Origin of the sequence: Pseudomonas subflava, assembly GCF_023823685.1 — a bacterium.
Lineage (GTDB): Bacteria > Pseudomonadota > Gammaproteobacteria > Pseudomonadales > Pseudomonadaceae > Aquipseudomonas > Aquipseudomonas subflava.
In genome coordinates, this window is the sequence record NZ_JAMXBF010000009.1 from 1 (window position 1) to 219,708 (window position 219,708).

A 219,708-nucleotide genomic window follows, 5' to 3' on the forward strand; every position below is an offset into this window, starting at 1 on the left:
CGGGCGTATCGAACGCCACCGCCGCGCGACACGTAGGGTGCGCCGTGCGCACCAAGACGATCTCTACCGACTGCACCCCGGAGTTCCCGCGATGAGCACGATCCTGCTCCAGCATCCCGTCATTCGCCGCGGCTTCCGCCTGCAGTTCGAGCCAGCCCAGGGCTGCCACGTGCTGCTCTACCCGGAGGGCATGATCAAGCTCAACGAGAGCGCCGGCGAGATTCTCAAGCTGGTCGACGGCGAGCGCAGCGTGGCGACCATCGTCGCCGAGCTGCAGAGCCGCTTCCCCGAAGCCCAGGGGATCGACGAAGACATCCTGGCGTTCCTCGAGGTTGCCCATGCCCAGTTCTGGATCGAGTTGCGCTAAGCCCGGCGTGCAGATCGGCCCGCCGTTCTGGCTACTGGCCGAGCTGACCTACCGCTGCCCGCTGCAGTGCCCGTACTGCTCCAACCCGCTGGACTTTGCCCGCCAGGGCGAGGAGCTGTCCACCGCCGAGTGGATCGAGGTGTTCCGCCAGGCCCGCGAGCTGGGGGCGGCGCAGCTGGGCTTCTCCGGCGGCGAGCCGCTGGTGCGCCAGGACCTGGTCGAGCTGATCGCCGCAGCCCGTGGCATGGGCTACTACACCAACCTGATCACCTCCGGCATCGGCCTCACCGAGGCCAAGGTGGCGGCCTTCGCCGAGGCCGGCCTGGACCATATCCAGATCAGCTTCCAGGCCGCCGACGAGGAGCTCAACAACCTGCTCGCCGGCAGCGGCAAGGCCTACGCGCAGAAGGTCGCCATGGCCCGCGCGGTGAAGGCCCATGGCTACCCGATGGTGCTCAACTTCGTCACCCACCGGCACAACATCGACCGCATCGACCGCATCATCGAGCTGTGCCTGGAGCTGGAGGCGGACTTCGTCGAACTCGCCACCTGCCAGTTCTACGGCTGGGCCCAGCTCAACCGCGCCGGCCTGCTGCCGAGCAAGGCGCAGCTGGAGCGTGCCGAGCGCATCACCAACGAATACCGGGCCAGGCTCGCGGCGCAGAACCACCCGTGCAAGCTGATCTTCGTCACCCCGGACTACTACGAGGAGCGCCCCAAGGCCTGCATGAACGGCTGGGGCAACCTGTTCCTCGACGTCACGCCCGACGGCACTGCGCTGCCATGCCACAGCGCGCGACAGCTGCCGGTGAAGTTTCCCAATGTGCGCGAGCACGACATCCGCCACATCTGGTACGACTCCTTCGGCTTCAACCGCTTCCGCGGCGACGACTGGATGCCCGAGCCATGCCGCAGCTGCGACGAGAAGGAACGCGACTTCGGCGGCTGCCGCTGCCAGGCGTTCATGCTCACCGGCACGGCGGAGAATGCCGACCCGGTGTGCGCCAAGTCGGCCCATCACGACCTGATCCTCGACGCCCGCCGCGAGGCCGAGCTGGGCGCGGTCGGCCTCGGCGAGCTGACGTTCCGCAATGACAAGGCGTCGAGGTTGATCTGCAAGGCATGACGGTTACCGGCGCCTCGCCCCGTGTAGGGTGCGCCGTGCGCACCGATGGCCCGTCGTGCCGCGCGACGCCCCGCTTCGCACAGCCCACCCACGGAGCCGCAAATGCCCAACCCTGACGCCCTCTGGTCAGCCGCCCAGGCCGCGGCGGCCGGCCGCGACTTCGCCGAACTGCACGCGGCCCATGGCGGCGTGCTGTGGGTCGAGTTCGAGCCGGCCAGCGGGCGCTGCTCGCTGCAGTTCCTGCGCGACGACCAGCGCCGCGAACTGACCCCGCCCGGCTACTCGGTGCGCAGCCGGGTCTATGAATACGGCGGCGGCGCCAGCTGCGCGACCGAGCGCGGTGCGGCCTTCGTCAACGACGCCGACCAGCAAATCCACCTGATCGACGATGTCGCGGCAAGCGCCGCGCCGCGCCGGCTGACCGAGCGCGCCGACTGCCGCTACGGCGACTTGGTCTACGCGCCGGCCTGGCGGGCGTTGCTGGCGGTGGAGGAGTGCCGCGAGGGCGAGGCGGTGGTGCATCGGCTGGTGCGCATCGACCTGGCGGGCCGGCGCGAGGTGCTGGTCGAGGGCGCGGACTTCTACGCGGCGCCGGTGGCCAGTGCCGATGGCCGGCGCCTGGCCTGGATCGAGTGGTCGCGGCCGCAGCAACCCTGGACCGCCACCCGCCTGTGCCTGCGCGAAGCCGGCGGCAGCAACCGCGTGCTGGCCGGTGCGGCGGACGACCAGGCGCTGCAACAGCCGCGCTTCGACACGCTTGGCCGGCTCTGGGTGCTGAGCGACCGCGACGGTTGGTGGCAGCCGATCTGCGTGGATGACGATGACGCACGTGGCGCTCCCCGCGACCACGCGGCGGCGCCCTGGCAGCTGGGCGGCCGTACCTACCTGCCGCTGGACGGCGAGCTGCTGCTGACCCGCTTCGAGCAGGGCTTCGGCGTGCTGGCCGCGGTGCGTGAGGCTGCCGGCGAGCGGCGGCTGGCCGACGACTTCACCCGTTTCCGCGCCCTGGCCGCCGACGCCGGGCACTACTACTGCATCGCCGCCGCGCCGGATCGCCTGTCTGCGGTGCTGGCGGTTGGCCGAACCGATGGCGCGGTGCGCGTGCTGGCCGGCGGCGAACGCCTGCTGAATGAGGCCCATCTGCCGCGCCCGCAGCCGCTGGATTGCCCGGTGGGCGAGGGCGAGCGTTGCCACGGTTTCTTCTACGCGCCGTATGCGGGCGCCGAACGGCCGCCGCTGGTGGTCTTCCTCCATGGCGGGCCGACCTCGGCCTGCTACCCGGTATTCGACCCGCGCATCCCGTTCTGGACCCTGCGCGGCTTTGCCGTGCTCGACCTCAACTACCGCGGCAGCTCCGGCTTCGGCCGCGCCTACCGGCAGCGGCTGCAGGGCGAGTGGGGGCGCATCGAGCTGGATGACATCCGCGCCGCCGTGGCGCACCTGGCGCAGGCCGGGCGTATCGATCCGGCCAGGGTCTTCGTGCGGGGCGCCAGCGCCGGCGGCTACAGCGCGCTGCTGGCCCTGGCCCAGGGCGGTTATGCCGGCGGCGCGAGCCTTTATGGCGTGAGCGATCCACTGGCGCTGCGCCGGCTCACCCACAAGTTCGAGGCGGACTATCTGGACTGGCTGCTCGGCGACCCGCAGCAGCATGCCGAGCGCTATCGCCAGCGCACGCCGCTGCAGCAGGCCGGACGCATCCGTGTGCCGGTGATTTTCTTCCAGGGCGGCCGCGACGCGGTGGTGGTGCCGCAGCAGACCGAGAGCATGGTCGCCGCCCTGCGCGACAACGGCATCGCCGTCGAGTACCGCCTGTTTCCCGACGAGGGCCACGGCTTCCGCCTCGCCGCCCACCAGGCCGAGGCGCTGGAGGCGGAGCATGCGTTCTACCGCGACCTCTCGTAGGGTGCGCCGCGCGCCGACGGTGCGTTGATCGGTGCGCACGGCGCACCCTACGCGGACAGAAGCGCGTCCCCGGGCGAGGAGTACCATGGCGATGCCTGGGCGGTTCGCGACAATCGCATCCTGGTGTGTGGCGGCCTAGGCCATGGCCATGCCGCCGGCGAGGCCTGCCGCCGGTCCGTCGTGCCAGGCATGTAGGGTGCGCCGCGCGCACCGGCTTTGCATGTCACTGCGCGCCACCGGTACGCACGGCGGAAGGTCCGATTGCAAAGCCCGGCGATTGCAGTAGGCTGCGGGAAGATCACTAAAACAAGAAAAAAGGCTGTGGTATGAGCCAGGTGTTGAGCCCGCTGCGCAAGTTCGTTTCTCCCGAAATCATCTTCGGTGCCGGTTGCCGGCACAACGTCGGCAACGTCGCCGCCAACTTCGGCGCCAGCAAGGTGTTGCTGGTGTCCGACCCGGGTGTGCAGGCCGCCGGCTGGGTCGCCGATGTGGAGGCCAGCCTGCAGGCCCAGGGCCTGGCCTGGAGCCTGTACACCGAGGTATCGCCGAACCCGCGCATGGAGGAGGTGATGACCGGCGCCGAGCGCTACCGCAGCGAGGGCTGCAACGTCATCGTCGCGGTCGGCGGCGGCAGCCCGATGGACTGTGCCAAGGCCATCGGCATCGTTGCCGCCCATGGTCGCCACATCCTCGAGTTCGAGGGCGTCGACACGGTGCGGGTGCCGAGCCCGCCGCTGATCCTGATTCCGACCACCGCCGGCACCTCCGCCGATGTTTCGCAGTTCGTGATCATCTCCAACCAGACCGAGCGGATGAAGTTCTCCATCGTCAGCAAGGCCGTGGTGCCGGACGTGTCGCTGATCGACCCGGAAACCACCCTGAGCATGGACCCGTTCCTCTCCGCCTGTACCGGCATCGACGCGCTGGTGCATGCCATCGAGGCGTTCGTTTCCACCGGCCACGGGCCGCTGACCGACAGTCATGCGTTGGAAGCCATGCGGCTGATTGGCGGCAACCTGGTGGAGATGATCGCCAATCCCGCGGACATCGCCCTGCGCGAGAAGATCATGCTCGGCAGCATGCAGGCCGGCCTGGCGTTCTCCAACGCCATCCTCGGCGCGGTGCACGCGATGAGCCACAGCCTCGGCGGCTTCCTCGACCTGCCCCACGGGCTGTGCAACGCGGCGCTGGTGGAGCACGTGGTGGCCTTCAACTACGACGCCGCGCCGGAGCGCTTCCGGGTGATCGCCGAGACCCTCGGCCTGGACTGCCGAGGCCTGACCCACCCGCAGGTCCGTGCGCGCCTGGTGGAGCATCTGATCGCCTTCAAGAGCGCGGTCGGTTTCCACGAGACCCTGGCGCGTCACGGCGTCGGCAGCAGCGACATTCCGTTTCTCTCGCGCCATGCCATGCACGACCCGTGCATCCTCACCAACCCGCGCCAGTCCAGCCAGCGCGACGTCGAGGTGGTGTATGGCGAGGCCCTCTGAAGACCCCCAGCAGGCCCTCGCCGGCCTGCTCGGGCTGGGCAGCCAGTCGCAGCGCAAGAGCCACTACCCGGAACTGCAGGCGCGCCTGGAGGAGCTGGAGGCCGAGCGCAACCGCTACAAGTGGCTGTTCGAGAACGCCGTGCATGGCATCTTCCAGGCCAGCCTGACCCAGGGGCTGCTGGCCGCCAACCCGGCGCTGGCGCGCATGCTCGGCTACGCCGCACCGCAGGAAGTGCTGTGGTCGCTGTCGGACCTGGCCCGCGAGCTGTTCGTCGGCGGTGGCGACGAGCTGCTGACCATCCGCGAGGCGCTGCAGGCGCGCGGCGGCCTGTACGGCTACGAGACGCAGCTGCGCCGTCGCGATGGCCGCCACATCACGGTGGTCATGAACCTGTTGCTCAAGCCCGACGAACCCGGGTTGTTCGAGGGCTTCGTCGCCGATATCACCGAACGCAAGCTGGCGCAGCTGCGCCTGCAGCAGCTCAACGACGAGCTGGAGCAGCGCGTCGCCGCGCGTACCGAGGAGCTGCGCGAGGCACGCGACGCCGCGCAGGAGGCCAACCGCTCCAAGGACCGTTTCCTCGCCGCCGCCAGCCACGACCTGCTGCAGCCGCTGAACGCCGCGCGGCTGCTGATCGCCACCCTGGGCGAGCGCAGCCTGCCGAGCGCCGAGGCGCAACTAGTGGAGCGCACCCAGCAGGCGCTCGACGGCGCCGAGGAGCTGCTCGCCGACCTGCTCGATGTGTCCCGCCTGGAGCAGAGGGCGGTGCAGGCCGACCCGGCGGATCACCGCCTGGCCGAGCTGTTCGCGCCGCTCGCCTCGGAGTTCCAGCCGGTGGCCGAGGCCGCCGGCCTGCGTCTGCGTGTGCGCCTGCCGGAGCTGGCGGTGCGCACCGACCTGCGCCTGGCCAGCCGCATCCTGCGCAACCTGCTGAGCAACGCCTGCCGCTACACCTGGAAGGGCGGCGTGCTGCTGGCCGCGCGGCGGCGTGGCGGCCATGTGCGCATCGAGGTATGGGACAGCGGCCGTGGCATTCCGCAGGACCAGCTGCAGGTCATCTTTCAGGAGTTCAAGCAGCTGGAGTCGGGGCGCGGCGTGGGCCTCGGGCTGGCGATCGTCGAGCGCATCGCGTGCATCCTCGGCTGCCGGGTGCAGGTGCGCTCACGCCTCGGACGGGGCTCCTGCTTCGCCTTCGAGCTGCCGCTGACGCAGATGCCGGAGCGGCCGGCCGTCGCGCTGCCGCAGGTGCAGCTGGGCGATCCTCTGCCGGGCCGGCGCCTGCTGGTGATCGACAACGAGCAGAGCATCCTCGACAGCATGGACGCGCTGCTCAGCCAGTGGGGTTGCGATGTGCTGGTCGCGCGCGGCCTCGACGAGGCGCTGGCGGCGCTGCAGGGCCGTGCGCCGGACGCGCTGCTGATCGACTATCACCTGGACGACGGTGTGGTCGGCTGCGACGTGGTCGAGGCGCTGCGCCGGCGCTTCGACCCGCAGCTGCCGGTGGTGATGATCACCGCCGACCGCAGCGAGCGTTGCCAGAGCGCGGCCCAGCGCAAGGCCATTCCGCTGCTGAACAAACCGCTCAAGCCCGGCAAGTTGCGCGCGGTGCTGAGCCAGCTGCTCGGTTGAGCCTAGCGGCTGCCGAGGAGCGAGCGGTCGAAGCCGTGGACCATGGTGTCGGCGCCCAGCGGCGGCTCTACCACCGGATCCTGCGGGCCGAGTCGGGCGACCGATTCGCGCAGCCGCATCAGCTCGGCCCTGAGGAAGTGCAGTTCCTGCTCCGGATCGTTCAGGTAGCCCTTCACCGCGCAGTGGCCGGTGAGGCCGCGCAGCAGGCCCATGCCGCCGAGGGCGGCCAGGCCGAAGCCGGCGCCGTCGCCGCGATGCAGGCCGTAGGCCAGGCTGGCCAGACCCAGGCCGATGGAGAGGGCGCGTTCGTAACCTTGGACGTTGTGCATGGTGATTCTCCTGGTGGGATGGAGTTGCGACCGGCCGGCCGGCGGGGCGTTCCGCGTCACGGATGAGTGGCCGACGGCGCCACGCCCGGTGACAATGCGGCCTCACTCAGCCCGTGAGCGCGCCATGAATCCCGCCGTCGTCGAAGCCCTGCGCAACTGCCGTCACCTGCTGGTATTCACCGGCGCCGGCGTCTCCGCCGAGAGCGGTGTTCCCACCTTCCGCGATGCGCTGACCGGCCTGTGGGCCCGGTTCGACCCGGCGCGGCTGGCCACGCCCGAGGCGTTTTCAGCCGACCCCGAGCTGGTCTGGGGTTGGTACGAGTGGCGCCGCCAGCGGGTGCTGCGCGCCATGCCCAATCTGGCGCACCGAACCATCGCCGAGCTGGCGAGACGGGTGCCGCGGCTGACCCTGGTGACGCAGAACGTCGACGATCTGCACGAGCGCGCCGGCAGCCAGGACGTGATTCACCTGCACGGCAGCCTGCAGGCGTCGCGCTGCTTCGAGTGCGGACGGGCGCATGAGGGGCTGAGCGATGAGCTGGATGAGCCGCAGGAAGGCAGGCGCCTGGCGCCGCCGCGCTGCGTGCACTGCGGCGCAGCGGTGCGCCCGGGCGTGGTGTGGTTCGGCGAGTCGCTGCCGCAGGCCGCGCTGCAACGGGCCTTCGACGCGGCGGGGGAGTGCGACCTGTTGCTGTCGGTCGGCACCTCCGGGCTGGTCTACCCGGCGGCGCAGGTACCGCAGATCGCCGCGCGTAGCGGCGCCTGCGTGGTGCATGTCAATCCGCAGCCGGAGGCGGTCGGCGGAGCCCGCGAATACAGCCTGGCGGGCGCCGCAGGGACGCTGCTGCCGCAGTTGCTGCGGGCGGCCTTCGGCGACTGATCAGGTCTCGATCATGTCTTCTTCGGACGGTTTCTCGGTGTCCTGCTGCGGCTGCTCCTGCTCGGACTCCGGCTGTGCCTGCAGCCACTGACGGCTTTCTTCCTGGGCCTGGTCGACCTTGTCGTTGAGCTGGTCGACCTGTTTGTCGAACTCTTTCATGGTCTCGCCCAGGCTCTCGCGGGCCGTTTCCACGGCGGCTTCCTCGACCTTCTCGGCGAAGTTCGACGCGGCCTGCTCGGCGCTGTCGCAGCCGGCCAGGGCCAACAGGCCCAGGCCGAGCAGCAGCGGTTTGAAATGGGTCATGGTGAAACTCCTCTGCAATCAGGATTCGAGCGTGTGGGCGGGTTGGTTGCGGGTCTTCCACAGCGACAGCAGCACGCCACCGGCCAGCAGGCCCAGGGTGACGCTGAGCGAGATGGCCGCCGGCACCTTGCCAATGATGCCGTGCAGGAAGATCTTGCCGCCGATGAACACCAGCACCAGGGCCAGAGCGTACTTCAGGTAGGCGAAGCGGTGGATCATCGCGGCCAGGGCGAAGTACAGGGCGCGAAGGCCGAGGATGGCGAAGATGTTCGAGGTGTAGACGATGAACGGGTCCTGGGTGATGGCGAAGATCGCCGGCACGCTGTCCACGGCGAACACCAAGTCGGCGCACTCGATCAGGATCAGCGCCAGGAACAGCGGGGTGATCCACAGCTTGAGCCTGCCGCTGGCGTCTGCCTGGCGTACGAAGAAGCGCTGTTCGTGCAGGCGGTCGGTCACCGGCAGGTGGTTGCGCAGCCAGGTGACGAAGCGGTTGTTGGCCAGGTCCGGCTCGTCGTCGACCCTGGAGAACAGCATCTTCACGCCGGTCAGCACCAGGAAGGCGCCGAACACGTAAAGGATCCAGTCGAACTCGCTGATCAGTGCGGCGCCCAGGCCGATCATGATGGCGCGCAGCACGATCACGCCCATGATTCCCCAGAACAGCACCTTGTGCTGGTACTGACGCGGGATGGCCAGGAAGCTGAAGATCAGCGCCATGACGAACACGTTGTCCATAGACAGCGACTTCTCGATGAGGAAGCCGGTCAGGTAGTCCATGCTGGCGTCGCCGCCTTTCTGGAAGAACACCCAAACGGCGAACAACAGGCCCATGGAGATGTAGCCGGCCGACAGCAGCAGGCTCTCCTTGACGCCGATTTCGCGGTTGTCGCGGTGCAGGATGCCGAGGTCGAAGGCCAGCAGAGCGGCTACCAGGGCGAAGAAGGTCAGCCACAGCCAGGTGGCGGTGCCGAGCAGGTCGGCGAAGAGGAACGATTCCAGGGCAGTCATGAGCCCCTCCTTAGTCGTAGTTGTACCAACTATGACTCCGACATGGCGGCTGCAAACCGTCAGAGGGGCCCGGCGTCACGGTTGCGCAGGATAAGGAATTTCCGTTGCGCCTCAAGGGCCGGCTTTTTGCAAAGTGTGTATCGGGTGGAGCACGAGATGCCGTTGGCTTCGCCGCGTAGGGTGCGCCGTGCGCACCGTTGGGTTTTCGGCAAGGGATTCGAGTCGTTCCGCATGCGCAGGTCCATGCCCGGTTGGGTCAGGCCCGAGCCGCGATAGGCGACGAGTACCGATGATGTTCGGCGATGCGTATCGCCGGTGGGGCCGCTCGGTGCGCACGGCGCACCCTACGAGGCCGCGCCCGGTTCGCGCGCCTTACGCCACCGGCTCCCGGTCCGGCTGATAGCGGCTGCGTTCGACCTGCCACCAGGCCGGCAGCAGCTGGCGCACTTCGCCGCGGGTGAAGCGGTCGTCGAGCAGGTAGACCACGCCCTGGTCTTCGGTGGTGCGGATCACCCGGCCGGCCGCCTGCACCACCTTCTGCAGGCCGGGGAACAGGTAGGCGTAGTCGTAGCCATTGCCGAACATCTGCTGCATGCGTGCCTTCATTTCCTCATTGACCGGGTTGACCTGCGGCAGGCCGAGGGTGGCGATGAAGGCGCCGATCAGCCGCTTGCCGGGCAGGTCGATGCCTTCGCCGAAGGCGCCGCCGAGCACGGCGAAGCCGATGCCGCGGGAGTGCTCGGTGAAGCGCTCCAGAAAGGCCTGGCGCTCGGCCTCGCTCATGCTGCGCGACTGTTCCCAGACCGGAATGTCCGGGTGCTCGCGGCGGAAGTTCTCCAGCGCCTGTTCCAGGTAGGCGTAGCTGCTGAAGAAGGCCAGGTAGTTGCCCGGCTGCTGGCGGAACTGCCGGGCCATGAGGGTGGCGATCGGCATCAGGCTGGCGTCGCGATGCTGGTAGCGGGTGGACAGGTTGGCCAGCGCCTGGACCCTGAGCTGCTCGGCGCCGAATGGCGACTGCACCTCCAGCCACTGCCAGTCGCGCGGCAGGCCGAGCAGGTCGGCGTGGTAGTGGCCGGGGCTGAGGGTGGCGGAGAACAGCGTGGCGCTGTGGGCGTTGGCGAAGCGCTCGGCGAGAAAGCGCGCCGGCACGATGTTGCGCAGGCACAGGGTCGACAGGCTGCGGCCGGCCCGCGTGTCGTGGCGGGTGATGTCGAACAGCGAGTGCGGGCCGAAGGCCTCGGCCAGGCGGCAGAACAGCATGGCGTCGAGGTAGAAGCGCAGCAGCGCGGCCTGGTTGCCCTCGGGCTGGTCGGTGAGGTGGTCGGTGATGGCGCTCACCACCTTCTGCAGGGCCAGGATGAACAGGTCGGCGATGGCCGGGTAGATCTGGTACGGCACTTCCTGGTCGCGGTGCAGCTGGTTCCAGTGCCGGCCGACGCGCTCCAGCACGCCCTTGAGACCGGCCGGGGCGACCTTGCGCATGGCGTTGAACTCGGCCTGGTCCAGCTCGGCGCTGTACATGCCGCGGGCGCGGTCGATCAGGTTGTGCGCCTCGTCCACCAGCAGGGTGACCTTCCAGCCGTTGAGCACGGTGAGCCCGTGCAGCAGGGCGGTCATGTCGAAGTAGTAGTTGTAGTCGCCGACCACCACGTCGCTCCAGCGGCACAGCTCCTGGGACAGGTAGTAGGGGCAGACCTGGTGCGCCAGGGCGATCTCGCGCACGGCCTCCTGGTTCAGCCAGCGGCGCTCGAGGGCGGCGGCGCGGGCGGCCGGCAGGCGGTCGTAGAAGCCCCGGGCCAGCGGGCAGGATTCGCCGTGGCAGGCCTTGTCCGGGTGTTCGCAGGCCTTGTCGCGGGCCACGTGCTCCAGCACCCGCAGCGGCATGTTTTGCTCCTGCTCGCGCAGGCTGGCCAGCGCGTCGAGCGCCAGGCGCCGGCCCGGAGTCTTGGCGGTGAGGAAGAACAGGCGGTCCAGCGCCTTGCCGGGAAAGGCCTTGAGCTGTGGGAACAAGGTGGCCAGGGTCTTGCCGATACCGGTGGTGGCCTGGGCCAGCAGGAAGTCGCCGTCGCGGGCGGCGCGGTACACGGATTCGGCGAGCTGGCGCTGGCCACGGCGGAAGCTCGGGTAGGGGAAGCGCAGCGTCTCCAGGCTGGCGTCGCGGGCCACCCGGTGGGCGGTTTCCTGCTCGGCCCAGGCGACGAAGCGCGCGCACTGCAACTCGAAGAACTCGCGCAGGTCTTCGACGGTGAAGCGCTCGCGAAACGCCGTTTCCTTCTGCGTGAGTACGTTGAAGTACACCACCGCCAGGTCGATCTGCGGCAGTTCCAGCGCGTCGCACAGCAGCCAGCCGTAGAGCTTGACCTGGGCCCAGTGCAGCTTGCGGTGGTTGTCCGGGATGCGCGCCACGTCGCCGCGGTGGGTCTTGATCTCTTCCAGCAGATTGCGCTCGGGGTCGTAGCCGTCGGCGCGGCCGCTGACCAGCAGGCCCGGATACTCGCCGGCCAGCGGCAGCTCGGCCAGGTAGCCAGCCCCGCGTCGGCCGACCACCGTGGCGTGCCCGGCCATGCCCTCGGCGGCGGTGGGCGCGGGGGTGAAGCGCAGGTCGAGGTCACCCTCCTTGGCGGTGAACTCGCACAGCGCGCGCACGGCCACGGTGTAACTCACGCCGGCGCGCTCCAGCGCACGTAGCAGACGTCCACCGGCATGCCGTGGCGGGCGCAGAAATCCAGCCAGCGTTTCTGGTTGTCCTGCAGGCGGTCACCGGGGCCCTTTACCTCGATCATCCGGTAGCGCCGCTCGGCCGGCCAGAACTGGATCAGGTCGGGCATGCCGGCACGGTTGGCGCGGATATCGCCGAGCAGACGCTCGAACCAGGCGCGCAGGTGCGCCGGCGGCAGGCAGTGCAGGGCGGTCTCCAGCAGCTCGGGGGTGAGCACCGTCCAGTGCACGAAGGGCGAGACGACGCCGTACTTGGCCGCGTAGGTGGCGCGGATCGCCTCGGCGTGGCTGCCGTCCTCGAGGCGCGCCAGGCAGCGCGCGAACAGCGCCTCGCGGCGCGAGCGGAAGTCGGCGTCGTGCAGGTCCACCGGGGCGGCGTGGAAGGGGTGGAAGAAGGCACCGGGCAGCGGGGCGAAGATCGCCTCCCAGCACAGCAGGCCGAACAGGCCGCATACCAGGGTGTTCTCCACGTAGAAGGCCGGCGCACCCTCGTCGTGCAGGTGCTGCTGCACCGCCCACTCCACGCTGAAGGCGTCCGGCTGCGGCAGCTCCAGCTCGATCAGCCCGGCCTCGGCCGGCGCCTTGCGCGGCTGCCTCGGCAGGCCGAGCTGGCGTTGCAGGCGCGGCAGGGCGCGCTCCAGGGCCTGGGCCTCGGCATCGTTGCGCGGCGCGGTGAGCGCGAGGATGGCCAGGTCGTGGGCCTGCTGGCATTCGCCGAGCTTCTCCAGCACGCGCACGCGGCGGCGGCGGGCCTCGTCGTGCAGGCTGGCCGCATACAGCGCCGCGGCCGCCGGCAGTTCGCCCTCGCGCTCCAGCTGCTGGCCGAGGCGGAACAGCAGCTTGGCATGGCGCCTGGCCAGGTGCGGGTTGTCGCTGCCGAACTCGCCCAGTTGGTCGAGCACCTCGGCGACCGGCAGGCCGGCCTCGAAAAGATCGCGGCAGTGCTGCAGGTGCAGGTAGTCGTCGACGTCGCGGCGGCTGCGGAAGCCGCGGGCGTCGGGGCCGATCTCGACCGTCTCGTAGCGGTAGATGCCCAGCTCGGCGAGGACGAATTCGGACCAGTCCTGCGCCAGGTTGCCGAAGAACAGCAGGCGCAGGCGGTCGCACAGCGGTCCAGCGGTCAGGCTGTAGAGCCGGTCCAGCTGCGGGCACCAATGGGCGAACGGGAGGGCCTCGCTGTACAGCGGCAGCAGGGCCAGCAGCTGCTCGCTCTTCTTCGCGGTGCGCAGGGCGGCGAGTTCGTCGAAGCGGGCGATCAGCTCGTCCTTGCGCAGCAGGGCGAACAGCTCCGCCAGGTCCAGCACGGCGTCCTCGATCAGCCAGCCCAGGCGCAGCAGGGGCTCGGCGGCGGTGGCGATGTCGCCGATTTCCGCGTAGCTCAGCTTGCTCGCGCGAAAGTGCGGGCCCTTGCGCATGATCAGGCGCACCAGCAGCGCCTGCGAGGGCTGTGGCAGCTCGGCGAAGGCCTGCAGGAAGGCCAGCTCGTCATCGCCCAGCAGGTCGCCGTAGCGCTCGCCTATCCAGGCCAGTGCCGTGTGGAAGTTGCCGAGGTAGTAGAGGTTGGGGTCGAGTGGCGCGGACATGGGGATTACTGTCTTTATATACAGTCAATGGTGCGCGACGCCGGCGCCGCGAGCAACCCCGGCCCGACCGCCTGCACTGCCGTTCGGCTTGCGACCTGAACCCTTGTCCGCGGGCACGGCTCGAAACCGGTAGGCAGACGTCTGCCATGCCCTTTCGCAGGAGATCACCATGGCCCAGTGGATCATCAGCTACAGCAAGGACAACAACACCTCCACCCTGGAGATGCAGGCCGCCGACAAGCCCGACATGGAGGCGGCGGTACGCCATGTGCTCGCATGGGCCGAGGCCCATCTGGAGAAGGGCGATTTCGGCGACGTGCACGACCGCGAATGCGACGAGCCGGCGGTGCTGCTGCTGCGCCATTACGGCATCACTCTCACCGGCATCTCGGCGGCCTGAAAAGCGCCGTTTCGCCTCAGCGAACCGGTGCTGGAGCGTTCGTCCGTATCTCGGAAAATACATGAAACCGGCACCCTCGCCGCCGACTCACTCAGTTGTGAGCCAGGCAGTCGCAGCCCAACGGCAGCGGGCTTCCCAATCAACTGATCGAAGCGAGATGGAGGATTCCATGGCTGACAACAATGGCAAGATGAGCGTCGAGGAAGCAGGCCGCAAAGGTGGCGAAAGCACTTCCGCCAGCCACGACAAGGAGTTCTACCAGGAGATCGGCAGCCAGGGCGGCCAGAACAGCGGCGGCAACTTCAAGAACGATCCCGAGCGCGCCTCCGAGGCCGGCCGCAAGGGTGGTCAGAACAGCGGTGGCAACCAGAGCGATTCCAATCGTTCGGGCGGGCAATCCGGCGGCGGCAACTTCGCCAACGACCGCGAGCGCGCTTCGGAGGCCGGCCGCAAGGGCGGTCAGAGCAGCGGCGGCAACCAGAGCGATTCCAATCGTTCGGGCGGGCAGTCCGGCGGCGGCAACTTTGCCAACGACCGCGAGCGTGCCTCCGAAGCAGGCCGCAAGGGTGGTCAGAACAGCGGCGGTGGCCGCAACAGCTGATGCGGAGCGAGCGGAAGCTACGGCTTCCGCTCTTCCCAAGGATCACCAGCCTGGCGGGGTTGCCCGCATCCCCGCCTCATCCCACCAACGCGCCGAATAGCGCGCGCCTAACAGAGCGGTCGGAACGCGACTCACGCGGACGCATCGCTGAGGAGGGCACTCGTGAGAAGTCATGTCGTGCATTTCACGGCACCGATCAACTCCCACACCTGCGGTCAGCTGATCGACAAATGCTCCCAGGCCATCCAGCAGGGTGCGGACGAGTTGGTCATCAAGATCGCCACCATGGGCGGGGAATGCAGCTACGGATTCTCGCTGTACAACTTCCTGATCTCGCTGCCGATCCCGGTCAAGACCCACAACCTCGGCACGGTCGAGTCCATGGGCAACATCATCTTCCTGGCCGGCGAACAGCGCACCGCCTGCCACTACAGCAAGTTCCTGTTCCATCCCTTTCACTGGACGCTCAATGGCGCCGTCGACCATGCCCGCATGTCCGAATACGCGATGAGCTTGGACTACGACCTGCAGCTGTATGCCGCCATCGTCGAGGAACGCACCCGCGGCGCCGCCGAGCCCCTGGACGTGCTCGATTGCCTGACGGCATCGCCGCGGATTCTGAGTGCGGAAGAGGCGCTGAGCTCAGGCGTGATCCACACCGTGGACTGCCTCGGAATGCCTTCCGAAGCAGTCAACTGGTGCGTGCATTCCTAGAGGTTCAGGCCGCGGCCGAGTGGCCGATCAGCATGCCGTGCTGCACGCGGAACAGATGTCCCTGGATGCGAAGCGTGAAGGGCGCGCGGCTGACGATCTGTGCTCCATCCTGAAGCAGGCTCTCGATATGGGCGCGCAGGGCGAGGTATTTCCGTTGTTCCTTCATCGGAAAGCTCCTGTGTTGAGGTGTCGAGAGCCTACCAAGCTTTGTGACGATGTCGACATTTCCGCTGCGCAATAACTGTGTTGTGCGTCACATTTCGTGATGGCGATGTGCCTGTGCACCACGCCCACGCCGAATGCCGGATAATGCGCGGCATTTCGCCTCGCACGTATTCTGGTAATCCCGCATGGAAATCAAGGTCAACTTTCTCGACAACCTCCGTCTCGAAGCCAAGTTCGATGACTTCACGGTGATTGCCGACCAGCCCATCCGCTACAAGGGCGATGGCTCGGCGCCGGGGCCGTTCGACTACTTCCTGGCGTCCTCGGCGCTGTGCGCGGCCTACTTCGTCAAGCTGTACTGCCAGACACGCAACATCCCCACGGAAAATATCCGCCTGTCGCAGAACAACATCGTCGACCCGGAAGACCGCTACAAGCAGATCTTCAAGATCCAGGTCGAGCTGCCGGCGGACATCTCCGAGAAGGACCGCGTCGGCATCCTGCGTTCCATCGACCGCTGCACCGTGAAGAAGGTGGTGCAGACCGGCCCCGACTTCATCATCGAGGAAGTCGACAACCTCGACGCCGACGCCCAGGCCCTGCTGATCCCGGCGCTGACCGAGGGCGAGGGCACGCGCATCCTCGGCAAGGACCTGCCCCTAGAAGAAACCATCGCCAATATGTCGGCCATCCTCGCCGGCCTGGGCATGAAGATCGAGATCGCCTCCTGGCGCAACATCGTGCCCAACGTCTGGTCACTGCACGTGCGCGACGCGCAGTCGCCGCTGTGCTTCACCAACGGCAAGGGCGCCACCAAGGAGAGCGCGCTGGCCTCGGCGCTGGGCGAGTTCATCGAGCGGCTGAACTGCAACTTCTTCTACAACGACCAGTTCTGGGGCGAGGAGATCGCCAATGCGCCCTTCGTGCATTACCCGAACGAGCAGTGGTTCAAGCCGGGGCCGAAGGACGCGCTGCCGGAAGAGATCCTCGACGACTACTGCCTGGAGATCTACAACCCGGACGGTGAGCTGCGCGGCTCGCACCTGTACGACACCAACTCCGGCAACAAGGCGCGCGGCATCTGCTCGCTGCCCTTCGTGCGCCAGTCGGACGGCGAGGTGGTGTACTTCCCGTCCAACCTGATCGAGAACCTGTATCTCTCCAACGGCATGAGCGCCGGCAACACCCCGGCCGAGGCGCAGGTGCAGTGCCTGTCGGAAATCTTCGAGCGCGCGGTCAAGCGCGAGATACTCGAAGACGAACTGGCCCTGCCGGACGTGCCGCAGGAGGTGCTGGCCAAGTACCCCGGCATCCTCGCCGGCATCAAGGGCCTGGAGGAGCAGGGCTTCCCGGTACTGGTCAAGGACGCCTCCCTGGGCGGCGAATTCCCGGTGATGTGCGTGACCCTGATGAACCCGCGCACCGGCGGCGTGTTCGCCTCCTTCGGCGCGCACCCGAGCTTCGAGGTTGCACTGGAGCGCAGCCTCACCGAACTGCTCCAGGGCCGCAGCTTCGAGGGCCTCAACGACCTGCCGCAGCCAACCTTCGAGAGCCACGCGCTGACCGAGCCGAACAACTTCGTCGAGCACTTCATCGACTCCAGCGGCGTGGTGTCGTGGCGCTTCTTCAGCGCCAAGGCCGATTACGAGTTCGTCGAGTGGGACTTCTCAGGTGAAGGCGAGGACTCCAACGCCCAGGAAGCCGCGACCCTGTTCGGCATCCTCGAGGACCTGGGCAAGGAGGTATACATGGCGGTGTACGACGACCTCGGCGCCAACGCCTGCCGCATCCTGGTGCCGGGCTACTCGGAGATCTACCCGGTCGAGGACCTGATCTGGGACAACACCAACAAGGCGCTGATCTTCCGCTCCGACATCCTCAACCTGCACAGCCTGAGCGACCTGCGCCTCAAGTCCCTGCTCAAGAGCCTGGAGAACTGCGAGGTCGACGACTACACCGACATCACCACGCTGATCGGCATCGAGTTCGACGACAACACCGTCTGGGGCCAACTGACCATCCTCGAGCTGAAGCTGCTGATCTATGTGGCGCTGAAGAAGTTCGAGCAGGCCAAGGGGCTGGTCGAGGCCTTCCTGCAGTACAACGACAACACCGTCGAACGCGGCCTGTTCTACCAGGCGCTCAACGTGGTGCTGGAAGTGCAGCTGGACGACGACCTGGACATGGCCGACTACGAGGTCAACTTCCGCCGCATGTTCGGTAACGAGCGGATGGATGCGGCCATCGGTTCGGTCAACGGCAGCGTGCGGTTCTATGGGCTGACACCGACCAGCATGCAGCTGGAAGGCCTCGACAAGCATCTGCGGTTGGTCGAGAGCTATAAGAAACTGCACGCGGCGCGGGCGAATGCGACAGCCATATCCCGGCAATGACCAAAGGATTAGTCATGAAGACACTCTACGAAGCATCAAACTCTGCTGAAGCGCATATGTTGCTCGAGCTGCTCAGGCAGCAAGGCATTTCAAGTCACATTCAGGGCGAATACCTTCAGGGAGCGGTCGGTGGTCTTCCGGCTATTGGTCTAGTCCGTTTGGTGGCCGAGGATAAGGACTTCTCAAATGCTAGAGCCATAATCGAGCGGTGGGAGGCCACCGAGGTGACACCGGCTTCTGCCGCTCGGAAAGAGTCTCCCAAGTACAGCGGTTTTGCAGGTTTTCTGCTTGGCTTGGTTGTCGGAGTTGGGGGCTTGTATGCGATATATAAGGCCCCTGGAACGGTGGACGGTGTCGACCATGATCGAGATGGCCATCTCGATGAAGCGTGGACATACGCTTCCAACGGAAGGCCCTTGAAGCTGGAGATCGATCGCAATCTTGATCGTAAAGTTGACTACGTCGCCCACTACGATTTACGGGGGCAGACCGAGTCAGCCGATTCAGACGAAGACTTCAATGGCATATTCGAGACGAAGACTGTCTTTCGAAGAGGCAATGCTCAGTCTGCTGAAACCGACACAGACGGAGACGGATATCCAGATCTTCGAGCGTATTTCAGAGATGGTGTTCTGAGATCCGTGGAATACGTAAAGCCCACGACAGGGTTGCCACAGCGGGTGGAGCATTTCCGGCTAGGGAAACTGGTGTCGGCGGATATCGACTCTGATGACGACGGAGAACTAGACACACGGCTTACCTATAGCTCTCTGGGTGAAGTGGTCACGCGGGAGCCTATATCGAGAAAAGTGGCCGGATGACATCTGTCGCTGGCCCTTCGGGAGCTGTGGCCGCTGATCTACGGGATTGGTTTCGTCAATCAGCTTTCAGTTTCAAGCTCTTTCCAAAGCGTGCCGTCTGTTTTGTACCAGCGGTAGCCAGGCTGTCGGACACCATCAAGAAAAATACCTTTTTCTCCAGTGAACTCTGACCTATCAAGGTAGAAACGAAAAAGCCCTGCAGAGCAGGGCTTCAACGTAGAGATTCTGGAGCGGGCGAAGGGAATCGAACCCTCGTCATGAGCTTGGGAAGCTCAGGTAATGCCATTATACGACGCCCGCTCGGGCGGCTGACTTTGTACCAGAATCGCCCGGCGAGGTGAAGCCGTGGCTTCACACGGCCAGGGCGTAGCGGTCTCGTTCCGGTTGTTGTGTGCCGCCCTCGGCAAGCGGCAGGAGGAAGGCCAGCAGCGCGTCGCGGGTCTGCATCCAGGCGGCCTTGTGTTCCATGTCGAGGAAGTGGCCGGCCTGGGGCACGGTACGAAAATGGCAGTGGCGCACGTACTGGGTGAACAGGCGGGCGTCCTGCGCCGTGGTGTATTCGTCCCACTCGCCGTTGACGAACAGCAGCGGTATCTCGATCTCGCCGGCGAAGCTGACGCAGGAGCGGCCCTCCATCTTCAGCACGTTCTCCACGTGAAAACTCATCTGTCCATATTCGTGTACGTCGAGACCGGCGACGTGGCGGTGGTTGTAGCGCTTGAACAGCGAGGGCAGGTGCTTGCCGATGGTGGCGTTGAGCACGCTGCCGACCTTCTCGCGGTCGCAGGCCCGCATCACCTCCAGCCCGCGTTCCAGGTAGTCGAGCATCGGCTGGTTGACGATGGGCGAGAAGGAATTGATCACCGCCTGGGTGATGCGCTTGGGCCTGCGGGCCAGGGCCTGCAGCGCGGCGATGCCGCCCCAGGAGAACGACAGCAGCGTGTCGCAGGCGAAGTGCTCGACCAGGGCCAGGAGGATGTCGGCCTCTTCCTCGCGGGTGATGAAACGCTCGAGGCGGTTGTGTTCGCGCGATTGCCCGGCGTAGGGCAGGTCGAACAGCACCACGTTGAAGTGCGGGTGCAGGTAGCGGACCGTCTGGGCGAACGAGGCGGTCGTCGACAGCGATCCGTTGACCAGGATGATGGTGCGCTCTGCGCCGCTGGCGCGATAAAGCTCCGTGTAGATCCGATATTGCCCGTGGATATCCAGCACAGCGGTTTCCGGCTTCATGTTCTTGCCCCCGACGACATTCGGCGATTCCTGGACGCGCAGCGATGCACCGAGGCTGCGCGAGCTTCAGAGCAGGTAGGCATGTGCCTGGGGAAGGGAGGCCTGGTCGGCTCGAAGGGCTGGCCGACGAATTGTTGTTGGAGGCGGGGTGCCTGTTCCGACGGGCATCGGCCTGGAAGGACGATGAGGGCAGACCCGTGTGGGTGGGAAAAGGCTTCTTAGAATGTGTTTTCGACTTATCGGTCACAACCGGACCGTGGTTTTGATTCAAGCAGCCCCGTGTTGCAGGTGCAAGTCAGTTGTGCGGCATGGCAACGCATTCCGCCGGACGGTCTTCACACCGCCGCGATCTCCTCGGCGCTCAGCGCCCGGTACTGCCCGGGCGCCAGGTTCGGGTCGAGGGCGAGCGGGCCCATGCACTCGCGGTGCAGGCCGATGACCTTGTTCTGGAAGTGGCCGAACATGCGCTTGACCTGGTGGTAGCGGCCTTCGTGCAGGGTCAGCAGGGCGGTGTGTGAATCGACTATCTGCAGTTCGGCCGGCAGCGTAGTCAGGTCCTCGTAGGCGAAGTACAGGCCGCGGGCGAAGACCTCGGCGTATTCCTCGGTGATCGGCTGTTCGGTGCTCACCCGGTAGACCTTGCCCAGGCGGCTGCGTGGCTCGGTGAGGCGGCGCGACCAGAGGCCGTCGTTGGTGACGATCAGCAGGCCGGTGGTGGTCAGGTCCAGGCGCCCGCCGATGTGCAGCTCGTGCTTGTCCGGTTCGTCGAGCAGGTCGAGCACGGTGCGGTGCTCGCCGTGTTGCGTGGCGCTGACCACACCGGCCGGCTTGTTGAGCATGAAGTAGCGCGCCGGCTTACCGGCCTGCAGCAGCTCGTCGTCCAGCTCGATGCGGCTGAACTCGCGCACCTCGACGCGGGCGTCGCGCACCGTGGCGCCGTCGACTTTCAGGCGCCCGGCGGCCAGCAGCAGGCGGGCGTCGGCGCGGCTGAAGCGCGGCAGGTTGCTGAGGAAACGGTCGAGGCGCATCGCTAGTCGGGCTGGGCGTCGTTGCCAGTGGCGCCGGCGCAGGCGGGGCATAGGCAGGCCTTGTCACGCGCCTCGGCGGGCAGTGCCTCGAGTGCCTCGGGAGAAATCGGCGTGTGGAAGCACCAGCAGTCCTGCACCGGCTGCGCGTTGCCGGTCTGGGCGCAGCGGTTGGGCCGGCCGCAGCGCGGGCAACGCTCGGTGTTCACGACTGCAGGCCGCCGGCGTCTTCGCACACGCGGTTGCGGCCGGACTGCTTGGCCCGGTACAGCGCGCGGTCGGCGCGGGCAATCAGGCGGTCCATGTTCTCGTCACCCTGCAGTTCGGTGACGCCGATGCTGGTGGTGATGCGCAGGTTGACGCCGTTGAACAGGAACACCTCCCGCTCGGTCTGCTCGCGAATCTTCTCCGCCAGCTGGCGCGCCGTGCTGCTGCCGGTGCCCTTGAGCAGCAGGATGAATTCCTCACCGCCCCAGCGGCAGATGATGTCCGACTGGCGCAGGTTGCTCTGCAGCGCCCGGGCGAAGCCGCGCAGCACCTGGTCGCCGGCCAGGTGGCCGTGGGTGTCGTTGAGGTTCTTGAAATGGTCCAGATCGATCAGCAGGGCGCTCAGCGGGCTCTGCTCGCGGATGGCTTCCTGCAGCGCCTGGGCGGCCAGCAGGTCGAAGCCGCGGCGGTTGGGCAGGCCGGTGAGCACGTCGGTGGTGGCCAGGGCGGCGATGCGCCGCTGGTAGCGGCGGATGGCCTGGTGCACCAGGAGCAGCACCACCAGGCTGATGGCCGCGCAGATGATCAGGTTGAGATACAGGCTGTGGCGGATGTTGGCGAGTGCGTGTTCCTCGTGCTTGTCGACGAACAGGAACCAGTCCAGTTCGGGGATGTAGCGCACGTAGATGAAGTGGCTGCGCCCGCCCTCGCTGTAGTCGAAGCGGCCTGTGGCGGGCTTCGGCAGTACCTTCAGCATCGCCTCCAGCCCCGGCACTTCACTGAGCAGCTGGCCGCGCTGCGCGCCCATCGGGCCGCCCGCGGCGCTGGTCAGGACCAGGCGGCCGTGGCGGTCGGTGAAGTAGATGCTGCGGTCGTAGCGGCGCTGGTAGTCGTCGACCAGCTTGACCACCGCGTCCACCGTCAGGCCGACGCCGGCCACGCCGATGAAGCGTTCCTCGTAGTCGAACACCTTGAAGTTGATGAAGAAGGTCAGGCGGTCGCGGTTGGCCAGGTCCGGGTCGACGCTGATCTCGTAGGGCTCGGCCATGTTGCGCACGCGGAAGTACCAGATGTCGCGCGGTTCGTCCTCGCGGACCTGCTTGAGCACGCCCTTGGCCTGGTAGTAGGTGCGGGTCTTCTCGGAGACGAAGAAGCTGGTGAAGGTGCCGTAGTGATCCTGGATCTCGCGCAGGTAGCGGGTCATGGGCACGGCATTCTGCTCGCCGTCCAGCGCCCAGTCGCGCAGGAAGGTGTCGCGCGACATCATCGAGGCGATCTGCGTCGGGCGGATCAGGTCCTTCTGGATTTCCGAGTAGATGTTGTCGGAGGTCAGCGGCAGCTCGGTGTTGACGATGCTGTCGCGGATGCTGTCGCGCGAGGCGTAGTAGCTGACCAGGCTGGTGGCGAGAAATCCGCCCAGCAGCAGGACGGTCAGGAGCAACAGCAGGGAAAACTGGGCCTTGCGGGACGTGCTGAGCGGCATGGAAGCGGGGCCTCGAAAAAGTGGCGCAATGCTAGCGCGCGTTGTCGCTGGCGTCACTGGCGGTGGCGGGGTTTTCCGCGATCCGCACCGCGCTCAGCCAGGGCTCGAAACGCTGGCCGATGCTGAGCTCGGCGGTGAAGGCCGCGCGCTTGTCGTCGTAGTAGCTGGGTATGCGCTCGGCCAGCGCTTCCCGCCAGTGATGCGGCACGTTGATGGTCTCGCTGTGCAGCGTCACCGAGCCGCTGCGGTGCCATTCTCCTCCGACCCGGCAGGCGCTCCACACGTTCACCGTGCCGGGCAGCACGGCATGGCGCGCGCGGTCCGGGTAGCGCTGGCGCAGCGCGTCGGCGTCCGGCCCCACGTCGATCAGGAACAGCCGGCTCTCGCGGCTGCGCTCTTCGGCCAGGGCCTTGCGCGCCGCTTGTGCCGCGTCCTGCAGACGCTGGTCGTCCGGCAGCTGCCGGGCCCGCTCGGCCGCCTGCTGCAGCCGTTGCTCGGCCCGCTGTACGGACTGCCGGTAGGCCGGCCCGTCCAGCTCCAGCACCGCCCAGCCGCGGGCGCTGTCGCGTCGTGTATCGAGCGCGCCGACGCTGCGCAGCTGCGCTTCGCTCAGGCCGCGCTGGTCGGAACATTCGTCGCCCGGCAGTTCCGACAGTTCCGGCAGGCGCCAGCTCAGCCGCGCGCTCAGTCCGCTGTTCTCCCGGTGCGGTCCTTCCCAGTCGCGGCGCAGCTCGCGCTCGGAGAGCAGCAGGCGGCTCTGCGGCTCGCCCTGGCGGTTGTACCAGACGCCGGCCAGCGCCGCGGCGTTGCTCAGCAGGATCAGCCCGAGGCCGGCGGGCAGCAGCAGGCGCGCGTTCATGCGGCACCTCCGGTATGCCTACGGCGCAGGCGGCCGAGCACCAGCAGGGCGAGGACGGCGGTCAGGCCGAGGATGAGGAAGAACAGGTACTTGGGCAGCACGTCCCACCACCAGTCGACCATCTTGATGAACAGGAACAGCAGGAACGACAGCTGGCCGAGCAGGGTGACTTCCGCCCAGTCGCGACGGATGCCGAGCCAGATGAACAGCGCCGAGGCGGCGAAGCCGAGCAGCTGGTAGCCCTTCTCGATGCTGCCGTAGTCGAACGGCAGGTAGCTGCCGCGACCCCAGTTGGCCAGCACCAGCATCGGCAGCAGCAGGGCCAGCATGCCGACGATGCGATAAGTGGCGGCGAAGCCGCTGTAGCGCGCCTGGGACAGCAGCGCCGGCAGCAGGAACACCAGCAGGCCGCCGGGCAAGAAGTGCTCCGGCCGCTCGGCCGCCTCCAGCCACAGCCAGCCGCACCAGTCGCCGATGCGCGTGCCGCTGTAGGCCAGCAGGCAGACGAGGCCGACGGCCAGCAGCAAGCGCGCCTGGCAGGCGTAGGCCAGCAGCAGCGCATAGGCGGCCCAGCACAGCAGGGCGTTGTCCGAGGGCGTGATGTTGAAGATCTGCCCGAGCATGTGCAGGTTGAGGACGAAGCATGCCATCGCCAGCACGGCGGCCAGCTTGACGAAGTAGCCCGAGGCGTCGCGCTTGATCAGCAGCCCGGTCAGCAACAGGCTGCCGAGGGAGAAGCCGATGAGGATGCCGACCTGCAGCGCTTCGCCGAACAAACCCCAGAACTGGTAGAAGAAGAACAGCAGGCTGGCCGCCAGGGCCAGCGCGCCGAGCAGCGAGACCACGCGCATGCTCAGCGACAGGCGCTTGGTCTGCGAGTCATGATCGATATCGAAGCTGGCGCGGTACTGCGCCAGCACCTGGTCGTGATGGGCGGCGATGCGGGCGAAGATTTCATCGCCCGGATTCAGCGAGCCCTCGGCACGCAGGCGCTGCGCCTCGCGGCGAAATGCCTGGATATCGTCGGCCCGTTGCTGGGCCTGGTCGCGGGTCAGCGGCATGGTTCATCCCTGTGGCGGCAGTGCCCGCCACTGTAGCCGCTCGCCGGCGATTGAAAAACCACCGGCGAGGCCGTTCTGCCCAGTCCCGCACAACTGGCGACGACAGCCCGGTGTGCAAGTGTTTCAAGCGATGACTGGCCTGCCGACAGGAGCGAATAGCGCGGCGCCGCTAGGCCTCCTCCAGCACCACCACCCGCTGCCCGGCACGCACCGGCGAGCCCGGCTGCACCCGCACCTCGCGGACCACGCCGCCAACAGGCGCGACGAGCGGAATCTCCATCTTCATCGACTCGAGGATCACCAGCACATCGCCGGCCTTCACTTCGGTTCCGGCCTCCACCTGCACCTGCCAGAGGTTGCCGGCGATATGGCTGTCGATGCCGTGTTGGCCGGTGCCGAGCGGGGCATCGTCGCCCGGCTCGACCACCGCCTCGTCCATTTCGAAGTGGGCCTGACCGGAATCGATCCAGCGCTGGCGTTCGGCGTCGAAGGCGGCGCGTTGCTGGCTGCGGAAGGCGTCGATACCCTCGGCTTCCTCGGCGAGGAATTCCTGGTAGTCGGCCAGGGCCAGCTCGCTGTCCTCGATGCGCAGCTCGAAGCGGCCGAGCGGGAAGTCGCGGCGGATCTGCAGCAGGTCGGAGGCCGACACCGGGTAGAAGCGGATCTGGTCGAAGAAGCGCAGCAGCCAGGGCTTTCCGTCGAAGGCTTCGAGGTCGCGGTAGCGGTTCCACATCTGCAGGGTGCGACCGACGAACTGGTAGCCGCCGGGGCCTTCCATGCCGTACACGCACATGTAGGCGCCGCCGATGCCCACCGAGTTCTCGGCGGTCCAGGTGCGCGCCGGGTTGTACTTGGTGGTGACCAGGCGGTGGCGCGGGTCCAGCGGCGTGGCCACCGGCGCGCCGAGGTAGACGTCGCCCAGGCCCATTACCAGGTAGCTGGCGTCGAACACGGTCTTGTAGACCTCATCGAGGTTGGGCAGGTCGTTGATGCGGCGGATAAATTCCAGGTTGCTCGGGCACCAGGGCGCGTCCTTGCGCACCGTGGTCATGTACTTGTCGATGGCCAGCTGGCAGGCCGGGTCGTCCCAGGACAGCGGCAGGTGCACGATGCGCGACGGCACTTTCAGGTCGCGCGCGGCGCACACGGCGTCCCACTCGCCGGCGACGATGTCGAGCAACGTCTGCAGCGGCAGGGTTTCCGGCTGGTAGTGCACTTGCAGCGAACGGATGCCCGGCGTCAGGTCGATCACGCCGCTGAGGTTCTTCGCCTCCAGCGCCTGCATCAGCGCGTGGCCGCGGAAGCGCAGTACCAGATCCAGCTCTGGCTGGCCGATTTCCAGCAGCAGGTGGGTATCGCCGGAGAGGCGGGCGACCAGGCGTTTGTCGTCTTCGCCGAGGTCCAGAACGATTGGGCTCTGTAGCCCGGATGCAATCCGGGAAGCCGGCGCCGCGTCCATCCCGGATTGCATCCGGGCTACGAGATCCTGCGTTTCCGCCTTGCGCGCCTTCGCCAGATCCCGCGCCATAGCGATATCCACCGGCACGAACCGAACCTTGTCGCCGGCCTTGAGTTGGCCGAGTTGCCACAGGTCGGCCTCGATGATGGTCACCGGGCAGACGAAACCGCCCAGGCTCGGGCCGTCCGGCCCGAGGATCACCGGCATGTCGCCGGTAAAGTCGACGGCGCCAATCGCATACGGGTTGTCGTGGATGTTCGACGGGTGCAGGCCGGCTTCGCCGCCGCTGTCGCGCACCCATTCCGGTTTTGGGCCGATCAGGCGCACGCCGGTGCGGCTGGAGTTGAAGTGCACTTCCCAGTCGGTGGCGAGGAAGGTGTCGATATAGGCCGGGGTGAAGTATTCCGGTGCGCCGTGCGGGCCGTAGATCACGCGGATTTCGCGCACGGCGGGCAGGGCGGTGCACAGCGCGGCGGGCAGTTGCGCACCGTTGCTCTTATCGCCGAGCGATGGAATGTGCAGCACATCGCCGGCACGCAGGGCGCGGCCGCCGTGGCCGCCGAACTGGCCGAGGGTGAAGGTGCTTTTGCTGCCCAGGTACTCGGGCACCTGCAGGCCGCCACGCAGGGTGAGATAGGCGCGCGCGCCGGAGCCGGCGATGGTGCCGAGGCTCAGGGTGCTGCCGGCCTCGATCAGCAGGGCGGTATTTATCGGCTGCGCCACGCCGTCCAGGGTCACGGGGATTTCCGCGCCGGTCACCGCCACCACCGCGTCGGTGTTGAAGCGCAGCAGCGGGCCGCTCATGGTGATTTCCAGGCCGGCGGCGCCCTCGTCGTTGCCCAGCAGGCGGTTGCCCAGGCGCAGCGCGCGGTCGTCCATCGGCCCGGACGGCGGCACGCCGACCGCCCAGTAGCCGAGGCGGCCGGGGAAGTCCTGCACGGTGGTCTGGGTGCCGGCGGAGAGCACCTCGAAGGTATGCGCCTGGTAGGTTAGGCCTTCCAGGCAGCGGGTCCAGGGATTGCCTCCGGCGAAAGGCGCATCGACCAGGATCTGCCGCAGGTACTGGCTGTTGGTTTCCACGCCGTACAGCAGCGTATCGGCCAGGGCCTGGCCGAGTGCGGCGCTGGCTTCCTCGCGGGTCGGTTTCCAGGTGATGACCTTGGCGATCATCGGGTCAAAGTAGGGCGGAATCTCGCAGCCGGCTTCGACCCAGGTATCGATGCGCAGGCTCTTGCCATCGGCCGCCGGGAATTGCACGGCGGTGAGCAGGCCGGGGCTCGGCTGGAAGTCGCGGCCCGGGTCTTCGGCGTACAGGCGCGCCTGGATGGCGTGGCCGCTGGGTTTCAGGTTTTTCGCCAGTTCGCTCAGCGGAGCCAGATCGCCGGCCGCCAGCTCGATCATCCAGCGCACCAGGTCGACGCCCCACACCTGTTCGGTGACGCCGTGCTCGACCTGCAGGCGGGTGTTCACTTCGAGGAAGTAGAAGCGCTCGGCTGTGCTGTCGTAGACGAATTCGACGGTGCCGGCGCTGCGGTAGCTGACCGCCTTGGCCAGTTTGATCGCCGCCGCGCACAGTTCCTCGGCCATGCCGGCCGGCAGGTTGGGGGCCGGGGTTTCTTCCAGCACCTTCTGGTTGCGCCGCTGCACCGAACAGTCGCGCACGCCGAGGGCGATGACGTCACCCTGGCCGTCGCCGAATACCTGTACTTCCAGGTGGCGGGCACGCTGGATGTACTTCTCGATGAACACGCCGCTGTCGCTGAAGTTGTTCTGCCCCAGGCGCTTTACCGCCTCGAAGGCGTCGGCGAGTTCGGCGGCGCTGTTGCACACGCGCATGCCGATGCCGCCACCGCCGGCGGTGCTTTTCAGCATCACCGGGTAGCCAACTTCATCGCCGGCCTTCAGCGCGGCGTCGAGGTTTTCCAGCAGCTCGGTACCTTCCAGCATCGGTACGCCGTGCTGTTTCGCGAGGACGCGGGCGGTGTGTTTGAGGCCGAACACGCGCAGCTGCTCCGGCGTTGGGCCAACGAAGGCGATGCCGGCGGCTTCGCAGGCTTCGGCAAACGCAGCGTTCTCGGAGAGGAAACCGTAGCCGGGGTGTATGGCCTTGGCACCGGTCTGCTTGGCGACTTCCAGAATCTTGTCGACCACCAGATAGGTCTGGGCAGCCGGGCCTTCGCCGAGGCTGAAGGCCTCGTCGGCCTGCTGGATATGCAGGCTGGCGGCGTCGGCCTCGGAGTAGACGGCTACGCCTTTGACGTCGAGCTGGTGCAGGGTGCGCAGGATGCGGCAGGCGATGGCGCCGCGGTTGGCGATCAGCAGTTTGTCGAACATGGCAGAACCCTCGAAAGGGGTGGCGGGCCGTCCCGCCTTATTCGTCTGCACCACGGTCGTCCGTGGCTGAAAGTCTGGTGCTGCGTAGGGTGGAGGCCCACCCCCGTGGAAAACCGAGAAGCGTCTTCCACCAGTTGGGAATTCGGATCGCTCTGGTGGATGTGAAGAGCGACATCCACCCTACGGCTGCAGGTTTTTCTTTTGCTGTGGTTCGTTTTTTTGTTCCAAGCACTGCCCCGCGCGGCTCTGGCACAGCTGGAACAGCCAACCCCGTAGCCCAGATGCAATCCGGGGATCGGGGTTGCCGGCCTCCCGGATTGCATCCGGGCTACGCTCGTTCGGGCTTCGGTTCAGTCCCATACCAGCACCTCCGCCGGCGTCGGGTTCCAGCCGTTGCAGGGGTTGTTCAGTTGCGGGCAGTTGGAGATCAGTACGATCACGTCGGTCTCGGCGCGCAGCTCGACGTACTTGCCCGGTGCGGAGATGCCGTCCTCGAAGGTCAGGCCGCCTTCCGGGGTGACCGGCACGTTCATGAAGAAGTTGATGTTGGCGCCGATGTCGCGCTTCTCCAGGCGGCCGTCGTGCAGGGCGCCGCGCAGGAAGTTGTCGCGGCAGCTGTGCATGTAGCGCTTGTCCAGCGCATAGCGGACCGTGTTGCTCTCCTGGGCGCAGGCGCCGCCGAGGGTGTCGTGGCGGCCGCAGGTGTCGGCGACGATGGTCAGCAGCGGGTTGCCGAGGTTGGAGTAGAGGACCGTGCCGGTGCTCAGGTAGACATTGTTCTGCCTGCGCAGGGTGCGCTGCGGGTCGAAGCGCTCGCGCGGGTTGTTCGCGCTGAAGAACAGGGTGTCGACCGCCTGGTTGCCTTCGAGGTCGAGCAGGCGCAGGGTCTGGCCGGCCTTCACCTCGAACAGATAGGGCTCGCCGGCCGGGATGGTATGGCGGTACACGGCGGCTTCGGGATGCAGGGTGCTTTCGAATGCAGACATGGCGCAGTCCTCAGAGGTACAGCCGTTCGGTGTTGTGGAAACCGCGGCCGTTCTCCGGGCGCGAAGTGCGGCAGAGCACGCTGATGCCGTCGCTCTCGACGCGGCTCCAGGCGAGTTGCACCGGCTTGGGCGCGTATTGCGGGTTGGGGTCCAGCGGGTGCTGCAGGGCGGTGAGGACCACCAGGGTGTCCATCGGCGCGTACAGCTCGATGTAGTCACCGGCCTTGGAGTTGCCCGGTTGGAAGTGGAAGCAGCCGTCCGCATCGACCGTCACCCGGCTGAACAGGTTGAGGTTCATCAGCAGGTCCTGCAGGTTGAGGTTCCACTTGCCCAACTCCACCAGCAGGTTGTCCACGCCATTGCGGAAGAAGCCGTTGCGCAGTTCCTGGTAGCGCCCGGCGCCGTACTTCTCGCGGACTTCCTCGGCGTTCAGCACGCCACCGAAGCTGTCATGCCAGCCGCAGGTGTCGGCGGTGATGGCGGCCAGCACGCGGCCCATGTCCGAATACAGGCAGTGGCCGGCGGTGAGCTTGGCGGTGTGCTGGCACTTGAGGGTGTCCGGCAGGTTGAGGCGCTCGCTCTTTTCGGCGGCCGAGAGCAGCAGCAGGCTGACGTTGGCGCCGCCTCCAAGGTCGGTGATGCGCAGCAGCTGGCCGCGCTTGAGCACGAAGGAGGTGTGGCCGCCGCCGGGGACGGTTTCATCAAAGAGGGTCGGGCGCAGTGCGAGAGAGGCAGTCATGCTCAGGCTCCTTGGAGTTGCGATTGCAGGCGCTCGGCCAGCGGGGCGGGCAGGGCCGCGCGGCGATCGCTGTTGAGCGGAATGTCGTAGGTGATGCGGGCACCGAAGGCGTTGGGCGCGTGCGGGTCGTGGCGCACCTTGTCGAACACCAGCAGGCGGGTGCCGAGGCTGAAGCCTTCGGAGAGGTCGTGGGTGACCATGAAGACGGTCAGCCCGGTCTCGCGCCACAGCTCCAGCAGCAGGGCGTGCATGTCCTTGCGGATGCCCGGGTCCAGCGCCCCGAAGGGTTCGTCGAGCAGCAGCACGCGCGGCGTGGTGATCAGCGCCTGGGCGATGGCCAGGCGCTGCTGCATGCCGCCCGAGAGCGCGCTGGGGTACTTATCCAGGGCGTGGCCGAGGCCGACCTTGCGCAGCAGCTCGGCGGCGCGCTCGCGGGCCTCGCGCTTGGCATTGCCGAACAGGCGGCCAAGCAGCGGTGAGCGCGGCAGTTCCAGGCCGACGGCGACGTTGTCCAGCACCGTCAGGTGGGGGAACACCGAGTAGCGCTGGAACACCACGCCGCGGCTGGCATCCGGCTCGGCAACCAGCGGCTGGCCGGCCAGAAGGATCTCGCCCTTGCTCGGTCGCTCGTGGCCCAGCAGCAGGCGCAGGAAGGTCGACTTGCCGCAACCGGAGGCTCCTACAAGCGTGCAGAACTCGCCCTCGCGCACGATCAAGTTGAGGCGTTCCAGCACGACCTGGTCGCCGTACTCCTGCCAGACGTTGTTGACCTGGATGAAGCTCATGCCTTGGCTCCTTCGTACCAGGGGAAGCACAGGCGGGCGAGCTGGCGCAGGCCCAGGTCCATCAGCCAGGCGAGCAGGGTGATCCACGCCACGTAGGGCAGGATCACGTCCATGGCCAGGTAGCGGCGCACGAGGAAGATGCGGTAGCCAAGGCCGTCGGTACTGGCGATGGCCTCGGCGGCGATGAGGAACAGCCAGGCCGAGCCGAGCACCAGGCGCAGGGCTATCAGCAGGCGCGGCAGCAATTGTGGCAGCACCACGCGCAGGATCAGGGTCCAGGTGTTGGCGCCGAGGGTCTGCGCCTTGATCAGCAGCTCGGCCGGAATCTCCCGGGCGCGCTGCTCCATGTCGCGGGCGAGGATCGGGGTGATGCCGATGACGATCAGCATCACCTTGGACAGTTCTCCGAGCCCAAAGACGATGAACAGGATCGGCAGGATCGCCAGCGGCGGCACCATCGACAGCACCGTGAGCAGCGGCGACAGCGGTGCGCTCAGCAGCGGCAGGGTACCGGCGGCGATGCCTAAGCAAAGGCCGAGCAGGGCGGCGATGCCGATGCCCAGACCTAGGCGCCCCAGGCTGGACACGGTGTCCTGCCAGAACAGGTAGCCGCCGCTGCGCTTGTCTTCGGTGAAGGCCAGGCGCTGCACCGCATCGACCATCTGCGCCGCGCCGGGCAGCAGCTTGTCGTTGGGGTTCTCCGCCAGACGCGCCGTGGAGCCTGCGAAGTAGGCGAACAGCAGCAGGGCGAAGGGCAGCAGGATCAGCAGCAGGCGGCCGCCGCGGTCCGGGTGTCGGTTGATCAGGCGCATACGGAGCTCTCGTAGGGCGTAGGGTGGGAAACTCGCGGAGCGATTGCCCACCAAGCGGGCCGCAGAGGTGGAAAAGGCTTGCAGCCGTTTTCCACCCTACGCAACGGTCAGAGTTTTCCGTCGGCCGCCATCTGCATGTAGCTCGGGTCGAAGCGCAGCTTGACGTTGCCCTTGTCGCCGGTGATCACGTCTCTGGCGAAGGCCATGCCGACCGCGTCGGCGCTCTGCGCGCCCTCGCCGAGCAGGCCGTGGGAGAAGGAGAACTCGGCCACCTTGGTCATGGTCGCCGGCAGCTTCGGGCTGTTGGCGAAGGCCACGGCGTCCTTGGCCGAATAGAACATTTTGGTCGCAGCGAGCTGCGCCTCGTAGCCGGCCAGGTCGGTGCCGGAGGCCTTGGCCATGTGCTCGCGGGCGGCCTTGCCCTCGGCCGAGTCGGCGCCCATGGTCGCCATGATTTCGTACCAGGCGCCGGTCAGCGCCTTGCCCAGCGCGGGGTTGTCCTTCAGCGTCTCGCTGTTGACCACCATCAGGTCGATGATCTCGCCGGGGATCTGGCTGGAGTCGAACACCTTGGTCACGCCCGGCGTGGCTTCGATCTCGGCCAGCAGCGGGTTCCAGGTGGCGACGGCCTGTACGTCATCGGTGGCGAAGGCGGCGACCATGTCGGCGTCGGAGGTGTTGATCACCTTGAGGTCCTTCTCGGCCAGGCCGGCGCGTTCCAGGCCACGGGCCAGCAGGTAGTGGGAGACGGACAGCTCGACCAGGTTGACGTCCATGCCCTTGAGGTCGCCGAGGGTCTTTTTCTCGCCCTTGAGCACGATGCCGTCGTTGCCGTTGGAGAAGTCACCGACGATCAGCGCCGTGCTGTCGATGCCGCCGGCGGCGGGGATGGTCAGCGCGTCCATGTTGGTCATGGTGCAGCCGTCGAACTGGCCGGCGGTGTACTGGTTGATCGACTCGACGTAGTCGTTGAGCTGGGTGACCTTGATCTCGATGCCGTACTTCTTCGCCCACTTGTCGACGATGCCCTGGGTGGCGCCGTATTCCCATGGCATCCAGCCGGCGTAGATGGTCCAGCAGACGTCGAACTGGTCTTTCTTCTCGGCGTGGGCGGGAAGGGCGAGCGCGGCGGCGAGGCCGGCGGCGATCAGCGAGGACAGCAGGGGCTTGCGCATGGGTGGACCTCCAGTTGGGGATACGGGCAGGAGCGGCGCGGCACTGGCCTGTGCGCGTTCTCCCGGGCTTTTGTCCCGCCGTGTAACCCCTGTCGAGGTCGCCAACTCTCGGACCAGACACCCGTCGTGGTGGACGGGCCGGAACCCTAGTCGGCCATTGCAAGTTGTAGTGCCGCGCCCCTGGTGGGGTGCTTCTGCATGGGTGGGTTAAAGCGAACATCGTGCCAGCTGCCCGCAGCCCCGGTTTTGCGGGGCCTGGCCCGGAACTGCCCGGCGCCATGCACCACCTTGCTGCACGAAAGCGGTGCGCGGTGTTCGCTGTTGGTGCTCGGAACCTGTTTCGAGTCTCTTGAGCTCACGCCAGGCAGGCGCAACGACCAGCGGGAGTAACAGCCGCAGGCTGGCTCGCAGGGTGAGCGCCTGCGATAAATCGGGTGAGGGCCGGTCGGCGTCGCGGGCGACTCTACGAGGTGTAGATGAGCACCCCGTGGCGACGCGCCCCGACCCCATTTCAACGCAGCATGGCCGACGATCTGGAGATTCAAGGCCGGTTCTACAGCTGGTTGTCGGCCGCCAGCTGCATATAGGTCGGGTTGAAGCGCAGCTTGATCTGCGCCGGATTGCCCAGCACGCGCTCGTCGCCGAAGGAAATGCCCAGGCGCAGCAGGCCCTTGCCCTCGCCGAGCAACTGCTGGGCGTCGGCGAAGTTGGCCACCCGCTGCATCAGGTCCGGCATCTTCTCGCCGCGGGCGAAGGCGGCGGCCGAGCGCGGCGCGTAGAAGGAGCGAATGGTGCGCAGCTGCTCGTCGAAGTCTTCGGGTGTCGTGTCCGCGGCGCGGGCCATGCTGGCGCGGGCGGCGGCCCCCGCGGGCGTCGGAAGGCCCATCAGGCGCATGCCCTCGAACCAGGCGCCGGTGAGCGCGCGGCCCAGCTCCGGGTGCTGGGTCAGGGTCTGGCTGTTGATCACCAGCAGGTCGAGGATCTCGCCCGGCACGTGGTGCGAGCTGAACACCTGCACGCTGTCACCGTCCTGGCGCAGGTCGGAGAGAATCGGGTTCCAGGTCACCACCGCGTCGCCCTTGCCGCTGCGCCAGACTTGCGCCAGGTCCTTGTCCGAGACGTTCTCGATGGTCACGTCGCCGGGTTGCAGGTGCGCCCACTCCAGTGCGCGGCTGAGCAGGTAGTGGGACACCGAGTTCTCCACCAGCAGGATGGTCTTGCCCTTGAGGTCCTTCAGGTCCTTGCTGCCGCCGCGCACCAGGATGCCGTCGGCGCCGGCGGAAAAGTCGCCGACGATCAGCGCGGTGGAGTCCGTGCCTGCGGCGGTCGGGATGGTCAGCGCATCCATGTTGGTCATCGAGCAGGCGTCGTACTGGCCGGCAGTGTATTGCTCGATGGAAGCGACGTAGTCCGGCACCTGCTCGACCTGGATCTCGATGCCGTACTTCTTCGCCCATTTGTCGACGATGCCTTGCTCGGCCATGTAGCCCCACAGCATCCAGCCGGCATAGATCGACCAGCAGACCTTGAACGGGCGTTTCTCTTGGGGCGCGGCGTGGGCGGGCTGCAGGAGCAGCAGGGCGAGCAGCGAACAGGACAGCAGACGAGTCAGCATGACAACCTCGGGGCAGTGGACGGGAGACAGGATGGCGGCCGCCATGGCGCGCGTTCTCCCGGGCTTTTGTCCCGCCGTGTAACCCCTGTCGGGGTCGCCCACTCTCGGACCAGTCGCCCGCCGTGGGAGGCGGGCCGGAACCCTAGTCGGCCATTCGATGCAGTGTCAGCGGCCGAGCCCGCTGACGGGCCGGCACATCCTGTGCGGCGGAGTCATAGCGAATGGCGTGCCAGACCGCTCTGGTACGGGGTTTTCGTGACAGCCATCGCACTTGTCGAGTGCTCATGGGAGAGCGGCTGCGCCATGCTGGTGCGAGGTCGGGCCGGCATGGTGCGAAACGCGCCGATACAACTTTCGCCGGACCGGGGCGCTGCACTTCGTCCCAGACGCATGATCCAAGCCAGTGGGAGCAGTCCCGGAGCCGGCATTCGCCGGCGCCTTCCCAGCGGTCGAAGGAGGCCGCCATGTCCCGTCTAGCACTTGTCCTCGTTCTGCTCGCTTCGACACTTGGCGGCTGCACCGCCTATGGCGGCGATTACCGCTACGACAGCTATCCGCGCTACCGCGTCTATTACGACGATGATCGCAACTACCACCGCTGGCACCGCGACCGCTACGAGGAGCGCCGCCACTCCCACTACGCGCCGGGTTACGACGGCCACTACCAGTGGCACGACGACCGTCGGCGCTACCGCGATCATCGCTACCAGGCGCCGCGCCATGGCTGGGACCAGCGCTACCGCGACCATGACCGCCGTGGCCATTCCCATTGGCAGGGGCAGGGTTGGCAGCGCCACGATGGCTATTCCAGGGATCGCGACCGCCGCTACGACCGTGGCCACGTCCGCGAACACGACGGCCGGCGCAATCGTCATTCCCAGCGCGGCGAAAGCGTGCGTGGCTGGAGGCTCTCCAACTAGGGCGAGACGGTCGGCAGCGGCCGGTTATCCGGGAAACGCTAAGGGCGCCGCAGCGTATGCAGGATCAGCCGTTCCGTCTCGCTCAGCCACGCATGCAGGCGCGGCTCGTCGAGCTGGGCGAGCGCCGCGTAGCGCCGTCCGCCCCAGACCATCAGGAACAGCGCCTCGACCGTGGCGGCTGAAACCGGAGCGGGGAGGTCGTCGCAGGCGGCGAACACTTCCTGCCACTTGGCGAGCAGTTCCTGGTAGGCGCGCAGGTGGTGTTTGGGTTCGGCGACCTGCGCCTCCTGACGCGCCATTTCGAAGGTGAACAACCGATACATCGACTCTTGCGGCCCGCAGCTCAGCCAGAGCAGGCGGGTGATTCGCTGCTGCCAGTCCAGTTCCGGCGCGACCACCTGCTGGTCGAGCAGCTGCAGAAGCTGCTCGATGCAGTGGCGCACGTAACCGGACAGCAGCGCCTCCTTGCTGGGGAAATACTCGTAGAGCGTGCCCACGGCGAAGCCCGACTCCATGGCGACCGAGCGCGTGGTGACGGCGTCCCAGCCATCGCGTTGCAGAATCCGAACAAAGGCCTGGTAGATTGCCTCCACGGTGAAGACGGCGCGGGCCTGACGCGGGCGCTTGAGCGGCTTGGTTCTGGGCTTGGCCGCCTCTTCAAGCTTGCTGTTCCGGTTTCCGAACCCCTTTCCGTGCATCGCCGCTTACCCTGTTCGCTCGTCAATCGCGATCGCCAGAGGACCCGCAAATGACCCCAGTCGTCAAGGCCACTCGCCTGCTCACCCGCAAGGGGCAGCTCGACCAGAGCCGTATCGAACACGTCGACTTCGACCTGACCCCGCGGCCCGGCGAAGTCATTCTCAAGCCCGACCACTTCGCCCTGACCACCAACAACATCACCTACGCGGCCTTCGGCGACTCGATGCGCTACTGGGACTTCTACCCGACCGGCGAGGCCGAGTGGGGACACATGCCGGTGTGGGGCTTCGCCGATGTGGTCGCCTCGGCCGTCGAGGGTGTCGAGGTCGGTGCGCGGTATTACGGCTACTACCCGATCGCCAGCTACACGCGGGTCAAGGCCGAGGCTTCGCCGCGCGGCTTCCGCGCGCTGGATGCGCATCGCGCCGAACTGCCGACGCCCTACAACCAGTACGCGCTGTGCGCGGCCGATCCCTACTACAGCCCCGAGCACGAGGACCTGCAGGCGCTGCTCAAGCCGCTGTACCTGACCTCGGCGATGCTTGCCGACTTCCTGGTCGACAACGACTTCTTCGGCGCCCGGCGCCTGCTGTTCTCCAGCGCGTCGAGCAAGACCGCCTACTGCACGCTGTTCTGCCTGGAAGAGCACGACGTCGAATGCATCGGCCTGACCTCGCGCGGCAACATCCCCTTCGTCGAGCAGCTCGGTTGCTACGACAGCGCGCTGGCCTACCAAGACCTGGAGTCGCTCGATGCCAGCGTGCCGACCGTCTACGTCGACTTCTCCAGCGACCTCGCCCTACGCGACCGCGTGCATGCGCACTTCGCCGACAAGCTGGCCTACAGCTGCGTGGCCGGCTCGGCGCAGAACACCGAGGAGGCGCAATACAAGGCCGCCAGCGGACCGGAGCCGAAGATGTTCTTCGCGCCGATCCAGATGCGCAAACGCAATGTGGACTGGGGCTCGGGTGGCGTCTCGCGCTATGTCGGCGAGGGCATGGTGAAGTTCTATCGGCGGGTCGAGGCCAGCGGCACGCAGCTGGTCGAGGTGGTGCGCAGCGAAGGCTTCGAGGCGGCGGCGCAGATCATCTCCGGCCTGGTGCATGGCCGCCTGCCGCCGCAGCAGGGGCAGATCGTTCGTCTGCGTTGAGGCGCGTTGCGCGTGGCGGGCTGGCCGCCACGCTCGCTGCTCCTTATTCGACGAACAGTTTCTGCACGGCCGAGAAGTCCAGCTTGCCGTCGCCCTGCTTGAGCAGCATGCGGTAGATCTGCAGGGCCAGCGCGCCCATCGGCGTGCTGCTGCCGGTGGCCTGCGCCGCCTCCTGGGCCAGGCCGAGGTCCTTGGTCATCAGCTCGGCCATGAAGCCGCCGCTGTAGTCTTTCGAGGCCGGCACATTCTCCATCACCCCCGGCCAGGGGTTGTACTTCTCCAGGCTCCAGTTGCCGCCCGAGCTCTGCCGCATGATCTCGGCCAGCACCGCCGGGTCGAGTCCGCTGGCCACGCCCAGGGCCATGGCCTCGGCGGTGCCGATCATGTGCACCGCCAGCAGCTGGTTGTTGCACACCTTGGCCACCTGGCCGGCGCCATCCGGGCCGGCGTGGAAGATGTTCTTGCCCATCGCCGCCAGCACCGGGCGGGCGCGCTCCAGGTGCGCGGCCTCGCCGCCCACCATGAAGGTCAGGGTGCCGGCCGCGGCGCCGGCGGTACCGCCGGAGACCGGCGCATCGAGCAGGGCGATGCCCTTGGCGGCGGCGGCCGTGTGGACCTTGCGCGACGCGTCCGGGGCGATGGTCGAGCATTCCAGCACCAGGGCGTCGGCGGCGATCTTCTCCAGCAGGCCGTCGGCGCCCAGGTACAGGCCTTCCACATGGCGACTGGCGGGCAGCATGCTGACCACCACGGCGGCGCCCTTGACCGCGTCGGCGGCGTTGGCAGCGGGTTGGGCTCCTTCGGCGACCAGGCTGTCGACGGCCTCTCTGACCAGGTCGAAGGCGCACACGGCAAAGCCATTCTTCAGCAGGTTGCGGGCCATGGGCAGGCCCATGTGGCCGAGGCCGATAAAGGCGATCTGAGTCATTGTTGTTCTCCTTGTCTGTCCCGCATGTAAGTGCGGCCGCGCAATGTGAGGCGCTGGCGTTTATTCCCCTTGTGAGAGGGTGTATTGCGCGGCCCTGGTTGCCCTCTCCCCCGGCCCCTCTCCCATGTACGGGAGAGGGGTGATCCCGCGTGCCTCGGTGCTTCCGTGTAGCCCGGATGCAATCCGGGACGCCGCTCTTTAGAGGCGAGCCATCTTCATCGCCGCCGCGCAGCCGGTTCATTCCCTCTCCCCTCGGGGAGAGGGCTAGGGAGAGGAGGCGATCCACGCAGCCCGATTTTCCTTCTGCCCCTTTCCAACGAAGAAGAGACCTGACCGATATTTCCAATCCTCCCTGGGGGAGGGCATCTCACAGATCCGCCAGCGGGTGCGCGCCCTCCCAGACCGGCTCGAAGTGCGCCTCGATCACCGCCGGCGGAATGGCCGCCGGGTCGGGCCAGTGCCACTTCGGCGTCTGGTCCTTGTCGATCAGGCGGGCACGCACGCCCTCGGGGAATTCCGGGTGGCGGCAGCAGTTCAGGCTCATGGCGTATTCCATGCGGAACACTTCGGCCAGCGACAGGTGGCGGGCGCGGCGGATCTGCTCCCAGACCAGGTGCGCGGTCAGCGGGCAGCCGGCGGCCAGGGTCTTGGCGGCGCGGGCCAGCGGCAGGTCGTCGTCGTTGTGCAGGGCGGTGAGGGCGTGCCAGGCGGCGGGCAGGTCGGCCAGGTCGAGCAGGGCATCGATGTGTTCTCGGCGCGGCAGCCACTGGGCCGGCGGCAGGTCCGGGCGGGCCTCGTGCTCCAGCGCACGGAGCAGGCTGCTGAGCTGCTCGGGCGCCTGGTGCTGCCAGTTCATCTGCACCAGGCCCTCGATCAGCGTGTCCTGCTGGTCGTCACGCAGAAAGCGGTCGGCCAGGTCCAGGTCCAGGGCGTCGCGGGCGTTGATGCCGGCGGCGGTGAGGCCGAGGAACAGGCCGAGCTTGCCCGGCAGACGGGCGAGGAACCAGCTGCCGCCGACATCGGGATACAGGCCGATGTTGATCTCCGGCATCCCCAGCCGGCTGCTCGGGGTGACAATGCGGATGGCCGCGCCCTGCATCAGGCCCATGCCGCCACCCAGTACGTGGCCGTGGGCCCAGCAGATCAGCGGTTTCGGGTAGGTGTGGATGCGGTGGTCGAGGCGGTATTCGTCGGCGAAGAAGCGCCGCGCCAGCGGCGGCACCTCGCCGGGATGCTCGCGGCACTGCTGCACCAGCTGCACCACGTCGCCACCGGCGCAGAAGGCTTTGGGGCCGTTGCCGCGCAGCAGCACGCAGGCGATGCCGTCGTCCTCGGCCCACTGGCGCAACTGCGCGTCCAGCGCCTCGATCATTGGCAGTGTCAGGGCATTGAGGCTCTTCTCCGCGTCCAGGCTGGCGATGCCGATGCGGAAGCCATGCAGGGCGGGGCGTTCTTCGAAGGTCACGTTCATTGCGGTGCCTATCGCAGTGTGAATGGCCACCCCGTGGAAAACCACGTAGCGTTTTCCACCGAATGGAGGATGGGTGGAAAAGACCTGCGGTCGTTTTCCACCCTGCGAGTCATTTGTTGCGCCACTGGGCGTCGCGTTTCTCGAGGAAGGCGTTGACGCCCTCGCGGGTGTCGTCGGCATCGAACAGGTCGACGAAGCGTTCGCGCTCTTCGCCCAGCCAGGTGTTCGGGCCGCGCTCGCGGGCGCCCTGAATCAGCGGCTTGATGGTGCGCACCGCCACCGGGCTCTGCCGCGCCACCTTGGCCGCCAGTAGCAGGGCGGTGCCGCGGGCCTCGTCGCTGTCCACCACCTGCTCGATGAGGCCGATGCGCAGGGCGGTCTCGGCGTCGATGCGTTCGCCACAGAGGATCATGCGCTTGGCCCAGCCTTCGCCCACCAGCCAGGGCAGGTTCTGCGTGCCGCCGGCGCAGGGCAGCAGGCCGACGGTGGCTTCCGGCAGGGCCATCTGCGCCTGGCGCTCGGCGATGCGGATGTCGCAGGCCAGCGCGCATTCCAGGCCGCCGCCCATGGCGTAGCCGTTGATCGCGGCGATCGACACGCCGCGGAAGTCACGCAGGGTCTCGAAGGCCTCGCCGAAGCGCCGCGCCATCTCGCGGGCGCGGGCCTTGTCGCCGTCGGCGAACAGGTTGAGGTCGGCGCCGGCGCTGAAGAACTTGCTGCCCTGACCGGTCACCACCAGGGCATAGATATCGTCGTCGCGGTTGAGGTGCTCGATCACCTGCTTGAGGCCGATCAGCGAGTCGCGGTCCCAGGTATTGGCCGGCGGGTGGTTGATGGTGATCAGCGCAGTGTGGCCGTGCTTCTCCACCGTCAGCTTGTGCGTCAGGTCGAACATGCCGGGGTTGTAGGCTTCGATGGCAGTGGTCATAGGCGTCCTCGTCGGATTACTCCCCTCGCCCATTTATAGGAGAGGGGCTGGGGAAGAGGGAAGCGGCACGGCCCCTCTCCCTAGCCCTCTCCCCGTGGGGAGAGGGGACTGAAAGCTACAGCAGGCGATCGAGCATGCCGCCCTGGTCCAGCAGGCGGCGGGCGACGATCACCCGCATGATCTCGTTGGTGCCTTCCAGTATCTGGTGTACGCGGCTGTCGCGCACCCAGCGCTCCAGAGGGTAGTCGTTCAGGTAACCGTAGCCGCCGTGCAGCTGCAGGGCCTCGTTGCACAGCGTGAAACAACGGTCGGTGGCGAAGCGCTTGGCCATGGCGCAGTACAGGCTGGCCTCGCCGTGGCGGTTGTCCAGCTTGTGCGCGGCCAGGCGCACCATCTGCCTACTCGCCGTTAAATCGGTGAGCATATCGGCGAGCTTGAACTGTAGGGCCTGGAATTCGCTGAGTTGTTTGCCGAACTGCTTGCGCTCCTCCACGTAGCGCAGGCTCTGCTCCAGCGCCGCCTGGGCGGCGCCGAGCGAGCAGCTGGCGATGTTCAGGCGACCGCCGTCCAGGCCCTTCATGGCGTAGACGAAGCCCTGGCCCTCGGGGCCGATGCGGTTTCCGGCGGGGATGCGCACGTTCTCGAAGGTGATGGTGCGGGTCGGCTGCGCCTTCCAGCCCATCTTGTCCTCGTTGCGCCCGTACTTCATGCCCTCGGCATTGGCCGGCACCAGAAAGCAGGAGATGCCCTTGGCGCCGTCCTCGCCGGTGCGCGCCATGACGATCAGCACGTCGGTGCTGCCGGCGCCGGAGATGAAGCACTTGCTGCCATCCAGCACGTAGTCGTCGCCCTCACGCCGGGCGCGGGTGCGCAGGCGGGCGGCGTCGGAGCCAGCGTCCGGTTCGGTGAGGCAGTAGGAGGCCAGCAGCTCGCCCGTGGTCAGGCCGGCCAGCCAGGTGTCCTTCAGCGCCTGATCGGCGAAGCTGGCGAGCATCCAGGTGGCCATGTTGTGAATGGTCAGGTAGGCCGTGGTGGCCACGCAGCCGGCGGCGAGCTGTTCGAAGATCAGCGAACTGGTCAGCCGCGACAGGCCCAGGCCGCCATCTTCCTCGCCGATATACAGGGCCAGGTAGCCCTGCTCGGCGGCGCGGCGGATCACCTCCACCGGGAAGTGGTGCTCGCGGTCCCAGTCGGCGGCGTGCGGCGCCAGCTCCCGCGCGGCGAAGGCGCGGGCGCTGTCGACCAGCAGGCGTTGTTCCTCGTTCAGCTCAAAATCCATAGGCTCTCACTGCAATGTCGTGGGCTGGCCGGCGGCGCGCCGCTCGGCCTGCCATTCGGCGAGGCTGGGGGCGGCCTGTTCTCCGTCCAGGCGGTGGACGATCTCGAAGTAATCCTGGCGGCGTGGCGAGGCCATGATCTCGGCCCGCGCTTTCACCTTCACCGCGTAGACGGTCTGCACGTTCTGGTGATCGAAGCCGCGCCATTGCTGCGGGCCCTTGAGCAGGCTGTAGCTGTGGCCTTCCAGCGCGCCGATCAGCGCTTCACTTTCCAGGCTCTTGGCGCGGCCGGCGGCATCTGCCCACTGTAGGACGATGCTGTAGGCCGAGGCCGCGGCGCTGGAGGGATAGACCTCGTAGCGTTCCTCGAAGTTGCGCACGAAGGCCTGGCCTGCCTGGCTGCCTTCCAGCTCGGGCACGCGCCAGGTCCAGGGCTCCGTTCCCAGCACGCCTTCCATCAGTCCCGGGCCGGCCTGCTCGATGATGCCCTGGGTCAGATTGGGCGCGACGATCTGCACCTTGCCAGCCAGGCCGAGATCCTCGGCCACGCGCATGGCGCGCACCAGGTCCTCGCCGAACAGCACCAGAACCAGCACCTCGGCGTCGCTCTGCGCGGCCTGGGTCAGGGCATTCTGGTAGTCGGCCATGCGCGCGCCGGGGAAGGGCACCTTAAGGCCGGGATTGCGCGCGCCGTCCTGGGTGCCGGTGGTCTCGCGCAGCGAGCTCTCGGTGGTGGTGCCCCAGGTGTAGTCGGCGGTGACGTAGAAGTAGCGCTTGTCCGGCAGGTGCCTGGCCAGGTACTGGCCGAGCACGCGGGCGCTCATCCAGGCGCTGTTGCACTCGCGGAACAGGTAGCGGTGGCCGTCCTTGCCGGTGGTGTCGTTGGAGTAGGTGAGGGTGCCGAAGTACAGCAGGCCCTTTTCCTGGGCACGCTTGCCGGCGGCGATGGCGGCCGCACTAGAGGCGCCGCCGAAGAGCATGACGGCCCCTTCGCCGGCCAGCTTGTCGACGTTGCGCGCGGCCTTCTCGGGGCGCGAGGCGTCGTCCAGGCTGGACAGCCGCAGCGGGCGGCCGAGCACGCCGCCCTGGGCGTTCAGCTCGTCGATGGCCAGCAGGGCTCCGCGCATCTGTGCCAGTCCTTCTTCCTTGTAGCTGCCGGTGCGCGGGTAGCTGAGGCCGAGGGTAATCGGCTCGGCCGCCTGCGCGGCGGCGGTGAGTCCGGCCCAGAGGGCCAGACAGGCAGTCAGTCGTTTCATCAATGGCTCCTTGTTCTTGTTGTGCCAGGGCCGACTGTGGGGCTCTGGCGAGCGCGGAGGCATTGTCTTTTCGTCTTAGTCGTCGCTAATTGAGGTGAGTCAGGTCTCACTTCAGTTGAATGGTCATATTCGGTCCGCTCATCGGCGGATTGCCGCCCAGAGTGTCATCGAACCAGCGGCTGGTGACGGTCTTGGTCTCGGTATAGAAGCGCACCGCCTGCTTGCCGTAGGCGTGCAGGTCGCCATAGAACGAGCCCTTCCAGCCGGTGAAGGAGAAGAACGGCAGCGGCACCGGGATCGGCACGTTGATGCCCACCTGGCCGACTTCCACTGCATGCTGGTAATGCCGCGCCGCGCCGCCGGAGCGGGTGAAGATGCTGGTGCCGTTGCCGTAGGGGCTGGCGTTGACCAGCTCGATGGCCTCCTCCAGGGTATCGACCTCCATGCACACCAGCACCGGGCCGAAGATTTCCTCGCGGTACAGGCTCATCCCGGTGGTCACGCCGCGGAACAGGGTCGGGCCCAGCCAGTTGCCGTTGGGGTAGCCGGCCACCTCGCACTGCGAGCCGTCGAGCAGGCACTCGGCGCCTTCCGCCTTGCCCTCGGCGATCAGCTTCTGCACGCGCTGCTTGGCCTGTTGGCTGATCAGCGGGCCGTAGGCGGAACTCGGATCCTTCCAGTGGCCCGGCTTGAGCTCGGCCATCTGCGCGGCCAGCTCGTCGATCCAGGCTTTCGATTCGCCGACGAACACCGCCACGCTGATCGCCATGCAGCGCTGGCCGGCGGCGCCGCAGCTGGCGCCGAGCAGGTTGCTGAGCACCTGGTCCTTCGGCGCGTCGGGCATGATCACCATGTGGTTCTTGGCGCCGGCGAAGGCCTGCACGCGCTTCAGGTGCTGGGTGCCGGTGCGATAAATATGCTGGCCCACCGGCACCGAGCCGACGAAGGAGATGGCGCGGATGTCCTCGTGGGTGAGCAGGGCGTCGACTACCTCGCGGCCGCCGTGCAGCACCTGCAGCACGCCGGCCGGCGCGCCGGCCTCGAGGAACAGCTCGGCCAGGCGGTTAGGCGTCAGCGGGTCCTGCTCGGAGGGCTTGAGGATGAAGGTGTTGCCGCAGGCGATGGCCAGCGGGAACATCCACAGCGGGATCATCGCCGGGAAGTTGAACGGGGTGATGCCGACGCATACGCCGAGCGGCTGGATCCAGCTGGCGGTGTCGATCTCGCGGGCGACGTTCTCCACCGTCTCGCCCATCATCAGGCTGCAGATGTTGGCCGCGTGCTCGGCCACCTCGATGCCGCGCCAGACGTCGCCCTTGGCGTCGGCAAAGGTCTTGCCGGTCTCCGCGGCGAGGATCTCGGCCAGCTCGTCGTGGTGCTCCTTGAGCAGGTGCTGGTAGCGCAGCATCAGTCGTGCGCGTTCCGGCACCGGCACCTCGCGCCAGCTGAGGAAGGCCTTCCTGGCGCCGGCGATGGCCGCCTCGATCTCCTCGTGGGTGGCCTTGGGCGCCAGGGCCAGGACTTCCTGGGTGGCCGGGTCGGTCACTTCGATCAGTTCGCGGGCGTGGCTGGCCTGCCATTGGCCGTCGATCAGCTGCGGGATCACCTGGGGCATCGTGGGCCTCCTGATTGTTCTTGTGTGGCCCTGTTATAGCCGTAGCGGATGATCCTGTGGATTGACGATCTTGCTCATCGGATGGACGATCTTGGCATTCGAAAAAGAAAGAGGGCGCCATGAACGCCTCGGTGGAAACTTCCAACTGGCCACTGCCGGCCGGTGGCCTGCGCTTCATCGTGCCTCCCCGGCTCAGGCGCGTGTTGTCCCGTCATGCTCTGACCAGCGGCTGCTTCCCGCTGGCCCTGGGCTATTACCCGGAGGCAGCCGGGCACCGCATGCAGCGCTCCGAGCCGGATGACCACCTGCTGATCTACTGCCGCGCCGGGCGCGGCTGGCTGGAAACGCAGGATGGACGATTCGAGGTTGGCGGAGGCGACCTTCTGCTGCTGCCGCGCGGCGCCGCCCACGCCTATGGCGCCGATGCCGGGCGGCCCTGGACCATCCACTGGGTGCACTTCGATGGGGCACTGTGCGACGACTTCCTGCGTCTGCTGGGCAAGGCCGGCGTGCGGCGCATCGGCGTGCAGCCGCGCCTGCTGGCGGACTTCGAGGCGCTGCTCGGCCTGCACCGCCAGGGCCTCAACCCGGCGCACTTCATCCACGCCGCTCATCAGTTGCAGGCGCTGCTCAGCTCGCTGGCCGTGCTGCCGGCGCGCACCACGCTGAAGTCCGGGCGGGTGCTGGATGTGGACGCGGTGCAGGCGGTGATGCGCAGCCACCTGCACGGCAGCCTCAACCTCGACGAGCTGGCCGCGCAGTTCAAGCTGTCGCGCTTCCACTTCGCCAAGACCTACCGCGCACTGACCGGCCACGCGCCGATCCAGGACTTCATCCAGCTGAAGATGGCCCAGGCTTGCCGCCTGCTCGACCAGGGCAGCCTGGAGGTACGGCAGATTGCCGAGCAGTTGGGCTACGACGACCCCTATTACTTCTCGCGGCTGTTCAGGAAGGTGGTGGGCATGGCGCCCAGTCACTATCGGGCGTTGCACCAGGGTTAAAGAAAAAGGCCGTGGACTGGGCAGTCCACGGCCTTTTGTCTGCTATTGCCCGGTCAGATCGAGCAGATCATCCCCGCCAGCTCCACCCGGCCGAAACTGGCGCCGGGGTCGAGCGGGGTGATGGCCAGCAGTTGGTCGAGACGCACCTCCTGCTTGCCTGCTTCGGTCTGCAGGACGAGGAACTCCTCCTTGCTCGGGGCCGTGCGCGTGTCCAGCGCCCTGGCCACGAAGCTCGGACCCTCGACCATCTCGACCTGCAGGCGGTAGCCGTGCATGCAAGCGATCTCCAGGAAGTCGTGCAGATCGCAGTTCAGAGGCTGGTACGCGTTCATGGCTTTTATCTCCTTAGCAACCCTGCAGCGGGATGATGAAGTAGCCCTGCTGGGCGATGGCGGCGGCCACCTCGGGGTGGGCCGGTTCGCTGTGGCAGAACTGGCAGCGGCTCTGCGAGACGTCCGCGTCCTCCACGCCGCGGCTCGCGAGCCATTCGCGGGCGTAGCGGGCGGCGAGTGCCTGGTCGTTGCCTTCGATGAGCACGTCGAAGTGTAGGTAACCACCGTCGACCGTGCGCACGTGGGTGTCGAAGACTTTCACGTTCATGTCATTGCTCCTCGTTCCAGGTGGCGGGCAGCGACAGGTCGCCGGAGGCCACGTCCCACACGCTGGTGACGCACAGCAGCGGGTTGTGCAGGTCGGCGTTGACCTGCAGAGCCGCGGTCACGCCGTCGTAGTTGAAGCTCTGCGGGAAGCCGACGGCGGCCAGCGGCACGCGGATGCGCGCGGCGTCGTCCTTCACGCTGAGGTCGTAGCCGGGCGAGTCGATGTAGATCGGCGCACCGGGCCAGGTGGCCGGCAGCTTGGGTTTGGCCCCCTCGGGGATGTCGCGCACCTTGAGGCCGGCAGGGCCGCAGCTGGCGTCCTTGGTCAGCACCACCCAGTGGGAGTGCCAGAGGCCGCCGTCGTTGTCCTTTTTGCCGTCGCCGTTTTCATCCAGCTGCGGGGTGTCGTCGAAGTCCGGGTGCGACGTCAGCGCCAGGGCGAGGATGCCCGAGCCCTGCTCGAAACCGACGCTGCCGGCGTCCAGGCTGGTCGGCCAGACATAGCTGTACACCTCGGCGGCAGCGAAGCTGCCCTTGGCGGAGGGCGTGCGGCTGCCGGCCTTGCCGTCGACCAGTTGTTCGAACACCAGGTCGCTGCCGTCCTTGAAGACGCGGGTGTGCACCAGGTCGAAGGCGGCGTCGACCTTGGCGGTCTTTTCGCTGTGGATGCCGCCCTGGCCATGGGCCCAGGCCTGGCTGGCGAGAAGCGCGGTGAGCGCGAAAGCGAAGGGGGCTTTCATGGCCGGCTCCTTATTTCAGGTCGTCGATGGAGGCGCCGAAGTTCAGGTGCAGCACCTGGTCTTCGACCACCAGTGCGGGCACCGACTTGACGCCGGCCGCTTCGGCCTCGGCGACGCGTTGGGGCTGGTCGCCGAGGTGAACCACCTCGACCTTGACGGCCGGGTCCAGCAGGTTGAGCAGGGTCTGTTCGGCCGAGACGCAAACGGGGCAGCCGGCGTGGTAGAAGCGTGCAGTAGTCATTTCGTGTCTCCTTCAGATTGATTTGGTATCGATTCGATACTGATACGAAGGCTACTCCCGCTGCGCTCTTTGTCAATATGGTTTTTAGTCGATACTATATTTCGACAGGAGTGATGATATGACCGCTACCACCTTCTTCGATCTGCTGGAGCGACTGACCAGCCTGATGCGCATCTGGAACCGCCAGCACCCGCTGCTCGCGGAGCTGCAGCCGATCCAGGTCAGCGCGCTGATCTACCTGTCGCGCTGCAACCGCTACTCCAACACGCCGCTGGCGGTGACCGAGTACCTCGGGCTGACCAAGGGTACGGTGTCGCAGTCGCTCAAGGCGCTGGAGGCCAAGGGCCTGATCGAAAAGAGCCAGGACCAGCGCGACCGGCGCAGCGTGCACCTGGAGCTGACGGCACTGGCTCGCGAGCTGCTGGCCAGCGTGGCGCCGCCTCAGTTCCTGAGCGCGGCGCTGGAGCAGATGGGCGAGCGGGCGCAGGATCTGGAGGCGTTGTTTGGCGACCTGCTGCGGCAGATCCAGCGCAGCGAGGACGTGCCCGGCTTCGGCCTGTGCCGCACCTGTCGCTTCCACCAGCAGCGTGACGGCGCGCCGTTCTGCGGTCTGACCCAGGAGCCGCTGCGCCAGCCCGATGTCGAGCTGATCTGCCGCGAGTACCAGGTCGCCTAGACCCGGGCGATGGTCGCCAGGCCGGTGGCGATCAGCTTCTCCGCGCCGTCCTTCACCGCGAACACGTCCGCTCGGCACACCGCCTGGCGCTGCCCGGCCTTGAGCACCTCGCTGCGACAGATCAGGCGTTCGCCCAACGCCGGGGCCAGCAGGTTGAGCTTGTACTCGCTGGTAACCACGTCGCCGACCATCGAGGCCGCGGCCCAGGCGCAGCCGCTGTCGACCATGAAGCCGACCACGGCGCCGTGCAGGTAACCGTGGTGCTGGCACAGGTCGGGGCGGCTGCGCACCTGCAGGCTGACCCGGCCGGGCTCGAAGTCGAGCAGTTCGGCGCCCAGCAGCTGGGCGAAGGTGGAGTGCTGCAGTGCCTGCTCCAGGCGCTCGCGGCTGATGCCGGCGGCGTTTTCGCGGGTGGTGTTCATGAGGGAGCTCCTCGCGGGGTGGGGAGCTTGCAGTCTTGGCCCGCTTTGCCGCGTCGGCCAAATGCATCCACGGGCGTGATGGGCCGGCATCAGCCTTGACTTGCCTCGGAGCCTTCCCTAGCGTGCCGTGTTTCGTTGGACGGCAGGACACAGCGCATGAGCGAAGACGATCGCATCAAACTCGAACCGGGCTGGAAAGAGGCCCTGCGCGACGAGTTCGAAAAGCCCTACATGAAGGCGCTCGGCGAATTCCTGCGCAACGAGAAGGCGGCCGGCAAGGTGATCTACCCGCCGGGCCCGATGATCTTCAATGCACTGAATTCCACGCCGCTGGACCAGGTCAAGGTGGTGATCATCGGCCAGGACCCCTACCACGGTCCGGGACAGGCGCACGGCCTGTGCTTCTCGGTGCAACCGGGCGTGCCGGCGCCGCCCTCGCTGGTGAACATCTTCAAGGAATTGAAGCGCGACCTGAACATCGACATCCCCGACCACGGCTACCTGCAGAGCTGGGCGGAGCAGGGTGTGCTGCTGCTCAACACCTCGCTGACCGTGCAGCAGGCCAGCGCCGGCTCCCATGCCGACAAGGGCTGGCAGCCATTCACCGACAAGGTGATCGAAGTGGTCAACGCGCGGCCGGGCAACCTGGTGTTCCTGCTGTGGGGCGCGCACGCGCAGAGCAAGCAGAAGCTGATCGATGCCACCCGCCATCTGGTGCTGAAGTCGGCGCATCCGTCGCCGCTGTCGGCCTACAGAGGCTTCCTCGGCAACGGCCATTTCAGCCGCGCCAACCAGTACCTCAAGCAGTGCGGCCTCACTCCGATCGACTGGCGACTACCTCCGCTGTAGCGCCGTCGCAAGCCAGCTCGGCGATGTCCTCGCGCAGGGCGCCGAGGCTCTCCTGCAGACGCTGGCGCTGCGCGGCGTCGGCGCTGGCGATCAGCTGGCCGAGCAGCACCGCCAGGCTGCGCTCGCCATCCTCGAAGGACTCCCGATAGGCCTCGCTCCAGTAGCTCTGCCGCTCGCGCAGCAGGCGTTCGATGCGCTGCGGGAAGTCGGCGCTGCGGCGGCCTTCCAGCTCCTGCAGCAGCGCCGCCTGCCAGCGCTCGCGGCTGTCCAGCCACAGGCGGTTCTGCTCGCCGCGGCGCTCGGCCCAGGCCCGCACCAGCGCCTGTTGCTGCTCATCGAGATCGCCGAACCAGGGCTGCAGGCGTTCCTCGGTGGTTTCCGCGCGTTTGGCGATCTGCTGGGCGAGCGGGGGTTCGACGAACTCGCGGCGCAGCTTCTCGTTTTCCTCGGCCATCTGTTCGCGCAATTGCTGCACCTGCAGCGGGGTGAGCTGTTGCAGCAGGCCGGCGGCGGTCGGGCCGATCTCGCTGGAGACCTCGCCCAGGGCCATGCGAAGGTCGGCGAAGCGTGCCTCGAAGTGCGCCGCGTCCAGGCCGCCGGCGGCCAGGTCGGCGCGGTCCTGGTCCAGCCAGCTGGCCAGCTGCGGCAGCTGGGTGCTGCAGTGCCAGGCCAGGTGCTGGTCGAGACGCGGCTCGAGCCAGGCCTTCTGCTCGTCGTTGAGGTCGAGGTAGCTGTCGATGCGCCAGGTCAGCAGGCGGTCGAGGTTGCGGTAGGCCAGGTCGAGACGGCTGCAGGCCGTCAGCAGGCTGATGCCCACCAGCAGCGCGATCAGGGGAAGGGCGGAGATGCGTCGTCGCATGGCATGCCTCACCGTCGTGGCCTGGGTCGAGCATAGCGGGCGCGAATGGCAGCGGTGTGACGGCCTGTTCGCGCGACCGCTCGCATCAGTCCAGGCGTTTGTGGATGCGTGCCACGGCCAGGCCCAGCAGTGCCACGCAGAACACTATTAGGATCAGGATCTCCAGCCACAGTTCCTGCAAGCCGGCCTCGCGCAACATGATGCCGCGCGACAGGCGCAGGTAGTGCGTCAGCGGCATGAACTCGGCGAACCACTGGGCCGCCTTGGGCATGCCGGCGAAGGGGAACATGAAGCCGGACAGCAATATCTGCGGCAGGAAGGTGAAGAAGGCCATCTGCATGGCTTGGAACTGGGTGCTGGCCAGGGTCGACAGCCACACGCCGAGGGCCAGGCTGGCGATGATGAACAGCAGCGAGGCGCCGTAGAGTTCGAGGATGGAGCCGCGCACCGGCACCTCGAACAGCCAGTGGCCGACCACCAGGATCACCGTCACCTGGATCAGGCCGATGCCGATGAAGGGCAGCACCTTGCCGATGGTCAGCTCCCAGGGCGACACGGGCGTGGCGATCAGCAGCTCCAGGTTGCCGTGCTCCCGTTCCCTGACCAGCGCCACGGCGGTGAACAGCACCATGGTCATGGTCAGGATCACCCCGAGCAGCCCGGGCACGGTGTTCAGCGGCGCCAGGCGTTCGGGGTTGTAGAAATTGACCACCTCCACGCCCTGGGCGCCGCTCCAGCCGGGCAGCGGATAGGCCGCCAGCTGACGCGCCGAGGCCTGCACGCTCTGATCGGAGCCGTCCACCACCAGCTGCAGGGGCGGGCGCTCCCGGCGCTGCAGGCGTGCCTCGAAATCGCTCGGCACCACCAGCGCGGCGCTGATGCTGCCTTCGCGCAGCAGGCGGTCGATCTCCTGCGGGTTGTCCAGCCGGTACTTCACCTCGATCACCTGGCTGGAGGTGATTTCCGCGATGGCCTCGCGCGACTGTGCGGTGTTGGCCTGGTCGAGCACGGCGGCCTCGATGCCGCGCACATCCATGTTGATGGCGTAGCCGAACAGCACCAGTTCCAGCAGCGGCACGCCGGCGATCATGACGAAGGTCAGCTTGTCGCGGCGCAGCTGGCGCAGCTCCTTGAGGACGATGGCGCCCATCCGGCGCAGGTTCATGGCGTGGCCTCCAGCGGCTTGCGGGTGACGGCGACGAACACGTCTTCCAGGTTGGCCTCGCCGTCGCGCAGCTCGGCATTCACCCCGGCGCGGCGCAGGACGGCGGCGATGTCATCGCGCACGCCGTCGGCGGCGCAGAGCACGCGCAGGGTGGCGCCGATCTGCGCCATGGCCAGCACCTGGGGGTGGCCCTGCAGGGCGCGCTGGGCCTCGCGCGGCTGCGCGCATTCGATCAGCAGCGGGTGGCCGGGCAGGGCGTCCATCAGCTCGCGCGGGCTGCCGTCGGCCACCAGGCGGCCGGCGTCGAGAATCCCCAGGCGCGTGCAGCGCTCGGCCTCATCCATGTAGTGGGTGGAGACCAGCAGGGTGGTGCCGGCCTCGGCCAGCTCGAACAGCGAGTCCCAGAATTCCCGGCGCGACTGCGGGTCGACGGCGCTGGTCGGCTCGTCGAGCAGCAGCAGGTCGGGCTTGTGCAGCACCGCCCCGGCCAGGGCCAGGCGCTGCTTCTGGCCGCCGCTCATGGTGCCGGCCATCTGCTTGCGGCGGTCGGCCAGCCAGTAGCGCTCCAACAGCTCGTCGATGCGTTTGCGGGTCTCGCGGCGGCCGATGCCCTGCACGGCGGCCAGGAATTCCAGGTTCTCCTGCACCGTGAGGTCTTCGTAGAGCGAGAACTTCTGCGTCATGTAGCCGATGCGCCGCTTCAGTTCCTCGGCGTCGCGCGGGATCTGATAACCGAGTACTTCCACCTCGCCCTCGCTGGGCTGCAGCAGCCCGCAGAGCATGCGGATGGTGGTGGACTTGCCGCAGCCGTTGGGGCCGAGGAAGCCGAACACCTCGGCGCGCGGCACCGAGAGGTCGAGGTTGTCGACCGCGGTGAGCTTGCCGAAGCGCTTGCTCAGGCCGCGGGCGCGGATCACCAGTTCAGTGTCGTTCATCGATGCGCTCCGCCTGCAATGGCAGGCCGGCCGGCAGCTGGCGCGCGGCCTCGCCCTCGAGCACCACCTCGGCGCGGTACATCAGGCGGCTGGCATCGTCGCCAGTGAGGGCGTAGTAGGGCGTGAAGCTGGCCTCGCTGCGGATGTTGCGCACGCGACCGTCGAAGGGTTGCTCGATGCCCTCGACGCGGATGCGCAGGGTGTCGCCCACCTTCACCCCGGCGCGGATGCTGGCGGGAATGAACAGCCGCGCGTAGGGCGCCTCGCCGACCAGCAGGCTGACCACTTCGGCGCCGGCCGGCGGCTGGTCGCCAACCTTGAACGGCAGGGCGTCGATCACGCCGGCGCGGGGTGCGCGCAGGCTCAGGTGCTCGCGGCCGACTTGCAGCTGGGCCAGGTTGCCGCGGGCGGCATCCAGGGCGGCGCCAGCCTGTTCAAGCTGCTCCGGGCGGGTGCCATTGGTCAGCTCGCGCAGCTGCGCCTCGGCGCTGCGGGTGGCGGCGCTGGCCTGGTCACGGGCGGCGCGCGAACGGTCCAGTTCGGCAATGGCCACCTGCTTGCGCTGGTAGAGCGCGGCGATGCGCTGGAAGTTGCGCTCGGCGTCGGTCAGCTCGGCGCGGTTGCGCGCCAGGGTGGCGCGGGCCGCGTCGATGGTTTCGCTGCGCGCGCCGTTGCTCAGTTCGGCCAGGCGCGCGGCGGCCTGGTCCACCTCGCCACGGGCCTGGGCGATGCGGGCATCCTGGCGGCGCGGATCAAGTTCCACCAGCAACTGGCCGGCTTCGACCCGGTCGCCCTCGGCGACCTTCCAGGCCAGTACGGGCTCGGAGGTCTCGGCGGGCAGGCCGATGCGGTCCCATTCCAGGGTGCCGAGCAGCTGTTCGCCGCCGGAGTCGCAGCCGGTCAGGCCGGCGACCAGGAGACTGGCGAGCAGCAGACGTGATCGCAGCAGACGGTACATCTCAGGGCTCCATTGCGCCCTTGAGCAGGGCGAGGGTGTGGGCGATCAGCGCGTCGTCGCCGATCTGTGGGTTGGCGAACACGCCACGCCAGATGGGCGCGGCGGCGTAGGGGAGGAGGGTGAGGCCGATCAGCGAGACCACCAGCAGGCGCGGGTCGAGGTCGGGGTTGAGCGCGCCGCGGGCCTGGGCCGCGGCGAATTTCTGCGCCAGCAGCAGCGGCACCATCGGCGCGATGCGGTCCATCAGGCGCTCGCGCAGCACGCCGCCGTCGCAGAGGATCTCGCGCACCCAGAGCTGGGAAATCCATGGGTGGGTGGCGACGTTGCGGCTCATGTCACGGAGGAAGGCTTCGACCAGCGCCAGCGGATCGTCGCCGGCCTGCTGCAGGCCCTGGGCGGCGGTGGTCACCAGCGGCAGGAAGCGTTCCTCGACCATGGCGTCGACCAGGCCGTCCTTGCCGCCGAAGTAGTAGTTGAGCAGTGCAGGAGTCACGCCCGCGCGCTCGGCAATGGCGCGCAGGCTGGTGGCGTGGATGCCCTGGTGGGCGAAGAGATTGGTGGCGATGTCCAGCAACTGCTCGCGCAGCACCGTGGCATCGGCGGTCGGGCGCCCGGGGGCGCGAGGGGTTTTCGGCTGTTTGCTCATGGCCTAATAATTAAATACTCAATTAATTAATTGCAACCACCATTCGTCGAGCTCGTTCTGGACGAATAAAGTTAGCTGGCTAATAATTAGTTTTCGATTGTTTAGCCGTCCTCTCGAAGGGGCGGCTACCTTCATTCATGACGTCTTCCAACCGGTAACGCCTCCTTGCGCGACTCGCTTTCGACCTTCGTTGCCCCTCATCCCGCGGCGCTGCAGTTCGCCGCCAAGACGCTGCTGGCGGGCGCTCTGGCGCTGTGGTGCGCCTTCCGCTTCGACCTCGAGCAGCCGCAGTGGGCGCTGATGACCGCCTTCATCGTCGCCCAGCCGCTGGCCGGCATGGTGGTGCAGAAGGGCCTGGCGCGGCTGCTCGGCACGCTGATTGTCACGGCGCTGTCGGTGCTGTTCATGGCTTTGTTCGCCCAGGCGCCCTGGTTGTTCCTGCTGGTGATGGCGCTGTGGCTGGGGCTGTGCACGGCGGCCTCGACCCTGCTGCGCAGTGCCTGGGCTTATTCCTTCGTGCTGGCCGGCTATACGGTGGCGATCATCTGTCTGCCGATCACCGGCAAGCCGCTGCTGGTGTTCGACGAGGCGGTGGCGCGCTGCACCGAGATCTGCCTCGGCATTCTCTGTTCCATGGCGGTCAGTGCCGTGCTCTGGCCGCAGCGGGTCGAGCAGGCGGTGGTGCAGCAGGCGCGCGCCGCCTGGCAGGGCGGGGTGCAGGCGGCGGCCGCGGCGCTGCAGGGCAGGGCGGCCGGGCGCCAGGGGTTGCTGGAGACGCTTGGCCGCATCGTCGCAGTGGACGCCCAGCGCGAGCACGCCTGGTTCGAGGGCAGCCGCGGCCGCCAGCGTGCCCGTGGCCTGCGCGCGCTGACCCGCGAGCTGCTCGGTCTGCTGCGCCTGGCTCGCGGCGCCGCGCGGCAATGGCAGCAGCTCGACCAGGGTCAAGCCGATGGCCTGCGGGCCTGGCTGGACGAGGTCCGAACGCTGCTGGCCGAACCGGATGCGCAGCGCCAGGAGGCGCTCTATGGGCGTTTGCTGGAAGCCTCACAAGCGCCCGGGCAATCGCTGGCGCGGCAGTACTGCCTGGGACGGCTGGCGCTGGTGGTGCGCCAGCTCGGGCGCGCGCAAACCGCGCTCGGCGCGGTCGAGCGTGGCGAGGCCCCGCAGGACGCGCCGCCGCCGCTGTCCTGGCATCGCGACGTGCAGACCGCCGCCGTGTACGGCCTGCGCAGTTGCCTGACGCTGCTGGTGTTGTCGGCCTTCTGGCTGGCCACCGGCTGGCCGGCCGCCAGCGGCGCGCTGCTGCTGGCCGCAGTGGTGTGCAGCCTGTTCGCCAGCCGCGAGAATGCCGACTTGATCGGCATGGCCTTCATGCGCGGCATCTTCTATGCGCTGCCGGTGGCCTTCTTCGTCGGGCAGGTGTTGCTGCCGCAGTGGAATGGCTTCCCGCTGCTCTGCCTGGCTCTTGGCGTACCGCTGTTCTTCGGCCTGCTGGCGATGGCGAAGCCCGCCCTGGCGGGCGCCGCCACCTCCTTCTGCCTGCACTTCATCGTGCTCTGCGCGCCGCGCAACGACATGGTTTACGACGTCGCCTTCTTCCTCAACGAGGCGTTGGCCATGCTGATAGGCGTCGGTTGCGCGGTGCTGGCGCTGCGTCTGATCGTGCTGCGCAACCCGGTGTGGCACGGCCGGCGCCTGCTCAAGGCGACCCTCGACGACCTGGCGCGGCTCTGCTCGCGCAGCCTGGGCGGCGCGGAAAACTGGTTCGGCGGGCGTATGGCCGATCGCCTGTTGCAGCTGGCGCGCTTCTACCCGCAACTGCCGGAGGGTGGCCGCAGCCGCTGGGACGATGGCATCGACAGCCTCGACCTGGGCGACGAGCTGCTCCACCTGCGAGCCTGTCTGGCGGCCGCGCCCAGCGCACCGCGCCAGGCCGAGCGGCGTTTCTTCGAAGAGGCGGGCGCGGTACTGCGTCAGGGCCCGGCGCCGACGCGCGGCGAGGCGCTGGAGGCGCCGGCCCAGGCGTTCGCGCGGGCCCTGCGCGACCAGCCACCGGCGGTCGAACTGAGCCTGGCCGAGGCCGCTCTACTGCAACTCACCCACAGCTGGCGGCATTGGTGCGCGCGGCAAGGAGAGAACCATGGAGCTGCGTGAATGGACGCTGGGCGGCGTGCTGCTCAGCCCCATGCTGGTGTATGCGCTGCTGGCGCTGCTGCTGACCGGCGTGCTGCGCCTGGGCCTGCAGCGTGCCGGCCTGGCGCGCTGGATCTGGCACGAGGCGCTGTTCGACTGCGCCCTGTATGTCTGCGTGCTGGCGGGGCTCGTGGCCCTGCTGGCGAGCTGGTGAGGAGTCTGTGATGCGTGCGTTGCCCCGAATGATGCTGACGATGCTGGTGGTCGCGGTCGCGCTGCTGGCCGGGTGGTGGCTGTGGCAGTTCTACATGCTGTCGCCCTGGACCCGCGACGCCCGCGTGCGCGCCGACGTGGTCACCCTCGCGCCGGACGTGTCCGGCTGGGTGGTCGAGCTCAAGGTGCGCGACAACCAGCAGGTCAAGGCCGGCGACCTGCTCATGAGCATCGACCGCGAGCGCTACCAGGCGGCGCTGGACAAGGCCCGCGCCCTGGCCGAGACCCGTCGCCAGCAACTCAACCTGCGCCAGCACGAGGCCTCGCGCCGCGCGCACCTGGGCCCCCAGGCGATCAGCGCGGAGCTGCGCGAGAACGCGCAGATCAACGCGTCCATCGCCCGCGCCGAATTGCAACAGGCCGAGGCGGAGGTCGAGCTGGCCGAGCTCAATCTGCGCCGCAGCGAGGTGCGCGCGCCGCGCGCGGGTCAGGTCACCAACCTGCACCTGGCCCAGGGCAACTACGTGCAGGCCGGCCAGGCGGTGATGGCCCTGGTGGCGGACGACTCGTTCTATGTGCAGGCCTATTTCGAGGAGACCAAGCTGCCGGGCATCCGCGTCGGCGCGCCGGCCGAGGTGACCCTGATGAGCGGCGGCGAGCCGCTGAAGGCGAGGGTGCAGAGCATCAGTCGCGGCATCACCGACCGCAACGCCACGCCCGATGCGCAGCTGCTGGCCAACGTCGAGCCGACCTTCAACTGGGTACGCCTGGCCCAGCGTATTCCGGTGCGTTTCGAACTGGACGAGGTGCCGAAGGATTTGCCGCTGAGTGCGGGGATGACGGCGAGCGTCAGGGTGGTGGAGTAGGGCGGGTGAAACCCGCGTTCGAGCCGTAGGGTGCGCCGTGCGCACCGTGTGGCACGGCATGCGGCCGTTAGTGCGCGCGGCGCACCCTACGAGAGGGTCAACCGACGGTGACCTTCGGCATCTCCGGCATATTCAGGGTCTGCTCGGCACGCGGGGCCAGCACCTCGGCCTCGCCGTCCACCACCTGCTCCTGGTTCTGGTTGAACACGCGGGTGGCCAGGCGCACGCGGCCCTTGGGCAGCTTTTCCAGCACTTCCAGCTGCACGGTCAGGGTGTCGCCGAGCTTCACCGGGCGGGTGAACTTGAGCTGCTGGCCGAGGTAGATGGTGCCCGGGCCCGGCAGGTTGCAGGCGATGGCCGCGCTGATCAGCGCGCCGCTGAACATGCCGTGGGCGATGCGCTCCTTGAACATGGTTTCGGCGGCGAAGGCGGCATCCAGGTGCACCGGGTTGTTGTCGCCGGAGACGGCGGCGAACAGCTGCACGTCGCGCTCTTCCACGGTCTTCACCAGGCTGGCCTGCTGGCCGACTTCGAGCTTGTCGTAGGGGATGTTGGTGACCTGGGTCATACGGGTTCCTCGATGGGGGTGGCGCACGAGCGGCTGCGGACCAGGGTCCGCTCCAGCCAGTCGCGCAGATAATGGGTGACCTCGTCGCGGTTGCTCTCGTTGAGCAGCTCGTGACGGGCGTCGGGGTAGATCTTCAGTTCGACGTCGCGGATACCGGCGGTGCGCAGGGCGCCGGCCAGGTGGCCGAGGCGCTTGCCCTGGCTGACCGGGTCGCGGTCGCCGCCGATCACCAGCAGCGGCAGGTCGGCGTCGATCTGCGCCAGGTTGCGCACCGGGGTGATCTGCTGGAAGCCATCCATCAGGTCGCACCACAGCTGGGTGGTGCAGACGAAGCCGCACAGCGGGTCGGTCACGTACCTGTCCACCTCGACCGGGTCGCGGCTGAGCCAGTCGAAGCCGGTGCGGTTGGGCTTGAAGGCCTTGTTGAAGGAGCCGAAGGAGAGGAAGTCGATCAGCCTGCTGCGCCCGGTCGGGCCCAGGCGCCAGCGCTCGAGGCGAGTGATCAGGCTGGCGGCCTGGTACAGCGGCAGTGGCTGGTAGTTGGAGCCGGACAGGATCGCGCCCTGCAGGCTGCAGCTGTGCTGCATCAGGTAGGCCATGCCGATGTAGCTGCCCATGCTGTGGCCGAGCAGGAAGATCGGCGCCTGCGGGTGCTGCTGGCGGATGTGGTGGTTGAGGCTGGCGAGGTCGCCGACCACCTTGCTCCAGCCGCCCTCGTCGGCGTAGTGGCCAAGCACGCCGTGCTGCGCGGTCAGGCCGTGGCCGCGCTGGTCGATGGCGTAGACACCGTAGCCGGCGGCGTTGAGCGACGCGGCCCGGCGCGCATAGCGCCCGGCGTGTTCGGCCATGCCGTGGGCGATCATCAGCAGCGCCTTGGGCGGTGCCTCCGTCGGCCAGTGGTAGGCGTGCAGGGCGGTGCCGTCGCTGGCGTCGATCCGGAATTCGTGCTGCATCATGGCGATCCTTGCGCCCGGTGGAGTGGGGCATTGTGCATGGCCGTCGCGGCATCGCAAAGGGCCGTCGACGCCACGGCCCATGGCGCCTGCGGGGCCTGGGTATGCTCGGGCGCCAGGCCCGGGCCAGAGGCTCGGCGTCGGTCCCCGGCAATCGCCGGACAAGCATGGTAAAGATTCATGCGGTCAATGTGCGCCCCGGGGCTATTTGCCTAGTGCCGGCGAGCTGCTAAGTTCCGGCGCAGCCCGGTCGCATTCGCAGGCGTCCGGTTAGCTCATTCAGGTCAAGGGGATAAGAACAATGCAACCTGACTTCTGGGACGACAAGCGCCCGGCCGGCGTCGCCAACCAGCTCGACTTCAACCACTATCGCTCGGTGGTCGAGGTGTTCGAGCGCTCCTGCAAGAAGTTCGCGGACCGCCCCGCCTTCAGCAACCTCGGCGTCACGCTGACCTACGCCGAGCTCGAGCGCTACTCCGCGGCTTTCGCCGCCTGGCTGCAGAAGAACACCGACCTCAAGCCCGGCGATCGCATCGCCGTGCAGATGCCCAACGTCCTGCAGTACCCCATCGCCGTGTTCGGCGCCATGCGCGCCGGGCTCATCGTGGTCAATACCAACCCGCTGTACACCGTGCGCGAGATGCGCCACCAGTTCAACGACGCCGGCGTGCGCGCGCTGGTGTACCTCAATACCTTCGGCAAATCGGTGCAGGAAGTGCTGCCCGATACCCAGATCGAGTACCTGATCGAGGCGCGCCTGGGCGACATGCTGCCGAGCCTGAAGGGCCTGCTGGTGAACACCGTGGTCAAGCACGTGAAGAAGATGGTGCCCGACTACGAGCTGCCCCAGGCGGTGTCCTTCAAGGACGCGTTGCGCGCCGGCAAGGGCCATTCCTTCCAGCCGGCCAAGCTGAGCCTGGAGGACGTCGCCGTGCTGCAGTACACCGGCGGCACCACCGGCGTGGCCAAGGGCGCGATGCTCACTCACGGCAACCTGGTGGCCAACATGCAGCAGGTGCACAACTGCCTGCAGCAGACCGGCGACGACGGCCAGCCGCTGATGCGCGAGGGCGGTGAGGTGATGATCGCGCCGCTGCCGCTGTACCACATCTATGCCTTCACCGCGAACTGCATGTGCATGATGGTCAGCGGCAACCACAACGTGCTGATCACCAACCCGCGCGACATTCCCGGCTTCGTCAAGGAGCTGGGCAAGTGGCAGTTCTCCGCGCTGCTGGGGCTCAACACCCTGTTCGTCGCGCTGATGGACCACCCCGACTTCAAGAACCTCGATTTCTCCCGCCTCAAGCTGACCAACTCCGGCGGCACCGCGCTGGTCAAGGCCACCGCCGAGCGCTGGCAGGAAGTGACCGGCTGCGCGGTGGTCGAGGGCTACGGCCTCACCGAGACCTCGCCGGTGGCCACCACCAACTGCTATGGCCCGCTGGCCCGCCTGGGCACGGTCGGCATCCCGGTGGCCGGCACCGCGCTCAAGGTGATCGACGACAACGGCGTCGAGCAGCCGGTCGGCGAGCGCGGCGAGCTGTGCATCAAGGGCCCGCAGGTGATGAAGGGCTACTGGCAGCGCGAAGAAGCCACCGCCGAGGTGCTGGACGCCGAGGGCTGGTTCAAGACCGGCGACATCGCGGTGATCGACCCGGACGGCTACGTGCGCATCGTCGACCGCAAGAAGGACATGATCATCGTCTCCGGCTTCAACGTGTACCCGAACGAGATCGAGGAAGTGGTGATGGCCCACCCGAAGGTCGCCAGCTGCGCCGCCATCGGCGTGCCGGACGAGAAATCGGGCGAGGCGGTCAAGCTGTTCGTGGTGGCTCGCGAGGGCGGCGTTTCCGTGGAAGAGATCAAGGCCTTCTGCAAGGAAAACTTCACCGGCTACAAGGTCCCCAAGCACATCGTGCTGAAGGAGTCCCTGCCCATGACGCCGGTCGGCAAGATCCTCCGTCGCGAGCTGCGCGATATCGCCTGAACCGCTGTATTCCGGGCATTTCGCTCGGGTTTCGAAAAGATGACCGGGCAGCGATGTTCGGTCATTTTTTTGACCGCCGTGGCCATGTTTGGTGCTAGGCGACCCCTGGCAAAGCTGCTACTCTCGGCACGCTTTGCGCCGGTCCCACCTCGCGTCAAGGTCAATCATCACAACAAACAACCCGCCACCGTGCGCGGTGTAGACAAGCTGTTGCTCAGGAGTAGGCTTCCATGACCGATAACTTCTGGAAGGACAAATACCCTGTTGGTGTCGCTGCCGAAATCGACGCCGACCAGTACCCCAATATTCAGGCCGTACTGAAAGAGTCCTGCCAACGCTTTGCCGATAAGCCTGCTTTCAGCAACATGGGCAAGACCCTGACCTACGGCGAGCTGTACCAACTCTCCGGCGTTTTCGCCGCCTACCTGCAGAACCACACCGACCTCAAGCCGGGCGACCGCATCGCCGTCCAGCTGCCCAACGTCCTGCAGTACCCGGTCGTGGTCTTCGGTGCCATGCGCGCCGGCCTCATCGTGGTCAACACCAACCCGCTGTACACCGCGCGGGAGATGGAACACCAGTTCAACGACTCCGGCGCCAAGGCGCTGGTCTGCCTGGCCAACATGGCTCACCTGGCCGAGGAAGTGCTGCCGAAGACCGGCGTCAAGCACGTCATCGTCACCGAGGTGGGTGACCTGCTGCCGCCGCTCAAGCGCCTGCTAGTCAACGCCGTGGTCAAGCACGTGAAGAAGATGGTTCCGGCGTTCAACCTGCCGCAGGCCGTCAAGCTGAACAAGGCCCTGGCCATGGGCCGCGGCAAGGCGTTCACCGAAGCCAACCCGAGCAACGGCGACATCGCCGTGCTGCAGTACACCGGCGGCACCACCGGCGTGGCCAAGGGCGCCATGCTGACCCACCGCAACCTGGTGGCCAACATGCTGCAGTCCAAGGCGCTGATGGGCTCCAACCTGGGCGAGGGCTGCGAGATCGTCATCTGCCCGCTGCCGCTCTACCACATCTACGCCTTCACCTTCCATTGCATGGCGATGATGCTGACCGGCAACCACAACATCCTCATCACCAACCCGCGCGACCTGCCGGGCACGGTGAAGGAACTGTCGAACTGGAAGTTCACCACCTTCGTCGGCCTCAACACCCTGTTCGTCGCCCTGTGCAACAACGAGGACTTCCGTCGCCTCGACCTGTCCAGCCTGAAGCTGACCCTGTCCGGCGGCATGGCCCTGCAGCTGGCCACCGCCGAGCGCTGGAAGGAAGTCACCGGTTGCTCCATCTGTGAAGGCTACGGCATGACCGAGACCAGCCCGGTCGCCACCGTCAACCCGTACCAGAACATCCAGATCGGCACCATCGGCATCCCGGTTCCGTCGACCCTGTGCAAGGTCATCGACGACGCCGGCAACGACCTGCCGCTGGGCGAGCGTGGCGAGCTGTGCGTCAAGGGCCCGCAGGTGATGAAGGGTTACTGGCAGCGCCAGGAAGCCACCGACGAGATCCTCGACAGCGAAGGCTGGCTGAAGACCGGTGACATCGCCGTGATCCAGGACGACGGCTACCTGCGCATCGTGGACCGCAAGAAGGACATGATCCTGGTGTCCGGCTTCAACGTGTACCCGAACGAGCTGGAAGACGTGCTCGCCACCCTGCCGGGCGTGCTGCAGTGCGCCGCCATCGGCGTGCCGGACGAGAAGTCGGGCGAGGCCATCAAGGTCTTCGTGGTGGTCAAGCCGGGCGAGAGCCTGACCAAGGAGCAGGTGATGGAGCACATGCGCGCCAACCTCACCGGCTACAAGGTGCCGCGCTTCGTCGAGTTCCGCGACACCCTGCCGACCACCAACGTCGGCAAGATCCTGCGCCGCGAACTGCGCGACGAGGAGCTGAAGAAACTGGCCGCCACGGCCTGATTTCCTCGGTGATGAATAGCCCCGCCTCGGCGGGGCTTTTTCGTTCCTGGGTGGCGCAGTGCCTGTTCATGGCCATTCGCTTAAAGGGCCGGGCAGGGTTTCTGCGTGCGGCGAAAGCGGTGGTAGGGGCGCAGAGTTCACTTGCCGTGAGTGAGCCTTCGAAACCCGTGTCCCAGGTCGTTTTCGCGTCGCATGATCAACTGGCAGGAGCAGGAGCAGGAGCAGGAGCAGGAATAGGAGCGGTGCAGTGCTCAGTCGCCTGTCAGCGCCTGGCGCAGCGCCTCGGGCAGGGCGGTCGGCTGCCTGCTCTCGGGGCAGATGCAGACCTGGGTCATCGCTGCGCGAAAGGTAACCTCCCCCGAGGCCTGGCGACCCTCCACGGCGAAACTGAACGAGGTCGCGCCGGGCGTCTCGCTGCGCACTTCGAGGGTGATCACTTCATCCCAGGTCATGGGCGCGAGAAACTCGATCGACAGCGCCCGCGCCGGCGGCAGCACGCCCATCGCGAAGACCTTGCGCAGGCCTTCGCCGCCGAGCCGGTGGGAAAGAAATTCGTGAATCGCCTCGATGGCAAAATAAGCGATGCGCGGCGTATAGACGATCCCGGCCGGATCGCAGTCGCCGAACAACACGGTGCGGGTGGTGGTGAAAGACATGCTGTCCGCCGGGCGAGCCGTTGATGAGATGCCCCCGATCATACGCCCCTCGCCCCACCGCACGCTCTCTCGTAACGCCGCACCGCTTTCGCCGAATACGCCTTACAAACGCGGCGCCTCCGTAGGGCGGCCTCGGAGCGCAGCGACAGCCCGCCACCCGCGCCTCGGCCACTCCGTATACCTGGACGCCGCACCGTCTTCGCCGGTGCGGCCAACAAAAGCGGCACCTCCCGTAGGGCGGTCTCGGAGCGCAGCGACAGCCCGCCACCCGCGCCCCGGCCACTCCGCATACCTGGGCGGCGCACCGCCTTCGCCGAATGCGCCCTACAAAGCGGCACCTTCCGTAGGGCGGCCTCGGAGCGCAGCGACAGCCCGCCAACAGGCCCGCCGACAGACTCAATCCTCCAGCCACCGCGGCGGCGGCATGGCACTCCCGCCCCAATCCACCGGATAGACCCCGTCCCGCACCAGGCGATGAAAGGTGGAGTAGGGCCAATCGGCCACCCGCTCGACCAGCCCATGCTTGACCGGATTGAAATGCAGGTAATCCAGGTGGGCGCGCAGGTCCGCCTCGTCGCGGATCAGGTGTTCCCAATAGCGCCGCTGCCAGATACCGCGCCCGCGTTGGCTGCGGTTGAGCGAGAAGCGCTTGTCGCGCAGCGGCAGGCTGCGGCTGAAGATCATCTTGATCAGGCGCCAGCGGATGGCGAAGTCCGCTTCCCCATCCGGCAGCTCGATCACGCAGTGCAGGTGGTCCGGCAATACCACCCAGCCGTGGATGCGAAACGGGTGGCTCTCGCGCACCACGCGCACCGACTCGCGCAGCAGCTCGACATGCCGTACCAGCAGGTCGTTGCCGTCGCGTTGGCGCAGGGTATGGGTGAAGAAGTAGGTGCCGCCCGGGCACCAGAGGCGGCGGTATTGCGGCATGTTCGTCGTCCTTGACGAAGGAAATCGCACCTCAGCCTAGACGGGTTTTGCCGGTTCGGCAGAGGTAATGAGCGGGATCGGCAGGTCCCGCAGGTTGTACTCGCCGTAGGCAGCACATCGATTCGGGCGATGCGCAGTGCCCGGACGGCGGTTGGCGGGCTGTCGCTGCGCTCCGAGACCGCCCTACGGCACCCCGGTTCGTCTGTTACAGCTTGAGCTTGCGGATCGCCTTGTTCAGGTCGTCGGCGAGGCCGACCAGTTCGCCGCTGGTGCTGGCCGAGGTCAGGGTCTGCTGCACGGTCTGTTCGGTGACGTCGCGGATGCCCACCACGGAGCGGGTCATTTCCTCGGCGACCTGGCTCTGCTGCTCGGCGGCCACGGCGATCTGCGTGTTGCTCTCGCGCATCAGCGCCACGGCGCGGGCGATGTGGCCGAGGGCCTCACCGGCGGCATCGGCCTCCTGCACGCAGTGGTCGGCCTTGAGCGAGCTTTCCTGCATGAATTCCACGGCGTCGCGGCTGGTGGCCTGCAGGTTGCCGATCATGCGGGTGATCTCGTCGGTGGAGTCCTGCACGCGCTTGGCCAGGTTGCGCACCTCGTCGGCGACCACGGCGAAACCGCGGCCCATTTCTCCCGCGCGCGCTGCCTCGATGGCGGCGTTGAGGGCCAGCAGGTTGGTCTGCTCGGCGATGCCGTGGATGGTTTCGACCATGCCGCCGATGGTGCGGCTGTCGTCGGCCAGCTTCTGGATCATCTCGGCGGTCTGCTGCACGCCCTGAGACAGGCTGGAAATGGCCGAACTGGCGCGGTTCACCACCTGCTGGCCCACGCCGCTGAGGCGGTCCGCCTCGGTGGACTGGTCGCGGGTATCGGCGGCGTGCTGGGCGATGTGATGCACGGTGGCGGACATCTCGTTGATCGCGGTGGCGGCCTGGTCGGTCTCGCTCTGCTGGCCGAGCATGCCGCTGCGCACCTGCTCCATGCTGCCGGCCAGGCGCCGGGCGCCGTCGTCGAGGCTGGCGGCGGCCTGGGCCACGGTGCTCACCACGCGCTGGTAGCCGGCCTGCATGGCGTTGAAGGCGCTGGCCATCTGGCCCACCTCGTCGCGGTTGCTCGCCTCGGCGCGGGCGGAGAGGTCGCCGCTGCGCTCGACATGCAGCATCACGTCCTTGAGCTGGTTGAGATGGCTGAGGATGAAGCGGATCAGCAGCTGCGAGGCGCCCAGCAGCAACAGCATCAGCACGAACACGCAGACGGCGTAGGCGCCGGCGCGGCCCTCGAACACTTGCCACAGGCTCGGCGCCCGCGCCGTCACGGCCACGCGCTGGCCACCGACATCCTGGACCCAGGCGCCGATCACCGGCGAGTCGCCGAAGGTGGCGTCGTGCTCCAGTTCCACCCAGCCGCGGGCGGAGGCCGAGAGGCCGAGCGGCGGCGTGCCGGAAGCAGGGAAGGGCAGCAGCTGGGCGTCGCGTGGCAGCGCGCTGCCCGCCGGCCAGGCGGCCAGCAATGCAGCGCGGGCCTCGGCGGACGCGCGCGCCGCGTCGGCGCGGCCCTGCTGTTCCTGCTGCATGGCGAACAGCACCAGCAGCAGGGTGGTCACGAAGGCCACCAGATTGACGGCCCAGAATTTGTACTTCAGCGAGAGGTCGAGGATCCAGTTCTTCATATAGGTAGGGTCTGCACGCAAGTGTTCTGGCATTTGGCCATATCCTGCCGGTGGCACGCTACGGCGGCGTTGATCCCGATCAACCAGACAGTTTCTGGCGCCTGCCGTTCGTCATGGTTCCAGGCTGGGCAAGCCAAGGCTGGGCTGCGACAATCGCGGGCCCGATTCGCCACCACCGCGGCCACCACGGCCGAGCGGTGCTCGCAGTATGCATTCTTGCCCATGACCGACGACCACGCCTCCCTGCTGAAGAACCTCGACCAGGCCATGCAGGCCGACCGTCACCGCCTGCGCCGCCAGTTGCAGGAGCTGCAAAGGCAGCCGGACGAGGCCAAACTGGCCCAATGGCTGGAGCGCTTCCAGGCCTCGGTCGCCAAGGTCGAGGCGCGCAGGCGCAGCATCCCGACCATCCGCTACGACGACGCGCTGCCGATCGCCGCCAAGCGCGACGAGATCAAGAAAGCGCTGCAGGAGCATCAGGTGCTGGTGATCGCCGGCGAGACCGGCTCGGGCAAGACCACCCAGCTGCCGAAGATCTGCCTGGAGCTGGGCCGTGGCGTACATGGCCTGATCGGTCATACCCAGCCGCGCCGCCTGGCCGCGCGCAGTGTGGCCACCCGCGTGGCCGAGGAAATCGGCACGCCGCTGGGTGAGCTGGTTGGCTATCAGGTGCGCTTCGAGGACCACTCCGGCGACACCAGCCTGATCAAGCTGATGACCGACGGCATCCTGCTCGCCGAGACCCAGCACGACCGCTTCCTCGAGAAGTACGACACCATCATCGTAGACGAGGCCCACGAGCGCTCGCTGAACATCGACTTCCTGCTCGGCTACCTGAAGACCCTGCTGCCGCGTCGCCCCGACCTCAAGCTGATCATCACCTCGGCGACCATCGACCTGGAGCGCTTCAGCAAGCATTTCAACGGCGCGCCGATCATCGAGGTCTCCGGCCGCACCTACCCGGTGGACACCTGGTACCGCCCCCTGGCCGCCGAGGTGGACGAGGAGGGCGAGAGTCTGCTCGACGACCTCACCGTCGACCAGGGCATCCTCGCCGCGCTGGACGAGATCGCCGCCTTTGAGAAGGCCGAGGGCAAGCGCCCCGGCGACGTGCTGGTGTTCCTCCCTGGCGAGCGCGAGATTCGCGAGGCCGCCGAGGTGCTGCGCAAGGCCAACCTGCGCTTCACCGAGGTGCTGCCGCTGTACGCGCGGCTGACCCCGGCCGAGCAGCAGAAGATCTTCGCGCCCATGGCCGGACGCAAGATCGTGCTGGCCACCAATGTCGCCGAGACCTCGCTGACCGTGCCGGGCATCCGCTATGTGATCGACAGCGGCACGGCACGGATCAGCCGCTACAGCTACCGCGCCAAGGTGCAGCGCCTGCCCATCGAGGCCGTGTCCCAGGCCAGCGCCAACCAGCGCAAGGGCCGCTGCGGCCGGGTCGAGCCGGGCATCTGCATCCGCCTGTACAGCGAGGAGGATTTCCTCGGCCGCCCCGAATTCACCGATCCGGAAATCCTGCGCACCAACCTGGCTGCGGTGATCCTGCAGATGCTGCATCTGCGCCTGGGCAGCATCGAGGACTTCCCCTTTATCGAGCCGCCAGATGGCAAGGCCATCAGCGACGGTTTCACCTTGTTGCAGGAGCTCTCGGCGGTCAACCGCGAGAGCCAGCTCACGCCGCTGGGCCGCCAGCTGGCGCGCCTGCCCATCGACCCGCGCCTGGGCCGCATGGTGCTGGAAGCGGCCAAGCTCGGCAGCCTCGACGAGATCCTGATAGTCGCCTCGGCGCTGTCCGTGCAGGACCCGCGCGAGCGGCCGATGGATCGCCAGCAGGCCGCCGACCAGGCCCATGCGCAGTGGAAGGACGTGGATTCCGACTTCGCCGCGCTGATCAACCTGTGGCGCGGCTTCGAGGAAAAACGCCAGGAGCTGGGCAGCAACCCGCTGCGCAACTGGTGCAAGAAGAACTTCCTTAATTACCTCAGGCTCCGAGAGTGGCGCGATGCCCACCGCCAGCTGGTGCTGATCGCCCGCGAGCTACAGTTGTCGGCTGGCAAGAAGGTGGATGGCTCCGGCCATCCACCCTACAAAGGCGAGCGTAGGGTGGATAACGCCGCAGGCTTATCCACCGATAAGCCAAATCAGAAGGGCCGGGCGGCGCAAGGCCCGCAGCCAACCAAAGACACCAAGGTCAATGTCATCGTCCGCGAGCAGGCCGAGGCCAGCGAAGCGGCGCAGCGGGCCAAGAGCTACGCCGCGGTGCACAAGGCGATCCTGTCCGGCCTGCTTAGCCAGATCGGCCAGAAGACCGAAGAAGGCGATTATCTCGGCGCGCGCCAGCGGCGCTTCTGGATTCACCCGTCGTCGGTGATCGGCCGCAAGAAGCCGACCTGGGTGATGACCGCCGAACTGGTGGAAACCACCAAGCTGTTCGCCCGCCAGGTGGCCAAGATCGAGCCGGACTGGATCGAGCCGCTGGCCGGCCACCTGATCAAGAAGAACCACTTCGAGCCGCACTGGGAGAAGCGCCGTGGCCAGGTGGTGGCCTTCGAGCAGGTCACCCTGTACGGGCTGATCGTGGTCGGCCGCCGCCCGGTGCACTTCGGCCCGGTCGACCCGGTGGCCTCGCGCGAGCTGTTCATTCGCGAAGGCCTGGTGCGCGGCGAGATCAACAGCCGCGCCAAGTGCCTGGCAGCCAACCGCGAGCTGCTGGAGCGCCTCGACGAGCTGGAGGCCAAGGCCCGCCGCCGCGACATCCTGGCCGACGAGGAAACACTGTACGCCTTCTACGACGCGCGCATTCCGGCGGACATCCACCAGGCCGCCACCTTCGAGAGCTGGTACAAGACCGAGGGCGCGAAGAATCCGCAGCTGCTGATCATGCGCGAGGAGGATGTGCTGGCGCGTGACGCGAAGGAAGTCACCGCCGCCCAGTATCCGGACATCCTCCAGCTCGGCGAGCTGCAACTACCGCTGACCTACCACTTCGAGCCCAATCACCCGCGCGACGGCGTGACCCTGCGCGTGCCGGCGCCGCTGCTGCCGCAGCTGCCGGCGGACCGCCTGGAATGGCTGGTGCCGGGCCTGATCGAGGCCAAGGCCATCGCCCTGGTGCGCAACCTGCCCAAGGCGATCCGCAAGAACTTCGTGCCGGTGCCGGACTTCGTCGGCGCGGCCCTGTCGAAGATCGCCTTCGGCCAGGGTTCGCTGCCCGAATCCCTCGGCCGCGAGCTGACCCGCATGACCGGCGCCCGGGTCTCCGACGAGGCCTGGGAGGAAGCGGCGCAGCAGCTGGAGTCGCATCTGAAGATGAACCTGGAAGTGGTCGACGCCCGTGGCAAGTTCCTCGGCGAAGGTCGCGACCTGGCCGAGCTGACCGCGCGCTTCGCCGAAGCCAGCCAAGCCGCCCTGGCCATCCCGCAGCAGAAGCAGGAGCAGAAGCCGGTCGAGGCCAAGGCCTTCGCCCAGGTCGCCGAGAAGACCCAGCAGAAGATCGCCGGCCTCTCCATGACCGTGTTCCCGGCGCTGGTGGAGGAGGGTGGCGTCGTTAAAGAGGGCCGTTTCCCGACCCAGGCCGAGGCTGACTTCCAGCACCGCCGCGCGCTGCAGAAACTGTTGCTGCAACAGCTTGCTGAGCCGGCTAAATACCTGCGCGGCAAGCTTCCGGGCCTCACCGAGCTGAGCCTGCTGTACCGCGAGATGGGCCGCCCCGAGGCGCTGGTCGAGGACATCCTGCTGGCCAGCCTCGACGCCTGCGTGCTCGAAGGCGAAGCCACGCTGCCGCGCGATGGCGCAGCGCTGGCTGCCCTGGCCGAGAAGAAACGCGGCGACTGGACGGCTCACGCCGAGCGCATAGCCAGGCTCACCCTGGACATCCTCAAACTCGCCCACGGCCTGCAGAAGCGCTTCAAGGGCAAGATCGACCTGGCCCAGGCCATGGCCCTCAACGACATCAAGCAGCAGCTGGCCAACCTGGTCTATCCCGGCTTCGTCCGCGAGACGCCGGGCGAGTGGCTGAAGGAAATCCCGCGTTATCTGAAGGCCATCGAGCAGCGCCTGGACAAGGTCGGCAGCCAGGTACAGCGCGACCGCGTGTGGACCGGCGAGCTGACGGCAGCCTGGGAGCAGTACCAGGCGCGCGCCGCCAAGCACGCCCAGGAAGGCAAGCGCGACCCCGAGCTGGTGCTGTATCGCTGGATGCTGGAGGAATACCGCGTGTCGCTGTTCGCCCAGCAGCTCGGCACCAGGATGGCGGTGTCCGACAAGCGCCTGGGCAAGCAATGGGCGGCGGTGGAGAGCTGATCGCGGGCGGCGGCCGAACCCTGCAGTCAGCATGATTGCCTCGCCGCCGCGCCTTCTCGTATGGTGGCGCAGCCACGGCGCCTGCTGAGCGAGCGCCGTGTTCCGTCCACGCCGGAGCCTACGACCCCTTGCCCCATTCACGACCTTCCGCGCCGAATGTACTGATATGCCTGACGGTGGTTCTGGCCTGCCTGGCGGTTTTTCTCTGGCAACCCTTGCCGCTGCAGAACCTGCGCACCGCCCTGTTCGACCAGTACCAGCGCTGGCAGCCGCGGGCGTATCAGGACGTGCCGGTGCGCATCATCGATATCGACGAGCAGAGCCTGCAGCGCCTCGGCCAGTGGCCGTGGCCGCGCACCCAGGTCGCGGCATTGGTGGAGCGTCTGCAGGCGGCGGGTGCCTCGGTCATCGCCTTCGACGTGCTCTTCGCCGAAGCCGACCGCACCTCGCCCGAGATGATGATGCGCGGCGAAGACCTGCCCCCTGCCATTGCGCAGCTACTCGCCGCGCTGCCCTCGCACGATGCCCGTCTGGCGGCTGCCGTCGCGCGCAGTCCGGTGGTGCTGGGCTTCGCCCTCGAGCGCAAACCTTCACCCGCCGGCTTGCCGCTGAGCCGTTTCGGTCTGGTCGAGCAGGGCGGCCCGGTACTCGGCCATCTGCCTGCCTTCCAGGGGGCCATCCGGCCATTGCCGCTGCTCGAGCAGGCGGCCGGCGGCAGCGGCACGCTCACCTTCCGGCCCGATAGCGATGGTGTGGTGCGTCGGGTGCCGCTGCTGGTCGGCCTCGGCCAAGCCGTTCGGCCGTCGCTGATTGCCGAGGCCCTGCGCCTGCAGCAGCGAGCCGGTCATTACCGCGCCGTGAGCAATGCGGCGGGTGTCGAGCGCATCGATATCGGTCGCCTGAGCATTCCGACCACCGCCGAGGGCGAGCTCTGGGTGCATTTCAGCCGCGCCCACGCAGCGCGCACGGTGCCCGCCTGGCAAGTGCTGGCGGGGCAGGCGCCTGCCACGCTGGCGGGCAGCATCGTGCTTGTCGGCACGTCCGCCCAGGGCCTGCAGGACCTTCGTTTCAGCCCGCTCGGCGGGATCATTCCCGGAGTCGAGGTGCATGCCCAGGCGCTGGAGCAGATTCTTGCCGGCAGCTACCTGCAGCGGCCGGGCTGGGCCATCGCCGTGGAGGCGCTGAGCCTCGCGCTGGGCGGTCTGCTGGTGTGCCTGCTCGCGCTACGCCTGCACGCGCTGGCCTCGGCATCGCTGACCCTCGGCATACTCGTCGGTCTCAACGCCCTGGCCTGGTATGCCTTCACCAGCCAGCGCCTGCTGTTCGACCTGTTCACTCCGACGCTGCTGCTGGCGCTGGTCTTCGTCGCCGCGAGCCTGATCCGCCACAGGGCGGCCGAGCGGGAGCAACGCTGGATACGCCAGGCCTTCTCACGCTACGTCTCGCCGAACCTGGTCAAGCACCTGGTCGACAACCCCGGCCAGCTGACCCTGGGCGGCCACCGCCAGACCTGCAGCTTCGTCTTCACCGACCTCACCGATTTCACCGAAATGGTCGAGCGCAAGGAGCCGGAAGCGGTGGTCAGCCTGCTCAACGCCTACCTCGATGAAGTCATCGCCATCGCCTTTCGCCATGAAGGCACGCTCGACCGCATCGTCGGCGATGCGGTGGCCATCATGTTCTCGGCGCCGCTGGCCCAGCCCGACCACTGTGCGCGGGCGCTGTCCTGCGCACTGGAGATCCATCATTTCGCCCGGCGCTATGCGTCCGAGTTACAGGCGCGAGGCATCCACTTCGGCCAGACGCGCATCGGCGTGCACAGCGGCGAGGTGGTGGTGGGCAACTTCGGCGGTTCGACGATCTTCGACTACCGCGCGCTCGGCGATCCGGTGAACACCACCTCGCGCATCGAGGGCCTGAACGCCCATGTCGGCACCGCGGTGTGCGTTTCCGAGGTGATTCGCCGGCAGTGCCCACAGGTGCCGATGCGGCCGGTTGGCGAGGTGCTGCTCAAGGGCAAGCGGCAAGCGCTGCGGGTGTTCGAACCGCTGCAGGCCGCGGGCATCGGTGGAGAATCCGACGAGGCCTACGAGGCGGCCTACGGCCTGCTGGCAGGGGACGATCCCGGCGCCGGTGAGGCCTTCGACAGCCTGCACGCGCAACGTCCCGACGATGGCCTGGTGGCCTTCCATGCCGCCCGCTTGCGGGCAGGGGAGCGGGGCGACTCGTTCGTGATGACGCGCAAGTAGGCGGGCGCGGAACGCTAGCGGAGGGTGACTTCCACCCGACGGTTCTTCGGTTCCGGCGTTTCATCGGCAGTGGGGATCAGCAGATTGCTTTCCCCGTGCGAGGTGACGACCAGCTCCAGCGCCTGCAGACCGGCGGCCTCCAGCAACCTGGCGATGTGCTGTGCGCGGCGCAGCCCGAGCTTCTCGTTCCAGGCATTGCCGCTGGTGGTGTCGGTATGGCCGATCACCGACACGGCGGAGGGACCGCGCTCGCGCAACGTCTGCAGCAGCTCCTGCACGGCGATTTTCGATTGCGGGGTCAGCTCGGTGCCACCGGTTCTGAAATACAGCAGGTAGGTCTTCGGCAGCGCCGGCTGGGCCGCCATGGCCGCCGCGAAATCCTTGTCGATGCGCGGGCGCTCCACGGCGAAGGGCTTCATGTCCGCGCCATCCAGCGCCACGCCGTGCGCGCTTTTGTCGATGCGGGTGACGCCCTTGGCGGTCTCGACGACGATCGCGCCGGTGCTGCCGTCGGGGCTTTCCAACAGCACCACATAAGACTTCGAGGCGCAGCCGGAGGTGAGCAGAACGACGAGCAGCAGGAACAACTCGCGCTTTAACGACCGCAGCATCAGCTGACTTTGACCAGGAAGCGCGTGCCTCGTACGCCGATGGTGCCGGTCGGGGTGTTGATCTGCACGGCTTCGGGTTTGAGCTTGGCGATGATGCCGGATATGTAATTGAGCGTGCCGCGGGTGATCCGCGCACTTAGCTGCAACGAATCCTGGCTGGGCTCGAAGGCGTAGGCGTCGATGGTCAATTCGCTTTCCGGCCCGACGGACATCACCGTGCTGTCTTCCAGGGTCACGCCCATGGAGCCCGTTGGTCCGGTTTTCAGCAGGCTTCCGCGGTGCAGCGGGGTGCCGACGACGGCCGGCTGAAGCTGGCCATTTGCCTGGACGAAGGCTTCACCTTGCACTTTCATCACGTAGCCGATGATCGGTTTTTGCTCTGCAGCCAGGAGCGCGGAGGGCATCAACAGGCTGGCGAGCAGGCAGAAGCCGATTCTTTTGAGGACAAACATAGTACTCTCCCTGCTGGCATCGATTCCGTAGGCGAATTGACGTCAAAATTTGCACGACATAGTAATACAAGATCCAAGCGTCATGATTTGCCACTATTTCGATCAAAAAAGGCATTCAAGGCAGGCCGCTGTATGACCTCGGGACCTTTCAAGCTGCGCTTGAAGAATTGGACGATCGTCCTCGCCACCTTTTTCGTGATGCAACTGCTGCCCGTACTGGCCCTGGTATTCGGCTGGGCGCCGCTGCATGTCCTGTGCCTCAGCATCGTGATTCTGCTGTGCACCTTGCCGCTGGCGTTGGCCTGCCTGCAGAACATCAACACCACCCTCGACAGCCTGGCCGACGATACCCGGCGCATGCGCGAACTGGATTTCGACGGGCCTGCGGCAGAGGGGTCGGTGTTCTACGAAGTCGACTGCCTGAGCCGCAACCACAACAGCATGAAGGATGCGTTGCAGCGCCAGACCCACGCGCTGCAGGAATCGCAATCGAAGCTGTCGAGCCTGGTGGAAAACGGCCTGCTGCTGTCGTCCGAACGGGATCGCGAGGCGCTGTTCCGCCACATCCTCATGGAGGGCAAGCGCATCTGCAACGCCGAAGCCGCGACCATGTACCTGAAGACCAGTCATGGCACCTTGCGCTTCGCCCTGCGCTCGATGGACGACCCGCTACCGGCCGACGAAATTCCGTTGCATGACCCGGTCACCGGCGCGCCCAACGAGGCTCACGTCTCCACCTATGCCGCGCTGCATAACCGGACCGTGGTGATCGACGATGTGTACGCCGAGACCCGTTTCGACCTGAGTGGCACGCGCCACTTCGACGCCCAGTCCGGCTACCGCACCGTGTCGATGATCACCGTGCCGCTGGCCGCGCGTCACGACGAGGTGATCGGTGTCCTGCAGTTCATGAACGCCCTGGACCCGCACAGCGGCGAGGTGGTGGCCTTCTCCGAGCAGGCGTTGTCATTCATCGAGGCCCTGGCTTCCCAGGCGGCGGTGGCCCTGGAAAACCAGAACCTGATCGAGGCGCAGAATGCGCTGATCGACGCGATGATCGAGATTCTCGCCGGCGCCATCGATGCCAAGAGCCCTTACACCGGCGCCCATTGCGAACGCGTGCCGGCGCTCGCGCTGATGCTGGCCGAGGAGGCCTGCGAGGTCAGCGAGGGGCCGCTGGCGGATTTCCGCTTCAATACGCCGGACGAGTGGCGCGAGTTCCGCATCGGTGCCTGGCTGCACGATTGCGGCAAGATCACCACCCCGGAGCACGTGGTCGACAAGGCCACCAAGCTGGAGACCATCTACAACCGCATCCATGAAGTGCGCATGCGCTTCGAAGTGCTCCTGCGCGATGCGCAGATCGCCCGCCTGCAGGCCGTCCTCGACGGCGTGGACGAGGCCGCTGCCGATGCCGACTATCGGCAGCAGTTCCAGCGCTTGCGCGATGAGTTCGCCTTCGTCGCCGACTGCAATATCGGCAGCGAGCTGATGGCCGAGGAGCGCATCGAGATGCTGCAGCGCATCGGCGAGCGCACCTGGCAGCGGCATTTCGACGACCGCCTGGGCCTGTCGCAGGACGAGACCATGCGCCTGCAGAACCTGCCGCCCGCGTCGCTGCCGGCGACCGAACGGTTGCTGGCGGACAAGCCGCAGCACATCTTTCCGCGCCCGCCGAGCAAGGCGCTCGACCCGAAATACGGCTTCCAGATCACGGTGCCCGAGCACCTCTACAACTTCGGCGAGCTCTACAACCTCAGCGTCAGCCGCGGCACGCTGACGGCCGAAGAGCGCTTCAAGATCAACGAGCACATCATCCAGACCATCGTCATGCTCGAGTACCTGCCGCTACCGGCCAATCTCAAGCGGGTGCCCGAATACGCCGGCACCCACCACGAGACCCTGCTCGGCACCGGCTACCCGCGCAAGCTGGACCGCTACAGCCTGTCGATTCCCGCCCGGATCATGGCCATCGCCGATATCTTCGAGGCGCTGACGGCGTCCGATCGGCCCTACAAGAAGGCCAAGACCCTGTCCGAGTCGGTGGCCATCCTGGCCAACCTGCGGGACAAGGGCCATATCGACGCCGACCTGTTCGCCCTTTTCCTGCGCACCGGCCTGCCCCTGCGCTACGCGAAGCGCCATCTGCGACCCGAGCAGATCGACGAACTCGACATCGAGAAATACCTGTCCGGCGTGCCGGCTTGAGCGCGGCAATTGCATGGTTTGCAATGCCTGGCCGGCGATGATGGCAATTTGAATTCATGCCCGAGCGCTAACGGTCGACATAGATGAACCGTCCCTGAACGGTTGAATATCTGGCCATTGGAAAGGAGCTCCCCGGGTGAGGGTGATCGATAGGCTGACGCGCTCGCTGGACCCCTTGCACGGCGTGCCGGAAGCGACGCGCCAGGAGTTTGCCTGCTGGTACCGCCAGGCCAAGCTGCCGCAGATCCGCTACGTGGCCTTCCTGACCATGGCGCTGTACCTGATCTACGCCGCCATCGAGCAGAACGTCGCCCGCGATAACCTCGGCCTGCGCTTCGTGGCGCACGGCATCCTGGTGCCGATGGCGCTGCTGGCCGTGGGGGTGATGAGCTATTTCGAGGCGTGCCGCCGCTGGATGCTGACGCTGCTGTGCGTGGCGCCGGTGTGCGCGGTGGTCGCCAACCTCGCCTTCAACCGCGACAACCCCGACTTCGCCTACTTCCTGCCGGAGATCTACCTCAACCTGATGTGGACCTTCACCGTCTCCGGCCTGAGCCTGCGTCAGGGCACGCTGACCGCCTGCTGCTCGGCCGCGGTGCTGATGGCGGCGACCCTGGGCGACGCACTGCAGCCCGGCGCCTATCGCCTGCACCTGATCTGGGGGCTGGCGTCCTTCTCGTTCGGCCTGCTCTGCGCCTTCGTCCTCGAGAAGGCGCACAAGATCATGTTCCTGCACCAGAGCCGGCTCGCCCTGAGCGCCAGCGTGGACGGCCTCACCGGGCTGTGGAACCGCGCGCGCATCGACCAGCTGTTCGCCGAGGAGATCGCCCGCGCCCAGCGCTACGACACGCCGTTCTCGGTGATCCTGATCGACATCGACCACTTCAAGCAGGTCAACGACACCCATGGCCACGCCGTCGGCGATGCCGTGCTGCGCCAGTTCGCCCGGCTGCTGCGCGACAGCGTGCGGGCGGTGGACCAGGTGGGCCGCCTGGGCGGCGAGGAATTCCTGGTCATCCTGCCGCAGGCCGATGTGGAGCAGGCCAGCGCCGTGGCGCGCGGGCTGCAGCGCCTGGTGCGCGAGTGCGAATTCAAGACCGTGCGGCACAAGACCGCCAGCTTCGGCATCACCCAGTACCACGGCGACGAAAGCCCGCACGGCATGCTGGACCGCGCCGACCGCGCGCTGTATCGCGCCAAGGCCAATGGGCGGGACCGCATCGAAGTGCTCTGAGCGCTGACCTGGGTCAAGGCGAGCCGGTGTCGCGGGCGTAGCCTGCGGGTATCGCAGCAGTCGGCACGAGGCGCGCCATGGCCAAGAAATTTCCGCTCAACCCGCCGCATCCCGAGCGCATCTGCTGGGGGTGCGATCTGTATTGCCCGGCCACCTCGCTGGCCTGCGGCAACGGCGCCGACCGCACCATGCACCCGGTCGAGACCTTCGGCGAGGACTGGTACCAATTCGGCGACCTGGGCTTCACGCCCGAGGACGGAGCCAAGCATGTCGAGCTGATTCCGGTGGTGTCCGTCGGCGAATAGGCGCGCGCGGCTGATGCAGATCAAGCCTTGTCATACTCCGGGCTCGACCCCTCGGGTTCGATCAGGCAAGGTGGCGGTCCCGCATCACCCCCGGATCAGTCATGTTCGAAATCCAGCCCATGAGCCCCGAGCTCTACCGCCAGCAGACCCGCCGCAGCACCTTCGTGGTCATCGCCATCTTCCTGGTGCTGGGCATGCTCTGCGCCACCGCCAGCACCCAGCTGTTCGGCGGCGCGCCCGGCGACAACTTCACCTGGAACCTGCTCGGCGTGCTCACCGGCCTGGCGCTGACCGTCGCCCTGGTGCGCCAGCAGCTGTGGCACCGCCCGTTCATGGCGGCTGCCGCCTACGGCTGGGGCCTCAAGCGCAACCTGATGCGCATCACCAACGTCATGCACCACGTGAAGGCCGGCGTGGCGGCGGGCGACGCGAGCGCCATGAAGCTGCTGCGCTTCTATCACCTGGGCGTGAGCCAGATGCACCAGCTGGATGGCAACAGCAGCGAGCTGAGCCACATGGTCCGCGAGATCGACGCGCACCGCGAAGCCATGCAGCAGCAGGGCCTGGACCCGCAGCAGAACCGCCTCGACCCGGCCTGGATCGAGGCGGTGAAACGCTTCCCCGCGACGCGCTGACCGCCACCGCTCGGCGCGCACGGCGCACCCTACGCCGGGCACCGCCTGGTCCTGTTTGCAGCTCGTAGGTGCGCCGCGCGCACCAGGCGGCCTTCGCCCCGGCATCCTGTGCCCGAAGCAACCTCGTCGCCCGGTCAGTAGGGCGCATCCCGGTCAGCTCATCTAAAGCAACACCGCCAGCCAGGTCGAAACGAACAGCAGCAGCGCCAGCAACTGGTTGAAGCGCTGCATGCGCTTCGGCGACTGCAGCAGGCGCGCGCTGCCGGCGCCGAGCAGGGCCCAGGCGGTCATGCTCGGCACGGCCATCAGCAGGAAGATCAGCGACAGCTGCAGCACGCGCATGGCCTTGTCCTCGCTGCCGGCGGCGAACACGCTGACCACCGCGACCGCCATCATCCACACCTTGGGGTTCACCAGCTGCAGCGCCGCCGCACCCAGCGGGCCGAGCTCCCGCGCGTCCGTGGTGTTCAGCGGCGCGGCCGCGCTGCGCAGCAGCTGCCAGGCCAGCCAGCTCAGCCACAGCGCGCCGGCCCAGCTCATCGCCAGCTGCACGCGTGGGTAGCGCAGCAACGCCTCGCCCAGGCCCAGGCCCACCAGCAGCACGATCAGCGCCGCCGCCAGGCAGGCGCCGAGCACCAGCGGCAGGGTGGCGCGCACGCCGAAGCGCGCGCCGTGGCTGAGGGCCAGGATATTGGTCGGCCCCGGCGTGATGCTGGCGACGAAGGCGAACAGCAGGAAGGGCAGCAGGGACTGCATGGCTCAGCCCCTCCGCGCGTGACGAGAATGGTGGGTACGCATGGCATGTTTTCTCCGTATCAGGGAGGCCCATGCTGCGGCGTGGCGGCCGATCAGTCTGGAAGCTTTGAGCAGCGGCGACGGTAGTCGGCGGGAGTGAGCCGATAGGCGCGGCGGAACCAGCGGCCCAGGTGGCTCTGGTCGGCGAAGCCCAGGGCGCTGGCCACATCGGCCGGCGTGTCGCCACGGGCCAGGCGCTGGCGTGCCTTGGCCAGGCGCAGCTGGATCAGGTAGGCGTGCGGCGCAATGCCGAAGGCGCTCTTGAAGGCGCGGCTGAGGCGGAAACGATCCACGCCGCAGGCCGCCGCCGTGTCGTCCAGGCCGATGTCCCGGTCGAAGTTGGCGTGCAGGTAGTCGCGGGCGCGCTGCGCCACCAGCGGCAGGCGCGGGTCCGGGTTCTCGCGCTTGCGCCACTGCAGGCGGCTGGTCATGGTGCCGAGCAGATCGTCGATGGCGGTCTGCCGGACGATGCGCAGGTCGCCGTCATGCAGAGTGTGAAACGCGCGGAAGATGGCGCCGGCCAGGCGGCTGTCGTTATTGAGGATATGGGCGAAGCTCGGCGTGCTGTCCGCCGGCGCGTGCTCGAACAGCGCGTGCAGCTCGCGCTCCAGCCACTGCGGGTCGAGGTACAGCATCGAATAGGTGAAGCCTTCCTCGGTCGGCGCGTGACCGTCGTGGAGCTCGCCCGGCTCGAGCAGGATCACCTTGCCCGGCGTGCTCAGGTGCTTCTCGCGCCGGCAGTTGAATTGCTGCACGCCCTGTTCGGTGACGCCCACCAGGTAGCTGTCGTGCCAGTGCGGGTCGTAGGCATGGCCCTCGAAATGTGCACGGATCGACTCGATGCCGGTGTCGGCATCCTGAGCGAGGTCGATCCAGTTGCGTGAGGTCACGGTGCGTTCCCGGGCAGTGAGGGCGGCGAGTCCCGACCTTAACCGGTTTGCACGGCGGCGTTTAGAAGATTCGTGCAGGCCGCCGGGCCATGCGTCCCGTGCTCAACCCGATTCCGCGCCGCCCAGCGTGCGGTCGAGGAAATCGCGGATCAGCTCGGCCGCTTCCTCCAGGTGCGTCTCCAGCAGCCAGTGGCCGCCGTCCTGGAACAGGTGCAGCTCCGCCTCCGGCAGGTCGCGCAGGTAGGCGCGGGCCGAGCCCTCGGGCATGTAGCCGTCGCGCGGGCCCCAGAGGATCAGCGTCGGCGGCTGGTGCTGGCGCAGGTAGGCCTGATAGTGCGGGAACCAGGCCAGGTTCTCCTTGAGCCCGGCGATCAGGTTCACCGCGATCTGCTTGCGCTGCCGCGTCATCAGCGCCCAGTGCAGGTGCCACAGGTCCGGCGGGATGCGCGCCGCCACGGGCGGGTCGACATCGTTGAGGAACTCGTCGCGAAAGCCCTCCAGGCTCACCGCCTCGGCCAGCGTGGCGCGCGCCTCGTCGCTGGGGTGGGCGAAGAATTCCTTCAGCGCGTCGTATTTGGGCCCCAGCTGGTCCTCGTAGATGTCGCCGTTCTGCAAGATCAGCGCGGTGATGCGCTGCGGCCGGCTGATCGCCAGGCGCAGGCCGATCTGCGAGCCGAAGTCGTGCAGGTACAGGGCGAAGTGCTCGATGCCCAGCTGGTTGGTGAAGCGCGCGAGGAAATGGGCGTAGCCGTCGAAGTCGTAGCTGAAGTCGTAGGGCGTGGCCGAGTAGCCGCAGCCGGGAAAGTCCGGCGCCACCAGCCGCCAGCGGTCCGCCAGCAGCGGCATGAGGTTGCGGAATTCGTAGGAGGAGCAGGGGTAGCCGTGGGGCAGCAACAGCACCGGCGCATCGGCCGGCCCGGCTTCGCGGTAGAAGATGTCGACGCCGTCGAGGTCCAGGCGCAGGTGACGAACACAGGTGGATGAAGGCGGCATGGGGGCCTCCCGGCAGGCACATGGTCCGCTTATGACCGCGCCAGGCCGCGCCGTGCTTCGTTCACCCGCCGGATGGCCGCCGCTCGTCAGCGTTTGCCGGCGATGTCCTTGATGTAGAGCGCTTCGACCTTCTCACGCGCCCAGGGCGTTTTGCGCAGGAACTTGAGGCTGGAGTCGACGCTGGGTTCATGGGTGAAGCAGCGGATGGCGATGAGCTGGCCGAGGCGGTCCCAGCCGTGTTTGTCGACCAGGGCCTGGACGATGGCTTTCAGGGTTAGGCCGTGGAGGGGGTCGTTGCTCATCAAGGCAGCTCGGTGGATCAGGGGCGGGCACTTTAACTCCCCTCTACCGTTTACGGGAGAGGGGCGGGGGGAGAGGGCTTTGGTTTCGTGCCGCTGCTGATTCTCGCGTTGCTTGAGGCTTCAGTTCCGCCCTGCTGGGCGGGTCCCTTTTGGCAGTCGCCCCAAAAGGAACCAAAAGGTCTTGCCCCCGACATCCGGGTCTCGCTGCGCTCGACTTCCCTCACTCCATCATTGCTCTAGGGGCACGCGACGAAGGGCCATCCCTGGCCCATCGTCGCTCTCGCGGCATCCATGCCGCTCAACCCCTTCCACAACGATTCCGTTCGGCGTCCTGAAGGGGGCACTCGCTGCTTGTAGGCATAAAGAAGCTTCGCAATAGATATCTATCCGAAAATAGAATTAATCAATGTCTTGTGTGCTTTCCATAAGAGCGGAATATTGATCTGGATCTTTGCGCTTTATTGTTTCTAAGACAAATTTTGCTAGGTTCGGTATTTCTGGAATTTCTATCGGATTGGTGCTTCTGTCGAAAATTTCCTCAAGGTGAGACAGCTCATTGTTTATTCTGTTTGTTATATCTGTGTGTAAGGTGTCTCCACCAAAGAAAAGAAGCAGCTTTTCATCGTTTGATTTGTTGTTGGGGTATTTGTAATAGAGGTATGCCTCAAGAAATTTCCGTAGATTATTCCCGAAATTATAGATCGTTTCGTGGTTATCGTTGTCTGCCAGAGATATTGTTGCGCATTTGTGTATTTGGCTGAATAGATAATTGAATTCCGTTACGAATTTCCTTAGGTAGCTGGGCATTAATTTAATTTGGCTGGAATTGTGGTGTCGCTCCAGTATGAAGTATTGGTTGTCTTTTGCTGGCTTGGATAGCCTCTTTAGGTATTTTAAAAAATCTAAGTTATGTGTGGAAATGAATAGCTGGTTGTATCTGTAGGATACCGTGGAGGTGGTTGGATTATTGATTGGTTTGGTTAATGTGCTTTCAATAAGGCTGAAAACAAAATAAATATGGTTGCTGTCTAGGCTAGATATTGGGTCATCGATCCATATTATAGGGTCTCTACCTAGGGTGTTAATGTCCTCAAGCTTGGCAATGAAATAGCAGAATGCTAGCAGGCTGCATTCGCCTTCGCTCAGATTGTATGCGGGTTCTCCATTTCGTATGACATGGAAAGTGGTTGACTTTGAATCACTCGCTTCTAGTGCTAGTAATTGAAGAGTGCTATGACTGAAGTGGTTTCGAAGGTAGTGATTGACACGATCAGCACCCTTGCTTTCATCTTTTAGTTGATTTCGGAGGTCAGATATTTCCGAAATGCTTTTGGAGATTGAATTCTCAATCTGATTTAGGAGTGCTTTGCTTGTTTGTAGTGAATCTGACAAGTATTCAATTTCTTTGATTCTTTTTTCGTAATCAATATCTTCTAAGAATTTGATGACCTCACTCAGGCGTAGCTTCTTTCTTGCATCGTCTTGCTCGGATTCTAGAGTAAATATTTTGTTGTTGTGCGTTTTAATTATATCTTCAATTTCTATAAGGCGAGCTGTAATGCTGTGCTCTCGTGTTGTCTGGGGAAGCTGGATTGCCTGGTAGATGTTGTCCTTTCTTGTAGTTAGATATGATGTTAATTCGTCTAGATCTTCTATATAAAGGTCTATGTCGTTTCGTAGTTGTTCTTGGAGGTGTTGGTATCTGTTCTGGAGGTGGGCGTAAAGATTGATCTTATCGGGGATATTTATTGAGGATATTTTTTGCTTTTCGGCTTCGATGCCTTGGATAAGCCTGTCTAGAAGGCTTCGTAAGTCTTCTGACTCTTTGTTGAAGTGATTATGGAGTTTCTTCCATATGTTTTCAGTCAAGGATGATCCGCAAAATTGACAATCATCTTTATTTTCGTGGTGCGAGAGACCGATTCTTACCCATTCTTCAATTGTAGGGTCATCTAGAAGGTGTTGTAGCGTATGTGTGGGGCGTATTTCTCTCGAGATCAAATCTCTTGTCGCAGCTCGCAGGGGGAGTAGCTTTTGATCAAATACAATTTTTTCTTGAATTTGATCTCTTGCCTCCTCGGAAAGAAGGAGGGTCAGTTCTTGCGTGGTTTGTATGTCGAGCTTCTTTGCGTCTGTAATTGATATGTTCGAAATGTCAGACTTTATTGAGCTTATGTTGTAGTTTATTTTTTTATAGAGAGGATTCTGCTTTATGTCTGTGCTTGCTTTTGTGCGGAGTTTTTCGTCTAAGTCCTTCTGTTTTAACTTTAGCTTGTCTTCAGAGTTTCTCTGGTCCGCTATCTTTTTGTGGTGATCCCAATATAGGCCCTGTTTTGTTGTGGTTGAACCTAGGCGTTCTTCTATTTCCTCGATTTTATTTTCGATCTCGACGTTCTTTTCGCCAAGTATGGCAAAGGGATTTATCACTCCATCGTTGTTTGTTAACCATTTCAGGTTCTCCTCTATAAAGTCTCTATTATATACTCTGACTGTGTATGGGCAGTTGGCTAGATTGCTGTCGTTTATAAGGCCTGGCGATGTATGTGTGATTTCGTAAGAGGCAGGTTGATGTCGTTCATGCTTTGTTTTTGTTTCTAGACTTCTAAATATTCTAGAAATAGTAGTCTTGCCAGAGTAATTCCGCCCGTAAATAATATTTAGCTTTTTAAAGGTTGCAATGTTATTCCCTTTGTCTCTGACAGTTTTATCCCATTCGAAGTCAGTAAATACAGCGAGATTTTTTATTTTGCTTATTTTTGTGAGCATTTGAGATCCGTTAAATGCTGATGAGTTTTATGTGCTGGTCCATCTTTCTAGATAGTTGCGTTGCCTTGAAGTTAGCTAATGTGAACCGCGTCACGCAAGCTGCCCTTTCAGTCAGTGCGTGAATTTCTCTCTTGCCGCTTCGCTGTCATTTCGACCTTTGTTCATGTCCTATCGACAGCGGTTCGCTGTTGTCATGGCGACTTCTCTGTTTCCCAACTGACTGAAAATTAAGATAAAAATACCTGGCACGAAAGCTGAGTAACTCCAGGCGCAACGCCTACATAACGGAGAACTCAGATGAATCGCTTTGCCTTGCTTGCTTTCACTACCGGCCTGTTGGTCATGCAATCCGTTCAGGCCGCCGAGGTGGTGGCGGAACAGGAAGAGAACTCGGTCGGCACCGGTTTTGGTGGGCTGACCGGGTTGATGGTCGGTGCCGCTGCCGGCGGGCCGATTGGGGCTGTGGTCGGCGCGGCGGTGGGTGGCTGGGGTGGGGCGCAGGTGCAGCGCGCCAGTGGCCAGACCGGTACTGCCTACATCGTGCGCGACGAAGCGGGCGAGGAGCGCTGGATTCGCTCGCCGCATCACCGCTTCGAGCGTGGTCAGCGCGTGGACCTGCGCGACGGTCGTCTCTATCCCCACTGATTCCTTATTGCCGCCCCGGCTCGGCCTGGGACGCGATTCCTTCTTCCTTCTACATCGAGGTAGTCATGAACAACGAATTCGAACAACGCATGGCGGTGGTCACCGGCGCCAGTTCCGGTATCGGTCTGGCCGTGAGCGAGCTGCTGCTGCAGCGCGGCGCGCGGGTGCTGGCGATGTCGCGCAGCCTGGGTGGGTTGGGGGCGCTGCTGGAGCGCTATCCCGAGCAACTGTTCTGGTACGAGGGCGACGTGACCCGCGAGGCGTCGCTACAGGGCCTGGCCGAGCGCGCCGCCGAGCTGGGTGAGGTGCATTACCTGGTGCCCAACGCGGGCATCGCCAAGCTGGCGCCGGGCAGCGATCTGCAGGCGTTCGACGAGCAGTGGCGCATCAATGGCGCCGGTGCGGTGAACACCTTCTACGCGCTGAAGGCGCAGCTGGCCCAGCCGGCGTCGGTAGTGTTCATCAGCACCTTCCTGCGCCACCTGGGCTTCGTCGGCCTCGGTGCGTACATCGCCACCAAGGCGGCGCTGTCGAGCCTGGTGCGCAGCCTGGCGCTGGAGCATGCGAACGAGGGCCTGCGCCTGAATCTGGTGTCGCCGGGGCCGACCGCCACACCGATCTGGAACAGCCTGGGCCTGCCGGACGATGCGCTGGCTAGCGTCGCCGGCGAGGTGAACGCACGGCTGGTGGACAACGAATTCCTCAGCTCCGAGGCGGTGGCCGAGGTGGTGCTGTTCCAGCTGTCCCAGGGCGCCCGCGGCGTGTACGGCCAGGACTGGGTGGTGGACAAGGGCTACACCCTGCGCTGAGCCGGCGCTGCACCACGCTGAAGTGGCGTGCGGACGATCAGTTCTCGATGGCGAGGGTGCGGGAGCGCTCGCTCTTCTCGTCGTCGATCTGCACGTCCATCGTGCCCTTGTGCACGCTGATGGCGGTGACGAGGCCGCTGCGGTATTCGCCGGCGCCGTAGTCGTAGAAGCGGATGGTCGCGCCGGTTCTGATCAGGGTGCCCTGGTCGATGTCGACGTTGGCGCCGGTATCCAGGTCCTTGCCTTCCCAGGCGCTGGCCGGGCCGCTCAGTAGCAGGATCGTCAGCAGTGCTGTGCGCATCGGGTGTTCCTCGGCGAAGGGCAAAAAAAAGCCCCGCATGGGCGGGGCTCTTCGGTGCGGGGATCGTTAGATCACCTGAACCTGTTCGGCTTGCGGGCCTTTCTGGCCTTGGGCTACGACGAAGGAAACGCGCTGGCCTTCATCGAGCGACTTGAAGCCGCTGCCTTCGATCTGGCGGAAGTGGACGAACAGGTCCGCGCCGGATTCGGGAGTGATGAAGCCAAAGCCTTTCTCGGCGTTGAACCATTTGACGGTACCGGTTTCACGGTTGGCCATGATGTAAATCTCCAGGAGTAAAGGATCGGCCAGACGGGAGCCTGGTCGACTGAATGCGAAGTGAAGAGGGGTGCCGAGGAGATGGAGATCAGAGACAGAACATCAAGACGGTGCCGCTAGACTGGCAGGCAGTGGGCGGAGCATACAGGGTTTCGCCTGATTGACCAGCTCTATCTGAATATGTGACGTGATTGGTGACAGCCGGTCGAATAAGCCGGTGGCCCGGGATCGAGTCTGTATAGTGAGGCCTCATCCACGCGCAAGGAGCCTCGTCATGCATGACCCGATCAACAATCAACTGCGGTCGGCACTCGACGAGCAGATCGAGGCGTTTCTGACCAAGGGCGGCGAGATCACCGAGGTCGCGATCGGGACTTCCGGCATCTCCGCCGACCACAAGAAGGCCCACTGGTCCAAGTCCCAGGCGAAGAAGGCGGACGCCAAGGCCCCGCGCGCCGAGGCTGTGGCGGAGGCCGATCCGGCGCTGCCGGGCTGAACCCCTCGCGCGCCGCGCTTCAGTTCAGGCGGTAGCGCTTCAGCTCCGCCGGGGTGAGCACCTTCATGCGGTGCGGCTCGATGGCCTGCATGTCGGCGGCCAGCGCGGGCGCCACGCCCATGTCGCGGAAGTAGCCGCTGGCGTTGTTGGGCATGCCGGCGCGGCTGGCCTGGGCGGATTCGCCGGCCGGGAAGTGCGGCCGGTGCAGGCCGACATGGCCGCGGACCATCTTCTTGCGCCCGGCGGCGAGAAGGTAGATGCAGCTGCCCTGGCACACGCCCTTGGACGGCACCAGCGTCTCGAACCCGGTTTCGCGCAGCAGGCGCCCCATGCGCATGGCTTCGGCCGCGCTGCCGCCGATGCTGTCGAGCAGGACGATCTTGCGGGCGAACTTGCCGGGGTGCGCCTGCAGCCCCTTGAGCAGCGCCTCGTAGTCGCCGGGAGAAATCTCTTCCGAGACCTTGGCGATCAGCATGCGGCCGAGGTTCTTCTGCTGCGCGGCCTCGATCTCGACCTTGGCGAGAGCGGGGCCGGCGCAGAGCGTGGCGAACAGCAGGAGGGCGGTGCGAAGGGTACGGCTCATGGGACTGCGGATTTCCAGCTACGACTGGGCGCAGAAGATACCCGCAGCCACGGCCCGGTCAAGTGCGCCGCTGCACGCGCCAGGCGCAGGCGAACAACGCCAGGCCGAGCAGGGCGGTGACGGCGCCGATATAGCCGGTGACGGTCCAGCCCATGCCGGCGCTGATGGCCAGGCCGCCGAGCCAGGGGCCGAGGGCGTTGGCCAGGTTGAACGCGGCATGGTTGGACGCCGCCGCGAGGGTCTGCGCGCCGGTGGCGATGTCCATCAGGTGCGTCTGCAGCGCCGGGCCCAGGGCGATCATGGTGCCCAGGGCGAAGGTCACCAGCAGCATGCTCGCCAGGTGCTGCGCGGCCAGCGGGAAGAGCAGCAGCACCAGGGCGCTCCAGGCCAGGATCCAGGCCACCGCGGCGAAGCGCAGGCGGTCGAACAGCCAGCCGCCGGTCATGTTGCCGAGGATGCCGCCGGCGCCGAACACGGCCAGGGTCACGGGAATCCACCCCGGCTGCGCGCCGGTGACTTCCAGCAGGGTTGGCGCCACGTAGCTGAACACGCAGAACATGCCGGCGAAACCGATGGAGCCGATGGCCATCGCCAGCCAGATGGGCGCGCGGTTGAAGGCCTTCAGCTCGCCGATCGGGCTGCTGCGCTCCTCGTTGCGGTCCAGCGGCAGGAACAGCGCGACCATGACGATGGTGACCAGGGCGATCAGCCCCACCAGCGCGAAGGCGTAGCGCCAGCTCAGGTGCTGGCCGAGCCAGGTGGCCAGCGGGTTGCCGATGAGGATGGCGATGGTCAGCCCGGCCAGCACCCGGCTCACCGCCTTGGCGCGCTTGTGCAGCGGCGCCATCGAGGCGGCCACCAGCATGGCGACGCCGAAATAGGCGCCGTGCGGCAGGCCGGCGACGAAGCGGAACAGCATCAGCGAGCCGTAGTCCGGCGCCAGGGCGCTGGCGAAGTTGCCTAGGGCGAAGCAGCCCATCAGCAGGAGCAGCAGGTGCCGGCGGAACAGCCGTGCGCCAAGCAGGGCGAGCACCGGCGCGCCGACCACCACGCCCAGCGCGTAGGCGCTGATCACGTGGCCGACCTGGGGTTCGCTCACGCCCAGGTCACGCGCGACCTCGGGCATCAGCCCCATGATGGAGAACTCGCCAGTGCCAATGGCGAAGCCGCCAAGAGCCAGGGCCAGTTCGATCAGCAAGACGGCGCCGCGCGACAGCGGCGCGGCGTGTGGGGAAGCGAGGGACATGGAAAGGACTGCCGGCGGGAGAAAAACGCCGGCGATTATACGTCAGCGGCTCTGGCACGGGCATTACGCCGCAGCCAGTTCCGCGCGGTTGACGTTCCGCGCGGGTGGTTGGTGCGCACGGCGCACCCTACCGCTGGGACGCCATGCGCACCGTGGACCTCAATCCCTCGCCGGAATGTTCAGGCCGGCCGTCACCGCCGGGCGCTGGAGGAAGGCCTCGAGCACGCGGCGCACGTTGGTGAAGCGTTCGAATTGCACCAGTTCGCCGGCCTCGTAGAAGCCGATCAGGTTGCGCACCCAGGGGAAGGTCGCGATGTCGGCGATGCTGTACTGCTCGCCCATGATCCAGGCGCGGCCTTCCAGGTGCTTGTCGAGCACGCCGAGCAGGCGGGCGGACTCGGTCACGTAGCGGTCACGCGGGCGCTTGTCCTCGTAGTCCTTGCCGGCGAATTTGTGGAAGAAGCCGAGCTGGCCGAACATCGGGCCGATGCCGCCCATCTGGAACATCAGCCACTGCAGGCATTGGTAGCGGGCGGCCGGGTCCTGCGGCAGCAGCTCGCCGCTCTTCTCCGCCAGGTAGACGAGGATGGCGCCGGACTCGAATAGTGCCAGCGGCGCGCCGCTCGGCCCGTTGGGGTCGAGGATGGCGGGGATCTTGTTGTTCGGGTTGAGGGAGAGGAATTCCGGGCTCGTCTGGTCGTTGGTCTCGAAGCTGACCAGGTGCGGCTCGTAGGGCAGGCCGATCTCTTCCAGCATGATCGACACCTTGACCCCGTTGGGCGTGGGCAGCGAATAGAGCTGCAGGCGGTCGGGCTGGGTGGCGGGCCATTTGCGCGTGATGGGGAAGGCGGACAGGTCTGGCATGGGAACTCCGGTATCTGGCGAGACGGTCAGGATAGCCGGCCGCCAGGGGCGACGACATCCTTACCTGACTCGGCGGAAGCCGGTATGGTTCGCCCTTTGGCTTTGTCGACAAGGAGAATCCCATGAGCCTGCACGGCACCTATGACGAGCAGAACATCTTCGCCAAGATCATTCGCGGCGAGGCGCCCTGCTACAAGCTGTACGAGGACGACGACGTACTCGCCTTCCTCGATCTGTTCCCGCAGTCCTACGGCCACTGCCTGGTGATTCCGAAGAACGCGCCGGCACGCAACCTCCTGGAGATCGACGACGCCAACCTGGCCAAGCTGATGGCGGTGGTGCGCAAGCTGACCCAGGCGGTGGTGGACGAGCTGGAGCCGGCCGGCGTGCAGGTGGCGCAGTTCAACGGCGCCCCGGCGGGGCAGACGGTGTTCCATATCCACATGCACATCGTGCCGCGCTATGAGGGCGACCAGCTCGGCATCCACGCCAGCAACCAGGCCGACGCCGATCAGCTGAAGGCGCTGCAGGCGCGGTTGGTCAAGCGCATCAACGGCTGAGGCGATCGCATACAAAAACGCCGCGTTCCGGGTGGAGCGCGGCGTTTTCTTTGGGTCGGGACATCGATCAGCCGTTCTGGCTGTCGATGCTGCGGCCGCCCCATTCCAGGTAGCGCACCTTGTGCACTTCGCCCTGGCTGTCGCGGTACACCATCACGCTGGAAACCACGCCGCTCTTCTGCGAGTTGTCGGTGCGTTGCAGCACGCTGGCGACGTCGAGCTGCATGCCGTAGTGGTAGTCCACCACCGGGACGCCGGCCCCGGCCTGGGTGACGGCGTCGTCGGCGAAGGCCAGCGGGGCGATGCTGGAGATAACGGCGGAAACGAAGGATGCGATTTTCATGCGGATGTTCTCCTGTCGGTAATGGGCTGAGGTTGCCGGCAGCTTCTCGTGCGTGTGCGCTCTCGCTGGGGAGCGCGGGTCACCGAGTGGCGCTTGCGTCGGCTCGCTCTACGGGGCTAATCAAACCATCGCCGGCCGGGCCGGCAGAAATTGATGCTTGTGCTAATGGGCATCAGCCCCGTCGATGCCCTCTCAGCGCCCCGCGATGGCGCGCTGGTTGGACAGGTAGATGTTGTCCGGCTGCGGCACCTCGCCGGTGGCCAGGGCGTTGATCCAGTCGTCGGTGCTGAGCACGGCGGCGAAGCCGGTGTGCATGACCACGGTGAACACCCGGTGGATCTCCTCGGCGGTGGCCGCGCCCATGGCGTTGCGGTAGGGCGGCGAGCCGGCGGCGTCGTGCAGCAGCTCGACGTTCCAGCCTTCGTGGTGGGCCTGGCGCACGGTGGAGTCGTCGCAGTTGTGGGTCATGTAGCCGATCACGCTGAGGGTGTCGATCTGGTGCCGCTTGAGGTAGTCGGCCAGGTCGGTGCCGGCGAAGGAGCTGGCCATCTGCTTCTGGATGAAGTGGTCACGCGGGCGCTCGCCCACCAGCGGGTGCAGCTCGGCGTTGTGGCTGCCGCTGGCGAAGATCGGCGCGCTCTCCGGCAGCAGATGCTGGATGACGATCACCGGGATGCCAGCGGCGGTGGCGGCGTCCATGGCGCGGCCGATGTTGTTCATCGACTGCTCGATGGGCGGGTACTCGATGCGCAGGTTGCCGGTGACGTACTCGTTCTGCACGTCGATAACGATCAGGGCGCGTTTCGGTTGCGGGTTCATGGCGGGTTCCTCTTGTTCTACGGGGTGGTGGTGGATGGAGAGATTGTTCTGCCGCCGCGCATCACTCCGTGAGTGGCCCATAAGCCAGGTTGCGCTAAGATCGGGCCAAATCCTTCGCCCGGGCCACCTGCCATGTCCCCGCACCGCATCGCCGTGGTCGCCTTCGACCACATCACGCCGTTTCACCTTTCCGTGCCCTGCCTGGTGTTCGGCGACCTGGGGCTCGGCCCGGGCTACTACGAGCTGCGCGTCTGCGCCGCCGCGCCGGGCGCGTTGCCGACCACCGCCGGGTTCGATCTGCAGGTGGTGCACGGGTTGGAGGCGCTGGAGTGGGCGCAGACGGTGATCGTGCCCAGCTGGCACGAGCCGGACGAGCGTCCGCCGGGCCTGCTGCTGGAGGCGCTGGTGGCGGCCAGCGAGCGCGGCGCGCGGCTGGTCGGGCTATGCCTGGGCGCCTATGTGCTGGCCGAGGCGGGCCTGCTCGACGGCCGCCGCGCCACCACCCACTGGGCCTGGGCCCAGGACTTTGCGCGGCGTTTCCCGCAGGTGACGCTGGACGCCGACGTGCTCTATCTGGAAGACGGCAACCTGCTGACCTCCGCCGGTACCGCGGCCGGCATCGACTGCTGCCTGCACCTGATGCGTCAGCAGCACGGCGCCGAGTTGGCCAATCGGGTGGCGCGGCGCCTGGTGGTGCCGCCGCATCGCCAGGGCGGGCAGGCGCAGTTCATCGAGCAGCCGCTGCCGGCCACGGCCCGGGACGACCGCCTCGCGGATCTGCTGGATTGGGTGCGTGCCAGCCTGGACCGGCCCCATAGCCTGGACAGCCTGGCGGAGCGCGCGCTGATGAGCCGGCGCAGTTTCACCCGGCACTTTCGCCAGCTCACCGGCACCACGGTCGGCGAGTGGCTGCTGGCCGAACGCCTGGCGCTCTGCCAGCGCCTGCTGGAAACCACCGAGCAGAGCGTGGAGGCGATCTCCGCGCTGGCCGGCTTCGGTTCGCCGGTGTCGTTGCGGCACCACTTCGGCCGCGCTTTTGGCGTATCGCCGAGCGCGTGGCGTCAGGTGTTTCGCGGGTAAAAAGAAGCCAGGCCCATGACGAGCCTGGCAGGAGTGAAACGATCAGGACGCGCCGGCGGGGGTGCAGACCAGGCTGGCATCGCTCTCCTGGCCGGCGGCGCGGGCGTCCACGCGCAGGGTCGCGCTCTCGCCGGGTGCCAGGCGGGCCTTTTGCTCGTGGGTCTCGGTGGCGGTGGGGCCCGGGTCGACGGTGCATTCCACCACCTGGGTATCGCGGTTGGTCAGCTTCAGCACCAGGGTGGCATTGCCGGTGACCGGGCCGGCGGCGCCGGTGTTGTCCTGGGCCGTCAGCGGGCTGCTGCTGGTTTCGATCTGCAGGCCGTTGAGCTGTTCGCTGATTTCGCCGTCGGCCAGGGCCAGCAGCGGCAGGCAGGCGGCGAAGCCGCCGCAGAGAAGCATCGCTTTCATGTCGTTTTTCCTCACGCGGGCTGTTGCTGTGTAGAGGCCGGCGCGCGCCGCGAGGTTCAGGGATTTTTCGGGGCTTGAGCCGCAGGCGTCTAGCGCCAATACTGGGCCGACCCCACGCACGCCCAAGGAGGGCATACATGCGCCACTTCCTCTCCGTTCTTCCCCTGGTTCTGCTGGCCGGCTGTTCGTCGTTCCGCCCCGATGCCGAGCACATCACCCCGGTGCCCGGTGACCGGGTGCTGGCCTATCAGGAGGAGCAACAGAACGGCGGCCGCCTGGTGGTGAACCGCGACATGGGCCTGATGGGCGGCGGTTGCTACGTGGCCATCGAGGTCGACCGCAAGCTGGCCGCGCGCATCGGCATGGCCGAGGTGGTCAGCTTCAACGTCCCGGCCGGCACCCGCGTGCTGGGCCTGACCATCGACCCGCTGGACGACACCCTCTGCGGCATGGGCCGCCTGCACAAGGAGGTGGCGGTGAAGGTGGCGCCGGGCAGTACCCAGTATTTCCACATCGTCAGCGAGAACCGTGGCGGCTTCGACATCCGCCCTGACGACAAGCCGCCGCAGCCCTGATCGTGACGCACCCGGCCCGGGGCGCGACCTGCGCCGCACTGCTGCTGATCGGCCTGCCGGCACTCGCCGCGCAGTGGCCTGCGGGCGGGCGCGAGACCTTTCGTAACGGCTGCGAGGACAGCGCCGGCCAGGCCCTGGGCCAGGAGCGGGCGCAACGCTACTGCGCCTGCACGCTGACGCGCATCGACCGCGACTTCTCCGCGACCGAGATCGCCGCGCTGGACAAGGCCGAACTGCCGGAGCCGCTGGTGGCACGCCTGCAGCGGGTGTCCCAGACGTGCCTGGCTGAGCTGGACGGGCAGGGCTAGGTCAGGGCCGCCACAGCGGGTCGTTGCCCATCACTTCGGTGGCCCAGTCGGCGAATGCCCGCACCCGCGCGGAGAGGCGCCGCGAGTAGGGATAGACCAGGCTCATCGGCATGCTCTCCAGTTGCCACTGCGGCAACATTTCCACCAGCCGGCCGTCGGCCAGCGGCTGCTCGGCTTCGGCGCGGGGTATGCCGACGAATCCCAGGCCGGCCTCGGCAGCCGCGATGTAGGCACCGCCGCTGTTGAAACGCATGGTCGGCTCCTGCTCGATGACGAACCGTTCTTCGCCGCGGTGCAACACGTTGACCTTCTGCCGGCCGCTGGCCGGGAACACGAACGCGAGAAAGTGCAGCGCGGCGAGGTCGCGCGGGTGCTGCAGCGGCGGATGCTGCGCCAGGTATTGGGGGGTGGCGCAGAGCACGAAACGCATCTTGCCGATGGGCTTGCACACCAGGTCCGGCGTGCTCACCTCGCCGCCGCGGATGGCGCAGTCCACGCCTTCCTGCACCAGGTCGACGACGCGTTCGCTGCAGCCCAGGTCGAGATGGATCAGCGGATGGCGCGCGACGAAGTCGGGCAGCGAGGGAATGATCAGGAAGCGGCCGAGGGGCGAGGGCATCTCCACCTTGACCCGACCGCGGGCCGCGCCGCGGCTCTGCGAGACGCTGGTTTCCAGTTCGTCGATGTCGTCCAGCACCACGCGGGCGCGCTCGTAGTAGGCGTTGCCCTCCGAGGTGGGCGTCACGCGGCGGGTGGTGCGGTGCAGCAGCTTGACGCCGAGCTGGGTTTCCAGTGCCAGCACCTGGCCGGACACGGTGGTCTTGGCCAGGCCGAGGGCGTCGGCGGCGCGGGTGAAGCTGCCGAGTTCGACGATGCGGCAGAAGGCGCGCATCGCTTCCAGGCGGTCGAAGGCCATTGTCCGTTTCTCCGCACAATGTTTACGGGTGCGGCCAATTTATCCGTTAACGGCCGGGTAATACAGTGGCGACCATTCCCGGTACGGCACCGGGCTCTTTCGGAGAGATCGCCATGATGACCAGCAAGCGCAACCACTATCACCAGACCGCGCCCGACGTGTTCAAGGCCATGTACGCCCTCGAGCAGACCCAGGCGGCGTTCCCGCTGGAGAACTCGCTGCGCGAGCTGATCAAGGTGCGCGCCTCGCAGCTCAACGGCTGCGCGCTGTGCCTGGACATGCACAGCGCCGACGCGCTGAAGCAGGGCGAGTCGGCCCGTCGCCTGCTGGCCCTGGGCGCCTGGGAAGACGCGCCGTTCTTCACCGAGCGCGAACGCGCCGCGCTGCTGTGGACCGACACCCTGACCCTGCTGCCGCAGCGCCATGCCTCGGATGCCGTGTACGCGGAGGTGGCCGCCCAGTTCGGCGAGCGCGAGATCGCCGAGCTGACCCTGGCCATCGTCACCATCAACGCGTGGAACCGCTTCGGTGTCGGTTTCGCCATGCAGCCGGCGCAGTGATCGCCATGCGCAGGTCGATCGCGCTATTCGCCTTGTCCGTCCTGGTCAGCGCCGCCGCGCTGGGCCATGGCGGCGAGGAAACGGTGACGCCGATTGCCGCCGCGCAGCTGCCGGCGCAGGCGGGCAGCCATGCTCAGGCGCTGCGGGTGGAGTTCGCCCCCGGGCAGACATCGGTGCCGCACCGGCATCCGGGCCCGGTGTTCGTGGTGGTGGTCAGCGGCGAGGTGGAGTCGGCGCTGGACGATCAACCGCCGCAGCGCTTCAAGGCCGGCGAGGCCTGGTACGAGGCGCCGGGCCAGGTGCACCGCGTCACCCGCAATCCCAGCGCGCGCGAGCCGGCCGTGCTGGTGGCCTGGCTGCTGTCCGACGGCGACACGCCGCTGGTCACGCCCGTTTCCCCTTGATTCCCGTAGGAGGTCGCCATGTTCCGCGCCGTGCTGATCGAGACCCTGGACCTGGACGAGCCGGCCCTGCGCCGGCGAATCGCCACGCTGGCGGCGCCGCCCGACTGGCGGCTGGAGCCGCTGGAGCAATGCTGGCGATTGTGGCTGGACGATTCCCAGGTCGAGCGCGTGTGCGGCGCGCTGCTGGGTTGCGGCTGGCTGCGCCGGCTGGAGTTCGCCGAGCCGGCCTAGCGCAGTCGCGGTGGGAGATATTCAGCGAGTCAGCGGCAGCGCCAGGCCCATGGCGCCGAACAGGCCGCCGCAGCAGCGGTTGAAACCGCGCCCGGCGCGTTCCAGCCAGGGGCGGGTGCGCTGGGCGGTGCGCGCCAGCAGGTACTCGGTGATGCCTTCGACCACGGCGAAGGTGGCGGCCATGACCACGAACTGCAGCCACAGGCTGCGGGCCGGGTCGAGGAATTGCGGCAGGAAGGCGCCGAAGAACAGGATCACCTTGGGATTCGACAGCGCCGACAGCAGGCCCTGGCGGAACAGCTGCAGGCCGGGGCGCGGCGCGCTCGCTTCCAGGGGCGTGAGGTGCAGCGGCGGCGAGCGCCACAGCTGGATGCCGAGCCAGATCAGGTAGGCGGCGCCGACCCACTTGAGCACCAGCAGCGCGTGGGCCGAGGTCTCGAGCAGCGCGGCCAGGCCGAACATCGACAGCGCCATCAACAGTACGAAGCCGAGCATGCCGCCGGTGACCGTCCACAGGGCGCGACGGTGACCGTAGAGCGCGCCATGGGTGAGTGCGAGCAGTCCGTTGGGGCCGGGTGTGAGCGACAGGCCGATGACGGCGGTGAGATAGATCAGCCAGGTATGCAGGGCCATGGGCGGTAACCGTAACGACGCGAGGACAGAGTCGGGACATTAACGGATGGGTGACGGCGGTCACAAGACGAGCAACTCGGTATCGGGCGAAAAGCCCTTGCCAGAGCGGTTGGCGCGAGGCGATAGACGCGTCGGCGCGTTTTGTCCCTGTGCGCGTAACAATCGCTGCTTAACTTGGCCTCGCCCGGAAGCGAGGCGCCTGCCGCCTCTCGCCCGGCAGCGCAATAACAACAACGAACCATAAGGAAATGTAGCGATGCGTGCCCTAGCAGCTCTCACCCTGCTGGCCTTGAGTGCCGAGGTCAGCGCCCAATGTCCCGACTTCCAGAGCCCCGCCAACCCGCCCGGTTTCACCAACCCGGCGAAGAAGAAGTTCCGCCACTTCGGCAACCAGGTGCTGGCCGGCCTGTACAAGCCCTGGCACATGGTCCACGACCAGATGGTGCGCAGCGGCCAGGCCGCCACCGTCACCGCCAAGTTCGACTACGACGCCGTGCTGCACAAGGACCTGGAGGGCGAATACGTCCACGCCTACCTGTATGGCACCGGCATGAGCGGCTGGAGCTACCTGGGCCGCCACACCACCGACGGCGACGGCAAGATCAACGTGGCACTCGGCACCCGTCCGGTGGGCGAATACCGCCTGCGTTTCGTGGTCGAGGGCGACCTCAGCCGGGTCGACGGCTACCTCAGCGTGGTCGATCCCAGTCGCCCGGCCGTACTGTTCGACATCGACGGCACCCTGACCATCAACGACTTCGAGGCCTACGCCGACTACGTCGGGCTGAAGACCGCGCAGGCCTATTACTATGCGCCGCAGACGGTACAGGCCTACCGCGACAAGGGCTACCAGCTAGTGTTCCTTACCGCGCGGCCGTACTGGGTGACGAAGGATGCGCGCCAGTGGTTCGACTACCAGGGCCTGCCGCAGTGGCACTACCGCTCCAATCCCTACGGTGACGGGCCGATCCCGCCGGACACCCAGGCGCACAAGACCAACTACGTGAAGTACCTGCGCGAGCAGGTCGGCCTGAACATCGTGCGCGCCTACGGCAACGCCACCACCGACATCGCGGCTTATGCCGACGGCGGCATTCCCAAGGCGGAAACCTGGATCATCGGCCAGCACGCCGGTGAGAGCGGAACGCAGTCGGTCGGCGGCGACTACAGCTATCACTACAGCACCGTGGTGGCGACCACCCCGCCAGCCAACTGCAACTGAAAACGAAAAAGGGGCCATGCGGCCCCTTTTTTCTACCCGCGGCGTTACACCCGGTCGGCCAGGGCCAGCTTGATGCCCAGCAGGGTGAACAGGCCGCCGGTGCAACGCTCCAGCCACAGACCGACGCGCCGGCCGACCTGCAGGCGCTGTTGTGCGAACGCGGTCGACAGCGCCAGGAAGTGGCACCAGAGCATGCCGTTGAGATTGAAGATGGCGCCCAGCAGGAGGAAGGCCAGCGCCTTGTGTTCGGCGTCCGGGCTGATGAACTGCGGCACGAAGGCGAGGAAGAACAGCGCCACCTTGGGGTTGAGCACGTTGGTCAGAAAGCCCTGGGCGAAGATCCGACCGTAGGGCAGGGCCGGTAGCGCGGCGGCGCCGGGCTCGACCGCTTCCTTGCGCTTGGCCAGCAGCATGCCGATGCCGATGTACAACAGATAGGCCGCGCCGATCAGCTTGACCACCATGAACGCCGTGGCCGAGGTGGCGAGCAGGGCGGACATGCCCAGCGCGGCGGCGACGATATGCACGCAGGTGCCGGCGCCGATGCCCAGCGCCGCCGCCGAACCGGCGCGCCAGCCCTGGGTTGCGCTGCGCGCCATGACCAGCAGGGAATCCGGGCCGGGGGCCATGTTCAGCAACAGGCCGGAGATGACGAACAGGGCGAGATCGTGGGTGCCGAGCATGGCGGGTGACTCCTTGGGAGATGGCCGATTCTGAGCGGGCCGCGCGGCGGGCGTCAAAGCCGCGGAGCGACTGGAGACGAGGAAAGCCGCGCCGCGCTTTGCGAAGATCGCTTCGCTTTTGCCGCAAATCGCCGCACGGGCTTGTGTCTTCGCCGGCAAATCGTGCATCTCTTCGTTATGAGCCGGGCGCGCCGCCAGTCCGCTGCAACCTTGCCGCGGCAGCGCCGCGGGGCCCGGCTATGGCACACTTCGCTTTTCCGCAGCAAGGCTACTGCCCCGCATCCAGGCCGCTGCACCCGTACTTCGCGCCACGCGCGCAAACCGTCATAGCCAGCCGCTCACGGCGGCCCCAGAAGAAGAGGAATGTCCCGTGCACAACGCCGTAATCAGTGGCACTGGCCTGTACACCCCGGCTAACAGCATCTCCAACGACGAGCTGGTGGCTTCCTTCAACGCATACGTCCAGCAGTTCAACGCCGACAACGCCGCCGCCATCGAGCGTGGCGAGGTCGAGGCGCTGAGCGAGTCGAGCAGCGCCTTCATCGAGAAGGCCTCCGGCATCAAGAGCCGCTTCGTGATGGACAAGGCCGGCATCCTCGACCCGCAGCGCATGACCCCGCGTCTGCCGCAGCGCAGCAACGAGGAGTGGGGCATTCTCTGCGAGATGTCCGTGGCCGCTGCCAGGCAGGCGCTGGAGCGCGCCGGCCGCACCGTTGCCGACATCGACGGCGTGATCGTCGCCTGTTCCAACCTCGAGCGTGCTTACCCGGCCGTGGCCATCGAAGTACAGGCCGCGCTGGGCATCGACGGCTGGGGCTATGACATGAACGTGGCCTGCTCCTCGGCCACCTTCGGCATCCAGGCCGCCAACAACGCCATCGCCACCGGCCAGGCGCGTGCGGTGCTGATGGTCAACCCGGAGATCTGCACGGGCCACCTGAACTTCCGCGACCGCGACAGCCACTTCATCTTCGGCGACGCCGCCACCGCGGTGATCGTCGAGCGCGCCGACCAGGCCACCTCGCAGCATCAGTGGGACATCCTCGGCACCAAGCTGCTGACCCAGTTCTCCAACAACATCCGCAACAACTTCGGCTTCCTCAACCGCGCGGCGGAAGAGGGCATCGGTGCCAAGGACAAGCTGTTCGTGCAGGAAGGCCGCAAGGTGTTCAAGGACGTCTGCCCGATGGTGGCCGAGCTGATCGGCGCGCACCTGGCCGAAAACCAGCTGAACGTCGGCGACGTGAAGCGCTTCTGGCTGCACCAGGCCAACCTCAACATGAACCTGCTGATCGCCCGCAAGCTGCTCGGCCGCGATGCCGAAGCACACGAGGCGCCGGTGATCCTCGACACCTACGCCAACACCAGCTCCGCCGGCTCGGTGATCGCCTTCCACAAGAACCAGGACGACCTGCCTGCCGGCAGCCTGGGCGTGCTCAGCTCGTTCGGCGCCGGTTACTCCATCGGCAGCGTGATCCTGCGCCGCAAGGGCTGATCGCGCGAGGGCCGCCGTGACCGTGGTGCCTACGGGCAGCCCGAGCGACGCCGAGCTGCTCGAACGCCTGCGGGCCGGAGAGCAGGGCGCCTTCCGTGAGCTGGTGGCGACCTACCAGAGTGCGATGCGCGCGGTGGCCTTCGCCATCGTCGGCAGCCGCAACGCCGACGAGGTGGTGCAGGACGCCTGGCTGGCCGTGGTGCGCAACCTGGACGGCTTCCAGGCGCGCTCCAGCCTGAAAACCTGGCTGCTGACCATCACCGCCAATACCGCCAAGAGCCGGCTGCGCCAGCAGCGCCGCGAGCCGCTGCTCGACGATCTGCCGGCGCCGCATGGCAGCGTCGACGCCGAGCGTTTCGCCGACAACGGCCACTGGCAGACGCCGCCCGGCCATTGGGAGCTGGATACCCCCGAGGCGCTGCTGGCCGAGGCCGAACTGCGCGAATGCCTGGACAAGACCGTGGCCAGCCTGTCCGAACTGCAGTCCAGCGTCCTTCTGCTGCACGAGCGCCAGGGGCTGACGCCGCAGGACATCTGTAATCTTCTCGATATCTCTCTCTCCAATCTGCGCGTGCTGCTGCACCGCGCCCGGCTCAAGGTGTTCGCCACCCTGGAGCATTTCGAGGAGACCGGCCAATGCTGACCTGCAGGGATCTGGTGGCCCGTTCCAGCGGCTTTCTCGATGGCCACCTGCGCCTGCACGAGCGTCTCGGCGTGCGCGCCCATCTGGCCCTGTGCGGCCATTGCCGCCGCTTCATCCGCCAGATGGAGCTGAGCCGCGCTGTGCTGCGCCACCTCCCCGAGCCCGACGCCCCCGAACTCGAGGCGCTGGCCGAGCGCCTCGCCTGCGAGCGGCGCCAGCGCTAAGGATCTCGAGGCCACGCCGCTGCAGCGGCGCTACGCAGCGATGCGAGGGCGCGGCGGCTTTCTCACCTTCGAGCCGCGGTTGGAATGCCATTGCCTCAGGAGCATCGACCTTCTAATGCTGGATTTTCCACCGGGCCGGATCGCTCTCAGCCCAGGCGGGGCGCGGGATTACGCTTATTCTCGATCGAAGTAAAAAAGTTCCTATGTCATTGAATTTTCATATAAAAGCAACCGGGCTGAAATAACCCCCCTCCAAGATTCCCCCCCAACACGCAGGCCCCAGGCCCAGTGTTTTCTAAAGACCAATAGGGGAATCCTTTCGATGAAGCACTTCGCCGGTATTGCCGCCAGCGCCCTCGCTCTGGCCATTTCCGCCCAGGCTTTCGCCGGCACCGTCACCACCGACGGCGCCGACATCATGATCAAGACCAAGGGTGGCCTGGAAGTAGGCACCACCGACAAGCAGTTCTCGTTCAAGGTTGGCGGTCGCCTGCAGGCCGACTACAGCACCTTCGACGGCTTCTACACCCAGAACGGTGACAATGCCGACGCGGCCTATTTCCGTCGCGCTTTCCTCGAGCTGTCCGGCGTTGCCTACGGCGATTGGGTCTACACCATCAACTACGATTTCGCCCACAACGCCGGCAGCTCGGAAGATGGCTACTTCGACGAAGCCTCCATCCTCTATGCCGGCTTCAAGCCGGTCGGCATCAAAGTCGGTCGCTTCGATCCGGACTTCGGTCTGGAAAAAGCCACCAGCTCCAAGTGGGTGACCGCCCAGGAGCGTAACGCCGCCTACGACCTGGTCGACTGGGTCAACGCCCACCAGAACGGCATGGGCATCCAGGCGCTGTTCACCAGCGAGATGTTCTACGGCTCTACCAGCATCAGCGCCAAGGACCAGAACGACGTCGACGGCGAGAGCGTCAAGCAGTTCAACGCCCGTGGCGTATTCGCGCCCATGCACGAAGCCGGCAACGTCCTTCACTTCGGTGTGAACTACGCCATGCGTGGCCTGGACGACACCGCCGTCGACAGCCGCATCCGCAGCCGCCTGGGTATGCGTGGCGTGTCCACCGCCGGTGGCAATGACGCCGGCACCAACGGCAACCGCCTGCTGCTGGGCGGCGTGAGCAGCGCTCCGGCCGGTGCCTACGACGACGACAGTGCCTGGGGTCTGGAAGCGGCGTGGGCCATGGGTCCGTTCTCCGTCCAGGGCGAATACATCAAGCGTGACCTGCAGGCCGACTCCGACGCCTACGACGACATCGAAGGCGACGGTTATTACGCTCAGGTGGCCTACACCCTGACCGGCGAGCCGCGCGGCTACAAGATCGGCAAGTTCGACTCGATCAAGCCGGCTAACAAGCAGATCGGTGCCTGGGAAGTCTTCTACCGCTATGACCACCTGACCGTCGAGGACGATACCGTCGGCATCGATCCGAGCGACGACGTCGAAGGCAAGGTGCACAACCTCGGTGTGAACTGGTATGCCAACGAAGCGGTGAAGATCAGCGGCGTGTACGTCAAGGCCAAGGTCGACAACCAGGAAAACGCCAATGGCGACGACGACGGCGACGGCTTCGTGGTCCGCGCCCAGTACGTCTTCTAATCACAACACCTCGTTCATCCGCTCCTCTTCCAGGCCCCGCATTGCGGGGCCTTTTTTTTGCGGCGACGAGGCGCCAGACTGGCGGCATGCCGTCTCCCATCCTGCACCGCCTCGCCGATATCGCCCCCGCCACCTGGGACGCCCTGCTGCCCGAGCCGCAACCCTTTCTGCGCCACGCCTTTCTCTCGGCCCTGGAGGACAGTGGCAGCGTCGGCGGCCGCACGGGCTGGCGACCGTCGCATCGCCTGTTGCACGCGGCTAACGGCGAGCTTGTGGCCGCGTTGCCGGCCTATATCAAGGATCACTCCTACGGCGAGTACGTGTTCGACATGGGCTGGGCCGATGCCTATCACCGGGCCGGCATCGCCTATTACCCCAAGCTACTCGGGGCCGTGCCCTTCAGCCCGGTGACCGGGCCGCGTCTATTGGGCGACGCGCAACAGGCCGCTGCGCTGCTCGACGAACTGGTGGCGAGCCTGGAGCGCGACGGGCTGTCCGGGCTGCACATCAACTTTCTGCGCTCCGAGGACGATGCGCTGTTCGCCGGTCGCGAGGGCTGGCTGCAGCGCCTGGATTGTCAGTATCACTGGCGCAACCGCGGATACCGCGATTTCCAGGACTTTCTCGACGCGCTCAATTCGCGCAAGCGCAAACAGCTGCGCAAGGAGCGCGAGCATGTGGCGGGGCAGGGCATCGACTTCCGCTGGCAGTGCGGCGGCGAGCTGAGCGAGGCGGACTGGGATTTCGTCTACGCCTGCTACGCCAGCACCTACCATGTGCGCCGTCGCGTGCCTTACCTGACGCCCGAGTTCTTCAGCCTGCTGGCCGAGCGCATGCCCGAAGCCATTCGCGTGGTCAGCGCGCGGCAGGGTGGTCGCCCGGTGGCCATGGCCTTCAGCCTGGTGGCCGGCGACAGTTTCTACGGGCGTTATTGGGGCTGTCTCGGCGACTTCGATCGCCTGCATTTCGAGACCTGCTTCTACCAGGGCATCGAGCGCGCCATCGAGGAAGGCCTGCAGCGCTTCGACGCCGGCGCCCAGGGCGAGCACAAGCTGATCCGTGGCTTCGAACCGCAAATCACCCGCTCCTGGCATTACCTGCTGCATCCCGGTTTGCGCGCCGCCGTGGACCAGTTCCTCGCCGAGGAGCGGCCGGCCGTACTGGCCTATGCCGAGCAGGCGCGGCAGCTGTTGCCCTATCGCCAGGAAGGAACCTGAGCCAGTGCCAGCCATGATTCGTGCCCTGTTTATCTGCAGCCGCAACCGCCTGCGCAGCCCCACGGCCGAACAGATCTTTGCTGCCTGGCTCGGAGTGGAGAGCGACTCGGCCGGGCTGGCGCCGGATGCCGAGGTGCTGCTGTCCGCCGAACAGGTGCAGTGGGCCGAGCTGATCTTCGTCATGGAACGGGTGCACCAGCGTCGCCTGCAGCAGCGCTTCGGCCCGCTGCTCAAAGACCGGCGGGTGGATCTGCCTGGGCATTCCGGACGACTATGAATACATGCAGCCGGAACTGGTCGAGTTGCTGGAACGCAAGGCTGGCGCCTATCTGCGCTGAGTGAGGAGCGAGAATGGCGAGAATAGTCTGTGGTTTTTTTGCCCTGCTGGGCTGGCCACTGCTGGCTCTTGGAGCGGACTGCGCCAGGCTGGATACACGAGCCAAGGACGCCGACTGGCACAGCCCCTGGATAGGTGAAGTGGTTGGTCAGGGCAGGGCACATTTCCATTCGGCGCCCAGCTCGGCGTGCCGAATCGCCGGCAAGTTCATCATCCCCGGCGATAGGGTATCCATCTACAGCGAGTACGAAGGCTGGTCGCAGATCATGTATCCGGCCGGTGATGAAGAGGATGCGGGTGTGTGGGTGCACAGCGAGCGGCTGAGGATCATTTCCCGGCCGGACGAGGGGCCTCGCTTGTAACGCGCACTCTGTGCCCAACCTCTGGGTGCTATTTGATTGCTGCGGTCTGCCTGTGGAGGGTAGACGCAGCCATGCAAGTGGCTGCGCCAGGAGCCGCAAATCAGAGCTTCTTCGCGCTGATGATCAGCACCGGCTCGACCGGCACATTCTGGTGCATGCCGCGGTTGCCGGTGCGTACGCCGGCGATGCGGTCGACCACGTCCATGCCGCGCACCACCTTGCCGAACACCGCGTAGCCGAAGTCGCGGCCGCCGTGGTTGAGGAAGTCGTTGTCCTTGTGGTTGATGAAGAACTGGCTGGTGGCCGAGTCCACCACCTGGGTGCGCGCCATGGCGAGGGTGCCACGGTCGTTGCGCAGGCCGTTGTCGGCCTCGTTCTTGATCGGCTTGAGGGTGTCCTTCTCCTTCATGTCGGCATCGAAGCCGCCGCCCTGGACCATGAAGCCCGGGATCACCCGGTGGAACTGGGTGCCGTTGTAGAAGCCGGAGTCGACGTAGGCGAGGAAGTTCTGCGTGCTGATCGGCGCCTTCTCGGCGTTCAGCTCGATCTCGATGTCGCCGTAGCTGGTTGTCAGCACCACGTGCGGGTTTTCGGCGGCGAACAGGCCGGTGCTCAGCAGCAGGCCGGCGGAGAGGATGAGTTGCTTCAGCATGATTGCGGGTCCTTGTTTTCGTGGTGCGGTTGAGACTGTTCGACCTGGGCGAGGAAATCGTCCAGGACGGCGTTGAAACGGTGCGGCTGGTCCATCGGGGTGGCGTGACGCGAGTGCTCGATCACCACCAGGCGGGCGTTCGGCAGTTCGCGCACGTAGGCCTCCTTGGTGGCCACCGGGGTGTAGTCGCGGTCGGCGCTGACCACTAGCACCGGGCAGGCGATGGCGGACAGGCGCTCGCGCACGCCCCAGCCGATGATCGCGTCGAGGGCGGCGAGGTAGGCGCGCTTGTCGTTCTGCGGCCAGCGCTGTTCCACCTTGGCGCGCAGCTCGGCCTGTTCCGGCCGCGGGAACAGCAGGCGGCCGAGGCCCTTGCCGATGGTCTCCATACTCAGCAGGCGCGACAGCGTCCAGCGCTTGGCCAGCATCCACCAGTCGGCAGCGCTGCGGGCCTTCACCTCGGGCCCGCTGTTGACGATGGTCAGGCTGCGCAGCAGCTCGGGACGCTCGACGCCCAGCTGGAAGCCGACCATGCCACCCATGGAGATGCCCACCAGGTGCACGTTCGGCAGGCCCAGGTGCTCGATCAGCGCCGCCACGTCCTCGGCGAAGGCGGCGATGCTGTAGCGCTCGCGCGGCTTGTCGGAGCGACCGTGGCCGCGCAGGTCGAGGGCCAGCACGCGGCGTCGCTGCAGCAGGTGCGGGATCTGGTATTCCCAGTCCTGGATGCTGGAGCCCAGGCCGTGCACCAGCAACACGGGTTCGCCCCGGCCGTGGTCCTCGTAGTGCAGCCGGCAGCCGCGATGTTCGAAATGGGGCATGGCCGGGTTCCTCACACGCCGGGCAGCGGCGCCGCGAAAGGCGCCTCGAGCGGCGCGCCGTCGAAGTTCTTGATCAGTTCGATGAGGATCTGCGTGGCCGGGCCGAGCACCTTGTCCTTGTTGCTGTAGAGGAAGAAGCGCGGCCGGCGGGTGTCGCCCTGTTCCATCGGCAGCGGCTTGAGCAGGCCTTCCTCCAGTTCACGGGCGATCAGGTGATGGGGCAGCCAGGCGAAGCCGAGGCCGCTGCTGACGAAGGTGCGCGCGGTGGGCAGGCTGCCGACCGTCCAGCGCTGCTCGGCACCGAGCCAGCCGGCGTCGCGCGGCTGCACGCGGCCGCTGTCGCGGGTCACCACCTGCATCTGGCCCTCCAGGTCCTGGAAGGTCACCGGGCGCTGCAGGCGATGCAGCGGGTGTTCCGGGTGGGCCACGGCGAGGAACTCCACCTCGCCCAGTTCGATGGGCAGGTAGCCGGTGATGTTGAGCGCGCTGATGGCCAGGTCCGCCGAGCCTTCGCGCAGTACCTCCTCGACCCCGGACAGCACTTCCTCGCGCAGGCGCACGCGGCAGCCGCGGCTCTGCGGCATGAAGGCGGAGAGGGTGCGCACGATATTGGCGGTGGGGTAGGCGGCGTCCACCACCAGGCGCACTTCGGCTTCCCAACCCTGTTCCATATGGTGGGCCAGCTCCTCCAGCTGGCTGGCCTGCTTGACCAGCTGCCGCGAGCGGCGCAGCAGTACCTCGCCGGCCTCGGTGAGCACGGCCTTGCGCCCGTCGATGCGCAGCAGCGGCGCGCCGAGCTGTTCCTGCATGCGCGCCACCGTGTAGCTCACCGACGACTGTGAGCGGTGCAGCGCCTCGGCGGCCTGGGCGAATCCACCGTGGTCCACCACTGCCTGCAGGGTGCGCCATTGTTCCAGGGTGACACGGGGCGCTTTCATCGCCGCTTCCTCTTCTCTAATCTGGCACCCCTCGAACAAGGAGTAAGCCGATGAAAAATTGCTGCCTGGCGCTGCTCGCGCTGATGCCGCTGACCGCCGCCGCCTATCCGACCGAACTGGAGAAGCAGCTCAACGGCGCCGAGGTGTCCGCCTCCATCCAGGACATCGACCGCAACATCGGCGGCCTCACCCTGTACAACTACGGCCTCGCTCCCGCCAAGTGCGACGCGCGCTTCCGCAACGGCCCCGAGGCGCCGCGCAACCGCTCGGCGGAGCTCAAGCCGGGTGAAAGCGTGACCCTGACCGTGCGCTTCGCCCGCGACATCATCAAACTGCGGGTCGACCTCACGTGCGAGCAGAGCTGAGCCTAGAGCCGGGCTCTGCATAAATCAACTTTGTTGATGATTTGAAGCGTATTTTTGCGCTTTTTAATCTCATTGGCTGACCATAACCTTCACTCCATCGAAACAAACAACCCCGATGGAGTTAGCCCAATGTCCCGCATCCTCGTTATCGAAAGCAGCGCCCGCCAGGAAGGTTCCGTTTCCCGTCAGCTGACGGCCGACTTCATCGGCCAGTGGCAGGCCGCCCACCCGCAGGACCAGGTCAAGGTCCGCGACCTGGCCAAGCAGCCCGTGCCGCACCTGGACGAAACCCTGCTCGCCGGCTGGATGAAGCCCGCCGACCAGCAGAGCGAGGCCGAGCAGGCCGCCGCCGCCCGCTCCAACGAGCTGACCGACGAGGTGCTGGCCGCCGACGTGCTGGTGCTGGCCGCGCCGATGTACAACTTCGCCATCCCCAGCACTCTGAAGGCCTGGCTGGATCACGTGCTGCGCGCCGGCGTCACCTTCAAGTACACCGAGACCGGCCCGCAGGGCCTGCTCACCGGCAAGCGCGCCTACGTGCTGACCGCCCGCGGTGGCATCTACGCCGGCAGCGGCCTGGACCACCAGGAGCCCTACCTGCGTCAGGCCCTGGCCTTCATCGGCATCCACGAGGTCGAGTTCATCCACGCCGAAGGCCTGAACATGGGCGCCGAGTTCTCCGAAAAGGGCCTGGCCAAGGCCCGCGAGCAGCTGGCCCAGGTCGCCTGACCCGTTTAGTCGCGCTTTCTCCCGCTCCCCCTGGGGCCGGCATTGCCGGCCCGTCACCGGCTCGCCTGGGTGCTCCTCCCGGCGGGCCGGTTTTTTTATGCGCGCCTTTCAGGATCGGTCACGCCAAATGCGCACGGTGCCGTCCGTACGTCTGTATGGGCGACCGCGCGCCAAACTGTGTTTGAAATATTGAACGCACTGTGGTGCGATGCCCGCCTCGAGTCGTGGGTCGGAGGCGGCGGTGCAGGTATCGGGTCGTGGTGTGGCGCTGTCGGTGGTGGCGTCGGTGTTGTTCGTCCTGGTTCCCGGCTACGTCCGCGAGCTGGCGCCGCTGGACGGGCTGCAGGTGTTCGCCCAGCGCATCCTCTGGTCGATTCCGGCGGTCCTGCTGCTGGTCGCCCTGGGCCGCCAGTGGGATGTGCTCGCCGCCGCTTTCGTCCGCCTGCGTCGCGAACCGCTGCTGCTGGTGGCGCTGCCCGTGGCGGCGGCGCTGATGGGCGTGCAGTGGCTGCTGTTCGTCTGGGCGCCACTGGCCGGGCGCATGCTCGACGTGTCTCTCGGCTACTTCCTGCTGCCCCTGGCCATGGTGCTGGTCGGCCGGCTGTTCTATGGCGAGAGGCTGCGTCCGCTGCAACGCATCGCCGTGGGCTGCGCGCTGCTCGGCGTGATCCACGAGCTGTGGCTGACCCAGGCGTTCTCCTGGGTGACGCTGGTGGCGGCCCTCGGTTATCCGCCGTACTTCATGCTGCGCCGCTGGATGAGGCTGGACGCGCTGTCCGGCTTCGTCCTGGAGATGCTGGTGCTGGCGCCGCTGGGCATCTGGCTGATCCTTGCCTACGGACCGCCCGCGGCATTCGAGCAGGCACCGCAGCTGTGGTGGCTGCTGCCCGGCCTGGGCCTGCTCAGCGCCCTGGCCTTCGGCGCGATGATGGCGGCCAGCCGCCTGCTGCCGCTGGGGCTGTTCGGCATTCTCAGTTACGTGGAGCCGGTGCTGCTGTTCGGCGTCGCCGTGCTCTTTCTCGGCGAGGCCTTCGCCCCGCAGCAGCTGTGGACTTACGGGCCGATCTGGCTGGCCGTGCTGCTCACCGGCTGGGACAGTGCGCGCCTGCTGCGCAAGCAGGCGCGGCGGGCAACTTAGTCGGTGCCGGGCGTTTCGATCCGGTAGCGCAGCTGGGTAACGCCGGTGGCGAACGCCTTGTGTTCGCACAGCTGCAGCCGCTGCTCGAGGCCACTGGCGAACAGCGGGATGCCGGCACCGAGAAGGTGCGGTATGACGCTGACCACCACTTCGCCGAGGAGCCCGGCGGCCAGGCAGTTGCCGGCCAGGCTGCCGCCGCCGACCAGCCAGACCCGGTGGCAACCGAGCGCCGCCAGTTCGTCCAGGGCCTCGGCCGGGGTGCAGTGAAGTCCTTTGACCTCGGCCGCCGGCGTTTCCAGCGGGTTGCGCGCCAGCACGCGGCAGGGCTTGCCAGGATAGGGCCAGCCGATGCCGAAGCTGCACAGCATGTCGTAGGTGGCGCGGCCCATCAGCAGGCCGTCGATGCCGCGGTAGAAGTCCTCGTAGCCGTGGTCGATGCCGGACGCCTCGATGGGCTCCAGCCAGTCCACGCTGCCGTCCGGGCGGGCGATGTAGCCATCCAGGCTGGCGGCGACGTAATAGATCAGTGCTGGTTTCATGCATCCCCCGAACGCTGGTCGTCAGTCCAGCACGTTCTCGATGATCTCGTAGATCAACCCGCTGGCCAGGGCGACCAGCACCACGTCGGTGCCGACCTGGCGCCACTCGTAGCCGTCGTAGTGCGGCAGCTGGCCGAGCAGGCGGTTGTCGAAGCGCTTGGCGATGCCCGGCGGCAGCGGCTTGCCGCGCGCCAGGTTCTTGCGGATGCCCGGCGGCAGCGACTGCGCCGGGCCGATCAGGTCGCGGTTGTCGCCGAGGATGAGCCGCACGCGGCCGATGTCGATGCTCGGCCCGCGCAGGTCGACGGTGACATCGTCATCGTTGCCGTGCCGCTCATGGCTTTCGTGCTTCTCGTGTTTCTCGTGCTTGTCATGCTTGGGCGCGGCGCCGGCGGAGCCCAGGCCGAACGCCAGGGCCGCGGCGAAGAAAGCGAGCGGTAGTCTGCGAGCCATGCGAATCTCCGAAGCGGGGTATGAGCGTTCGAGCCTGGCTTCGCTTGATCGTTCCTCAGGCCGGCGCGCGACTCCGGCTGTCCAGCACCCGCAATATGGTCCGCAGCAACATGCCATACAGCGGCACGAACAGCATCAGGCTGACGGCCAGCTTGACCCCGTAGTCCACCGTGGCGATCTCCACCCAGTGCTCGGCCATGAACGGGTTGTCGCTGCGCCAGAAGGCCACCGAGAAGAAGGCGAAGGTGTCCAGCAGGTTGCCGAGGATGGTCGACGCGGTCGGTGCCACCCACCACTGACGCAGCTGACGCAGGCGGTCGAACACCTGGATGTCGAGGAGCTGGCCGAGCACGTAGGCGAGGAAGCTGGCCACCGAGATGCGCAGGACGAATTCGTTGTACTCGCCGAGGGCCGCCAAGCCGCGGAAGGCGCCTTCCTGGAACAATACCGAGACCACGTAGGAGGCGAGCAGGGCGGGAATCATCACCCGGGCGATCACCTGGCGCGCCGGGCTCTTGCCGAGCAGGCGCACGGTCAGGTCGCTGGCCAGAAAGATGAACGGGAAACTGAACGCGCCCCAGGTGGTGTGCCAGCCGAACAGGGTGATCGGCAGCTGCACCAGGTAGTTGCTGGCGATGATGATGAGGATGTGGAAGGCGATCAGCACGGCCAGGGCCGAGCGCTGATGCGCTGCGTGAGGCAGAAGCATGGAGGCTACCTTTTTGTGGGATGGGGTTAGGGAACCCATGCCGGCCCGGATGGCTGGCGGCGCGCATTCTATACGTTCGTGCTCTTTTGTACAAAATTCGATCAAGTGCGGCCTTTTACCGCGACAACCGGTAACCTATGCAGCCGTTTTTTCCGATTCGCGCCGAGGTAAGCCCCGTGTTTTCCCAATTCGCCCTGCATGAACGCCTGCTCAAGGCCGTCGCCGAGCTCAACTTCACCGAGCCGACGCCGGTGCAGCTTGCGGCCATTCCGCCGGCGCTGGAGGGCCGCGACCTGCGGGTGACGGCGCAGACCGGCAGCGGCAAGACCGCCGCCTTCCTGCTGCCGCTGCTCAACCGACTGCTCGGCGACGCCAATGCCAAGCAGCGCACCGACGTGCGCTCGCTGATCCTGCTGCCGACCCGCGAGCTGGCCCAGCAGATCCTCAAGGAAGTGGAGCGGTTCTCCCAGTTCACCTTCCTCAAGTCGGCGCTGGTCACCGGCGGCGAGGACTTCAAGGAGCAGGCTGCGCTGCTGCGTCGCCAGCCCGACCTACTGATCGCCACGCCGGGCCGCCTGATGGAGCACCTCAATGCCGGCAGTCTGAAGCTAAATGGCGTCGAGGTGCTGGTGCTGGATGAGGCCGACCGCATGCTCGACATGGGCTTCGCCGAGGATATCGAGCGCATTACCGCCGAATGCGCCAACCGCCAGCAGACCCTGCTGTTCTCCGCCACCGGCGGCGGCAAGGTGCTGCGCGAGATGATCGCCAAGGTGCTGCGCGAGCCGGTGCACCTCAAGCTCAACAGCGTCGACCAGCTCAGCGAGACCACCGTTCAGCAGATCATCACCGCCGACGACCCGGGCCACAAAGAGCGCCTGGTGCACTGGCTTCTGACCAACGAGACCTACCGCAAGGCCATCGTCTTCACCAATACCCGGGCCCAGGCCGACCGCCTCTATGGCCACATGGTGGCGGCCGACTACAAGGTCTTCGTGCTGCACGGCGAGAAGGACCAGAAGGACCGCAAGCTGGCCATCGACCGCCTCAAGCAGGGCGGCACCAAGGTGCTGGTGGCCACCGACGTGGCGGCCCGCGGCCTGGACATCGAGGGCCTGGACCTGGTGATCAACTTCGACATGCCGCGCTCCGGCGACGAGTACGTGCACCGCATCGGCCGCACCGGTCGTGCCGGCGAGGCGGGCCTGGCGGTGTCGCTGATCTGCCACAACGACTGGAACCTGATGTCGAGCATCGAGCGCTATCTCAAGCAGCGCTTCGAGCGTCGGGTGATCAAGGAGCTCAAGGGCAGCTACCAGGGGCCGAAGAACGTCAAGGCGTCCGGCAAGGCCGTGGGCGTGAAGAAGAAAAAGACCGACAAGAAGGACGGCGCCAAGAAGCCGGCCGCCAAGGCCACGCCCAAACGCCGCCCGAACGCACCGAAGGCCGCGCCCTCGGGGCTGGTCAGCCAGGATGGCCTGGCCCCGCTGAAGCGCAAGAAGCCGGTGGAGTAAAACGAAAGGGGCCCGAGGGCCCCTTTTTTGTTCGTGTGCCCATGGCCCTTTAGATGACCCCGGGGTGGTGCGTAAGGCGCACCCGACGTGGAAGCCGTTACAGGTAGGCCCATCGATGGGCCCGAACGGCTCGCTCTATGTAGGGTGCGCCATGCGCACCATGGCCCCGCGGTTGAGCCGAGGTGGTGCGCACGGCGCACCCTACGTCGGCCGTCGCCAGGGGCATTCGCCGAGGCGGTGCACCCTGACACCCATCGGCACGGGCGCCGTTACTCGGCGACGATCAGGATCTTGCCGTCGCGCTCGCCGCTGGCGGCCGCGGCGATGGCGTCCTTGATCCGGGCGACGGGGTAGGTGGCGGCGATGCGTGCCTTGAGTTTGCCGCCGGCGATCAGCTGGGTCAGCTCGCCGAAGACCTTCATCTGCTCGGCCGGGGTGGCCTTCTGGAACCACTTGGCCAGCCAGAAGCCGCGCAGGGTCACGTCACGGAAGACGAAGGAGGAGGCCGACACCTGGCACGGCTCGCCGCTCATCAGGCCGTAGTTCACCAGGGTGCCGCCCTCGCTCAGGCAGGCCGCCACGTGGTCGGTGGCCTTGCCGCCCACCGCGTCGATGCCGAGCATCAGCTTGGCGCCGCCGGTGGCCTCGCGCACGCGCTTGTGCAGGTCCGGGCCGTCCACCAGCACCACGTCGCCGCCCTCGGCCTTCACGCCTTCCACCGCCGCCTCGCGGCGCACCACGTTGATGGTCTTGAAGCCGCGCAGCTTGGCCAGCTGGATCAGGTAGCCGCCGACACCGGAGTTGGCCGCGTTCTGGATCACCCAGTCGCCGGGCTGCAGGTCGACGAACTGGCTGAGCAGCAGGGAAGCCGTCGGCGGGTTGATGGTCATCATCGCCAGTTGCTGCGGATCGGCGTCCGGCAGCGGGATCAGCTTGGCGGCGGGGGCGTGCAGGTGGGTCACCCAGGTGCCACAGCCGACCGGCAGCAGCACGGTCTGGCCGACCTTGACGTTGGTCACGCCGTCGCCCAGTTGCTCGACGCGGCCGACACCCTCGTTGCCGCCGATGGCCGGCAGCGGCGGCAGCATGCCGTATTCGCCGGTCAGGGTGAGCACGTCGGACGGGTTGATCGGCGCGGCCAGCACCTTGATCAGCGCCTGGCCCGCGGCCAGCGGCGGCAGCTCCAGCTGGACCGCTTCGATCACGTCCTGCGGGACCTTGCCGCGGTGTTGGTATTCGGCTTTGAGCATGGCAGTTCTCCATCGGCTGAGAGCGCTGAGTCTAGACGCAAGAGGCTGCCGCGGGATGAATCGTCGCGCATATCCGCGAGTGATGGCGCCGTGCGCCGCGCAGCGCCTATGCTAGGCCCATCGCACAGGGGAAAGCGCATGCTGCTACGCGTCTGGCCGTGGTTGTGGATACTGCTGGCACCTGCCGTGGTGGCCGAGCCGCTGCGCATCGGGTTCGGCACGCACAAGCCGCCCTACGTGTTCGAGGGCGAGGACCGCGGCATCGAGTACGAGATCGTCACTGCCGCCGTGCAGGCCGCCGGCTACGAGATGGACGCGCGCTACGCGCCGATGGAGCGCCTGCACCTGGCCCTGGAGCGTGGCGACCTGGATGGCATCGCCACCACCAACGCCTACAGCGGCATCCAGGCGCACTACTCGGAGCCCTACATCTACTGTCAGAACGTCGCCTTCGCCCTGACATCGCGGGGCTACCACATCGAACGCATCGCCGACCTGCGGCGGTATTCCATCAGCACCTTCCAGCGCGCGCGGCACCTGCTGGGGCCGGAATTCCAGGCCATGGCCGAGGCCAACCCGCACTATCGCGAGGAAGCCCAGCAGATCAATCGCAATCGTCTGTTGTACAGCGGCCGCATCGACGTGGCGGTGGGCGATCCGCGTATCCTGCGCTACTTCAATCGCGAGGTCGCCCGGCAGGTCGACACGACCCAGCCGGTCACCCAGTACCTGCTGTTTCCACCGAGCGCCTACAGCGTCGGTTTCCGCCTGCGCGAGCAGCGCGAGCGCTTCGACCGCGGCCTGGCGGCAATCCGGGCCAGCGGCGAGTACCTGCGCATCGAGCAGCGCTACGCCGACTATTGAGCGCGCGGCCTCAGAACTTCTCGTTGAGCCCCAGATAGCGCCATTGGCCGACCGGCAGCTTGGCCAGGCCGGTGCGGCCGAAGCGAAGGCGGCGCATGCCCACTACCTGCAGGCCCACGCTCTCGCACATAAAGCGCAGCTGGCCCGGTTGCACCGCCTTGATGGCGAAGCGCAGGCGTGTCTCGCTCTGCCAGCTGACCTTGCATGGCGGCAGGGTCACGCCCTTGTAGCTGAGGCCGAAGGCCAGGCGCTTGAGCCCCTTGTGGTCCAGCTGGCCGGCGACTTCCACCAGGTATTCCTGCTCCAGCTCCGCGCCCTTCTCCTTGAACAGCCGCTGCACCGCGTGACTCTGGCTGAACACCAGCAGGCCGCTGGCGTCAGTCTCCAGCGGCGTGAGCAGTTCCAGGCGGCGCAGGTGGCGGTTCAACGGGCGGATGCCGCTGGGGTCTTCGGTCCAGCGATGGGTATGGCTGAGCAGCTGCTGGGTGGAGTTGGCGCCCAGGCCGCAACCAAGGCCGGCCGGCTTGTGCAGCAGCAGGGTGATCGGTGGCTGGGTCTCGGCCTTGGCTCCAGGCAGCAGGGCGATCTGCTCGCTGGTTACCGGGTGCTGCGGCTCCTCGACTACCCGGCCGTCCACGGTGACCCAGCCCCCCTCGATGTACAGCTCGGCCTCGCGGCGCGAACAGGCGATTTGCTGAATCAGGCGTTTGGACAGGCGTTCGGCTTCGGGCATGGCGGTTGTGTCACATCAGGAAATGAAAGGCATTGTACCGGGCCTGGGGCCGTCGCCGTGATCGGGCTAAAAAGGAGTATCGACCAAACGAGGAGGTAGGAATGAAAGGTGCGATGACGAGCATGATCGCGGGCGCGTTGCTGAGCATGGCAACCAACGCGTTGGCTGAAAGCAGCGAGCTGGGTGAACTGCAGGTGACCGAGGTGGTGGGCGGCCTGGAGTATCCATGGGCGTTGGCATTTCTGCCGGATGGCAAGGGCAGCCTGATCACCGAGCGGCCGGGTCGCCTGCGCTGGCTCGATGGCGAGGGTCGGCTCGGCGCAGCACTGACCGGCCTGCCTCCGGTGTTTGCCCGCGGCCAGGGCGGCCTGCTGGACGTGGCGCTGTCACCGCGCTTCGCCGAGGATCAGCTGGTCTACCTGAGCTATTCCGAGGCGGCCGAGGATGGCGAGCATGCCGGCACCGCCGTCGGCCGCGGCCGCCTGAAGGCGGACATGAGCGGGCTGGAGAACTTCGAGGTGATCTTCCGTCAGCAGCCCAAACTGTCTCAGGGCGCGCATTTCGGCTCGCGCCTGGTGTTCGACCGGGACGGCATGCTGTTCATCACCCTCGGCGAGAACAACCAGCGCGCCACCGCCCAGGAGCTGGACAAGCTGCAGGGCAAGCTGGTGCGCATCGAGGCGGATGGCTCGGTGCCCCGGGACAATCCCTTCGTCGGCAAGAGCGGCGCGCGCGAGGAGATCTGGTCCTATGGCCATCGCAACGCCCAGGGCATGGCGCTCAACCCCTGGAGCGGGCAGATCTGGCTGCACGAGCACGGTCCGCGCGGCGGCGACGAGATCAACATCCCGCGCAAGGGCTTGAACTATGGCTGGCCCAAGGCTACCCACGGGGTGAACTACAGCTTTCTGCCGATACCCGAGGCCGAGGGCGAAAAAGTGGCCGGCACCGAGGCGCCGCACCATGTGTGGGAGAAGTCGCCGGCGATTTCCGGCATGGCCTTCTATTCCGCCGAGCGCTTCCCGGCCTGGCAACACAACCTGTTCGTCGGAGCTCTGGCCGATCAGTCGCTGATCCGCCTGGAGCTGGACGGCGACCGGGTGGGGCATGAGGAGCGTCTGCTGGAGGACAGGGACTGGCGTATCCGCGATGTCCGCCAGGGCCCCGACGGCTACCTCTACCTGCTGACCGACGCGCCGGACGGCAAGCTGGTTCGCCTGGGCTTGCAGGAGAAGTAACGGGGGACGGGGACTACAGGGTGCGCGCGGCGCGCCCTTACGTCTGCACTCCACGTCGGAGCTTCGTAGGGTGCGCCGTGAGCGCCATCAAGAGCGCCGACCCGCTCAGTGCGCCGCCGCCTCCATCGCCGTATCTGGCACTTGGGAGGCCACCAGCTCCGGCGGCAGGGGCTCGGTGACCACGCTGAAGTCGCTGATGCGGATGGCGCCGTGGCCCTCGCCGAGCAGGTGGAAGGAGAAGGCCTTACGCGTCTCGGGGTTATTGAAGTCGAAGCTGAGCTCGATGCTCTCGCCGCGCTTGAGCGGGGGCAGTGTCGGGATTGCCAGGCTGTTGTTGCGGTCGAACTCCTTGGTCAGCAGGCGCAGCGTCGCGCCCTGGCGGTCCAGACGCACGGCCTCGATCTTCACGGTCACGCGGGTGCGGGTGCCCTTGGGCATTTCCAGGTACTGGGCGCCGATCAGGTTGTCGGCCCACTCGTCGCTCGACTCGGTCTTCAGGTCGATGCGCTCGCGGTTGGCGAACTGGTAACGCTGGCCGACCTGCCCGCCGGTGATGGACTGGTCGAGGAGGGCGGCGCGCTGGCTGACCAGCCGCGCCGGGCGGCCGCTCATGCGTCCCAGGTACTTGGGCCGGTCGGCGATGAAGCCGCTGCTCTCGTAGCGCCGGCAGACCTGCTGGAAGTTGCACTCGGTGAACACCTTGCCGTCGTGTTGGCGCAGCAGGCCGTTGGTGTAGGACATGATCTCGCGCGGCGCGGGGTAGTCGCGGAACAGCGAGCGGCCGGCGATGTTGTCCGGCACCGGCAGATCGAAATAGTCGAGCACCGAGGCGGTCAGGTCGACGTGGCCGTACACGCCGGACTTCACCTTGGGCAGCTTGTCGCCTTTCGGCGCGAAGACCAGGTTGAAGCCCCAGGCCGAGGCCAGACGCACGTTCTCCAGGCCGTGGGACTCGTCGGAGGTGACGATCACTAGGGTGTCCTCGAGCACGCCCTGTTTCTCCAGGCCATCGAGGAAGTCGGCCACCGCGTCGTCCAGATAGCCGATGGCGGCCTGCTTGGCGGTGGGGTAGCGCTCCAGGTACTCACTGGGCGCGGAGTAGGGCTGGTGAGTGCCGACGGTAAGCAGGGTCAGCATCCATGGCCGCTTGTTCTGGCGCAGCTGCTCGACGTACTTCAGCGCGCCCTCGAAGTAGGCGCGGTCATCCATGCCCCAGGGGAATTCCAGATACGGCTTGTTCTTGAACCAGTCGCGGCCGTGGGTCTGCTGGAAACCCATGTGCGGCATGATCTGGTCCTTGGCCATGAAGCGCAGCCCGGCACCTTGCAGGAAATGAGTGCGAAAGCCCATGGTGCGCAGCTGGTGCGGCAGGCACTGCAGGTTGCGGGTCTCGCTGGCCAGCAACTCCACGCCCTTCGGCGTGCCGGAGTCGAGCTTCTCGTAGTCGCCGCAGAGCATGGCGTACAGGCCGCGAATGGTCTGATGGCTGTGTAGGACGTAGTCCGGCGTGGTCATGCTGCGCTCGGCCCATTCGCTCAGGCGCGGCATCAGATCTTCTTCGTAGGAGCTGCCGATCAGCTGGCGGTTCTTGGCGATGTAGGCGCCGGGGATGCCCTCCAGGGTGACGATCAGCACGTTGCGCGCCTTGCCGCCACCCGGCAGCAGTGACGTGCCCGAGAGGTCCAGCCGGGTCAGACCGTCGATGTCCGGCGGCAGGCCGGAGTCCTCGCCGGCGTACCAGTCTTCGACCGCCACGCGGGCGCGGCTGGTGCCTTCGGCCAGCACCTTGTGCGGCAGGTTGAACAGCCGCCACTGGTCGTCCTCGCTGGGCTCCAGGTACTGGTCGACGGCATGGCTGAACAGCAGCGCGGCGGGCAACAGGAAGGCGTAGCGGGAAATCCTCGGCCCACGGCGGCGCCCGAGCAGCAGGCAGGCCAGCACGGCGGCGGCCAGTGCGCCGGCCAGCAGCGGGTAGCGGATGCCGCTGCCCTGGGTGGACTGGCTGACGAATTGCGGGTCGCTCAGGTATTTGAGGTCGCCGGGCACCGGCATGCGGCCCACGGCGTTCACCAGTTCCGCGTTGCTCAGAAACAGCAGTGCCCAGGCCAGGGTGAGCGGAGCGGCGAGCAGCGGGCGGCGGTAGCAGAGCAGCAGGAGCAGGCCGCCGATGCCGAGATCCGAGACGTAACCCGGCCAGCTCGACCAGCCCAGAACGTAACGGCAGGTGATGGGCAGGACGAGGAACAACGCGCCCAGGGCCACAAGCGACGCGGCGGGATAGGGCAGCCAGCGGCTGGAAAGGTGCACAGGAGCTCCTGGGATAATGCGGCGAGAGTCCGTGTCATTCAGACAGATGGAGCGGACTGAAGTGCCCGCGCCATCATTCTGAAACATGGCCGTGCTATGCGCCAGCGACGGATGTAACCAGCCGTCAACGGCCCTGGCGTGTAGAATGCGCGCCTCTACGCAGCGGGTGACGAACATGGCTCTTATCGGGCGCTACAACTCTCTTCAGGTGGCCAAGCTGGCCGACTTCGGTCTGTTCCTGGACGGCGGCTCCGACGGCGAGATCCTCCTGCCCAAGCGCTACATCCCCAAGGGCGAGCCCTGCGAGGTCGGCGACTGGCTCAACGTGTTCATCTACCTGGACAGCGAGGACCGCCTGATCGCCACCACCGAGAAGCCCAGGGTGCAGGTCGGCGGCTTCGCCAGCCTCAAGGTGGTGGATATCAACCGGGTCGGCCTGTTCTTCGACTGGGGCCTGCCCAAGGACCTGCTGATGCCGCACTCCGAGGAGAAGCGCCCGCTGCAGGTCGGCGACTACTGCGTGGTGCACGTCTATCTCGACCCGCGCACCCGCCGCATCACCGCCACCGCGCGCCTGGACCGCTACCTGGACAAGACCGCGGCGGACTACCGGGTGGGCCAGGAGGTGGACCTGCTGGTAGTGGAGCAGACCGACCTGGGCTTCAAGGCCATCATCGACGGCAAGCACTGGGGCCTGATCCACAAGAACGAGGTGTTCAAGTTCCTGCGTGGCGGCTCCCAGGAAAAGGGCTTCATCAAGGAGCTGCGCGATGACGGCAAGATCAGCCTGAGCCTGCAGCCGGTCGGCCAGCAGGCCCGCGATCAGCTCTCCGAGCAGATCCTCACCGCCCTGCGCGATGCCGGCGGACGCCTGGCGCTGTCCGACAAGAGCCCGCCCGAGGCCATCAGCAAGGCCTTCGGCGTGAGCAAGGGCAATTTCAAGAAGGCCATCGGCGGGCTGTTCCGCCAGGGGCTGATCGTCATCCGCGAGGACGGCATCGAGCTGGCCTGAGGCCGACGGGATCGGCAAGCGCCTCGCGGCCGATTCCGCCATGCTTGCGGGCTGTCCGGCCGCGGCGATTTCGTAGTCGTGGCGGCGCGATACAGTGGCGCCGTATTCATCGATGCGGAGTCGCCATGAGCCCCGAGGAACACTATCAGCGCCTGCAGAACATGTATGGCGCCGCGCCCGTCAACACCTTCTACCGGCCGCGCATGCGCGTCGGCGAGGGTGAGGCGGAGATCGAGATTCAGGTGGAAGAGAAGTTTTTCCACGCTGCCGGCGCCGTGCACGGCTCGGTCTATTTCAAGCTGCTCGACGATGCTGCCTTCTTCGCCGCCAACTCCCTGGAGCCCGAGGTATTCGTACTGACCACGGCCTTCACCACCTACCTGACCCGCCCGGTGTCCGCCGGCCGGCTCCGAGCGGTGGGCAAGGTGGTCAACCGCAACCGCTCGCAATTCATCGCTGAGGCGGTGCTCTACGGCGAGGATGGCAAGGAGGTAGGGCGCGGCAACGGCGTGTTCGTGCGCAGCAAGATCAACCTGACGGACGCTCTGGGCTACGCCGACTGAGCCACCGTCAGGGCTTGCGCGCCAGCAGCACGGCGCGGGTCGGCGCCGGCAGGCCCTCGACGGTGCGGCTGGGGTCGGTGGGGTCGAGGAAGTCGGGCAGCGACTGGAAGCGCATCCAGTCGGTGGCGCGCTGCTCTTCGACGCTGGTGACGGACACGTCCACGCAGCGCACGTCGACGAAGCCGGCGCGGCGCAGCCAGAGCTCCAGTGCCGGTACCGAGGGCAGGAACCAGACGTTGCGCATCATCGCGTAGCGGTCTTCCGGCACCAGCACCTGCTGGGCATCGCCCTCGACCACCAGGGTCTCCAGCACCAGTTCGCCGCCGCGCACCAGCTTGTCCTTGAGGTCGAGCAGATGGTCGACGGGCGAGCGGCGGTGGTAGAGCACACCCATGGAGAACACCGTGTCGAAGCCTTCCAGCTTTGCCGGTAGCTCCTCTAGCGCCAGCGGCAGGTGCCAGGCGGGCGAGTCGGGCAGGTAATTCTTCACGGCGAGGAACTGGTTGAGGAACAGCCAGTTGGGGTCGACGCCGACCACGCTGTCGGCGCCGGCCCCGAGCATGCGCCACATGTAATAGCCGTTGCCGCAACCGACATCGAGGATGCGCTTGCCGGCCAAGTCGAGATGCGGCGCGACCCGCGTCCATTTCCAGTCGGAGCGCCACTCGGTATCGACATGCACGCCGAACAGCTCGAACGGGCCCTTGCGCCAGGGGATCAGGCCCTGCAGCGCAGTCTTCAGCATGCCGCACGTAGTCGCGTCGCAGGTGCCTTCCAGACGCAGCGCGTCCTTCAACTCGGAGTGCGTCACCGCCAGCTCGGGCAGCGCCTCGACGGCGGCGTACCAGCGCTGCAGGTCGCCGTGGCCGATGGCCAGTTTGGCGTCGAGCTGGCCGGGCAGCTCAAAGGCCCAGTCCTGCAGCGGGGTGCCGGCCAGTCGTTGTTGCAGGGTGTCGAGGTCGAGGCGGGAAAAGATCATGGCAGGGCGATCAGCGAGGCGAAGTTGAGGCACTGGAACCACGGCACAACCTTGCTGAAGCCTGCGGCCAGCAGACGCTCGCGGTGCTGTTCCAGGCTGTCGGGCTTCATCACGTTCTCGATGGCACTGCGCTTCTGCGCGATTTCCAGCTCGCTGTAGCCGTTGGCACGCTTGAAGGCCAGGTGCAATTCGTTGAGCAGCGCCTGCTCCTGATCGTCCTCGAAGCGCAGCTTCTCCGAGAGGATAAGCGCGCCGCCGGGTAGCAGGGCCTGGCGGATGCGGCTCAGCAGCTCCAGGCGCTGTTCGGGGGCGACGAACTGCAGGGTGAAATTGAGCGCCACCAGCGAGGCGGGCTGAAAGTCCAGGGCGAGGATGTCCGCCTCGATCACCTCGACCGGCAGCAGCTCCTGGAACATGGCGTCCTGGGCGTGCAGGTATTCCGAGCAGCGTTCGACCATGGCGCGGGAGTTATCCACCGCGATCACCCGGCAGTCGTCGGTTTTCACGTGACGACGCAGCGCCTGGGTCACCGCACCGAGGGAACAGCCGAGGTCGTACAGCGCGCTGTGCGGCTGGGCGAACTGCGCGGCCAGCACGCCGAGGCTCTCGACGATGGCCGGGTAACCGGGCACCGAGCGCTTGATCATGTCCGGGAAGACCTTGGCCACGTCCTCGTTGAAGACGAAGTCCGGCACCTGGTCCAGGGGCTGGGCGAAGAGTCGGTCGGGCTGCTGAGTCACGGCGGTCGGTCCGGGCGGAAAAGGCCGGCATTCTAGCCAAGAGCGGGCGGCGACCCAACCGCTGGAGGGGCGTCTGGTCGGAAAGCCCGCCGGCCAGCCTGATGGCTATCTGCGCTGCAACGGTTACTCTTGTGTCTGGTAGTACACAGGGATCGAAACGAATGCGGACATCGACGCGACTCCAGGCTGGCTTCGTGCTGGCGCTCGTGATGCTGAGCCTGAGCCTGCTTCTGCCGATGTTCGGTGCGCGCTGGGTCGAGGAAACACAGCGGCACTACGAGCATGCCGGCAACCTGATCGAGCGCAGCGAACTGCTGCGCGCCGCGCTGGTGGACGGAGAAACCGGGCAGCGTGGTTTCGTCCTCTCGGGCCGTGAAGACTTCCTCTCTCCGCTCTACCAGGGCTTCGCCGAAGTCGACAAGCTGATGCACGAGCTGCATGCCGCGGCGGAAAACGATCCCGAGATGCTCGACGATCTAAAGGCGCTGAAACCGGTCATCGCGGAGCAGCGCCGTTATTTCGATAGCGTGATCCGTCTGCGCCGCGACCAGGGGCTGCGGGCCGCCAGCGACCTGATCACCCAGGGCAAGGGCAAGCAGCTGATGGACGATCTGCGCGCGCGGGTCGGCGAGATGCAGGCATTGCACGAGGCGCGCATCCTGCTGCTCGAGCAACGGCGCGAGTGGCAGCAGCAAATGGTGATGGTGCTGCTGGTCGTGATCGGCCTGCTGGACCTGATCGTCATCGGTCTGCTGTTCCATTTCACCTTCCGCATCCTCAAGGAGGGAAGGGCGGCGCGCCACAGCCTGCGCAGTCTTAGCGAGCAGTTGTCCAGCGGCATGCAGCGTGTGGAATTGCGTAACCGGGAAATCTCCCTGCTCAGCCGCATGGCCGGCGCGCTGCACTCGGTCAACCGCTTCGACGAGTGCTACAGCATCATTGGCCGGTTCGCCGGCCAGCTGTTCCCCTGCAACGCAGGCAGCCTGACGCTCTACCATCCGTCACGCGACGTGCTGGAAGGCGTCGCCCACTGGGGTGACTGGCCCGAGGAACTCGACCTGTTCGAGCCGCATGCCTGCTGGGCCATTCGCCGGGGCCAGAGCCACCAGGTGCTCGATACCGGCAAGGATCTGCTATGCCCGCACCTGCAGGGCTCGGCGATGGTTGAGTCCGGCTATGTCTGTGTGCCGTTGATGGCCCAGGGCGAGCCACTGGGCGTCCTGACCCTGAATGGCCTGCAGGCGCCCGACCTGGAGCTGGCCGAGGCCTTCGCCGAGCAGATTTCCCTGGGCGTCTCCAACCTGTCGCTGCGCGACAGCCTGCGCCAGCAATCGCTGATGGATGCCCTGACCGGCCTGCACAATCGCCGCTTCCTCGACGAGACCTTGCGCCGCGAGCTGCTGCGTGCCGCTCGCAAGCAGTCCTCTGTGGCCGTGGTACTGCTCGACGTCGATCACTTCAAGCGCTTCAACGACACCTTTGGCCATGAGGCCGGTGATTTGGTGCTGCGCCATCTGGCGTTGGAAATGAAGCGCAACGTGCGCACCAGCGACCTGGCCTGTCGCTATGGCGGCGAGGAGTTCTGCCTGGTGATGCCGGAGATCAGTCGCGAGGATGCCATCGAGCGCTGCGAATCGCTGCGTCTGTCGGTCAGCCGCCTGCAGGTGCGCTACGGCGGCCAGCCGCTGGGGCCGATCAACATCTCTCTCGGCCTGGCCTGGTTCCCCCAGGATGGCGAACAGATGGACGCTCTGCTGCACGCCGCCGACCTGGCGCTTTATCAGGCCAAGCGCGGCGGGCGTAACCGGCTGTGCGTCTACCGCCCGGAAATGGACGGTGCCGAGGAGGCACCCGGCTGAGCCGGGCGGGCGAGCAGCGCGACCGCCGAGGCGGCAATGCCGAACTGGCCCAGCCAGTAACTGATGATGATGGCGTAGCGCGCGCCCTCGAAGGGGGCGACGAAGCGGTTGATGCCAATCAGGCTGTCCGACAGCACGAACAGCGCCGCGCCGCCGGCCGCCAGCCAGGCGGAGCGGCTCGCCGCCACGCCAATCCGCGCCAGGGCCCGCCAGAGCATGGCGCCGATGGCCAGGCTGTAAAGTGCCACCGGCACCAACAGTGCTCCCAACCCGGCGCGGCTCAATACGAAGAACATGCCGCCGGCCGCCAGCGCGGCAATCAGCAAATCCAGCGGCGCCAGGCGCCGCGTGTCGCCCAGGTACGCCACCAGGTATGCGAGGTGGGCCAGCAGGAACGCTCCCAGGCCGAAGACGAACAGATCGGCCGGCCATTCCAGCAGCATGTCGCCGAGCAGGGAAAAACCGAGGCCGATGGCGATCCAGCGCCGATAGGCTCCGGCGGGCGCCTCGCGCAACCACAGCAGCAGGCAGATCACCGGCAGCGGCTTGCCGAGCAGCGTCAGCCACTTGAGTTCGAGGTGCAGGCCGAGGAGAAACAGGGCGACGCCAGCGAGGGCGATGAGCATCAGCAATGGGCGCATGGAGGGCTTCTCTTGTTGTTTGCGCCCATTATTGCCGCCGTGCTGGCAACGGCCAGTGCGGTCCGTGCCAGCCGGGGTGGTTTATCGCGTCAGCGCACGCTGATCGCGCAGTCGATGGTCTTGGCCGGCGCCACGTCCGCTTCCCAGGGCCGGCGGTACTGCATCAACAGGCGGCCCTCGCCGGTCTGGTAGGCCTGGTAGCGCCAGGTCGACTGGCCGCCTGCGCCGACCAGGCCGGCGTCTTCGGGCGTCATGTAGACCTCGGGCCCCAGGCTGCGCAGTATGCCCGGGGCGGCCTCCACCACTTCCCAGCGAAAGCCGGTGGTAGGGTTGCTCGGCAGGGCGACGTTGAGGGTCTGGCCGGCGTGCAGCTGCATCGGGCAATCGCCCAGCTGCTTCTCCTCCACGCTCACGCTGGTGTTCGGCTGCGAAGAGCAGGCGGCCAGGAGGGCGAGACTGCAGGGCAGCAGCAGACGGTGGGCATGGTTCATGGCGGACTCCTGTCGATCGAAAACCTGCACAGCATAGCCCGGACGGCGGATCAGCCGAACAGCACCCGGGCCACATCGGCGTAGCGTTTGGCGAAGTGTACGGTGATGCCTTCGCGCAGATAGTCCGGCAATTCGAGGAAATCGCCGCGGTTGGCCTCCGGCAGGATCAGCTCGAAGATCTTCTGCCGGCGCGCCGCGATCACCTTCTCGCGCACCCCGCCGATGGCCAGCACCTGGCCCGTCAGCGTCAACTCGCCGGTCATGGCCACGCCTTTCTTCGGGGCCTGGTTGCGCGCCAGGGAGAGCAGGGCGCTGGCCATGCTGATGCCGGCGCTGGGGCCGTCCTTGGGCGTGGCGCCTTCCGGCACGTGCAGGTGGACGAAGGCTTGGTCGAAGAAGCTGGCATCGCCGCCGAACTGCTTCAGGTGCGAGCCGATATAGCTGTAGGCGATCTCCGCCGACTCTTTCATCACCTCGCCGAGCTGGCCGGTAAGCTTGAAGCCGCGGTTGAGCGTGTGGATGCGGGTGGCCTCGATGGGCAGGGTGGCGCCGCCCATGCTGGTCCAGGCCAGGCCGGTGATGACCCCGGTGCCGCTGAAGACCTGCTCGCCGCGGAATACCTTCATGCCCAGGTACGCTTCCAGGTCCTTGGGCCCGATCTTCACCGGCTGGCCGGGTTCGTCGAGCAGCCTGACCACCGCCTTGCGCACCAGCTTGCCGAGCTGCTTTTCCAGCTGGCGCACGCCGGCCTCGCGGGCGTAGCCCTCGATCACCAGGCGCAAGGCGGCGTCGCTGATGCTGAGTTGGGTCTTCTTCACCCCGGCCTTTTCCAGCTGGCGCGGCCACAGGTGCTTGCGGGCGATGGCCAGCTTTTCCTCGGCGATGTAGCCGGACAGGCGGATCACCTCCATGCGGTCGAGCAGGGGGCCGGGAATGGAGTCGAGGGTGTTGGCGGTGCAGACGAACAGCACCTTGGACAGGTCCAGGCGCAGGTCGAGATAGTGGTCGAGGAATTCGACGTTCTGTTCCGGGTCGAGGGTCTCCAGCAGCGCCGAGGCCGGGTCGCCCTGGTAGCTGGCGCCCATCTTGTCGATCTCGTCGAGCATGATCACCGGGTTCATCACCTCGGCTTCCTTCAGTGCCTGCACCAGCTTGCCGGGCATGGCGCCGATGTAGGTGCGGCGGTGGCCCTTGATCTCCGCTTCGTCGCGCATACCGCCCACACTGAACCTGTAGAACGGCCGGCCGAGGGATTCGGCGATGGACTTGCCGATGCTGGTCTTGCCCACACCGGGCGGGCCGACCAGCAGCACGATGCTGCCGGAGATCTCGCCCTTGAAGGCGCCCACGGCGAGGAACTCGGTGATGCGCGCCTTGATGTCGTCCATGCCGGCGTGGTGCTTGTCCAGCACCTTGCGGGCGTGGCCGAGGTCCAGCTTGTCCTGGCCGAACACGCCCCAGGGCAGGGCGGTGGCCCAGTCCAGGTAGTTGCGGGTCACCGCGTACTCCGGCGAGCCGGTTTCGAGGATGGCCAGCTTACCCAGTTCCTCGTCGATGCGTTTCTGCGCCTGGGCCGGCAGGGTCTTGCCCTCCAGACGGGCGCGGAATTCGTCGGCGTCGGCGCTGCGGTCGTCCTTGGTGATGCCCAGCTCCTGCTGGATCACCTTGAGCTGCTCCTTGAGGAAGAACTCGCGCTGGTGCTTGCCGATCTTGCGGTCCACCTCGGCGGACAGTTCGTTCTGCAGACGCGCCACTTCCACTTCCTTGCGCAGCAGCGGCAGCACCTTTTCCATCCGGCGCAGCACCGGCACGCAGTCGAGCACCTCCTGCAGCACGCTGGCCGGCGCGGTGGTGAGGGCGGCGGCGAAGTCGGTGAGCGGCGACGGATCGTTGGGGTTGAAGCGGTTGAGGTAGTTCTTCAGCTCCTCGCTGTACAGCGGATTGAGCGGCAGCAGCTCCTTGATCGCGTTGATCAGCGCCATGCCGTAGGCCTTGACCTCGTCGCGCCCGTCGTTGGGGCTCTGCGGGTAGTCGACCTCGGCCAGGTAGGGCGGGCGGTGGCGCTTGAGCCAGCCGCGCACGCGCACCCGGCCCAGGCCCTGGGCGACGAACTGCAGCTTGCCGTCGGCGCGGCTGGCGTGGTGTACCCGCACGAGGGTGCCGTGCTCGGGCAGCAGGCCGGTGTCGAAGTGGCGCGGGTCCTCGATCGGCTGGTCGACGTAGAACAGCGCCAGGCACTTGTGTTCGGTGTTCGCCACCAGCTCCAGGGTTTCCGCCCAGTGTTCCTCGTTGACGATCACCGGCAGCACCTGGGCCGGGAAGAACGGGCGATTGTGGATGGGGATGACGTAGAGCTTGTCCGGCAGGGTCTGGCTGGGGAGCGCCAGGCTGGTGGGTTGGCGATGCGGCTCGGCTTCGATGTATTCGGAACTGTCGCTCATGGCGGCCCTTGTCTGCTCAAACGGTGGTAGCAGCTTAGATGGGGCGCGGCGCCGGGCATTTCAACGTTATGTGCCGGCTTGTGTCCGGCGGGGTGAAGGTGCAACCTGTCCACCCATCGGTTGCACTCCCTCTTTGTCGTTCGAGTGGATAAAGTGCAACCTGATCTTTCGGTGCCTTCCGCCATGCTCATTGCCCGTCTCGCGTGCCTGGACAACCAGGCCCATGAACACGCCCACGACTATCACCAACTGGTGATGTCGCTCGAGGGGCGCGCGGAATTCGAGGTGGAGGGCTGCGGTGGAGAGGTCTGCCGCATGCGCGCCTGCCTGGTGCCGGGCGATGCCGATCATCAGTTCGCCGGCATGGGCGAGAACCGCATGCTCATCCTCGATCTGGACGAGCGCGACACCTCGCCGGAGGATCTCGACCTGCTTGCCCAGCTGTTCGAGAACCCGCGTTACCCGGCGCTCGACGCCGATTTCCAGAACTTGCTGAGCTACGCCGGCGCCGAGCTGGCCCGCTATGGCAGCGACCCGCATCTGGCGCGCGCCCTCGGCGGCGTGCTGCTGCGCGCGCTGCACCTGCGGCTGTTCGGCGAGCGCCGCCAAGGCGCCGTGGCCAATCTCGACCTGGGCCGGCTGGACGCCTACATCGTCGAGCACCTGGCGCGGCGCATCACGGTGATCGAGCTGGCCCAGGTCGCCTGCCTCAGCCCCAGCCACTTCCACGCCCAGTTCAAGGACAGCGTGGGCCTCACGCCGCATCAGTACCTGCTCAAGACCCGCCTCGACCACGCCGCGCGCCTGCTGCGCGAGAGCCCGCTGCCGCTGGTGCGCATCGCCGGGGAGTGCGGCTTTTCCAGCCAGAGCGCGCTGACCACGGCGATGCGCCGCTACATGGGGCTGACGCCTAAGCGACTGCGCGGGTTGCAGTAGGCGGGAGCGGTGGGTCGTCCCTGATGCGGTCGAGATTGTCTTCGCCCCGTATGGTGCGCACGGCGCACCCTACATGTCCGATAGGATGCGCCGTGCGCACCGGCGGGGCTGACTCGAACCGCTACTCGCGAAGCGCGTGCGGCGTCTGCTTCTTAAGCAGAGTTCGCGCGGCTGCGCTCAGTCACCGGTCGCCACCGGCCTGGCCGGGTCGGTGATCCACTCGCTCCAGGAGCCCGCGTACAGCGGCGCCAGCGGATAGCTGGCGAGGCTCATGGCGAACAGGTTGTGGCAGGCGGTGACGCCCGAGCCGCAATAGGCCACCAACTCTTCCACGGGACGCGCGCCGCGCAGGGCGTCGAAGCGTGCGCGCAGCTGCTCGGGCGGCAGGAAGCGGCCTTCGGCGCCGAGGTTGTCGGTGAACGCCGCGCACTGCGCGCCCGGGATATGCCCGGCCACCGGGTCCAGCGGTTCGACCTCGCCGCGGAAGCGGGGCAGGGCGCGGGCGTCCAGCAGGGTCAGCTCGGGATGACCGAGGCGCTGCTGCAACTGCGCGGCGCCCAGCAGCAGCGAATCGTCCGGCTGGCCAGTGAAATTGCCCAACGGCGATGCCGATACCTCGCGGCTCAGCGGCAGGCCGGCGTCCCTCCAGGCCTTGAGGCCGCCATCCAGCAGGTAAACCCCGTCGCGCTTGCCCAGCCAGGCCAGCAGCCACCAGGCGCGGGCGGCGAAGGCACCGGGGCCGTCGTCGTAGAGCACCACTTCCGAATCGTTGTCGATGCCCCACTCACGCAGCCTCCCGGCCAGTTCGGCGGCATCCGGCAGCGGGTGGCGGCCGGTCACGCCCTTGACCACCGGGGCCGACAGGTCGCGTTCCAGATCGGCGAAGCGGGCGCCGGGGATATGCCCTTCGCCATGGCTGCGCGCACCGTAGGCCGGGTCTTCGAGGGCGAAGCGGCAGTCGAGGATGACCAGGTTCGGCGCCTGCAGGCGGGCGTGTAAGGAGTCGGCGGTGATCAGCTGGGCGAGTGGCATGGGACCTCCTGTGTCGAATTCATGACAAGGCGCATCATAAGGACAGCCACGAATAACCAGAAGCGAACCCCCGAGCCTTTGCGGCTCGCTGGAACCTGCCTACGGCCTGCCGATTGTCGCCAGGGATAGGGCACGAAGCGCACCGCCGCATTCGATTCGTTTTCAGCGCGGCCCGGCCTGCTGTCGGTGGGCCGGTCGCTGCAGCGGTTCGCCACTTGAGGAAACACCCACATGCTCGGCCTGCAACCTGCCATCGAAAGCGCCAACCTCGCCCGCCGCGTCGGCGTGGTTCTGGGTACGGCGCTGATCACCGCCTACTATTGCTGCGCGATCCTGTCGCGTGCGCTCACCGGCCGATTGCGGCGTGCCGATGTGGATCGCTATACCCGGCGCTGGTCCGGGCTGCTGCTGCGCCTGGTACGCATGAACCTCAGCGTGCACGGCGCGATGCCGGACTTCAACGACGGCCGCCGCTACATCCTGCTCAGCAGCCACGCCAGCCACTACGACATCCCCGCCAGTTTCGTCGCTCTGCCGGGGTCGATCCGCATGTTGGCGAAAAAGGAGCTGTTCGGCATCCCGCTGTTCGGCGCGGCCATCCGCGCCGCCGAATTCCCCTCGGTGGACCGGCACAACCGCCAGCAGGCGGTGAAGGACCTGGAGAAGGCTAAACGCATGATGGAGAGCGGCATCGTCCTGTGGGCCGCGCCCGAGGGTACGCGCTCCAAGGACGGCCAACTGCTGCCGTTCAAGAAGGGCTGCTTCCATTTGGCCCTGGATACCAACGCGATCATCGTGCCGATCGCCTTCCGCGGCATCTCCGAAGTGCTGCCGGCGCGCACCTGGCGCTTCAATCTCGGCCTGCCGGTGCAGCTGCACATCGGCGCCCCGATAGACGCCAGCCGCTACAGTCCCGAACAGCTGCCGGAACTGATGACCCAGACCCGCCAGAGCATGCAGGAGCTACTCGGCGAACCAGCCCCGAGCACGCTCCAGGGACTTCTGACCGAACAACCCGTCTGACAAAAAAAACCGCCGAATGGCGGGCTTTTCGTAGGACGGCCTGCCGCGCAGCGGCAGCCCCAGGCTATGCCTGCGGTTGCATTGCCCTACGGCAAATGTCCCCCACGGTTCGCAGCTCTTAATCGCGGACGCACCTTCGAATACCTCGCCGAGCGTCATGCTTCTCGTAGGGCGGCCTCGCCGCGCAGCGGCAGCCCGCCAGACGAGGCCCCGCTGGTGCGCTGGCCTATCGGTGGGTGCACCCCGCGGCCAACGGACGTCCCCAACCGCAGGCCGCGCCCACGCCCCAACGAATATCCCGCGAGCGCAGCACCTTCGTAGCGCGGCCTCGCCGCGCAGCGGCAGCCCGCCAAGCGAGGCCTCGCTGGTGCACCGTCCCAAGGGCGAGCGCACCCCATCAGCCTGCACCGAGGCACAAAGAACTCAGCGAATCCTCAGCCTGCCGATCCGGTCGTTGTCCAGGCTGCCCAGGTACAGGTAATCGCCCACCGGCTTCACCGAGGTGACCATGCGCAGGTGGGTGCCGCTGGTGTCGTGCAGGCTCTGCACGATCTCGCCCTGTTCGTTGAGGGCGATGGCCAGGCCGTAGGAGGTCGGCTTCGGCCACAGCGCGCGCGGCAGCTTGGCCATCTGGGCCTTGAGCCAGGGCTGGTTCTGCAGGAAGTCGGCGTCGCTCTTGCGCGGCGTCGGCAGGGCCACCCAGAAGGTGCCGGCGCGGTCGCCCTGCAGGTTGTCCGGCAGGCCCGGCAGGTTGTCGGCGAAGATCTCATGGGTGCCGGCCTTGTCGCCCTTCAGCCAGTAGCGCTGGATACGGTAACGGTAGGTCTCGTTGACCAGCACGAAATCCTCGTTCTGCGACAGCGCCACGCCATTGGCGAAGTACAGGTCCTTGAGCAGCACCTGCGTCGTGCCGCTGGCCGGGTCGAACACCATCAGGCGGCCGTACGGGCGACCTTCGAGCAGGTCGAGCAGGTAGTCAGGCTGCTGGAACTTGCTGGAGGCATCGGTGAAGTAGATGCGTCCGTCGCTGGCGATATCCAGATCGTCGGTGAAGGCGAAGGGCACGCCATCGGCCTCGGTCGCCAGCACGCTGATCTTGCCGGCCGGGTCGATGCGCAGCAGGCCCTTGTAGGCGTCGGCGAGAATCAGGTTGCCCTGGGCGTCGAAATCCATGCCCAGCGGGCGGCCACCGGTGGCGGCGAAGGTCTCGACCTGGCCGTCGGTGATGCGCACCACGCGGCCGTCATGCAAACCGGCGTAGACCCGGCCATGGGCGTCCACCGCGGTGTCTTCCGGGCCGTGGATCTGCCCCTGGGCCAACAGCTCGGCCTTCATCAGGGTGTCGTTGGGCTCCATCGCGCCGGTCATCAGCGGTGCGGTCTGCGGCTGCCACGCCAGCGGGTCGATGGGGCTGGGCGTCAGGCCGAGGTAGAGGGCGATGGCCAGGCCGGCCAGCACCAGGATGCCGAGGAGTTTCTTCATGTTGTTCTTCCCTGGTTTGCGGTGCGCGGCAGTGTACACGCAGGGCGCGAATGCCCGGTATCCGCCCCGGGCATATATACTGCGCGGCATCAATCAAGGAGTGCCGCGTGGCCATCGACATTCAATGGATCCTCGACGACGCCAGCCTGGCGCGTCAATGCGCCGAGTGGCGCCAGCTGCCCTTCGTCGCGGTCGATACCGAATTCATGCGGGTCGACACCTTCTATCCCATCGCCGGCTTGCTGCAGGTAGGCGACGGCCAGCGGGCCTACCTGGTCGACCCGCTGCAGGTGAAGGACTGGGCGCCCTTCGCCGCGTTGCTGGAAGACCGCGCCGTGACCAAGGTGCTGCATTCCTGCAGCGAGGACCTGGAAGTCTTCCTGCGCCTGACCGGCGCGCTGCCGACGCCGCTGTTCGACACCCAGCTGGCCGCCGGCTACCTCAACATCGGTTTCTCCATGGGCTACTCGCGCCTGGTCCAGGAAGTGCTCGGCATCGAGCTGCCCAAGGGCGAGACGCGCTCCGACTGGCTGCAGCGGCCGCTGTCGGAAACCCAGGTCAGCTACGCCGCCGAGGATGCCCAGCACCTCGCCGAGCTGTATCAGGTGCTGCTGCCGAGGCTTTCGGAAGACAAGCTCGCCTGGCTCCTCGAGGACGGCGCCGAGCTGGTCGGCAACCTGCGCCGCGAGACCGACCCGGACCAGGCCTACCTGGACGCCAAGCTGGCCTGGAAACTGTCGCGCCAGCAGCTCGCCGTGCTGCGCGCCCTCAGCGCCTGGCGCGAGCGCCAGGCACGCGCCCGCAACCAGCCGCGCAACCGCATCCTGCGCGAGCATTCGCTGTGGCCGTTGGCGCGCTTCCAGCCGGACAACACCGTCGCCCTGGCGCGCATCGAGGACATGCACCCGCGCACCGTGCGCCAGGATGGCGAGACTATTCTGCGGCTGATCCGCGAGGCCGCCGCGCTGCCGCCGGAGCAATGGCCCGAGGCGCTGCCGGCGCCGCTGCCGATCGAGGCCGGCGCGCTGCTGAAGAAGCTGCGGGCGTTAGGGCAGCGCGAGGCCGAACGCCTGCAGATGGCCCCCGAGCTGATGCTGCGCAAGAAATCCCTGGAGGCTCTGCTCAAGAGCGGCTTCCCCGATGGCCCATGGACGCTGCCGGACAACCTGCGCGGATGGCGCCGCGAACTCATGGGCCAGGCCCTGCTGGACGAACTGCAATGAAGAAGATCTGCTCCATCTACAAGAGCCCGCGCAAGGACGGCATGTACCTCTACGTGCTCAAGGCCGATGCGCTCAAGCGCGTGCCGGAGGGTCTGCTGAGCGCGTTCGGTGCGCCGCAGCACTCCTTCGACCTGGTGCTCAGCCCGGACAAGACCCTGGCCCGCGAGGACATCCACAAGGTGCTGGAGAACCTGGAGAAGCAGGGCTACCACCTGCAGATGCCGCCGCCCGAGGAGGAGTACATCGAGCACCTGCCGGACGAGCTGCTGCGCATGAACGATCCGGTGTGAAGCCGATGCGCATCTTCCTGCTGGAGCACGAGCAAGCCCGCTACACCGAGCTTTTGCGGGCCGCCGCCCCTGGCTTCGAGCTGGTTGACGACGGCGCGCGTGCCGCCGATTGCACGATCTGGCTCGGTCAGCCGGACCTGCTGCTGCCGCTGCTGCGCCAGGGCCTGCGTCCCGACTGGCTGCAGTCCACCTGGGCCGGAGTGACGCCGTTGCTGGGCCTCGACCTGCCGCGCGACTACCGCCTGAGCCGGGCGGTGGGCATCTTCGGCCAGCCGATGGCCGAGTACGTGCTGACCTATCTGCTGGCCCACCGACGCCGGGTGCTGGCGCGTCTGGCCAGCCAGGTGGAGCAGCGCTGGGACAACCAGGCGCCGCCGAGCCTGCGCGGCTGCCGCGTACTGATCGTCGGTGCCGGCGATATCGGCGCCGAAATGGCCCGTCTGCTGGCGCCGTTCGGCGTGGAGCTGCGCGGCATCGCCCGCCAGCCGCGGCCCATCGCGGCGTTCGCCGAGGTGCATGGCCTGGACGAGCTGGCCGAGCAGGCGGCCTGGGCCGATTGCCTGGTCAACGTGCTGCCGGATACCCCGGCCACCCGCGATCTCTACGACGCCGCGCTGTTCGCCCGCCTGCGCGCCGAGGCGCTGTTCATCAATTGCGGCCGTGGCGTGGCGGTGGTCGACGCCGACCTCGTGGCGGCGCTGCGTTCCGGGCATCTGGCCGGCGCGGTGATCGATGTCTGCCGCGAGGAACCGCTGCCGCCCGGCCATCCGTTCTGGGATGCGCCGCGCCTGCTGCTCACCGGGCACAGTTCGGCGCCCACCGAGCCGTCGGCCATGGCCGCGCTGTTCCTCGACAACCTGCAGCGCTACCGCGACGGCCAGCCATTGCGCGGCGAAGTGGACTTCGCCCGCGGCTACTAGGGCGGCGGGCAGGCCCTGACGGGCAGCCCTTGGCCGCGGATTCGTCTGCGGCTAGACTGCCGCGCCTTCACCCGCTGTACTCTCTGCCATGGCCGCCATCGTTCAACCCTTCTGGAAACGCAAGACACTCGCCCAACTCGACCAGGACGAGTGGGAGTCGCTGTGCGACGGCTGCGGCCTGTGCTGCCTGCAGAAACTGGAAGACGAGGACGACGGCAGCGTCTATTACACGCGCATCGCCTGCAAGCTGCTGGACCTCAAGACCTGCCGCTGCAGCGACTACGCCAACCGCCGCGCCCAGGTGCCCGACTGCGTCCAGCTCACCCCGGCCCAGGCGGACGAATTCAAGTGGCTGCCGCCGACCTGCGGTTACCGCCTGGTCAGCGAAGGCAAGGACCTGCCGCTCTGGCATCACCTGGTCTGCGGCGACCCCGACGCGGTCCATCACGAACGCATTTCCCAGTCCGGCCGCATGCTCGCCGAAGGCAGCGTGGCGGAGGACGACTGGGAGGATCACCTGATCTTCCGCGCCGGTTGAGCGTTTTGCGGCTGCGCGGGTCCAAACCGGTTCACCCATCCGCATGGAGCACTCTGCGATGCCTGTCCGCACGCTGTTGACCTCGATCCTGTTACTCGGCCTGAGCATGCCCTCCTGGGCAGCCAAACGCGTCGATCTGGATTATTCGGTGCAATTTCTGCCCGACAGCGACCAAGCCGAGGTGCGCCTGACCCTCGAGGAGGGCGAGGTGATCCGCAGCCTCGACTTCAACCTCGGCGACGAGGGCTACTACAGCGATTTCGAGGCCGATGGCGAGTGGCAGACCAAGGGCGAACGCGGCGTCTGGAAGCCGGCCAAGGGCAAGAGCAGCCTTAGCTACAAGGTGCGCATCAGCCACCCGCGCGACAATGGCAAGTTCGATGCGCGCATGACGCCGAAGTGGGCGCTGCTGCGCGGCGATGATCTGGTGCCCGCCGCGCGCATGGACAAGGAGGACAAGGTCGAGCTGGTGGCCCGTTTGCAGTTCCAGCTGCCCGGGGGCTGGAGCGGCGTCGAGACCGGCTGGCCGAAAATCGGCGATAACAAGTTCCGCATCGACAACCCGGCGCGCAAGTTCGACCGCCCCACCGGCTGGATACTCGCCGGCAAACTTGGCAGCCGCCGCGCCCAGCTCGGCGACACCGATGTCACCGTGTCGGCGCCGGTGGGCGAGGGCATGCGTCGCATGGACGTACTGACCCTGCTGACCTTTATCTGGCCCGAAGCTCAGTCGGTGTTCCCGCGCGACCCGGGCAAGCTGCTGATCGTCGGCGCCGGTGACCCCATGTGGCGCGGCGGCCTGTCGGCGCCCAACTCGATCTTCTTCCACGCCGAGCGGCCGCTGGTCAGCGAGAACGGCACCAGCTCGCTGGTGCACGAACTGGTCCACGTGTTCAGCCGCATCCGTGACACCGACAAGAGCGACTGGATCAGCGAGGGCCTGGCAGAGTATTACGCCATCGAGCTGATGCGCCGGGCCGGTGGCATGAGCGAGGATCGCTACCAGGCTACGCGCAAGAAGCTGGTGGGTTGGAGCAAGAAGGTCGGCAGCTTGCGCACCGAGCGTTCCACCGGCCCGGTAACCGCCCGCGCCGTGCTGCTGCTACAGGAGCTGGACCGGGAGATCCGCAAGAGCACCGACAACCAGCGCTCGCTGGATGATGTCACCCGCGGCTTGATGCGGCTGGACAAGGTCAGCACCAAGGACTTCGTCGAAATCAGCGAGAACGTCATGGGCGGCTCCTCGGACGTGCTGGACACCAAACTGCTGCGCTGAAGACACGCTTACCCGCCCGGCACGCCTGCGGTCGGGCGGGGAACACCCCGGCCCCGGCGCTGCCAGAATAGGATCGAGACGCCGCCGCAGGAGTGCCCCATGCGCCGCACATCGCTCGTCCTCATCCTCGCCCTGAGCCCCCTGGCCCAGGCGCAGCCGCCGGGCCTGCCCGGCACTGCCACGCCGCAACCCTATGCCCGGCCGGAAGTGCGCAGCATCACCCCGGCCCCGCACAACAGCCCGCCGCTGCTGGTCGATCCGCAGCGCCGCACGCCGCTGTCCACGCCCCAGCCCTTGCCCAGGAATGAGCCGCTGCCGCAACTGGAAAGCGAACGCCGCCGCCAGCAACAGCATCCGGCCGAGTCGATGGACAAGCGCGGGGATCAGTGAGTCGACGGCGTGGCGGGCTCCGGCGACGTTTCGACAGGCCGCAGAAACGCCAGAGGCAGCGCGATAGAGAGCAAGGCCACGGCGTTCAGGTAGGCGTGCAGCAGCAGGCCGAAGTGGCTGGAGAGGGCGCTGTCCAGCGCGCACCAGATCAACAAGGCGAAGAAGATCGCCGGCTTGATCTGGCGATGGCCATGGCGGCGGTAGAGCATCACCAGCACGCAGAACAGCACACCCCAGCTCGCCACCGTCGGCCCGAACAGGCCGACCAGGGTGCGCAGCAGCCTCTGGAATTCGACGCTCGGCGGCATCGCGGCCACGCTGGCGTGCAGATAGCCGAAGTAGGGCTGGGTGATCGGCAGGTGGACGGCGAAGGCCAGTACCACGCCGAGCACCACGTGGCTCAGGCCGACCGCCAGCAGCCAGCGATAGAGCAGATTCTGCATCACGCCATCCCCAACACCTTGAGCAGGAACGCGTATTCCAGCGCCACGTCCTTGAGCGCTTGGTAGCGGCCGCTCATGCCGCCGTGGCCCGCGCCCAGGTCGGTCTTGAGCAGCAGCAGGTTGGCGTCGGTGCGGGTGGCGCGCAGCTTGGCCACCCACTTGGCCGCCTCCCAGTACTGCACGCGGCTGTCGTTGTAGCCGGCCACGGCGAGGATCGCCGGATAAGCCTGGGCGCTGACATTCTCGTAGGGCGCGTAGCCCTTGATGCGCTCGAACACCTCGGGCTGGTGCGGGTCGCCCCACTCGTCGTACTCGGTCACCGTCAGCGGCAGGTCGGGGTTCTGCATGGTGTTGAGCACATCGACGAAGGGCACTTCGGCGATGGCCGCGGCGAACAGCTCGGGCCGCTGGTTGAGCACGGCGCCGATCAGCAGGCCGCCGGCGCTGCCGCCGCTGATGGCCAGCTGCGCGGGTGTGGTCAGGCCGTCGGCGACCAGCCGCTCGGCACAGGCGATGAAGTCGCCGAAGGTGTTCTGCTTGTGTTCCAGCTTGCCGCCGCGGTACCAGGCCTCACCCAGCTCGCCGCCGCCGCGCACATGGGCGATGGCGAAGACGAAGCCGCGCTCCAGCAGCGAGAGGCGCGCGTGGCTGAACCAGGGATCGAGGCTCTCGCCGTAGGCACCGTAGCCATACAGGTAAAGCGGGGCAGGTTGGCCGGCGGCGAGCACGTCCTTGCGCGCCACCAGGCTGATCGGCACCTGGGTGCCGTCGGCGGCCGTTGCCCAGACTCGCCGGCTCTCGTAGGCGTCGGCGTCGAACGGACCTTCCACCGGAGTCTGCTTGAGCACTTTCTGCTCGCCTGTGGCCAGCTCCAGCTGGCGGACCTGGGCCGGGCGGTTGAGCGCCTCGTAGCGCAGGCGGATCGTCGTGTTATGGAATTCCAGGCTGTCCTGCACATAGAGGCTGTAGGCGGCGTCGGGCAACTGCACGGGGTAGGGCGCGGCGGACTGCGGATGCACCTCGATGATCGGCAGGCCGCCCTCGCGCAGGCTGAGGGTGAAGGCGTCGCGGTTGAGGGTGACGCCCTCGAGCATGCGCTGCTCGTCGTGGGCGATCAGCTGGCGCCAGTGTTCGCGGCCCGGCTGCGCCTCATCGGCGACATACAGGGCGAAGTTGATGCCGGCCTGGTTGCTGCGCACGAACCAGGTCCATTGCCCGTTCAGCAGACCGTGGTCGATGTCGTATTCGTGGTCCTCCTGGCGCGGCGCCACGCAGGCGAACTGGCCCTGCGGCGTTTCGGCGTCGAGGACCCAGGCTTCGCTGGTGGTCTTGCTGCCGAGGCTGAGAACCAACTGGCGCTCGGAGCTCGAACGGTAGCAACTGAGGAAGAAGCGTCCGTCCGCCTCCTCGAACACCCGTTCGGCGCTGTCGTCGCCGAGCGCATGGCGATACAGACGGTAGGGCCGGTGGGTGTCGTCCAGGGTGACGAAGAACAGGGTGTGACTGTCGTTCGCCCAGGTCATCTGGCCGTCGCAGTCGTCGAAGGGCAGCTCGCGCAGCAGGCCGCTGTCCAGCTCCTTGATGAACAACCGGTAGATCTCGTCGCCGGCGGTATCCAGGCTGTAGCCGAGCAGGCGGTGGTCCGGGCTGATGGTGAAGGCGCCGAGCGACAGGTAGCCGTCGCCGGCCAGGGCATTGGGATCGAGCAGCAGTTGCTCGGCGCTTTCGTCCACGGTCAGCGAGCCGTCGGCCGGGCGCGGGCAGCGGTAATGACGCGGGTATTCGTCGCCGGCGGTGGTGCGCTGGTAGTACAGCCAGGGGCCCCAGGGCACCGGCAGGGAAAGGTCGGTCTCGCGGATGCGGCTCTTGATCTCCTGGAACAGCGCCTCGCGCAGCGCGGCCTGCTCGGCGAGTTCGGCTTCCAGGTAGGCGTTCTCGGCCTCGAGGTAGCCGAGCACCTCGGCGGCGTCGCGCTGTTCCAGCCAGTGGTAGGGGTCGGAGCCGTCTGCTCGGCGGGCGATGGGGGCTTGGGTCATGCTCGTTCTCGTTCGGGCGACCGCAGGGAGGTCGGGGTGCGCAAAAGCCGTTATCATAAGCGCCCCTTTGCCGGCCAAGCCACGACACACCATGACCGAACAAGACTATCTGCTCGCCTGGGGCCTCTACGCGATCGCCGCGCTGGGCTGCCTGCTGGTGTGGTTCCGCATGACCGGCTGGATATGGCGCTTGCTGCGCGAGCCGCTGCGGGTGGTGGTCGCGGTGCTGCTGCTGAGCCCGACCATCGTCGACCCGGCCCGGGAGCTGTTCGCCCCGGCCATCGCCGTCACCGCGCTGGATCTGCTGTTCCAGGTCGGCAACAACGCCTGGCGCGCGGTCGCCGACCTGGCCATCTACGGCCTGATCGCCCTCGGCCTGTGGGCCGTATTCGCCGCGCTGCGCTGGCCGCTCGAGCGCTGGTGGGCCGGGCGTCGCGACACCGGCTCCACGCCGATGGCAGACGACGAGCCGACCCTGCGCGAGCTGATGGGCCGCGACGACGGCTTCGACGGTGATACCCGCCTGGACGCCCGCGGCGACCGTCGACTGCGCATCGAGCCGCGTCTGTAGGGAGCGGGTTGCACTCCGGGCGCGCTGCGCTAGCATGGCCGCATCGACAAGGAGAGCCCATGAACTGCGTGTTCTGCGCCATCGCCGACGGGCAGCTGCCGGCGCATCTGATTCATGAAGACGAGCACTTCCTGGCGCTGCTGGACATCTACCCGCTGCGCCCGGCCCATGTGCTGATCGTCGCCCGCGGCCACGCGCGCTTTCTCGGCGACCTGCCGGCTCCGCCACGCGACGCCCTGCTGGCCCTGGCCAACCGGCTGGCCGCGGCACTGTACCGCAGCGATGCGACGATCCGCGGCATCAACCTGCTGCTCAACGACGGCCCCGTCGCCAACCAGCACGTGCCGCACCTGCATCTGCACCTGATCCCGCGCCGCACCGGCGACCTGCCGGCGCTGTGCTGGCGCATCCTCACGCGCTTCCTGCCGTTCTGGCGCACGCGCATCGAGGCGCGCCTGCAACATGAGGCCGAGCGGCTGCGCGCGGCGCTGGTGGAGGCCTGACCATGTGCGAACTGCTCGGCATGAGCGCCAACGTGCCCACCGACATCGTCTTCAGCTTCACCGGCCTGATGCAGCGTGGCGGTGGTACCGGCCCGCACCGCGACGGCTGGGGCATCGCCTTCTACGAGGGGCGCGGCCTGCGCCTGTTCCAGGACCCGTCGGCCAGTGTTGGCTCGGAAGTGGCGAAACTGGTGCAGCGCTACCCGATCAAGAGCGAGACGGTGATTGGCCACATCCGCCAGGCCAACGTCGGCCGGGTCTGCCTGGCCAACACCCATCCCTTCGTGCGCGAGCTGTGGGGGCGCAACTGGTGCTTCGCCCACAACGGCCAGCTGCGGGATTTCGCGCCGCGCTTCGACTTCTACCGGCCGGTCGGCGATACCGACAGCGAGGCGGCGTTCTGTGACCTGCTCAATCGGGTACGCGGCGCCTTCCCCGAGCCGGTGCCGGCGGAAGTGCTACTGCCGGTGCTGATCCAGGCGGCCCAGGACTATCGCGGTCGGGGCGTGTTCAACTGCCTGCTCAGTGATGGCGACTGGCTGTTCTGCTTCTGCTCCACCAAGCTGGCGCAGATCACCCGGCGTGCGCCCTTCGGCCCGGCGCGGCTGAGGGATGCCGACCTGACGGTGGATTTCCATGCGGAGACCACGCCCGACGACGTGGTCACAGTGGTGGCGACCGAGCCTTTGACCGATAACGAACGCTGGAACCTGTTCCAGCCCGGCGAATGGAGCCTGTGGCGGCGCGGCGAGCGCATCGCCCACGGGCAGATGGGGGGATGAGGATGTTCAGAGGTTATTTGCGGCTGCTGGTGTTCGCCTTCGGCCTGCTGGTCGGGGTGCAGGTGCCTGGCTTCGTCGACGACTACGCCAAGCGCGTGGCCGCCCACCGCGCCGAGTCCGAAGAGAGCCTGCTGGGCTTCCGCGAGACGGCGGCGCGCTTCTTCAACGGTGATCTCAATGCCCTGGTCGCCCATTACCGCGCCAGCACCGACCCAGTGATGCGCAGCGACGCCGACAGCATCGGCCACCTGGTCAGTCGTTCCGCGCTGCTGGAGAGTGAATGGCTGGCCATGCAGGGGCCCTGGTACGCGCAGATCTGGCACTTGGCGACCGGCGCCGACCCGGAGCTGGTCCAGGAAACCTACGAGGCCTACACCTATCAGGTGCTGCTGGCGCCTCAGGCGATCTTCTGGGGGCTTGGCGTGGGCCTGGTCCTGGCCTGGCTGGTGGAACTGATCGCGCTGGGCATTGGCTGGACCGTCGGCATCGGTCGCCGGCACAAGACCACCGCCTACGAGGAGCGCCACTGGCGCTGATGCAGAAAAAGGCCCCGTCAGGGGCCTTTTCGTTGCCGCGTCATGTGGTTACGGCGGGTGCTCATGCCGGGCTGCCGGCCTCGCTGCGTGCTTCGCGACCATGCGCCGCGTCGGCCAGCTGGCTGGTGTCGACCCGCACGAAGATCGAGTCGCCGACCGCGGTCAGCACCCCGTCGGCATACACCTCGCAGATCACCCGCGTTTTGCGGCCCGGCTCGCCCTCGATCCTCGCACGCAGCTGCAGCGGCACCCCCATGGGCGTCGGCTTGATGAACTTGATGCCGAGGTGGCCCGTGACGCATTCGACGCGCGGCAGGCTGCCGGGCTCGCGACTCTCGGCGCGGTAATGATGGGCCATGGCGGTCCAGTTCGAGTGGCAGTCCACCAGCATGGCGATCAGCCCGCCGTAGACCAAGTCCGGCCAGCCGCAGTGCATTGGGTCGGGCAGGTGTTCGGCGAGGACGTGGATGCCGTCCTCGTGCCAGCGGCTCTTAACGTGCAGGCCGTGCGGATTGCGGCTGCCGCAGCCGTAGCAGACGCCATCGGGTGCGGCGGCGTCCTGCAGGGAAATGTCGTGCATGTTCGACTCGTTGCGAAGGGATGACGGGCCAAGCCTAACGGCTTTGCCCTGAAAGCAGAACGGGCCCCGAGGGCCCGTTCGCGTGTCACTTGGAGAGGAACCGCATCCCTTCCTCCAGCCCCCGCAGCGTCAGCGGATGCATCTGATCGTTGATCAGCTCGCGGACGATGTTGGTGGAGGCCGTGTAGTTCCAGGCGTCCTTGGGGTAGGGGTTGATCCAGATGAGCTTCTTGTACTTCTCCATGAAGCGCTTCATCCAGACGTAGCCGGCTTCGTCGTTCCAGTGCTCGACGCTGCCGCCGGCCTGGGTGATCTCGTAGGGCGCCATGGCGGCGTCGCCGACGAAGATGATCTTCCAGTCCGGGCCGTACTTGTGCAGCAGGTCGAGGGTGGAGAAGCGCTCGCTGGTGCGGCGCAGGTTGTTCTTCCACACCGATTCGTAGATGAAGTTGTGGAAGTAGAAATATTCGAGGTGCTTGAACTCGGTCTTGCACGCGGAGAACAGTTCCTCGCAGACCTTGATGTGCGCGTCCATCGAACCGCCGATGTCGAACAGCAATAGCAGCTTGACCGTGTTGCGCCGTTCTGGACGCATCTGGATGTTGAGCAGGCCGCCGTCCTTGGCCGTGTGGTCGATGGTGCCGCCGAGGTCGAATTCCTCCGCGGCGCCTTCGCGGGCGAACTTGCGCAGGCGGCGTAGGGCCACCTTGATGTTGCGGGTGCCCAGTTCGACCTGGTCGTCGAGGTTCTTGTACTCGCGCTGATCCCACACCTTGGCGGCCTTGCCCTGGCGCTTGCCGGCGTCGCCGACGCGGATGCCCTCGGGGTTGTAGCCGCCCGAGCCGAACGGGCTGGTTCCGCCTGTGCCGATCCACTTGTTGCCGCCGGCGTGGCGCTCCTTCTGCTCTTCGAGGCGCTTCTTGAACTCCTCGATCAGCTTGTCCAGGCCACCCAGGCTCTGGATCTGCGCCTTCTCCTCCTCGGAGAGGTGGCGCTCGAACTCCTTGCGCAGCCACTCCTCGGGGATCAGCGCCTCGATGTGCTCGTTGAGATTCTCCAGGCCCTTGAAGTAGGCGCCGAAGGCACGGTCGAACTTGTCGAAGTGGCGCTCGTCCTTCACCAGGATCGCCCGGGCGAGGTAGTAGAACTCGTCCATGTCGGCGAACACGACGTTGTGCTTGAGCGCATTGATCAGGTCGAGCAGCTCGCGCACCGACACCGGCACCTTGGCCGCGCGCATTTCGTTGAACAGGTTGAGCAGCATGGCTGCAGCCTCGTGTGGTCAGTAGGGCCTCAGGAGCCGGGCTCCTGGGGCAGGCCGTCGGCGATGATGTACCAGCCGGCCTTGGATTCGGTGTAGATATGCTTCTGCGGCACCACGCCCAGCGGCGTGTCCAGCGTGCCGAGGGTGACGCCGACCGTCTCCGGGTGGGCGTCGCTGTACCACTGCAGGGTGGCGCCGCAGTGCTGGCAGAAGGTCCGGGTCACGCCGGGCGACGAGGTGTAGCGCGCCACCGAGTCTTCGCCCGCGGCCCAGGCGAAGCTGCTCCAGGGCACCGTGGCATAGCTGCCGAACGCCGCCCCGTGGCCCTTGCGGCACTGGCTGCAATGGCAGTGGCTGGCTGATTCGATGGGCACATCGATCCGGTATTTCACTGCGCCGCACAGGCAGCTGCCGTCATGCATGGATCGGGTCTCCTCGGTGGTGGCTTACCCTCTTACCCGGCCCCCGCAAGCGGGGGAGGGCATCAGCGTCCGGCGCGACGGGCCATGAAGGCCAGGCGCTCGAGCAGCTGCACGTCCTGCTCGTTCTTCACCAGGGCGCCGGCCAGCGGCGGGATGGCCTTGGTCGGATCGCGCTCGCGCAGCACGGCTTCGCCGATGTTGTCGGCCATCAGCAGCTTCAGCCAGTCGACCAGTTCGCTGGTGGACGGCTTCTTCTTCAGGCCCGGCACCTTGCGCACGTCGAAGAACACGTCCAGTGCCTCGGCCACCAGCTCGCCGCTGATGTTCGGGTAGTGCACGTCGACGATCTTCTTCAGGGTGTCGCGATCCGGGAAGGCGATGTAGTGGAAGAAGCAGCGGCGCAGGAAGGCGTCCGGCAGTTCCTTCTCGTTGTTCGAGGTGATGATGATGATCGGGCGCTGCTTGGCCTTGATCGTCTCGTCGGTCTCGTAAACGTAGAACTCCATCTTGTCGAGTTCCTGCAGCAGGTCGTTGGGGAACTCGATGTCGGCCTTGTCGATTTCGTCGATCAGCAGGATCACGCGCTCCTCGGACTCGAACGCCTCCCACAGTTTGCCCTTCTTGATGTAGTTGCGGACGTCGTGGACCTTGTCGGAATTCAGCTGCGAGTCGCGCAGGCGGCTGACCGCGTCGTACTCGTACAGGCCCTGGTGCGCCTTGGTGGTGGACTTGATGTGCCAGGTGATCAGCTTGGCGCCGAAGGCGGCGGAGAGTTGCTCGGCCAGCATGGTCTTGCCGGTACCCGGCTCGCCCTTGACCAGCAGCGGGCGCTGCAGGGTGATGGCGGCGTTGACCGCGAGCTTGAGGTCGTCGGTAGCGACGTAGGACTGGGTGCCTTCGAACTTCATCTGGGAATCCTCGAACGGGCGCGCGTAGCGCTTCCGGCTGGTTCGGTTGGGGTGGCGTAGGGCCCGACTATAACGCGCGTGGCGGCGGACTGTGAACGCAGACGCGGCATTCAGTCACTGAATGGCGGGTCATGGCCCGTACGGTTGCGGATTCGCTTTGAGTGACAAGTAAGCTTTACAGCGAGATTTGGGTGGTGTTAAGTTTGCTTTACATTTTGTCTGGAGTCTCGCCATGAATGCCGCTGCTCGTCGCTACGTGATTTCCTGTTCCTCGCTGATGCTGATCTACGCCGCGCTGGTCTGCCTGATCAGCTGGGGCGTCGACCTGCAGCGCCTGCCGTATGGCCTGCGTCTGGTCGCGGCCGCTTCGCCGGCGCTGCCGCTGCTGGCCTCGCTCTATGTCTTCGACCGTTACATGCGCAGCGAGCCGGACGAGTTTCTGCGCTTCCTCATGTCCCGCGCCGCGTTGCTGGCCGGCGGCTCAGTGGTCGGCCTGCTCAGCGCCTGGGGCTTTCTCGAGCAGTACGCCGGCTGGCCGCGCTTCCCGCTGATCATGGCTTTTCCGGCGTTCTGGGCGGCCTATGCCTTCACCTCCACGCTGGTTCGCTGGCGCTACGCCTGAGGAGTCGCCATGCACAATCGCCTGAAGGAGTTGCGCGCCGAGCGCGGCTGGAGTCAGTCGGAACTGGCCCAGCGCCTGGAGGTGTCGCGGCAGAGCGTCAATGCCATCGAGACCGGCAAGTACGACCCCAGCCTGCCGCTGGCCTTCCGCATCGCCCGACTGTTCGGCCTGCCGATCGAGTCGATCTTCAGCGACGAGGTCACGAACTAGGCGGGGTGTTCTCGTAGCGCGCGTTGAAGGCCTGGACGAAGCCGTTGCGCAGGATCGCCAGGAAGGCCTGGAACGGGCTGACGTCCTGATCCTTGACGCTGCCGGACAGCTCGACCCGGGTGGCGAACTGGTTCTTCTGCTGGTTCTTCAGTACCGTTTCGCTGCCGCCGACCAGGGCCTCCCAGATCGAGCGGAAGAAGCCCTTGTCCTCGTTTTGCACGTCCTGCCGCCAGTTGAACACGTCGACATCGCGCAGCAGCGGTTTGATGTAGCCGCTGAGCTGCCCCTCATCGGCGTTGGCCTCGATGACCACGTCGCCGCTGCCAGCGTTGAAGTCGAACTTGCCGTAGGCCGACGAAAAATCGTTGAGGCGGCGCAGTTCGATGTCGGTGGCACGCACGCGGAATTCGAAATCCTCGAAATTCTCGAACGGGTCGAACACTGCCGTGGCCTCCAGCGGCGCATGGCCCAGCAGCAGCGCGTGGCCTTCGAAGCGCGCCACCCGCTCGCCGTTCTCGTCGGCGACGTTGGTCAGGTTATAGAGGCTGGCGTCGACGTCGTCGGCCTGCAGGTCCACCGGCGGCTGCGAGGTGAAGTTGCGGAAGGTCACCTGGCCGTCCACCACGCGGATCTCGTTGAGGGTGATCGGCAGCAGCTTTTCCAGCTGCTGGCGCCAGTCCACGCCGGCACCGGTCTGGGTGTCCTCGGGGCGCTCGCCGCCATCGACGAAGTTGAGCTGCGGGCGCACGAAGAGTACCCGCGCCACCACGCCGTGGTCGTACCACAGCGAGTGCCAGCTGACGGCGAGATCGATCACCGGCGCGTCCAGCAGCGGCACCGGCACGTCGCCGTCAACCTTGTCGATGGTCAGGCCATTGATGCGGTAGGCGCCGCGCCACCAGGCCAGGTCCACGTCGACGACGTGGCCGCGGTAGTCGCCCATGTCGGCGAGCTTTTCGTTCAGGTAGTCGCGAATCAGGTAGGGCAAAGCCAGGTGCAGCGCCAGCACCAGGGCGGCGAGACCGAGCAGGACATAGAAAGGCATGCTGTAGCGGCGTTTCATGGGCGGCGTCCGTCGCAGCGAGTGTCTCTGGTGGACTGCCGAGCGCACCGCGGAGTTCGACCGACCTGCGCTGGACGATCCTCGGCGGCGGGCTTAGGCTGTCTGGCCCGGGTTATCGACAAGGACAAGGACCATGAGCCGCATCTACACCGACAACGCCCAATCCATCGGCAACACCCCGCTGGTGCAGATCAACCGCCTGGGTCCCAAGGGCGTGACCATCCTGGCGAAGATCGAGGGCCGCAACCCTGGCTACTCCGTCAAGTGCCGCATCGGCGCCAGCATGATCTGGGACGCCGAGTCCCGCGGCGTGCTCAAGCCGGGCATGATCCTGGTGGAGCCGACCTCCGGCAACACCGGCATCGGCCTGGCCTTCGTCGCCGCCGCCCGCGGCTACAAGCTGATCCTGACCATGCCCGCGTCCATGAGCCTGGAGCGGCGCAAGGTGCTCAAGGCGCTCGGCGCCGAGCTGGTGCTGACCGAGCCGGCCAAGGGCATGAAGGGCGCCATCGAGAAGGCTGCCGAGATCGCCAGCTCCGATCCGTCCAAGTACTTCATGCCGTCGCAGTTCGACAATCCGGCCAACCCGGCCATCCACGAGAAGACCACCGGCCCGGAGATCTGGAACGACACCGACGGCGCGGTGGACGTGCTGGTCGCCGGCGTCGGCACCGGCGGCACCATCACCGGCGTATCGCGCTACATCAAGCAGCAGCGGCACAAGCCGATCCTCTCAGTGGCGGTCGAGCCGGTGTCTTCGCCGGTGATCAGCCAGACTATGGCCGGCGAGGAGATCAAGCCCAGCCCGCACAAGATCCAGGGCATTGGCGCCGGCTTCGTGCCGAAGAACCTCGACCTGGCGATGGTCGACCGTGTCGAGCAGATCACCGACGACGAGGCCAAGGCCATGGCCCTGCGCCTGATGCAGGAAGAGGGCATCCTCTGCGGCATCTCCTGCGGCGCCGCGATGGCCGCCGCCGTGCGCCTGGCCGAGAAGCCGGAGATGCAGGGCAAGACCATGGTGGTGATCCTGCCGGACTCGGGCGAGCGCTACCTGTCGAGCATGCTGTTCAGCGATCTGTTCACCGATCAGGAACTGCAGCAATAGAACGGCATCAGCCGTAGCCCGGACTTCAGTCCGGGAGCGTCTCCCGGACTGAAGTCCAGGCTACGGATGTACAAAAGCCGCCCTCGGGCGGCTTTTTGCTTGATGGCGGATCGGCTCTCACCCCTCTCCCACGAGTGGGAGAGGGCGGGGAGAGGGAATAAGCGCTGGTTTCCCAGGCTATGCCCTGGCCGGCGCGCTCGGCCGCACCACCAGCCATAGCGCCGCGCCGATCAGCACGCAGCCCGGCAGATAGTCCCAGCTCAGGGGTTCGCCGAGCAGCAGCGCACCCCACAACACGCCAAAGGGCGGAATCAGGAAAGTAGTAGTCGAGGCCCTGATCGGACCGATGTCGGCCAGCAGACGGAAGTACAGGACATAGGCGAAGGCGGTGCACACCAGGCCCAGGCCGGCCAGCGACAGCCAGACCTCCGGTCCGCCCCAGCCGGTGGGCGGTTGCCAGGCCAGGCTGCCGGCGAACAGCGGCAGCTGGAACAGGCTGGCACCGACCAGGCTGGCGAACGCGATCAGGCGATTGTCCAGGCCTAGATGGCCGATCCAGCGGCGGGTGAGGAAACCGGCGAAGCCGTAGCAGAGCGTGGCCACCAGGCAGGCGGCGGCGCCCAGCAGCAGCGGCAGGTCGAATGCCACCGGGCCGGTGCGGGTCAGCACGGCGACGCCGAACAGGCCCAGCGCCACGCCGGCGGCCTTGCTCGCCGTCATCGCCTCGCTGAAGAACAGCGCGCCGATCAGCACGCCCATCAGCGGCGTGGTGGCGTTGAAGATCGACGAGTAGCCGGCCGGCAGCACCAACGCCGCCAGGCAGTACATCACCGATGGCAGCCCGGCGTTGATCACGCCCAGTACCAGGCAGGTGCGGAACGCGCCCTTGAAGTCCCAGGCGGGGCGCAGCAGCAGGAGCAGGGCCAGCAGGCCGAGGGCGCCGAGGCTGGCACGGAAGAAGGCGGTCGGCAGGCTGCCCAGCACCGGCACGGCGATGCGCATGAACAGGAAGCTGGCGCCCCAGATGGCGGCGAGCAGCAACAGGCGGGACAGGTCGGCGGGTCTCATGGGGGCTCCAGGCGGGAGCCGTCAGCTTACGCCGCCGCCGGCAAGTCGCAATCCGCAGCTGGCTTTCAAAGTGCCGGTACAGTGGCCGCTGGGGTCAATCGTGCCGAGCGCTCGGGTCATTGAGCGCCGCGCGGGGCGGGCCTAATCTGCCACCGACTCGCCGGTGCCACGGCCTCGACCACCGAATCACTGCACAGGAATGCCGCCATGAAAGGCACGCTGTCTTCGCTCAAGGTTCTCGACTTCTCCACCCTGCTGCCAGGGCCTTTCGCCTCGCTGCTGCTGGCGGACATGGGCGCCGAGGTGCTGCGCATCGAGTCGCCGACCCGCACGGACCTGGTGCGTGTGCTGCCGCCGCATGTGGATGGCGTCTCCACCAGTCACGCCTACCTCAACCGCAACAAGCGCTGCCTGGCGCTGGATCTGAAGAAGCCCGAGGCGCTGGCGGTGGTGAAGCGCCTGGTGGCCGAGTACGACATCGTCCTCGAGCAGTTTCGCCCCGGCGTGATGGATAAGCTCGGCCTCGGCTACGAGGCGCTGAAGGCGCTCAACCCGCGGCTGATCTATGTCTCCATCACCGGCTACGGCCAGACCGGACCGTACAGGGATCGCGCCGGCCACGACCTCAACTACCTGGCCCTGAGCGGCCTGGCCAGCTACACCGGACGCCGCGACAGCGGCCCGCTGCCGCTCGGCGTGCAGGTGGCGGACATTGCCGGGGGCTCCCTGCATGGCGTGATCGGCCTGCTTGCGGCGGTGATCGCACGGCAGAGCACCGGGCAGGGCCAGCAGGTGGACATCAGCATGACCGACTGCGCCTTCAGCCTGCATGCCATGGCCGGCGCCGGCTACCTGGCCGGCGGCGTGGAGCCGGACATGCAGAACCAGGTGCTCAACGGCGGCAGCTTCTACGACTACTACCGCACCCGCGACGGCCGCTGGCTGTCGGTGGGCAGCCTGGAGCCGCAGTTCATGCAGCAGTTCTGCGCTGCACTCGGCCGCCCGGAGCTGGCCGCGCTCGGCCTGTCGCCGAAGGACCAGCAGCGGCTCAAGGACCAGATTGCCGTCGAGGTGGAAAAACACGACCTGGCCGAATGGCAGCGCCGCTTCGCCGAAGTGGACGCCTGCATCGAGCCGGTGCTGAAGTTGTCCGAGGCAGTCGAGCATCCGCAGCTCAAGGCACGCGGCGTGGTCACCGAGGTTCCCCGTGAGGGCAGGGCCGCGCAGCGGCAGATCGCCTGCCCGATCCGCTTCTCCGAAGGCCTGGCACCGCCGCGCCACATCGGCGCACCGGTGGGTGCGCATAACGACGAGGTGCTGCGCGAACTGGGTTTTGACGAGGGTGAGATTGCTGCGCTTAAGGCGAGCAAGGCGCTGGGGTAGCCCGGATGCCATCCGGGAGCGGAGCTGCCTGTTTCCCGGATTGCATCCGGGCTACGCCTGTGCCCGTTTAGCCAGGTAGAGCGGTGAAGCCGACGCAACGTCACTCGCGGGTTGTACCCGCCCCTACGATGCGTAGTCGGGCTATTCGACCCGCTGCTCGCCACTGAACACCAGCGTCGCCCGGCAGCGGCGGCAGAAATAGCGGCGGCCCTTGCGCACCAGGTTATGGCGCTGGGTGGAGAAGGGGAATTCACCGTCCGGGCATTGGCACAGGTAGAGGTAGCGGGTGACCTTGCGCCGGCCGACGTCGTAGCTGTGGCAACGATCCGGCGGCAGCTCGTAGACGCCGCGCATGATCAGCTGCCATTCCTCGCCATGGGGCTGTATGCGCGGGCCGAACACCTGGTGCGCCACCAGATGGGCGACTTCGTGGGCCACCGTCTGCTGGAGGAAATGCTCGCGGTTTTCCTCGTACAGCTTCGGATTGAAGCGCAGCAGGTTTTCGTGGAGGTGCGCGACGCCGGCCTTCTGGCCGCGCAGCCTGAAGCTGACCTCGGGGCGGGGGAACGGGCGTTTGAAGAAGTCTTCGGCGAGCCGGTAGCAGGCTTCGACGCGGGCATGGAGCAGTTCGGGCATGGCGGCGATTATGCCGTATCGCTCGCCATCCCCAAACCAGCAACTGGGTCGCGTCAGTCGCGACCCAGTTGCTGTTGCTCCACGGTCGGCCGCTCGTCACGCACCGGATAGCCCTGATCCGGAGTGGTGCGTTCGTAGACCGGCTCCAGATAGTAGTGCCAGTGCAGAACGGCCGATACCAGCAGAGTGACGATCGACAGTACCGCGACCGCCCAGACCGAGCCGGCGTAGACGATGCCCTGCTGCTGGCGCAGGCGCATGAAGGTCGGCAGGCCGACGAACAGCAGGAAGGTGGAATAGGCGCAGGCCAGGCCCAGCACAATCACCGCCAGCCAGCGGCTCGGATAGACGGACGCCAGGCCGGCCAGGAAGAACGGCGTAGCGGTGTAGGCGGCGAAGCCGATGCACTGATTGAACGAGGGGCGGGCTTCGAAGGTGCGCGACATCCAGCGCACGAAGCCACCCATGATCAGCGTGCCCAGCAGTGCGGTGACATAGACGCTGAGCGACAGCAGCAGGGCGCTGCGCTGGTCGAGGCGGACCCGCTCGTCGCCGGCCAGGCTCCAGCCCACCTCGGTGGTACCGATATACAGGCTGACGGCCGGAATGAGTGCGAGCAGCAGCAGATGGCCCAGGTAGTGTGAGGAGTGCTGCTCCTCTTCCTGGCGGATCTCTCGCCAGGCGGCGTCCGGGTGGGTGAACAGGTTGAGAAAGTGCGGAGTCATCGGCATTCGCTCCTCTTCTGGCGGCAATACAGCCTTAGAGCGCACCGAGTGCCGTCAGGGTTCAACTTTCCTGTCCGTTGAGGCGGGCAAATAAAAAGGCCGCCCTCGGGCGGCCTCGTTCGGTTTTCGCGAAATCAGGTGGTGTAGACCGGGCCGACGCCGAAGCCCCAGAGAATCACCGAGCAGGCGATCATCGCCACCAGCACCACCAGGCCCACGGCCAGTACCGAGCTGGAGAACATGAAGCCTTCGTCCTGCGGAATGCCCATGAAGGTCGGAATGCCGGCGTAGAGCAGGTACACCGTGTAGCAGATGGCCGCCGTGCCGATCAGCATGCCCAGCCACAGGCTCGGGTAAAGCGCGGCGACGCCGCCGATGAACAACGGGGTGGCGGTGTAGGCGGCGAACACGACGCACTGGGTGAAGGTGGGGTTGGAATCGTAGGTGCGGGCCATCCAGTGGATGAACGCGCCCATCACGGCGACCCCGGCGATCATCGCCAGGTAGGACATGATGGTCATCTGCAGCGCGCTGGCCGCAGTCAGCTTCACCGCCTCGCCACTGCCGATTCGCCAGCCCACCTCCGTGGTGCCGAAATAGGCGCAGATCGCGGGGATGGCGGCCAGAATCAGGACGTGGGTCAGGTACATGTGGCTGATGCTTTCCTCTTCCCCACGGATTTCCTGCCATTCCTGATCGGGATGCGTGAAGAGCCCCCAAACATGGTTGATCATGCAGACACCTCCTCTTGTTATTGTCGATCGCTCCGGAGAGCGCCCGGCGCGCGTGTTCAGCGCTGCCGGGTGCGGGCCGATTGGTGCGACCGTATGCCGCAGTATAGGGGAAGGCTGGAGGCCGCGTGAGCCGTGGCTTTAGAGCGAATCGCTCTCTGCCATTCAACCGTAATAGCGCTGCAGTATTTCCATCGCCAGATTGATCGACTGCAGGCGTTCGGTGCTGCCGCCGCGGTCCGGGTGATGCTGGCTCACCAACTGTCGATAACGCTGCTTGACGGCCGCGAGATTGAGCGGCTGGTCGCCCTCGAGCTCGAACAGCTCGAGGGCGGCGCGCTTCTCCTCGCCGCCCTGCATGCGCGTCCAGAAGCTGGCCAGCAGCTTCTCCACGTCGCGCTCGGTGGTGTCACGCAGATTGCTCAGATTGAGATAATAGTCACGTAGCGGGTCGTGCTCGGCCAGCCCTTCGCCCCCGCTATGCCATGGCTGCAGCTGCACGCACAGCGGGTTGATCTGCAGGTGCGCCTCCTGGCGGCCCCACAGGCGCTCGCGCAACAGGTACAGCGCGTTGAACAGCAGGAAGTGGGTGCGAAACAGCACCAGCTTGTCGGCCAGGCCGAGATTGGGAATGTGCGTGGAATGGCGGGCCTTGAGCTGCTGGATCAGCTGGAACTCGCTGATGCCCGCGGGCGCGGCGCGCAGCAGCTCGAGCAGTTGGTCGGCCAGATCGAGACCGGGGTCGAGGTCGTTATTCATCGGCCGAGCCTAACACGGGCTGCCGCCGGCGGCCTTTGTGCGTAAAATGACCGGCTTTTCGCCTTCACCCCGGATTCGCCGCACCATGCCCAGCACCCTCTCGGTCAACCAGAACAAACTGCAGAAGCGCCTGCGTCGCCAGGTCGGCGAAGCCATCGCCGATTTCAACATGATCGAGGATGGCGACAAGGTGATGGCCTGCCTGTCCGGCGGCAAGGACAGCTACACAATGCTCGACGTGCTGCTGTACCTGCAGAAGGTGGCGCCGATCAAGTTCGAGATCGTCGCGGTGAACATGGACCAGAAACAGCCCGGCTTCCCCGAGCACGTGCTGCCGGCCTACCTGGAATCCATCGGCGTGCAGTACCACATCATCGAGAAGGACACTTACTCGGTGGTGAAGGAGAAGATCCCGGAGGGCAAGACCACCTGTTCCCTGTGCTCGCGCCTGCGCCGCGGCACCCTGTACACCTACGCCGACGAGATCGGCGCGACCAAGATGGCCCTCGGTCACCACCGCGACGACATCCTCGAGACCTTCTTCCTCAACATGTTCTACGGCGGCACGCTCAAGGCCATGCCGCCCAAGCTGCTGTCCGACGACGGTCGCAACGTGGTGATCCGCCCGCTGGCCTACTGCAACGAGAAGGACATCGAGGCCTACTCGGTGATGAAGGAATTCCCGATCATCCCGTGCAACCTGTGCGGCTCGCAGGAAAACCTGCAGCGTCAGGTGGTCAAGGAAATGCTGGTGGACTGGGAGCGCAAGAGCCCGGGCCGCACCGAGATCATGTTCCGCGCCCTGCAGAACGTGGTGCCGTCGCAGCTGGCCGACCGCGAGCTGTTCGACTTCAAGACCCTTAAGATCGACGACAGCGCCACGCCACGCTTCCTCGATGTGATGAATCTGTGAGTGGTGCTCCCTCTCCCATCATGGGAGAGGGTTGGGGAGAGGGCGATCTCTCCCAGCGCGGGCATGGCTAGGGCGGGTGAACCCGCGTAATCGCACCGCGCGGGTTTCACCCGCCCTACATGCCTTGCAAGATCATGCACGCATGATCAATTCAGGCACCGCACGCTCCTCGACGAAGCGCTCCTGCACCAGGCGCTTCACCTCGGCCGCATCGCGGATGCGGTACCACTCGCCACTCGGGTAGACGCTCAGGGTCGGCCCCTGGTCGCAGGGGAACTGGCACTGGGTACGGGTGATATGCACGCCATCTTCGGTCTCCAGGCGGCCGGCCGCCTTCAGCTCCTCGCGCAGCAGCTTCCACAAGGGCAGGGCGCCGCGGCGGGTGCAGCGCGGGCCGTTGCACAGCAGCACGCGATAGCGGTGCGGCGGGATGCATGACCAGGAGTGCGATTCCGGCAGCTGCGGCACGTCCACGCAGCCCAGATGTTTGTCCGGCTGCTGGATCAGCTCGGCCAGGGCCGCCACCTCCTCGGCATTGCCGGCACAGACGAACAACCGGTCGGCGCGTTCGCCGGCCAGTGCCTGCAGTTCGCCGCGCAGCCAGTCCAGCTGAGGGCTGCCGCCGAGCGGGTCGAGATCGACGACCAATAGCGGCAGCGCTTCGCTGCTCAGGCAGTCGCGTACCTGCTCCCAGAGCGCGTCATAGCCGACGTCGGTATCGAACAGATCGCCCAGCACGGTGGCGCCGAACTGTTCGGTGAGTTGGCGGCGGGTCAGCTCGGCAAGGCTGCCATGGTCGAGGTCGGGGCCGGCGAACAGTACGCGGGCGTAGGTTTCGGTCTTCATCGGAGTTCTCAAAGCAGCGGCTGCAGCGCCTGCCACAGGTCATCGGGGTTGGCGAAGCTGCGCTCCACCTCGGGCAGTTGCGGGCGTTGCAGCAGCAGTACCGGCAGGCCGCGCTCGCGGGCGACCTGCAGCTTGGCCTCGGTGGCATTGCCGCCACTGTTCTTGCTTACCAGCACATCGAAGCCCTCGGCGGCGAACAGCGCGCGTTCGTCTTCGAGGGTGAAGGGGCCGCGCGCGGCGATGCAGCGTGCACTTGGATGTTCGGGCTGGGCCTCGAGCAGACGCAGGGTCCAGTGCTGGTGTGGGGGAATCTCGACGAGATGCGCCAGCGGCTCGCGGCCGAGGGTGAAGAAGGGCTTGTCGAAGGGCGCCAGCTCCTGGATCAGCGCGGCCCAGTCGGCCACCTCGCGCCAGTCGTCGCCAGGCTGCGGCTGCCAGCCGGGACGCCGCAGCGCCCAGCAGGGCACGCCAGCCAGGCGTGCGGCCACGGCGGCATTGGCGCTGATCCGGGCGGCATAGGGATGGGTGACGTCCAGCAGCAGGTCGAAGCCCTCGGCGCGGATAAAGTCGGCCAGGCCCTCGGCACCGCCGAAGCCGCCGACGCGCACCTGGCAGTTCAGGTCCTCCGGCACCTTGCCCAGCCCGGCCAGGCTGTACAGGTGCTCGGGGCCCAGACGACGGGCCAGGCGCAGCGCGTCGCCGACACCGCCGAGCAGCAGCACGCGGGTCACGGCTTGTGCACTTGCAGCAGGGTGATCGGCAGGGCGCTGCGCCAGGTGTCGAAGTCGCCCAGCGGCTGGGCCTGGGCCAAGGCAATGCGGGTCAGCTCGCCGCCGTGCTGTTCGCGGAAGGCCACCAGCATCGCCTCGCTCTGCAGGGTCACGGCATTGGCGATCAACCGGCCGCCGGGTTTCAGCGCCTGCCAGCACAACTCCAGCACACCGGGTACGGTGACGCCGCCACCGATGAAGATGGCGTCGGGGAAGTCGAGGCCGGCTAGCGCGTCCGGTGCTGCGCCGGCCACCAGCTGCAGTTGTGGCACGCCGAGGGCGTTGCGGTTATGCGCGATCAGTTGCTGGCGACCCTCGTTGGCCTCGATGGCGATGGCCCGGCAGCTCGGGTGGCTGCGCAGCCACTCGATACCGATCGAGCCGCAACCGGCGCCGACATCCCACAGCAGCTCACCGGGGCGCGGCGCGAGGCGGGCGACGGTGATGGCGCGTACGTCGCGCTTGGTCAGCTGGCCGTCGTGGCGGTAGGCGTCGTCGGGCAGGCCAATGGTCAGCGGCAGCGGTTGCACGCCAGCATCGGCACGGCATTCGACGGCCAGCAGATTGAGCGCGGCGACCTGGTCGATATTCCAGTCGGCGGCCAGGCCATCGATACGCCGCTCCAGCGGGCCACCCAGATGCTCCAGCACGCTCAGGCGGCTGGCGCCGAAACCGCGCTCGCGCAGCAGGGCGGCGATAGCAGTCGGGCTGTTGCCGTCGTTGCACAGGATCAGCAGGCGCTGGGCTTGATGTAGATGCGCAGTAATGTTGGCCAGCGGGCGCGCCACCACCGACAGCAGGGTGATGTCCTGCAGCGGCCAGCCCATGTGCGCGGCGGCCAGGGAATAGGAGGAGGGCGCCGGCAGCACGAGCATCTCGCCCTGATCCAGCTGGCGCGCCAGGCTGGCACCGACGCCGTAGAGCATGGGGTCGCCGCTGGCCAGCACGCAGGTCGGCGTACCGCGTCGTTGCAGCACCGGCTCCAGGGTGAAGGGGCTCGGCCAGTTCTGTCGCGGGGCGCGGATGCACGGCGGCAGCAGGTCGAGCTGGCGCGGTGCGCCGACGATGCACTCGGCCGCCAGCAGCGCGCGGCGCGCTGCCTTGCCCAGGCCGGCATAGCCGTCTTCGCCGATGCCCACTACCGTCAGCCAGGCCGTCATCTGTGTCTCCTAAATGCCTTGCGGGGCGACGCGCGGGCTTGGCCCGGTGCCGCTAAAAGCGGGCATAATAGCGCCTTCGTCGGTGCCCGGTTCTTTCAGAGGAACCAGCGGGCCTAAGAGGGAACACGGTTCAAGCCGTGGCTGCCCCCGCAACTGTAAGCAGCGAGTCGCTCCACACACACGCCACTGAGCAATCGGGAAGGCCGTGCAGCGATGACGACCTGTCAGCCAGGAGACCTGCCGACGACGCAGTCGCGAGTGCCAACATCGGGCGGGGTGTACCGATGCCAAGGAATCCCTTTGCTGGGGTTCCGCTGGTTCGGTCGCCGCGTCGTTCGTTGTCGGTGACCGTTTGAAGCCCGATTCCTCCACCGCCGCTGTGCATGTTCCCCGGCCCTCCGCCTGCCCGGGGCTGTGGCGCGTCGTGCCGGCGAAAGATGGTGGCATCTGCCGGGTCAAGCTGCCCGGTGGCCTGCTCAGCAGCGTCCAGGCTCACGCGGTGGTGGCGGCTGCGCGAAACCATGCCAACGGCGTGCTGGAGCTGACCAACCGCAGCAACCTGCAGATTCGCGGTGTGCGCGAGGAGTCTCAGGGCGCGCTGGTGCAGCAGCTGCTCGACGCCGGCCTAGGCCCACGTCACGCGGATGCCGACGATGTACGCAATGTGCTGATCAGCCCCGCCGCCGGCCGCGATCAGGCGGCCCATCTCGATACCCGCCCGCTGGCCGAGCAACTGCTGGCGCTGCTGCAGGACGTGCCCGCGTTCCGCGACCTGTCGCCCAAGTTTGCCGTGCAGCTGGATGGCGGCGAGGCCCTGGCCATGCTCGACCACCCGCACGATATCTGTCTCAGCGCCTTGCCTGGCGGCACGCAGCTGGCCTTCGGTCTGGCCGGCTGCCCGCGTGGCGATGCGCTGGGCGTGGTCGCGGTGGATCAGGCGGTGCAGCTGGTAGAAGCGCTGCTGCGGCTGTTCCTCGAACTGGCCGGCGAACACACGCGCATGCGCCAGCTGCTAGCCGAGCTGCCGGCGCAGGTCTTCCTCGCCCGTCTTTCATTCGACTTCCAGAGCGTGACGCCGGGCTTCACCAGCCAAGCATCGGATACAGCACCGCTTGGCGTGCATGCCCAGGCCCAGCCGGATCGGGTGATGCTGCTGGCCGGCGCGCCGCTTGGCCGGTTGCAGGCCGAGCAGCTGCAAGCCCTGGCCGACCTGGCGGATGCCGAAGGCAGCGGCGAGCTGCGCTTCACCCCCTGGCAAGGCGTGCTGCTGCCGGATGTACCCGCCGCGCGCCAGGCAGCCGTGGCCCAGGCCATGAGCGATCTCGGCCTGCTCCTGGAGGCCCGCGCGCCACTGGCACGCATGCTCGCCTGCAGCGGCAGCGCTGGCTGCGCCAAGGCAGCGGCGGACACCAAGGCCGATGCCCTGCGCCTGGCCACGCACCTGGGCCCGCACGGCCCGGCGCAGGTACACCTGTGCGGCTGCCCGCGCAGCTGCGCCGCCGCGCATATCGCGCGCTACACGCTGCTGGCCCAGCCCGGCGGCCGTTACGACCTCTATCGCCGCGAGCAGGGCCTGGCCGGATTCGGCCACCTGCTGGCGACGTCTCTCGATATCGACCAAGCCGGCGAGCACCTCGCCGCAGGAAACTCCGAATGATCGATTACATCCGCGATGGTCAGGAGATCTATCGCCAGTCCTTCGCCACCATCCGCGCCGAGGCCGATTTAAGTGCCATCCCGGCCGACCTGGAAAAGCTCGCCGTACGCCTGATCCACGCCTGCGGCATGGTCGACGTGGTGCAGGACCTGCGCTTCTCGCCCGGAGCCGGCGCCGCCGGCCGCGCGGCATTGGCCAAGGGCGCGCCGATCCTCTGCGACGCACGCATGGTCGCCGAGGGCATCACCCGCGCGCGCCTGCCGACCAACAACCCGGTGATCTGCACCCTCAACGAAGCGGACGTGCCGCAGCTGGCTCGCGATCTGGGCAACACCCGCTCGGCGGCCGCGCTGGAACACTGGCGCGAGCACCTGGAAGGCAGCGTGGTGGTGATCGGCAACGCCCCCACCGCACTGTTCTACCTGCTGGAAATGCTCGACGCCGGCGCGCCGAAACCGGCGCTGATTCTCGGCATGCCGGTGGGCTTTATCGGCGCCGCCGAATCCAAGGACATGCTCGCCGCCGACAGCCGCGGCGTGCCCTACGTGATCGTGCGTGGCCGTCGTGGCGGCAGCGCCATGGCTGCCGCCGCGGTCAACGCCCTGGCCACGGAGGTGGAGTGATGCGCAAGGGACGTCTGCTCGGGCTCGGCGTCGGCCCCGGTGATCCGGAGCTGATCACCTTGAAAGCCCTGCGCCTGCTGCAGTCTGCCCCGGTGGTGGGCTACTTCGTGGCCAAGGCCAAGGCCAGCAAGGGTCAGGGCGGCAACGCCTTCGGCATCATCGAACAGCACCTGACCGATGCGCAGCGCCGCCTGCCGCTGGTCTACCCGGTGACCACCGAGAAACTCGAGCCGCCGCTGACCTACGAGGATGTGATCGCCGACTTCTACGACACCTGCGCCGTGCAGATTGCCGCCGAGCTGGACGCCGGCCGCGACGTGGCGGTGATCTGCGAGGGCGACCCGTTCTTCTACGGCTCCTACATGTACCTGCACGACCGCCTCGCCGAGCAGTACGAGGCCGAGGTAGTGCCCGGTGTGTGCTCCATGCTCGGCTGCGCCTCGGTGCTGGGCACGCCACTGGTGTACCGCAACCAATCCTTGAGCGTGCTCTCCGGCGTACTGCCGGAAGAGGAGCTTGAGCAGCGCCTGCGCAACGCGGAGGCCGCCGTGGTGATGAAGCTCGGTCGCAACTTCGACAAGGTGCGCCGCGTGCTGCAACGCCTCGGCCTGGCCGAGCGTGCCCACTATGTGGAGCGCGCGACCATGGACAACCAGCACATAGTGCCGCTGGACGAGGTCGACCCGCTGGCCTCGCCGTACTTCTCGATGATCCTGGTGCCGGGGGAGAAGTGGCGTGGCTGAAGACACTCGCGATTCGCGTAGCCCGGATGCAATCCGGGAAACCGCCCCGCCCCGGATTACATCCGGGCTACAGGCTTCTGCCATCGTCATTCTCGGCGCCTCGGCGCTGGCCACCGCACGCCGCGTGCAGCAACTCTACCCCCAGGCACGCATCCACGGCCTGGCCGGGCGGGTGGACGAGGCCGACGAGAGCTACCGCGAATTCGCCGAACACCTGCGCACCCTGTACCGCTCCGGCACGCCGATCATCGCCCTGTGCGCCGCCGGTATCGTCATTCGCAGCCTGGCTTCGGCCCTGGTGGAGAAAGGCATGGAGCCACCGGTGCTGGCCCTGGCTGAAGACGGCAGCGCCGTGGTGCCGCTGCTTGGCGGCCTGGCTGGGGTCAACCGCCTGGCCCGCGAATTGGGCGACTGGCTGACGGTGGCGCCGGCCATCACCACCAGCGGCGAGCTGCGCTTCGGCACCTGCCTGCTCGACCCGCCAGCAGGCTATGCCCTGGCCGATCTGGAGCAGGGCAAGCGCCTGGTCAGCGACCTGCTCGGTGGCGCGCGTCTGCGTGTCGAGGGCGAGGCGCCTTGGCTGCAGCAGGCCAACTTGCCGCTGCATGCTGAGGGCGAGCGCTGCCTGCGTATCGATGTGGCCGCCGCCAGTGGCGACGATGCGTTGCTGATTCACCCGCGCTTGTTATTGGCGCGTTGCACCGAACCATCTGCCGAGCTGGCTGTTCATCTGCGCGCCGTGCTAGCTGAGGCCGGCCTGGCCGAGGCAGCACTGGCCGCGCTGCTGGTCGAGGGCGAGGGGCGCGCACTGCCGTTCGCCGAACAGGCCGCCGCCGAGCTGAAGGTGCCGCTGCGTTTCATCGAGCTGAACACGGCGCTGCCGCCAGCTTGCTACGAGGCGCCGGGGCTGAGCCTGCATCTGGCCGACAGCCCGCAAGCCGCTGTCGCCATTGGTCGCCCGCGTGGCCGCCTCAGCGTGGTCGGCATCGGCCCCGGCTGCGCCGAGCTGCTGGCCCCGGCCGTGCGCCGTGCACTGGACGAGGCCGAGGATGTGCTCGGCTACAAGACCTACGTGACTATGGCCGGCCCCTATCGCGCCGGCCAGTGCCTGCATGCCAGCGACAACCGCGAGGAGCTGCAGCGCGCCGCCCATGCCTTCGAACTGGCCGCACAGGGCCGCCGGGTGGTGATGGTGTCCTCCGGTGACCCTGGCGTGTTCGCCATGGCCGCTGCAGTGATGGAGGCGCTGGAGGCTTCCAGCGATGCAGGTTGGCAGGGCGTCGAGCTGGAAGTGCTGCCCGGCATCTCCGCCGCCCTGGCCACTGCCGCTCGTGCCGGCGCACCGCTGGGCCATGACTTCTGCCTGATCTCCCTGTCCGACAACCTCAAGCCCTGGGCGGTGATCGAGAAACGCCTGCAGCACGCGGCGGCTGCCGATCTGGCCATGGCCTTCTACAATCCGATCTCCAAGGCGCGCCCCTGGCAGCTCGGCCGCGCCCTCGACCTGCTGCGCCAGCATCGCGAACCGCAGACCCTGGTGGTGCTCGGCCGCGACATCGGCCGCCCGGCCGAGGCCCTGCGCGTGCTCACCCTCGGCGAGCTGACCCCGGAACTGGTGGACATGCGTACCCTAGTGATCATCGGCTCCAGCCAGACCCGGCGCTTCCCGCGCCAGGGTGGCGGCGAGTGGGTCTACACACCACGCTGGTACCCGCAGGACTGAAGGCCTACACGGCCTTCAACGCTTCGCCGATGGCGTAGAAGTGCCCGCCGGCCACATGGTGCAGGCTGTGCCAGGCCGGGTCGGCGTCCTCGAAGTGCCAGTGGCTGTCACGGAATACGCGCTCGTCGGCCCAGGCGCCTATCACTTCGCCGATGAACAGGTCGTAGGCATTCTGGTTGTGTGGCTCGGCGATCAGCTCGCAAGCCATCCAGGCCGAGCAGCCTTGCACGAAGGGCAGGTCGTGGCCGGGCATGTCGAACAGCTCGACGCCGGCCTTGGCCAGTTTGTCCGGATCCTCCTTGAGGCTGTGGTTGCCGACCTGGTTGGTCAGCTGCAGCTGGGCGGCGGTGGGTACCTGGATGACGAAGCGGCCGCTGCGTTCGATCAGTGCGCGGGTGCGGGTGGCCTTGTCGAGCACCACGGTGAGCTTGGGTGGGGCGAAGTCCAAGACGCAGGCCCAGGCGGCGGCCATGACGTTGTCGACGCCTTCGTGGCGGGCGGAGACCAGGACGGTTGGGCCGTGGTTGAGGAGGCGGTAGGCCTTGGCTAGGTCTACCTGCTTTTGGTGGGGATTCATGGGGTGGTTCCTTACTGCGAGTTTGGGACCGATGCTCGCTTGTTGGGCTGGGGTTCGGCAACTGTGTTGGCTTTCGGTTTGTACGTTGGCCGGTTGCTGCTTTGGCTGACGTTTCTGGTTTCGCCCACCCGGGCGACTCACTTTTTCCAGGCGCGGAAAAAGTAAGCAAAAACGCTTGCCCCGCCATCCGGCCCTGCGCTTCGCTCCGGGTTCGTTCGCTCCATCATTGCTCCGAGGGTCGGCGTACAAGGGCCATCCATGGCCCTTTACGCCTTTCGCCGCATCCATGCGGCTCACCCCTCTACACAACGATTGCGCTCACCCTCCTGAAGGGGCGGGGAGTTGCCTGTGGATGCGGTGTTGCTTCTGTAGGGTGTTACTCGCCCGAAGGGCAGTACACCGTTCCGGTGTGGTGGGCTGCCTGCGGCGAGACCACCCTACGAAAGCGACTCCTGCTAATTCCGTTCGGGCGCGCAGCGCATAGACAAATCATCAAGCAACTCGGAGTCCGAACCCCGTCAGGAGGCCGAGTGAAGGTGTTGCGCAGGGGGACGAGCCGCATGGATGCGGCGAGAGGCGTAAAGGGGCAAGGACGCCCCTTGTACGCCGGCCCCGGAGCGGCACCGGAGGGAGGGGATTCTGGCCGTAGGCCAGACCCGGATGCCGGGCGCGCTTTCTCTTTGGTTACTTTCTCTTTCGCGCGAGCAAAGAGAAAGTGACTCGCCGTGCAAGGCGAAATCTGTAGTTTCCGCCGAGGAAAGTGTTGCGATTCAGATCCTATGCTTCGGTTGCAAACGTGGTCTGTCCCTGATTACCCCCTCGCCCGAAGGGCAGTACACCGTTCCGATGTGCTGGGCTGCCTGCGGCGAGACCACCCTACGAAAGCGAGTCCTGCTACCTCTCTTCGGGCGCGTAGCGCTTAGACAAATCATCAAGCAACTCGGAGCTGAATCCCCGTCAGGAGGCCGAGTAGAGGTGTTGTGCAGGGGGATACGAGGCAGGTTGTTGTCCAGCCTCAACCTCTCTACGATCAAGTTGAATGATAAAGCAGCGCTTCACACGGATTGACTGCAGGCACGACTCCGAATATCAGCCCGGCGAAGGCAACTCCATAGAAGTACATAGTCAAATTGTCACGGATAACTAACATGTCATTCTCGTTTTCAATTCAAACAGGCAAGTCCACAGGCCCTCTGCAGCTGACGGTAAACATTGGGCAAATGCTTTTTTTACTCGGTGCAAATGGCACGGGAAAGTCGAGTCTTATGCAGACATTTTCATCGACTAGCAGAGAGAATACACGGCGCATCACAGCCCACCGTCAAACTTGGTTTCGATCTGGATCGCCAGAATTCACTGGCACACAACGCGCAAGCTATGAAAATGCTGTGTTTCATTACGATAAGCAGTTGAACTCGCGCTGGATGGATGACTATTCGGAGCAGCGCGCTCATATGGCCATCTACGACTTGGTTAACTCTGAGAACGTACGTGCTCGCGAGATCACTCGGGCCGTCGATGCAAGAAAGATAGACGAAGTAGAAGCGCTCTCTGCTAAAGAGGGCGCATTTTTGACTTTGAACCGGCTGCTGCGACTTGCAAATCTCGACATCGTTGTGTCCATCGAAGCAAACGACGAGATCATGGCCACCCGCGGTGGCAGCAAGCCTTACAGCATTGCCAAACTTTCCGACGGAGAGCGCAACGCGATTCTTATTGCAGCCAATGTTCTTACCGTGCCTACAGGAACGCTGCTCCTCATTGACGAGCCAGAGCGACACCTGCACCGTTCGATTGTGTCCCCGCTTCTCTCACTTCTACTAAAGGAAAGGCCAGACTGCGCCTTCATCGTGTCCACGCATGAGCCATTACTTCCAGTGGACAACCCAGAATCACAAGTCTTGCTGACACGTGCCTGCATATATCAGGGCGACGGAGTCGAGTCTTACGATGTAGATTTGCTAGAGGGAAATACGGGAATTGATGACGATCTGAAACAAACAATCTTGGGTGAGCGTCGGAAAGTTGTATTTGTCGAGGGGGCTGAGCGCAGCCTTGATAAGCCGCTTTACAGTCTCCTGTTCCCAAATGCTTCAATTGTAGCGAAGGCCAGCTGCCGAGAGGTAGAGAATGCGGTTGTTGGAATAAAAGGTGCGGCTGAGCTTCACTGGGTCAAGCCGTTTGGTCTGGTGGATAACGATACTTCTGAGCCTGAGCGAATCGCAGACTTACAAAGTAAAGGCTTATTTGTTCTGAATGTTTATTCGGTTGAGTCCATCTACTACCACCCCGAAGTACAGAAGCTAGCAGGTGAGAGGCTTGTTTCCGTAGTAGGCGGTGATTTGACGGAGAAGCTTGTGAAAGCAAATAGCGATGCCATCAGAGCTATCGCTGATAGCGCTGGCCATCTCAGCGCCCGGATCGCTGAAAAATCGGCACGCACTGAAGTTTTTTCACTTCTGCCCAAGAAGGGGGAGGTTGTAGCGGGAGGTAAACGTACCGTTGAAGTCGACTTCGGCAAGTGCCTCGAGGATGAATCAAAACGGATTGAGGCATTGATTATTGCCTCTGATTTCGTGGGTGTTTTGCAGAGGTATCCTATTCGAGAGTCCTCTGCTCTCGATGCTATTGCTAAAGCGCTAAATTTCACTAATCGCACCCAGTATGAGGCTGCGGTTCGTAACCTACTTGCGCGCGATTCGGAAGCGGTAAACCTTGTCCGCACCTTGCTTGGTACTTTCCCGGACGATCTAATTGCATAACGTTGCTGAGGTCGCTGAGCCTGCCTCATTCGAATCCCTTCTTTGCGGCCCAGCTACTCTAGCAAGCATGAACATAAATGCACCTTCAATGCTTGCATCTGGCAGACTGGTGCCGGACGCGCAGCTCATAACAGCTTTGTTCACAGCTGTGCCAATCAGCTCTTCCTCAACAAATAACTATCCATGATCCACCCATTCCTCTCCCGCGCCTCCGCGCGGGTCGCGGCAATCCGCTCCGCCACTTCATCCAGCGGACCAGCAATCAGAATCTCATCCGCCGTCCCCACATACGCCCCCCAATAGATATGCAGCCCCTGCCCGACAAACCCTAGGTAGGTGTCCTTGGCATCGAGCATCACCGCCACGCTGTCCACGCCTTGCGGCCAGCCCTCGGCGAGCAGGCGGCCAGTGGTGATTTCCACGGCGCGGCCGATCTGGTTCAGCGGTACGCGGTGGCGGGCGGTGAGGGCTTGGAGGCTGGTGATGCCGGGGATCACGTCATAGCTGAGGTCGCTGCGCGCGCTAGCGATGGATTCGATGATGCGGATGCTGCTGTCGTACAGCGAAGGGTCGCCCCAGACCATGAAGGCGGCCGTCTCGCCATCGCTCATCTGCTCGTCGATCAGCTGCTCGAATACCGCCTGCTTGTCGCGGTTCAGCTCGTCCACGCTGGCGCGGTAGTCGGTGGTGTCGCGCTCGCGTTCCGGCTGCTGGCCTTCGGCGAAGCGTGGGTTGTGGCCACCCAGGAAGCGTTCGCAGATTTCCCGGCGCAGGGCGTTGAGCTTGTGCTTGGCCGGGCCTTTGTCCATCAGGAAGATCACATCACTGCGGCGCAGGGCCTTGAGCGCCTGTTGGGTGATGTAGTCCGGGTCGCCGGCGCCGATGCCGACTAGCAGCAGTTCTTTCATGGTCTGTTCCAGGTGGGCGCGCGGCTTGCGGGCGCCAGTTCGTCGATATGGTGGTAGTCGGCGCCCAGCTCGCTGGCCAGCTGGCGGGCGCGACCGAGGCGGATGGGCGCGCGCTCGATGTCCAGCAGCAGGCCGGGGCAGGGCAGCGAGGTAAGCTGCGGCCAGTCGCGCAGGCGGCCGTCGGTGAGCAGCAGCAAGCGTTGCTGTTCGCCTGGTATGTGGCGTTGCCGGCGCAGCAGCCAGGGAGTAGCCAGTTGCAGGGCCTCGATGATCGGGGTGCCGCCGCCGGCGCCGAGCTGGTGCAGCCAGGCGTGCAGTTCAGGCGATGCCTTTTGTCCCTGCCACAGCCAGCGCGGCTGCGCGCCGCCGGCTTCGAGCACAGCCAGGCGCGCGCGCTGGCGGTAGGCGCTGGCGAACAGCTCGGCAAGCAGGCCCTTGGCTTGGGCCAGGGCGCCATGGCGGCGGGTGCTGGCCGAGGCGTCGACGATCACCAGCCACAGCTCGCCTGGGCGCAGGTGGCGGGCATGCCAGTGCAGATCGGCGCGGCGGCGCGGGCGGCCGTGGGCGAGAGTCGCCGGCCAGTCGATACGCGTGGGCGTGCCAGTGCCGCGTGCGCCGCTGCGTCCGCCTTGGGCCTGGCCGGGTTGGGGTAGGGCATCCGCGCCTGTGGCCTGGCGCGGGCGGATGCTCAGGGCTTTTTTGAGAAGCGGGGCGGCTCGCGCCGTTCTCCGACCGCCACGGCCTGCGGTGGCAGCGCGCCCCATTGGCCTTCGCCTTGCTCCTGTTGAGAGGGCTGCTGGGCCTGGTTCTGCGCAGGCGGCTGGCTTGCGGCCGGTGGCGTGTGTTCGCGGCGGCGATGGGCGAGGACGAAGGGTTCTAGGGCGTCGATGTCCTGCGCTTCGATCCGGCTGGCGCCACGCCAGGCGGCATGGGCGCGGGCGCCGCGCAGCCACACCAGGTCGGCGCGCAGGCCGTCGACGGCAGCGGCGAAGCAGCGCTGGGCGATGGCGTCGAGGCTGGCGTCGTCCAGGGCGATTGTGCTCAAGCGCTGGCGGGCATCCATGCAGCGCTGGCGCAGGGCGTCCTGCTCGCTCTGCCACTGGGCGAGGAAGGCTTCGGGCGCGTCGTCGAAGGCCAGGCGGCGGCGGATGATCTCTGCGCGCTGGGTCGGCTCGGGCGTGCCGCCGAGTTGTACCTTGAAGCCGAAGCGGTCGAGCAGTTGCGGGCGCAGCTCGCCTTCCTCGGGGTTCATGGTGCCGATCAGCACGAAGCGTGCCGGGTGGCTGTGCGACAAGCCATCGCGCTCGACGTGGTTGATGCCGCTGGACGCCACGTCGAGCAGCAGGTCGACCAGGTGGTCGGGCAGCAGGTTGACTTCGTCGACGTAGAGCACGCCGCCGTGGGCGTTGGCCAGCACGCCGGGGGAGAAGCGCACGCGGCCCTCGCCGAGCGCGGCATCCAGGTCGAGGGTGCCGACAATGCGTTCCTCGCTGGCGCCCAGCGGCAGGGTGACGAAGCGCCCGCCGTCGAGCAGGTCGGCCACGCCGCGGGCCAGGGTGGACTTGGCCATGCCGCGCGGGCCCTCGATCAGCACGCCGCCCAGGGCCGGGTCGATGGCGGCCAGGCACAGCGCCAGCTTGAGCTCGTCGGCGGCCACCACGGCGGCAAGGGGGAAATGGGGCTGCATGGCGTTACCTCGGATCAAAGGTTGAAAGTAGGCGGGTCGATCGGTTAGCGTGGCAGCCATCGTTTTGGAGATCAGCATGTCGTCTCGTCCTTCCCTGAACCGCCTCGTTCGCTCCGCCGCTGTCGGCGTGGCTGGCGTGCGCGCGCAGGTCGAGGCCGTCGCTTATTTCTTTTATGGGTATTGGTTTAGCCAGCGGCGCGCCTGATACCCCACAGGCGCCCCAGAGCAAAGGGTTGCCACCAGTCAGTTTCACGAAACCCCGGTCGGCCACCCGACCGGGGTTTTTGTTTTTTCGGCCCACAAGGCCAACACGATGCACACAGAGGATCGAAACATGACCGCTTACACCGCCTATTACCGCAGCTACCGCAACTCCGCCTGGCGATTTAGCAGCGCTGCCGCGCACCACCGAGATTCCAGTCGAACACCCAGATAGCGTGCCGCGCGTGGCATGAGACCACGCCGGGCGAGGACCACCGCCATGAATGCTTCCGTTACCGCTCTGCGCGCACAAGCCGTGCCGCCATCCACCACTCGCCGCCGCGCAACGCCGCTGCCGAGCCCAACCGATCTGCGTCAGCGCCTGCCGCTGTCCGCCGCTCTCGCCAGCCAGGTACAGACCCAGCGCGAGGCCATCCGCGCCGTGCTCGACGGCTCCGATCCGCGCCTGCTGGTCGTCGTCGGCCCCTGTTCCCTGCACGATCCGATTTCCGCCCTCGAATACGCCGACCGCCTGGCCGCACTGGCTCCCGAGGTGAGCGACCAGCTGCTGCTGGTGATGCGCGCCTACGTCGAGAAACCACGCACCACCATCGGCTGGAAGGGCCTGGTCTATGACCCGCAGCTGGACGGCAGCGGCGACATGGCCGGCGGTCTGGAGCTGTCGCGCCGGCTGATGCTGGCCATGCTCGAACGCGGCCTGCCAGTGGCCACCGAGTTGCTGCAGCCGCTGGTGGCCGGCTACTTCGACGACCTGCTGGGTTGGGCTGCGATTGGCGCGCGTACCAGCGAGTCGCAGGTGCACCGCGAGCTGGTCAGCGGCCTGGATGTACCGGTGGGCTTCAAGAACGGTACCGATGGCAGCCTGTCGATTGCCTGCGACGCCATGCGCTCGGCGGCGCACCCGCACCAGCACTTCGGCGTGGACGGCCTGGGCTGCCCGGCGCTGGTCGAGACCGACGGCAACCCGGATACCCATCTGGTACTGCGTGGCGGCCACAGCGGGCCGAACCATGATGCGGCCAGCGTGGCCGTGGCGCGGGCGAGCCTGGAGAAGCAGGGCATCGCCGCGCGCATCATGGTCGACTGCAGCCACGCCAACAGTGGCAAGGACCCGCTGCGCCAGCCGGCGGTGCTGCGCGACGTGCTCGACCAGCGCCTGGCCGGTGACGCCAGCCTGCGCGGGGTGATGCTGGAGAGCCATCTGTTCGATGGCTGTCAGGCGCTTTCCGCCGAGCTGCGCTATGGCGTGTCGATCACCGATGGCTGCCTGGGCTGGAGTGGCACTGAGGCGATGCTGCGCGAGGCGACCGAGCGGCTGCGGGCGGGGCGCTGAGGGCATCAGGACTCCTCCGCATCCAGCAGCAGGTTTTCCAGCTGCGCCTGGTACTCACCAGGTTGCTGCCAGAGGCCGCGCTGCTGGGCCTCCAGCAGGCGTTCGAGCATGTCCTGCAGGGCGCCGGGATTGTGTTGCTGGATGAAGTCGCGGGTGTCCTTGTCCAGCAGGTAGGCGTCCGCCAGCAGGGCGTACTGGTGGTCGTCGACCAGCTCGCTGGTGGCGTCGAAGCCGAACAGGTAGTCGACCGTGGCGGCCAGTTCGAAGGCGCCCTTGTAGCCGTGGCGCTTCATCCCGGCGATCCACTTGGGGTTCACCGCGCGGGCACGCACCACGCGGCCGAGTTCTTCCTTGAGCGTGCGGATGCGCGGGTTGTCCGGCTGGCTGCTGTCGCCGAAGTAGCTGGCGGCCTTGGTGCCGCGCAGGGTCTCGACCGCCGCCAGCATGCCGCCCTGGAACTGGTAGTAGTCATTGGAATCGAGGATGTCGTGCTCGCGGTTGTCCTGGTTGTGCAGCACCGCCTGCAGTTGCTGCAGGCGTTCGGCGAACTGCGCACGCGCCGGCAGGCCCTCGGCGCCTTGGCCGTAGGCGTAGCCGCCCCAGTTCAGGTAGACCTCGGCCAGATCGGCGCGGGTCTGCCACAGGCGTTCTTCCACCGCGTTCTGGAGGCCGGCGCCATAGGCCCCCGGTTTGGCGCCGAAGATGCGCCAGCCGGCCTGGCGGCGCGCCTCGACCGGGTCCAGGCCCTGGTCCTGGTGGGCCAGGGTTTCCTGCCACACCCGTGCCGAGAGCGGGTTCATATGCTCTGGTTCGTCCAGCTCGGCTACCGCCTGCACGGCCTGGTCGAACAGGCGGATCAGGTTGGCGAAGGCGTCGCGGAAGAAGCCGGACACGCGCAGGGTCACGTCCACCCGTGGGCGGCCGAGCTGCTCCAGTGGCAGTACCTCGATGCGTTCGACCCGCTGGCTGCCGGGCTGCCACACCGGGCGCACACCGAGCAGGGCCAGGGTCTGGGCGATGTCGTCGCCGCCGGTACGCATGGTCGCCGTGCCCCATATCGACAGGCCCAGGCGCTGCAGATGCTCGCCCTCGTCCTGCAGGTGGCGCTCGAGCAGGCGCTCGGCGCTCTGCACGCCGATGCGCCAGGCGGTGGGTGTGGGCAGGTGGCGTACGTCCACCGAATAGAAGTTGCGCCCGGTAGGCAGCACGTCCAGGCGCCCGCGGCTGGGTGCGCCGCTCGGGCCAGGCGGCACGAAGCGGCCTTGCAATGCAGCGAGCAGGCCGTTCATTTCGGCGGCGCCGCAGCTGTCCAGCAGCGGGGCGATATGGCCGCGTAGCTCGTTCAGTACTGCGGCGCTGGCAGGGCCGGGCGCAGGCGATGCGGGCTGTTCGATCAGTTGCAGGGCGAGCAGCTCCAGGCGCTCGCGGGTATCGCCGCGGCTGCGCCAGGGTTCAGTGCTCAGAGGGAGCAGGCAATCCGGGCGTGGGCCGCTCCAGGGTTCGGCTGGCTCGCCGCCGAGTGGATCGAAGTCCAGCTCAAAGTCATTGGCGAGGGCGCGCAGCAGGCTGGCGTGCTGGCCATGGCCGTCGCCCCGCGGGATGCGTACCAAGGAGAGCAGGGTGTCGCGGCGCAGGCGCCCGCTCGGTGATTCGCCGAAGCAGTGCAGGCCGTCGCGGATCTGCGATTCCTTGAGGTCGCACAGGTAGGCGTCCAGCTGGGGCAGCCAGCTGTCCGGGTCGTCGTTGACCTGCAGGCCCAGCTCGCGGTCGAGGCTGGCCTCGCGCACCTTGCGCTGGATCTCGCTGCGCAGCTCCACGGCGCGGCGCGGGTCGAGCTGGCTGGCCTCGTAGTACTCGTCGGCCAGGCGCTCCAGGTCGCGTAGCGGGCCGTAGCTCTCGGCGCGGGTCAGCGGCGGCATCAGGTGGTCGAGGATAACCGCCTGAGTGCGGCGCTTGGCCTGGGCGCCCTCGCCGGGGTCGTTGACGATAAAGGGGTAGAGGTTGGGCAGCGGGCCTAGGATCGCGCTCGGCCAGCAGGCCTCGGACAGGCCGACGCTCTTGCCCGGCAGCCACTCCAGGTTGCCGTGCTTGCCGACGTGGATCAGCGCATCGACGGCGAAGGTCGTGCGCAGCCAGCAGTAGAAGGCCAGGTAGCCGTGCGGCGGCACCAGGTCCGGGTCGTGGTACACCGCCGCGGCGTCCAGCTGATAGCCGCGCGCCGGCTGGATGCCGACGAAGGTCAGGCCGAAGCGCAGGCCGGCGATCATCAGGCGACCGCTGCGGTACATCGGGTCCTGCTCGGGCGGGCCCCAGCGCTCCAGTACAGCGCGCTGGTTGGCCGCGGGCAAGCTGGCGAACCAGCGCTGGTAGGCGTCCAGCGCCAGGCTCTGGGCGCAGGGGCGCAAGTCAAGGTTGTCGAGGTCGTTGGTCACGCCGCCGAGCAGCTGGTGAATCAGCGCGGTACCGTCGCTCGGTAGTCCCTCGACTGGGTAACCCTGCTGCTCCAAGGCGCGCAGGATATTCAGCGCGGCGGCCGGCGTGTCCAGGCCGACGCCGTTGCCGATGCGGCCGTCGCGGGTCGGGTAGTTGGCCAGGATCAGGGCGACGCGCTTGTCGGCGTTGGCCTTGGCCGCAAGCCGGGTCCAGCGCAGGGCCAGCTCGGCGACGAAGTCCATGCCCGGCAGGTACGGGCGATAGCGCACCACGTCGCTCTGGCTGCGCTCGCTGCGTGCGGCCACGCCCTTGAAGCTGATCGGCCTCGTGATCAGGCGGCCGTCCAGCTCGGGCAGGGCGATGTGCATGGCCAGGTCGCGCGGGCCCAGGCCCTGGGCGCTGGCTTGCCACTGTTCTTCGCTGTCCAGGGCGCAGAGTGCCTGCAGCACCGGCACGTCGCGGCGGAACGGCCGCTCTTGTGGCGCTTCCGGGTTGGACTGGGCGAAGCCGGTGGTGTTGAGGATCACCGCCGCCTCAGTTTCGTCCAGCCAGGCTTCGACCTGCGTCAGGCACTCGGCTTCCTTGAGGCTGGCGACGGCGATGGGCAGCGGGTTGAGGCCCTGGGCCTGCAGGCGCTGGCAGAAGGTGTCGACGAAGGCGGTGTTAGCGGCCTGTACCTGGGCGCGGTAGAACAGCAGCGCCGCCACCGGCCGGCCGGGCTGCCAGTCGGCGCGCCAGTGATCCAGGGTTGTCTCAGCGTGGCGCGGATGATGGATCAGCGTGCGCGGCAGGGCGCGCGGCTCGCTCCAGGGGTAGTCGCGATTCAGCCAGCGACTGGCGAGAAAGTGCAGCAGGTGGCATGCGTTGTCCGCACCGCCCTGGCGCAGGTACTGCCACAGGCGTTGGCTGTCCTCGCTCGGCACATTGCTCAGCGTGGTCAGCTCGGGATCGGGACTATCGTCGCCGGGCACCAGAATGATCCTGGCGCCCTGACGACCCAGCTCGACCAGGCGCTCGATGCCGTAGCGCCAATAGCTGACGCCGCCGTGCACCGAGATCAGGATGACTTTTGCGTGGCGCAGCACTTGCTCGACGTAGAAGTCCACGGAAGCGTGATTGGGCAGCTGCGCCGGGCTGGCCAGGCGCACGCTGGGGAAGTCCTCGGGCAGCTCGCGCGCCACCTCGGCCAGCAGCGACAGATGTGAGTCGCCTGTGCAGAGGATCACCAGCTCGGCCGGGGTCTGGCCGAGGTCGGCGATGCTGTCGGCCGGCAGAGTGACGCCGGCCTGGGCGCGCAGCAGGTGCATGTCAGCCGGCCAGCGCGGCCTGCAACTCCGCCTCGATGGCGGCGCGGTCGAGGCTCTGGCCGATCAGCACCAGGCGGCTCTGCCGTGCTTCGTCTGCGCCCCAGGCGCGGTCGAAATGACGGTCGAAACGCTGGCCGACACCCTGCACCAGTAGGCGCATGGCCTTGCCGGGGATGGCGGCGAAGCCCTTGACGCGCAGGATGCCGTGCTTGGCCACGGCGTCCTTCAGGGCGGCGAGCAGGCGGGCTTCCTCGGCCTCCGGCAGGACCAGGTCGAAGGAGTCGAATTCGTCGTGGTCGTGGTCCTCGTCTTCCTCGTCGTGGTGGGTGCGACGGGCGTCGATGTGCAGCTCGGTCTCGCAGTTCAGGCCGAGCAGCACGCCCAGCGGCAGGTCGCCGCCCTGGGCTTCGATCACCTTGACCGCCGGCGGCAGTTCCTCGGCCACCTCGGTGCGCACGGCCGCCAGGGCGGCAGGGTCGAGCAGGTCGGTCTTGTTCAGCACCACCAGGTCGGCGCTGGCCAGCTGGTCGGCGAACAGCTCGTGTAGCGGCGACTCGTGGTCGAGGTTGGGGTCCTGCTTACGCTGGGCGTCCACCTGGTCGGGGAAGGCGGCGAAGGTGCCGGCGGCCACGGCCGGGCTGTCGACCACGGTGATCACCGCATCCACGGTGCAGGCGGTGCGGATTTCCGGCCAGTTGAAGGCCTGTACCAGTGGCTTGGGCAGGGCCAGGCCGGAGGTTTCGATAAGGATGTGGTCCAGCTCGCCGCGACGCGCCACCAGCTCGCGCATCACCGGGAAGAACTCTTCCTGCACGGTGCAGCACAGGCAGCCGTTGGCCAGCTCATAGACGCGGCCGTTGGCTTCTTCCTCGGTGCAGCCGATGGAGCACTGCTTGAGGATGGCGCCGTCGATGCCCAGCTCGCCGAATTCGTTGACGATCACCGCGATGCGGCGGCCGCTGGCGTTGGCCAGCAGGTGACGGAGCAGGGTGGTTTTACCGGCACCGAGAAAGCCGGTGACGATGGTGACGGGAAGTTTTGCGAGCGATTGCATGGCAGCCCCGGAAGCGTCGTGAAATGGACGGACGGGCAGGGCGAGGCACGCGCGGACGAGCGAGGGCCGAACACCACCGGATCACCCCGCCCGGTTGTCGAAACATTTGCGAGGCAGGTCTCCTGGCTTACGGCGTGAGCCCAAGGGCTCCAAATTCCTCACCTTCCCGCCCTACAGGGCAGTGGCATTTCGAAGAATCTCGTCCGTTCACAGTTGCGGGGGCAGCCAGGGCATGAACCCTGTTCCCTCTTAGCTTCTTCGCTGGCGAAGAAGAACCTCGGAAAGGGCGCAAGGCTACGCAGTGCCCCAGAGGCGGTCAACCGCGCGGTTGACGCTGCAGCGGGCTTCATGATGTTCTAGAAAAGCTGTTTCAGGTGCCTCTCGCCGCCGTGCGCGAGGTGAAACGGGAAGCCGGTGGGCCCTTCTCCGAGTGGAGTGGGCGAGTCCGGCGCTGCCCCCGCAACGGTAAGCGATCGACGGGTCCTCAATGCCACTGTGCCTCGCGCATGGGAAGGCCGACCCGGTTCCTGCAAAGGCGTCGCAAGCCCGGAGACCGGCCTGAATCTTTTCGTTTGGCAACCCGCGGTGGGCGGGCGCGCGCCGGCTTATGGCCCTGCGGGCTGTTTTCGTGCTGCGTTCCTTCTACCGGTCTATCAACCCCAGGAAGGTGCTCATCATGTCCAGCCGCACGCTGTCGTCCTCCGTCGCTGTTTCACTCCCCTTGTCCAAACGCCTGGCCATCGCCGCCGGTAGCTGCCTGCTTGGCGCGCTGCTGATCTTCGTCGCCGGCTTCTCGCACATCGAGGCGATGCACAACGCCGCCCACGATACGCGCCACAGCGCTGCCTTCCCCTGTCACTGAGACTGCCTGCCATGATCAAGCGCATTGCCCAGACCGCAGGCTTCGCAGGCCTCTTGGCCGCCATCGTCCTGACCCTGCTGCAGAGCCTGTGGGTCACCCCGCTGATTCTGCATGCGGAAACCTTCGAGACCGCCGAGCCGGCGGCCGAGCACAGCCATGAAGCATCCGTCGCCGCCCATGAGCACGAACACGAGGAGGGCTCCGGCCATAGCCACGACGGCGAGGCCTGGGCCCCCGAGGATGGCTGGCAGCGCACCCTGGCCACCGGCCTGAGCAACCTGGTGGTGGCCGTCGGCTTCGCCCTGATGCTGGCCGGCCTGTTCACCCTGCGCGCACCGAACCAGACCTGGCAGGGCCTGCTCTGGGGCCTGGGTGGCTTCGCCGTGTTCAGCCTGGCACCGTCCGCCGGCCTGCCGCCGGAGCTGCCGGGCACCGCCGCGGCCGACCTGCTGCTGCGCCAGTACTGGTGGATCGGCACTGCCGTTGCCACCGCCTCCGGCCTGGGCCTGATCGCCTTCGGTCGCAACTGGGCGCTGCGTGGCGTCGGCCTGGTGCTGCTGGCCGTGCCGCATCTGATCGGCGCGCCGCATCCGGAAGTGCACGAGAGCCTGGCGCCCGCCGCCCTGGAGCGTGAGTTCATCCTTGCCTCGCTGCTGACCAGCGCGGTGTTCTGGTCCGCCCTGGGCCTGGCCGCCGCCTGGTTCTTCGCCCGTGGCGAACAGCAGGGCGCCTGATCCGGTGATCGTCGCCGGCTTCGGCTGCCGTCGCGACTGCACGGCGGCCGAGCTGCGCGAGCTGCTGGAACGGAGCCTGGCCCGGCTCGCGCTGCCGTTGAGTGCGCTGCATGGCCTGGCGAGCAGCGCACGCAAACGCGACGAGGCCGGTCTGCTGCAACTGGCGGCAGACCTTGGCCTGCCGTTGGATTTCTACTCGGCCGAGCAACTGGCGCCCTTCGAGTCGCAGCTGAGTGAAGGCTCGGAGCGGGTACGCGAACAGACCGGCGCCGCCAGCGTGGCCGAAGCCAGTGCTTTAGCTTGCGCGGCCGAACGCTCTGGTCGTTCCGCCACCCTGATCTGCCCCAAACGGCGTAGCGCCGCTGCTACCCTGGCCATCGCCACGGCCTGAACCGGAATTCCCATGACCGTCTACTTCATCGGCGCCGGCCCCGGCGATCCCGAGCTGATCACCGTCAAGGGCCAGCGCCTGATCCGCAACTGCCCGGTGATCCTCTATGCCGGCTCGCTGGTGCCCGAGGCCGTGTTGCGGGGCCACAGTGCCGAGCTGGTGGTGAACACCGCCGAGCTGCATTTGCAGCAGATCGTCACGCTACTCGCCGAAGCTCACGCCAGGGGCCAGGACGTGGCTCGCGTGCATTCCGGCGACCCGTCGCTGTACGGCGCCATCGGCGAGCAGATTCGTGAACTGCGCGCGCTGCAGATTCCTTTCGAGATCATTCCCGGAGTCACCGCCACGGCGGCCTGTGCGGCGCTGCTGGAGGCCGAGCTGACCCTGCCCGAGGTGGCGCAGACGGTGATCCTCACCCGCTACGGCCACAACTCGCCGATGCCGGCGGGGGAGGAGCTGGGCGCCCTGGCCAGCCACCGTGCGACCCTGGCCATCCACCTCGGTGTGCAGCATCTGCCGCGTATTGTTCAGGAGCTGCTGCCGCACTACGGCGCCGATTGCCCGATCGCCGTGGTGCATCGCGCCAGCTGGCCGGATCAGGACTGGGTGCGTGGCACCCTGGCGGACATCGAGGCCAGGGTGGCGGCGAAGGGCTTTCGCCGAACCGCGCTGATCCTGGTCGGTCGGGTGCTGGAGCCGGCAGACTTCGGCGAGTCGGCGTTGTATGCCGAGGCCACTCGCCATCTGTTCAGGAGAGACGGCGCAGGCAGTACAGACTGAGGTCGCTGTGGCCCCGGTTGTCGGCGATGGCGATCTCGCCGGCCAGCGCCTTCAGGCGCGTGTTCAGTTCGCTGGCGTAGAGCGCCTGGCGAAAGCGCGGGTAGTTCAGTTGCGGCGCTAGCCACTGCTGCAGCTGCAGCAGCCGAAAGGCCCAGTAGCCGGCCTGGCAATCGAAACCGGCCGCCTGCAGGCGAGCAAGCAGGGCGGCATCGCCGGCGAGCACGGCCTGGCACTGAGCGAAGAAGCTTTCCACGGGATCGTTCATGGCCGCGATATTGCGCGGCGCGGAGGGATGCGGGCAACCTGTGCGCCTCTTTCGGCAAGGATCTCCCATGCGTGACTATCAGTGGCTGCACGAATACTGCCTCAACCGCTTTGGCTCGGCCGCGGCGCTGGAGGCCCGGTTGCCGCAGCCGAAGAGCGACGCTGAGCTGCGCGCGCTGAGCGATGACCGCTACCTGTCGCTGATCGCCCTGCGGGTATTTCGCGCCGGCCTCAAGCACAGTCTGGTGGACGCCAAGTGGCCGGCCTTCGAGCAGGTATTCTTCGGCTTCGACCCGCAGAAGGTGGTGCTGATGGGCGCCGAGCATCTGGAGCGGCTGATGCAGGACGCGCGGCTGATCCGCCACCTGGGCAAGCTCAAAAGCGTGCCGCGTAACGCGCAGTTCATTCTCGATGTACAGAAGGACAAGGGCAGCTTCGGCGCGCTGATCGGCGATTGGCCGGCGACCGATATCGTCGGCCTGTGGAAATACCTGGCCAAGCACGGCAACCAGCTCGGCGGCCTGTCGGCACCGCGTTTCCTGCGCATGGTCGGTAAGGACTCCTTCATCCCCACCGATGACATGGTCGCCGCGCTCAAGGCCCAGGAAATCATCGACAAGGCGCCGACCAGCCAGAAGGACCTGGCCCTGGTGCAGGCCGCCTTCAATAAATGGCATGCGCAGAGCGGCCGGCCGCTGTGTCAGTTGTCGGTGATGCTGGCGCATACCGTTAACCACTAACGTCAGGGCGTGACGCAGCGGGAGGAAGCAGGCATGCAACAGGACATCATCTGTGTCGCCCAGGCCATCCAGCGTGCCGAGCGCATCCTGATCATCACCGGCGCCGGGCTCTCGGCGGACTCCGGGCTGCCTACCTATCGCGGCCTCGGTGGCCTGTACAACGGCCTGACCGCCGAGGGCCTGCCGATCGAGGCGGCGCTGTCCGGGCCGATGCTGCAGCGTGATCCGGCGCTGTGCTGGAAGTACCTGGCCCAGCTCGGCGAGGCCTGCCTGGGCGCCAGCCCCAACGCCGGGCATGCCGCCATCGCCGAGCTGCAGCGACGCAAGCCGGGGTGCTGGGTGCTGACGCAGAACATCGACGGCTACCACCGCCAGGCGGGCTCGCCGGTCGAGCGGCTGATCGAGATTCACGGCGAGCTGGCGCCGCTGTTCTGTCAATCCTGCGGGGCGGAAGATTCCGATCTGGCCGCGCACCTGAAAAAGCCCCTGCCGCCGCGCTGTGCTCGATGCGGGGGCGTGCTGCGCCCGCCGGTGGTGCTGTTCGAGGAGATGCTGCCGGAGGATGCCATTGGTCGGCTTTATGACCAGGTGCATCAGGGCTTCGATGTAGTTATCGCCGTGGGCACTACAGCGAGCTTCCCCTACATCGTCGAGCCTGTCGCCGAGGCCAGGCGCAGCGGGGGTTTCACCGTCGAGGTGAATCCTCAGCGGACCGATATCAGTCGCTGGGTGGATGTCCATCTGGCGGGGCGGGCGTCAGACGTTTTGCCGGAACTACTGGGTCACATTCCCGGGCATTGAATTTGCAAATCACCTTCGCAGAAGGCATAGTCGCCCGCCATAAAAACCCAGACAGACACGGTCGTGCCCATGCTCAAGCGCTTCGCACCCCTCGTGCCCATTGCACTCTCAGCCCTGCTGGCGGCCTGCGCCACCACCCAGGCGCCTCAGCAGCCCCAGATGGATCTGGCTCAACACGAGCCTCAGCAGCCGGTCGAGTTTATGACCGACGAGCAGATGGCGGAGTTCACGGACGACAAACCCTACGAACTGCCTTCGCTGGCGGACAACATCCTGGCCCACGGCCTGTCCCTGGTCGGTACCCGCTACCGCATGGGCGGCACCTCGGCGACCAGCGGTTTCGACTGCAGCGGCTTCGTCGGCTTCCTGTTCAAGGAAGAGGCGGGCATGAAGCTTCCGCGCTCCACCCGCGAGCTGATCAACATGGACGCCCCGTTGGTATCCCGCGACGAGCTGGAACCTGGCGATCTGATCTTCTTCAACAACCGGGGGCGCGGCCGCGTCAGCCATGCCGGTATCTACCTGGGCGATGATCAGTTCATCCACTCCAGCAGCAGCCGCAGCGGCGGCGTGCGCGTGGACAGCCTGGACGACAGCTACTGGAGCCGCAGCTACATGGAAGCCAAGCGCGTGCTGGCCCTGGCGCCCGAGCAGTCCGACGCCGAGCGTTCCCCCCTGCACCGCTGATCCTCGCCGGCTCGCATGCGCAGGCCTTGCGCCCGTGCATGCGAGCCGGCAGAGTAGGGCGCGTTCCGGCCAGGAAGACCGCCCATGCTTTTCACGGCTCGCCTCACCCTGCTAGCCCTCGCCGCGCTGCTCACCGCCTGCGCCGGCACACCTCCCTCCTCCGAAGTACCTACCAGTCCCTTTCCCGTCATCAATGGCAATACCGATGATGTGGTGATCAGCGCCATCGGCCTGGAAGGCACGCCTTACCGTTATGGTGGCAATACCCCCGAGAGCGGTTTCGACTGCAGCGGGCTGATCGGCTATGTCTACCGCAACGCCGCCGGCATCCAGTTGCCGCGTTCCACCCGCGACATGATCAACCTGCGCGTGCCCAGCGTCGGCCGTGGCGACCTGCAGAGCGGTGACCTGGTGTTCTTCGCCACCAGCGGCGGCGGACGGGTCAGCCATGCCGGCATCTACGTCGGCGAAGGCCGCTTCGTGCACGCGCCGTCCAGCGGCGGCACGGTACGCCTGGACAGCCTGGACCAGACGTACTGGACCAAGAGCTTCCTCAAGGCCAAGCGGGTGCTCGCCGCGGACCAGCTGGCGCGCCAGCCATGACCAATCGCACGCTGAATCTCGACGCCGCCCTCTATCAATACCTGCTCGACGTCTCCCTGCGCGAGTCGCCGCTGCTGCAGCGCCTGCGCGAGGAGACCGCGCACTTGCCCGACTCCCGCTGGCAGATCGCCCCGGAGCAGGGCCAGTTCATGGCGCTGCTGGTCCAGCTCAGCGGCGCGCGCAAGATGCTGGAGATCGGCACCTACACCGGGTACAGCGCCCTGTGCATGGCCCAGGCGGCGGGCGAGGACGGACGCCTGATCTGCTGCGATCTGCAGGGCGACTACAATGCCATCGCCGAGCGTTACTGGCAGGAGGCCGGGCTGGCCGAGCGCATCGACCTGCGCCTGGCGCCCGCACTGGAGACGCTCAATGCGCTAGAGCGTGGCGGCCACGGCGAGAGCTTCGACCTGATCTTCATCGACGCCGACAAGGCCAACTACACGGTGTACCTGGAACACGCGCTGGTGCTGGCGCGCAAGGGCGGGCTGATCCTGTTCGACAATGTGCTGTGGAGCGGACGGGTGCTGGAGCAAAACTCGGACAGTGCCGACACCCGCGCCATCCAGGCGCTCAACCGCGGCCTGCGCCGCGACAACCGCGTCGACCTCAGTCTGTTGCCGCTGGGCGATGGCCTGACGATCTGCCGCAAGCGTTGATCCCCCGCAGGCGGTGCACACGAATGTAGGGTGCGCCGTGCGCACCGTGCGAGGCCCCCGGATCGAGTGTGCCGTTGTCACGGTGTGTCGCGTGGGTCCAAGCCAGTCTGCCATCACCCCTGCTGTCATGGTGCGCACGGCGCACCCTACGGCAAGCGCCGTACTCGGCTTTCGAGTGCGGTTATGAGGAGGGTACGCGGGACAGCAGCTATGGGATGATGCCGACATGCCCGAATTTATCCGCCTGCCGCCCCAGCCCGACGCCTGCGAACTCTGCGCTCGTCGGCTGCCGCTGACCCGCCACCACCTGATCCCCAAGGCGCTGCACGACAAGCCCTACGTGCAGAAGCGTTTCGCCAAGAGCGAGCGCATCACCGCCACCCTATGGGTGTGCCGCGCCTGCCACAACCAGATCCACAAGCTGTTCAGCGAGAAGGAGCTGGCGCTGACCTACAACAGCCGCGAGGCGCTGCTGGGCGACGAGCGCCTGCGCACCTTCGTCGCGTGGCTGGCGAGCAAGCCGGCCGGGTTCACGCCCCGGCCCTGAGCCTCAGGCGCCGGCCGCCATGGCCTCGCATTCCTCCACACAGCGCTGGCAGGCCTGGGCGCATTGCTGGCAGTGGTCGTGCTGGTGCTCGCCGCAGGCTTCGGCGCAGGCCTGGCAGGCCAGGGCGCAGAGTCGGCAGATCTCGTCAGCCAGTGGGCTGTCCCGGGCCATCAGGCGTACCGCCAGGCGACACAGGTCGGCGCAGTCGATGTCGCAGGAAATGCAGGTTGCCATGTGCTGCACATCGGGTTCCTTGAGGCAGGCGGCGGCGCAGGTCTCGCAGGCGATGGCGCAGGCGCTGCAGGCCTGGATGCAGGAGGCGTAGCGTTCACGGACCATGGGATTCTCCTCGTTGGGGGTGTCCTGGTTGTGAGGCCGCGACGCCGCGCGGGTTCGACCCTTCTGCCCGGCGGTGCCGATTGACCCTGGCGGACCCGGGCTCTAAGCTGCGCGCCAGCCTCAGGTGCCCCGGCGCGCAGCGTTCGCGGGTGAAACAGGGAAGCCGGTCCATTTTCGGAAGACGCCGGCGCTGCCCCCGCAACGGTAGGTGAGTCAAGGGTCGCTCGACGCCACTGTGCTCCGGCATGGGAAGGCGCGATCCGCGGGTTCTACGGCCCGGCTCACGAGCCCGGAGACCGGCCTGTCGCGATCCACGGCAGTGCGGCGGGCTCTGCGGTTGCAGGCCCCTGTGCCCGGCCACCGCCTTTCTTGCTCCTGCCCCCAATGAATGGCGCGCCCGCCCAAGCAGGCGCGCGTGGCCTTCCAGGAGCCCCCATGAGCGAATCCGCCGAACGCGATGCCCGCCACCTGGCGCGCATGCAGCGTAAGAAGGCGCTGGTCGACGAGAAGATCGCCCAGGCCCAGGACGAATACGGCCTGCTGCTGGTACACGCCGGCAACGGCAAGGGCAAGAGCAGCTCGGCCTTCGGCATGGTCGCCCGCGCCCTGGGCCACGGCATGAGGGTGGGCGTGGTGCAATTCATCAAGGGCGCTGCCAGCACCGGCGAGGAGGCCTTCTTCCTCCGCTTTCCCGACGAGGTACAGTGGTTCGTGATGGGCGAGGGCTTCACCTGGGAGACCCAGGATCGCCAGCGCGATATCGCCATGGCCGGCGAGGCCTGGGAGGTGGCGCGCCGCCTGCTGGCCGACGACAGCATCGGCCTGGTGGTGCTGGACGAGTTGAACATCGCACTCAAGCACGGCTACCTGCCCCTGGACCAGGTGCTCGCCGATATCGAGGCGCGCCCGCTGCTGCAGCACGTGGTGGTGACCGGCCGCGGTGCGCAGCCGCAGATGATCGAGGCGGCCGATACGGCGACCGAGATGACCCTGGTCAAGCACGCTTTCAAGGCCGGGGTTAAGGCCCAGAAGGGGGTCGAGTTTTGATGTCCTCCCGCCCCCAGCACGCCTTGCGCGGTGTCAGCGGCACTTGCCGTACGGGTTTGTACTGTCTGCGTGCCGCTTCCTTGCGCACGACGCACTGGATGACGGGAGGCATATGAGTAGTCGCCAATGCCCGGCCCTGCTGATCGCCGCGCCCGCCTCCGGCCAGGGCAAAACCACCGTCACCGCCGCCCTGGCACGCCTGCACAGCCGCGCCGGCAAGCGCGTGCGGGTGTTCAAGTGCGGTCCGGACTTCCTCGACCCGATGATCCTCGCCCGCGCCAGCGGCGCTCCGGTTTACCAGCTCGACCTGTGGATGGTCGGTGAGGAGGCGTGCCGGCGTCTGCTGTGGCAGGCGGCGGGGGAGGCCGACCTGATCCTGATCGAGGGCGTCATGGGCCTGTTCGATGGCGCGCCCTCGGCCGCCGACCTGGCCCGGCGTTTCGGCGTGCCGGTGCTGGGCGTGATCGACGCCGGCGCCATGGCCCAGACCTTCGGCGCGCTGGCCCACGGCCTGGCGCACTTCCAGGCCGACCTGCCGTTCGCCGGGGTGCTGGCCAACCGCACCGGCAGCGAACGCCACAACGGCATCCTGCGCGACAGCCTGCCAGCCGGCATGCGCTGGTTCGGCGGCCTGCCGCGTTCCGCCGCGCTGGAGCTGCCGCGCCGTCACCTGGGGCTGATCCAGGCCGAGGAACTGGCCGATCTGGATATCCGCCTGGACGCCGCCGCCGATGCCTTGCTGGCCAGTGCCGGCGAGCTGCTGCCCGATCCGGTGAGCTTCGCCGCGCCGGTCGCACAGGCCATCGAGCCGCTGTTGAGCGGCGTGCGCATCGGCCTGGGCCGCGACACCAGCTTCGCCTTCCTCTATCAGGCCAACCTCGATCTGCTGCGCGCGCTGGGCGCCGAGCTGGTGTTCTTCTCGCCGCTGGCCGACCAGGCCTTGCCGGATGTGCACAGCCTGTACCTGCCCGGCGGCTATCCCGAGTTGCACCTGCAGGCCCTGGCCGGCAATCGCCCGATGCTGCAGGCGATCCGCGAGCATCAGGGCACCGGCAAGCCAGTCCTCGCCGAGTGCGGCGGCATGCTCTACCTGCTCGAGACGCTGACCGACAAGCAGGGCGAAAGCGCCGAGCTGCTCGGCCTGCTGCCGGGCAGCGCGCGCATGCAGCCGCGCCTCGCCGCCCTGGCGCTGCAACAGGTGGAGCTGCCAGAAGGCGCCCTGCGCGGGCATACTTATCACCATTCCGTGCTGGACTGCACCGAGGTGCCGCTGGCCCGTGGCGTTTGCCCGAACGGCAAGCCGGTGGCCGAGGCGGTGTATCGCCGCGGCCGCCTGACCGCCTCCTATATCCACTTCTACCTGCCGTCCAACCCCCGGGCGGCGGCCGAGCTACTGCTGCCATGAGTGACCACGCCTTCAGCCCCGACGAGCGCGCCGCGGTCTACCGCGCCATCGCCGAACGCCGCGACATGCGCCATTTCGCCGGTGGCGAGGTGGCGCCGGAGCTGTTGGCGCGCCTGCTGCAGGCAGCGCACCAGGCGCCCAGCGTCGGCCTGATGCAGCCCTGGCGCTTTATCCGCATCACCCGGCCCGAGCTGAGAAACGCTATCCATGGCCTGGTCGAGGCCGAGCGGGTACGCACCGCCGAGGCCCTGGGCGAGCGCAGCGACGAGTTCATGCGGCTCAAGGTCGAGGGCATCCGCGACTGCGCCGAGCTGCTGGTGGCGGCACTGATGGATGGCCGCGAGGCCCACGTGTTCGGTCGTCGCACCCTGCCGCAGATGGACCTGGCCTCGCTCAGCTGCGCCATCCAGAACCTCTGGCTGGCGGCCCGCGCCGAAGGCCTGGGGCTGGGCTGGGTCTCGCTGTTCGACCCGCTCGAATTGGCCGACCTGCTCGGCATGCCGGCCGGCAGCCAGCCGGTGGCGGTGCTCTGCCTGGGCCCGGTCGCGGCGTTCTACGAGCAGCCGATGCTGGTGCAGGAGGGCTGGGCCCGCGAGCGCGAGCTCACCGAGCTGGTGTTCGCCGACCGCTGGGGGCAGTGCCCATGAGCCTGGCGCTGTCCGCCCTGGCCGGCGTCGGCCTGGACGCCTGGCTCGGCGAGCCGCGGCGCTGGCACCCGCTGGTGGGCTTCGGCGCGCTGGCGACGCGTATCGAACAGCGCCTCAATGCCGGCGGTCGCGGCTGGCGCAGTCATGGCGTCAGCGGCTGGTGCCTGGCGGTGCTGCCGGCAGTGGCGCTGGCCTGGCTGCTGAGCCTTGGCGAGCTGGGTTGGCTGGTCGATATCCTCGCCCTGTATTTCGCGGTCGGCCTGAAGAGCCTCGGCCAGCACGCGCTGCCGGTGGCCCAGGCGCTGCGCCTGGGCGATCTGCCGCAGGCGCGCCGGCGGGTCGGCTACCTGGTCAGCCGGCGTACCGCCGAGCTGGACGCCACCGGCGTGGCCCGCGCCGGCACTGAGTCGGTACTGGAGAACGGCTCCGACGCGGTGTTCGCCGCGCTGTTCTGGTTCTGCCTGCTGGGCGCGCCCGGCGTGGTGCTGTATCGCCTGAGCAACACCCTGGATGCAATGTGGGGCTATCGCAACGAGCGCTTCGAGCGCTTCGGCTGGGCCGCCGCGCGCATCGACGACATCCTCAATTACATGCCCGCTCGGCTGGTGGCGCTGACCTATGCGCTGCTAGGGCGTACCACCCTGGCCCTGCGTTGCTGGCGGCGCCAGGCGCCGCAGTGGGACAGCCCCAACGCCGGCCCGGTGATGGCCGCCGGCGCCGGCGCGCTGGCCGTCAGCCTCGGTGGCGCGGCGGTGTACCACGGCGTGGAGGAGCAGCGCCCGCAGCTCGGCGAGGGCGCGCCGCCACGGGCCCGCGACATCGAGCGGGCGCTGAATCTGGTACATGGCGGCGTGGCCCTGTGGCTGCTGACCCTGATTCTGGGAGGGCTGTACCTTGCTTGACCACGGCGGCCGCCTGCGCGCGGCGGCGCAGCGCTACGGCATCGCCGTGGCCGACTGGCTCGACCTGTCCACCGGCATCGCCCCCTACGGTTGGCCGCTGCCGGCCATTCCCGAGTCCGTCTGGCAGCGCCTGCCCGAGCCCGACGACGGTCTCGAGGCGCTGGCCCGCGACTACTACGGCGCCGCCGCGCTGCTGCCGGTGGCCGGCTCCCAGGCAGCGATCCAGGCGCTGCCGCGGCTGCGCCGGCCCGGATTGCGGGTCGCGGTGCTGGCGCCGGCCTATGCCGAGCACGCGGAGGCCTGGCGCCGCGAGGGGCATCTGGTGCAGGAGCTGGGCGAGGGCGCGCTGGATCGCTCGCTGGACCGCTTCGACGTGGTGCTGGTGGTCAATCCGAACAACCCGACCGGGCGGTTGATCGAGCGCGAGCGCCTCCTCGACTGGCATACGCGCCTGGCCGCCCGCGGCGGCTGGCTGTTGGTCGACGAGGCCTTCATGGACTGCACGCCGGAGCACAGCCTGGCGGCCTACAGCCAGCGGCCGGGGCTGATCGTGCTGCGCTCGTTCGGCAAGTTCTTCGGCCTGGCCGGCATTCGCCTGGGCTTCGCCCTGGCCGAGGAAGGGCTGCTCGAACAGCTCGCCGCGCAGCTCGGCCCCTGGGCGGTGAGCGGCCCGGCGCGGGCGGTGGCCGCGGCGCTGCTCGCTGATGTCGAGGGCCAGCAGCGCCAGCGTGAGTGCCTGCGCGTCGACGGCCTGCGTTTGGCCGTGCTGCTCAGCGAGCACGGCCTGGCCCCGGCCGGCGGCACCGCGCTGTTCCAGTTGGTCGGGCACTACCAGGCCGTCGGCCTGCATGGCTATTTCGCCCGCCGCGGCATTCTCCTGCGCCTGTTCGCCGAGATCCGCTGCCTGCGCTTCGGCCTGCCCGGCGACGAGGCCGGTTGGCAGCGTCTGGAGCAGGCGCTGAAGGACATGCCGCGATGAGCCGCACGGCAAGGCCCGCCACCCTGATGATCCAGGGCACCACCTCTGACGCCGGCAAGAGCACGCTGGTGACGGCGCTGTGTCGCTGGTTCAAGCGCCAGGGTGTGAGCGTCGTGCCGTTCAAGCCGCAGAACATGGCGCTGAACAGCGCGGTGACTGCTGATGGCGGCGAGATCGGCCGCGCCCAGGCGGTACAGGCCCAGGCCGCGGGGCTGGCGCCACACACCGATATGAACCCGGTGCTGCTCAAACCCAACTCCGACACCGGCGCCCAGGTGATCATCCAGGGCCGCGCCATCGGCAACATGAACGCCGTGGCCTACCACGACTACAAGTGCGTCGCCCGCGAGGCGGTGCTCGAGTCCCACGCCCGCCTTGCCGCGCAATACCCGGCGGTGATGGTGGAAGGCGCCGGCTCGCCGGCCGAGATCAACCTGCGTGCCGGCGACATCGCCAACATGGGCTTCGCCGAGGCGGTGGACTGCCCGGTACTGCTGATCGCCGATATCGACAAGGGCGGCGTGTTCGCCCACCTGGTCGGCACGCTGGAGCTGCTGTCGCCGAGCGAGCAGGCGCGGGTCAAGGGCTTCGTGATCAACCGATTCCGCGGCGATATCGCCCTGCTGCAGCCGGGCCTGGACTGGCTGGAAGAGCGCACCGGCAAGCCGGTGCTCGGCGTGCTGCCGTACCTAATGGACTTCCACCTGGAGGCCGAGGACGCGGTGCAGGTGCTGCAGCCGGACAAGGAGCGCGATGCGCTGCGCGTCGCCGTGCCGGTGTTGCCGCGCATCAGCAACCACACCGACTTCGACCCGCTGCGCCTGCATCCGCAGGTAGACCTGCAGTTCATCGGCCCCAGCCAGGCGATCCCGCCGGCCGACCTGATCATCCTGCCCGGCTCGAAGAGCGTACGCGCCGACCTGGCGCGCCTGCGTGAGCATGGCTGGGATGCGGCCATCGCCCGCCACCTGCGCTACGGCGGCAAGGTGCTCGGCATCTGCGGCGGCCTGCAGATGCTCGGCACGCGCATCGACGACCCGCGAGGCCTGGAAGGGCCTGCCGGCAGCAGCGCAGGCCTCGGCCTGCTCGACTACGCCACCGTGCTAGAGCCGGAGAAGCAGCTGCGCAATGTGCGCGGGAGTCTGAGCCTGGGTGAGCTGGAGGTCAGCGGCTACGAGATCCACGCAGGGGTCAGCTCCGGCCCGGCGCTGGACACGCCCGCCGTGCGCCTGGACGATGGCCGCGCCGATGGCGCCATCAGCGCCGACGGCCAGGTCATGGCCACCTACCTGCACGGCCTGTTCGAGCAGCCGGCCGCCTGCGCCGCGCTGCTGCGCTGGGCCGGCCTGCGCGAGGCACGCCAGGTGGATTACCATGCGCGCCGCGAACGAGATATCGAGCGCCTGGCCGACCTGGTCGAGGCGCATCTGGATACCCGCCTGCTCCGCGAGCTGTGCGGCCTGTAAGAGGCAAACCATGCTCGAACTGATCCTCGGCGGCGCCCGCTCCGGCAAGAGCCGCCTGGCCGAGAAGCTGGCCGTGCAGAGCGGCCTGGCCGTGACCTATATCGCTACCAGCCAGGCGCTGGACGGCGAGATGAGCGCGCGCATCCAGCACCACCGTCAGCGCCGTCCGGCCGACTGGGGCCTGGTGGAGGAGCCTCTCGAACTGGCCCGCGCCCTGCGCGACAATGCCGCCCCCGAGCGCTGCCTGCTGGTCGACTGCCTGACCCTGTGGCTGACCAACCTGCTGATGCTGGAGGACGAGACCCGCCTGGCCATGCAGCGCGATGCCTTCCTCGAGGCGCTGGGCGAACTGCCCGGGCGTATCATCCTGGTCAGCAACGAGACCGGCCTGGGCGTGGTGCCGCTGGGCGAGCTGACCCGCCGCTATGTCGACGAGGCCGGCTGGCTGCACCAGGCCGTGGCCGAGCGCGCCGCGCGCGTGCAATTCTGCGTCGCCGGCCTGCCCATGCTGCTCAAAGGAGAGACGCTATGACCGCTTCACCCTGGTGGCAGCAGCCTTGCCGCCAGCCCGACGCCGCCGCCGAGGCCGCCGCCCTGGCGCGCCAGGCGCAACTGACCAAACCGACCGGCGCCCTCGGCGCGCTGGAGGCGCTGGCCGTGCGCCTGGCCGCGCTGCAGGGGCATGAGAAGCCTGCCGTCCGCAGCCCGCAGCTGGTGTTGTTCGCCGGCGACCACGGGGTGGTCGCCGAGGGCGTGTCGGCTTACCCGCAGGCGGTGACCGCGCAGATGCTCGGCAACTTCGTCGCCGGCGGCGCCGCCGTCAGCGTGCTGGCTCGCGAGCAGGGCGTGCCGCTGCGGCTGGTCGACCTGGGTACGGTGAATCTCGATCTGGAACTGCCCGGCGTACGCCACCTGCGCCTCGGCGCCGGCACCGCCAATTTCGCCGTCGAGCCGGCGATGACGGCCGAGCAGTGCGCCGCCGCGCTGCAGGCCGGGCGTGATGCGGTGCAGGAGGCGCTGGCCTCAGGCTGCGACCTGCTGCTGGCCGGCGAGATGGGCATCGGCAATACCAGCGCCGCCACGGCCCTGGCCTGCGCCCTGAGTGATCTCACGCCGGGTCATTTGACCGGCCCCGGCACCGGGCTGAACGGCGCCGGCGTCAGCCACAAACAGGCGGTGATCGAGCGCGCCCTGGTCCTGCATGGCGCGGCGCTTGCCGATCCCTTTGAGGCGCTGCGCCGGGTCGGCGGCTTCGAGCTGGCGGCACTCGCCGGTGCCTATCTGGCCTGTGCCCAGGCCGGCATTCCGGCCGTGGTCGACGGCTTTATCTGCAGCGCGGCGGCCCTGTGCGCCGTGCGCCTGAATCCTGGCGTGCAGCCCTGGCTGCTGTTCGCCCATGCCGGCGCCGAGCCGGGCCACGCAGCACTGCTGGCCGAGCTCGATGCCGCACCACTGCTCGACCTGGGCCTGCGCCTGGGCGAGGGCAGCGGTGCCGCGCTGGCGCTGCCCCTGATCAAACTGGCCTGCGCGCTGCACGGCGGCATGGCTACCTTTTCTGAAGCTCTGGTTGAGGACAAACAATGACCCTTTCCCTGGATATGTTGCGCCACGGCGTGACCGACGCCGGCCCCGGCTTTCGCGGCAGCAGCGACGATGCGCTGACCGAGCAGGGCCGCCAGCAGATGCAGCTGGCCCTGGCCGGCAAGAGTGGCTGGGACCTGGTGATCAGCTCGCCGCTGCAGCGTTGCGAGTCGTTCGCCCGTGCCTTTGCCGAAGCCAACGGCCTGCCGCTGCGCATCGAGGCCGATCTGCGCGAACTGCACTTCGGTGAGTGGGAAGGACGCAACTCGGCGGAGATCCTGCTGGAAGACCCGCAGGCCCTCGGCGAGTTCTGGAACGATCCCTACCGCTTCACTCCGCCCGGCGCCGAGCCGGTCAGGGACTTCGCCCAGCGCGTGTTGGCCGCCGTCGAGCGCCTGCAGACCGAGCTGGATGGCCAGCGCGTGCTGCTGATCACCCACGGCGGCGTGATGCGCCTGCTGCTGGCCCGCGCGCGCAACCTGCCGGAGAACCAGCTGCTGCAGGTGGAAGTGGGCTATGGCGTGTTGCACGGCCTGAGTGTCGAGCCGGGCCTGCAGCTGGCCGAAATCTGAAGCGGGCCGAAGCCTGATGCTGCCGCCGCCGCTGCTGATCGCCCTGCAGTTCCTCACGCGTCTGCCGGTGAGTCTGCCCGGCATGCCTGAGCCTGCGCAGATCGGCCGCTCGTTGCTCTGGTATCCGCTGGTGGGGCTGCTGATTGGCGGCTTGCTGCTGGCGCTGCACGGGCTGCTCGGCGATACGCCGGCGCTGCTCCAGGCGGCCATTCTGCTGGCCGTCTGGGTCGGGCTGTCCGGTGGCCTGCATCTGGATGGCCTGGCCGACACCGCCGATGCCTGGGTGGGCGGCTACGGTGATCGCGAGCGCACGCTGGCGATCATGAAGGACCCGCGCAGCGGCCCCATCGCGGTGGTCGTGTTGCTGCTGGTGCTGCTGCTCAAGTTCGCCGCGGTGGTCGTGTTGCTCGAGCGGCAAGCCTGGGCCGGGCTGCTGTTGGCGCCTTGGCTGGGGCGTGCGCTGTTGCCGCTGCTGTTTCTGACCACCGCCTATGTGCGATCCGGCGGCCTGGGCGCGGCGCTGGCCGAGCATCTGCCGCGCGAGCGCCTGCCGCTGCTGCTGGCATTGCACGGCCTGGCCATGCTGCTGCTCGGCTTTTCTGCCGTGCTGGCGTTACTGGCTGCCGCCCTGGTGTTCTGGCTGCTGCGCCGCGCCTTCATCGCCCGCCTCGGCGGCACCACCGGCGACACCGCTGGCGCCCTGCTGGAACTGAGCGAGTGCGCAGTGCTGGTGGCATTGGCGCTGTGGGCGTGATCGAACGTCTCGCCCGGCCGCGTCCAGAGCCCGGCGGTGCACCGCCTCCGGCGAGTGACGCCCACAAAGCGCTCGTAGGGCGGTCTCGGAGCGCAGCGACAGCCCGCCAAGCGCGGCCCGGGATACACCGCGTCGCCTGCAGGGCGCACTGCCTCCGGCGAGTGACGCCCTACGAAAGCCGTAGGGCGGTCTCGGAGCGAAGCGACAGCCCGCCAAGCGCGGCCCGGGCTACACCGCGTCGCCTGCATGGCGCACTGCCTCCGGCGAGTGACGCCCTACGAAAGCCCCGTAGGGCGGCCTCGGAGCGAAGCGACAGCCCGCCAGACGTGGCCCGGGATACACCGCGCCGCCTGCAATGGCGCACCGCCTTCGGCGAGTGACGCCCTACAAAAGCCGTAGGGCGGTCTCGGAGCCAAGCGACAGCCCGCCCAGCGCGGCCCGGTATCCCCCGCCTGGCATGCAGGGCGCACTGCCTCCGGCGAGTGACGCCCTACGAAAGCCGTAGGGCGGTCTCGGAGCCAAGCGACAGCCCGCCCAGCGCGGCCCGGTATCCCCCGCCTGGCATGCAGGGCGCACTGCCTCCGGCGAGTGACGCCCTACGAAAGCCGTAGGGCGGTCTCGGAGCCAAGCGACAGCCCGCCCAGCGCGGCCCGGTATACACCGCGTCGCCTGCATGGCGCACTGCCTCCGGCGAGTGACGCCCTACGAAAGCCCGTGGGCGGCCTCGGAGCGAAGCGACAGCCCGCCAAGCGCGGCCCGGGATCCACCGCGTCGCCTGCATGGCGCACTGCCTCCGGCGAGTGACGCCCTACGAAAGCCCGTGGGCGGCCTCGGAGCGAAGCGACAGCCCGCCAAGCGCGGCCCGCGATACACCGCGTCGCCTGCATGGCGCACTGCCTACGGCGAGTGACGCCCTACAAAAGCCGTAGGGCGGTCTCGGAGCGAAGCGACAGCCCGCCAGACACGGCCCGGATACACACCGCGTCGCCTGGAATGGCGCACTGCCTTCGGCGAGCGAAATCCCTAGGCCGAAGCCGGCGCGAATTGGGCCATGTCCCGGTGGGCGGCTACTTCGGCGCATGGCCGATTGATGATGGTTAACCTCCGGTGCGCACGGCGCACGTACGGTCCCGCGATCTGGGCTGTTCCGCTCGTTTAGGTCGCAACTGTAACTGCCTGCTCGCCCGAAGCGGGTATATACCTGTATCCATGTTGCCGACCCAATGCCTCTGTACCAAGTTGCGCCGCGCCAGCCGCGGGGTGACCCGCATCTACGACGAAGCCCTGGCCGATGTCGGGCTGAATGCCGCCCAGTTTTCCCTGCTGCGCTATCTGCAGCGCCTCGGTCAGCCGAGCATTTCCACCCTGGCCGAGGCCATGGGCCTGGACCGCAGCACCCTCGGGCGCAACCTGCGGGTGGTGGAGGGCATGGGGCTGGTGCAGCTGGGTAGCGGCGCCGACCAGCGCAGCCGGCAAGTGTTGCTGAGCGAGGCCGGTCGCCAGGTGCTGGAGCGGGGCGCGCCGCTGTGGGAGCGGGCGCAACAGGCGCTGGCGCTGCGCCTGGGCGCGGACAAGCGGGCCGAGCTGATGCGGTTGCTCGACGACCTGGAAACCATCGACTGAAGCGGAGACATGCAGATGAACAATCCCTGGCGTACGGCAGGCTGGCTCCTGCTGGGTGCATCGCTGATCCTCGCGCTGTCGCTGGGCATCCGCCATGGCTTCGGCCTGTTCCTCTCGCCCATGAGCGGCGAATACGGCTGGGGGCGTGAGGTGTTCGCCTTCGCCATCGCCCTGCAGAACCTGATCTGGGGCCTGGCCCAGCCCATCACCGGCGCGGTGGCCGACCGCTTCGGCGCCCGTCGGGTCATCATCGCCGGCGGGTTGATGTACGCGGCCGGTCTGGCGCTGATGGCCAGCGCCGACTCGGCCTGGTCCCTGTCGCTGAGCGCCGGTCTGCTGATTGGCATCGGTCTGTCCGGCACCTCGTTCTCGGTGCTGCTCGGCGTGGTCGGCCGGGCACTGCCGGCGGAGAAGCGCAGCATCGGCATGGGTATCGCGGCTGCTGCCGGCTCCTTCGGGCAGTTCGCCATGCTGCCCGGCACGCTCGGGCTGATCGGCTGGCTGGGCTGGTCGTCGGCCTTGATTACGCTGGGCCTGCTGGTGGCCCTGATCGCGCCACTGGCGTGGATGGTGCGCGACATTCCGCAACCGGCGCCGGCCGGCAGCGAGCAGAGCCTGGGCGAGGCCCTGCGCGAGGCCTGCGCCCATCGCGGTTTCTGGCTGCTGGCGCTGGGCTTCTTCGTCTGCGGCTTCCAGGTGGTGTTCATCGGCGTGCATTTGCCGTCGTATCTGGTCGACCAGCACCTGCCGGCCTCGGTGGGCACCACGGTGCTGGCGCTGGTGGGGCTGTTCAACGTCTTCGGCACCTATATCGCCGGCTGGCTCGGCGGACGCATGTCCAAGCCGCGCCTGCTCACCGGCCTGTATCTGGCGCGCACGGTGGTGATCGTCGCGTTCGTCTACTCGCCGCTGACCGAGTGGAGCGCCTACGCCTTCGGCATGGCCATGGGGCTGCTGTGGCTGTCCACCGTGCCTTTGACCAATGGCACGGTGGCCACCCTGTTCGGCGTGCGCAACCTGTCGATGCTCGGCGGCATCGTCTTCCTGTTCCACCAGATCGGCTCATTCCTCGGCGGCTGGCTGGGCGGCTATCTGTACGACCATACCGGCAGCTACGAGGTGGTCTGGCAGTTGTCGATCCTCTTCGGCCTGCTGGCGGCGGCGATCAACTGGCCGGTGCGCGAACAGCCGGTGGCCCGCCTGCGGGCGGCGGAGGCGGTATGAGTCGCGGCCTCGGCTCGGGCCTGGCGGCGCTGCTGGTCGCCGGCTTGCTGGCGCTGGCCTGGTGGGGCTGGAGCCGCGGCGGGCTGACCCTGCTGCAGCTCAACATGAGCCTGTGCTGAGCGTTGCCGAGGCGGGCGAGGGCGAGTAGCGTGGCGGCATGACCCACTCGGAGCCCGCCCGCCATGTTGCCGCGCATCGCCAGCCTGACCCTGCTTTCCCTGTTCTGCGCCCCGCTCTGGGCCGCCGATTGCCCGCCGCTGCTGAAGGGCCAGGGCGAGCTGCAGCAGCTGCGTTCCAAGGAGCGCATCGACCTGTGCCAGCGCTTCGCCGGCAAGCCGCTGCTGGTGGTGAACACCGCCAGCCGCTGCGGCTTCACCCCGCAGTTCAAGGGGCTGGAGACGGTGTACCAGCGCTACAAGGGCCAGGGGCTCGAGGTACTCGGCGTGCCTTCCGACGACTTCAAGCAGGAGGCCGACGACTCCCAGGAGACCGCCAAGGTCTGCTTCATCGACTACGGCGTGACCTTTGTCATGAGCGAGCCGCAGGCGGTCAGCGGCGACGACGCGGTGCCGCTGTTCCGCGAGCTGGCCGAGCAGAGCAGCGCGCCGCGCTGGAATTTCTACAAGTATGTGGTGGGCCGCGACGGCAAGGTGATCGCCAGCTTTTCCAGCCTGACCAAGCCGGACGACGAGGACTTGCTGGCGGCCATCGAGAAAGCGCTGGCCCAGTGAGCGAGCGCGAAGCGGGGCGCGCGGCGCATCCTACGAAAGCCGCGAGCGCGCCGTGCGCAGCGGGCATAAAAAAGCCGGGCGAATGCCCGGCTTTTTCGTGCCGCCCGATCCGTCAGAAGCGGTAGGTGGCCTGCAGGCCCAGGCCGTGGGCGCTGTTGTTGTACTCGGCGCTGAAGCCCGGGGCGATATCGCGGCCGGCCAGCTCGCGGCCCGACTGGTTCACCTTGGCGGCGTTCTCGCGCAGGTAGGTGTAGGCCACGTCGATGGTCATGTCCGGGTTCGGCGACCAGCCTGCACCCATGGAGAACACCTTGCGGTTGCCCACCGGGATGCGCACGGAGCGGTGCTCGTTGTCGGCCGGCGACGGGTCGAGCGCCAGGCCGGTACGCAGCACCCACTGCGGGTTGAGCTGGTACGAGGCGCCGATGGCGTAGGACCAGGTGTCATGCCACTTCAGCTCTTCGCTGACTTCGGCGATCGGGCTGAGGCCGAGGACGCTCGGAGTGCCTTCGTTCTCGACCACGATCTCGTCCAGGCGGCTCCAGCGGGTGAAGGTGGCGCCGGCGTAGAGGGTCCACTTGTCGTCGAAGGCGTAGGTCACCGAGGTGTCCACGGTTTCCGGCGTGGTGAAGTCCAGCGTGGCGTCGTAGTCGCCGTTGAAGCCGCTGAAGATCGGGCCGGTGCCGCCGCTGATGCGGGTGCGGCCTTCCAGGGTGTAGTCGACCTTGGAGTGGTAGGTCAGGCCCCAGGTGAGCTGGTCGGTGACGTCGACCATCACGCCGGCGTTGAAGCCGTAGCCGACGTCGTCGCCCTTGATGCCGACCTTGGTCTCGCCGGTGCCGAAGGCGGCGCTGTTGTCCAGCTTGTTGGTCAGCTTGCCCTTGATCTTGTTGATGGTCGGACCGAAGCCGACGGATACGCGATCGCTGATCTCGTAGCTGATGGTCGGCTGCAGGGTGACGACTTCCACCTTGCTGTACTGGCCCTTGAAGCGGCCACCGAAGCTCTTCTCGTAATCGCTGATCAGCGCGTACGGCACGTACAGGCCCAGGCCCCAGCTCCACTGCTCGTCGATCGGGCTGGCGTAGTAGGCGAAGGGTACCGGGGTGAGCGGCACCATGTCGCCCTTGGCGGTTTCGCTGCTGGCGTCATCCAGGTCGACCTTGGCGTCGACCAGGCCGAAGCCGCCGACCACTTCGGGGCGCTCGAGCTTGGTCAGGCCGGCCGGGTTGCCGAACAGGACGGTGGCGTCGTTGGCGGTGGAGGCGCGGCCGGCAAAGGAAGTGCCCATGCCGCTGACGCTCTGTTCGTTGATGGCAATTCCGTTGCCCAGGCTGTGAGTGGAAACCGCACCGACGGCCAGTGCGAGAGAAGTCTTCAACCAGAGTTTTTTCATTAGGATGCTCACGAACGGTAAAACGAGGGCGGCAAGCTACGCGCTTTGTTCCAGCTTGCCAACCGCTCTGGAACGGGCTTTTTGTGAAGTTTCGTTAAGCGCGGTGCGTTCTCGAGCTGACCTGATGGTCAAGGAAAAGTTCGTAAGATTTCTTGCTCGTCAGGCCGCGTGCGAGTGCTCCAGAACGAGCTGCTGCCAGGCCTGCAGGAAGTCGCTGGCGCGGCCTCGAGGGTGGAATACCCGACGCCAGACGCGGGCCAGCCCGTGCAGGTCGTTCGCCGCCGGCAGTGCGGGGCGCTCGCTCTCCACCAGCAGCCAGGCAATGGCCGTGGCGTAACGCAGGTTGACGGTCAGTTCCAGGTGCGGCGCGGCGAGGAAGGCATGCTGGCTGGCGAGGCCGCGGACGAGGCTGGCGAGATCCGGGTCGAACGCCAGGTGGCGATCCCAGAGTTGCTGGTGGCGCGGTTCGCTGATGCGGTAGAGGCCATGCCCCTGTGGATCGCCGAGCGCGCTGCCGAGGGCGGACTGGCAGGCGGCGGTGCCCAGCAACAGGGCTTCGGCGGTGGGTGAGTGGCGCCCCAAATAGAGGAGGGTAGGGCGGATGACATGTTGGCACAGCTCGCTGGCGGCAATTCCCATGGGGCCCTCGCGAAAGGTGCCGGCGGGGTCAGGTGCCTGGCAGCTGTTCTTGGTTCTAATAAAGACCCCGCCGGGAGCGGGGTTAGCCGCTCGATTTGAAGTGTAGTGCGATAAATCGAGCGTAAAGGGCTGTTTTTAAAATGTTTAAGGATTGGGGAAGCGGCTGATATACCGGCTAGTGCTTAAGCGTGTGCCTTAACGCAAAAAGGGAGCCGTCGCCGGCTCCCTTTTCCTATCTACTTCTTATTACAGGTGCTCGACCAGGAGCTTGGTGAAGGTCACCGCGCCCGCCTCGGTGTTGTCACCGCTGTTGTCCTGCACATAGTTGCCAGCCTTGAAGTACATGGTCTGCTTGGCCCAGCTGGGGTCGAGCTTGGCGCTCCACTTCACGGTCTCGGTGGTCGGCATCTTCGCGTACACCGCCAGCGTACCGCCCTTGGTCAGGGTGATGGTGTACGAGAAGCTCGCGTTCAGCGGCACGTTGCGCATCACAATCGCCTTGCTGGTGCTGATGCCCGGCTTGAGGCGATAGATCGCGGTCAGGCTGCCGGTCTTGGCCGACGCGCTGTACTCGTACTGCAGCTTGATGGGCGGATCGGTGCCTTCGACGTTGTGGATCTGGCCGATGACGATCTTGCCGGTAGAGGGCACCTGGCTGACGCTCAGCGTGGCGCGCAGGTTGTTGTAGCTGGCTGCCTGGTACTTCCAGTTGCGCAGCTTGCCGTCCGGGTAGGTCTCGCGCAGCTCGCTGCGCGGGTACTTGGCATTCTTGGTGGAGGTGCCATCCACCGGCGCCCAGAAGAACAGGGTGCCGTTGATGTTCTTGAAGTAATCGTCCTGATAGCCGTTGGCCAGCAGCGGGGTGCTGATGGTGGTAGCCGGTTCGCCAACGGGGATGGTGAGGTTCCAGGTGTTGAGGTCGATCATGTTGCGTAACTGCTCCGGAAGAAATGCCATACAACTCATTCGGAGGCGCAGGTCGTTCCCGACGTAATGACTGCCTAGCCGCCCTGCTAGTTACTCGCACACAGAATGAAGCTTTTGCTGGCCCGGCCAGGGATTTGGCTGGGCACGGGGCGCTTTATACGGAGCTGTTCGGGCTTTGATAATTACCGTTCGTCGCTATATTGACGTCTGAAAATTGGCGGTAATTTGACGGGCTTTCTGAAATTTCTATTGTGTTGATCCGCAAGGGTTTTAGCGGTAGCGAAACGCCCAGCGAAACGGGGTGTAAACGAGCAAGCGAAGCGCCGATGGCGACGAACGGAAAGCGCCGGGCTAGAGCGGTTTGTGAAGCGATTCTCAACACGCGGGACAGTGAGTTATGGGGTGATGTGATGGTCGTCACGCTAGGTTGCGAACTGGGGTCCGTTTTGCCTGTCTAGCGATAGCTGCTCATCGGCCGTTGGCCGGATGACGGTGCCGGAAGCCGAGCTTTCTCCGACTGGGAATCTCAACGCCTCTGGAGAATCGTCATGCCCAGCCGCTCTTGCCTGTCCTCTCTTGTTCTTGCTACCGCCTTTGCGCCGTTGGCCGAAGCTGCCACGTTGATCGTGAGCAATACCCAGGATTTATTCCGCCCGGCTTGTACCAGCGATTGTTCGCTACGCGAGGCCATCTACCAGGCCAACAACAACCCCGGCCCCGACCGCATCGAGCTGCGCCCCGGCACCTATGTGCTGAGCCTGTCGGACCCGATATGGAATGCCGACGAGGAGCCTGACCCGGACGAGGACGTCAGCGCACGCGGCGACCTGGATATCGGCGGCGAGCTGACCATCGTCGGCGCCGGCTACGACACCACCAGCATCCAGGGCGTGTCCGACCGACTGATCGAGATACTCCCCGGCGCCTCGGTCAAACTGCGTTACCTGAGCCTGCGCGACGGCCGTGCCGACACCTACGGCGGCGCTATCCGCAACGATGGTGAGGCGGTCATCGCCTACGTCGGCTTCTACGACAATCGCGCCACGCCGGGCATCCAGGGAAAGGGCGGGGCGATTGCCAACTTCGGCGACCTGGGCGTCAGCTTCAGCCTGTTCCGCGACAACAACTCGAACGGCGACGAGGGCTTCACCGGCCAGGGCGGGGCGATCTACAACCTGGGCACGCTGCTGGTGCGCGATACCCACTTCGAGAACAACAGCGTCACCGACAACGACGTCGATTACGCCCACGGCGGCGCCATCTACAACGAGGGGTACGCCGACGTGTCGCGCTCGTCATTCTTCGGCAATCGCGCGGGCGAGTACGAAGGTGGCGGTGGCGGTGCGGCGATAGTCAACAACGAGCGTGGCGTGTTCGTGCTGGTCAACAGCACCCTGGCGGGGAACATCGGTACGGAGGTGAACGGTGTGGTCGCCAACGGGCTTTCCAGCTATCTCCCCAGCGGTACGGAAGCCTCGATGCAGCTGGTCAACGTCACCCTGGTCGCCAACCAGGGTCTGGGCCTGAGCAACCTGGGCAGCATGAAAGTGCGCAACAGCATCGTCGCCGGCAACGCCTACGAGGCGCAGCCGGCCAACTGCGGCGACCAGGGCGGCTATTTCCTCGGTCGCGGATTCATGCTGGGCGCGGGAGGCGGCAGCTGCGCCCACGACCTGACATTGGACGACGCCCAACTGTTCACCCAGGCCATGGACCCGCAAGTGCGCTCCACCGGGTTGGGCGTGGAGAACGGCACCCAGTACTACGTGTTGATCCAGGGCAGCCCGGCGCTGGATGCCGGCAGAGGCTCCTGCACCTCATACGACCAGCGCAGGATGCAGAGGCCGCGCCCCGGCGACCGGTTGGCCTCCGCGGAATGCGACCTGGGCGCCTTCGAGCGCCGCCTGCCCTGGGTGGAGTGAGGCTCAGGGCATCAGCATCAGGCGCTTGCTGCCGTAGACCCGGTCGATGTTGCGGCTCTGGAACGGGAAGCTCATGTAGCCGCCCTTGAGCCAGGCGTCGATGCCATCGGCGTAGTGCGGGCTGGCCGGGTTGCCGGACTGGCCCGAGCTGTTGACGCCGATCATCGGCTCTTGCAGGCCGAAGTCGACGACGATGCGCATAGCCGGGATCAGCCACACATTGAAGTCCTTGCCCCATTCGTAGGCGGCCACGTTGAGGGTGCCGTGGTCGCCGCCGGCCGGGTAGGGGCCGCGGTCCAGGTAGCCGCTTATGGCTTCTATGCCGCTGCGCTGACTGGCGCTCAGGTAGGGCGCCATCTTGGTGGCCTCGCTGGTCCAGCGGTACTGGTGCAGCTTGCCCCACTGCCAGGCGCTGCGATTGGTGCCGAGCTTACCTTCCAGGTAGGTGACGGCGCCGGCCAGGCTGCGCGCCATGATCGCCGGCTTGTCTTCCTTCTGCGCGGTCTTCACGTCGTCCCAGAACGGGCTGTCGTCGCGGCCGAGCAGGTGGTCGGCCTGTGCCGAGTAGCTGTTGTTGGCGGTGTCCACCAGCGCCTGCCAGGCCGGCGAAGTTTCCGGGCCCAGCTCGTCGAGGAAGGTCTGCCGCGCGCTCTCGTGCAGGAAGGCGCTGTACAGCGCGGCGGCGGCAGAGGTGGCGGCCATGCGCCCGTCGAAGGCCATCAGGCGCTTGTGCGCTTCCTCGGCCTTGGCGCGCTCGGCGCGGGGCAGCGCGGCGATGGCCTTGTTCAGTGGCTCGGTCATGCCCGGTGCGTCGAACATCGCCTGCAGCTTGCCGGCGAAGGGCGTGGTCTGGTCGTACTGCATGGCGATCATGCTTTTCTGATCGTGGCGTCCGGAACCGGCGAGTTGCGCGATGCGCTCGGCACGCTCGGGGTAGAACCAGGAGTTGGACAGCTGCATGCCATAGCCGCGCGGCACCGTGCGGTGATTGGCGGTGCCGAGCCAGCCCTGCGCCGGGTCCTGGTCGTAGGGGTGCAGCATGGGGTCGGCGTAGCCGTCCCAGTCGTAGGCGCCGTCCCAGCCCGGCGAAGGCACCAGGCCGGTGCCCTGCCTGCGGTTGGGGTAGCGGCCGGTGATCTGCCAGCCAACGTGCTGGGCATCGGCGAACACGATGTTGAGCGCCATGGCGCGCACTTCGCGGGTGGCCTCGAAGGCCTGCTCCACCGACTGCGCGCGGGACAGGTCGAAGAAGGCGTCGATCGAGCGATCCGTCTCGCCCTGGATGCTGCGCAGAGCCAGGCCGTAGCCGCTGGCGAAGGGCAGCGGCTGCATGGGCGACTTGCGCTCGCCCAGCGCCGAGTTGAGCAGCGGGCCGTGGCGGGTTTCCCAGATGGTCTCGCGGATCGGCCGCTGGCCGCGGATGAAGAAGGTTTCCTGGCGCTCGCGGGCCGGCTGCCACCTGCCGTCGGCCATGTAATAGAGGCGGCCGCCCTCACGCTTGACCTTCTCCAGGAACAGGTCCTGGTTGTCGCCCATGACCATGGTCATGCCCCACGCCAGCTTGCCATTGAAGCCGGCGACCACGGCCGGCACCCCGGCGATGGACACGCCGGCGGCCTGGAATTTGGGCGAACGGATCTGCACGAAGTTCCAGATCGACGGCATCGACAGTGGCAGGTGGGTGTCGTTGGCCAGCAGGCTCTTGCCGCTGCGGCTGTTCTGCGGGGCGATGGCCCAGTTGTTGGAGGCGGCGACGCCGAGCATGTTCAGCGCGGCGACCTGGCCGGCGGCGTCGTTGACCGCGGCCAGGCCCGGAATCTTGCCGGCCAGGCTCAGGCCGTGCAGCTTCTCGGCTTCCTCGAACGGCAGCGGCTCGTCCGGGTAGCTCGGCAGCAGCCAGGCCAGTTTGTCGGTGCCGACCTTGTCGCTGAGGGTGAGGGCGGCGATCTCTTCCTGCAGATTGACCGACAGGCCGAAGTTGAGCAGGCAGAACAGCAGCACCGAGTCTTCCGGCTTCCAGTAGGCCGGGCGGTAACCGCTCTCGGCCAGGTCCATCGGCAGCTTGTTCTGGTAGCGGAACAGGTAGGCGTTGACGCCGCGGGAATAAACCTCGAAGAACTTCTTGATGCGCGGCGAGGCGTTCTTGTACAGCGCCTCGGCGCTGGCGCGCAGGTTGACGGTGCGCATGAAACGGTCGATTTCCAGCACGCCGGGGCCGTTCATCTCGGCCAGGCGGCCCTCGGCCAGCAGGCGCATGCCAACCATCTGGCTGAGGCGGTCGGCGGCGTGCACGTAGCCCAGGGTGAACAGGGCGTCATGGAAGGTGGTGGTCTCGATCAGCGGCATGCCCAGCGCGTTGCGCCGCACCACCACGCTCTGCGCCAGGCCCTGAACGCGGACGATGCCCTGGTTCGGGTGCACGCTGTCGGCGTAGCGGCCATTCAGAAAGGACTGGCAGCCGCCGAGGAACAGCGTGCTGCACAGGACGGCGGCAGCGGCGACGAACAGCGGACGGGGAAGCAGACGCGAACCCATGACTGGCTCCTGGCGCAGGGAGACGGATGATGGGTGCGGATTGTAGAGGGCGAATGCGCCGGGGAGTAGGGGCGCGGCAGGGCATAGGACCCTGCCGGCGAGGAGCTCAGATCAGACGCCGTGGCACTTCTTGAACTTCTTTTCGCTACCGCAGGGGCAGGGATCGTTGCGGCCGACTTCCTTCAGCGGGTTGCGCACCGGTTCCTGGTGGTGATGGTTGCAGTGCGGGCCGTGCACGTGACCGTCATCGTGGTGATGATCGTGGTCGTGGTTGCAGTCGGGGCCATGTACGTGGGGTTGCTGAGTCATGAAGCTCACTCCGGGATGTAATCGCCGGGGATTATCTCGCCATCGCGGCGCATATGCACGTCGCGGCCGAAGAACAGTCCGGTCTTCACCTCGCCGCTCAGGCTGTAGCGAATCGGCTGGTCGGGGTCCTCGAGTGCCTTGACGATCTGCTTCACGTGGCGCCAGAGGTTGGTCCGCACCGGCACCTCGAATTCGCTGCGGCCGTGGCTCGGCACGCTGAACCATTCGCTGGACTCGCCCTCGGCGAGCTGGATGCCATTGAGGTGCACGTCGTAGACCAGGCCGCGGACCGGCAGGTCGACGTCGTTGGGGTTGTCGATGCGAAAGCGCAGGGAAAATCGCTGCTCCAGCAGTCTGGCCTTGATCACATCGACCTTGACGAGGCGGACTTCCGGGTCCTGGAAATCACCGCTGAACCAGCCGGCGCATCCCGAGAGGCCTGCGTGCAGGCCGATGATTATCGCCAGGCCGATGGTGCGTGCTCGTGCCTGTAAAAACATTGCGTGGCTCCAATGGACGACCCAGTGTAACAAGCGGCTGCTTGGCGGCCACCTGCTGTCCGTAGAAAAAAACTGCGCCATACTGGAGGCCGAATTGGACAGGAGTGTGACCATGAGCCTCTACGAGATCGCCTTTGCCGGGCAGGTGGTGCCGGGCGCGCCGCTGGAGCAGGTGCAGGCGAACCTGGCGCGGCTGTTCCAGGCCGATGCCCAGCGCATCGCCCTGCTGTTTTCCGGGCGGCGCATCGTGATCAAGAGCGGCCTGGATGCCGCTGGCGCCGAGAAGTACCGTGCGACCATGGAGCGCGCCGGCGCCGTGGCCATCGTCCAGGCGCTGGAGGTCGAAGAGGTCGAGATGGCGCCGCCGCCTGCTCCGGAGCCCGTGGCGACACCGATGGCATCCCCGGCTGCGGCGCCGATGCAGCACGGTTCCGCCCGGGTGATCCCGCGTGATGAATACATGGCGGCGTTCAGTGATGTGCAGGCGCCCGACTTCGGCATCGCCCCGGTCGGGGCCGATCTGCAGGACGCCAAGGTCGAGGCTCAGGCGCCGCAGGTCGACCTCTCGCAATTCAGCCTGGCGCCGGTCGGTAGCGACATGGGCCAGGCCAAGGGCGCGCCGGTCGCACCGCCGCCGGACACCTCGCACCTCAAGCTGCAGGAATGAGTACAGGGCCCGCGATTGCGGGCCTTGTAGCATCTGGCATCAGCTCTTGCTGGTAGCGCACTTGGCCTCGGCCTGTGGCGGCGTCAGGTTGCGCACCGAGGTGTAGAACAACTCGCAGGTCTGCACCTTGTCGGTCACCTGCCATTTCTGCGTGCAGGCATTCAGCGTCTGCTGCGGGTCGGCGGCCGGGTTCTGGCCCATGCCGGCCTGCCAGCAGGCGGCACTGATGTCCTGTCCCATCACCTTGAGCCCGGCGGCGTCGGCCTTGGCCTGATCGCCACCGTAGTTTTCCGGATCGGCCGCGTACCAGATGTAGCTCGGGTGATTGGCGCCGAGCACCGGGACTTTTTGCCCGGGCGCCGGACTGATTTCGTCCAGACCCAGCACGCCGATATTCGCCCCGTATTGCTTGTTGACCCAGGTGCGAACCGGGCCCCCGAAGGCGACCATGGGCAGCGTCGCGCCGTCGCCCGCGGTGAGTTCGGCGACCATGGTCTTTTGGTAGTCGGTGAAATAGTCGTAGACGCCCTCCAGGTCGCTGCCGGCGCTGGCCGGGGCGGCGATCGGGGCGATGTCGATGATGGTCTGGTAGGCCGGCGTCTGCGCCGCCGCCACGCCGTTTTCGGTGAGCAGCCCGGCCCAGCGATCGGTGGTCTTGGACTCCAGGTAGTCCTGCGCCTGGGTCAGCGAATAGTCCGGCGGGAAATGCAGCAGTTCGACGCTCTTGCGGTTCTCCAGCGCCATGCCCAGGGGCAGGAAGAAGTACCAGCTGTATTGCCACTTGCCGTCGCCGTTGAGCTTGCTGGCGCCGGTGTAGGCCAGGTCGCCGGCGTTCAGCAGGTCGGTCAGCGGCTTGCCGTAGTTGGCCGGCACACCGCCGAAGCGGGCGCTCAGGCCGTCGCTATCGCGGCTGACCTCGACCGTGGCTCCGCTGAGGCCGTCGCGCTCCAGGCTCTGCTTCAGGTAATGCTCGACGGTCTGCTCCAGCGTCCAGTCCCGGTAGCAGATCACGCTGCAGTTGTTGGGATAGGCGAACAGGCGGGTGACCCGCTCGCTGCTGCCCAGGTCGACCTTTACATCATCCGCATGGGCAGACATGGCGCCCGCGAACAGCAAGACGGCCAGGGCGGCCGCCGTTCCACTGTGCTTGTGCATCTACTTCTCCTTGTTGGCCCGGTCCCCGCCGGGTTCTGCCAACAACTGAAGCAGAGTTTTAGGGGCTCAGGTAGCCGCTGCAGCACTTCTTGAATTTCTGCGCGCTGCCGCAGGGGCAAGGGTCGTTGCGCCCGGCCTTGATGGGTGCGGTGGGATCGAGGAAGTACCAGCGGCCGTCGCGCTGGACGAAGGCCGAGCGTTCGCGGTGAGCGTGCTCGCCAGCGTCATCATGCCAGCGCGCGATGAAGGTGACGAAGGCGTGCTCCGGCTGGGCGCCGATCAGCTCGCTCGACTCAACGTCGAGCCCGAGCCAGGTGCTGCCCAGGCTCCAGGCGCGGATGCCGTCCCTGTCGAGTGCCGACTGCTGGGCGGGCAGGGTGGTCGCCACCAGGTAATCGACCAGGCCGAGCACGTAGGCGCTGTAGCGCGAGCGCATCAGATGCTCGGCGCAGGGCGCCGCGGCGCCCTGGTGATACGGGCCGCAGCAGACGTTCAGCTCGTCGCCGCTGCCGCAGGGACAGGCCGGATTCATAGGGTCACCACCAGTACTTTCCGAAGTTCTCGGGATTGGCCCAAAACTTCGCGTTGAGCCAATCCGGAACCTGTTTGTAGTCGCGTAGATCGTATGTGAACAGTGTGAGCGTCTGACCTTCGCGTCCGAAGCTCTCGCTGGCCTGCAGTGCCAGGGCGAAGAAGTCGGTTTCCTGCCAATCGCAGGCGGCCAGATCGACCAGTACAGCAAGTCGGCTCGCGTTGAGGTTGCGGATACCACCCAGCAGCTCCAGGGCGACTCGCTTGGGCAGGTGTTCCAGGCAGTCCACCACCAGTGCGAGATCGTAGCGCTGGGCCGCCAGCTCAGCCGGTAAAGGACCGGCAGGAGCCTGCGCCAGCAGCGTGTCGGGATGGGCCTCGCGGAAGGCAGCCAGCGCCGGTAACTGGCTGGCACCGACCAGCAGCAAACGCTGCGGGGCATGATGATCGAGCAGGGCGGCCAGGGCCTGCTGCGGTGTACGAGAGGAGAGAACTTGGGTCATTTCGCGAAGCTTCCGGGGGTGAATGCCAAGACTATCGCGCTGTGCGCCGTTGGCCTATGGACCGTGGTATGGAAAGTGCCTATAACTGGCGGATAGTAAGGAAGCCATCTTTACTTCTTTGCTGTCGGTTTCACGCCGATTCCCTACAGGAGACCTAAGAAGATGAGTATCACAAGGAAAGCTGTACCCCTGATCCTGGCAAGCGGCCTGCTGACCGGCTGTGCCGGCATCCAGAAAACCGACTGGCCGACTTGCGCCGCCGTGGGCGGTGTGACCGGCGCCGCGCTGGGTGCGATCGAAAGCACCGAGTGGGCCGGTGGCGGTGCCCTGGTGGGCGCCGGCATGGCCGCTGCCTATTGCTGGGTTCACGGTGCCGAAGAGCAGGTGGCTGTGGTCGAGGAGACCGTGGTCGTCGAGGAAACCGCACCGACCCCCGAAGCGGCCGAGCCGGTACGCGTCGAGTTGGACGTCAAGTTCGACTTCGACAAGTCTGTGGTCAAGGAAGAGAGCCAAGGCGATATCAAGGCCCTGGCCGACTTCATGAGCCAGTACCCGCAAACCACCACCGTGGTTGAAGGTCACACCGACGCCGTCGGCACCGATGCCTACAACCAGGGTCTGTCCGAGCGCCGTGCCAACGCGGTTCGCGACGTACTGGTCAACCAGTATGGCGTGGGCGCCGATCGGGTGAACTCGGTGGGTTATGGCGAGAGCCGTCCGGTGGCTGACAACGCTACCGACGAAGGCCGCGCCATCAACCGTCGCGTTGAAGCCGAAGTCGAGGCTCGCCCCTAAGCGCCTCATCCCAGCGAGCGGTCGCCGCATGGCGCGGCCGCGCCGCTGAGGCCGGCTTGTACACTTCGAGTGGCGGGTCTTTACTGCAGTGTTACCGGTAATCGAACCGGTGACACTGGAGATCCCGCCATGAGAAGCATCCCAAGGGTAGTTCTACCCCTTCTCCTGGTCAGCAGTGTTCTCTCTGGTTGCGTCACGACTTCCAGTACGGGAGATGCGCCGCTCAACCAAGGGAACTGGCCCATTTGCACGGCGATTGGTGGCCTGACCGGAGGAGGTCTCGGCGCAATCGAAAGTTCTACCTGGGCAGCTGGAGGTGCGGTGGCCGGTGCGGTCATCGGAACTCTGATCTGTTATGCCCAGGATGGAGATCAGGACGACGACGGCGTGTTCGACCGCCGCGACCGCTGCCCCGATACTCCGCCCGACACGCCGGTACGCCACAACGGTTGCCCGTTGCCGACCTACCCGGACACCGCTCCCGATACCCCCGCCGAACCCGTGGTCGACGCCGGAGAACCGGTACACGTCGAGCTGGACGTCAAGTTCGACTTCGACAAGTCCGTGGTCAAGGAAGAAAGCCAGGCTGACATCAAGGCCCTGGCCGACTTCATGAGCCAGTACCCGCAGACCACCACCACCGTCGAGGGCCATACCGACTCGATGGGTACCGACGCCTATAACCAGAGCCTGTCCGAACGGCGCGCCAATGCCGTGCGCGACGAACTGGTCAATCGCTATGGTTTGGCGAGCGACAGGGTGTCTTCGGTGGGGCATGGCGAGTCGCGACCGGTGGCCGACAACGGCACCGAAGAGGGGCGAGCCATCAACCGCCGGGTCGAGGCGGAAGTCGAGGCGCGGCCCTAGCAAAACGCTTGCTGTGATCACTCCCGCGTCACCTGTCGGTGGCGCGGGAGTCGATTCAGAAGCCCGGGCGCGCGGCGGCGATCGCCACCAGCGCCAATCCCACCAGCAGATTGCTGCCGACCAAGCGGCGGATGCGTCCCAGGGCTTCGCCACCGGCGGGCCAGTCCTGCGTCTCCACGGCGCGCCGCAGTTGCGGCAACTGCAGCAGGCGTACCCGCAGGAACAGCGCCAGCATCACCAGATACAGCCCCATCATCACCTGCACGTAGCGCGGCGCGGTCTCGAAGCCGGTGAAGCGCATGTGCAGCATGCCCATGCCGGTTACCGGCAGTGCGAGCACGGCGATCCACACCCAGAGAAAGAAGCGGTGAAACACCTCCAGCCACAAGGGCAGGCGTTCGGGCGCCTGCAATTTGGCCACCGCGGCCGGGCGCAGGATCATCCAGGCGAAGAACATGCCGCCGACCCAGACCAGGGCGGCCAGCACATGCACGGCGTAGAGGGCAGAGAAGACGGTCATCGGCAGACTCCGGTTAACGATGGCGCGCGAGCATAACCTATCGGTAAACTACTGAAAATTTATCCAGCCTTTTCCCGCGCCCATGCTCAGCTCCGAACTCAAGTCCCAGATCCAGGGCGCCTACAGTCGCTTCCTCGAAGCCAAGGGGCTCAAGGCCCGCTATGGCCAGCGTTTGATGATCGCCGAAGTGGCCAAGGTGCTGGGGACGATCAAGCACAACGACGAAGGTCAGCGTGATGGCGAACCCGCTGTGGTCGCGGTGGAGGCGGGTACCGGTACCGGCAAGACGGTTGCCTATAGCCTGGCTGCCATCCCTACCGCCAAGGCCGCTGGCAAGCGCCTGGTGATCGCCACCGCCACCGTGGCGCTGCAGGAGCAGATCGTGCACAAGGACCTGCCGGACCTGATGCGCAACGCCGGCCTGCAGTTCACCTTCGCCCTGGCCAAGGGCCGCGGCCGCTACCTGTGCCTGTCCAAGCTGGACATGCTGCTGCAGGAAGGCCAGGCGCAGAGCGCCACGGCGCAGATGTTCGAGGAAGAAGGCTTTCGCATCGACGTCGACGAGCAGAGCCAGAAGCTTTACAGCAAGATGATCGAGAAGCTCGCCGGCAACCGCTGGGACGGCGACCGCGACAGCTGGCCCGAAGAGCTGGAAGACCAGGTCTGGGGCACCCTGACCACCGACCACAGCCAGTGCACCAGCCGCCACTGCCCGAATTTCCAGCAGTGTGCTTTCTATAAGGCGCGCGAAGGCATGACCAAGGTCGACGTAATCGTCACCAACCACGACATGGTCCTGGCCGACCTGGCCCTGGGCGGCGGCGCCGTGCTGCCGGACCCGCGCGAGACGCTGTACGTGTTCGACGAAGGCCACCACCTGCCGGACAAGGCCATCGGCCACTTCGCCCACTTCACACGCCTGCGCAGCACCGCCGACTGGCTCGGCCAGGTGGAGAAGAACCTGACCAAGCTGCTGGCCCAGCATCCGCTGCCCGGCGATCTCGGTCGGCTGATCGAGCAGGTGCCCGAGCAGGCCCGCGAGCTGCGCACCCAGCAACAGTTCATGTTCAGCGCCTGCGAGCAGCTGGCGGATTTTCGTGCCGGCGAGGACATGGAAGGCCGCGAGCGCCCGCGTCACCGCTTCGAGGGCGGCCTGGTACCCGAGCACCTGCGCGAGTTGGGTATCGAGCTGAAGAAGGGCTTCGCCAAGCTCACCGATGTGTTCACTCGCCTCACCGAACTGCTCAAACAGGCGATGGACGACGAGGGCACCAGCCTCGGCATCGCCAGTCACCAGGCCGAGGAGTGGTATCCGCTATTCGGCAGCCTGCTGGCTCGCGCCCAGGGCAATTGGGAGCTGTGGACCGCCTTTACCGTCGAGGACCCGGAAGACAGCCCGCCGATGGCGCGCTGGCTGACCCTGGCCGACAGTGGCGCGGCCTTCGATATCGAGGTCAACGCCAGCCCGATCCTCGCCGCCGAGACCCTACGTCGCAACCTGTGGAATGTCGCCTACGGCGCCCTGGTGACCTCGGCCACCCTGACCGCGCTCGGCACCTTCGACCGCTTTCGCATGCGTTCCGGCCTGCCCCGGGCGGCGGTCACCGCCGTGGTGCCCAGCCCGTTTCACCATGCCGACGCCGGGCTGCTGCGGGTGCCGGACCTTAAGGCCGACCCGCGTGACGCTGCCGCTCACACCGCCGCCATCGTCCGCGACCTGCCCGAGCTGGTGAAGGGCGCCCGCGGCACCCTCGTGCTGTATTCCTCGCGCAAGCAGATGCAGGACGTGTTCGACGGCCTCGACCGCGACTGGCGCAAGCGCGTGCTGATTCAGGGCAACCTGTCCAAGCAGGAAACCCTGAACAAGCACAAGGCGCGGGTCGACGATGGCGAAGAGAGCGTGCTGTTCGGCCTGGCCAGCTTCGCCGAGGGCGTCGACCTACCCGGTGCCTATTGCGAGCACGTGGTGATCGCCAAGATCCCCTTCGCCGTGCCGGACGACCCGGTCGAGGCGGCCCTGGCCGAGTGGATCGAGGCGCGCGGCGGCAATCCGTTCATGGAGATCGCCGTGCCCGACGCCTCCCTGCGCCTGATCCAGGCCTGCGGTCGCCTGCTGCGTACCGAGGCCGACCGGGGCACCATCACCCTGCTGGATCGCCGCGTGGTGACCCAGCGCTACGGCAAGGCCATCCTCAACGCCTTGCCGCCATTCCGCCGCGAGATCGCGTGATCCTTTCACCTGTCAGCGAGTTGGCCATGCGCACCATCCTCATCACCGGCTGTTCCTCGGGCATCGGCCACGCCACGGCGCTGGCCTGTCGTAACGCCGGGTGGAGGGTGTTCGCCAGCGCACGCAAGGTGGCCGATGTCGAACGCCTGCAGGCCGAAGGCTTCGAGGCTGTGCAGTTGGACCTGGATGATTCTGCCAGCATCGCCACCGCCCTGGCCTGGGTGCTGAAGCGCAGTGGCGGCGGCCTGGACGCGCTGTTCAACAACGCCGGCTACGGCCAGCCCGGTGCCATCGAGGATCTGCCGCGGCAGGCCTGGCGCGAGCAGTTCGAGAGCAACCTGTTCGGTCCCATCGAGCTGACCGCCGCGGTGCTGCCGATCATGCGCCGTCAGGGTCATGGCCGCATCCTGTTCAACAGCTCGGTGCTCGGCTATGCGGCGCTGCCGCTGCGAGGCGCCTACAACGCCTCCAAGTTCGCCATGGAGGGGCTGGTCGACACCCTGCGTCTGGAGCTGGCCGGCAGCGGCATCAAGGCGGTACTGATCGAGCCGGGGCCGATCATCGCGCGCTTCCGCGCCAACAGCCTGCTGGCCCTGCACAAGCATGTGGACACCGGCCGTGGCGCCCATGCCTCCCGCTACGCGCTGATGGAGGAGCGCCTGGCCAGGGAGGGCGCCGCGGTGAAGTACACCCTGCCGGCCGAGGCGGTGGCCGATGCCGTGCTGCAGGCGCTGGACAGTCGCGTGCCGCGCACCCGCTACCCGGTGACGGTGCCGGCCAGGCTGTTCCGCGTGCTCAACCGTTTGCTGCCGGATCGCCTGCTTGACCGGCTGAAGGCGCGCGCGATGTGAGCGCGGCGGCGCCCTCGCCGAGGCAAAACTTACTGGCAACTAACGCCGTGCTTGTTGTCTACTTGGGCGTCCTTCGGAGTGCCTGTTAGATGATTCGCCGTTACCTCCCGTTCGTATTCGCCCTCAATTTCGCCGCCCCCGCTCTGGCTGCCCCCGAGGGCCAGCAGACCCTGTTCAGCTTCATCAAGCCCACCGATGTGGTGAAGGTCGAGAACCAGGCCGCCAGCTTCCCCGAGTTGACCGCCGAACCCACGCCCGAGGGCGAGGTACTGCGCCGCTACACCTTCAACGCCGCCGATAACCCCAGCCTGCGCCTGAGCCCGCAGAGCGGTGACTGGGACTGGTCCCAGGCCGGCGCCATGAGCCTGCGTCTACAGAACGCCATGGACTGGGCCATCACCCTCGAGGTGCGCATCGAGAGCCGCGACGGCAAAGTGCTGACCAGTCGCATCGCCCTGCCGGCGGGCCCGGCACAGACCCTGCTGGTGCCGCTGGCTGCGACCTCGCCGCGGACCCACGGCATGCGCGCCGCACCGCCGATGCCGGTGAGCGTCGAGGGGCAGCGCGTACTGCTGGCCGAGACGGTGGAAGGCGAACTCACCGCCGCTCAGGTCAGCGCCGTGACCCTGAGCATGAGCAAGCCGGACGCGCCGCAGAGCATCCTTCTCGGCCGCTTCGGGGTGCAGACTGGCGATGCTGCGCAGAAGGCCGTGTACACCGAGATCATCGACGCCTACGGCCAGTACGCCCGCGGCCAGTGGCCCGAAAAGGTCGTCGAGGACCAGCAGCTGCGCGACGGCGCCGGCCGGGAGCGCGAGCAGATCAGGACCTGGCTGGCCGAGCGCCCGCAGCAGGACAAGTTCGGCGGCTGGATCGGCGGCCCGACCTTCGAGGCCAAGGGCTTCTTCCGCACCGAGAAGCGCGACGGCCGCTGGTACCTGGTCACGCCCGAGGGCAATCCTTTCTATTCGCTGGGCGTCAACGCGGTCAGCGCCTGGCAGAGCCAGACCTACGTGGAAGGACGCGAGGGCATGTTCGCCGCGCTGCCCAAGGACGGCGAGCCGCTGGCCGCCTACTACGGCAGCCGCGACAGCCGCAGCAACAGCGGTGCCAGCCGCGGTCGCGCCTTCGATCAGGGGCGCTGGTACGACTTCTACCGCGCCAACCTGCAGCGCAGCTATGCCGAGCCCTGTGCGACGGCGCAACCGCCGCTGGCGGCGACGCCGGCGCCGGCCGAGCTGGCGCCATGCCCGGCCCCGGGCTTCGATGCCGATCGCTGGACCCAGCATTCCCTCGACCGCCTGCAGGCCTGGGGCTTCAACACCCTGGGCAACTGGAGCGACGACACCCTGGGCAAGGCCCAGCGCATGCCGTACAGCATCCCGCTGTCGATCTCCGGTGACTACGCCACCATCAGCACCGGTCACGACTGGTGGGGCGGCATGCCCGATCCGTTCGACCCGCGCTTTGCCATGGCCGCCGAGCGCGCCATCGCCATCGCCACCCGCGACCGTCGCGACGACCCCTGGCTGCTCGGCTTCTTCGCCGACAACGAGCTGGCCTGGGCGGCGCCCGGCACCGATCCGAAATCGCGCTACGCCCTGGCCTACGGCACCCTGCGCCTGACCACTGACGTGCCGGCCAAGCGCGCCTTCCTCAAGCAGCTGCGCGACAAGTACCGCAACCAGAACGGCCTGTCCAAGGCCTGGGGCATCGAGCTCAAGGCCTGGGAGCTGATGGAGGACCCGGGCTTCGAGCCGCCAATGCCGAGCCCCGAGTTCCCGCAGATCGAGAAGGATCTGCAGAACTTCCAGCGCCTGTTCGCCACCACCTACTTCAAGACCATCGCCGACTCGCTGAAGTGGCACTCGCCCAATCACATGCTGCTCGGCGGCCGCTTCGCCATCGCCACGCCGGAGGCCATCGAGGCCTGTGCCCAGTACTGTGACGTGCTCAGCTTCAACTTCTACGTCAAGGAGCCGCAGCACGGCTACGACTTCGCCACCCTGCGGGCGCTGGACAAGCCGCTGATGGTCACCGAGTTCCACTTCGGCTCGCGTGATCGCGGCCCGTTCTGGGGCGGCGTTTCGGAAGTGTACAAAGAAGAGGAGCGCGGCCCGGCCTATGCCCACTTCGTGGCCAAGGCGCTCGAGGAGCCTGCGATCGTCGGTGTGCACTGGTTCCAGTATCTGGACCAGCCGGCTAGCGGCCGCCTGCTCGACGGCGAAAACGGCCATTTCGGCCTGGTCGCCATCACCGACCGGCCCTGGCAGGGCTTCGTCGAGGCGGTGCGCAAGGCCAACCTCGAGGTGCCCAAGCAACTGCTGCCCAAGGTCGAGCCGGCCGAGGCGCAGGCACCAGCCAAACCCTGATTCGCAAGCTCAATGTCCTGCCCGGAGCGCCGCATGGCGCCTTCGGGCGGCAGACCGTTGGTTCGGACCGTCGGTTCGGACCGTTGGTCTGACCGCGTGGCTTGAACAAAGCGCCAGGATTCCCATGCGCAGCCGGTGCTGAAACAATGCCGGCCATTCTGACCCGAGGAGTTACAGGTTGCAGATCCAGGGCCATTTCGACCTGCGCTTCGAAGCGCTCAAAGATGCCTTCGTCGAACTGTTCGACGATCCCCAGGAACGAGGCGCCGCCCTGTGCGTGCAGATCGGCGGCGAAACCGTCGTCGACATCTGGGCCGGCACTACCGACAAGGACGGTGCCGAGGCCTGGCACAGTGATACCATCCTCAACCTGTTTTCCTGCACCAAGACCTTCGCCGCCGTTGCTGCCCTGCAGCTGGTTGAACAGGGCAAGCTGGAGCTGGACGCGCCCGTCTCGCACTGGTGGCCCGAGTTCGCCGCCGCCGGCAAGGAGCGCGTGACCCTGCGCCAGCTGCTCAGCCACCGTGCCGGCTTGCCGGCCCTCCATGCGCCGCTGCCGGCCGAGGCGCTGTACGACTGGCAGCAGATGACCGACGCGCTGGCTGCCGAGCGCCCCTGGTGGACACCGGGCGAGGCCCACGGCTATTCCCCCGTCACCTACGGCTGGCTGGTTGGCGAGCTACTGCGCCGGGTCGACGACCGCGGCCCGGGCGAGTGCATCGTCGAGCGCATCGCCAAGCCCCTGGGCCTGGACTTCCACGTGGGCCTGGCCGACGAGGAGTTCCACCGCGTATCCCACATCGCCCGCAAGAAGGGCGACATGGGTGACGCCGCCGCCCAGCGCCTGCTCAAGCGCATGATGAGCGAGCCGGCGGCGCTGAGCACCCGCGCCTTCGCCAATCCGCCGTCCATCCTTACCAGCACCAACAAGCCGGAATGGCGGCGCATGCAGCAGCCGGCGGCCAACGGCCACGGCAACGCTCGCTCGCTCGCCGGCTTCTACGCGGCGCTGCTGGACGGCCGCCTGCTCGAGCCGGAGCTGCTCGGCGAGATGACCCGTGAACATTCCTGCGGCGAAGACCGCACGCTGTTGACCGCCACCCGCCTGGGCCTGGGCTGCATGCTCGACCAGGCGGACGTGGCCAATGCCACCTACGGCCTGGGCCGCAAGGCCTTCGGTCATCCGGGGGCAGGTGGCTCCGTCGGCTTTGCCGACCCGGAACGCGAGGTCGCCTTTGGCTTCGTCACCAATAGTCTCGGACCATATGTACTGATGGACCCGCGTGCGCAGAAGCTGGCGCGTGCGCTGGGCCAATGCCTGTAACTTGCCTGGGGGAAGATCTGACCATGCATAAGAAAACACTCGTCCTGCTCTGCTGCCTCAGCCTGGCTGCCTGCGCCAACAATTCCGAGAAGAAGGAGGAGGGCACCAGTAGCTGGTGGCCCTTCGGTGGCAGCGACAAGCCGGTAGCCGCGGCCAAGAAGGCGCCGCCTAAGATCGATCACGAGTTAACCAATGCCTGGCTGGACGAATATGAGCCGCGCCTCAAGGCTGCGCTGGCAGACAGCAAGATGGAGCTGGAGCGCCGCGAGAACCTGCTGGTGGTGACCGCCCCCGTGGAAAGCTCTTTCAACCCGGACCGCCCGAGCATGCTGATGCCGGCGGTACTCGGCCCGTTCACCAAGGTCGCCAAGATCCTCGAGACCGACAAGCGCACCGGCGTGTTGATCCTCGGTCATGCGGACAGCTCCGGCCAGGTCGACACCAACCGCAAACTCAGCGAAGACCGCGCCAAGGCGGTGGCCTCGATCTTCCGTCTCAGCGGTCTGCAGCGCGACCGCCTGCTGCTCAAGGGCGTCGGCTCCGACATGCCGCGCGCCGCCAACGACAGCGCCGCCGGCCGCGCCTTGAATCGCCGCGTGGAGATTCTCCTGACCCCGCAGAAGACCCTGGTGGCGTTGCTGGCGCGCTACAACCAGCCGGCGCCGGTGGGCGCCAGCAACCTGCCGGTGGCTCAGGTTGCCGCAGATCAAAAGAAGAAGGACAAGGCCCAGTAAGCTCGCGGCATCATTGAAGAGGATGTGCGCATGAGTCAGACCCTTGCCGATATGCGTCGCGACTACACCCGCGACGGACTCGACGAAGCCCAGGCACCCGCCGAGCCCTCCGCCCTGTTCCGTCACTGGTTCGACGACGCGGTGAAAACCGAGCAGCTGCCGGTCGAGCCCAACGCCATGACCCTGGCCACGGTGGACGAGCAGGGGCGCCCGCATTGCCGGGTGCTGCTGCTAAAGGGCCTGGACGACCGCGGCTTCACCTTCTTCAGCAATTACGAGAGCGCCAAGGGCAACCAACTGGCGGCGCGGCCCTTCGCCGCCATGACCTTCTTCTGGCCGAGCCTGGAGCGCCAGGTGCGCATCGAAGGGCGGGTCGAGAAGGTCTCGGCGCAGGAGTCGGACGCCTACTTCCAGGTCCGCCCGCTGGGCAGTCGCCTGGGCGCCTGGGCCTCGCCGCAGAGCCGGGTGATCGAGAGCCGCGAAGAACTGCAGCGCCTGCTGGCCGAGACCGAGCAGCGCTTCCTCGACCACGCGCCCGAGTGCCCGCCGCACTGGGGCGGCTACCGTCTGCTGCCCGAGCGCATCGAGTTCTGGCAGGGCCGCGCCAGTCGTCTGCACGACCGCCTCAACTACCGTCTGCTCGACGGTGGCTGGCTGCGCGAGCGTCTCGCCCCCTAAACTCTCGCCTCCTTGCGGAGGCTTTCCATGCTCGAACTCGATTCCACCCTGGCGCAGCACATCGTCGACCGCGCCATGGCCATCCTGCCGTACAACATCAATGTCATGGATGCCCAGGGCATGATCATCGGCAGCGGTGATCCACAGCGTCTGCACACCCGCCACGAGGGGGCGCAGCTGGTGCTGGCCAACCGCCGGGTGGTGGAGATCGACGAGCAGGCCGCGGCCTGCCTGCGCGGCGTGCGGCCTGGGGTCAACCTGCCGCTGCTGCATGCCGAACAGCTGATCGGCGTGCTCGGCATCACCGGTGCGCCGGACACCGTAAGGCCCTATGCCGAGCTGGTGCGCATGGCCGCCGAGATGCTGGTGGAGCAGCGCCAGCTGCAGGCCGAGCGGCACTGGCAGCGGCACCAGTTGGAGACCTGGCTGCGCCAGCTGGCCGATACCTCCGTGGGACTCGCCCAGCTGGCCGCCGAGGCCGAGCGCATCGGCCTGCAACTGGCCTGGCCGCGACAACTGGTGCTGCTGGAGCTGACCGAGGAGGGCGATCCTTCCCGTGCGCTCGCCGCATTGGCCGGCAAGGCCGAACAATGCGGCCCGCTCGGCGCACGCCAGCTGCTGCTGTGCCGTCCGCATCTGCCCGGTCGCGACGATGCCGTCTGGCTGAGCCAGCTCGATGGCCGCGGCCTGGGCATCCGCCGGCTGCTGCTCAGCGACGCCCTGCACGATCTTTCCGATCTGCGCGAGGCGGCCCTGGCGCTGCGCGACCTGCAGGCCTACGCCCAGTCCCGCAAGCCCGCCGGGCGCCTGCTGCGGCTCGAGGAGCAACGCCTGCAGGCCCTGCTGCACGGTCGCCGCCACGACTGGTCGCTGCAGCGCTGGCTGGCGCCGCTGCGCCGGGTGCTAGCCCAAGACCCACAGGGCCAGCTGCGCCAGACGCTGCTGGCCTGGTGTCGCCACGACGGCCACCCCCAGGCCTGCGCCGACGACCTCGGCATCCACCGCAACACGCTACGCTATCGTCTGGAAAGGATCGCCGAACTGAGCGGTCTGGACATGACCCGGCGCGACCAGCGCCTGCTGTTCACCTTGGGTCTCGACCTGCTGGACGAGTGACTTGTGCGGATGCACAGAATGAGGGCCGTTGGCGAGGCGTGCTGTACGGCGTTCGCATAGGGATTCCGTGGCCGCCTCGCTCCACAATGGTCGTCCCTAATAACAACAACGAGGAATAGGCCATGCTCCTGGTCCTGATTCTGGTGGCGCTGATCGCGTTCATCGTGCTGTCCACCACCCGCCTCAAACTGCATCCCTTCCTGGCTCTGCTCGCCGCCGCCTTCATCGCCGGCTTCGCCTACCAACTGCCCAGCGCGGACATCGTCAAGACCATCACCGGTGGCTTCGGCAGCATCCTCGGCTACATCGGCATCGTCATCGTCCTCGGCACCGTCATTGGGGTGATCCTCGAGCGCAGCGGTGCGGCCATCACCATGGCCGAAACGGTGATCAAGCTGCTCGGCGAGCGCTTCCCGACCCTGACCATATCGATCATCGGCTACCTGGTGTCGATCCCGGTGTTCTGCGACTCCGGCTACGTCATCCTCAACTCGCTGAAGAACGCCCTGGCCGCGCGGATGAAGATTTCCGTGGTGGCGATGAGCGTGGCCCTGGCCACCGGCCTCTACGCCACCCACACCTTCGTGCCGCCGACGCCCGGCCCCATCGCCGCCGCCGGCAACCTGGGTCTGGACGCCAGCCTCGGCCTGGTGATCGCCGTCGGCCTGTTCGTCGCCTTTATCACCGCGCTGGCCGGCATGTGGTGGGCCAACCGCTTCATCGGCAAGGACATCGCGCTCGAGGACGACGGCCTGCCGCTGCCGGCCGCCGAAGACTTCGCCGAGCTGAAGGCGCGCTACGGCAAGCTGCCGACCGCCTTCCAGGCATTCGCGCCGATCTTCGTGCCGATCCTGCTGATCTGCCTGGGCTCGATCGCCGTGTTCCCCAGCAAGCCGCTGGGTGATGGCTTCGTGCTCACCGCGCTGAGCTTCCTCGGTCAGCCGGTGGTGGCGCTGCTGGTCGGCCTGGCGCTGGCCTGCACCCTGCTCAAGAGCGACGACAAGCGCAAGGAGTTCCATGATCACGTGGTCGAGGGCCTGGTACAGGCCGCGCCGATCTTGCTGATCACCGGTGCCGGCGGTGCCTTCGGCGCGGTGCTCAAGGTCACCCCGCTGGGCGACTACCTGGGCAACACCCTGTCCGCACTCGGCATCGGCCTGTTCATGCCGTTCGTGGTGGCCGCCGCGCTGAAGAGCGCCCAGGGCTCGACCACCGTTGCGCTGGTCACCACCTCGGCGCTCGTCGCCCCGATGCTCGGCCAGCTCGGCCTGGACAGCGAGATGGGCCGCGTGCTCACTGTGATGGCCATCGGCGCGGGCGCCATGACCGTGTCCCACGCCAACGACAGCTTCTTCTGGGTCGTCACCCAGTTCAGCCGTATGCCGGTGGCCGTGGCCTACCGCGCCCAGACCATGGCCACCCTCATCCAGGGCCTGGCCGGCATCATCACCGTCTGGCTGCTCAGCCTGGTCCTGCTGTAATGCACAGCGGCGCCTCGGGCGCCGCTTCGCTCGAAGGTTTTTCATGAAGATCGTCATCGCTCCCGACTCCTTCAAGGAGAGTCTGTCCGCGCCCGACGTGGCCGCTGCCATCGCCCGCGGCTGGACGCAGGTGTTCCCCGACGCCGAAGTGTTGCTGCGGCCCATGGCCGATGGCGGCGAAGGCACGGTCGACGCGGTGCTGGCCGCCACCGGTGGTGAGCGCCGCGAACTGACGGTACGCGGCCCGCTGGGCGAGCCGGTACTGGCCCACTGGGGCTGGCTGGGCGACGCCTCTGCGGTGCTGGAGATGGCCGCCGCCAGCGGCCTGCACTGGGTGCCGCGCGAGCGCCGCGACGCTACCGTGACCACCAGCTACGGCACCGGCGAACTGATTCGTGCGGCGCTGGATGCCGGTGCAAATCGCATCATCCTCGGCCTCGGCGGCAGCGCCACCAACGATGGTGGTGTCGGCCTGCTGCAGGCGCTCGGCGTGCGCTTTCTCGACGCCGACGAGCGCGAGCTGCCGCCCGGTGGCGCGGCGCTGGCACGCCTGGCGCGCATCGATGTGGCGCAGATGGACCCGCGCCTGTTGCAGGCGAAGGTGGAAATTGCCGCCGACGTCGACAACCCGCTGTGCGGCCCAAAGGGCGCCTCCGCGGTCTTCGGCCCGCAGAAGGGCGCCAGCCCGCAGCAGGTCGAACTGCTGGACGCAGCGCTGGGGTGCTACGCCCGTGTGGCAGCCGCCACGCTGGGTGAGGATCACAGCGGTGTGCCGGGCGTGGGCGCGGCCGGCGGCCTCGGTTTCGCCGCCAAGGCCTTCCTGCATGCGAGCTTCCGCCCGGGCATCGAGCTGGTGGCCGAGCTGTCGGGCCTGGCCGAGGCGGTGCAGGACGCCGACCTGGTGATCACCGGCGAGGGCCGTCTGGATTCGCAGAGCCTGCACGGCAAGACGCCGATCGGTGTGGCCCGCGTGGCCCGCGCCGCCGGCGTGCCGGTCATCGCCTTGGCCGGCAGTCTGGGTGAGGGTTATCAGGCGGTCTACGAGGCCGGCATCGAGGCGGCTTTCAGCCTGACGTCCGGCCCGCAAAGCCTGGAGCAGGCCATGCACGGCGCGGCCGGCGAGCTGCAGGCGCGGGCCTGCGACCTGGCGCGCATCTGGCGCTTGGCGCGCGGCTAGCTTCGGCGCTGCAGATATTCGCAGGCGGCCTGGTGCAGCCACTCGTCCAGCTGTCCGCGACGCACGCCGCTGGCCTTGGCCTCGGCCAGGCGTTCCAGCATGTAGCGCTGCATCGCCGGGTCGCCGGCCGCCATGGACAGCGCCAGGTCCCGCTCCATCCAGCGGCGGATGCGCACGTAGAGCCACCAGTGGAAGTACAGGCCTGCCACCGTGGTGATGGCGACGATGAAATAGTCCATGGCGCGATTCTCGAGGGTACCGGCGTTCATCCTGCGCCGCTCGGGCAGCGCTGCACACCAGGCCCGATGTCGCACCCACGGGGCCGAAGCGGCATCGCGGGTGACAGGCGGGCAACGTCGCGGTCTAATGGGCACAGCCCCCTATGGAGAGAACCCCATGCGTAATACCCAGCTGTTGGCCGCTTCCTTCGTCGCACTGAGCCTGGTCCTGGGCGGCTGCGCCTCCAACCTCAGCGGCGATACCTATAGCCGCGACGAGGCGCGCAAGGTGCAGACCGTGCGCCTGGGCACCATCGAGATGCTGCGCCCGGTGAAGATCGAAGGCACCAAGACCCCGATCGGCGCAGGCGCCGGTGCGGTGATCGGCGGTGTGGGCGGTAGCGCCGTCGGCGGTGGCCGCGGTGCCGCGGTGGCGGCGGTGATCGGCGCGGTGGCCGGCGGCCTGCTCGGCGCGGCTACCGAGGAGGGCATGACCCGCACCCAGGGCGTGGAGATCACCGTACGCGAGGACGACGGCACCCTGCGCGCCTATGTCCAGCAGGTGCAGCAGAACGAGGTCTTCCGCGTCGGCGAGCGCGTGCGCATCCTGACCGTCGACGGCACCAGCCGCGTCGCGCACTGACCCCCCATCACGGCTCGGCGATCACCGGGCCGTTCTCGACCAGGGAAGGGTGCCATGAAGGCAAGGCTGCTCTCGTCCGCCGTACTGATCCTGTTCTCGGCATACACGCTGCTGGTCATGCTCCAGGCCGAGCAATCGCTGTGGCAATTCGGCCAGCAGCTGATGTCGAGCCCGGACACCGCGCAGGTCGTCATCGATCTCTATCTGCTCGCCGCGCTGGCCTGCGTGTGGATGTATCACGACAACAAGGCGCGCCAGCGATCGGCGCTGTCATTGCTCCCGTACTTCCTGATCACCGCCGTCTTCGCCTCCATCGGGCCGTTGCTGTATCTGGCGCTGCGAGGCCCGGGCAAGCGGGTCGGACATGCGGAATGAGCCGGCACCGAGCGCCTGATCCTGGCGTAATCGACGCCATCCCCGACCTCTATAGGGCCGTGCGAAGTGCCTTTCCGGAGATGGCTGCCAAGGCCGACCGCGACTACTTCGAGCAGTGGGGCGAGCGGCTGCCCGAAGACGAGTACTCATGGTTCCAGAGCCTGGCCAACGCGCTCAATGCACAGATGCGCAAGCGTGTTGCCGCCGCCGATCATCGGGCCTTATTCGAGTTCATCAACAGGGCTTTGCGAGATTGCAGCGCGGAAGTGGCCCGCTGTATTGATGTCTCGTTTGTCGAAAAATCTGTTCTGGCAGGTGCCGACAGACCAGGCTCAGGGCTATTGGCAGCAACTGCCGGGCCCTCTCAAGCAGTTGTATCTGCAATTTCACAATCGACCGCCGGCCTGAGTCCCCGACCGGCCCGGCTGGGCTCTGCCAGGGAGGTCGCCAATGTCCGGTCTGCTGAGAAATATCCTCGCGTTCTTCCTGGGCCTGCGCGGTTATGCCAGCCGGGCGGCGACCGACAGCGTGGAGACGGGGTTCTGGGTCACGCCGTTCGATTCCGGCGTGCGGGTGCTGAAGAGCGACAAGTACCTGCAGTACGCCGAGACGGCGCAGCTGGACTATTTGCTCAAGGTCGGGCGCTTCTTCGCCGTGCTGCGCAGCGGCGCCGGCTTCGTCAACCTCGCGCAGCAGGTGCGCTTCCTGCGCCCGGT

At 67.0% G+C, this 219,708-nt stretch carries 222 protein-coding genes, 1 tRNA gene, 7 pseudogenes and 6 riboswitches (1 of these 236 only partly in view); of the genes and pseudogenes, 119 read left to right on the plus strand and 111 right to left on the minus strand.

Annotation, left to right across the window (positions count from 1 at the left end; all coding sequences use genetic code 11):
* The first annotated feature begins 91 nt into the window (after positions 1-91).
* The 5 genes from pqqD to NF616_RS13390 all read left to right on the plus strand — a co-directional run bounded on the left by pqqD (position 92) and on the right by NF616_RS13390 (position 6,515).
* The gene (gene pqqD / locus NF616_RS13370; RefSeq protein ID WP_252273782.1) at positions 92-367 is read left to right on the plus strand and encodes a pyrroloquinoline quinone biosynthesis peptide chaperone PqqD; all 276 of its coding nucleotides are present in this window, start codon (positions 92-94) and stop codon (positions 365-367) included.
* Positions 339-1,493 (plus strand): pyrroloquinoline quinone biosynthesis protein PqqE, encoded by a 1,155-nt coding sequence (pqqE, locus tag NF616_RS13375; protein ID WP_252273783.1) that lies wholly within the window; start codon positions 339-341, stop codon positions 1,491-1,493. The genes pqqD and pqqE overlap by 29 nt, the downstream gene beginning before the upstream one ends.
* 102 nt (positions 1,494-1,595) lie before the next feature.
* Positions 1,596-3,395 carry a S9 family peptidase gene (locus NF616_RS13380; protein ID WP_252273784.1) on the plus strand — a complete coding sequence of 600 codons (1,800 nt, stop codon included), beginning with the start codon at positions 1,596-1,598 and terminating at the stop codon, positions 3,393-3,395.
* A gap of 326 nt (positions 3,396-3,721) precedes the next feature.
* Positions 3,722-4,885, plus strand: coding sequence for an alcohol dehydrogenase-like regulatory protein ErcA (gene ercA / locus NF616_RS13385; protein ID WP_252273785.1), 1,164 nt, complete (start codon positions 3,722-3,724; stop codon positions 4,883-4,885).
* The gene (locus NF616_RS13390; RefSeq protein ID WP_252273786.1) at positions 4,869-6,515 is read left to right on the plus strand and encodes a PAS domain-containing hybrid sensor histidine kinase/response regulator; all 1,647 of its coding nucleotides are present in this window, start codon (positions 4,869-4,871) and stop codon (positions 6,513-6,515) included. Before ercA ends, NF616_RS13390 begins: the two co-directional genes overlap by 17 nt.
* A gap of 2 nt (positions 6,516-6,517) precedes the next feature.
* Here NF616_RS13390 and NF616_RS13395 read toward each other — a convergent pair whose 3' ends face one another.
* A complete protein-coding gene (locus NF616_RS13395) occupies positions 6,518-6,844 on the minus strand; it encodes a YgaP-like transmembrane domain (RefSeq protein WP_252273787.1) in 327 nt (108 codons plus the stop codon).
* 124 nt (positions 6,845-6,968) lie between these two features.
* Here NF616_RS13395 and NF616_RS13400 point away from each other — a divergent pair, with 124 nt between their 5' ends.
* Positions 6,969-7,724, plus strand: coding sequence for an SIR2 family NAD-dependent protein deacylase (locus NF616_RS13400; RefSeq protein WP_252273788.1), 756 nt, complete (start codon positions 6,969-6,971; stop codon positions 7,722-7,724).
* On the opposite strand, the gene NF616_RS13405 is transcribed toward NF616_RS13400, so the two are convergent.
* The 4 genes from NF616_RS13405 to NF616_RS13420 all read right to left on the minus strand — a co-directional run bounded on the left by NF616_RS13405 (position 7,725) and on the right by NF616_RS13420 (position 13,339).
* A complete protein-coding gene (locus NF616_RS13405; protein ID WP_252273789.1) occupies positions 7,725-8,027 on the minus strand; it encodes a hypothetical protein in 303 nt (100 codons plus the stop codon).
* 18 nt (positions 8,028-8,045) lie between these two features.
* Complete coding sequence (locus tag NF616_RS13410; RefSeq protein WP_252273790.1) at positions 8,046-9,038, minus strand: TerC family protein; 993 nt, start codon at positions 9,036-9,038, stop codon at positions 8,046-8,048.
* A 372-nt stretch (positions 9,039-9,410) separates the two neighbouring features.
* On the minus strand, positions 9,411-11,702 hold the full coding sequence (locus NF616_RS13415; RefSeq protein WP_252273791.1) for an ATP-dependent DNA helicase: 2,292 nt from the start codon (positions 11,700-11,702) through the stop codon (positions 9,411-9,413).
* Complete coding sequence (locus tag NF616_RS13420) at positions 11,699-13,339, minus strand: VRR-NUC domain-containing protein (RefSeq protein WP_252273792.1); 1,641 nt, start codon at positions 13,337-13,339, stop codon at positions 11,699-11,701. The genes NF616_RS13415 and NF616_RS13420 overlap by 4 nt, the downstream gene beginning before the upstream one ends.
* Positions 13,340-13,508: 169 nt before the next feature.
* Here NF616_RS13420 and NF616_RS13425 point away from each other — a divergent pair, with 169 nt between their 5' ends.
* From NF616_RS13425 to NF616_RS13435, 4 genes and pseudogenes are all read left to right on the plus strand, one after another.
* Complete coding sequence (locus tag NF616_RS13425) at positions 13,509-13,739, plus strand: hypothetical protein (protein ID WP_252273793.1); 231 nt, start codon at positions 13,509-13,511, stop codon at positions 13,737-13,739.
* A 169-nt stretch (positions 13,740-13,908) separates the two neighbouring features.
* A pseudogene (locus NF616_RS13430) lies at positions 13,909-14,223 on the plus strand (con-10 family general stress protein); the annotation flags it as partial.
* Between the two features lie 39 nt (positions 14,224-14,262).
* Positions 14,263-14,340, plus strand: a pseudogene (locus tag NF616_RS21425) (con-10 family general stress protein); the annotation flags it as partial.
* Positions 14,341-14,487: 147 nt separating this feature from the next.
* On the plus strand, positions 14,488-15,054 hold the full coding sequence (locus NF616_RS13435) for an ATP-dependent Clp protease proteolytic subunit (protein ID WP_286675066.1): 567 nt from the start codon (positions 14,488-14,490) through the stop codon (positions 15,052-15,054).
* A gap of 4 nt (positions 15,055-15,058) precedes the next feature.
* Here the strand turns inward: NF616_RS13435 and NF616_RS13440 are convergent, their stop codons facing one another.
* The gene (locus NF616_RS13440; RefSeq protein ID WP_252273796.1) at positions 15,059-15,220 is read right to left on the minus strand and encodes a hypothetical protein; all 162 of its coding nucleotides are present in this window, start codon (positions 15,218-15,220) and stop codon (positions 15,059-15,061) included.
* 184 nt (positions 15,221-15,404) lie between these two features.
* Between NF616_RS13440 and NF616_RS13445 the strand changes: the two genes are divergently transcribed.
* Together NF616_RS13445 and NF616_RS13450 are read left to right on the plus strand one after the other, a co-directional pair.
* Positions 15,405-17,612 (plus strand): OsmC domain/YcaO domain-containing protein, encoded by a 2,208-nt coding sequence (locus NF616_RS13445; protein WP_252273797.1) that lies wholly within the window; start codon positions 15,405-15,407, stop codon positions 17,610-17,612.
* A gap of 14 nt (positions 17,613-17,626) precedes the next feature.
* The gene (locus NF616_RS13450; protein WP_252273798.1) at positions 17,627-18,433 is read left to right on the plus strand and encodes a putative signal transducing protein; all 807 of its coding nucleotides are present in this window, start codon (positions 17,627-17,629) and stop codon (positions 18,431-18,433) included.
* Positions 18,434-18,659: 226 nt separating this feature from the next.
* Here NF616_RS13450 and NF616_RS13455 read toward each other — a convergent pair.
* From NF616_RS13455 to NF616_RS13520, 14 genes are all read right to left on the minus strand, one after another.
* Positions 18,660-18,733: transfer RNA gene (locus tag NF616_RS13455), tRNA-Gly, on the minus strand.
* A 51-nt stretch (positions 18,734-18,784) separates the two neighbouring features.
* Entirely contained in the window at positions 18,785-19,663 is an 879-nt protein-coding gene (locus tag NF616_RS13460; RefSeq protein ID WP_252273799.1) for an alpha/beta fold hydrolase, read from the minus strand.
* Positions 19,664-19,998: 335 nt separating this feature from the next.
* The gene (locus NF616_RS13465; RefSeq protein ID WP_252273800.1) at positions 19,999-20,691 is read right to left on the minus strand and encodes a pseudouridine synthase; all 693 of its coding nucleotides are present in this window, start codon (positions 20,689-20,691) and stop codon (positions 19,999-20,001) included.
* Between the two features lie 2 nt (positions 20,692-20,693).
* Positions 20,694-20,897, minus strand: coding sequence for a cysteine-rich CWC family protein (locus NF616_RS13470; protein ID WP_252273801.1), 204 nt, complete (start codon positions 20,895-20,897; stop codon positions 20,694-20,696).
* On the minus strand, positions 20,894-22,378 hold the full coding sequence (locus NF616_RS13475) for a sensor domain-containing diguanylate cyclase (protein WP_252273802.1): 1,485 nt from the start codon (positions 22,376-22,378) through the stop codon (positions 20,894-20,896). Before NF616_RS13475 ends, NF616_RS13470 begins: the two co-directional genes overlap by 4 nt.
* A 31-nt stretch (positions 22,379-22,409) precedes the next feature.
* Positions 22,410-23,237 carry a DUF4824 family protein gene (locus NF616_RS13480; protein WP_252273803.1) on the minus strand — a complete coding sequence of 276 codons (828 nt, stop codon included), beginning with the start codon at positions 23,235-23,237 and terminating at the stop codon, positions 22,410-22,412.
* Positions 23,234-24,298, minus strand: a complete 1,065-nt coding sequence (locus NF616_RS13485; RefSeq protein ID WP_252273804.1) for a DUF2157 domain-containing protein — start codon at positions 24,296-24,298, stop codon at positions 23,234-23,236. The genes NF616_RS13480 and NF616_RS13485 overlap by 4 nt, the downstream gene beginning before the upstream one ends.
* A 169-nt stretch (positions 24,299-24,467) precedes the next feature.
* Positions 24,468-28,091, minus strand: a complete 3,624-nt coding sequence (uca, locus tag NF616_RS13490; protein WP_252273805.1) for an urea carboxylase — start codon at positions 28,089-28,091, stop codon at positions 24,468-24,470.
* A 350-nt stretch (positions 28,092-28,441) separates the two neighbouring features.
* The gene (locus tag NF616_RS13495; RefSeq protein ID WP_252273806.1) at positions 28,442-29,077 is read right to left on the minus strand and encodes an urea amidolyase associated protein UAAP2; all 636 of its coding nucleotides are present in this window, start codon (positions 29,075-29,077) and stop codon (positions 28,442-28,444) included.
* Between the two features lie 10 nt (positions 29,078-29,087).
* On the minus strand, positions 29,088-29,816 hold the full coding sequence (locus NF616_RS13500) for an urea amidolyase associated protein UAAP1 (protein ID WP_252273807.1): 729 nt from the start codon (positions 29,814-29,816) through the stop codon (positions 29,088-29,090).
* 2 nt (positions 29,817-29,818) lie between these two features.
* The gene (locus NF616_RS13505) at positions 29,819-30,601 is read right to left on the minus strand and encodes an ABC transporter ATP-binding protein (protein ID WP_252273808.1); all 783 of its coding nucleotides are present in this window, start codon (positions 30,599-30,601) and stop codon (positions 29,819-29,821) included.
* The gene (locus NF616_RS13510; RefSeq protein WP_252273809.1) at positions 30,598-31,413 is read right to left on the minus strand and encodes an ABC transporter permease; all 816 of its coding nucleotides are present in this window, start codon (positions 31,411-31,413) and stop codon (positions 30,598-30,600) included. The genes NF616_RS13505 and NF616_RS13510 overlap by 4 nt, the downstream gene beginning before the upstream one ends.
* A 107-nt stretch (positions 31,414-31,520) precedes the next feature.
* A complete protein-coding gene (locus tag NF616_RS13515) occupies positions 31,521-32,588 on the minus strand; it encodes a putative urea ABC transporter substrate-binding protein (protein ID WP_252273810.1) in 1,068 nt (355 codons plus the stop codon).
* 57 nt (positions 32,589-32,645) lie between these two features.
* A riboswitch (guanidine-I (ykkC/yxkD leader) is annotated at positions 32,646-32,749 on the minus strand.
* 392 nt (positions 32,750-33,141) lie between these two features.
* Complete coding sequence (locus tag NF616_RS13520; RefSeq protein ID WP_252273811.1) at positions 33,142-34,203, minus strand: putative urea ABC transporter substrate-binding protein; 1,062 nt, start codon at positions 34,201-34,203, stop codon at positions 33,142-33,144.
* Between the two features lie 53 nt (positions 34,204-34,256).
* Positions 34,257-34,360: riboswitch (guanidine-I (ykkC/yxkD leader) on the minus strand.
* A 307-nt stretch (positions 34,361-34,667) separates the two neighbouring features.
* On the opposite strand from NF616_RS13520, the gene NF616_RS13525 reads away from it, so the two are divergent.
* Complete coding sequence (locus NF616_RS13525; protein WP_252273812.1) at positions 34,668-35,123, plus strand: hypothetical protein; 456 nt, start codon at positions 34,668-34,670, stop codon at positions 35,121-35,123.
* A 38-nt stretch (positions 35,124-35,161) separates the two neighbouring features.
* Here the strand turns inward: NF616_RS13525 and NF616_RS13530 are convergent, their stop codons facing one another.
* The gene (locus NF616_RS13530) at positions 35,162-35,821 is read right to left on the minus strand and encodes a TetR/AcrR family transcriptional regulator (protein ID WP_252273813.1); all 660 of its coding nucleotides are present in this window, start codon (positions 35,819-35,821) and stop codon (positions 35,162-35,164) included.
* A gap of 50 nt (positions 35,822-35,871) precedes the next feature.
* Between NF616_RS13530 and NF616_RS13535 the strand changes: the two genes are divergently transcribed.
* Positions 35,872-36,972: a DUF2855 family protein gene (locus NF616_RS13535; protein WP_252273814.1), complete on the plus strand. Its 1,101-nt coding sequence runs from the start codon at positions 35,872-35,874 to the stop codon at positions 36,970-36,972.
* Positions 36,973-37,015: 43 nt separating this feature from the next.
* Here NF616_RS13535 and mmsB read toward each other — a convergent pair whose 3' ends face one another.
* The 6 genes from mmsB to NF616_RS13565 all read right to left on the minus strand — a co-directional run bounded on the left by mmsB (position 37,016) and on the right by NF616_RS13565 (position 44,447).
* The gene (mmsB, locus tag NF616_RS13540) at positions 37,016-37,900 is read right to left on the minus strand and encodes a 3-hydroxyisobutyrate dehydrogenase (protein ID WP_252273815.1); all 885 of its coding nucleotides are present in this window, start codon (positions 37,898-37,900) and stop codon (positions 37,016-37,018) included.
* 367 nt (positions 37,901-38,267) lie between these two features.
* The gene (dspII, locus tag NF616_RS13545) at positions 38,268-39,371 is read right to left on the minus strand and encodes an enoyl-CoA hydratase/isomerase DspII (RefSeq protein ID WP_252273816.1); all 1,104 of its coding nucleotides are present in this window, start codon (positions 39,369-39,371) and stop codon (positions 38,268-38,270) included.
* A gap of 109 nt (positions 39,372-39,480) precedes the next feature.
* On the minus strand, positions 39,481-40,299 hold the full coding sequence (locus NF616_RS13550; RefSeq protein WP_252273817.1) for an enoyl-CoA hydratase: 819 nt from the start codon (positions 40,297-40,299) through the stop codon (positions 39,481-39,483).
* 115 nt (positions 40,300-40,414) lie between these two features.
* Positions 40,415-41,578 carry an acyl-CoA dehydrogenase family protein gene (locus NF616_RS13555; RefSeq protein WP_252273818.1) on the minus strand — a complete coding sequence of 388 codons (1,164 nt, stop codon included), beginning with the start codon at positions 41,576-41,578 and terminating at the stop codon, positions 40,415-40,417.
* A gap of 6 nt (positions 41,579-41,584) precedes the next feature.
* Positions 41,585-42,832, minus strand: coding sequence for an ABC transporter substrate-binding protein (locus NF616_RS13560; protein ID WP_252273819.1), 1,248 nt, complete (start codon positions 42,830-42,832; stop codon positions 41,585-41,587).
* Between the two features lie 106 nt (positions 42,833-42,938).
* Positions 42,939-44,447, minus strand: coding sequence for a CoA-acylating methylmalonate-semialdehyde dehydrogenase (locus tag NF616_RS13565; protein WP_252273820.1), 1,509 nt, complete (start codon positions 44,445-44,447; stop codon positions 42,939-42,941).
* A 119-nt stretch (positions 44,448-44,566) separates the two neighbouring features.
* Between NF616_RS13565 and NF616_RS13570 the strand changes: the two genes are divergently transcribed.
* A complete protein-coding gene (locus NF616_RS13570; protein ID WP_252273821.1) occupies positions 44,567-45,448 on the plus strand; it encodes an AraC family transcriptional regulator in 882 nt (293 codons plus the stop codon).
* Between the two features lie 53 nt (positions 45,449-45,501).
* Here NF616_RS13570 and NF616_RS13575 read toward each other — a convergent pair whose 3' ends face one another.
* From NF616_RS13575 to NF616_RS13590, 4 genes are read right to left on the minus strand one after another with little or no spacing between them, the layout of a single operon-like run.
* Positions 45,502-45,780, minus strand: coding sequence for a Rho-binding antiterminator (locus NF616_RS13575; RefSeq protein WP_252273822.1), 279 nt, complete (start codon positions 45,778-45,780; stop codon positions 45,502-45,504).
* A gap of 13 nt (positions 45,781-45,793) precedes the next feature.
* Entirely contained in the window at positions 45,794-46,048 is a 255-nt protein-coding gene (locus NF616_RS13580) for a DUF2024 family protein (protein WP_043309595.1), read from the minus strand.
* Position 46,049: 1 nt separating this feature from the next.
* A complete protein-coding gene (locus NF616_RS13585; RefSeq protein ID WP_252273823.1) occupies positions 46,050-46,787 on the minus strand; it encodes a hypothetical protein in 738 nt (245 codons plus the stop codon).
* A gap of 10 nt (positions 46,788-46,797) precedes the next feature.
* Positions 46,798-47,028, minus strand: coding sequence for a thioredoxin family protein (locus NF616_RS13590; RefSeq protein ID WP_252273824.1), 231 nt, complete (start codon positions 47,026-47,028; stop codon positions 46,798-46,800).
* A 118-nt stretch (positions 47,029-47,146) separates the two neighbouring features.
* Here NF616_RS13590 and NF616_RS13595 point away from each other — a divergent pair, with 118 nt between their 5' ends.
* A complete protein-coding gene (locus tag NF616_RS13595) occupies positions 47,147-47,704 on the plus strand; it encodes a MarR family winged helix-turn-helix transcriptional regulator (RefSeq protein WP_252273825.1) in 558 nt (185 codons plus the stop codon).
* Here the strand turns inward: NF616_RS13595 and NF616_RS13600 are convergent.
* Positions 47,701-48,126, minus strand: a complete 426-nt coding sequence (locus tag NF616_RS13600) for a PaaI family thioesterase (RefSeq protein ID WP_252273826.1) — start codon at positions 48,124-48,126, stop codon at positions 47,701-47,703. The genes NF616_RS13595 and NF616_RS13600 overlap by 4 nt on opposite strands.
* A 156-nt stretch (positions 48,127-48,282) precedes the next feature.
* On the opposite strand from NF616_RS13600, the gene ung reads away from it, so the two are divergent.
* Positions 48,283-48,975 (plus strand): uracil-DNA glycosylase, encoded by a 693-nt coding sequence (gene ung / locus NF616_RS13605; RefSeq protein ID WP_252273827.1) that lies wholly within the window; start codon positions 48,283-48,285, stop codon positions 48,973-48,975.
* On the opposite strand, the gene NF616_RS13610 is transcribed toward ung, so the two are convergent.
* The 5 genes from NF616_RS13610 to NF616_RS13630 form a co-directional block, all read right to left on the minus strand.
* Positions 48,941-49,834, minus strand: a complete 894-nt coding sequence (locus NF616_RS13610; RefSeq protein ID WP_252273828.1) for a DUF6279 family lipoprotein — start codon at positions 49,832-49,834, stop codon at positions 48,941-48,943. The genes ung and NF616_RS13610 overlap by 35 nt on opposite strands.
* 85 nt (positions 49,835-49,919) lie before the next feature.
* The gene (locus tag NF616_RS13615; protein ID WP_252273829.1) at positions 49,920-50,999 is read right to left on the minus strand and encodes an ABC transporter permease; all 1,080 of its coding nucleotides are present in this window, start codon (positions 50,997-50,999) and stop codon (positions 49,920-49,922) included.
* On the minus strand, positions 50,996-51,934 hold the full coding sequence (locus NF616_RS13620) for an ABC transporter ATP-binding protein (protein ID WP_252273830.1): 939 nt from the start codon (positions 51,932-51,934) through the stop codon (positions 50,996-50,998). The genes NF616_RS13615 and NF616_RS13620 overlap by 4 nt, the downstream gene beginning before the upstream one ends.
* Positions 51,921-52,892: an HlyD family secretion protein gene (locus NF616_RS13625; RefSeq protein ID WP_252273831.1), complete on the minus strand. Its 972-nt coding sequence runs from the start codon at positions 52,890-52,892 to the stop codon at positions 51,921-51,923. Before NF616_RS13625 ends, NF616_RS13620 begins: the two co-directional genes overlap by 14 nt.
* 1 nt (position 52,893) lies before the next feature.
* Positions 52,894-53,538 carry a TetR/AcrR family transcriptional regulator gene (locus tag NF616_RS13630; RefSeq protein ID WP_252273832.1) on the minus strand — a complete coding sequence of 215 codons (645 nt, stop codon included), beginning with the start codon at positions 53,536-53,538 and terminating at the stop codon, positions 52,894-52,896.
* A 165-nt stretch (positions 53,539-53,703) separates the two neighbouring features.
* Here NF616_RS13630 and NF616_RS13635 point away from each other — a divergent pair, with 165 nt between their 5' ends.
* From NF616_RS13635 to NF616_RS13645, 3 genes are read left to right on the plus strand one after another with little or no spacing between them, the layout of a single operon-like run.
* Positions 53,704-55,692, plus strand: a complete 1,989-nt coding sequence (locus tag NF616_RS13635) for an FUSC family protein (protein ID WP_252273833.1) — start codon at positions 53,704-53,706, stop codon at positions 55,690-55,692.
* The gene (locus tag NF616_RS13640) at positions 55,679-55,885 is read left to right on the plus strand and encodes a DUF1656 domain-containing protein (RefSeq protein ID WP_252273834.1); all 207 of its coding nucleotides are present in this window, start codon (positions 55,679-55,681) and stop codon (positions 55,883-55,885) included. The genes NF616_RS13635 and NF616_RS13640 overlap by 14 nt, the downstream gene beginning before the upstream one ends.
* Positions 55,886-55,895: 10 nt before the next feature.
* Positions 55,896-56,750: an efflux RND transporter periplasmic adaptor subunit gene (locus NF616_RS13645; RefSeq protein ID WP_252273835.1), complete on the plus strand. Its 855-nt coding sequence runs from the start codon at positions 55,896-55,898 to the stop codon at positions 56,748-56,750.
* Positions 56,751-56,847: 97 nt separating this feature from the next.
* On the opposite strand, the gene NF616_RS13650 is transcribed toward NF616_RS13645, so the two are convergent.
* Both NF616_RS13650 and NF616_RS13655 read right to left on the minus strand, forming a co-directional pair.
* A complete protein-coding gene (locus NF616_RS13650; protein WP_252273836.1) occupies positions 56,848-57,318 on the minus strand; it encodes a MaoC family dehydratase in 471 nt (156 codons plus the stop codon).
* On the minus strand, positions 57,315-58,271 hold the full coding sequence (locus NF616_RS13655) for an alpha/beta hydrolase (RefSeq protein WP_434091884.1): 957 nt from the start codon (positions 58,269-58,271) through the stop codon (positions 57,315-57,317). Before NF616_RS13655 ends, NF616_RS13650 begins: the two co-directional genes overlap by 4 nt.
* A gap of 301 nt (positions 58,272-58,572) precedes the next feature.
* On the opposite strand from NF616_RS13655, the gene fadD2 reads away from it, so the two are divergent.
* Together fadD2 and fadD1 are read left to right on the plus strand one after the other, a co-directional pair.
* Positions 58,573-60,261 (plus strand): long-chain-fatty-acid--CoA ligase FadD2, encoded by a 1,689-nt coding sequence (gene fadD2 / locus NF616_RS13660; protein ID WP_252273838.1) that lies wholly within the window; start codon positions 58,573-58,575, stop codon positions 60,259-60,261.
* 230 nt (positions 60,262-60,491) lie between these two features.
* Positions 60,492-62,183: a long-chain-fatty-acid--CoA ligase FadD1 gene (fadD1, locus tag NF616_RS13665; RefSeq protein ID WP_252273839.1), complete on the plus strand. Its 1,692-nt coding sequence runs from the start codon at positions 60,492-60,494 to the stop codon at positions 62,181-62,183.
* A 251-nt stretch (positions 62,184-62,434) separates the two neighbouring features.
* On the opposite strand, the gene NF616_RS13670 is transcribed toward fadD1, so the two are convergent.
* From NF616_RS13670 to NF616_RS21435, 4 genes and pseudogenes are all read right to left on the minus strand, one after another.
* Entirely contained in the window at positions 62,435-62,839 is a 405-nt protein-coding gene (locus NF616_RS13670) for an acyl-CoA thioesterase (RefSeq protein ID WP_252273840.1), read from the minus strand.
* A 396-nt stretch (positions 62,840-63,235) separates the two neighbouring features.
* Entirely contained in the window at positions 63,236-63,769 is a 534-nt protein-coding gene (locus NF616_RS13675; protein WP_252273841.1) for an REP-associated tyrosine transposase, read from the minus strand.
* 205 nt (positions 63,770-63,974) lie between these two features.
* Positions 63,975-64,859, minus strand: coding sequence for a methyl-accepting chemotaxis protein (locus tag NF616_RS21430; protein WP_434091892.1), 885 nt, complete (start codon positions 64,857-64,859; stop codon positions 63,975-63,977).
* A pseudogene (locus NF616_RS21435) lies at positions 64,845-65,471 on the minus strand (HAMP domain-containing protein); the annotation flags it as partial. The gene NF616_RS21430 and the pseudogene NF616_RS21435, both read right to left, overlap by 15 nt.
* A 189-nt stretch (positions 65,472-65,660) precedes the next feature.
* On the opposite strand from NF616_RS21435, the gene hrpA reads away from it, so the two are divergent.
* On the plus strand, positions 65,661-69,743 hold the full coding sequence (gene hrpA, locus NF616_RS13685; RefSeq protein WP_252273843.1) for an ATP-dependent RNA helicase HrpA: 4,083 nt from the start codon (positions 65,661-65,663) through the stop codon (positions 69,741-69,743).
* Between the two features lie 176 nt (positions 69,744-69,919).
* Positions 69,920-71,992 carry a CHASE2 domain-containing protein gene (locus tag NF616_RS13690; RefSeq protein WP_252273844.1) on the plus strand — a complete coding sequence of 691 codons (2,073 nt, stop codon included), beginning with the start codon at positions 69,920-69,922 and terminating at the stop codon, positions 71,990-71,992.
* A gap of 14 nt (positions 71,993-72,006) precedes the next feature.
* Here the strand turns inward: NF616_RS13690 and NF616_RS13695 are convergent, their stop codons facing one another.
* Together NF616_RS13695 and NF616_RS13700 are read right to left on the minus strand one after the other, a co-directional pair.
* Positions 72,007-72,579, minus strand: a complete 573-nt coding sequence (locus tag NF616_RS13695) for an OmpA family protein (protein WP_252273845.1) — start codon at positions 72,577-72,579, stop codon at positions 72,007-72,009.
* 23 nt (positions 72,580-72,602) lie between these two features.
* The gene (locus NF616_RS13700; protein ID WP_252273846.1) at positions 72,603-73,055 is read right to left on the minus strand and encodes a FecR family protein; all 453 of its coding nucleotides are present in this window, start codon (positions 73,053-73,055) and stop codon (positions 72,603-72,605) included.
* Positions 73,056-73,253: 198 nt separating this feature from the next.
* Between NF616_RS13700 and NF616_RS13705 the strand changes: the two genes are divergently transcribed.
* The 4 genes from NF616_RS13705 (at position 73,254) to NF616_RS13720 (ending at position 77,437) form a co-directional block, all read left to right on the plus strand.
* A complete protein-coding gene (locus tag NF616_RS13705) occupies positions 73,254-75,263 on the plus strand; it encodes an HD domain-containing phosphohydrolase (RefSeq protein WP_252273847.1) in 2,010 nt (669 codons plus the stop codon).
* Between the two features lie 136 nt (positions 75,264-75,399).
* Positions 75,400-76,497, plus strand: coding sequence for a GGDEF domain-containing protein (locus NF616_RS13710; RefSeq protein ID WP_252273848.1), 1,098 nt, complete (start codon positions 75,400-75,402; stop codon positions 76,495-76,497).
* 77 nt (positions 76,498-76,574) lie between these two features.
* Complete coding sequence (locus tag NF616_RS13715) at positions 76,575-76,802, plus strand: DUF3079 domain-containing protein (protein ID WP_252273849.1); 228 nt, start codon at positions 76,575-76,577, stop codon at positions 76,800-76,802.
* Positions 76,803-76,903: 101 nt separating this feature from the next.
* The gene (locus tag NF616_RS13720) at positions 76,904-77,437 is read left to right on the plus strand and encodes a DUF3087 domain-containing protein (protein ID WP_252273850.1); all 534 of its coding nucleotides are present in this window, start codon (positions 76,904-76,906) and stop codon (positions 77,435-77,437) included.
* Positions 77,438-77,599: 162 nt separating this feature from the next.
* On the opposite strand, the gene NF616_RS13725 is transcribed toward NF616_RS13720, so the two are convergent.
* From NF616_RS13725 to NF616_RS13745, 5 genes are all read right to left on the minus strand, one after another.
* Positions 77,600-78,193 carry a LysE family translocator gene (locus NF616_RS13725; RefSeq protein WP_252273851.1) on the minus strand — a complete coding sequence of 198 codons (594 nt, stop codon included), beginning with the start codon at positions 78,191-78,193 and terminating at the stop codon, positions 77,600-77,602.
* 92 nt (positions 78,194-78,285) lie between these two features.
* Complete coding sequence (locus tag NF616_RS13730) at positions 78,286-79,122, minus strand: AraC family transcriptional regulator (protein WP_252273853.1); 837 nt, start codon at positions 79,120-79,122, stop codon at positions 78,286-78,288.
* Positions 79,123-79,224: 102 nt separating this feature from the next.
* Positions 79,225-80,115 (minus strand): alpha/beta fold hydrolase, encoded by an 891-nt coding sequence (locus tag NF616_RS13735; RefSeq protein WP_252273854.1) that lies wholly within the window; start codon positions 80,113-80,115, stop codon positions 79,225-79,227.
* Positions 80,116-80,201: 86 nt separating this feature from the next.
* A complete protein-coding gene (locus NF616_RS13740) occupies positions 80,202-80,417 on the minus strand; it encodes a VF530 family protein (RefSeq protein ID WP_252273855.1) in 216 nt (71 codons plus the stop codon).
* 399 nt (positions 80,418-80,816) lie between these two features.
* Positions 80,817-83,183, minus strand: coding sequence for an AAA family ATPase (locus NF616_RS13745; RefSeq protein ID WP_252273856.1), 2,367 nt, complete (start codon positions 83,181-83,183; stop codon positions 80,817-80,819).
* Positions 83,184-83,480: 297 nt separating this feature from the next.
* Here NF616_RS13745 and NF616_RS13750 point away from each other — a divergent pair, with 297 nt between their 5' ends.
* Positions 83,481-83,828, plus strand: a complete 348-nt coding sequence (locus NF616_RS13750; RefSeq protein ID WP_252273857.1) for a hypothetical protein — start codon at positions 83,481-83,483, stop codon at positions 83,826-83,828.
* A 65-nt stretch (positions 83,829-83,893) separates the two neighbouring features.
* Entirely contained in the window at positions 83,894-84,637 is a 744-nt protein-coding gene (locus NF616_RS13755) for an SDR family oxidoreductase (protein WP_252273858.1), read from the plus strand.
* Positions 84,638-84,674: 37 nt separating this feature from the next.
* Here the strand turns inward: NF616_RS13755 and NF616_RS13760 are convergent, their stop codons facing one another.
* Together NF616_RS13760 and NF616_RS13765 are read right to left on the minus strand one after the other, a co-directional pair.
* Positions 84,675-84,938, minus strand: a complete 264-nt coding sequence (locus tag NF616_RS13760) for a DUF5334 family protein (protein WP_252273859.1) — start codon at positions 84,936-84,938, stop codon at positions 84,675-84,677.
* 66 nt (positions 84,939-85,004) lie between these two features.
* Positions 85,005-85,214, minus strand: a complete 210-nt coding sequence (locus NF616_RS13765; RefSeq protein ID WP_252273860.1) for a cold-shock protein — start codon at positions 85,212-85,214, stop codon at positions 85,005-85,007.
* A 274-nt stretch (positions 85,215-85,488) separates the two neighbouring features.
* On the opposite strand from NF616_RS13765, the gene NF616_RS13770 reads away from it, so the two are divergent.
* Positions 85,489-85,710, plus strand: coding sequence for a hypothetical protein (locus NF616_RS13770; protein WP_252273861.1), 222 nt, complete (start codon positions 85,489-85,491; stop codon positions 85,708-85,710).
* A gap of 19 nt (positions 85,711-85,729) precedes the next feature.
* Here NF616_RS13770 and NF616_RS13775 read toward each other — a convergent pair whose 3' ends face one another.
* From NF616_RS13775 to NF616_RS13785, 3 genes are all read right to left on the minus strand, one after another.
* A complete protein-coding gene (locus tag NF616_RS13775; protein ID WP_252273862.1) occupies positions 85,730-86,293 on the minus strand; it encodes a COG3904 family protein in 564 nt (187 codons plus the stop codon).
* Between the two features lie 58 nt (positions 86,294-86,351).
* A complete protein-coding gene (locus NF616_RS13780; RefSeq protein ID WP_252273863.1) occupies positions 86,352-87,539 on the minus strand; it encodes an MFS transporter in 1,188 nt (395 codons plus the stop codon).
* Between the two features lie 159 nt (positions 87,540-87,698).
* Positions 87,699-88,403: a glutathione S-transferase N-terminal domain-containing protein gene (locus NF616_RS13785; RefSeq protein ID WP_252273864.1), complete on the minus strand. Its 705-nt coding sequence runs from the start codon at positions 88,401-88,403 to the stop codon at positions 87,699-87,701.
* Positions 88,404-88,525: 122 nt separating this feature from the next.
* Here NF616_RS13785 and NF616_RS13790 point away from each other — a divergent pair, with 122 nt between their 5' ends.
* Positions 88,526-88,963: an HIT family protein gene (locus NF616_RS13790; protein ID WP_252273865.1), complete on the plus strand. Its 438-nt coding sequence runs from the start codon at positions 88,526-88,528 to the stop codon at positions 88,961-88,963.
* A 67-nt stretch (positions 88,964-89,030) separates the two neighbouring features.
* Here NF616_RS13790 and NF616_RS13795 read toward each other — a convergent pair whose 3' ends face one another.
* Both NF616_RS13795 and NF616_RS13800 read right to left on the minus strand, forming a co-directional pair.
* A complete protein-coding gene (locus NF616_RS13795) occupies positions 89,031-89,306 on the minus strand; it encodes a DUF2790 domain-containing protein (RefSeq protein WP_252273866.1) in 276 nt (91 codons plus the stop codon).
* Between the two features lie 192 nt (positions 89,307-89,498).
* Positions 89,499-90,125 carry a cysteine hydrolase family protein gene (locus NF616_RS13800; protein WP_252273867.1) on the minus strand — a complete coding sequence of 209 codons (627 nt, stop codon included), beginning with the start codon at positions 90,123-90,125 and terminating at the stop codon, positions 89,499-89,501.
* 132 nt (positions 90,126-90,257) lie between these two features.
* On the opposite strand from NF616_RS13800, the gene NF616_RS13805 reads away from it, so the two are divergent.
* Complete coding sequence (locus NF616_RS13805; protein WP_252273868.1) at positions 90,258-91,205, plus strand: GlxA family transcriptional regulator; 948 nt, start codon at positions 90,258-90,260, stop codon at positions 91,203-91,205.
* A gap of 42 nt (positions 91,206-91,247) precedes the next feature.
* On the opposite strand, the gene NF616_RS13810 is transcribed toward NF616_RS13805, so the two are convergent.
* The gene (locus NF616_RS13810) at positions 91,248-91,613 is read right to left on the minus strand and encodes a hypothetical protein (RefSeq protein ID WP_252273869.1); all 366 of its coding nucleotides are present in this window, start codon (positions 91,611-91,613) and stop codon (positions 91,248-91,250) included.
* Between the two features lie 137 nt (positions 91,614-91,750).
* Between NF616_RS13810 and NF616_RS13815 the strand changes: the two genes are divergently transcribed.
* A complete protein-coding gene (locus NF616_RS13815; RefSeq protein WP_252273870.1) occupies positions 91,751-92,188 on the plus strand; it encodes a 3-isopropylmalate dehydratase in 438 nt (145 codons plus the stop codon).
* 2 nt (positions 92,189-92,190) lie between these two features.
* Positions 92,191-92,496, plus strand: a complete 306-nt coding sequence (locus NF616_RS13820) for a hypothetical protein (RefSeq protein ID WP_252273871.1) — start codon at positions 92,191-92,193, stop codon at positions 92,494-92,496.
* 1 nt (position 92,497) lies between these two features.
* Here NF616_RS13820 and NF616_RS13825 read toward each other — a convergent pair whose 3' ends face one another.
* Positions 92,498-93,412 carry a LysR family transcriptional regulator gene (locus tag NF616_RS13825; RefSeq protein ID WP_252273872.1) on the minus strand — a complete coding sequence of 305 codons (915 nt, stop codon included), beginning with the start codon at positions 93,410-93,412 and terminating at the stop codon, positions 92,498-92,500.
* A gap of 116 nt (positions 93,413-93,528) precedes the next feature.
* Between NF616_RS13825 and NF616_RS13830 the strand changes: the two genes are divergently transcribed.
* From NF616_RS13830 to NF616_RS13840, 3 genes are read left to right on the plus strand one after another with little or no spacing between them, the layout of a single operon-like run.
* Positions 93,529-93,972, plus strand: coding sequence for a carboxymuconolactone decarboxylase family protein (locus tag NF616_RS13830; protein WP_252274158.1), 444 nt, complete (start codon positions 93,529-93,531; stop codon positions 93,970-93,972).
* Between the two features lie 5 nt (positions 93,973-93,977).
* Positions 93,978-94,376, plus strand: a complete 399-nt coding sequence (locus NF616_RS13835) for a cupin domain-containing protein (protein WP_252273873.1) — start codon at positions 93,978-93,980, stop codon at positions 94,374-94,376.
* An 18-nt stretch (positions 94,377-94,394) separates the two neighbouring features.
* The gene (locus tag NF616_RS13840) at positions 94,395-94,607 is read left to right on the plus strand and encodes a hypothetical protein (protein WP_252273874.1); all 213 of its coding nucleotides are present in this window, start codon (positions 94,395-94,397) and stop codon (positions 94,605-94,607) included.
* Positions 94,608-94,628: 21 nt separating this feature from the next.
* Here NF616_RS13840 and NF616_RS13845 read toward each other — a convergent pair whose 3' ends face one another.
* Complete coding sequence (locus NF616_RS13845; RefSeq protein WP_252273875.1) at positions 94,629-95,240, minus strand: LysE family translocator; 612 nt, start codon at positions 95,238-95,240, stop codon at positions 94,629-94,631.
* Between the two features lie 256 nt (positions 95,241-95,496).
* On the opposite strand from NF616_RS13845, the gene NF616_RS13850 reads away from it, so the two are divergent.
* On the plus strand, positions 95,497-96,462 hold the full coding sequence (locus tag NF616_RS13850; RefSeq protein ID WP_252273876.1) for a lipin/Ned1/Smp2 family protein: 966 nt from the start codon (positions 95,497-95,499) through the stop codon (positions 96,460-96,462).
* Positions 96,463-96,506: 44 nt separating this feature from the next.
* On the opposite strand, the gene NF616_RS13855 is transcribed toward NF616_RS13850, so the two are convergent.
* A complete protein-coding gene (locus NF616_RS13855) occupies positions 96,507-97,145 on the minus strand; it encodes a LysE family translocator (protein ID WP_252273877.1) in 639 nt (212 codons plus the stop codon).
* 370 nt (positions 97,146-97,515) lie between these two features.
* Between NF616_RS13855 and NF616_RS13860 the strand changes: the two genes are divergently transcribed.
* The 7 genes and pseudogenes from NF616_RS13860 to NF616_RS13890 all read left to right on the plus strand — a co-directional run bounded on the left by NF616_RS13860 (position 97,516) and on the right by NF616_RS13890 (position 103,035).
* Entirely contained in the window at positions 97,516-98,640 is a 1,125-nt protein-coding gene (locus tag NF616_RS13860) for a beta-ketoacyl-ACP synthase III (RefSeq protein ID WP_252273878.1), read from the plus strand.
* A 25-nt stretch (positions 98,641-98,665) separates the two neighbouring features.
* On the plus strand, positions 98,666-99,283 hold the full coding sequence (locus NF616_RS13865; RefSeq protein WP_252274159.1) for an RNA polymerase sigma factor: 618 nt from the start codon (positions 98,666-98,668) through the stop codon (positions 99,281-99,283).
* Complete coding sequence (locus NF616_RS13870) at positions 99,277-99,507, plus strand: anti-sigma factor family protein (protein ID WP_252273879.1); 231 nt, start codon at positions 99,277-99,279, stop codon at positions 99,505-99,507. The genes NF616_RS13865 and NF616_RS13870 overlap by 7 nt, the downstream gene beginning before the upstream one ends.
* Before the next feature lie 322 nt (positions 99,508-99,829).
* Positions 99,830-101,119, plus strand: a complete 1,290-nt coding sequence (locus NF616_RS13875) for an OprO/OprP family phosphate-selective porin (RefSeq protein ID WP_252273880.1) — start codon at positions 99,830-99,832, stop codon at positions 101,117-101,119.
* Positions 101,120-101,205: 86 nt separating this feature from the next.
* On the plus strand, positions 101,206-102,336 hold the full coding sequence (locus tag NF616_RS13880) for a GNAT family N-acetyltransferase (RefSeq protein WP_252273881.1): 1,131 nt from the start codon (positions 101,206-101,208) through the stop codon (positions 102,334-102,336).
* A gap of 13 nt (positions 102,337-102,349) precedes the next feature.
* Positions 102,350-102,674: pseudogene (locus tag NF616_RS13885) on the plus strand (low molecular weight protein tyrosine phosphatase family protein).
* 13 nt (positions 102,675-102,687) lie between these two features.
* The gene (locus NF616_RS13890; protein WP_252273883.1) at positions 102,688-103,035 is read left to right on the plus strand and encodes an SH3 domain-containing protein; all 348 of its coding nucleotides are present in this window, start codon (positions 102,688-102,690) and stop codon (positions 103,033-103,035) included.
* A 100-nt stretch (positions 103,036-103,135) separates the two neighbouring features.
* Here NF616_RS13890 and NF616_RS13895 read toward each other — a convergent pair whose 3' ends face one another.
* From NF616_RS13895 to NF616_RS13905, 3 genes are read right to left on the minus strand one after another with little or no spacing between them, the layout of a single operon-like run.
* Positions 103,136-103,687 carry a peptidylprolyl isomerase gene (locus tag NF616_RS13895; protein ID WP_252273884.1) on the minus strand — a complete coding sequence of 184 codons (552 nt, stop codon included), beginning with the start codon at positions 103,685-103,687 and terminating at the stop codon, positions 103,136-103,138.
* On the minus strand, positions 103,681-104,508 hold the full coding sequence (locus tag NF616_RS13900; protein WP_252273885.1) for an alpha/beta fold hydrolase: 828 nt from the start codon (positions 104,506-104,508) through the stop codon (positions 103,681-103,683). The genes NF616_RS13895 and NF616_RS13900 overlap by 7 nt, the downstream gene beginning before the upstream one ends.
* An 11-nt stretch (positions 104,509-104,519) precedes the next feature.
* A complete protein-coding gene (locus NF616_RS13905; protein WP_252273886.1) occupies positions 104,520-105,446 on the minus strand; it encodes a LysR family transcriptional regulator in 927 nt (308 codons plus the stop codon).
* Between the two features lie 50 nt (positions 105,447-105,496).
* On the opposite strand from NF616_RS13905, the gene NF616_RS13910 reads away from it, so the two are divergent.
* From NF616_RS13910 to rarD, 3 genes are all read left to right on the plus strand, one after another.
* Positions 105,497-105,811, plus strand: a complete 315-nt coding sequence (locus NF616_RS13910) for a 3-phosphoglycerate kinase (protein WP_252273887.1) — start codon at positions 105,497-105,499, stop codon at positions 105,809-105,811.
* A 129-nt stretch (positions 105,812-105,940) separates the two neighbouring features.
* Positions 105,941-106,540 carry an FMN-dependent NADH-azoreductase gene (locus tag NF616_RS13915; protein WP_252273888.1) on the plus strand — a complete coding sequence of 200 codons (600 nt, stop codon included), beginning with the start codon at positions 105,941-105,943 and terminating at the stop codon, positions 106,538-106,540.
* A gap of 241 nt (positions 106,541-106,781) precedes the next feature.
* Positions 106,782-107,678, plus strand: coding sequence for an EamA family transporter RarD (rarD, locus tag NF616_RS13920; protein WP_252273889.1), 897 nt, complete (start codon positions 106,782-106,784; stop codon positions 107,676-107,678).
* Here rarD and NF616_RS13925 read toward each other — a convergent pair.
* From NF616_RS13925 to NF616_RS13935, 3 genes are read right to left on the minus strand one after another with little or no spacing between them, the layout of a single operon-like run.
* Positions 107,675-108,217, minus strand: coding sequence for a dihydrofolate reductase family protein (locus NF616_RS13925; protein ID WP_252273890.1), 543 nt, complete (start codon positions 108,215-108,217; stop codon positions 107,675-107,677). The genes rarD and NF616_RS13925 overlap by 4 nt on opposite strands.
* A gap of 21 nt (positions 108,218-108,238) precedes the next feature.
* Positions 108,239-108,670, minus strand: a complete 432-nt coding sequence (locus NF616_RS13930) for an anti-virulence regulator CigR family protein (protein WP_252273891.1) — start codon at positions 108,668-108,670, stop codon at positions 108,239-108,241.
* Between the two features lie 55 nt (positions 108,671-108,725).
* A complete protein-coding gene (locus NF616_RS13935; RefSeq protein WP_252273892.1) occupies positions 108,726-109,379 on the minus strand; it encodes a 7-cyano-7-deazaguanine/7-aminomethyl-7-deazaguanine transporter in 654 nt (217 codons plus the stop codon).
* A 176-nt stretch (positions 109,380-109,555) separates the two neighbouring features.
* Here NF616_RS13935 and NF616_RS13940 point away from each other — a divergent pair, with 176 nt between their 5' ends.
* Positions 109,556-110,893 (plus strand): DEAD/DEAH box helicase, encoded by a 1,338-nt coding sequence (locus NF616_RS13940; RefSeq protein ID WP_252273893.1) that lies wholly within the window; start codon positions 109,556-109,558, stop codon positions 110,891-110,893.
* A gap of 269 nt (positions 110,894-111,162) precedes the next feature.
* On the opposite strand, the gene NF616_RS13945 is transcribed toward NF616_RS13940, so the two are convergent.
* Positions 111,163-112,143, minus strand: a complete 981-nt coding sequence (locus NF616_RS13945; protein ID WP_252273894.1) for a zinc-dependent alcohol dehydrogenase family protein — start codon at positions 112,141-112,143, stop codon at positions 111,163-111,165.
* Positions 112,144-112,281: 138 nt separating this feature from the next.
* Between NF616_RS13945 and NF616_RS13950 the strand changes: the two genes are divergently transcribed.
* A complete protein-coding gene (locus NF616_RS13950; RefSeq protein WP_252273895.1) occupies positions 112,282-113,007 on the plus strand; it encodes a substrate-binding periplasmic protein in 726 nt (241 codons plus the stop codon).
* 10 nt (positions 113,008-113,017) lie between these two features.
* Here the strand turns inward: NF616_RS13950 and NF616_RS13955 are convergent, their stop codons facing one another.
* Positions 113,018-113,740: an rRNA pseudouridine synthase gene (locus NF616_RS13955; protein WP_252273896.1), complete on the minus strand. Its 723-nt coding sequence runs from the start codon at positions 113,738-113,740 to the stop codon at positions 113,018-113,020.
* 113 nt (positions 113,741-113,853) lie between these two features.
* Between NF616_RS13955 and NF616_RS13960 the strand changes: the two genes are divergently transcribed.
* Positions 113,854-114,978 carry a PQQ-dependent sugar dehydrogenase gene (locus NF616_RS13960; RefSeq protein ID WP_252273897.1) on the plus strand — a complete coding sequence of 375 codons (1,125 nt, stop codon included), beginning with the start codon at positions 113,854-113,856 and terminating at the stop codon, positions 114,976-114,978.
* Between the two features lie 105 nt (positions 114,979-115,083).
* Here the strand turns inward: NF616_RS13960 and NF616_RS13965 are convergent, their stop codons facing one another.
* Positions 115,084-117,285, minus strand: coding sequence for an LTA synthase family protein (locus NF616_RS13965; protein ID WP_252273898.1), 2,202 nt, complete (start codon positions 117,283-117,285; stop codon positions 115,084-115,086).
* A gap of 175 nt (positions 117,286-117,460) precedes the next feature.
* On the opposite strand from NF616_RS13965, the gene NF616_RS13970 reads away from it, so the two are divergent.
* The gene (locus NF616_RS13970; protein WP_252273899.1) at positions 117,461-118,297 is read left to right on the plus strand and encodes a CvfB family protein; all 837 of its coding nucleotides are present in this window, start codon (positions 117,461-117,463) and stop codon (positions 118,295-118,297) included.
* Positions 118,298-118,422: 125 nt separating this feature from the next.
* Positions 118,423-118,860, plus strand: a complete 438-nt coding sequence (locus NF616_RS13975; protein WP_252273900.1) for a PaaI family thioesterase — start codon at positions 118,423-118,425, stop codon at positions 118,858-118,860.
* A gap of 7 nt (positions 118,861-118,867) precedes the next feature.
* On the opposite strand, the gene cmoB is transcribed toward NF616_RS13975, so the two are convergent.
* Together cmoB and cmoA are read right to left on the minus strand one after the other, a co-directional pair.
* The gene (gene cmoB / locus NF616_RS13980; RefSeq protein ID WP_434091893.1) at positions 118,868-119,836 is read right to left on the minus strand and encodes a tRNA 5-methoxyuridine(34)/uridine 5-oxyacetic acid(34) synthase CmoB; all 969 of its coding nucleotides are present in this window, start codon (positions 119,834-119,836) and stop codon (positions 118,868-118,870) included.
* Positions 119,836-120,579, minus strand: a complete 744-nt coding sequence (gene cmoA / locus NF616_RS13985; RefSeq protein ID WP_252273902.1) for a carboxy-S-adenosyl-L-methionine synthase CmoA — start codon at positions 120,577-120,579, stop codon at positions 119,836-119,838. Before cmoA ends, cmoB begins: the two co-directional genes overlap by 1 nt.
* A gap of 209 nt (positions 120,580-120,788) precedes the next feature.
* Here cmoA and NF616_RS13990 point away from each other — a divergent pair, with 209 nt between their 5' ends.
* Positions 120,789-122,438: a sensor domain-containing diguanylate cyclase gene (locus tag NF616_RS13990; protein ID WP_252273903.1), complete on the plus strand. Its 1,650-nt coding sequence runs from the start codon at positions 120,789-120,791 to the stop codon at positions 122,436-122,438.
* Here NF616_RS13990 and NF616_RS13995 read toward each other — a convergent pair.
* The 3 genes from NF616_RS13995 to lon all read right to left on the minus strand — a co-directional run bounded on the left by NF616_RS13995 (position 122,396) and on the right by lon (position 126,011).
* Positions 122,396-123,079, minus strand: a complete 684-nt coding sequence (locus NF616_RS13995) for a lysoplasmalogenase (RefSeq protein WP_252273904.1) — start codon at positions 123,077-123,079, stop codon at positions 122,396-122,398. The genes NF616_RS13990 and NF616_RS13995 overlap by 43 nt on opposite strands.
* An 89-nt stretch (positions 123,080-123,168) precedes the next feature.
* Entirely contained in the window at positions 123,169-123,570 is a 402-nt protein-coding gene (locus NF616_RS14000) for a protease inhibitor I42 family protein (protein WP_252273905.1), read from the minus strand.
* A gap of 50 nt (positions 123,571-123,620) precedes the next feature.
* Positions 123,621-126,011 carry an endopeptidase La gene (gene lon / locus NF616_RS14005; RefSeq protein ID WP_252273906.1) on the minus strand — a complete coding sequence of 797 codons (2,391 nt, stop codon included), beginning with the start codon at positions 126,009-126,011 and terminating at the stop codon, positions 123,621-123,623.
* Positions 126,012-126,194: 183 nt separating this feature from the next.
* Here lon and NF616_RS14010 point away from each other — a divergent pair, with 183 nt between their 5' ends.
* Positions 126,195-126,947 carry an AraC family transcriptional regulator gene (locus tag NF616_RS14010; RefSeq protein WP_252273908.1) on the plus strand — a complete coding sequence of 251 codons (753 nt, stop codon included), beginning with the start codon at positions 126,195-126,197 and terminating at the stop codon, positions 126,945-126,947.
* 177 nt (positions 126,948-127,124) lie between these two features.
* Here NF616_RS14010 and NF616_RS14015 read toward each other — a convergent pair whose 3' ends face one another.
* Entirely contained in the window at positions 127,125-127,979 is an 855-nt protein-coding gene (locus NF616_RS14015; protein ID WP_252273909.1) for a sulfurtransferase, read from the minus strand.
* A gap of 231 nt (positions 127,980-128,210) precedes the next feature.
* On the opposite strand from NF616_RS14015, the gene NF616_RS14020 reads away from it, so the two are divergent.
* A complete protein-coding gene (locus NF616_RS14020; protein ID WP_252273910.1) occupies positions 128,211-129,002 on the plus strand; it encodes a lysophospholipid acyltransferase family protein in 792 nt (263 codons plus the stop codon).
* A gap of 423 nt (positions 129,003-129,425) precedes the next feature.
* Here the strand turns inward: NF616_RS14020 and NF616_RS14025 are convergent, their stop codons facing one another.
* Positions 129,426-130,484 carry an SMP-30/gluconolactonase/LRE family protein gene (locus NF616_RS14025; RefSeq protein WP_252273911.1) on the minus strand — a complete coding sequence of 353 codons (1,059 nt, stop codon included), beginning with the start codon at positions 130,482-130,484 and terminating at the stop codon, positions 129,426-129,428.
* Positions 130,485-130,591: 107 nt separating this feature from the next.
* Between NF616_RS14025 and rnd the strand changes: the two genes are divergently transcribed.
* From rnd to NF616_RS14055, 6 genes are all read left to right on the plus strand, one after another.
* Positions 130,592-131,707: a ribonuclease D gene (gene rnd, locus NF616_RS14030; RefSeq protein ID WP_252273912.1), complete on the plus strand. Its 1,116-nt coding sequence runs from the start codon at positions 130,592-130,594 to the stop codon at positions 131,705-131,707.
* On the plus strand, positions 131,704-131,997 hold the full coding sequence (locus NF616_RS14035) for a YcgL domain-containing protein (RefSeq protein ID WP_252273913.1): 294 nt from the start codon (positions 131,704-131,706) through the stop codon (positions 131,995-131,997). Before rnd ends, NF616_RS14035 begins: the two co-directional genes overlap by 4 nt.
* Positions 131,998-132,002: 5 nt before the next feature.
* On the plus strand, positions 132,003-132,917 hold the full coding sequence (locus NF616_RS14040; RefSeq protein WP_252274160.1) for a D-2-hydroxyacid dehydrogenase: 915 nt from the start codon (positions 132,003-132,005) through the stop codon (positions 132,915-132,917).
* An 88-nt stretch (positions 132,918-133,005) separates the two neighbouring features.
* Complete coding sequence (locus NF616_RS14045) at positions 133,006-133,455, plus strand: YcgN family cysteine cluster protein (RefSeq protein WP_252273914.1); 450 nt, start codon at positions 133,006-133,008, stop codon at positions 133,453-133,455.
* Between the two features lie 58 nt (positions 133,456-133,513).
* Positions 133,514-134,731, plus strand: coding sequence for a hypothetical protein (locus NF616_RS14050; protein ID WP_252273915.1), 1,218 nt, complete (start codon positions 133,514-133,516; stop codon positions 134,729-134,731).
* Positions 134,732-134,830: 99 nt separating this feature from the next.
* Entirely contained in the window at positions 134,831-135,121 is a 291-nt protein-coding gene (locus tag NF616_RS14055) for a hypothetical protein (RefSeq protein WP_252273916.1), read from the plus strand.
* Here NF616_RS14055 and NF616_RS14060 read toward each other — a convergent pair.
* Positions 135,115-135,564, minus strand: a complete 450-nt coding sequence (locus NF616_RS14060; RefSeq protein ID WP_252273917.1) for a hypothetical protein — start codon at positions 135,562-135,564, stop codon at positions 135,115-135,117. The genes NF616_RS14055 and NF616_RS14060 overlap by 7 nt on opposite strands.
* On the minus strand, positions 135,564-137,600 hold the full coding sequence (locus tag NF616_RS14065; protein ID WP_252273918.1) for a S9 family peptidase: 2,037 nt from the start codon (positions 137,598-137,600) through the stop codon (positions 135,564-135,566). The genes NF616_RS14060 and NF616_RS14065 overlap by 1 nt, the downstream gene beginning before the upstream one ends.
* Before the next feature lie 91 nt (positions 137,601-137,691).
* Between NF616_RS14065 and NF616_RS14070 the strand changes: the two genes are divergently transcribed.
* From NF616_RS14070 to NF616_RS14085, 4 genes are read left to right on the plus strand one after another with little or no spacing between them, the layout of a single operon-like run.
* The gene (locus tag NF616_RS14070) at positions 137,692-138,171 is read left to right on the plus strand and encodes an MFS transporter (protein WP_252273919.1); all 480 of its coding nucleotides are present in this window, start codon (positions 137,692-137,694) and stop codon (positions 138,169-138,171) included.
* 59 nt (positions 138,172-138,230) lie between these two features.
* Positions 138,231-138,674 carry an HIT family protein gene (locus tag NF616_RS14075; RefSeq protein ID WP_252273920.1) on the plus strand — a complete coding sequence of 148 codons (444 nt, stop codon included), beginning with the start codon at positions 138,231-138,233 and terminating at the stop codon, positions 138,672-138,674.
* Positions 138,675-138,676: 2 nt separating this feature from the next.
* On the plus strand, positions 138,677-139,456 hold the full coding sequence (locus tag NF616_RS14080) for a class II glutamine amidotransferase (RefSeq protein ID WP_252273921.1): 780 nt from the start codon (positions 138,677-138,679) through the stop codon (positions 139,454-139,456).
* Between the two features lie 2 nt (positions 139,457-139,458).
* A complete protein-coding gene (locus NF616_RS14085) occupies positions 139,459-139,992 on the plus strand; it encodes a DUF2937 family protein (protein ID WP_252273922.1) in 534 nt (177 codons plus the stop codon).
* A 61-nt stretch (positions 139,993-140,053) separates the two neighbouring features.
* On the opposite strand, the gene NF616_RS14090 is transcribed toward NF616_RS14085, so the two are convergent.
* From NF616_RS14090 to NF616_RS14105, 4 genes are all read right to left on the minus strand, one after another.
* Positions 140,054-140,572, minus strand: a complete 519-nt coding sequence (locus tag NF616_RS14090; protein WP_252273923.1) for a PaaI family thioesterase — start codon at positions 140,570-140,572, stop codon at positions 140,054-140,056.
* Positions 140,573-140,657: 85 nt separating this feature from the next.
* The gene (locus tag NF616_RS14095; protein ID WP_252273924.1) at positions 140,658-141,836 is read right to left on the minus strand and encodes a vWA domain-containing protein; all 1,179 of its coding nucleotides are present in this window, start codon (positions 141,834-141,836) and stop codon (positions 140,658-140,660) included.
* A 29-nt stretch (positions 141,837-141,865) separates the two neighbouring features.
* Positions 141,866-142,258, minus strand: a complete 393-nt coding sequence (locus NF616_RS14100; RefSeq protein WP_252273925.1) for a GFA family protein — start codon at positions 142,256-142,258, stop codon at positions 141,866-141,868.
* A 62-nt stretch (positions 142,259-142,320) separates the two neighbouring features.
* Complete coding sequence (locus NF616_RS14105) at positions 142,321-143,166, minus strand: AAA family ATPase (RefSeq protein WP_252273926.1); 846 nt, start codon at positions 143,164-143,166, stop codon at positions 142,321-142,323.
* A 232-nt stretch (positions 143,167-143,398) separates the two neighbouring features.
* Between NF616_RS14105 and NF616_RS14110 the strand changes: the two genes are divergently transcribed.
* Together NF616_RS14110 and NF616_RS14115 are read left to right on the plus strand one after the other, a co-directional pair.
* Entirely contained in the window at positions 143,399-143,788 is a 390-nt protein-coding gene (locus tag NF616_RS14110) for a hypothetical protein (protein WP_252273927.1), read from the plus strand.
* 9 nt (positions 143,789-143,797) lie between these two features.
* Entirely contained in the window at positions 143,798-143,998 is a 201-nt protein-coding gene (locus NF616_RS14115; protein WP_252273928.1) for a helix-turn-helix transcriptional regulator, read from the plus strand.
* Here the strand turns inward: NF616_RS14115 and NF616_RS14120 are convergent.
* Entirely contained in the window at positions 143,988-145,061 is a 1,074-nt protein-coding gene (locus NF616_RS14120) for a DUF748 domain-containing protein (protein WP_252273929.1), read from the minus strand. The two genes, NF616_RS14115 and NF616_RS14120, sit on opposite strands and share 11 nt — an antisense overlap.
* 133 nt (positions 145,062-145,194) lie before the next feature.
* On the opposite strand from NF616_RS14120, the gene cysK reads away from it, so the two are divergent.
* Positions 145,195-146,169, plus strand: coding sequence for a cysteine synthase A (cysK, locus tag NF616_RS14125; RefSeq protein WP_252273930.1), 975 nt, complete (start codon positions 145,195-145,197; stop codon positions 146,167-146,169).
* Between the two features lie 177 nt (positions 146,170-146,346).
* Here cysK and NF616_RS14130 read toward each other — a convergent pair whose 3' ends face one another.
* Positions 146,347-147,237: a DMT family transporter gene (locus NF616_RS14130; RefSeq protein ID WP_252273931.1), complete on the minus strand. Its 891-nt coding sequence runs from the start codon at positions 147,235-147,237 to the stop codon at positions 146,347-146,349.
* 207 nt (positions 147,238-147,444) lie between these two features.
* Between NF616_RS14130 and NF616_RS14135 the strand changes: the two genes are divergently transcribed.
* Positions 147,445-148,620, plus strand: coding sequence for a CaiB/BaiF CoA transferase family protein (locus NF616_RS14135; RefSeq protein WP_252273932.1), 1,176 nt, complete (start codon positions 147,445-147,447; stop codon positions 148,618-148,620).
* 141 nt (positions 148,621-148,761) lie between these two features.
* Here NF616_RS14135 and NF616_RS14140 read toward each other — a convergent pair whose 3' ends face one another.
* The 4 genes from NF616_RS14140 to NF616_RS14155 all read right to left on the minus strand — a co-directional run bounded on the left by NF616_RS14140 (position 148,762) and on the right by NF616_RS14155 (position 151,471).
* Positions 148,762-149,256, minus strand: a complete 495-nt coding sequence (locus NF616_RS14140; protein WP_252273933.1) for a SprT family zinc-dependent metalloprotease — start codon at positions 149,254-149,256, stop codon at positions 148,762-148,764.
* A 53-nt stretch (positions 149,257-149,309) separates the two neighbouring features.
* Positions 149,310-149,981 (minus strand): Yip1 family protein, encoded by a 672-nt coding sequence (locus NF616_RS14145; RefSeq protein WP_252273934.1) that lies wholly within the window; start codon positions 149,979-149,981, stop codon positions 149,310-149,312.
* A 134-nt stretch (positions 149,982-150,115) separates the two neighbouring features.
* The gene (locus tag NF616_RS14150) at positions 150,116-150,715 is read right to left on the minus strand and encodes a Yip1 family protein (protein WP_252273935.1); all 600 of its coding nucleotides are present in this window, start codon (positions 150,713-150,715) and stop codon (positions 150,116-150,118) included.
* Between the two features lie 162 nt (positions 150,716-150,877).
* Positions 150,878-151,471 (minus strand): DNA-J related domain-containing protein, encoded by a 594-nt coding sequence (locus tag NF616_RS14155; protein WP_252273936.1) that lies wholly within the window; start codon positions 151,469-151,471, stop codon positions 150,878-150,880.
* A gap of 85 nt (positions 151,472-151,556) precedes the next feature.
* On the opposite strand from NF616_RS14155, the gene ttcA reads away from it, so the two are divergent.
* Positions 151,557-152,384, plus strand: a complete 828-nt coding sequence (gene ttcA / locus NF616_RS14160; RefSeq protein ID WP_252273937.1) for a tRNA 2-thiocytidine(32) synthetase TtcA — start codon at positions 151,557-151,559, stop codon at positions 152,382-152,384.
* Positions 152,385-152,516: 132 nt separating this feature from the next.
* Here the strand turns inward: ttcA and NF616_RS14165 are convergent, their stop codons facing one another.
* From NF616_RS14165 to cbiE, 3 genes are read right to left on the minus strand one after another with little or no spacing between them, the layout of a single operon-like run.
* Positions 152,517-153,230: a (2Fe-2S) ferredoxin domain-containing protein gene (locus NF616_RS14165; RefSeq protein WP_252273938.1), complete on the minus strand. Its 714-nt coding sequence runs from the start codon at positions 153,228-153,230 to the stop codon at positions 152,517-152,519.
* Between the two features lie 8 nt (positions 153,231-153,238).
* The gene (locus tag NF616_RS14170) at positions 153,239-153,961 is read right to left on the minus strand and encodes a cobalt-precorrin-6A reductase (RefSeq protein ID WP_252273939.1); all 723 of its coding nucleotides are present in this window, start codon (positions 153,959-153,961) and stop codon (positions 153,239-153,241) included.
* Positions 153,958-155,160 carry a precorrin-6y C5,15-methyltransferase (decarboxylating) subunit CbiE gene (gene cbiE, locus NF616_RS14175; protein WP_252273940.1) on the minus strand — a complete coding sequence of 401 codons (1,203 nt, stop codon included), beginning with the start codon at positions 155,158-155,160 and terminating at the stop codon, positions 153,958-153,960. The genes NF616_RS14170 and cbiE overlap by 4 nt, the downstream gene beginning before the upstream one ends.
* Positions 155,161-155,223: 63 nt before the next feature.
* A riboswitch (cobalamin riboswitch) is annotated at positions 155,224-155,419 on the plus strand.
* 93 nt (positions 155,420-155,512) lie between these two features.
* Here cbiE and cobG point away from each other — a divergent pair.
* The 4 genes from cobG to cobJ are packed head-to-tail and all read left to right on the plus strand — an operon-like array spanning position 155,513 to position 159,906.
* Positions 155,513-156,817: a precorrin-3B synthase gene (gene cobG / locus NF616_RS14180; protein ID WP_286675059.1), complete on the plus strand. Its 1,305-nt coding sequence runs from the start codon at positions 155,513-155,515 to the stop codon at positions 156,815-156,817.
* A complete protein-coding gene (locus tag NF616_RS14185; RefSeq protein WP_252273942.1) occupies positions 156,814-157,440 on the plus strand; it encodes a precorrin-8X methylmutase in 627 nt (208 codons plus the stop codon). Before cobG ends, NF616_RS14185 begins: the two co-directional genes overlap by 4 nt.
* Positions 157,440-158,183: a precorrin-2 C(20)-methyltransferase gene (locus tag NF616_RS14190; protein ID WP_252273943.1), complete on the plus strand. Its 744-nt coding sequence runs from the start codon at positions 157,440-157,442 to the stop codon at positions 158,181-158,183. Before NF616_RS14185 ends, NF616_RS14190 begins: the two co-directional genes overlap by 1 nt.
* Positions 158,184-158,238: 55 nt before the next feature.
* A complete protein-coding gene (gene cobJ / locus NF616_RS14195) occupies positions 158,239-159,906 on the plus strand; it encodes a precorrin-3B C(17)-methyltransferase (protein WP_434091894.1) in 1,668 nt (555 codons plus the stop codon).
* Positions 159,907-159,910: 4 nt separating this feature from the next.
* Here the strand turns inward: cobJ and NF616_RS14200 are convergent, their stop codons facing one another.
* Positions 159,911-160,483, minus strand: coding sequence for a flavin reductase family protein (locus tag NF616_RS14200; protein ID WP_252273945.1), 573 nt, complete (start codon positions 160,481-160,483; stop codon positions 159,911-159,913).
* Positions 160,484-161,631: 1,148 nt separating this feature from the next.
* Here NF616_RS14200 and NF616_RS14205 point away from each other — a divergent pair.
* The gene (locus tag NF616_RS14205; protein WP_252273946.1) at positions 161,632-163,245 is read left to right on the plus strand and encodes an AAA family ATPase; all 1,614 of its coding nucleotides are present in this window, start codon (positions 161,632-161,634) and stop codon (positions 163,243-163,245) included.
* A 155-nt stretch (positions 163,246-163,400) separates the two neighbouring features.
* On the opposite strand, the gene cobF is transcribed toward NF616_RS14205, so the two are convergent.
* From cobF to NF616_RS14220, 3 genes are read right to left on the minus strand one after another with little or no spacing between them, the layout of a single operon-like run.
* Positions 163,401-164,153, minus strand: a complete 753-nt coding sequence (gene cobF / locus NF616_RS14210) for a precorrin-6A synthase (deacetylating) (RefSeq protein WP_252273947.1) — start codon at positions 164,151-164,153, stop codon at positions 163,401-163,403.
* A complete protein-coding gene (locus tag NF616_RS14215) occupies positions 164,150-164,917 on the minus strand; it encodes a vWA domain-containing protein (RefSeq protein WP_252273948.1) in 768 nt (255 codons plus the stop codon). The genes cobF and NF616_RS14215 overlap by 4 nt, the downstream gene beginning before the upstream one ends.
* Complete coding sequence (locus tag NF616_RS14220; protein WP_252273949.1) at positions 164,842-165,840, minus strand: magnesium chelatase ATPase subunit I; 999 nt, start codon at positions 165,838-165,840, stop codon at positions 164,842-164,844. The genes NF616_RS14215 and NF616_RS14220 overlap by 76 nt, the downstream gene beginning before the upstream one ends.
* 481 nt (positions 165,841-166,321) lie before the next feature.
* Here NF616_RS14220 and NF616_RS14225 point away from each other — a divergent pair, with 481 nt between their 5' ends.
* Entirely contained in the window at positions 166,322-167,395 is a 1,074-nt protein-coding gene (locus tag NF616_RS14225; protein ID WP_252273950.1) for a 3-deoxy-7-phosphoheptulonate synthase, read from the plus strand.
* Positions 167,396-167,400: 5 nt separating this feature from the next.
* Here NF616_RS14225 and cobN read toward each other — a convergent pair whose 3' ends face one another.
* Positions 167,401-171,135, minus strand: coding sequence for a cobaltochelatase subunit CobN (cobN, locus tag NF616_RS14230; RefSeq protein WP_252273951.1), 3,735 nt, complete (start codon positions 171,133-171,135; stop codon positions 167,401-167,403).
* Position 171,136: 1 nt separating this feature from the next.
* A complete protein-coding gene (cobW, locus tag NF616_RS14235; protein WP_252273952.1) occupies positions 171,137-172,189 on the minus strand; it encodes a cobalamin biosynthesis protein CobW in 1,053 nt (350 codons plus the stop codon).
* A 95-nt stretch (positions 172,190-172,284) separates the two neighbouring features.
* Positions 172,285-172,484, minus strand: a riboswitch (cobalamin riboswitch).
* A 60-nt stretch (positions 172,485-172,544) separates the two neighbouring features.
* Positions 172,545-172,765, plus strand: a riboswitch (cobalamin riboswitch).
* Positions 172,766-172,865: 100 nt separating this feature from the next.
* Here cobW and NF616_RS14240 point away from each other — a divergent pair.
* Genes NF616_RS14240 through cobM form a run of 4 tightly spaced genes read left to right on the plus strand, consistent with a single transcriptional unit; the run spans position 172,866 to position 174,956 of the window.
* Positions 172,866-173,051 carry a CbtB domain-containing protein gene (locus tag NF616_RS14240; RefSeq protein ID WP_225592080.1) on the plus strand — a complete coding sequence of 62 codons (186 nt, stop codon included), beginning with the start codon at positions 172,866-172,868 and terminating at the stop codon, positions 173,049-173,051.
* Positions 173,052-173,062: 11 nt separating this feature from the next.
* Positions 173,063-173,785, plus strand: a complete 723-nt coding sequence (locus NF616_RS14245) for a CbtA family protein (protein WP_252273953.1) — start codon at positions 173,063-173,065, stop codon at positions 173,783-173,785.
* Positions 173,763-174,176, plus strand: a complete 414-nt coding sequence (locus NF616_RS14250) for a cobalamin biosynthesis protein (RefSeq protein ID WP_252273954.1) — start codon at positions 173,763-173,765, stop codon at positions 174,174-174,176. Before NF616_RS14245 ends, NF616_RS14250 begins: the two co-directional genes overlap by 23 nt.
* A 12-nt stretch (positions 174,177-174,188) precedes the next feature.
* Positions 174,189-174,956, plus strand: coding sequence for a precorrin-4 C(11)-methyltransferase (gene cobM, locus NF616_RS14255; protein ID WP_252273955.1), 768 nt, complete (start codon positions 174,189-174,191; stop codon positions 174,954-174,956).
* Here the strand turns inward: cobM and NF616_RS14260 are convergent.
* A complete protein-coding gene (locus tag NF616_RS14260; RefSeq protein WP_252273956.1) occupies positions 174,925-175,221 on the minus strand; it encodes a hypothetical protein in 297 nt (98 codons plus the stop codon). The genes cobM and NF616_RS14260 overlap by 32 nt on opposite strands.
* A 67-nt stretch (positions 175,222-175,288) precedes the next feature.
* Here NF616_RS14260 and NF616_RS14265 point away from each other — a divergent pair, with 67 nt between their 5' ends.
* From NF616_RS14265 to NF616_RS14290, 6 genes are all read left to right on the plus strand, one after another.
* Positions 175,289-175,960, plus strand: a complete 672-nt coding sequence (locus NF616_RS14265) for a DNA-3-methyladenine glycosylase I (protein ID WP_252273957.1) — start codon at positions 175,289-175,291, stop codon at positions 175,958-175,960.
* Positions 175,961-175,993: 33 nt separating this feature from the next.
* Positions 175,994-176,761, plus strand: coding sequence for an NAD-dependent deacylase (locus tag NF616_RS14270; protein WP_252273958.1), 768 nt, complete (start codon positions 175,994-175,996; stop codon positions 176,759-176,761).
* Positions 176,762-176,830: 69 nt separating this feature from the next.
* Positions 176,831-177,448, plus strand: coding sequence for a C40 family peptidase (locus NF616_RS14275; RefSeq protein ID WP_252273959.1), 618 nt, complete (start codon positions 176,831-176,833; stop codon positions 177,446-177,448).
* An 84-nt stretch (positions 177,449-177,532) separates the two neighbouring features.
* Positions 177,533-178,051: a C40 family peptidase gene (locus NF616_RS14280; protein ID WP_252273960.1), complete on the plus strand. Its 519-nt coding sequence runs from the start codon at positions 177,533-177,535 to the stop codon at positions 178,049-178,051.
* On the plus strand, positions 178,048-178,710 hold the full coding sequence (locus NF616_RS14285) for an O-methyltransferase (protein ID WP_252273961.1): 663 nt from the start codon (positions 178,048-178,050) through the stop codon (positions 178,708-178,710). The genes NF616_RS14280 and NF616_RS14285 overlap by 4 nt, the downstream gene beginning before the upstream one ends.
* A gap of 226 nt (positions 178,711-178,936) precedes the next feature.
* Complete coding sequence (locus NF616_RS14290) at positions 178,937-179,257, plus strand: hypothetical protein (protein ID WP_252273962.1); 321 nt, start codon at positions 178,937-178,939, stop codon at positions 179,255-179,257.
* A gap of 3 nt (positions 179,258-179,260) precedes the next feature.
* On the opposite strand, the gene NF616_RS14295 is transcribed toward NF616_RS14290, so the two are convergent.
* Positions 179,261-179,596, minus strand: coding sequence for a four-helix bundle copper-binding protein (locus NF616_RS14295; protein WP_252273963.1), 336 nt, complete (start codon positions 179,594-179,596; stop codon positions 179,261-179,263).
* Between the two features lie 105 nt (positions 179,597-179,701).
* Positions 179,702-179,915: riboswitch (cobalamin riboswitch) on the plus strand.
* A gap of 116 nt (positions 179,916-180,031) precedes the next feature.
* Here NF616_RS14295 and cobO point away from each other — a divergent pair.
* From cobO to NF616_RS14360, 14 genes are all read left to right on the plus strand, one after another.
* Positions 180,032-180,643, plus strand: a complete 612-nt coding sequence (cobO, locus tag NF616_RS14300; protein WP_252273964.1) for a cob(I)yrinic acid a,c-diamide adenosyltransferase — start codon at positions 180,032-180,034, stop codon at positions 180,641-180,643.
* A gap of 112 nt (positions 180,644-180,755) precedes the next feature.
* A complete protein-coding gene (locus NF616_RS14305) occupies positions 180,756-182,048 on the plus strand; it encodes a cobyrinic acid a,c-diamide synthase CobB (protein ID WP_252273965.1) in 1,293 nt (430 codons plus the stop codon).
* On the plus strand, positions 182,045-182,695 hold the full coding sequence (gene bluB, locus NF616_RS14310; RefSeq protein WP_252273966.1) for a 5,6-dimethylbenzimidazole synthase: 651 nt from the start codon (positions 182,045-182,047) through the stop codon (positions 182,693-182,695). Before NF616_RS14305 ends, bluB begins: the two co-directional genes overlap by 4 nt.
* Positions 182,692-183,597, plus strand: a complete 906-nt coding sequence (cbiB, locus tag NF616_RS14315) for an adenosylcobinamide-phosphate synthase CbiB (RefSeq protein WP_252273967.1) — start codon at positions 182,692-182,694, stop codon at positions 183,595-183,597. Before bluB ends, cbiB begins: the two co-directional genes overlap by 4 nt.
* Positions 183,590-184,576: a threonine-phosphate decarboxylase CobD gene (gene cobD, locus NF616_RS14320; RefSeq protein ID WP_252273968.1), complete on the plus strand. Its 987-nt coding sequence runs from the start codon at positions 183,590-183,592 to the stop codon at positions 184,574-184,576. Before cbiB ends, cobD begins: the two co-directional genes overlap by 8 nt.
* Positions 184,573-186,042 (plus strand): cobyric acid synthase, encoded by a 1,470-nt coding sequence (locus NF616_RS14325; RefSeq protein ID WP_252273969.1) that lies wholly within the window; start codon positions 184,573-184,575, stop codon positions 186,040-186,042. The genes cobD and NF616_RS14325 overlap by 4 nt, the downstream gene beginning before the upstream one ends.
* A 10-nt stretch (positions 186,043-186,052) precedes the next feature.
* Entirely contained in the window at positions 186,053-186,574 is a 522-nt protein-coding gene (gene cobU / locus NF616_RS14330; RefSeq protein ID WP_252273970.1) for a bifunctional adenosylcobinamide kinase/adenosylcobinamide-phosphate guanylyltransferase, read from the plus strand.
* A complete protein-coding gene (gene cobT, locus NF616_RS14335; RefSeq protein ID WP_252273971.1) occupies positions 186,571-187,626 on the plus strand; it encodes a nicotinate-nucleotide--dimethylbenzimidazole phosphoribosyltransferase in 1,056 nt (351 codons plus the stop codon). The genes cobU and cobT overlap by 4 nt, the downstream gene beginning before the upstream one ends.
* Positions 187,623-188,195, plus strand: coding sequence for an alpha-ribazole phosphatase family protein (gene cobC / locus NF616_RS14340; RefSeq protein WP_252273972.1), 573 nt, complete (start codon positions 187,623-187,625; stop codon positions 188,193-188,195). The genes cobT and cobC overlap by 4 nt, the downstream gene beginning before the upstream one ends.
* Positions 188,196-188,211: 16 nt before the next feature.
* Positions 188,212-188,949, plus strand: a complete 738-nt coding sequence (locus NF616_RS14345) for an adenosylcobinamide-GDP ribazoletransferase (protein ID WP_252273973.1) — start codon at positions 188,212-188,214, stop codon at positions 188,947-188,949.
* 1,209 nt (positions 188,950-190,158) lie between these two features.
* Positions 190,159-190,572, plus strand: a complete 414-nt coding sequence (locus NF616_RS14350) for a MarR family winged helix-turn-helix transcriptional regulator (RefSeq protein WP_252273974.1) — start codon at positions 190,159-190,161, stop codon at positions 190,570-190,572.
* A gap of 15 nt (positions 190,573-190,587) precedes the next feature.
* Positions 190,588-191,796 (plus strand): MFS transporter, encoded by a 1,209-nt coding sequence (locus NF616_RS14355; RefSeq protein WP_252273975.1) that lies wholly within the window; start codon positions 190,588-190,590, stop codon positions 191,794-191,796.
* Complete coding sequence (locus NF616_RS21240) at positions 191,793-191,915, plus strand: hypothetical protein (protein WP_286675060.1); 123 nt, start codon at positions 191,793-191,795, stop codon at positions 191,913-191,915. Before NF616_RS14355 ends, NF616_RS21240 begins: the two co-directional genes overlap by 4 nt.
* 63 nt (positions 191,916-191,978) lie before the next feature.
* Positions 191,979-192,527 (plus strand): glutathione peroxidase, encoded by a 549-nt coding sequence (locus tag NF616_RS14360; protein ID WP_252273976.1) that lies wholly within the window; start codon positions 191,979-191,981, stop codon positions 192,525-192,527.
* A 112-nt stretch (positions 192,528-192,639) separates the two neighbouring features.
* Here NF616_RS14360 and NF616_RS14365 read toward each other — a convergent pair whose 3' ends face one another.
* From NF616_RS14365 to NF616_RS14375, 3 genes are all read right to left on the minus strand, one after another.
* On the minus strand, positions 192,640-193,923 hold the full coding sequence (locus tag NF616_RS14365) for an OmpP1/FadL family transporter (RefSeq protein ID WP_252273977.1): 1,284 nt from the start codon (positions 193,921-193,923) through the stop codon (positions 192,640-192,642).
* A gap of 159 nt (positions 193,924-194,082) precedes the next feature.
* A complete protein-coding gene (locus tag NF616_RS14370; protein WP_252273978.1) occupies positions 194,083-194,562 on the minus strand; it encodes a hypothetical protein in 480 nt (159 codons plus the stop codon).
* A gap of 246 nt (positions 194,563-194,808) precedes the next feature.
* Positions 194,809-195,489 (minus strand): polysaccharide lyase family 7 protein, encoded by a 681-nt coding sequence (locus NF616_RS14375; RefSeq protein WP_252274161.1) that lies wholly within the window; start codon positions 195,487-195,489, stop codon positions 194,809-194,811.
* Positions 195,490-196,037: 548 nt separating this feature from the next.
* On the opposite strand from NF616_RS14375, the gene NF616_RS14380 reads away from it, so the two are divergent.
* Entirely contained in the window at positions 196,038-197,411 is a 1,374-nt protein-coding gene (locus tag NF616_RS14380; RefSeq protein ID WP_252273979.1) for a choice-of-anchor Q domain-containing protein, read from the plus strand.
* A gap of 3 nt (positions 197,412-197,414) precedes the next feature.
* Here the strand turns inward: NF616_RS14380 and NF616_RS14385 are convergent, their stop codons facing one another.
* The 3 genes from NF616_RS14385 to NF616_RS14395 form a co-directional block, all read right to left on the minus strand.
* Positions 197,415-199,946, minus strand: a complete 2,532-nt coding sequence (locus tag NF616_RS14385; RefSeq protein ID WP_252273980.1) for a penicillin acylase family protein — start codon at positions 199,944-199,946, stop codon at positions 197,415-197,417.
* A 111-nt stretch (positions 199,947-200,057) separates the two neighbouring features.
* Complete coding sequence (locus NF616_RS14390) at positions 200,058-200,255, minus strand: SEC-C metal-binding domain-containing protein (protein WP_252273981.1); 198 nt, start codon at positions 200,253-200,255, stop codon at positions 200,058-200,060.
* Positions 200,256-200,260: 5 nt separating this feature from the next.
* The gene (locus tag NF616_RS14395) at positions 200,261-200,755 is read right to left on the minus strand and encodes an LEA/WHy family protein (protein ID WP_252273982.1); all 495 of its coding nucleotides are present in this window, start codon (positions 200,753-200,755) and stop codon (positions 200,261-200,263) included.
* A gap of 112 nt (positions 200,756-200,867) precedes the next feature.
* On the opposite strand from NF616_RS14395, the gene NF616_RS14400 reads away from it, so the two are divergent.
* Positions 200,868-201,422, plus strand: a complete 555-nt coding sequence (locus NF616_RS14400) for a hypothetical protein (protein ID WP_252273983.1) — start codon at positions 200,868-200,870, stop codon at positions 201,420-201,422.
* Positions 201,423-201,461: 39 nt separating this feature from the next.
* On the opposite strand, the gene NF616_RS14405 is transcribed toward NF616_RS14400, so the two are convergent.
* Genes NF616_RS14405 through NF616_RS14415 form a run of 3 tightly spaced genes read right to left on the minus strand, consistent with a single transcriptional unit; the run spans position 201,462 to position 203,611 of the window.
* Positions 201,462-202,577, minus strand: coding sequence for a hypothetical protein (locus NF616_RS14405; protein ID WP_252273984.1), 1,116 nt, complete (start codon positions 202,575-202,577; stop codon positions 201,462-201,464).
* 58 nt (positions 202,578-202,635) lie between these two features.
* Positions 202,636-203,109 (minus strand): YchJ family protein, encoded by a 474-nt coding sequence (locus tag NF616_RS14410; protein WP_252273985.1) that lies wholly within the window; start codon positions 203,107-203,109, stop codon positions 202,636-202,638.
* Positions 203,110-203,113: 4 nt separating this feature from the next.
* Positions 203,114-203,611 carry a DUF6231 family protein gene (locus NF616_RS14415; protein ID WP_252273986.1) on the minus strand — a complete coding sequence of 166 codons (498 nt, stop codon included), beginning with the start codon at positions 203,609-203,611 and terminating at the stop codon, positions 203,114-203,116.
* Between the two features lie 432 nt (positions 203,612-204,043).
* Between NF616_RS14415 and NF616_RS14420 the strand changes: the two are divergent.
* A pseudogene (locus tag NF616_RS14420) lies at positions 204,044-204,406 on the plus strand (OmpA family protein); the annotation flags it as partial.
* Positions 204,407-204,535: 129 nt separating this feature from the next.
* Positions 204,536-205,273 carry a PA1041 family peptidoglycan-binding anchor lipoprotein gene (locus NF616_RS14425; RefSeq protein WP_252273987.1) on the plus strand — a complete coding sequence of 246 codons (738 nt, stop codon included), beginning with the start codon at positions 204,536-204,538 and terminating at the stop codon, positions 205,271-205,273.
* A 55-nt stretch (positions 205,274-205,328) separates the two neighbouring features.
* Here the strand turns inward: NF616_RS14425 and NF616_RS14430 are convergent, their stop codons facing one another.
* Positions 205,329-205,793 carry a CopD family protein gene (locus NF616_RS14430; protein WP_252273988.1) on the minus strand — a complete coding sequence of 155 codons (465 nt, stop codon included), beginning with the start codon at positions 205,791-205,793 and terminating at the stop codon, positions 205,329-205,331.
* A gap of 82 nt (positions 205,794-205,875) precedes the next feature.
* On the opposite strand from NF616_RS14430, the gene dinG reads away from it, so the two are divergent.
* From dinG to NF616_RS14475, 9 genes and pseudogenes are all read left to right on the plus strand, one after another.
* Positions 205,876-208,023 carry an ATP-dependent DNA helicase DinG gene (gene dinG / locus NF616_RS14435; RefSeq protein ID WP_252273989.1) on the plus strand — a complete coding sequence of 716 codons (2,148 nt, stop codon included), beginning with the start codon at positions 205,876-205,878 and terminating at the stop codon, positions 208,021-208,023.
* A 26-nt stretch (positions 208,024-208,049) separates the two neighbouring features.
* Positions 208,050-208,874 (plus strand): SDR family NAD(P)-dependent oxidoreductase, encoded by an 825-nt coding sequence (locus NF616_RS14440; protein ID WP_252273990.1) that lies wholly within the window; start codon positions 208,050-208,052, stop codon positions 208,872-208,874.
* A gap of 89 nt (positions 208,875-208,963) precedes the next feature.
* Entirely contained in the window at positions 208,964-211,246 is a 2,283-nt protein-coding gene (locus tag NF616_RS14445; protein ID WP_252273991.1) for a beta-agarase, read from the plus strand.
* Between the two features lie 178 nt (positions 211,247-211,424).
* Positions 211,425-212,570 carry a serine hydrolase domain-containing protein gene (locus tag NF616_RS14450; RefSeq protein WP_252273992.1) on the plus strand — a complete coding sequence of 382 codons (1,146 nt, stop codon included), beginning with the start codon at positions 211,425-211,427 and terminating at the stop codon, positions 212,568-212,570.
* A 23-nt stretch (positions 212,571-212,593) separates the two neighbouring features.
* Positions 212,594-213,286 (plus strand): annotated as a pseudogene (locus NF616_RS14455) (OmpA family protein); the annotation flags it as partial.
* A 48-nt stretch (positions 213,287-213,334) separates the two neighbouring features.
* Positions 213,335-213,982 carry a pyridoxamine 5'-phosphate oxidase gene (gene pdxH / locus NF616_RS14460; protein ID WP_252273994.1) on the plus strand — a complete coding sequence of 216 codons (648 nt, stop codon included), beginning with the start codon at positions 213,335-213,337 and terminating at the stop codon, positions 213,980-213,982.
* Between the two features lie 27 nt (positions 213,983-214,009).
* On the plus strand, positions 214,010-215,098 hold the full coding sequence (locus NF616_RS14465) for a sugar diacid recognition domain-containing protein (protein WP_252273995.1): 1,089 nt from the start codon (positions 214,010-214,012) through the stop codon (positions 215,096-215,098).
* Positions 215,099-215,220: 122 nt separating this feature from the next.
* Entirely contained in the window at positions 215,221-216,579 is a 1,359-nt protein-coding gene (locus NF616_RS14470; protein ID WP_252273996.1) for a GntP family permease, read from the plus strand.
* Positions 216,580-216,622: 43 nt separating this feature from the next.
* Positions 216,623-217,756 (plus strand): glycerate kinase, encoded by a 1,134-nt coding sequence (locus NF616_RS14475; protein ID WP_252273997.1) that lies wholly within the window; start codon positions 216,623-216,625, stop codon positions 217,754-217,756.
* Here NF616_RS14475 and NF616_RS14480 read toward each other — a convergent pair.
* On the minus strand, positions 217,753-217,995 hold the full coding sequence (locus NF616_RS14480) for a hypothetical protein (protein ID WP_252274162.1): 243 nt from the start codon (positions 217,993-217,995) through the stop codon (positions 217,753-217,755). The two genes, NF616_RS14475 and NF616_RS14480, sit on opposite strands and share 4 nt — an antisense overlap.
* Before the next feature lie 157 nt (positions 217,996-218,152).
* Between NF616_RS14480 and NF616_RS14485 the strand changes: the two genes are divergently transcribed.
* The 4 genes and pseudogenes from NF616_RS14485 to NF616_RS14495 all read left to right on the plus strand — a co-directional run.
* On the plus strand, positions 218,153-218,617 hold the full coding sequence (locus tag NF616_RS14485) for an outer membrane lipoprotein (protein ID WP_252273998.1): 465 nt from the start codon (positions 218,153-218,155) through the stop codon (positions 218,615-218,617).
* 54 nt (positions 218,618-218,671) lie between these two features.
* Entirely contained in the window at positions 218,672-218,992 is a 321-nt protein-coding gene (locus NF616_RS14490) for a DUF2834 domain-containing protein (protein WP_252273999.1), read from the plus strand.
* Positions 218,989-219,282 (plus strand): annotated as a pseudogene (locus tag NF616_RS21440) (DUF7674 family protein); the annotation flags it as partial. The gene NF616_RS14490 and the pseudogene NF616_RS21440, both read left to right, overlap by 4 nt.
* A gap of 160 nt (positions 219,283-219,442) precedes the next feature.
* Positions 219,443-219,708, plus strand: partial view of a thioesterase family protein gene (locus NF616_RS14495; RefSeq protein ID WP_252274000.1) — the 5' portion only. The gene runs 232 nt beyond the window's last position; only the first 266 of its 498 coding nucleotides appear in the window; its start codon is at positions 219,443-219,445; its stop codon lies off the right edge, out of view.

Coding starts and splice junctions, on each gene's coding strand:
- NF616_RS13870 (WP_252273879.1), top strand. CDS start 99,277: ATGCTGACCTGCAGGGATCTGGTGGCCCGTTCCAGCGGCTTTCTCGAT.
- NF616_RS13775 (WP_252273862.1), bottom strand. CDS start 86,293: ATGAGCCGTACCCTTCGCACCGCCCTCCTGCTGTTCGCCACGCTCTGC.
- NF616_RS13750 (WP_252273857.1), top strand. CDS start 83,481: ATGAATCGCTTTGCCTTGCTTGCTTTCACTACCGGCCTGTTGGTCATG.
- NF616_RS13440 (WP_252273796.1), bottom strand. CDS start 15,220: ATGAAGGAACAACGGAAATACCTCGCCCTGCGCGCCCATATCGAGAGC.
- NF616_RS13795 (WP_252273866.1), bottom strand. CDS start 89,306: ATGAAAATCGCATCCTTCGTTTCCGCCGTTATCTCCAGCATCGCCCCG.
- NF616_RS13815 (WP_252273870.1), top strand. CDS start 91,751: ATGCGCCACTTCCTCTCCGTTCTTCCCCTGGTTCTGCTGGCCGGCTGT.
- NF616_RS14140 (WP_252273933.1), bottom strand. CDS start 149,256: ATGCCCGAACTGCTCCATGCCCGCGTCGAAGCCTGCTACCGGCTCGCC.
- NF616_RS13925 (WP_252273890.1), bottom strand. CDS start 108,217: ATGAAACCAGCACTGATCTATTACGTCGCCGCCAGCCTGGATGGCTAC.
- NF616_RS13450 (WP_252273798.1), top strand. CDS start 17,627: ATGAAGACACTCTACGAAGCATCAAACTCTGCTGAAGCGCATATGTTG.
- NF616_RS14290 (WP_252273962.1), top strand. CDS start 178,937: ATGCCCGAATTTATCCGCCTGCCGCCCCAGCCCGACGCCTGCGAACTC.
- NF616_RS13810 (WP_252273869.1), bottom strand. CDS start 91,613: ATGAAAGCGATGCTTCTCTGCGGCGGCTTCGCCGCCTGCCTGCCGCTG.
- NF616_RS13655 (WP_434091884.1), bottom strand. CDS start 58,271: ATGCAGCACGAATTCCGGATCGACGCCAGCGACGGCACCGCCCTGCAC.
- NF616_RS14415 (WP_252273986.1), bottom strand. CDS start 203,611: ATGACCCAAGTTCTCTCCTCTCGTACACCGCAGCAGGCCCTGGCCGCC.
- cobN (WP_252273951.1), bottom strand. CDS start 171,135: ATGCACCTGCTGCGCGCCCAGGCCGGCGTCACTCTGCCGGCCGACAGC.
- NF616_RS13790 (WP_252273865.1), top strand. CDS start 88,526: ATGAGCCTGCACGGCACCTATGACGAGCAGAACATCTTCGCCAAGATC.
- NF616_RS13950 (WP_252273895.1), top strand. CDS start 112,282: ATGCTGCTACGCGTCTGGCCGTGGTTGTGGATACTGCTGGCACCTGCC.
- NF616_RS13805 (WP_252273868.1), top strand. CDS start 90,258: ATGTCCCCGCACCGCATCGCCGTGGTCGCCTTCGACCACATCACGCCG.
- NF616_RS14295 (WP_252273963.1), bottom strand. CDS start 179,596: ATGGTCCGTGAACGCTACGCCTCCTGCATCCAGGCCTGCAGCGCCTGC.
- hrpA (WP_252273843.1), top strand. CDS start 65,661: ATGACCGACGACCACGCCTCCCTGCTGAAGAACCTCGACCAGGCCATG.
- NF616_RS13915 (WP_252273888.1), top strand. CDS start 105,941: ATGTCCCGCATCCTCGTTATCGAAAGCAGCGCCCGCCAGGAAGGTTCC.
- mmsB (WP_252273815.1), bottom strand. CDS start 37,900: ATGACTCAGATCGCCTTTATCGGCCTCGGCCACATGGGCCTGCCCATG.
- NF616_RS14025 (WP_252273911.1), bottom strand. CDS start 130,484: ATGAAGAAACTCCTCGGCATCCTGGTGCTGGCCGGCCTGGCCATCGCC.
- NF616_RS13700 (WP_252273846.1), bottom strand. CDS start 73,055: ATGTTTGTCCTCAAAAGAATCGGCTTCTGCCTGCTCGCCAGCCTGTTG.
- NF616_RS13625 (WP_252273831.1), bottom strand. CDS start 52,892: ATGTACCGTCTGCTGCGATCACGTCTGCTGCTCGCCAGTCTCCTGGTC.
- NF616_RS13405 (WP_252273789.1), bottom strand. CDS start 8,027: ATGACCCATTTCAAACCGCTGCTGCTCGGCCTGGGCCTGTTGGCCCTG.
- NF616_RS14215 (WP_252273948.1), bottom strand. CDS start 164,917: ATGGGGCGCGCTGCCACCGCAGGCCGTGGCGGTCGGAGAACGGCGCGA.
- NF616_RS14375 (WP_252274161.1), bottom strand. CDS start 195,489: ATGATCGACCTCAACACCTGGAACCTCACCATCCCCGTTGGCGAACCG.
- NF616_RS14305 (WP_252273965.1), top strand. CDS start 180,756: ATGAGTAGTCGCCAATGCCCGGCCCTGCTGATCGCCGCGCCCGCCTCC.
- NF616_RS14090 (WP_252273923.1), bottom strand. CDS start 140,572: ATGCACGACATTTCCCTGCAGGACGCCGCCGCACCCGATGGCGTCTGC.
- NF616_RS14265 (WP_252273957.1), top strand. CDS start 175,289: ATGCGTGACTATCAGTGGCTGCACGAATACTGCCTCAACCGCTTTGGC.
- cbiE (WP_252273940.1), bottom strand. CDS start 155,160: ATGACGGCCTGGCTGACGGTAGTGGGCATCGGCGAAGACGGCTATGCC.
- NF616_RS13735 (WP_252273854.1), bottom strand. CDS start 80,115: ATGCCGCCTTCATCCACCTGTGTTCGTCACCTGCGCCTGGACCTCGAC.
- NF616_RS13535 (WP_252273814.1), top strand. CDS start 35,872: ATGACCCCAGTCGTCAAGGCCACTCGCCTGCTCACCCGCAAGGGGCAG.
- NF616_RS14405 (WP_252273984.1), bottom strand. CDS start 202,577: ATGCACAAGCACAGTGGAACGGCGGCCGCCCTGGCCGTCTTGCTGTTC.
- NF616_RS13785 (WP_252273864.1), bottom strand. CDS start 88,403: ATGCCAGACCTGTCCGCCTTCCCCATCACGCGCAAATGGCCCGCCACC.
- NF616_RS13505 (WP_252273808.1), bottom strand. CDS start 30,601: ATGAGCTTCATCCAGGTCAACAACGTCTGGCAGGAGTACGGCGACCAG.
- NF616_RS13590 (WP_252273824.1), bottom strand. CDS start 47,028: ATGACTACTGCACGCTTCTACCACGCCGGCTGCCCCGTTTGCGTCTCG.
- NF616_RS13970 (WP_252273899.1), top strand. CDS start 117,461: ATGGCTCTTATCGGGCGCTACAACTCTCTTCAGGTGGCCAAGCTGGCC.
- NF616_RS14165 (WP_252273938.1), bottom strand. CDS start 153,230: ATGAAGACCGAAACCTACGCCCGCGTACTGTTCGCCGGCCCCGACCTC.
- NF616_RS13755 (WP_252273858.1), top strand. CDS start 83,894: ATGAACAACGAATTCGAACAACGCATGGCGGTGGTCACCGGCGCCAGT.
- NF616_RS13475 (WP_252273802.1), bottom strand. CDS start 22,378: ATGCCGCTCAGCACGTCCCGCAAGGCCCAGTTTTCCCTGCTGTTGCTC.
- NF616_RS14045 (WP_252273914.1), top strand. CDS start 133,006: ATGGCCGCCATCGTTCAACCCTTCTGGAAACGCAAGACACTCGCCCAA.
- NF616_RS14410 (WP_252273985.1), bottom strand. CDS start 203,109: ATGAATCCGGCCTGTCCCTGCGGCAGCGGCGACGAGCTGAACGTCTGC.
- NF616_RS13560 (WP_252273819.1), bottom strand. CDS start 42,832: ATGAAACGACTGACTGCCTGTCTGGCCCTCTGGGCCGGACTCACCGCC.
- NF616_RS13905 (WP_252273886.1), bottom strand. CDS start 105,446: ATGAAAGCGCCCCGTGTCACCCTGGAACAATGGCGCACCCTGCAGGCA.
- NF616_RS13800 (WP_252273867.1), bottom strand. CDS start 90,125: ATGAACCCGCAACCGAAACGCGCCCTGATCGTTATCGACGTGCAGAAC.
- NF616_RS14145 (WP_252273934.1), bottom strand. CDS start 149,981: ATGACTCCGCACTTTCTCAACCTGTTCACCCACCCGGACGCCGCCTGG.
- NF616_RS13705 (WP_252273847.1), top strand. CDS start 73,254: ATGCAACTGCTGCCCGTACTGGCCCTGGTATTCGGCTGGGCGCCGCTG.
- NF616_RS14000 (WP_252273905.1), bottom strand. CDS start 123,570: ATGAACCATGCCCACCGTCTGCTGCTGCCCTGCAGTCTCGCCCTCCTG.
- NF616_RS14060 (WP_252273917.1), bottom strand. CDS start 135,564: ATGCAGAATCTGCTCTATCGCTGGCTGCTGGCGGTCGGCCTGAGCCAC.
- NF616_RS13400 (WP_252273788.1), top strand. CDS start 6,969: ATGAATCCCGCCGTCGTCGAAGCCCTGCGCAACTGCCGTCACCTGCTG.
- NF616_RS14220 (WP_252273949.1), bottom strand. CDS start 165,840: ATGCAGCCCCATTTCCCCCTTGCCGCCGTGGTGGCCGCCGACGAGCTC.
- NF616_RS14430 (WP_252273988.1), bottom strand. CDS start 205,793: ATGACCGTCTTCTCTGCCCTCTACGCCGTGCATGTGCTGGCCGCCCTG.
- NF616_RS13395 (WP_252273787.1), bottom strand. CDS start 6,844: ATGCACAACGTCCAAGGTTACGAACGCGCCCTCTCCATCGGCCTGGGT.
- NF616_RS14085 (WP_252273922.1), top strand. CDS start 139,459: ATGTTCAGAGGTTATTTGCGGCTGCTGGTGTTCGCCTTCGGCCTGCTG.
- NF616_RS14470 (WP_252273996.1), top strand. CDS start 215,221: ATGCTCCTGGTCCTGATTCTGGTGGCGCTGATCGCGTTCATCGTGCTG.
- NF616_RS13500 (WP_252273807.1), bottom strand. CDS start 29,816: ATGACTGCCTCTCTCGCACTGCGCCCGACCCTCTTTGATGAAACCGTC.
- NF616_RS14150 (WP_252273935.1), bottom strand. CDS start 150,715: ATGATCAACCATGTTTGGGGGCTCTTCACGCATCCCGATCAGGAATGG.
- cbiB (WP_252273967.1), top strand. CDS start 182,692: ATGAGCCTGGCGCTGTCCGCCCTGGCCGGCGTCGGCCTGGACGCCTGG.
- NF616_RS13420 (WP_252273792.1), bottom strand. CDS start 13,339: ATGTCCGCGCCACTCGACCCCAACCTCTACTACCTCGGCAACTTCCAC.
- NF616_RS14445 (WP_252273991.1), top strand. CDS start 208,964: ATGATTCGCCGTTACCTCCCGTTCGTATTCGCCCTCAATTTCGCCGCC.
- ercA (WP_252273785.1), top strand. CDS start 3,722: ATGAGCCAGGTGTTGAGCCCGCTGCGCAAGTTCGTTTCTCCCGAAATC.
- NF616_RS14075 (WP_252273920.1), top strand. CDS start 138,231: ATGAACTGCGTGTTCTGCGCCATCGCCGACGGGCAGCTGCCGGCGCAT.
- NF616_RS13650 (WP_252273836.1), bottom strand. CDS start 57,318: ATGACCCAGGTCACCAACATCCCCTACGACAAGCTCGAAGTCGGCCAG.
- NF616_RS14245 (WP_252273953.1), top strand. CDS start 173,063: ATGATCAAGCGCATTGCCCAGACCGCAGGCTTCGCAGGCCTCTTGGCC.
- NF616_RS14240 (WP_225592080.1), top strand. CDS start 172,866: ATGTCCAGCCGCACGCTGTCGTCCTCCGTCGCTGTTTCACTCCCCTTG.
- NF616_RS13525 (WP_252273812.1), top strand. CDS start 34,668: ATGTCCCGTCTAGCACTTGTCCTCGTTCTGCTCGCTTCGACACTTGGC.
- NF616_RS14105 (WP_252273926.1), bottom strand. CDS start 143,166: ATGAAGTTCGAAGGCACCCAGTCCTACGTCGCTACCGACGACCTCAAG.
- NF616_RS13725 (WP_252273851.1), bottom strand. CDS start 78,193: ATGCAGTCCCTGCTGCCCTTCCTGCTGTTCGCCTTCGTCGCCAGCATC.
- ung (WP_252273827.1), top strand. CDS start 48,283: ATGAGCGAAGACGATCGCATCAAACTCGAACCGGGCTGGAAAGAGGCC.
- NF616_RS14120 (WP_252273929.1), bottom strand. CDS start 145,061: ATGAAACGCCGCTACAGCATGCCTTTCTATGTCCTGCTCGGTCTCGCC.
- NF616_RS14065 (WP_252273918.1), bottom strand. CDS start 137,600: ATGACCCAAGCCCCCATCGCCCGCCGAGCAGACGGCTCCGACCCCTAC.
- NF616_RS14130 (WP_252273931.1), bottom strand. CDS start 147,237: ATGAGACCCGCCGACCTGTCCCGCCTGTTGCTGCTCGCCGCCATCTGG.
- NF616_RS13645 (WP_252273835.1), top strand. CDS start 55,896: ATGCGTGCGTTGCCCCGAATGATGCTGACGATGCTGGTGGTCGCGGTC.
- NF616_RS14040 (WP_252274160.1), top strand. CDS start 132,003: ATGCGCATCTTCCTGCTGGAGCACGAGCAAGCCCGCTACACCGAGCTT.
- NF616_RS14280 (WP_252273960.1), top strand. CDS start 177,533: ATGCTTTTCACGGCTCGCCTCACCCTGCTAGCCCTCGCCGCGCTGCTC.
- NF616_RS14350 (WP_252273974.1), top strand. CDS start 190,159: ATGTTGCCGACCCAATGCCTCTGTACCAAGTTGCGCCGCGCCAGCCGC.
- NF616_RS13675 (WP_252273841.1), bottom strand. CDS start 63,769: ATGCCGCAATACCGCCGCCTCTGGTGCCCGGGCGGCACCTACTTCTTC.
- NF616_RS13900 (WP_252273885.1), bottom strand. CDS start 104,508: ATGCCCCATTTCGAACATCGCGGCTGCCGGCTGCACTACGAGGACCAC.
- NF616_RS13555 (WP_252273818.1), bottom strand. CDS start 41,578: ATGGATTTTGAGCTGAACGAGGAACAACGCCTGCTGGTCGACAGCGCC.
- NF616_RS13410 (WP_252273790.1), bottom strand. CDS start 9,038: ATGACTGCCCTGGAATCGTTCCTCTTCGCCGACCTGCTCGGCACCGCC.
- NF616_RS14425 (WP_252273987.1), top strand. CDS start 204,536: ATGAGAAGCATCCCAAGGGTAGTTCTACCCCTTCTCCTGGTCAGCAGT.
- NF616_RS13515 (WP_252273810.1), bottom strand. CDS start 32,588: ATGCGCAAGCCCCTGCTGTCCTCGCTGATCGCCGCCGGCCTCGCCGCC.
- NF616_RS14475 (WP_252273997.1), top strand. CDS start 216,623: ATGAAGATCGTCATCGCTCCCGACTCCTTCAAGGAGAGTCTGTCCGCG.
- NF616_RS13895 (WP_252273884.1), bottom strand. CDS start 103,687: ATGCTGAAGCAACTCATCCTCTCCGCCGGCCTGCTGCTGAGCACCGGC.
- NF616_RS13720 (WP_252273850.1), top strand. CDS start 76,904: ATGTTCGAAATCCAGCCCATGAGCCCCGAGCTCTACCGCCAGCAGACC.
- NF616_RS13765 (WP_252273860.1), bottom strand. CDS start 85,214: ATGGCCAACCGTGAAACCGGTACCGTCAAATGGTTCAACGCCGAGAAA.
- NF616_RS13835 (WP_252273873.1), top strand. CDS start 93,978: ATGCGCAGGTCGATCGCGCTATTCGCCTTGTCCGTCCTGGTCAGCGCC.
- NF616_RS21240 (WP_286675060.1), top strand. CDS start 191,793: ATGAGTCGCGGCCTCGGCTCGGGCCTGGCGGCGCTGCTGGTCGCCGGC.
- dspII (WP_252273816.1), bottom strand. CDS start 39,371: ATGAACGTGACCTTCGAAGAACGCCCCGCCCTGCATGGCTTCCGCATC.
- cobO (WP_252273964.1), top strand. CDS start 180,032: ATGAGCGAATCCGCCGAACGCGATGCCCGCCACCTGGCGCGCATGCAG.
- NF616_RS13600 (WP_252273826.1), bottom strand. CDS start 48,126: ATGAACACCACCCGCGAAAACGCCGCCGGCATCAGCCGCGAGCGCCTG.
- NF616_RS13890 (WP_252273883.1), top strand. CDS start 102,688: ATGGCGAGAATAGTCTGTGGTTTTTTTGCCCTGCTGGGCTGGCCACTG.
- NF616_RS14010 (WP_252273908.1), top strand. CDS start 126,195: ATGCTCATTGCCCGTCTCGCGTGCCTGGACAACCAGGCCCATGAACAC.
- NF616_RS13495 (WP_252273806.1), bottom strand. CDS start 29,077: ATGTCTGCATTCGAAAGCACCCTGCATCCCGAAGCCGCCGTGTACCGC.
- NF616_RS13960 (WP_252273897.1), top strand. CDS start 113,854: ATGACGAGCATGATCGCGGGCGCGTTGCTGAGCATGGCAACCAACGCG.
- NF616_RS13390 (WP_252273786.1), top strand. CDS start 4,869: ATGGCGAGGCCCTCTGAAGACCCCCAGCAGGCCCTCGCCGGCCTGCTC.
- NF616_RS13840 (WP_252273874.1), top strand. CDS start 94,395: ATGTTCCGCGCCGTGCTGATCGAGACCCTGGACCTGGACGAGCCGGCC.
- NF616_RS14015 (WP_252273909.1), bottom strand. CDS start 127,979: ATGCCACTCGCCCAGCTGATCACCGCCGACTCCTTACACGCCCGCCTG.
- NF616_RS14270 (WP_252273958.1), top strand. CDS start 175,994: ATGCAACAGGACATCATCTGTGTCGCCCAGGCCATCCAGCGTGCCGAG.
- NF616_RS13425 (WP_252273793.1), top strand. CDS start 13,509: ATGGCCCAGTGGATCATCAGCTACAGCAAGGACAACAACACCTCCACC.
- NF616_RS14345 (WP_252273973.1), top strand. CDS start 188,212: ATGCTGCCGCCGCCGCTGCTGATCGCCCTGCAGTTCCTCACGCGTCTG.
- NF616_RS13745 (WP_252273856.1), bottom strand. CDS start 83,183: ATGCTCACAAAAATAAGCAAAATAAAAAATCTCGCTGTATTTACTGAC.
- NF616_RS13850 (WP_252273876.1), top strand. CDS start 95,497: ATGCGTGCCCTAGCAGCTCTCACCCTGCTGGCCTTGAGTGCCGAGGTC.
- NF616_RS13610 (WP_252273828.1), bottom strand. CDS start 49,834: ATGCGACGACGCATCTCCGCCCTTCCCCTGATCGCGCTGCTGGTGGGC.
- NF616_RS13570 (WP_252273821.1), top strand. CDS start 44,567: ATGAACGCCTCGGTGGAAACTTCCAACTGGCCACTGCCGGCCGGTGGC.
- cobW (WP_252273952.1), bottom strand. CDS start 172,189: ATGCAATCGCTCGCAAAACTTCCCGTCACCATCGTCACCGGCTTTCTC.
- NF616_RS13670 (WP_252273840.1), bottom strand. CDS start 62,839: ATGTCTTTCACCACCACCCGCACCGTGTTGTTCGGCGACTGCGATCCG.
- NF616_RS13995 (WP_252273904.1), bottom strand. CDS start 123,079: ATGCGCCCATTGCTGATGCTCATCGCCCTCGCTGGCGTCGCCCTGTTT.
- bluB (WP_252273966.1), top strand. CDS start 182,045: ATGAGTGACCACGCCTTCAGCCCCGACGAGCGCGCCGCGGTCTACCGC.
- NF616_RS13830 (WP_252274158.1), top strand. CDS start 93,529: ATGACCAGCAAGCGCAACCACTATCACCAGACCGCGCCCGACGTGTTC.
- NF616_RS13380 (WP_252273784.1), top strand. CDS start 1,596: ATGCCCAACCCTGACGCCCTCTGGTCAGCCGCCCAGGCCGCGGCGGCC.
- NF616_RS13930 (WP_252273891.1), bottom strand. CDS start 108,670: ATGGCTCGCAGACTACCGCTCGCTTTCTTCGCCGCGGCCCTGGCGTTC.
- NF616_RS13990 (WP_252273903.1), top strand. CDS start 120,789: ATGCTGAGCCTGAGCCTGCTTCTGCCGATGTTCGGTGCGCGCTGGGTC.
- NF616_RS13585 (WP_252273823.1), bottom strand. CDS start 46,787: ATGAAAGCCCCCTTCGCTTTCGCGCTCACCGCGCTTCTCGCCAGCCAG.
- NF616_RS13485 (WP_252273804.1), bottom strand. CDS start 24,298: ATGCCGCTGACCCGCGACCAGGCCCAGCAACGGGCCGACGATATCCAG.
- NF616_RS13465 (WP_252273800.1), bottom strand. CDS start 20,691: ATGCGCCTCGACCGTTTCCTCAGCAACCTGCCGCGCTTCAGCCGCGCC.
- NF616_RS14325 (WP_252273969.1), top strand. CDS start 184,573: ATGAGCCGCACGGCAAGGCCCGCCACCCTGATGATCCAGGGCACCACC.
- NF616_RS13615 (WP_252273829.1), bottom strand. CDS start 50,999: ATGAACCTGCGCCGGATGGGCGCCATCGTCCTCAAGGAGCTGCGCCAG.
- NF616_RS14465 (WP_252273995.1), top strand. CDS start 214,010: ATGCTCGAACTCGATTCCACCCTGGCGCAGCACATCGTCGACCGCGCC.
- NF616_RS14020 (WP_252273910.1), top strand. CDS start 128,211: ATGCTCGGCCTGCAACCTGCCATCGAAAGCGCCAACCTCGCCCGCCGC.
- NF616_RS13770 (WP_252273861.1), top strand. CDS start 85,489: ATGCATGACCCGATCAACAATCAACTGCGGTCGGCACTCGACGAGCAG.
- NF616_RS14225 (WP_252273950.1), top strand. CDS start 166,322: ATGAATGCTTCCGTTACCGCTCTGCGCGCACAAGCCGTGCCGCCATCC.
- NF616_RS14275 (WP_252273959.1), top strand. CDS start 176,831: ATGCTCAAGCGCTTCGCACCCCTCGTGCCCATTGCACTCTCAGCCCTG.
- NF616_RS14070 (WP_252273919.1), top strand. CDS start 137,692: ATGACCGAACAAGACTATCTGCTCGCCTGGGGCCTCTACGCGATCGCC.
- NF616_RS14185 (WP_252273942.1), top strand. CDS start 156,814: ATGATCGATTACATCCGCGATGGTCAGGAGATCTATCGCCAGTCCTTC.
- NF616_RS14095 (WP_252273924.1), bottom strand. CDS start 141,836: ATGCTGCTCAACCTGTTCAACGAAATGCGCGCGGCCAAGGTGCCGGTG.
- NF616_RS13565 (WP_252273820.1), bottom strand. CDS start 44,447: ATGCCCCAGGTGATCCCGCAGCTGATCGACGGCCAATGGCAGGCCAGC.
- NF616_RS14110 (WP_252273927.1), top strand. CDS start 143,399: ATGAATGCCGCTGCTCGTCGCTACGTGATTTCCTGTTCCTCGCTGATG.
- NF616_RS13460 (WP_252273799.1), bottom strand. CDS start 19,663: ATGAAGCCGGAAACCGCTGTGCTGGATATCCACGGGCAATATCGGATC.
- NF616_RS14360 (WP_252273976.1), top strand. CDS start 191,979: ATGTTGCCGCGCATCGCCAGCCTGACCCTGCTTTCCCTGTTCTGCGCC.
- NF616_RS14135 (WP_252273932.1), top strand. CDS start 147,445: ATGAAAGGCACGCTGTCTTCGCTCAAGGTTCTCGACTTCTCCACCCTG.
- NF616_RS14355 (WP_252273975.1), top strand. CDS start 190,588: ATGAACAATCCCTGGCGTACGGCAGGCTGGCTCCTGCTGGGTGCATCG.
- NF616_RS13875 (WP_252273880.1), top strand. CDS start 99,830: ATGAAGCACTTCGCCGGTATTGCCGCCAGCGCCCTCGCTCTGGCCATT.
- cobT (WP_252273971.1), top strand. CDS start 186,571: ATGACCGCTTCACCCTGGTGGCAGCAGCCTTGCCGCCAGCCCGACGCC.
- NF616_RS13640 (WP_252273834.1), top strand. CDS start 55,679: ATGGAGCTGCGTGAATGGACGCTGGGCGGCGTGCTGCTCAGCCCCATG.
- NF616_RS13845 (WP_252273875.1), bottom strand. CDS start 95,240: ATGGCCCTGCATACCTGGCTGATCTATCTCACCGCCGTCATCGGCCTG.
- NF616_RS13945 (WP_252273894.1), bottom strand. CDS start 112,143: ATGCTCAAAGCCGAATACCAACACCGCGGCAAGGTCCCGCAGGACGTG.
- cobF (WP_252273947.1), bottom strand. CDS start 164,153: ATGAAAGAACTGCTGCTAGTCGGCATCGGCGCCGGCGACCCGGACTAC.
- NF616_RS13935 (WP_252273892.1), bottom strand. CDS start 109,379: ATGCTTCTGCCTCACGCAGCGCATCAGCGCTCGGCCCTGGCCGTGCTG.
- NF616_RS14385 (WP_252273980.1), bottom strand. CDS start 199,946: ATGGGTTCGCGTCTGCTTCCCCGTCCGCTGTTCGTCGCCGCTGCCGCC.
- NF616_RS13975 (WP_252273900.1), top strand. CDS start 118,423: ATGAGCCCCGAGGAACACTATCAGCGCCTGCAGAACATGTATGGCGCC.
- NF616_RS13620 (WP_252273830.1), bottom strand. CDS start 51,934: ATGAACGACACTGAACTGGTGATCCGCGCCCGCGGCCTGAGCAAGCGC.
- NF616_RS13910 (WP_252273887.1), top strand. CDS start 105,497: ATGAAAAATTGCTGCCTGGCGCTGCTCGCGCTGATGCCGCTGACCGCC.
- NF616_RS14485 (WP_252273998.1), top strand. CDS start 218,153: ATGCGTAATACCCAGCTGTTGGCCGCTTCCTTCGTCGCACTGAGCCTG.
- NF616_RS14055 (WP_252273916.1), top strand. CDS start 134,831: ATGCGCCGCACATCGCTCGTCCTCATCCTCGCCCTGAGCCCCCTGGCC.
- NF616_RS14115 (WP_252273928.1), top strand. CDS start 143,798: ATGCACAATCGCCTGAAGGAGTTGCGCGCCGAGCGCGGCTGGAGTCAG.
- NF616_RS13825 (WP_252273872.1), bottom strand. CDS start 93,412: ATGGCCTTCGACCGCCTGGAAGCGATGCGCGCCTTCTGCCGCATCGTC.
- cobC (WP_252273972.1), top strand. CDS start 187,623: ATGACCCTTTCCCTGGATATGTTGCGCCACGGCGTGACCGACGCCGGC.
- NF616_RS13760 (WP_252273859.1), bottom strand. CDS start 84,938: ATGCGCACAGCACTGCTGACGATCCTGCTACTGAGCGGCCCGGCCAGC.
- cobU (WP_252273970.1), top strand. CDS start 186,053: ATGCTCGAACTGATCCTCGGCGGCGCCCGCTCCGGCAAGAGCCGCCTG.
- NF616_RS13630 (WP_252273832.1), bottom strand. CDS start 53,538: ATGAGCAAACAGCCGAAAACCCCTCGCGCCCCCGGGCGCCCGACCGCC.
- NF616_RS13530 (WP_252273813.1), bottom strand. CDS start 35,821: ATGCACGGAAAGGGGTTCGGAAACCGGAACAGCAAGCTTGAAGAGGCG.
- NF616_RS13520 (WP_252273811.1), bottom strand. CDS start 34,203: ATGCTGACTCGTCTGCTGTCCTGTTCGCTGCTCGCCCTGCTGCTCCTG.
- NF616_RS13510 (WP_252273809.1), bottom strand. CDS start 31,413: ATGCGCCTGATCAACCGACACCCGGACCGCGGCGGCCGCCTGCTGCTG.
- NF616_RS14205 (WP_252273946.1), top strand. CDS start 161,632: ATGTCATTCTCGTTTTCAATTCAAACAGGCAAGTCCACAGGCCCTCTG.
- NF616_RS14370 (WP_252273978.1), bottom strand. CDS start 194,562: ATGGGAATTGCCGCCAGCGAGCTGTGCCAACATGTCATCCGCCCTACC.
- NF616_RS13955 (WP_252273896.1), bottom strand. CDS start 113,740: ATGCCCGAAGCCGAACGCCTGTCCAAACGCCTGATTCAGCAAATCGCC.
- NF616_RS14400 (WP_252273983.1), top strand. CDS start 200,868: ATGAGCCTCTACGAGATCGCCTTTGCCGGGCAGGTGGTGCCGGGCGCG.
- NF616_RS14035 (WP_252273913.1), top strand. CDS start 131,704: ATGAAGAAGATCTGCTCCATCTACAAGAGCCCGCGCAAGGACGGCATG.
- fadD2 (WP_252273838.1), top strand. CDS start 58,573: ATGCAACCTGACTTCTGGGACGACAAGCGCCCGGCCGGCGTCGCCAAC.
- NF616_RS14285 (WP_252273961.1), top strand. CDS start 178,048: ATGACCAATCGCACGCTGAATCTCGACGCCGCCCTCTATCAATACCTG.
- NF616_RS14380 (WP_252273979.1), top strand. CDS start 196,038: ATGCCCAGCCGCTCTTGCCTGTCCTCTCTTGTTCTTGCTACCGCCTTT.
- cobM (WP_252273955.1), top strand. CDS start 174,189: ATGACCGTCTACTTCATCGGCGCCGGCCCCGGCGATCCCGAGCTGATC.
- dinG (WP_252273989.1), top strand. CDS start 205,876: ATGCTCAGCTCCGAACTCAAGTCCCAGATCCAGGGCGCCTACAGTCGC.
- pdxH (WP_252273994.1), top strand. CDS start 213,335: ATGAGTCAGACCCTTGCCGATATGCGTCGCGACTACACCCGCGACGGA.
- NF616_RS14390 (WP_252273981.1), bottom strand. CDS start 200,255: ATGACTCAGCAACCCCACGTACATGGCCCCGACTGCAACCACGACCAC.
- NF616_RS13740 (WP_252273855.1), bottom strand. CDS start 80,417: ATGAGCAACGACCCCCTCCACGGCCTAACCCTGAAAGCCATCGTCCAG.
- fadD1 (WP_252273839.1), top strand. CDS start 60,492: ATGACCGATAACTTCTGGAAGGACAAATACCCTGTTGGTGTCGCTGCC.
- pqqD (WP_252273782.1), top strand. CDS start 92: ATGAGCACGATCCTGCTCCAGCATCCCGTCATTCGCCGCGGCTTCCGC.
- NF616_RS13550 (WP_252273817.1), bottom strand. CDS start 40,299: ATGACCACTGCCATCGAAGCCTACAACCCCGGCATGTTCGACCTGACG.
- NF616_RS14490 (WP_252273999.1), top strand. CDS start 218,672: ATGAAGGCAAGGCTGCTCTCGTCCGCCGTACTGATCCTGTTCTCGGCA.
- lon (WP_252273906.1), bottom strand. CDS start 126,011: ATGAGCGACAGTTCCGAATACATCGAAGCCGAGCCGCATCGCCAACCC.
- NF616_RS13595 (WP_252273825.1), top strand. CDS start 47,147: ATGACCGCTACCACCTTCTTCGATCTGCTGGAGCGACTGACCAGCCTG.
- NF616_RS14080 (WP_252273921.1), top strand. CDS start 138,677: ATGTGCGAACTGCTCGGCATGAGCGCCAACGTGCCCACCGACATCGTC.
- NF616_RS13855 (WP_252273877.1), bottom strand. CDS start 97,145: ATGCTCGGCACCCACGATCTCGCCCTGTTCGTCATCTCCGGCCTGTTG.
- NF616_RS21430 (WP_434091892.1), bottom strand. CDS start 64,859: ATGGCCAGCGCCTTCAACGCCATGCAGGCCGGCTACCAGCGCGTGGTG.
- NF616_RS13445 (WP_252273797.1), top strand. CDS start 15,405: ATGGAAATCAAGGTCAACTTTCTCGACAACCTCCGTCTCGAAGCCAAG.
- NF616_RS14200 (WP_252273945.1), bottom strand. CDS start 160,483: ATGAATCCCCACCAAAAGCAGGTAGACCTAGCCAAGGCCTACCGCCTC.
- NF616_RS14260 (WP_252273956.1), bottom strand. CDS start 175,221: ATGAACGATCCCGTGGAAAGCTTCTTCGCTCAGTGCCAGGCCGTGCTC.
- NF616_RS14155 (WP_252273936.1), bottom strand. CDS start 151,471: ATGAATAACGACCTCGACCCCGGTCTCGATCTGGCCGACCAACTGCTC.
- cysK (WP_252273930.1), top strand. CDS start 145,195: ATGAGCCGCATCTACACCGACAACGCCCAATCCATCGGCAACACCCCG.
- NF616_RS14440 (WP_252273990.1), top strand. CDS start 208,050: ATGCGCACCATCCTCATCACCGGCTGTTCCTCGGGCATCGGCCACGCC.
- NF616_RS13880 (WP_252273881.1), top strand. CDS start 101,206: ATGCCGTCTCCCATCCTGCACCGCCTCGCCGATATCGCCCCCGCCACC.
- NF616_RS14395 (WP_252273982.1), bottom strand. CDS start 200,755: ATGTTTTTACAGGCACGAGCACGCACCATCGGCCTGGCGATAATCATC.
- NF616_RS13580 (WP_043309595.1), bottom strand. CDS start 46,048: ATGAACGTGAAAGTCTTCGACACCCACGTGCGCACGGTCGACGGTGGT.
- NF616_RS14365 (WP_252273977.1), bottom strand. CDS start 193,923: ATGAAAAAACTCTGGTTGAAGACTTCTCTCGCACTGGCCGTCGGTGCG.
- NF616_RS14480 (WP_252274162.1), bottom strand. CDS start 217,995: ATGGACTATTTCATCGTCGCCATCACCACGGTGGCAGGCCTGTACTTC.
- NF616_RS14100 (WP_252273925.1), bottom strand. CDS start 142,258: ATGCATGACGGCAGCTGCCTGTGCGGCGCAGTGAAATACCGGATCGAT.
- NF616_RS13480 (WP_252273803.1), bottom strand. CDS start 23,237: ATGAACGCGCGCCTGCTGCTGCCCGCCGGCCTCGGGCTGATCCTGCTG.
- pqqE (WP_252273783.1), top strand. CDS start 339: ATGCCCAGTTCTGGATCGAGTTGCGCTAAGCCCGGCGTGCAGATCGGC.
- NF616_RS14190 (WP_252273943.1), top strand. CDS start 157,440: ATGCGCAAGGGACGTCTGCTCGGGCTCGGCGTCGGCCCCGGTGATCCG.
- NF616_RS13780 (WP_252273863.1), bottom strand. CDS start 87,539: ATGTCCCTCGCTTCCCCACACGCCGCGCCGCTGTCGCGCGGCGCCGTC.
- NF616_RS13715 (WP_252273849.1), top strand. CDS start 76,575: ATGGCCAAGAAATTTCCGCTCAACCCGCCGCATCCCGAGCGCATCTGC.
- NF616_RS14050 (WP_252273915.1), top strand. CDS start 133,514: ATGCCTGTCCGCACGCTGTTGACCTCGATCCTGTTACTCGGCCTGAGC.
- ttcA (WP_252273937.1), top strand. CDS start 151,557: ATGCCCAGCACCCTCTCGGTCAACCAGAACAAACTGCAGAAGCGCCTG.
- NF616_RS13575 (WP_252273822.1), bottom strand. CDS start 45,780: ATGAACGCGTACCAGCCTCTGAACTGCGATCTGCACGACTTCCTGGAG.
- uca (WP_252273805.1), bottom strand. CDS start 28,091: ATGTTCGACAAACTGCTGATCGCCAACCGCGGCGCCATCGCCTGCCGC.